Below are 230,686 nucleotides of genomic sequence, written 5' to 3' on the forward strand. Positions count from 1 at the left end.
ACAATGTGCCATCTCTGGCCCCAACGTCACCGCCGGAAACCGGCGCATCCAGAGCGAATGCGGAATTTGAAGCGGCCACACTGGCCAATTCACGAGCCAACGTCGGCTCAGAAGTGGTGAAATCCACGAAGACCTGTCCAGGTCGAGCCTGCGGCAACAGCCCATCTGCGTGAAGATATATCTGACGAACATCCTGCGGAAAACCCACCATTGTACAAACCACATCGGCCTCCGCAGCTAGGGCGGACGGAGAATTTGCCCACCGGGCGCCTTGATCCAACAACACCTGCGCTTTAGAAGGCGTGCGGGTAAATACCGTCAACGGATACCCTGCACGAAGGAGATGTTCGCACATTGGCGCACCCATCACTCCGGCACCAATCCATCCGATTCGAACAGGCGAAGAAAGCCTAAGAGGATCGGCCGCAGGGGAAGGGATATTCATGAACGCTCCTTGAGCATGGATAATGAATCAGAGGCAGGCTGTTGTTGCGTCAGGCAATGAATCGTCCCAAATCCCCAGACCAGATCCACAGCATGAATACCGACCACCGTTCGATCAGGAAACAGGTCAGACATAATCCCTACCGCCACCCGATCGTGGGGATCATTAAAGGTCGGCACCAACACGACAGTATTCCCGATATAAAAGTTGGCATAACTGGCAGGTAGCCGCCGTCCTTCAAAATAGAGCGGCTCAGGCATCGGCAAGGGGACCACCAGTAACTTTCTCCCGTCTTCCACACGCATGCCCTCTAATCGCTCGGCATTTTCAGCCAAGGGACGATAATTTTGATCAGCTGGATTGGATTCCTGACACAGCACCACCGTATAAGGATCCACGAACCGGCATACATCATCCACATGCCCATGCGTATCGTCACCGGCAATGCCATGTCCTAACCAGAGAACCTGGGAAATACCTAAATGTGCCCCAAACACTTCCTCATAATCCTGTCGGGAAAACCCGGGATTCCGCACCTGCACCTGCTCATCCAACAGACATTCTTCCGTGGTCAACAACGTTCCTTGCCCATTCACATCAATAGCGCCACCTTCCAGAACAACCCCGGCACGATTTCTCTCCACAGGAAATACGGGAATCTTCAGTTTCGGACCTAACCGAACCGGGATACGATCATCCAATTGCCAATCCGGATATTTGGCCCAGGCTGTAAAACGAAAACGGGCAATGGCCACTTGCGAATCAGGCTGATCCCGTTTCACGAAAATGGGGCCAAAGTCACGCGCCCAGCCCCGGTTAGTCGGAACACGAAAAAATTGAATGCGGGTCATATCGACCCCAACTTTATCCAGCACCCGCCTGGCTTTCAATTCATGATCTTTGTCATTCACAAGAATCCGAACAGATTCTCCTAAAGACAGCCTCCGAACCATTTCCCCATACACCCAGGAGATCGCTCCCATTTTCCCAGGCCAATCTTTCGTATTATGGGGCCATCCGAGCCAAGTCGCCTCGTGTCGCTCCCACTCTGCGGGCATTCTCAATCCTAATTCAGCCCTACTCTCTCTATGAAGGTTTTTCTCTTGAAAGGAAAAAGTACCAGGCGGAAAAACCTCCGTTTCTTGTTCCCTGGAAGAGCTTGACCTCGATGAGAGGGCAAGGTCAGGGAGAGGGTTAAGGCCTTCAGAACGTTCCATGACTCTCACAATTTCCTCCACCACATCATCAATCTTCGTGAGAACATCATCATTGCAAAATCGAAGAACCCGAAATCCCAACCTCGTCAAATAATTGATGCACGCCTCATCAGGTTTTTTCTGTTCTCGATGGTGTTCCCCTTCCAGCTCAATAATCAGCATTCCTTCCAAACAACAAAAATCAACAACACTCCCACCGATAGCGTGTTGCCGCCTGAACTTCCATCCCTTAATCTGACCATCTCGAATCCGACCCCAGAGCCGTTGTTCAGCATCCGATTGATTCCCACGTAACCTGGCCGCAATGGATCGCCATCTCGGTGCAATCCGCTTCATCCCTTCCCTCACCTTCATCCTTTCCCCAAAAAGAGGAGGAATATTGCAAAATTGGATAACAGGCTACCACTTTGAAAGGTACAGCGCTTCCCTTTTCCCAGAAGAGCTCGGCCTCAAAGAAAAGAGAAGGCTAGGGCGAGGGTCAACTCCGCAAATTTGTTCCACGGCCGGATTAATATGACTCATCCAACAACCGTTTGGTGATCCCCCCATAGGCGTCAATACGGCGATCGCGAAGAAAAGGCCAATTGCGGCGAACTTCTTCAATGCGCTTGAGATCAATATCCACCATTAGCGTTTCTTCTTTTTCAACAGACGCCTGCGCCAAGACCACACCAAACGGATCGCACACAAAAGAACTGCCCCAAAATTCCAACCCGTCACCGCCAGCCGGAGCCTCATGGCCGACACGATTCACAGCCACCACAAACACGCCGTTCGCAATGGCATGGCTGCGTTGAATGGTCATCCAGGCGTCACGTTGGACCTGGCCTTCTTCAGTTTTTTCTTTGGGGTGCCAGCCAATGGCCGTGGGATAAAATAAAATATCCGCTCCCTGCAGGGCCGTCATCCTGGCCGCTTCAGGGAACCACTGATCCCAACAGATCAACGTCCCGACCCTTGCGTGCGTGGTGTTGATCGCCTGAAAACTCCGATCCCCTGGAGTGAAGTAAAATTTTTCGTAATAGGCCGGGTCATCCGGAATGTGCATCTTCCGATACAGGCCGGCTATCTCTCCCCGCTCGTCCAATACGGCAATGGAATTGTGGTACACCCCTGCCGTCCTCCGCTCAAACAACGACACCAAAATTGTCACACGATGAGATTTGGCAATTTTGGCAAAGGCCTCTGTGGAATGCCCGGGAACGGATTCTGCCAAATCAAACAGAGCCGCATCTTCCTTTTGACAAAAGTATTGGGAGCGAAATAATTCAGGCAGGCAGATAACCTGCGCTCCGTTTCGCACGGCGATCTCAACTTTGTCCACCGCTCGCTCCAGGTTCTCAGGAGGATCGGCGGAGCAAGCCATTTGAATCAATCCGATTTTCACCACGTCTTTATCCTCATTTTTACGAATTCATACCCCCTCATTCGTGAGCAGAGTTCCCCCCTGCAGAATGCATAATTCAGTTGAGGAAAATAGAAATATCAAAGCCGGACCATCAACAATTGTAAAATATCCTACTAATACTTCATAAGCCACATCGCACTTCTGAACCACCTGGCGGCTTTGTCTCCTTCACCCCCCTTTCAAGAAAGGAAAAAACCTTGGGAATCAGCCGCACTGAGGGGAGCAGGCTTTACTTTCCAGATACGAGGAAACAGGGTATCGGTCCCAAGAGCTTCCACCTGCAATCGATGTTCATTTTTTTCGAATGGATCTCCGGAAATTTAGGGATACCCAACACGACCGTCAAGGTTATGTCACTATAGATGGGAACCTATTCGTTAGGACGGAGCATAGCACAGCCGGGATCACGAGCCACAAACATCCCGGCCACTTTCCGGTCTTGCTCCTTGAAGGCCTTGTGCCACCAGCAGGCCGCATTCCAGAGATGCTCGGGAGCGCTATTACGTTCCGAAGAACCCGGCGTCACACCCAAACCCAGCCCTTCAAAAATAAATTCAATATACGACGAGGCAGCGATGGGCATACCCTCTCGCAACGGGTTGCGCTTGGACCCTTGCGACCAGAGATAGCTTTGCCAGGTTCCCAACATCTCCCAAAAATTGTAACGCACACGATCCTGATTCCAGTCCCTTGCACGTTTTTTAAGCTTTTTGGCCTCTTCATCCGTCATATCGACCGCCACAAGTCCGACATTCGCATCGATGTCCCTGTCCTCATACAGCCCTAATGTGCCTTCATTAATACCATTACATTCCGGCCTTGGGAACATCCCGTTGCGTGGATGCAGCGGAACTTCAAGAATCGGCAGAGACCGCAACGATGTGCGAGAGGTCACAGGCTCGGCCACCACAAACACATGCGACCAGAAACTCGGGCGTAAATCCCAACGCAACATGGACTGTGCCGTTCGCAAGGTATGTCCGGGAAGGTCACGACTGCCGATCAATCCCACGGTCATCAATCCACGGTTGCCATTGTCCTGTTTTTGCAAGGCCGCAAACGCATCATTGAAAAATTGCAGGTTGGTGCGTTTGCCATATTTGCTGGTCCAATCTTTAATAGCCGGATTTCTGGTTGAGGTTTGAGAATGGCGCATGAGGTATTCCTTTCTTCACATCACTCGAAGAACGATCTCAATGGATGAATTGGTTCTGTGAAAATCTTCCGTACTGCTAACGAAGCAGCAACTCCTTCTTAAAGACACACGCTAATGGACCTCCTACTCCTTGAGGAGGAGGGACTTCATCCCAATCCAATTCAAGGCGCTTAGCCGGCAATCGCCACAATTCCAGCTCGAATCGCACTCGTGGCGTTCCTCCAACCTGGCTGCCGGGAAACATCCGCACAATACCGACATTGTTCTGAATGGTCATGATCTCGACATGTTTCTGTGGATCAATATTCCAGACAGATTCACCGCCCTGGGCATTCGGCTTGACCCGAATTCGTTGAGGAGGCGCCTCCGGTCGAGTATTACCCGGACTAATCATCGCAGCGGGAGAGGCGATGAATTCCGGCACACCATACGGCGCATCGGGGAAAGGACCATGTGCTTCAGCATATCGGCCGGTGTGAATATCCCCCGAAAGGATCAAAATGTCGTGTGGCACTCCCTGCCTGTTCTTTCCGCCTAAACTCCGCTCAAGCACGCGCCAGAGACGAGCGTAATCTTCCTTGAAATTAGACAAAGAATGATCTTTGTAATTCCCGTCCTTTTGAAAAAGAGGTTGACCTAATACCAGCACGCCAGGCCCCTGCAACCCTTGTTGCCAGTCTTCCAGTGCTTGCCATTGATCGTCCAAAATGAAATGTCCGGCTCCATTGTCGCGGCACTCCCCCCGAGTGGATCGAGTATCGGTAATGAAAAAGGAAACCGGATCGATCACAAAAGAATACCAGCGGGCTTCATCAGGATTCAGGCATTGCTGATATTGATAATAGAGTTGATCAGCAACAGGACCATAGATATTGCGATGGGAATCATCCCATGCCTGAATCAAATGTTTTTGCTTTTCAGGATAATCGTTCCAATATTCATGATCATCACACGTGATAAAATTTGGGTTGAGCTGAAGGACTTCCCGGTACTGTTCGTCTTCCCAATATTGCCGATATCGTTTTCCAAAAAGTTGAATCGCCTCCTTATCAGCAATATCCCAATAAAGAGGCCAGTCAAGATAGACCTGGTCCCCAATCAGCATTTTAAAATGCGGCTGACATAATATTTTCAACTCCCTTATGCCTGCGCGGTAATATCCATCCCGGTCGTTGTTCTGCCAAAAACAGGAGGAAAAGAGACACGTGACCCCTTTATCCGTAACGCTCTGAGGAAGGGTCGACCAGGAAAACGTTTGAACCTCGGCGTCATTGTTAGTTCCTACCTGGATCTCAAAGATTGCACCTTGGGGTGGCGGGGAGTTTTGTAGCCGCACGGACATTATCCCCATCCGTCGTTTCAGCCCTGATAATGGCGGCAACAGCTTCCATTCAGAGTGAACGGGAACCGTGGTACCACCTTGTCGGACTGCAACAGCGGGTGGAACAAAACTGCCTTCCCCTTTTTGCGAACACCAAATCCGCCAGCCCCGCCCATCTAACAACGGGGCACCCGGAACAATCCACATATTCATCTTCTTACCCTTTTCAGCATACGTTCATGACCTTACCCTCCCTTTCCTGACGACAGAAGGATCGGCTTGTGTGGCTTCTTGGAGGAAGTCTGAAGGACCGCAAGCCTCGCCCTCCGACTCGGGGTGAAAAGCCCCACCGGGATCCTGACTCTGAGCATGGTCCATTCCGTTCTCTTCTTCAAGGACTTCAGGTTGACGTCGTACTAAATCCCGCAACGTCATGCCTTCTAACGCAGCTTCTACCGCCGCATCCCGGCGAATAAGGACCCGACTAATGGAATCTGAACCCACGGTAAATGCCTGGGGCCCGCCATGGGGTTGATGCTGCACCACTCGTAACACCTCGACCACCGGAATGTTTTCTGGAGCCTGCGCCAATACCAACCCTTTGGGTTTATCGCCTTTCACGACCATCTGCCCTTTCACCAAATCATCCATGAGCGATTCCACCAACGTAAGAGGCACACCTTGTGCGCGGGCTAACTGCTCTGCCCTGAGAGGCGGCTTCCCCGATAAAAACCGGCGGGTAATATGGGTGAGCAAGGACAGGGTGAGGTATTCTCGAAAGAGTGGAGTCTGGTGCTTTCGACCCAAATGTAAGAGGTATGCGGATGGATGCTGATGATAATAGGCAACTTGAGCCCCTGCCAGCACAATAAGCCACCCGACGTAAAGCCAAATGAGAAAGAGGATAAGCACGGCAAAGCCTGAGTATATGGCGCTATACCGTCCTGTCCCGACGACAAATGATGCAAACGCCAATCCGGCCACTTGCCAGAGCAGTCCTGCCGTTACCCCCCCGATCAGCGCTGAATTAAAATTGACTTTGGTATAGGGCAGAAACTTGTAGATAAACGTAAACACCAGGCACATAAAAAAGAAGGGCAGCAGATTGGTGAGCACGACCATCAGATGCCCAAGCGGCTGCACTTCCAGAATTTTTTGGACAAGCCAATGACTTTGCGCCGAGGCTGTGAGTCCGAAGGCCGTAAAGACGAACACAGGACCCACAAGGACGACACTTAAATAATCGGTGACCCTTCTGGCCAGCGGACGCCCTGCATCAACCCGCCAAATCGAGTTCAAGGCCTCTTCAATTTTTTCAATCAGGGAGTACGTGGTATAAAACAGTCCCGCAATCCCCACAGCTCCCAAGACCCCGACTTTCATGTTGTCGACAAACTGGATGATATTCGTGGTAATCTCAATTCCTTTGGGGCCGAGAGGATCCAACGCTTGCGCCAGAATCGGTTGGATTTTTTGATGAATGCCGAAGGCCTTGAGGACCGAAAAGGTAACGGCCAAAAACGGAACCAGGGAGAGGAGAGTGGTGTAGACCAAACTGGTGGCTCGAATACTCAGGAAGCTTTCCTGAAATTCGGCGACCGCCACCAATACCAGACGCAGAGCTTTGACGCCGAACTGGCGAACACCAGTTAACGCATTGACATCTTCCTTCCACACGTCATGCTGGCAATATCGCAATACTTGGTCAAGCATCTTCCTCTCCGTCATGGATTCTGCACGCGGGTACCCTACAAAGAGTGGAAGAAAATGTCCAGAATGTTACAGAATTTTCCCATGATCGTTCCCACATTCTAACGCGAGGGTTCCTTCACTATCTTGGCCATTTTGTTAGATGGGAAAAATCGTCCTCCGACATATATGAACCACATCGTAAACCGAACATTGTCTGTCTTATCTGTCGGGTGCCTCCTTGCAGGTCTGATTTGTCTGCTCACCGGATGCCCGATATCGTCCGAATGGGATCGGCAATGGGAACAGATCCATGCGGCTCTCTCCCGTGGACAATTGCAAGAAGCCAAAGACCTGCTTCATCGTCTGTTACCATCGGTACGAAAACATGGGCCGACCGATGAACGATATGCCCTGGTGATTTTTCAGCTGGGAGAGGTCGCCCGGCTGGAAGGACAAGAGAGTCAGGCCGAAGCCTATTACTGGGAAGCCTTGCCCCTGTTGGCTCAATCCTTGGGTTCTGAACATCTTCGAATGGCCGACCCTTTGGCTGCCCTTGCCGTGTTATATCAGCGGAAAAACCAATTGGAGATGGCCCGCCCGCTTCTCAAACGAGCCTTAGCCATTCGCGAAAAGTCCTGGGGACTTTCTGACCCGCAATTACTCCCCACCCTGCAAACTTACCATGCCCTCCTACTGGCTGGTGATCACCCGGAAGAAGCGACGGAGATTGCCGGCCGCATTGATCGGATTCTCAAACGCTCCTCCTAATCCTTCTCCTGTTTTCCTCCTAAATTGCCGGTCGTTTCGATCTTGCAGTAATCCATGGTTTCACACGATCCGTGGGGGGGGAGGGGGATCGGCTTCGCCCTCTCTTGCCCTTTTACGGGAATATCGTTACCATTGGCGCCATTCTATCCAGTCCCCGGTTGATTGGTACCCATCTGTACATCTCACGTCTCATCTGGTGCGTTTTATATCCCCTTTTGCCCAACCTTGCACCATGAATAAACGTATTTCGATTCATGATCTGCGGCCTGGAATGCATATTACGGGTATGGACCGATCATGGTTTAAAACCCCGTTTCTCCGTCACAAATGGACGATCAAACGAGAAGATGAGATTGCCCTATTGCGCAATTATGGAATTAAGGAAGTCCAGATCGACACGGAAAAGGGATGCGATCTTGCCGGGTTGAGTGAGGTTCAGCACACGTCGGAGGACCATGATCTTTTTCCCTCAACCTCGTTACCATCCCCCAGGGTGGGTTCAGGGCCCAATCCGGAAGACATTGAGGCCGCGCGTCTCCTTCGCGCAGAAGCTATCTCCACCATGGAGGTATTTTTCCGTCAAATGGAGACGCCCACTCCCCAACACCTCCAGGAAGTCCGAAGTGTGGTCAGCATCCTGCTTGATGGAATTTTAGACCACCAGGCGGCCATGGTGTCCCTGATTCAAATGCGTCGATTCGATCCTAACCTCGCCTCTCATGGGGTAGATACGGGAATGTTAGCCATGGCCATCGGACAAGAACACGGCTGCGATCCGACACAGTTAAAGCTCGTAGGGCTTGCCGCTCTACTCCACGACATCGGACAACTTCGTCTCCCGTTGAATATGATCCGTAAGGTGGAACGATTCACACCGCAAGAGCAGAAACTTATGCAGGCGCATTGTGAAATGGGCGTGGCCATTCTTAAGCAATTCCCCGATATTCCTGACGAATCGAAACGGATGGTCTTGGAACACCATGAGCGGCTTGACGGTTCCGGTTACCCTAAGGGATTACGAGGCCTTCAGATTTCGGAACTCACCCAAATACTGAGCATTGCCGACACGTATGACGCGCAAATTAGTGGACGATGCAGCTGTCCGCCCGTGCCACCTGCCCGGGCTTTATCCGAGCTGTATCAGGCTGCTGTCGAAGGGCAATACCATCTGTATCTGGTCCAACGATTAATTCAACTCTTAGGGGTATATCCAATTGGTTCCCTGGTTCGGCTGAATACCGGCGAACAGGCGGTCGTCGTGTGGGTGTCTAGTCATAGTCGAATGACCCCGACCATCAAATTACTCAAGGACTCCTCGGACCAACTCTATCCCGAGCAGGAAATCATTGATCTGGCGGCACAAAGCCCAACTACACCTCATCGATCGATTGAAAAAGCCTTGGACCCTATTCGGGAAGGATGGGATATGTCGAAAATCCTTGAAGCCTTATGGTAAGACGAGGTATCGTTCACACGATGTCGTCACTATGATAGGAAGGAATCGCTGAGTGGATCGGCAACATTTTTTTCAAGAACTCAAACAAATGGACATCCCTGGACTAGAGACGGCCTTACGTTCCTCTCAAGCCTTTGTGCATACCCTGATGGACTCCATCAACATTGGCATCTGCCACGTGAATACTCAAGGGCAGATTCTTTCCCTCAATCTGGAAGGCGCCAGAATTCTTCATCGAACCGAATCCTCATGCCTCGGGCAATCCTTTCATGCACATGCGGAATGTCTCCATATTGATCTTCTCACACAGGAGGAACATTGCCCGATCACGAGATCAATCACCACGGGAAAATCCATCTGGCGGCCTCAACTCTTGATCCGACGGCCAAGTGGGGAGACCCGTTGGGTGGAATTCCAATCCACGCCACTGACCAATCCGCGCCACTCAGGTGCGCTGATTATTTTTCGTGATCTCAGCCAGGAACTCCGGCAACACGAAGCGCATCAGCACCTGGCGTCGATGCCGGAAGAAAGCCCGAATCCCATCGTGGAAGTGGACGCCCAGGGACACCTGGCCTATGCCAACCCTGCCATGATCCGCCTCCTCGACACCTATGGATTCCGGGAAGACGGTGTGCCAATGGTGCTTCCAGCCACACTGACACAGCTCGCCCTGGGATGCCTCAAAACCGCAACCCCCGTCAGAGGTCTCACGGTCATTGTTGAACACCACCACTTTGATTGGACCTTTTCTCCTCTCCAGGAAAAAAGTCTCGTACGGGGATATGGCCTGGATATCACGCATCATGTGCGGGTCAGCCAAACCATGACCGAACTCCATTCCCAATTTTCTTCACTGGTGGACTCCGCCCATGAAGGGATCATTTCTGCCGATTTACACGGAACCATTGTCTCTTGGAATCCTGCAGCCGAGTCAATTTTCGGTTATCAGCCTGACGAGGTCCTGGGACACTCAATCGTGACCTTATTGGAAGAAGGCTATCGAGACATGTACCGAAAAGGACTGGGAGATATCAGTTATGGTCGATCTTCGACTTTTCCTCTTCAGCAGCCCTTAGAACTCACCGGCTTACGGAAAAGCGGCGAATCATTTCCTTTGGAAATTTCGTCCACAAGTTGGAAAATCGGCATGGACACCCATTACGGCTTTATCCTTCGAGACATTTCAGAACGAAAACGCCTCGAACATGCCCTCATTGCTGAAAAGGATCATCTGGTTACCACGCTTCAATCAGTCGCGGAAGGCATCGTCACGACTGATCGAGAAGGACGCATTTCTTTCTTAAACCCTTTGGCGGAGCAGATTACCGAATGGACAACCCAGGAAGCCTTGCATCGCCCATTCCAAGAAATTTTCCGTCTGACCAGTGATAGCCAAAAAAATGATGAGGAGTCGTCTTTGCAGTTTTCTTCCAGAACCCTTGTCCTTTCCGAGGTGGATGCCCCTCATCAATTACTAACCAAACATGGCCGGCAGCGGAAGATTACGCTGCGAGAGGGACCGATCCGCGATCATAGCGGTCATCTCGTAGGTACGGTGATCGTTTTCCGAGATATTACCGACCAATCTCGTCACCAAGAAGAACAACAACGAATCAGCAAACTCAACTCTTTAGGGGTGTTGGCAGGAGGGCTGGCTCACGATTTCAATAATATTCTCACGACGATTTTGGGGAATGTGTTCGTGGCCAAATTGCGAATGGTGGCCAACGACCCCCTGACACAAAACCTCGAGCAAGCCGAGCAGGCCTGTTTGCGTGCCAAAGAATTGACCCAACAACTGCTGACCTTTGCCAAGGGCGGAGCGCCGATAAAGACATCCATCGCGTTAGGAGATCTGCTGCGAAAAAGTACGATTTTTGCCCTATCAGGGTCTTCAATCAGTTGTCATTTTGACATCCCCGATGACCTTTGGCCTCTTGATGCGGACCCCGGTCAAATCCGGCAGGTTTTTCAAAACATCACCCTCAATGCCAGACAGGCCATGCCTCACGGAGGACACTTAAGCGTCAAAGTAGAAAACGTAGGACTAAAAGATGCCTCGGCCCTTCCTTCATCCTCACTCATCCCTGGAAACTATGTGGAAGTGTCTTTCGAAGACCAGGGGAACGGGATTGAAGCCCGTCAACTGCCAAATATTTTTGATCCGTATTACACCACCAAACCGGGCGCATCCGGGTTGGGGTTAGCCACCGCCCATAGCATCATCCAGCAGCATCATGGACACATCAGCGTGACATCAAAAGTCGGAGTCGGCACGACCTTTACCGTGTATATCCCATCCACTTATGTCACCCCTGAAAATGAGGCACAGCACATTCCAGCCATTCCCCGAAAATCCAGAGGACGGGTCCTGGTTATGGATGACGAACACAGCATTCGCCGTATGGTTGAGGATGCACTGACGCAGTTCGGCTATGATGTTGTCAGCGTCCCGGATGGCCAAACCGCTATCGACCTGTTTTCCAAAGCACTAGCGGACGGAATGAAATTCGAAGTGGTCATCCTTGATCTGACCATCCCTGGCGCGATGGGAGGAGTTAAAGCCATTCAGCATCTTAGAAATTTAGACCCCCACGTTAAAGCTATTGTCACCAGCGGATATTCAGACGATCCCATTATTTGCCATTTTCAAGACCATGGATTCCAGGGAATCCTGATCAAACCCTATAAAATATTCGACCTCGCAAAAACTCTTGAATCCATGTTTTCTCGAAACTAGCCTCAAACAAGCCACTGGCCTCTTCAAGTCCCTCATGGTATTTTGTAGGTCATCCGGCTCAAGTCGCCTCCTGAACGATGGACGGCCAGACCCTCGCATTCAAAATATCTGTTGCCTCATGTTCGTCCCGAATATCTCTTTAGTTAGGTTCGGCCGCATCCAGTGAGCCTTCTACTAGTCGTCGCTCATGGTCAGATTTGTCAACGACCTAAACGTCACTCTATTCAAGTTAGAGTTCATGGCCATCTCTAAGTTGGATGAACTTAATAACTTTGAAAGAGAAAAAGAAGAATGCATTGATGGTAGGGAAATTAAGAAAAAGCAAATATCCAACCATGTGGTTTTCGACACGTAATCGTGTCCCACCTTTTCCCCGGTCTAAAGCAAACCAGGAAAGGCACACCCACAAACCCACAGGTCTGGCGCAATTGAAATCATAGAATTTCAACACGAAGAGTTGAAAGGATGGAAGGACCACGAGCGGATTTTTTATCCTGACAGAAGCGAATTCCCCCTGGAGGTAAGTCGAAGAAAATCCTCGTAATGATCATTTCAACTAATTGTCGGAGGATGTCCATTTCCTACACAACCAATGCACTCCCGATCACCCCAGCCAAGAAGGACTCATGTCGGACGATCGATGCTGGGCAGAAAACCCTGCCGGGACGATTCCATCAATGAGACCGGTCAAGTTGCCCCGACACACACAGGGTCCCGTCGGATTAAGGCTTGCTGCTGAACCATAGGAAGTTTCGCCAGCATCCGATTGCTGAGCATTAAATTTTCTTTGGCCTTTTCATAAAAGGTCGGTTGGGTTTCAATGGCTTTCTCAAAACAACGGGAAGCTCGTGCAAACTTCCCAACTTCCAAAAATGCCATACCCAAGTTATTATAGGCCTTGGCCGAATCCATTCCTCGGGCATAGGCTTCGTAGGCCAGATCGAAATGCCCAAGTTTGGTGAGAGCTAACCCGAGATTGTTCGAAATTTTGTCGTTGGATCCACCAACTTGAATCGCATGTTGAAAAGTTCTGACTGCCTCTTCATATTGGCTATCAAGGTAATACGCCATACCTAAATTGTTCAAAATCGAAGGATCATCTGCTTTCTTTTGCAAGGCGACTTCATACAGGCCAATGGCCGCTTTATGATCATGACGTCGATCCGCCACAATACCCAGGTAATTTTTGGAGGTCCACATCTCAGCGTCATACAATAAGGCCGCCTGGAATTCCTTCTCCGCTTCCTGATCCTTTTCCATTTTCAGCAAGGCCCGGCCCATCCCCTCATAGGCTGGAGCAAAATTCAAATCATAATCCAGGATTTGGTGAAATTGGTCATAGGCATTCTGAGGGGATCCCTTTTCCAAATAGATCACCGCCAACTTGTACCGTGCAGGAATCTGTTCGGGCGAGGCCTCTAGCACTTTTTCATATTGAATTTTTGCCGTCTGGAAATCGCCTTGTTGTAGATGGGCATCGCCCAGTTTTTCATACTCGTCGCCCTTCATGACTTGCGTAAGATCCACAGGCGCTTGAGATTCCGGATTAATCCCCGCCTTCTGTCGTTCCATAATTTGCTGGTAATGTTCATCCTGGAGGGTAAACATGGACTGTTCTTTTTGGGCACACCCCACGGCACCCAAATTCATTGCTATGAACACAGATACGAGGAGGCTCGCCTTCATCATTGTGTACCTCATCTGAAAGGTTTCGTTTACCACCTGTGACGCAATCCACGCGACCGTCATATTCGCTGTTGAAATTCCCTGTTCTGATGTTTTGTGAAATAAAACTCCCATCGTTTGCCTTCCTCTATGTTCTTGAAATGTTTATCGATTTTTTTATTCCTGGCTCTGACGCGTTCACCCTCCCATAGCCGGCATTAAATTTCGCAGCAGGCTGATCGCACCAGGACCAATAATCACCACCATTAATGCAGGGAAAATAAATAATATAAGAGGGATCATCAATTTCACTGGAAGCTGTGCCCCTCGCTCTTCAGCTTTAAGCCTTCGTTTTAATCGCATGGAATCGGAGTGAACGCGAAGCGCCTGGCCAATACTCGTGCCAAATCGATCCGTCTGAATCAGTAAGGCGACTAAACTACGAATATCGTCGAGGTCCGTTCTGTTAACCAAATTCCGAAGGCCTTGTTCCCGGCTTAAGCCAGCACGTAGCTCCAAGTTTAACAAGATAAATTCATCACCAAGATCGGGATGGCCTTGCTTGACTTCCTGCCCAACGCGGGCAATGGCTTGATCCAGCCCTAACCCTGCTTCTACGCACACCACCATCAAATCCAACGCATCAGGAAACCCATTCACTAAGCGTTCTTTTCGTTTAGTGATGGCACTACTCAGCCACAGCTGGGGACCATAAAATCCCACCATCATGACACCAATCAACACCATGGGGAAAAACATGGGATCTTTCCCCTGCATCACCTCGGAACCAAAAATCAGAAAGGTCAGGCCTAGCAGAATGGCCAGAAAAATCCGGGTTCCCAAAAACACTACAATCGCTCGAGGGCTTCGATACCCTGCCGTGGCCAATGAGGCTCGCAAACGAGTGGTAACGGCTTGATCCTTGGGTTTATTGACCTGCCCCAATCGCTCAAGAAGCTTCATCCCTTGGTCTTTTAAGCTAACTTTCTTGTCATTTTTTTTCGAAGAACTCTGCGAGAGAGATTGGCCCTTCGCCCGTATACTCCAGTCCTTGACCCTTTCCTGAGACTGCATATAACTCCACGCACCCCAGCCCATAACAAGAACACCCAAAAAGACCAAAAGACTGATTAGGACTAATGGATCCATCATGCCATCCCCTAGACTTTAATATCACACATATTTTTCATCACATAGGCTCCCACCAGCATTAACAGACCTGAACCCAGAGCCATCATTCGACCAATCTCATCTTCAATCAAAATTCGCATGTAGGCTTCATTCAAGAACCACAATAGAATGCTCATTACAATCGGCATGCAGAATAAAATAATCCCCGACATCCGGCCTTCGGCCGAAAGCGCTTTGACTCGACCAAGTAATTCAAATCGTTGCCGAATGAGTCGAGAAATCGCTTCAATGATTTCTGCTAAGTTCCCCCCTGTTTCTCGTTGGACGACTAAGGCCGTGACGAAAAACTTCAGGTCAGTACTGATTACCCGACCATTTAAATTATTCATCGCTTGAGGGACATCGATTCCAAACGAAATTTCCTCCACGGTCCGGCTAAACTCAGGACCGATCGGATCCGGAAATTCATCCCCGATCATCTTCATACCCACGGAAAAGGCATGTCCCGCCCGAAGGGCCCGAGCCATCAAATCTAATGCTTCGGGCAATTGGCGTTCAAATTCCTTAAAGCGACGTTTCCGCTTCCGTTTCATCTGAAGCAAAGGAAGACTCATACCCATTAGACTCAGACCAAGAGCAGCAAACATCCCATAGTCCTGAAAGGTGGCGACCAGCAACCCTGCTCCTCCAAGCACTCCGGATAAGAGAAAAAACACGCCAACAGGCATTTGACTATTGGCCTGTTGGAGTAATCGTTCCAATCCCCCCAACGACGTCATAGAACCCAGTAAATTTTGGATCCACGGAATGTCGCTCATTTTCCGATTTCGAAGGATTCCAGGTGCTTCCTGGGTTTTTTGAAGGTCTCCCGGCTTTCCTGATCCACCACGCAAGCGCCGCTTGAGATTTTTGTTGTGGGGATTCATATATTGGTGGTAGCAGTAATACGCTCCCTCCACAAATAGAATAATAGACAGAAATATTCCAATACTAATGGCCACGGTCATGATACGCCCTCCCAACAAATCGACGAATCAGCAAGACCACATACCATCCATAAGGCCATCGTAAAAGTGGAGCAATTGAAATGACGGCGATTACACTTCATAAATTTTCTCGGGGTCGAAGATATTGGGATCACAAGAAATTCCTAATGCTTTAAACCGTTCAACAAATTTCGGCCGCACTCCCGTTGCTCTAAATTGGCCATGCACCTTTCGTTCTTCATCCAGTCCGGTTTGTTGAAACAAGAATATTTCCTGGAGAGTAATGGTTTCACCTTCCATCCCCACAATTTCCGACAAACTGGTCATTTTCCGGGATCCATCCGACAAGCGAGTCATTTGGAGAATGACATCGATCGCGGAACTGATATAATGGCGAAGAGCCTTCGTAGCCAGATTCAACCCGGCCATGGCCACCAATGTCTCCACCCGCGTCAGGCAATCTCGTGGGGTATTGGCATGAATCGTAGTTAGTGATCCATCATGCCCCGTATTCATAGCTTGAAGCATGTCGAGACATTCCCCGCTTCGCACCTCACCCATCACAATTCGATCCGGGCGCATACGCAAACAATTTTTGACTAATTCCCGCTGACTCACTTCTCCTCGCCCTTCCACGTTGGGAGGGCGGGTTTCGAGCCGGACCACATGCTCTTGCCGCAATTGCAATTCCGCTGAATCCTCGATGGTCACAATGCGTTCGTCGGAGGGTATAAATCCTGACAAAATATTCAGAATGGTCGTTTTTCCGCAGCCCGTTCCTCCCGAGATCAGGATATTTAGTCTCGCTTCGACAATCCCGCGAAGGAGTTCTGCAATTTCAGGAGTCAGGGAACGTTTGTTCACCAAATCCGCAATCTGCAACTTGTCCTTGGAAAACTTTCGAATTGAAATGGAAGATCCATTCAGCGCCAATGGGGGAATAATGGCATTTACGCGAGACCCGTCCAACAACCGAGCATCTACCATTGGGGAGGATTCATCAATTCGTCGCCCAACGGCAGAAACAATTTTTTCGATAATTTTTCGCAGATGGGCTTCATCACGAAACTTTACATTTGTCAATTCCAGTTTTCCGGCCCGCTCCACGTAAATTTGGTCGGCTCGGTTGACCAGAATATCGTTTACCGTTTGATCTTGCACCAACGGTTCAAGTGGGCCTAAACCCATGACTTCATGCTCAATGTCAGCAATCAGACTTTCCCGCTCTTTCATACTGAGAGGGACGGATTCCTTCTCCAACATTTCCTGGACCAGCTTAGTCAGCTCGATCTTGAGAAGATCGTTATCCAACTTCGCTACAACTGAAAGATCGAGGCTATCAATCACCTGACGGTGAAGCCGTTCTTTCAATGGACCCAGGTTTAACGCTCCAATGCCCGTCCCCGCCCCCACTTCATCCCATTTTGTCTCGTACATAAACCGGCTTACCTCAACAACATGAAAAGAATAATATTATGCCCCTGACGGGGATGATTGGACATTTCGACTTTTAAAGGGATTTAACCATCCGGCTAAGGAACCTTTGCTTGCCGGTTTAGACGGCTGCCCGTTAAAGGAACTGGCCAGATCCCGATAGGACTGAGCCACGGCCGACCGGGGGGCCACATCAATCAACGGCTTCCCGCTATTTACGGCTTGACTTGCTGAAGGATAATCGTTTGGGAGCAGCCAGAAGGCTTTTTGTTTTAAAATTTCTTCAGTCTCTTTCAACACATCCTGTTCTGCCGACAAAAAACGATTCATGACTAACCGGATTTTTTCAGCAGGAAATCCGGATCCCCGCAGCAATTCTAAAATCCGCTTTGTTCGATGAACCACGGGGACCATTAACGTAGACGTCACCAAGATTAATGTCGCAAGCTCCAGTGCCTTTTTTGTCGTCAAATCCAACACATGTCCACAATCGAGAATGACATAATCGAAACTGGCCTGAAGCAGTCGAAGGGTCGCTTCCACACAATCCGGACTTAACCGACCTGTGCTGAGATCGTCATACCCCGAAGGGAGCACTTGAATGCCCAATTCCGTTTTGGTAAGGACACGAATGAGAAATGCTTGGTCTAGTCTGGACAAATCGGTCGCAATATCCCGGAAGCTATGGTTCGGTTGAAGATCGAGATACAAGGGAAGATCTCCCCCGTGCTGATTAACATCCACTAATGCGACAGAGGGGTTGTTCGGGCCTTTTTTAATCGCGGCGGCCAAATTGACCGCGATACTCGTCGTTCCCACTCCTCCCTTTCCTCCAAAAAATGCCAGGACCTTTCCCGCCGCCCGTTGCCCGTCACCCTGACGAACCGGAGCCGTGGCGCGCTCCAAAAATCGCATAATGGCATCACTCACTTCTTGCTTTTGGAGCGGTTGAGCCAAAAACTCCTTGGCTCCGGCCCGCATGGCTTCCAATAAAATATTTGACTCCAATCGGGCAGCGGTAAGAAATATCTCCATCCCTTTATTCAATTTCATCATCTCTCGAATAAGAGAGAACGTGTCCTCAGGATTCTCTTCAAGCTCCATAATCATGAGTGCCGGAACGCCGTGATCTTGAGTCTCCTTAAGCCGCACGCCATCCATCTCCCGAATTATGGCCTCAAGAGCGACCTTACACTCTGTCGATCGTATGGAAATCTCAATGACCGGCACATCAGATGAGATACCGGAGGACTCTCCACCTACACGTTTTGGCTTCCAAGCTTTATCCTTCATTTTGTCGTTCCTCCTGCCCCCATGCCTGTCGATGAGTACCCAGTTGACGCACTACTACCAGACCCACCCTGCAGTTTAAACTCTGAAAATGGCGGACTTTGAAACATCAACTGATAGCGAGTCATGCTATTTTGAAGAGCACGTGAATCGGCCGCTCCAGGTATGGGATCAATATTGTTTGATGCAGCGGGATTCACGATTTGATTCTCAAGTGATTGACGGTAGGCCAGTCCGTATTCCTCATTTAAATGAACGGGGTGAGGCGCCCACGGCAAGAGAACCTGATCGCTTTTCCCCATCGCATGAGGCCGACGACCATTCTCTTCCGTCATGACCGGCCACACTCCACAACCACCCGTCCCCACCAGAACCAGGCCGATTAAAGCGGCCATTGTGACAATTGATTGGCGTTGCATGCTCTGCTCCTTTTTCATCAAATTTCCTATGGGGCCAGATGACCAAACATTCCTTCCATCCCACCTTTGCGAAACGGCATTCTCTGGGCCACGCTGGGTGATCTCATAGTGTAGCCCTCGCCAGGCCTGGCGATATTTGGCTCCGGGAATACCCCTTCCACATACCCCATCAGCATTAACTCAAAATCGTTAGGCTCCAGATAGTGATCAGTGGGTAAGGTCTGCTGCACCATATCCAGAGGTTTCACCAAATGAGGGGTCACAATCACAATCAGTTCGGTCTCATTTTTTTGGAACGACGTGCTTCGGAATAACGCACCCAAGACCGGGATATCACCTAAGAAGGGATACTTTGACACCGTTTCCTTAATATTATCTTGAAGGAGACCCGCAATGGCGAAACTTTGGCCATCGCCTAATTCCACGACCGTCTTGACCCGTCGTGTCGTAAGAGCCGGCACAATAAATCCGTTTAACTGAACCCCATTTGCAAAATCCAATTCTGACACTTCAGGATTCACAATGACGGAGATCCGCCCCTCCGAAAGAACAGTAGGCGTAAATTTCAATCCCACACCAAATTCCTTATATTTAATTGTTACCTGACCGAGTTGCTGCGGAATAGGAACCGGATATTCTCCCCCAACAAGGAATTCTGCGGCTTGCCCACTCTCGGCGATCAAGGTCGGTTCGGCCAATGTTTTTGACAGGCTATGCTCCTTCAACAGATCTAAAAAGAGGGTCCATAAATCCTGGCCGATTCCGAATCCCAACACTAAATTTGAGGCCAGCGTGCGGACATCAGGAAATTCAAGGGTTGTCGTTTGCGAAGATTGTTGAACGGGAAATGGGTCATACGCATCAATCGTGGATAATTTATTAATGAGTCCGATGGAAAAATCACGGTGATTTTTTTGGGCCCGTTTAAAATTGACTCCAAGACGCTTCATGAGTCCACGCTGCATTTCCGCAACTTTGACTTCCATCATGACCTGTTGAACTCCACCGACCTGAACCAGATTAATGACTTTATTTGGAGCATAAGGTTCGGCCAGAGTGAGGGCTTTCGTCAGGGACTCCATATTCGAGACATTGCCCGTAAGGCTTATATGCTCGTGGCTGTTCATCACTTGAAGGCCGGGTTCATTCGGGAGTATGGTATGAAGCTGCTCCTTCAGACGAGTCACATCGGGAGAAACCTGGACCTGAAAAACATTCGCCACCTGGCCATCTTGCCCCCATAGGGTCAAAGTCGTCGTCCCAACTTCAATCCCGGTCAGATAAATTTGCTTATTGGAAAGCACAATTTGATCAGCCACTTTAGGATTGGCGATCGAGGCACGTTTAAACGCCGTGTCCCGTTCCACAATTTTTGATTCCCCGACCGTGAGCCGCAGGTTTTGAGGCTCATTGACCTGGATCGCCTGAGTGGTGAGACCTTCCCCCAAGGCTCCCGTGTAGCCCACAAGGACCAGGCTTAGAGCCAACACCATGCTCCTGAATGGAAAACCGTGAGTCTGCTTCATATCCCTACCTTTCCTAACGATCATCGCGTCATCCTCGACGACCCCTTAAAATTTCATCGTTTTTCGCGCTGTCCCTTGGATCACCTCAACCTGCTCCTTTGCCGTTCCCCCTCTAGGCCGTGGAGGAATGAGTTGGTGGGAACGCATTAAATCCTTAAAATCTGCACCTTTGGTTTTCTTCACCTCAGGATTCAGTGGACTCCGTAAGGCCAATCGTAACTTCCCACCATTTTCGGCCATGGCCAACCGTTCGGCTTCTTCCAACGAGACCTCCAGCGTAATGACTTTTACGGGAGTGGGCTTTTCCTCTCCAGCCGATCGTTCCATTTGCGTATCGATTGCCAACACGAGCGTATTTTCCAGGACGACCTTGGTCACTTCCTCTTTCGTACCGCCATTATCCTTCTTTTTAGCCCTGGGATCCTCAAAGGTCGCCATTACATCCACCCGATCCCCTGGCTGCACAAAACCCGGAAGCCCGACCACTTCATTTACTTTTACAGCCATCGCCCGCTTATTGGGATCCATGACCGCAGATACTCCGCCCGTTTTCACATCAATAGGAGCCAATTTTGATTCTAAAATGGGCTCATTTTTTTTCAGGTTCGTCAGCACGACTCGACCATTTAAGGAAGCCGTATCCTTAAAATGTCCCACAGGAACCCCTTCTTCAGGGTACATCATCACTCGAACGGCTTTTTCACCGAGTGGTGTCCCCCAGGGGATATCGGCGCTGGCCACTGCGACACTCACACCTTCCATCACCACTTCGGGGGCATCGACTTCGATCATCCGTTGCCCCTGTAGCCACCGATACACCATGACGGTCGTCACCAGAGCGATAATCATCGCAATTCCTAAAAATACGAGTGGCCGCTTTTGTCCCATGAGACTTCCTCCCCCTTCTTCACCAAATCCAGACCGAAATTTTTATTCATGCCTAGCAATCCTGAGGTTTCAACTTACCTACCTCTGCATATCGGATGGCAAAGGCCATTCTTAATAGACAACAAAAAGAATCTTCTCCGATTGCTCATTTTCAACTCTTGGACCTAAGCGAACCTGAGTTACAACACATCATAATAAAACAACGTTTTGGCGATCACGGTTCCCAGCCCTAACACCAGGGCATACCGTAACTTAGGTTCGGTGGGAATTTGGGTACCAGAAACTGGAATAGTCCTGGTCACCTTCAGAGTTGAAAGAAGCAGAAACATGCGATCCCAGGCATGACGCATGCCACCCTGATTGGACAATAGGGCGAGGCTATACAGCCCACCCAACATGGCTGCAAATGCAAACGCAAAGACTACCTGACCCGGACCCAGGATTGTTCCAATGGCTCCAAGCAATTTCACGTCTCCGGCGCCCATCCCCCCTTTAAGATAAAAAAATATCAAGCAGACCAACCCCATGATCAGCCCCCCCAAACTAAACAGGAATCCGTCCCAACCATACTCCAAGCTATTCACTCCAATTCCAAAGACTGCTAAGGAACCCGTCAGCCAATTGGGAATCCGCCCTTCCCGGACATCAATGACCGCTGCCATCACTAACCCGATTGCTAATCCAAATAATGGAAAAAATGTCCCCATAATTAATAAACCCTAAATTAGGTTTTCTATCAGGTCATCTACAGTAACGAGACGAGTGACTCATGGACAGGAGATGCCGCGTTTCATTCATGTCAGAAACATAAATGAACCAGGATTCCACAAACAGTTCCTGTTTCGGTCGGTTGCCTGACTTTCTTAAGGTTTGCGCCGAAAAGGTATTCAGGGAACCTAGAACCGTTGAATTTCATCTATCAAAACTTTGCGTTCATCTTTCAGACATTGAATGAACACATAAAGGCTCAGTGAGGCCCTCAGACAATGTTGCCATACAGAATGACTTGGTCATGCCGAACCTGAATACGGCATTGCATTTCGGCAATTTTCCCCGAAAGTTTCTTGGAGATGGAACTCAAGCATTTTCTTTTGCGTTGAGCGAAGGAGAAGGCTATTGAACAACCATGTGGTGAATCTTTGACAAGCTCTCATTATGTGTAAAACAGCCAACCCCTTTCATAAGCATGGTCGACACGCGCTCCTTCGCTTCATCCTCACGGGCACCCAGCAAGAATCAATTTTCCTTCCGTCACGTGAACGCCTTCCTTTCATCACCCGCCACCCCTCTCTATTATTTCCGCCTGGGGTTAGCGAGGATCCATCAGAAGCAGTGGAAGGATGACTCCCGATCACAAATGTCGTGGCTGACGTGGGCAGATGAATGCCCAATTAACTATGTCTGAAAATGACGGCACAGAGTGATGGGTATTAAGCGAGGCGTCAGGAATTGGCTTGAAAAGAGTCACGCCCTGAATTCTTTCTCACTTTTATTTTTTCTGGGCAAAAATGCTGCAAAAAGGAATTCTTCGATTCTGCGAGTATGGATTCCCACATAAGCGCAAATGAGGGAAGGACAGATTCCAGAGAACGATTAGCCAGAATGAAGAGGCCGAGAGGGAGGAACAGAGACATTGGCGTTAATACTGGCTCGGGACCAGCAACTCAACGACAATGAGTTTGCTGTTAGAAGATTCCCAAGAAGGATGGGCATGTGGCATACAAGCGGAAGCTCACAATTTGACTCGTGCGATTCATTGAGGGAGGGACCCTAAACAAGTCCCCGTTGGCAGGCCATGACTTCTCTAATTACGCAGACAAAAGTACCTGGGAGCCCCTCTCAGGCTCCCGTCAATTCACCCATCATCACGACACTAATCTTGGATAAACCGATAAGGGCTGAAGGGAACCAGCGCCCCCACCGGCCTGATTGGGATTGGGCGTTCCATCGAAAAAACCATCACATTTCACTTCCGCTTGAATATCCTTTTTTTTGACGTTGGTCACCACCGCTTTAGCATATCCCACGATGGTGATAGAACCACTGGGATTACCACAAGAGCCTCCATCTTGATATACGGGTAAATTGATATCCCATTCATACCTTCCAGCATCATTATTCCATTGCTTCTTCGCATCCCAGAGATCTATCAGGTTGGGAAAGGCGGAAGCCACTTCTCCACCGGTAAACGTAAATTTAGTCTGCCCTGGAATGATCCCTGGACTTTGATAGCTCCCGTCATTTAACCCATCAATAGTATTACGGAGTGTATTCGCATTGGCCGGGTTCTGATCAAAGACGTGCCATCCCGCACAGCCATTGGCCCCGGTTGGAGAAAATTGGATACCCCCATCGCAGTTGGCAACTCCGTTGAACCAGTTAGTGGAAATTGCAAACGGCACATCGGCTACTCCCGGTGGGACAGGTCCTCCTGAAGTCCCCAATGCGGCAATCGAACTTGCCGAAACATTCATGGTACTCACGCCCAACATACCGGCAAAAAATGTCGGTATCGCACCATTTGCCGCACCATCACGTCGGACAGTCGCGCGAATGGCATTCGGCCGATTCACCGTCGTGTTGAACGTCTGCGCGTTGAAATCCCATACGCCAAATTCAACATCTCCCTGCGAAAGCGACAAGTTACTGACATCTGAAGCACTGTTGGCAAATGCCGCAGCTGTCGCCTGAGCAGTTACCTGTGACTGTTCAGTGCCAGTGAGTGCCCGCCCCATGTCCTGTTGCTCAGCGATGGGCAAGGTAAGATACGTCACACCCAATTGTCGCGCAGCGGCCAGCGCGGCGGCATCCGAGGCATTGTGCAATTCATTTTGTGTGAGCAAGGCATGCCCGACATCAATCGTCACACCGGCCATGATACCCATTGCAACCGCCATAAATGCCCCGTTGATAGCCGCAATGCCCCGTTGGTTCAGGAGCGGTGAGACAATGGACAATCCTTGTTGTTTCCACATGTTGGCTTCTCCGTCACATTGAAGATTTTGAACAGGACATTTCCCCTTCGTCTTATTCCATCATCATGGTCACAGAAGCTTGTAGTGTAGGAGTCGAAATCGCAGGAATGAGTTTATCGATGACAAAATAATTCCAGGGGATGGTGGAGACCACATTTAACGGTTGTCCCTGTGGGCTTCCGATCCCATTGACCGCCACCGAGAGCCCTGATGGATCCACCCCTCCCGCAGCCAGAGAAGCCGTGATGGCTGCTTCAATTTCTGCCTGGCCATTGCCCGAAGCAAATAATGTCCCCTGGCGGGCTCCCACACGGGTCGCATTCACCAGAACTTCCTTAAACCACAACATGCGCCCAAAGTCGATCGCTCCAAATGCCAGTGACGCAAGAATCGGTAGAATGAGGGCAAACTCTACCGCCGTCGAGCCGCGCTCGGATTGGCTTAAACTTGGAAATCCTGGAATTGGACCTGTTTTCATAACACTTTGCCTCATCAGGCTAAATGGTTTTGAGGTAGCGATCAGCCCGTTGCTCCCAATTGCATCTTTAGGCCAGTTGAAAAGCGATCTGATCCCATACCAGCCATAGTGAAGTGATTCGCATGGCCTTGAACAACTCCAATGTTCAGAAAACGCACGTCCCGAGAGGACTGTTGACTGCTCCTCACGGGCATCATATTACGTTCAAATACGTTAGCCCTTAGCGAGGACGCCGGGGTGTTTAGGTAGGTCGGTGAAGAGTTGAGTAAAGAACTTTCCGAGGGAAAACCCTTCAACCTCGCTCACAGGAGGCATGCCAAGTATCAATTTAGCTCCCCAACGCTCCGTTGATGATTCCCATGGCGTCCACATACATTGCATTGACCGCGTTGCCCAAGGCAGCCTGAGCCGTTAACACCGTGGCGCCAATAAGTGCGGCCATGAGGCCATATTCAATAGCTGTCGCGCCCTCCTCATCCTGAAGGAAATGCTTTAACCAGTGGTGATAGGGATTCAGGAGTATTGTCTGCATGATACTGGCCTCCTCTATCATTTTATCTGAACTTCAACCCTTGTATTTATCAACACAACTCTGGATTTCACTATTTACATTCCGCCGAAGTCCCGCCCGATACTCTGTATCAGGCGGGACTTCCCCGTACCATTGCGGAATGAAGGTTTTTCTTAGCTCGCCGCTACGTTTCCGGCAATTTGGTTAAAAGTACCGCTGAGAGAAGTCCCTACAGCGGTCACGGCCGTGACGATCACTGCGGCAATCAAAGCGGCTAACAACCCATACTCAATAGCGGTGGCTCCCTCATCATCATTCACGAAACGCATAACTTGGTTAACCATAGCGCATCTCCTTAACGGGCGAAGGTAAATACTTTCGTTACGCCAGACTGCCCGGAAAATTCTGACGCAAACGTTGCCCCTTGGCTCTCCGTGCCTTCGGCAACCCGGCTATCAGGGACCAACCCTGACCCGTGGTTTTGCGCCCACGCCTTTCGACGTGTTCGCCCTTATCGGGAAGGGGCACCCGACCGAATCCATGTTTCATGGTCATGAATAAATGTTCGTAGACCCAGGAAAATTTTCCATTCCGTATTCTGTGGCTCTTCGTTTTCATGCTTCATTATCGACCTCCACAGGAAAAACTTGCCGAAGATTTTTTGAGAATATCTTTCACCTTGGTTCACAGTAAGATAGGTTGGCTGATTTTGTTGATTACCGAGGATAAATTTTAAAAAATTTTCAAAATTTCCAGAGAAGTATTGTCAAAAAAAGGGGCGCCTTGCCGCGGACCAGCGGCAATGAATCTGCAATTCTCCTTATCCACCCAGGACAAGCGCTCGGCGTTATACCGCCCAGCATCCCCTCAATTCTCAGCTAGAATTCGCTTAAGAAGCTCAGCAAAAAAGCGGGTATCCTGATCTCTCTTAGGAATCCCCGCAAATCCACAAACGGAGAAAATAAATTCGCAAGGACTTGTAATTTTAAGGTTCTTCCTGTTTTTACCGAACAACATGGGAAACCGCATCCCTACTGAATGGGATAAAAAGCTTCCCTTTTTCTCTTATGATTCAAAATCCCTTTCATCATTTCCTTGAGCTTCTCCAATCGGGACAACAACCAAATGGAGGATTTCCCTATCACTCAGGAGAAAAGTCCAGACCTGATGCCACCGCTTGGGCTGTTTTGGCACTGTCTTCCTATGCCTTCAACCATGAAAGCTGTAACCGGGGAAGAGCGTATTTAGCTTCCCAACAGGCGAACGACGGGCGCGTGAGCATCTCTCCTTCACATCCAGAAGCATCTTGGCCGACACCTCTCGCCATCTTCGCTTGGGAAGGCGTTCCCCAGTATCGTGAAGCGCAATCACGGGCTGTGGACTATCTGATAGGGTTTACGGGACAACATTTCTCAAATCCGGATCCTGCAATTATTGGTCACGACACTGCCATTCCCGGCTGGCCATGGATTGCTGACACCCATAGCTGGGTCGTACCAACGGCACTCGCCCTTTTGGCCTTGCACAAGATGGGGTTGGGTACCCACTCCCGAGCCATAGCCGGCCAACAGATGCTTCTTAATCGTCAATTGCCCAGAGGTGGCTGGAATTACGGAAGTACAACCGTCTTCAACCGGGAACTGCGTCCCCTCCCAGAGTGCACGGCCATTGCCTTACAGGCGTTGGCTGGAAACACCCCTTTGCACACAATTGAACGAAGCCTCCAATATGTCTCTCACGAACTTGCTCAGCTTCGGACTCCCATCTCACTCGGGTGGACACTTCTGGGGCTCGGTGCCTGGGGATTAAAACCCACGAATACCGAGGAATTGGTCTTAGCCTGCTTTCAACGTCAAGAGCGATACGGACCCTATGCCCTTCCCTCTCTGGCATTGCTTTTATGCGGTGCGAAAGCCGAAGAAGGACTGTATTCATTATTTCCAGCATCACCGCCACAACTACCCGCTTCGTTTATCCACCACCAAGAATGAAAAACTCGCCTGCCATGACCACTGCCCCCATGCAAACGAATAAACTTACGCTTACGAGAAGACAATGCCTGCAGGCTTGTTTGCTTGGAGGGGGATTGGCAGCCTCGGGATTCTCCCTCCTGCATTGGCTTATGGGTCCACGTTTGACCGCGCAGACCTTCATCGGTCAAGCACAAACATACGAGGCTGACTTAGCGAACCTCATTCGCCGGGGACTCCAGGAATTGGGAATCACCCCATTAGAGATCAAAGGAAAACGCATTCTGTTAAAACCGAATTTGGTTGAACCCCATCAATCGTTGTCCCATATCAATACTCATCCCCTTGTCGTTCGAGGAGCCGTCGAAGCCTTCCTTTCCCTGGGTGCGGCGTCTGTCGTCGTGGCTGAAGGGCCAGGACATCGCCACGATACTCTTTTAGTCTTGGAGGAATCCGGCTTGGCAGATGTGCTGTACGAAGATCGCGTCCCCTTTCAGGACCTGAATGCAATGGAAGGGGTAACCATGCCTAACCTGGGGGGTCAGACAAGGCTAGCCTCCCTGACCTTTCCTCGGATAGTCAAGGAGATCGATTGGGTTGTCTCGCTGGCCAAGATGAAAACGCACCATTGGGCTGGTGCGACCCTGTCTATGAAAAATTTTTTTGGCGTGATGCCTGGAAATTATTACGGTTGGCCAAAGAATGTGTTACACCAGGCTGGAATCCCGCAGTCCATTTTGGATATCAATGCGACTCTCAAACCTCATTTCGCCATTGTCGACGGGATAATCGGAATGGAAGGGGATGGTCCGATAATGGGGACACCTGTCCAATCCGGCGTCCTGGTCATGGGAAGGAATCTCCCGGCCGTCGATGCCACCTGTTGCCGGATTATGGGAATTAATCCAAATAAAATCGAATACCTTCGAAAAGCCGACCAGTGGTTAGGTCCTATTCACGAATCGTTGATTGAACAACGCGGAGAATCCTGGGAACACGTATACCATCCCTTTGCTCTGGTCCCGGAGATTCTCGCCCACCAAGGCATTCGTCTCGCCTAGCGAACACAAAAAGATTTTTGAGAGATCATCAAGACTTGTCTACCCTGGCTCGGGTTGACTCATTAGTGCAAATATCAGGTATACCCTCCTATGGTATTGACGAATCGTCTTATCAAAGAGCGTCAACAATTTCAGTATGCAAGACGACACCATTTACTCAATCACAAGCCTGACGATCAACATTGTCACCATTCCGCAGAACCGGTTCTTATCCGTTCAACAAAAGATCGCCCAATTCGTTTTTGGGAAACTAGAAAATGATCTTTTGGTGCCACAGACATGGAAGCAGATTATCCATTGACACTTTGAGGCAGAAATTGGTGGGACTGTATTTTTCGATCAACTAATTTCCGTTTGAGATATTCCCTGGTTGGTTTTTCAATCCAGAAATAGCACAAGGAGGCAACCGCAATCACCAAGGCAAGAATTCCGCCTAAATGAACCCACAATAGAGGTTGATGAAGCTCCGAATTCACTCCGGCATAGTAATCATTGAGTGCGTATCGAACAATTTCCAATACCGGATAGTGAACCATGTAAATCCCAAATGAGATGGTTCCCAAAAATACAACAATCTTATTCCGAAATACGCGAGCAATTCCCGTTTGTGCATTTGCCAATGTCACGATAATACACGGAATAAGGGGATAGAGAAACACTATTTGAAGGCCCAATATCAGGAGAACCATAAATACCAACACAAAAGCCAGGCACCAACGAGATGCGCGGAACGAATCGTTAAGTATGTCGAAATGTTCCTGAACACCAAACATCATGCACCCTAATATAAATCCATTCAATACGCGGCCCGCGGCAACCCAGCTATAATGCCATTCCCATTGCCATTGGAAGAACAGAATACTCATTGGATACACGGTAACCAAGAGGAAAATGGCCAGCAGTTGAAAGTCTCTTCTGTGAATCGGAAGCAATAGTTTTATGATGATCGGAAAGCAGAGATAGGCGAGCCATTCCGCACTCACAGACCAGGCGGGAGTATTCAACGAAGGATCAACCCACATATTGGTGAGAGTGACATTGCGAAAAACTTCCCCAAACGAAATCACCTTCCGATCCCAAACCCCAAGGAAGGCGGCTCCAATGAGCACACCGACGACAACGAGATGCATGGGATAAATTCTTGCCAATCGAAGCGAAAGAAAGTTCCCGACTCCATGCAGGGTCAATCGGCCTTCAAATTCGTGCCGATGCACATACGTCAGAATGAATCCGCTGAGGATAAAAAATATATCAACGGCATAGACTCCGTGGAGAATAATATTTTTTCCAAACCCCCATTGAATTTTTTCGTAGAATCCAGGCAAGTACCCGTCTGGTTCCCCAAAACACACGTGAAACAGCACAACCCATATCGCCGCAACGCCCCTGAGGCCCGTTAACGTCTGAATATTTTCCCTGCCCGAAGCCAGCATAGTCTTATTCCCACAATTGATATTTCACCGTAAGCGAAGCTTCGGTGACTGAAGAGGAATTCTTGAATTGGATATTTGAGGACCGGCGGGGAAACAAACAACAGAGCTGCTAACGGTTATCGATAATTTATGGGGCGAGGATGTTTTGAAGCATTTCTGTAATACCAGACACTTCTTTCTGGAGTTATGACAGGGATACGCTCACCAGATACCTTCTCTTCTGGGCAGGCAACGATCCCCGCTCAAAGAGAAAAATACCTGTACCGTCTTTGTGAGAAAAGATGCGAGAAAACGATACGGGAAAAATTTGGAGATTAGGAAGGATTATCGAGGAAGGCATTCACTTCTTGAAGACGATCATACGCTTTCCCGGCTTCTGGGCTTTGCGGATGGGTCCGTACAAGTTGTTGAAAGACAGACCGAGCCATGGGTAATTCGCGTAATTCCATATGCGAATAGGCGATTTTTAGCAGAGATGCGGGCACTTTATTGCTGGAAGGGTAAAAGGCAAATACTCGTTCAAATTCATCAATGGCCTCTTGAAATCGCCTTTCGCCGTAATAACATTCACCCAACCAATATTGTGCATTCGAAGCTAAAGGAGAGTCTGCAAACGTCCGCAAAAATGTCGAAAACCCGGTGGAAGCTTCCGCAAAGTTTCCCTGACGAAGTAGCGACATCGCACGGTCATATGACACCTGAGCGTTTCGCGAATCGACATGCCCGGATGAACTGTTTTCTGAAGGCCCTCCCGGAGCCGGCAACGTTCTCGATATTTGGGATGAGGGAGCATTCACGGCAATCGACCCCGTCACAACCTGACGGGAACCTTCCTTTGGGGATAGTGAGCCGGTCATCGCATCCGACCGGGGCGATAGGGGAGTGCGTTGCGAAAGGAAATCTCGGTTTATCCCAGCCCTTGCAGACGGATCGAGGCTTTCGTGCATGTGAGCATTCGAGGAAAGGGGACTACCGGATTGTCCAGCCATGCGAGAAAGTTTTTGCTCGTGTTCATCTAATCGCCCCCCGAATGTGACACTGACTTTTTCTAACGTTCCTACCACCGACTGGATACTTCGTCGAACCTCTTCAAAATTTGCCTGAACTTGCTGCGCCTTGGCATCACGTTGTTGAGATTTGAGATCAAGTTGTTTACGTAAATCTGCGACCTGCTGCTCCTGTTGGGTAACTTGTTGGCGAAGAGAAGACAGCACCTGTTGGTAATCCACCAACGAAGTCCGAAATTCGCCTAACTTACCTCCTTGCTCTGTCAGGAGTTGCTCTTCCCCTGCTAAACGATCTCGAAGCTGATGGACCAGAGGCTCAGATTGTTGAAGCCGGGTTTTGACTTCTTTCATATCTGCGTCATACCGGGCCATTTTTTTTGTTAATTCGTTGACCTGATTCTGATTGCTTTCAAGCCCTCCACGAACCTGAGAGAGGTCCGTCTCCTTTAAGGTAGCAACTTGGTCCATCACTTCGGCCCGAGCATGCAGTAACTCCTGAATCTCAACCCGCTGTTTGGCAATAAGGGAATTCGCTTTCTCCAAGGCCGCATTGGCTTCATTCACAGCTTGCTGGAGTGAGGTTTTGCTCTTATCCAACTGGCCGATCTTTGCGTCCAATTCTCGTTTGATTCGTACCACATCCGCCTGCTGAGCCACGCACCCTGCCAAGATCACACTTAACCCCACCATGACAAATCGAACACTCAAACGATACGAAAATGAATGAGGGCTTAGCATAGTCTTCCTTAATCCTCTTAGAAACCATAAACGGGCCATGCCCGGCACAGCCCTCTACCAATCCCGGCGGTCAGCGACATAGGGCATCGGGGTCGAAGCCACACTGATATCTAGGACGAGGTGAGCACGCCGATTCTTCTGGAAACACGGTTCGGTTGAATCCCAACAGGTGGGATTCTCCTTGCCGAATGACATCACATGAAGCCGCTCTGCAGGGACTCCCAGGCTGGTGAGGTAGTTTTTGGTGCGAAGTGCACGCTTTTCACCTAAAACATGGTTATAGGAAGCTGTTCCACGATCATCGCAATGTCCTTCAATGGTAATCTCCGCATGCGGATGAGCTTTTAGCCATTCCGCGTTGGCCCCTAACGTCGCCTTAGCCTCTTCATTCAGTTGAAAGCTATCAAAATCAAAATGCACATCTCGCAATCCGGCTTGGGCGGTCAATTGTTCAGCACGGGTTCGATTAACCCAATAATCATTGGGAGAGTCAGAAGACGGCGTGAGACCTGACCCGAATGTGTGGTCCTCCCGAATCAAAGGATCTTCCGCAAGCAGGTCGGACAAGGCTCCTGACCCTTCTGGAAAATACCCTTCCCCATTGGATGTCTCTTTGTTTAATGCCTGTTCCGGGGCTCCGGTTGAAAAATCTCCCTGTGAGGCCACCAAAGTTGGCGCACCGGATTTTTTGCCATATTTATGAACTCCATGTGTGGACCGATGTGCACACCCTGTGGCCAGCACCATTATCAGAATCACTATCCCCCAAACATAGATTCTGCGGGTCGATGAATGAACAGTCATATCACAAACTCCTTGTTCAACAGCTTCAGCGAACAAACCATGAAATACCCCCTTTAAGATCGTCCGCCACAAAAAATTGCAAAAACAAGGCCAGGGAATCATGCCGAATACAGGAAGAACTCCACGTCGGAGGTCACGGTGACGAAAAACTCAGCATTTCCGAACAGCAGGAAGAAAAGCGCCCATCTCAAATCCCTTAAATTTCATAATTGTCCTGCAGAGTTAGAGATCTCGCGGCATGATCGGGTTAAGAACCATCGTTACATCCCTCCTGACAATATGGCACAGAATTCAGGGGGGAGTATTCAATGAGGATTTCAAAAAACCCCAATACACGAAGAAGAGGTGAATGCAGAACTGAAGCAGCATTTACTCAACAATCGTGGCATTTCCTCAACGGGTTTGAAGGGCGCGGAGCTCAGAGATGGGAGATCCCTGGGCGGGATAAGCATGGATAGAATCAATGAATTTTTGGAGGAGATCTGACAGGCACTGACGGATTGGTACAGGAATGAACGAAATCCAGTTTTGGGGAAGCTACCTTAATGAGATCCTAGAAAAATATTTTCTAGAATATCACTGGATTTTAGCTTTCGGGACGGATTCAGGAAAAGTGAGACAGCATACAACACTTATTCATCATTCCATTCAGGGGTGGCAAAATACCAGCACTGTCCGCCACATTCTTTAGCCCGATACATCGCCTGATCGGCAATTTCCACCAACCGGTGGGGATCCGTGGAATCCTTGGGATAGACCGAAATACCAATACTAACCTGTATCGGGACTTTTTCTTTTCCCAAACAAATGGGCGGATTAAGGCACTCTAAAATTTTCAGGGCCACCTGACGAATATCCTGAATATGTTCAAGCCCTTGAAGAATCACGGTAAATTCATCCCCGCACAACCGCGCGACGGTATCGGTCGATCGCACACAAGTCGACAAACGCTCCGCCACGATACGCAAAACCCGATCTCCAGTTTGATGACCATGATAATCATTGATAGTTTTAAAATTATCGAGATCCAAAAAGAATAGTGCCAGTAAGGTCCCATTCCGCCTGGCTTGCGCCAACGCCTGCTCCAGGCGGTCGTTAAACATTATTCGATTGGGGAGATCCGTTAACGGATCGTAATAGGCATGATGCTTCATCAGCAGTTCTTGAGTCTTGCGAGCGGTCACATCGTGTAAAATCACCACGAAATGCATTGGGTCCCCCTGCTCATTGAACAAAGGAGTAACCACTTGCTCAAAAACCAGAGATTGGCCATTGCTTCCCGTTTGCATCACCTCGGTCTTCAGACAACCAAACTCTTGGGCAGATGGATCTGACAGGAACTTCCAGTCTTGCAGTTCCTCATGAGGGAACGAACTCAACGGAGAACCCAACATCGCTTGAATCGAGGAACCATGTAAGGTGGCATAGGCATCATTCACCCATTCCAAACGACCCTGCGCATCCGTCACACAGACGGGATCAAATACGGAGCCCATAGCCACACTTTGCAACCGCCATAGATACAGCTGTCTTCCACGTGCCAACAACCGTTCGATCTCACAACCTAATACTTGCAACCATCCAAGCACGGTCGGATCAACCGGCTGTGGACCCTCGGAGCACACCACCAGCATACCGAAACCCTCCTCACCCAAAGCCAGTGGAACCCCCCAGGTTTGATGAAACTGACATCCATGCGGAAACCAGGCCATGGGACTTGCGGGAGGATCACACGAAGAAAGCAGTGATATTTCAGAACCCTCGCAGGCCTGAATTAACTCATCTTGCTGGGAAACCCGGCTCCACCACAGAGCCCCCCCTTGCGCCTCCCAATCAAGCTTTTCAGCCATCGCATGCGCGCGTAACTGGGGCACAGCCCCCTTGCGCATAGTGGTCAGCCACACAAAGGCAAAACCAAAAACCCGCACAAGCCCCTCACAAATCTGTGTCAGACACCCTTCCATACTCTGACCGGCCAATAGTTGCAATTCGAGACTCTGCACCAATTGGATAAAAGGCTGAACGGAGGAGCCTTCCGACTCCAAAGTCAGTCCCCAATGCCACGCAACCACCTTCTGCGACTGATCAAACATGGGCATCACCACACATAGGGTCTTTTGCGGTGGCCTCCCCACCGGGAGAATGGTCAGCACTCTATTCAAGAGCTTCGGCGGAGCCTCAATTGCACAAAGATGGCTTCGAAGATTCTGCCATTCCTCATGAGCAACATAATCGGCAATGGACACCTGCCCTATTTCAGCCAGGTTCATCCCCAGCATATTATTCCCCACCGCATTGGCCATGAGGATCATACCATCACACGAAGTCACGAAATGGATCTGAGAGAATTCTAAGGGTGCAATCGAATCCGTGAACAAAACCCTTTGATCGCCATCAGGAAGAAAATTAGCAATGGGAGGAGGGTCGGACTTGGTGGAAAGAATTTGGGTGAGCCGGCCCCTCAATCGGTGAAGTGCCTGGGTGAGTTCCTGCTCTTGCGTATCGGAAAGGTCACTCGATTCAGCTTGAAAATCCCTCAAGGACTGCTCGAGTAAGTGATGGAGTCGTTCAAAAGTGGCCACAATTACCTTCACCCTGGCACTAGGAATGGGAAAACCACGGGGAGTATTTAGATAATAAACCCTATATCAATATCTTTTGGCAAGGTTTCCTGAACGTCAACCCGTCAAAAGAGGTGGAATTATTGGCGCCAATCTCTAACCGACGTACTCCGAACATCAGACAGATCAATCGATGGAAGGAAAGGCTGCGCGGGCTAACAGGCGACCCATCTTAGGTCTTAGGGAAAATCACTCCGGCCTCGGCATCGGCTTGCGCCTGAGCATAACGTGCCACCGTTCCAATATCGGACCAATAGGCGGTATGAAGAAATCCAAATATTTTCGAACCCCGCGCAAGCGCATCCGTATAGGAGTCGATGATGGAAAACGGCCTATCCGCAAGGGCATCGTGGAGGATGGAAGGATGGAGAATATGCACGCCTGCAAACATCCGTTGAACCAGGACGTTAGGCAATTCAGCTTGGCTCACTCCCCGACCATTTATTCTGAAAATACGATCTTGTGCGTCCGAATCTACGGCTCCCCATTGGGCTGCTTGCGGATGGTCGCGAAGCACTAACGTGGCCACGCCACCATGAGTCCGGTGAAACTCTACCAATCTCTTCACATCCAACTCGATCAATGTATCCCCATTAATAACCAGAAACGGGTGTTGCTCAAAAAACCACTCAGCCGCCTTTAATCCTCCACCCGTTCCTAACAGGGTCGATTCATGGGAATACCTCACCTGCATATCCCAACGGGATCCGTCCCCGATCGCTTCTTCAATCATATGTCCTAAATAATGCAGATTGATGATGACATCACGTATTCCATATGTTCGCAACAACAACAAATTCCAAATAATGAGCGGTGTTCCCGCAACCGGCAATAACGGTTTGGGTATCGTGTTGGTCAACGGACGAAGGCGAGTGCCAAGACCCGCGGCCAGAATCATGGCCTTCATATGCAAGAAGCTAACGCCATTCAGGGATATACGGAGACAGATGGGTGAGCAGTCGATGGAGTTGAGGATATTTTTCCAAATTGGCACGAACATTCTTTAATGTCCGGGGAATAGAGGCCAAAAAACTTGAATTCCCTTTTACTCGATCAATATATACAAACCGACCGGCAGCCTTCAGATTGCGTTGAATGCTCGTGAAGTCAAATAGCCGGCGAAACGCTTCAGGATCATGGAATAGCATAGCGGATTGTTGAGAACATGAGAGATTCCGGCGCATCCCTTCTACGTAACGAGCAATCAGACGATCGATTACCCCTTCATCGAGAGCGATGTAGGAATCCCTCAGCAGGGAGGCCAAATCATAGGTCACAGGGCCCATTAGGGCATCTTGAAAATCAATGACACCCAGCCGTTCTCCATCTACCATCAAGTTACGGGAATGATAATCACGATGAGTGAAAACCTGCGGTTGCGAGGTCAACCATTCCGCAATTTTCTGAAATTCCTCACGAACAGGAACATAATCGTTGGCACACATGAGCCGTCCCCGTCTCGCCACAATGCCATATTCTAAAAAATGGTCAAACTCCCAGAGATATAGGGGAACATCAAAAGACCGTGTCAACGCCACACAGGGAGCGCTGGAAGGATGTGAGGCCCGGAGATGAAGCTGAACGAGTTGATCAACCGCCTTGCAGTATAGATCCTCCCCGATAGCCGGAGTAGATCCCTGCCATGCTTGGGCCAGCGTCACGTCTCCGAAATCTTCGAGGTAGAGCAATCCAGAGGATTCATCGTAAAAATATAACTCGGGAACCTGAACGCCATTCTTCTGCAGATGTTTCAGAATATTCGTGAACGGCAATTCAGTGACGTCTCCTCCGGCTCCACTTACGGCCTCCTCAGAAGCTTTAAACCCTTCCGGGTCGGCTAACTTCATCAGAATCACAGAGGAAACAGGAGCCATGGAAAGGTGCAAACGGTAATAGCGACGATTCGAGGCATCCCCCGCCAACGGCACGCATTGCTCTAGTTCGGCGGTGAACGGAAGATGTTTACGAAGAGTAAAGGACACACCCGAGAGATCGAGGCCCGTCATAGACAGGGAAGCTTGAGGCATCATTGATTGCAATTATACGGGCATACCACCTTCTTGTCATCAAAAGGCAATAAGAGCCACTAATTTTGAAAACCGAATTCACCTCCCTGAAATACAACAGCCTGGATGCACGGAGTGAAAGAAAAAGCCCTTGCATCCCCAAATGCCTGCCTGCTTGCTTGAGCGTCAAAGCGGCTTCAGCGCAAAAAGGCGAAGTCTCTCCGCAAAGGATGGGAACAGTACCGCGATATCTTTTTATCTTTCCTCGATTTAAGATTGAGAACATTTAGACGATAAGTAGGATTAAGAGAGGGAAAATTCTCACAAGTCACCATAATCACCCACAAATCTAAAGGTGCTCTATGGAAATCACCAATCCAACCCTTCCAACTCTCCCCTCCCCTCAATCTACCTCCTCGGTCCAGGACGGAGATGTGGGCCAGAAGGGAAGTTTTTACAGCCGCAACCGAAAAAAACAAGAAAAGAAGTTTGAGCACCACTCAGAAGAACCACCACCCCGCATAGATCGGTCAACACGACTCATTGATATTCACGTGTAGCACGGATGAATTCTTGAAGTTTCATGTTTCCTACGGGCCGAAACAAGGACGTCCCTTCAGATATTGATCAGAAGAAGAAATACCCTCCAGATGCGCTGCTGATGAATGACCATATTGGGGGCTCTCGTTCTTAATTAAATCAAAATCTAAATATTGCGCCCTATCGATAAATTCATCTCTATATATAGTGCTTGTTGTTTACTTTTGGGTATATTGGCTTTTGGAATTCTTGATGTAGCCATTCATTCCTTGATGAGAGCGATGCATGAGTTATAAAAACATCGGTGATTACGGCATTATTGGAGATCTTCATACCATTGCGCTTGTTGGGATCGATGGATCCATTGATTGGTGTTGCCTGCCACGCTTTGACTCCCCTAGTCTATTTGCAGCCATTCTTGACGAGAAAATTGGAGGGTACTTCAAGATTGCCCCCGTCATAAAGGGCAATACGCGACAAATGTACCTGCCCGAAACCAATATCCTGCTGACCCGGTTTCTGCAACATGATGGAGTCGGCGAACTCACTGACTTCATGCCCATCGAATCGGACGAAGCCGGATACCGGCCTCGCCGCCACCAAATCATCCGGATGCTCTCCGTGGTCCGTGGAACCGTCACCTTTCGACTTGAATGCGCGCCCGCATTTAATTTTGGTCGTGACCTTCATGACATCGAGACCAGACCGAAAGGCATCATTTTTCAATCCGGCGAACAATCCGTGGGATTGGTCAGCCCCATTCCCCTTCAAACGCGGGAAAATTTGGCGTATCAAGAATTCACACTCCATCAGGGCGAAAGCCTGACGTTTTTTTTGGAATACATCGAAGTCAAAAACGGCGACCAGCTGTTATCCACTCCAGAGTCCGGCGATGAGGCCTTTCGAAATACGTCCGCCTTCTGGCAGCGCTGGCTGGCTCAATGCCAATACGATGGACGATGGCGGGAAGTGGTTCACCGGTCAGCCTTGGCCCTCAAACTCCTAACCTATGCTCCAACCGGAGCCATTGTCGCGGCTCCCACAACCAGTCTTCCAGAAAATATCGGGGGTCCCCGAAATTGGGACTATCGTTATACCTGGATTCGGGATGCAGCCTTTTCGATATACGGGCTCTTGCGCCTGGGATTTACGGTGGAAGCCAGTCGATTCATGGATTGGCTCAATGCCCGTTGTTGCGAACTCAATCCGGACGGATCCATCCAATTGATGTATGGCATCGACGGTCGTCGCAATCTGACCGAAGAAGAATTGCCCCATCTGGATGGCCACCGCCGTTCCCGCCCCGTGCGTATCGGCAATGGAGCCGCCTCTCAACTGCAAATGGATATGTACGGCGCACTCATGGACGCGGTATATCTTTATAATAAACACGGCGCATCCATTTCCTATGATCTCTGGGTCAACCTTTGCCGCCTTTTGGATTTTGTCTGCGATAATTGGGAGCAACCTGATGAAGGTATTTGGGAAGTCAGAGGAGGACGCCGTCATTTTGTCTATTCCAAAGTCATGTGCTGGGTGGCCTTGGATCGTGGAATTCGTCTGGCCGACAAACGGGGCTTTCCAGGCAGCCGGGCCCGATGGATGGAGCAACGCGACCGGATCTACAGGGAAATTATGGCACGGGGTTGGAATGCCGATATTGGAGCCTTCGTTCAATCGTACGATAGCGAAGCGTTGGATGCCGCCAACCTGATTATGCCTCTCGTCTTCTTTGTGTCTCCCACTGATCCTCGGATGCTCTCAACCATTGATCGCACACTCGAGCAACTGTCATTAGGAAGCCTTGTGTATCGTTATGAAAACGGGAAGGCCGCCTCAGATGGCCTGGACAGCGAAGAAGGCACCTTTAGCATGTGTACCTTTTGGTTAGTCGAAGCCCTGACCAAAGCAGGGCGATTGACGGAAGCACGACTGATCTTTGAAAAAATGTTAAGTTATGGTAATCATCTTCGCTTATATGCCGAAGAAGTCTCGCACTCGGGGGAACAGTTAGGAAATTTTCCCCAGGCCTTTACACATTTTGGTCTCATAACGGCGGCCTGCAATCTTGATCTGGCTCTCAATACAAAACGAGCCGCCCACACTGTCGTGAGGCGTAATCGACCGTCAGCAACATCCTCACATCAGGCTCTATGACGACTGAAAGGACCACCATTCGGAATCACAGGAGGATCGCATATGGATATCGGTTTCATTGGACTTGGCAAAATGGGAATGAACATGGTCACCCGGTTGAGCCAAGGAGGACATCGGGTCGTTGCCTACGACCGGTCGGCCGCCCTGATCAGTGAGGCCGCAACAAAAGGGGCGAATTCATCTTCATCCTTGGAAGACCTGATCTCCAAATTACCCAAACCGCGAGTCGTCTGGGTCATGGTCCCATCAGGTCAACCCACCGAAGAGACCGTACAACATCTCGGAACAATCTTGGAGGCCAACGATATCATCATCGATGGAGGTAACACGAAATTTCATGATGACGTTCGCCGGGCGGCCGACCTTCACACCCGTGGCATCCACTATATTGATGCCGGAACCAGCGGGGGTATTTGGGGGTTGCAAATCGGCTATTGCTTGATGGTCGGTGGAAAACAGGAACCCGTCAAGCGATTGGCCCCGATCTTCACAACCTTGGCTCCAGAAAATGGATGGGCCCATGTCGGGGGACATGGTGCTGGACATTATGTGAAGATGGTTCACAATGGCATTGAATACAGTATGATGCAGGGATATGCGGAAGGCTTCGAACTAATGTCAAAAAGTGACTATAACCTGAATCTCGCTACAATCGCCGATCTCTGGATGCATGGCAGTGTGGTCAGATCCTGGCTGCTTGAACTAGCCGCCGGAGCGCTCAAAAAGGATCCTAAGCTGGAACAATTACAAGGCTACGTGCAGGATTCCGGCGAGGGACGGTGGATGATCATGGATGCCATTGAAAAGGACGTACCGGTTCCCACTCTGACAACCGCTTTATTCACCCGATTCCGCTCGCGGCAGGACAGCTCCTTCGCGGAAAAAATGTTAGCGGCACTGCGGAAGGCTTTTGGCGGACATAGCGTCCGACCATAACCGGATTCTTGCGAGGTCGACATGTCACCGATTGAACCTTCTCCTGGGACCGAAGCCCCCGTCACAAACAACCGAACCGCAGCGACTCAACCGTGCACGATTGTTATTTTCGGTGCCTCGGGCGATCTGACCCAGCGTAAACTTCTGCCGGCCCTCTACAATCTCCTCCTGGACGGTTTGTTACCTGACAATTTCGCCGTACTGGGATTAGGCCGGAAGCCTCTTTCGGATGAGGATTTTCGCGGGATTGCCCGTAAGGGCATTGAACAATTTTCCCGGCAAACGCTCGAATCCGACAAGTGGGAAATATTTCAAAGTCGATTATTTTATTGTGCAGGAGATATTTCCGCCTCCGACTATTACGGGCAAATCCGGGACCGGCTGAAGAACATTGAGGCACCATTCAAACTATCCGGTAATCGTATTTTTTATTTAGCCATCCCGCCGACCTCCTTTGCCCCCGCATGCGAGGGGCTCCAGAAGGCCGGGTTAGTGGCCGTCCCTGACCAAGCGGACGCGTACTCCCGGGTCATTGTGGAAAAACCCATTGGACACGATTTGTCTTCTGCCCGAGCAATTAATACCGCCATCGGGAATGTCTTCGATGAATCGCAAATTTATCGCATCGATCATTATCTGGGGAAGGAGACCGTCCAGAATATTATGGTCATGCGATTTGCCAACTCCATTTTTGAACCGCTATGGAACCATAAATATATCGATCACGTGCAATTGACGGTCAGTGAAGCCGTCACCCTTGGATCCCGAGCCACCTACTATGAGGGGGCAGGAGCCCTTCGCGATATGGTGCAAAATCACATTTTGCAACTGCTCTGCCTGATCGCGATGGAACCTCCCTACTCACTGGATCCGGATGTGGTGCGGAATGCTCGAATGGATGTGTTACGGGGACTGCGCCCAATACGCGGACAAGACGTCGAAAAGATGACCGTTCGCGCCCAATATGCCCATGGCAACATCAAGGGCCAGGAAGTCCCTGGCTATCGACGAGAGGAAGGGGTACAACCTGACTCCACCACGGAAACATATGTGGCCTTAAAAGTTTTTGTGGAAAACTGGCGCTGGGCCGGAGTGCCATTCTATATTCGCACCGGAAAAGCCATGCCGACGCGCGCCAGCGAAATCGCCGTCCAATTCAAGGACATCCCCCAGATTTTATTTAATGCCAATCCCCAAATTCCCCAGGCTCCGAATCTGCTCACGCTTCGTATTCAACCCGAAGAGGGCATGGCCCTTCGCATTATATCCAAAGTACCGGGAACTAAAGCCCAAACCCATCCGGTTGATATGGACTTTCACTACGGCGATGCTTTTAAGGCACCCTCCCCGGAGGCCTATGAACGATTGCTGTTGGATGTCATGGCAGGGGATACGTCCTTATTCATGCGACGGGATGCCGTTGAGGCATCGTGGAAATGGGTCACGGATATCCTCGAAGGGTGGAGTGCCTATGAAACCAAATGGTTACCCGAATATCCCGCCGGTAGCTGGGGACCCGTCGAAGCCGATCGACTGATTCATGCAGGCGGGCACCATTGGCGAAAAATCTAGGGTCGCCCCCTCTCAAATGCGATAGACCAATAAGACCTCCCTCTCTTCTCCCTTCCTGAGTAGGGGAAAATCCTCTAAAAATTTTGTAGTTCGTGTTTCTCGTGCCAGCTAGGTTTCGAAACATCCCATGGTAGAAAAAACGTGGGAAAGAAAAAGAATAATGCGACCCGGAAAGATTCTAAGCCAAATTCAACCCAGGCCAAACCTCACGATGTCTCTGGCCCGAAACGCTTACAGTAATTATGTTCGTTAGAACCATCCTTCAGGAATCGTTCGCCATTTTGTGCAAAGAAAAAATTGGTTGGCTGCAGAGAAGGATTTAGAGTGTAAAAAACATAGACTTCAGTGGACAGACAATGACAGCAAGAATGGAGATTGTAATCTTAAACTGCAAGAACACCAGTCATCACCCCCACCAGTTCGCAGCGGGGATCCCCCCTCGCAATGAATGCCTACTGTATGAGGGGACATGTTCTAAGTCTGATGACCTTATTCTTCGGGTTCGATACAGTTCATCTCGCCTCGCTCTCGACATAGTCGGTATTTGAGCTTCTTTGCCCAATATTGGTACGCTTCCTCCACATCACTCCATGAACTCGTTGTCCCGGAGAGGCTTTTGGTGCCGGCTCTGCGATCAACTCCCGCCATTAATAATTCCCCGGTTTGCGCATCCGTGATTTTTGCTTCGACACTGGCTGCACCGACAAATCCTGGTTTTCCCTTTGCTACAATTCCTTTGGCTCCCGTCAACATCCGGGCTGGGGGGAGCACGGAGGAAATTATGTCCATTGTCGGGTTTGAGGCTTCTGCCTCAGTAATGGCTACTGTCACCCTCATGACGCCTGGACCGGGTTTACTCACAATCTTGTAATTGGGCATTAAAGCCTTCACGAGCTTATCCCAGAAATAATCCGCAAGTTGTTGAAGATCAGCCTTCCATTCTTCCTTCAATAGCGAGTCCTTATCCCGCCAAATGGTTACGGAGTCAACGATGGCTTTATCATACGATTTCCAGTCGGCTTTTTGGTTTTTGTAGACTAATAGGGCCTCCCCTTCTTGGCCCGGGCGCAACATGGAATAATCTTCAAGAAACCCAGTTTTGAGAGGTTCGTGCATCTGTTGAGTTTTGGCGCAGCCGCCAAAGCCTCCTAAGAGCACCACGCAACTTAGGACAAATGGACTTGCCAATCGGTGTGCACATTTCATCATCATGCGATTCTCCTTCTCATATTCTGAAGCGTTCAACTGGAACCAGGTATCTATTTTATTTATTCGAGGATGTGCATGGCGAAAAATTCCTCATCGTTCGGCCCTTGGTATGCAATGATCCCTGAGGTGGCACCTAATGACCAGAAAACTGGCCGCCCACGCTAGTAAAGCCACGTTCTGTCGCCCCGCAAGTAATCAGCGGGGATCCATCGTCATTTGGTCATCCCTGTATGTCGTTAGCAGGCACCCATCTTTTTGCCTTCATACGCGCAGTGTGTGACGGGTACCTATTCCCCTCTGTCATCCCCATTCCCTATAGAACTCCCTGTTGAAGTATATTCAACGAATGCCAGAACACCTTAATCCACTTTTTAGTTTTCATGCCTTACAAAAGATTTCTGAATTCTTCGTAAAGGACACATGGTCCCAGCTAGGTGAACCCATATTACTTTCTGAATCTGGAAAATGAAGATAATGGGGCTAGCAAGTTGTGGTTAACGATAGTTTCCATGTCTCAGGCCATGTCTTAGGCAATAGCCAAAGCATCGATATTGGTGGGCAATAGCAAAGAGATAGATGTAATGTTCCCACACACAATAGATGATGTTATAAGGGAATCTCGGTTTGAGCGAAAGCCGGCTGCCAGGCGCGCCAAATTTTCTTACGAAACTTCGGATGAATCGTTCATCACCTCCACCAATCGGATCTACATAGACTATCTGATATTGGGAAATATCAACCTATCTTTCGTTGTTTGTTCACAAGGTTGAGACCGCCCGCAATAGGGATTCAGCTACCCTCTGTTCGCCTAACCTCCTTCTCTTCCTACCTGAGCATACCTAATGAGCATGCGAACCGATGCTGGCTTCAATCAATTGCTCCAGGCGAGCCAAGCCCTTTTCAACATCGGCATCCAGATGAAGACGGATGACCCGTCGGTGACGACTGCTCAGGCTTTGCATATCGCCTAATGCTTGCGCGGCTTTCAACACGCCAAACGAATATGGTTCACCAGGAATGGGAAGATCCTCATGATCCTCGCATGTCACCTGAATAAAAACACCAGAATTGGGTCCACCCTTATGCAATTGTCCTGTGGAATGCAGAAATCGTGGGCCATAGCCTAGCGTGGTTGCAACCTGTTTGTTCTCACGAATGTTGGTGCGCATGCGTTGAAAAATGGCATGAATCGGATCGGTTCGTTCCACGTAGGCATTGATGGCAAAATAATCACCTGGTTGAATACGAGCAAAATGCGCCTCTAGCACGGCTTCCAATGAAGCCTTGCCTTTGAGGACAGAGGCATTCTGTTCATCGGTATAGACGGTCACATTGCCATCGGTAAGGAAAGAGGGGAAATCCGGCAGGGTGCCGTTCCTGATGAAGGCTTCTAAATATTTCTTTGTATGATCTTTACTTTCCTGAACGTTTGGCTGATCGAACGCATTAATCTCTAACAAAGCTCCCGCCACCGCCGTCGCCATTTCCCATAAGAAAAATTGCTCGCCAAGATTAATCAGGTCGGCGACAGTGATGCGAATCACCGGATGCCCGGCTTGTTCAAGTGCCTTTACTTTAGCTTCCTGGGTGACATCAATTCCTTGCTCATATCGGATATAGGCAAACACCCGGTCCTGGTCGTAGACCTCAGGGGCTCCTAAGGATTCCCCATCAATGGGAATAATTCCCTTTCCTTCTTTCCCCGTGCTTTCAGCCACTAATTGTTCTAACCACGCACCCAGATCCCATAGTGCCGGCGAGGTCACAAACGTCAGCTTGTCCTTTCCAGCCTTGGCACACATGCCCAGAATTGTCCCGAGGATCACACCCGGATTATCCTGAGGGGGCACGCTGGCCCCACAGGAATGCCGCATGCGTTCCGCCCGATACAAGAAATGCTCAATATTCACGCCCATCAAAGCCGCAGGGACCATACCAAAATTAGAAAGAGCCGAATATCGCCCGCCAATTTCCGGAACACCCGGCAGAATATGTCGGAATCGCAGCTCCTTGGCCACTTGCTCCAGCAACGAGCCAGGATCGGTAATGGCCACAAAATGATTGCCCGCCTTTTCCCCGACAACCTGTCGCATTCGCTCAAAGAAATATTTTTGAAACACGAGGGGTTCGGTCGTGGATCCCGATTTACTGGCTACCACACACAAGGTTTTTGCCAATGCGACCCGATGCTCAAATGCCCGCACCTGCGAGGGTACCGTGCTATCCAAAACATGTAATTCGGGATACCCGGGAATTAAGCCAAAGGTCATCCGGCAGACTTCCGGACACATGCTGCTTCCCCCCATACCCAGGATCAGAATATGTTGAAACCCCGCGTCCTTGATCTCTTTGGCCAAAGCCAGCAATCGGGGTATCGAAGAAAGTTGTTGTTCTGTGATTCGCAACCACCCCAGTGCATTCCGAATGATCTCCTGATGAGCGGGATCGTGATGCCAGACAGTAGGATCTTTACTCCACAAACGGCGAACCAGATTGGTATGCTGAAATTCGTTGAGCGCCTCGTCAATCTTCGGCTGCAGAGGGCCAACCGAATAGGTAACCCGGTCCACTTTTTCCCCTAAGATGATGGCCCGTTTCCGGCTAATCACACCCATTAATTGATCAAAGGCATCCAAAAACAATTGTGCGCCATCCTTCAGGAGAGTGTCGGTAACCTCCTCCATGGAAATTCCAGCTTCGGCCAACTGCTGCATGATTTTTTTCGCGTCAGCCAGGCCCTCCTGAATCGTATTCTTCACGGTTCCGTGGTTCCGGAAAGCCGTAAACGTCGCTTCAGGCATCGTGTTCACGGTATCCGGACCGATGAGATTATCAACATAATAGGTATCCGGGTACTTGGGGTTTTTCGTCCCGGTGCTCGCCCAAAGGACCCGCTGGACTCGTGCCCCTTCTGCTTTGAGGGGTTGAAATTCGGAGCTTGCAAAGACTTCCCGAAAGATTTGATAGGCCAGCTTGGCATTGGCAATGGCGACTTTTCCCAGAAGACCTTCCATCATCGCTCGTTGGGCAGGACGGGATTCTTGTGAAATTTTTGCGTCTAAGGTTTTATCAATCAGCGTATCAATTCGACTGACAAAAAAACTGGCCACCGAGGCGATACGATGCAAATTCCCTCTATGCGCCGCCAACCGTTTCAACCCACGGATATAACTCCAGGCCACCTGCTCATATACCACCACACTGAATAAAAGAGTGACATTGATATTGATGCCTTGGGACAGAAGCTCCTCAATGGCGGGTAACCCCTGAGGAGTTCCCGGCACTTTAATCATGACATTGTCCCGGCCCACGGTTTGCCACAAACGGACCGCTTCATCGATGGTGCCTTGTGTATCAAAAGCCAAATCCGGAGAGACCTCCAAGCTCACATAACCATCACGACCGTCCGAGGTCTCATAGACCGGCCGCATGAGATCGGCTGCATCCTGAATGTCTTGAATGGCTACTCCCTCATAAATCTGTTTGACGCTCGTCACCTGAGACGCGACTTGTGCAATCGCTTCATCATAGTCCGTACTCCCCGCAATGGCTTTTTCAAAAATCGAGGGATTCGAGGTCATGCCCATGAGACCGTCCTTCTCAATAAGCGCCTGAAGGTCCCCGGAGGTAATCAAACCCCGACGAATATAGTCGTACCAGGGACTTTGCCCCATCTCACAAAGTTGGACGAGTGGATTCATGGCGAGATTCTCCTTGAAAGGATGAAGTTAGCGGTCAGCGGTGATGGCATGAGCTTGATGCCGTGCAATCTGCGCCTTGGCCGCTGCCACCACATGCTCAACCGTAAAACCAAATTTTTTAGCTAATTCCTTGAGCGGAGCCGAGGCGCCGAACGATTTCATCCCTATCGAATGGCCCTGCGTTCCGACATAGTTTCCCCATCCAAAGACCGAGGCTTGCTCAACCGATACCCGCGCAGTGACATCGGGGGGAATAACCGAGCGCCGATAATCTTCCGATTGTTGTTCGAACAATTCCCAGGAAGGCATACTGACGACCCGACTTTTTATCCCTTCGAGCGCCAATTGCTCATGGGCTTGCACGCATAAGGGCACTTCACTTCCCGTTCCGAGCAATAAGACCTCGGGGCACCCATCGGGAGGGTCCGCCAAGACATAGGCACCTTTGGCCACGCCCGATGCAGATGCATATTTCACCCGATCCAATGTGGGAATGGCCTGCCGCGAGACGATCATAATCACCGGTTCGTGCCGCAATTCCATAATCACCTTCCACGCTTCGGCAATTTCGTTGGCATCTCCAGGGCGAAATACGAGTAACCCTGGAATTGCGCGAAGCGAAGAGATTTGTTCAATGGGCTGGTGAGTCGGTCCATCTTCCCCGACCCCAATGGAATCATGGGTAAAGATATGCACGACAGGAATTTCCATCAAGGCACTTAGCCGGATAGCCGGTCTGGCATAGTCGCTAAAGATGAGAAATCCCGAGCCATACGGACGAACTTTTGACAAAGACAGGCCATTCAAAATCGCGCCCATCGCATGTTCCCGAACCCCAAAATGGATATTTCGTCCTGATGGATTGCTGCCGGTCAAATCCCCGGCTCCTTCAAACGTTAATCGCGTCTTCGTGGATGGAGCCAGGTCTGCCGCCCCACCGAAGAACCAGGGAATCGCGGCCGCCAGGGCATTCAATACGATTCCCGACACTTCCCGCCCGGCAAGTCCCTTGGCATCAGGCGGAAAAACAGGAACTTTACGGTCCCAGCCATCGGGCAATTGTCTATGTTGCATTTGATACAAGTGGCTGGCCAATTCTGGATATTTGGCTTGATAGTCTGCAAAACGGGCCATCCACGCGCTCCGCAACTCTTTGCCCCGTTTCCCGATACCCTGTTGGAAATGAGCCGGGACCTCATCGGGCACCAGAAACCGTGCGTCTTCCGGCCAACCATAATAGCGTTTGGCTAACCGGATTTCTTCTTCACCCAAGGGTTCACCATGAGCCGAATGCGTATCCTGCTTATTCGGAGCTCCATACCCGATATGGCTATCGACAATGATCAGGGTCGGACGATCTGATTCCTTTATAAAGGTGCCAAATGCCCGATCCAGCCTATGGAGATCATTTGCATCCCCCACACGAGTCACATTCCAGCCATAGGCAATAAACCGAGTGGCCACATCTTCAGTAAAGGCCAGGTCCGTATGGCCTTCAATGGTGATCTTATTATTGTCATAGATCCAACAGAGATTCGATAATTTGAGGTGTCCGGCAAGAGATGCCGCTTCCGAGGATACCCCTTCCATCAAACACCCATCCCCACAAATGGCATAGACATTATAGTTAAACATTTCAAAGTCCGGACGATTGAAATACGCGGCCATCCATCGTTGCGCAATTGCCATGCCGACACTGGTTGCGACGCCCTGACCTAATGGGCCGGTCGTCGTTTCGATACCCGATGTCCAACGATACTCAGGATGACCAGGACATTTACTCTCTAATTGCCGGAACCGTTGAATATCCTCCAACGTCACCGAAAGTTCACCCAATTGCTCATATTGCCCGTTCACCGATTTCACGCCACAGAGATGCAACAGGGAATAGAGCAACATTGAGGCATGTCCGGCTGAGAGAACAAACCGATCACGATTCGGCCAGATGGGATCGTCCGGATCAGAACGCAAGATCCGGTTCCAGAGCCAATACGCGACAGGAGCCAAGGCCATCGGGGTACCGGGATGCCCGGAGTTCGCGGCTTGTACCGCATCCATCGATAAGGTACGAATGGTGTTAATACAAAGCTGGTCCAGGGAATCGCATGCGGGTTTCATTCTTGCTCCTTCGTTATCCATAATAAATGGGCTATCTCGCGTGACGGGTGTTTAATTATGAGAAAGGTAAGCACCTGCATCCTATCATAGGTTTTTCTTTCACTCTACACTATGGCCCACTAGGTTGTTCCGCAAACGGACTTGCCGGGAAGGCATAAAAATTTTCCTCGGGCGAAGACAAAAAGTCGGATAATTAAATCAGTTGCCAATCCCATGAACCTGTCTTTATGATTTGAACCTATGAAAGTCCATCTCAGCCATCCCACCCGTGACCTGGTCATCCAAGGCCCCAAACGGGTTGCCGACATTTTCAAAGAACTCAATTTAATCCCTGAGGCTTTCTTGATCATACGCGGGCAGGATCTCATGACCGAAGACGAAACCGTGGCGGATGGTGATAGCATTGAAATCCGCCCGGTCATATCGGGAGGGTAAACTCATGCGCTGCCGGAAATGTCCGAAACGGGCGGTGCTGGGACTACAAAGGCACAATACGGCGTTTTGTGGGGAGTGTCTCACTGAATTTGTCCGAACCCAGGTGCAACGAGCCATTAAGGCTCAACAGATGTTTTCCCCTGAAGATCGCATTCTGGTTGCCGTGTCCGGAGGAAAAGACAGCCTGACCCTTTGGGAAATTCTCCTGAAATTAGGCTATCGGGCCGATGCCTTGTATGTTGATTTAGGCATTCCCGGTTATTCCAGCCGGTCAAAAGAAAAAGTCGAACAGTTTGCCAAAGTGGTGGCTGAACCCTGCGGATCCCACCTGAGGATTCATACCGTGGAGGAGGATGCGGGAGCCGGAATAAAGGAATTAGCTAATCTGATCAAGCGCCCCACATGCTCAGCCTGTGGCACGATTAAACGGTATCAATTTAATCGGGTCGCCTGGCAAAACCACTACGACGTGATGGCCACCGGCCATAATTTAGATGATGAGGCGGCCAGACTTCTGGGCAATGTCCTGCAGTGGCAGGAGGAATATTTGCAAAAACAGTCGCCAAGCCTTCCCGCCTCCATGGAAGGTTTTGCGAAAAAAGTGAAACCACTCTACCGAATGACCGAACGGGAAATTGCCGCTTATGCCGTGGTCAACCGGATTGACTACCTGGTCGAAGAATGCCCGATGGCCAAAGGCGCGAAGATGTTGGTATATAAAGACGCGCTTAATCGCTTAGAATCAGAATCACCGGGCACCAAGCAACGGTTTTATTGGGGATTCCTTGATAGACAGGAAAAATCGTCCTCTGTGTCCCCATCTATGAGCCAGATCGACCAAACCACCTTGCAACCCTGTACCGTGTGCAGCCAACCCACGACTGCCGGAACCTGCTCCTTTTGTCGCATGATGGCACGCGCCAAAACGGCCGTGAAGTAGGCTCATTCTTCGCCATGGCCATTTCCGATGGCCTTCAGAATATTGACGGCAGTTTCGCCACGACCCCCCAGAAATTCGCTTCCGTTTGCTCACCGAATAATTTGGCTCCAACACAAAAGTAACGAGCACTTGGCTACCCGAGCCGGGAACGTTTTCCATGGCTTCGCTTCGCACCTACCCAATGAGCAAGAGGAACGAGGAAACTTGGCGCGTCGCCGAAAAAACGCAGGGAATCTGGTGACGTCCAGTCATTCGGGGAGTTCGATACTGCCCCCTTCGAGGTCGGCATCAATGCCGGTCAGCTCCATTTTGTTCCCAACCCGCCACCAGTCCGGAGAGATTTCAGATAAGATACCTTTCGAGGTATAAAATTTTGCAGCAGGGATGGCCACTGCCTGGTGGGGCTTTTTGTGGATTTCCATGACGAGGGTCTTCAAGGTCGTATCTTCCACCTTGACGCTATCGGGCAACTCCGTAAGGACAAACCGATCGCCAGGGTTGTGTTCCCAGACGTTGCGTTGCAATTTGGCCACTTCCGTTCCCGTGGGCATAAACACCCCCATACTCAATGCCAGTTTATTCTCCTCTTCCAACCACTCAATACGCAGTTGTTCTTTCCCGTGAGCAATAAAAACGCCATCGGTATTGCGAAGAGTATTCTTTCCCAGTTCAATATCCATCGTTACCTCATCCTTTCTCGGGCATCCGTGAGGGTCCGATTATTCACAATAGACCCGGAGAGTTCAAGTCGCCACTATTTCCACAAAATCATCCGGTTTGTCCCCTACCGTTTCAACGAAGTCATCTGGTCCGACTCACCGTCCTGACCTTTCAAAAACATCAGGCAAACAAGGCCAAAGACAATCCAGAGTATTTCTCGCATTCGTCGAATAAGCGCAAAAGTGATTCCCGTCACTTCCGAATAACCAAAAGTCATCAACAATAAGGTATATCCCCCTTCTTGTGCGCCAAGGCTTCCCGGAATAAAAAATGTTCCGCCTTTAATAAGCACCGTAAGCGCCGCAATCGAGAGAGCTACCCACACCTCGATCCTCATGCCGAGAAAGTACAGAATGGCATATACCTCGAGTGTTTCCATCATCCACGCCAAAAAAAATACGGCCAACGCCGCATAAAAGGTCTGACGGTGTTGAGAATAAAATCCACGAATCGTGCCGTCCAGCTCCTGTAGTTGAAGTTCCCGTTTTTCAAGAAAGGAGAACCTGATACCGCATGCCCGTAATAGGCCCAGGCACCCCATACCCAGACCGCGGCGTTGGAGCAGCACAAACAGCCCGACGCCAAACGCTAAAACTCCCACACTGACCAGCATCGCCAGCCAGGAATGACCTGAATCGCCAAGGATCCAAAAAGCCACTGCCAATCCCAGCAAGATAAAAAGCACTTGGGCGAAGGTCATAGCGGTCTTCGCAGTAATCACGGACGCCAACCCGTCCACCATTGGCACCCCGTATCGTTTGAGAAGATACGCCTTCAGGGGCTCCCCGCCGACATAGGCCGTGGGAGTCGTGACATTTACGGTTTCGCCAGCCATCCGGATGGCAAATAACCGCATGAACCCGACATGGTAAGCCTGAGAACCCAGAGTGAGTTGCCATCCCAAGGCTTCTAACCCGTATACCAGAATCATAGGCAGGAGGATGAGCCCGAGATGGAAGAGACCTAATTGAGAAACAGTCTGTTGAATTGGTTCGAGGCCGATGTGGAGAACGATCCCGACCAGGGCCGCGAGGCCGACGACCAGGAAAAGCAGCTTAAGCACGAGGGATGAGACTACGGCGAAGCATCCAGGCCATCGACATGACAAAGAGCCACGAGCCAATCGCGGCCAGGGCCAAAAACCAGTGCAGGAAGCCAAAGCCAGCACTCAGTAACACCATGATGGAAAAATCGCGATTGGCGACATTGCCCAACATAAATTCAATATTGGCCCGTTCTTGTTCTGTGAGTTGACGAATTTCACGAGGACGGGATCGCAATTGCCGCGCATGATTGACTAACAGCAACGACACCACATTCGCTAAAACCGCTGAGGCCCCAAGCAGAAGGGGAAGGTGCGTATGCTCCCACGGCCCCTGGAGAAAGGCCCCGCATGCAATGGCAGCAAACAACACAATGTGCACAACATTATCTGCCCAAATATCGAGTTCTTGCCCAAACTTGGACTCTGAAAACGTCAGCCGGGCGACCTCCCCGTCGCAGCAATCAATGATGACTGACAGTTGCAGGATCAGTCCCCCGAGAATGGCAAGTTTCCAGGACCCAGGCACAAAAAGCCCCGCAGCCACAAGCCCTACGACCATGGATAGCATCGTAATCATGTTCGGTGACCATCCCAACCGCAAGAACCCATGCGTGAGCAGACCGGAACATTTACGATTCACATACCGGTCCACCAACCCATCCAAGCCCCCCTTCATTGTCTGGAGTGCTTCCAACAGGGTTCGCTCAGCGAGTTGGGGCCCCTTAGGCCCACGGACATCTCTGAACCAATGAGAAGCGCCGCCAATGGTTTGAATCGTCCCTTCCACTGCCGCTTGCTCCAATGCCAACCGAAGCGGATTCGTGCCATTAGCCTGCAACACGCCTGAGATACCCAGGAGCCGGGCCGGGAGAACCAGAAGATCTCCAACCAGCGGTAACCGGCTTCGATCAGAAGCCTGACTGTTCGTTGAGGACTGAGACGTCTGGGATACGGCCTGGTCATGAAAGACCACCGTCGAGGTTGACCGTCCCTCCAAGCCTTCGGGCCGGAACGCCACCCCGGGGTTTCCACGGTGATGCCCCTCCTCAGGTTGACCGACGACTACGACTGCTTTCCCTTGAGATCCTTCAGCTCGCAAACGCTGGATTAATGCGGGAGAGTACACCGTATGGCAACCCACGATCATACACGCTCCATTGATTTCCTCCGCAAGGGCTTCCCAGGTCTGAGGATCATGAGGTGGGAATTCCCGAACCGGCAGCCAACGCACAGCGGCCTGTACCCGGCTATCTTCACGAAGTAACTGACGAAGAGCTTGTTCTTCCGGCCCGGCTAACACCCAAATTTGAGAGATGCCGCCCCGCTGCAACGTGAACACCGCCCGTTGAAACAGCGTCATGCCGCCGACACGAGTCAAGGGACTGGGAACCGCGTCACCGGTCCCGACGGCGCCCGGATCAAAGACGCCGACCGACGTCAATAAAATTGCCGTATCGACCGCATGAGTGGCTTCTTGTTTAAGTATTCCGTCCATACACTCATTCCTACGGTCACAGTGTGGTGGCCCTGGTATTCTCCTCTAAGTTTATCACGGCGGGCAAGATCTCAGACTTCGCTCGATCGATATCTTCAGGAAAATCAATTTCTATCCACGGAAGCCCCCCGATTTTTTCGTATCCCACCGGCACCTTCTCAAAAAACTCTTTTAGCGCGTCCTCATATTCCATATCAAGCTTCCCGGCTGCAACATAGGCCTGAACCGATTGCAACAGTGCCGGAATATCCTGTTTCTGCACTTTGAGAAACCCGACCCCTTCGCCGGCCTCATCATAGGCAGATGGCAAGGTTTTACTTAAGGTGAGGACTCGACCGGCCTTCGCGGCAATCATACACTCTTCCGATTCCTGCTTCACCGTCTCATCCATTAACAGGGCCGTCGGAAAGGGAGAACGAACCAAACGAGCCAGAATCGATGGGGCGTAGAGAACATCGGCATCCATGAGGACAACATCATCGTCCATTTCAGACCGTGCCGCCCACAATGACGTGATGCTCCCACGAGTAAACTGTTCATTCACGACCCATCGGACCTCTTGAACGAACGGGTCGGCGGCCATGGCCTTGCGAATATGATCCTGAGCATATCCCACCACCACCACAACCTGGCACACACCCAATTGCCCCAGAACTTCGACATGCCGGGATAATAAAGTCCTTCCGCCAAGATCAACCAGGCATTTCGGTCGCCCCTGCGTCACACCCTGCAACCGCTTCCCGACACCCGCTGCAAAAATAACTGCCTTCACGCTCTGGCTCCCGAAAGTATGGACTGAAAAGCGGAGAGGAATCCTTCAATATTCTGATTGGTGAGGGCACCAATATTGGCAATACGAAACACTTTCTCTTCCAATTGTCCCTGCCCCGCATAGATCACGTATCCGGCTCGTTTTAATTCGTCATGCAACCTTTGATAGGCACACCCTTCAGGCAGATGAAACGCGGTTAAGGTATTACTTTGAATCGTAGGGGCCAGTACCGGCTTGACGCCCCACTCTTCCAGACGTGTCCGAATGGTGGTGGCATAGCCCTTAAATCGTTGGATCCGGTTGTCGAGGCCTTCTTCTAACAGTTCATTAATCGCTTCGCGGAACGCATAATAGACCTGCACGGCCGGAGTAAAGGGAATCGTCCCCCGCTCCTGTTCTTCATAATAATTAGCCAAATTTAAATACCAGGACCGCTTGGGATATTTCATCATCCGCTCCATAAAGCCTTTGCGGACCAACACAAACGCGGCACCTGGAAAACCCTGAATACATTTCTGAGCGGCCCCCGCAACCATGTATAGTTTATTTCCGGCAATATCCAGGGCTTCTCCTCCCAGCCCGCTCACAGAGTCCACCATAAAGACCCGATTATACCGGTCCACGACCTCCGCAACTTCCTTTACCGGATTAATCAATCCCAGGGTCGTTTCATGATGCACCATGGCGACGGTATGCACTTCCGGATGTTGCTTCAGCGCCAAATCAATCGTCTGCGGATCCGGGGCGATTCCCCAGTCATACTTCAAGTCCGGCGTACCCAAACGCTGCATCGCCAGCATGGAAGACATCCGTTGGCCATATACCCCATTGTTAATCACCATCGCCCGCTTGCCGGTAGGGATACTGGACATTAACGCCGCTTCCACAGCCGCCGTGCCGGAACCCGTCAACACGATCGCGGTGTACTCGGCTTCTTCACCAGGAACGAAGACCTTCAACAATTTTTGCCGGATATCTGTTAATAATTCCGAAAACTCGGACTCCCGATGACAGATATCCGGTTGAAGTAAAGCCTGACGGACTCTTTCAGACACATTGACTGGACCGGGATTGAATAGAATCATGAATCCTCTTCCTTTACACGCTTACAGGCTGGCGATTAGGCTTTCACGCGAATATGTGTGCCGTTAGGTAACACTCCCCTTAAACCGTTTCGTCAGCTCAGCTGGACTCAAGGCAATCCGATCCGCATCTTCAAGCTGTTCATTCACCTTGACCAACAAAAAACTCGGCCCGTCATCCCCTAACATGGCCTTAAACTCATACACGATATCTTCTCGTTCCCAGACTCGCTCAACATTCTTGTATCCTGCCGCTTTGGCCATTTTATCCAGGCCGACAACCCTGGAATAGGTGGGCTGATTTCCGGTGGTACCATACACCTCATTATCAAAGACCACATGAATGAGATTTTTCGGTCGCAACGCACTAATCGTGGCCAATGTGCCAAGACTCATCAGCACATTTCCGTCGCCATCAAAGACCACCACCGTTTTGTCCGGCTGGGCCAGAGCCAATCCTAATCCGATGCCCGCCGTCGCGCCCATCGAGCCAATCATATAAAAATTTTGAGCCCGATCACGAAGTTTACAGGCTTCACGTGAGGGAAACCCGTTGCACACAATAAGCAGTTGATCGGTCATCAGTTCCAACATGGCCGCCATCGCCTGCGCCCGGCTCTGCATGACCCCTTCTTCCGGTCCAATCATCGTTGCATCTCCAACACAATGGTTATTTCTTCGCGTTCACACCCAACCCCTTGCCCACAGACCGGGCAGAAATTGCAGATTGGCGGCCCTTTCCTCACGAGACCAAATCGAGAAATCCGTACAGGGCCATGGGACATCTCTTCAACATCCCACTAGGAGTCTGTCGGACTTAGGGAATCGAAAGCGAAAAAGCGGCTGAGCGAGGCCAGATTTTGACGATTTCGCAGGCCCATAGTGGGACTATGGGCCAAGAAAGCGGTGAAATATGGACCGCTGAGACACTTTTGCAGCCGATTCTTCCTAAGTCCGACGGGCTCCTAGGGCTGAATGGTTTTCACGATGCCCTTTTTCAACAATAACGCGACAGGGATCCGCTTCTCCATAAAGGTGGTGGCTGTCCATTTCAGATCATCTACCATCGTCTGCTGGGACAAAGTCCTGTGGGGAATCCGTACCGTATCCAACAGCGTCGTCATGGTTTCCCCCATCACCAGATGTTCAGGTGCGTCCTTGCCTTCGAAGCCACGCCAGGATACCAACAGCAAACAGGGAATCTGATAAATCAAATTGAGAGAAGCCAGGACATTCAGGGCATTACCTAATCCGGAGTTTTGCATCAACACGACAGGAATTTTCCCACCCAGGTAGGCACCTGCGGCCATCGCCACAGCCTCATCTTCACGAACCGCCGGGGTATACAACCGTTCTTCCGTCAAATGGGCAATAATGCCCCCTAATATCGTGTCGGGCACACCGGTAAAAAAATCGAAACCAATGCCTTGCAGGCCTTTCACAAAATCGTCAGCTTCCAATACCGTGTTACTGCTCATCGCCTTAGACAGACCTCACAATTCCCCCCGATTTTTCGACACGTAAACCTTGTCACACACAGAATCGGGGTCAGGGTACCTTTGGATGGTGGGAGTGTTGAATAATTACGATTTTCAAGAATAAATTTGCCCAGGATTAGATTACTCATCAAAGGCTCCGGGTCGGTTCAAAAAAGCATGCCCTGAGTCTTCCCGAAGGGTCCGTCCAGCAAGGCCGCAGCCGTTTTTTCGCGCGGAGCGTACGCGTCGTACGTGAGCACGGGACAATGGCGAGAACGCCGCTGGCGGCTTTTTTCAACAGACCCATGGTGAATAACAACCGCTTCGGTAAAATACCAAGCACGCCACAAATGACACGCGAGTATAGCCCAGGGTAGGGGTATTCTCAAGGAAACCAGCAGCATAAAGGTTGCGGAAATTTCAGAAAAGGTAGACTGGGGGCCTTGCTGAACCATGAGGAGACGAAGCCTTCAACGCATGAAAAATCACTAATTCCTCAAAATCAGGCTATTCAGACAGCATGCCCAAGAGCAGGATTCAAATGAAGCTGCAAAAATTGAAACCTGGCCGAACCAATATCCGGTGCGAAATTACCATTGAAATTCCTGAATATGCGGCAATTTGTCCCAAAGACAGGACTCCCCTGATTTTTGCTTCAATCCGGTTGACCTGTAATATGCCGGACAAATCCTGCCTTGAATTAAATCCTAAAATGTATATCCACCTTTTCAAAAACCTTAACAATCGAAATAGAATTCCAAGGGTCTTCTTCATTGATCGGAAAATCAAATCGAACAACGGGAAATACATGTTGATAATTGGATTTATTACCAATTGTCACTTGAATCCCCCTAATAATTTGTCGGTAAGACTCCCCATAAATTCATCTGTAGTGGCATTATAAACATCACCTGTTCGACCAATGATCACATTATTTGCGGGCCCAAGACCTGCTTATCTAAAAAAGGCTTTAATCGTGTCGACCACATATTGAAGATGTTCCTGGGTGAGTTCGGGATAGATGGGAAGAGAAAGCACCTCTTGGGAGAGCTGTTCCGAGACCGGAAAATCGCCTTTACGATACCCGAGATCCTGGTAACATTCCTGAAGATGAAGGGGGACAGGATAATAAATGCGATTACCGATTCCATGGTGGGTTAGGTAGGCACTGAGTTCGTCTCGCTGCCGCGTGCGAACGGTGAACTGGTTGTAAACATGACTATTGCCGGGTGCCACGATCGGCACGGTCACGTGCTCATCAAGACCGTAGGCCTGAAACATCTGCTGATAAGAGGCCGCATGCGATTGGCGCTTCGCCGTCCACTCAGCCAAATGCTGAAATTTTACCTGAAGGATGGCCGCTTGCAGCGCATCCAACCGACTGTTTATCCCGATTAAATGATGATGATATTCTGATCGGCTCCCATGCACACGTAAGAGTCGCAGTCGCTCGGCTACCCGCGAGTCTCGCGTCGTAATCAACCCGCCGTCCCCGAATCCCCCTAAATTTTTCGACGGGAAAAAGCTGAAGCCCCCCGTGCGTCCGAAGGCTCCTGCCCGGATCCCATTTCGAGCCGCGCCGATGGCCTGACAGGCATCCTCAATGACCGGGATTCCCTGTGCATCGGCAATCTGAAGAATCGTTTCCATGTCCGCGCATTGTCCAAAGAGGTGGACCGGAAGAATGGCTTTGACGTCCGAAGTGAGGCTATCCGCTAACCGTGTGGGATCGAGATTAAACGTATCAGGCGTCACATCAACAAACACCGGACGCGCATGAAGCCGGGAAATCACTCCTGCAGACGCAAAAAATGTAAAGGGGACCGTCACGACGCGATCGCCCGGTTGAACCCCCACCTCCATCAACGACAACAATAACGCATCGCTTCCTGATGCCACCCCAATCGCATGATCTGTGCCGATATATGTTGCCAGGCTCTGCTCCAGGTTCTGAACCTGGACTCCCAGAATAAAACTTTGCTCGGCACATATCTTTTCCACCACCACCTGAATGTCCTGTTTAATACCGGCGTATTGGGATTTCAAATCAAGAAGGGGAACGTTCACGATATGACGACTCCATAATAGATTGGAAACTCTAGAGGAATTGATCGTATGGACAGCAATTTATCAAAAAGGCGGTAATTGAGAGGCAAGGCCAACCATACCAACAACGTTTTCTGAATGCTATAGGCAGACGACTGAGTCCTTCACCCGCCACTGGCGGGTAACAGGGCAAACAAAACCGCATACCGGCATCCTTTACCAATCCCAATACACAAGAGGGCACGCACCCAGCCCATCCGCAACCATCCTGCCGCGATACACAGCGGATCCCCAATGACCGGCACCCAGGACAATAACAGCACCGGGCTACCCCACTTGCGAACCCGTTCCACGGCAAGATGGTGGGCCGGCTTGGTGAACTCATGGAGTGGATACCACCACCCGATAAGCCATCCCAACGCCCAGGAACTCATCCCACCCAGGGTATTGCCTGCCGTCGCGGTGGCGAGCAGACTCCAGGCCGGAAGATGCCCCTGTGCGGCCAAAATGAGGAAGACGACCTCAGAGCTACCCGGCAATACGGTTGAGGAAAGAAACGCACTCAGAAATAATCCGACAAGGGAATACTCATCTCCGGTCATAGCGGCAGCACTCACTTGTCGTCCTGTGCCAGGCGAATCGAATGAAACTTCAAACTCGCATCGAAGGTGATCTCGAAGGTCCCCTGAATCCCCTGATGCGAGACAAAGGGACGAAGCACCCTGGCGGGAAATTGGATCGTTCGACCATCGATTGACTGGGCCACCACAGATTCCACCACACCCTGGTAATAGGCCTGAAAGCGTTCCGGTGAAATATTCAGCCTCACGGTCACGGTTTGCATAGTACGCCCCTGAAATGCTCCCCACGTCTCATTCCATGCACCCGGACCCTTTCAATCGCCATCCCCACATCCCCATATCGTCAATCTAGCCTCAGGCGCGCCTCTCATGCTATGAACTGTTAGGCTCAATGCCTTAATAATCCCGATTCACACTTTACCGATAGTCTCGGGTACAATATGAAGAAAGAGCATTTACTCCCTATTGTCAATGCACGACATCCATTTTGATCATGACTGATTATCGCCAAGAACTCTCCATCATCCGACAAGCTCTGCTTCGCGCTAGTGATCGCCTTCACAGAATCCAGTATGAAGGATTAGCCGTCCAGATCAAGCCGGACGGATCTCCGGTGACCAATGCCGATCTGGAAGTCAATCGTATCGTCCAGGAAGCCTTGTTCGCCGTCTATCCTGATGATGGCTGGCTCTCGGAAGAATCGCCCGACAACCCCGTCAGGCTGAAAAAAAACCGTGTATGGATCCTGGATCCCATTGACGGGACCAGACCCTTTATGAAAAATCTGCCACAATTTGCGATCTCCCTTGCTCTCATCGACCATGGACAGCCTTCCATCGGGATTATCTTCAACCCCGCCACCCGGGAATATTATTGTGCCGTACGAGGTGAACAGGCCACCGTCAATGGCTGCCCCATTCATGTCGGCCGGACTACCCGACACCGCTTGTCGTTCCTGGTGAACATGGGCCCCATTGACCGCTCCACCATTCGCACCTGGCGAGAAACCGCCGATTGCCGCCATCTTATGGGTTCCATTGCTTATTCATTGGCACTGGTGGCTGCCGGACAGATTGACGGAGTGATCAATATCGGCACACAAAACGAATGGGATATCGCGGCTGCACTCCTTCTGGTTCAAACGGCAGGAGGGGTCGTCCTAGACAGAGACCTGAAATCCATTCAATGCAACCAACCTTATCCCACCGTTAATGGCATCATCGCCGCTCGTCCTGATGCCATTCCGGTGATCCAACAACTGCTCGGCAGCCTCCCTGGCTAGAATGTACATCTGGCCGGAGGCGTGTCATTCTCTCACCCCATAGGGGTTCCCTATTGGCGTACATGTTTTATGTTTGTTCATATTGAGTGAGATTTACGCTATTTGGTGTACCATTTTTTCTGCTTCATGAGCCTCGATCCATTCTGCAATCAACAGAACATGTTCCAGGCATCGGGACTCTACTCCCCATTCTTCTTCATTAAAAATCCGTCCCCGCCGACTTTCTCTTAATCTCAGCAAGATTCAACCGAAAAAACAGACAGGCCAACACACGTATTTTCTATCGCATATCAGACGTCAACCCTTCACCAAACTGAAGTGTGGGCAGTCTGCTTCAATCAAGAAAACGAGCATCGGATCATGCGCGGAGCCGTTAAAAACACATTTAAGATCCTGACCATCGAAGATGATATCGCTCAGATAGATGCCCTCAAAGAAGCACTGACCGTGGCTCAAATCATCTGTGTGGAAATTCACGAAGCCGAAGACGGCGAACAAGGCATGGCCTTTTTAAATCAGGAATATCCCTTTATGGATGCTCCACAACCCGACCTGATTTTTCTCTCCAATCATCTTCCCGATGTGTCGGGCGAAGAAATTATTAAGGGACTTCAACGAGACCGCCGCTTACAGTCCATTCCGGTGGCCTTGTTTTCGGAAGAGACTCCCTACCCCTCGAAAGATTTTTCTTTTCCGCCCAATTGCCATCTTTTCAAACGACCGAAGACCTGCGACGAATGGATTTATGTGTTGCGATGCATTGAAGACGTCTGGGTTTCACTCTTAAACATGGCAGGAAAACCTCTCATCTAAGACCTGACTTGTTCACGGCCTGTTGCCTGGCCTGCCTGGCCGATTTGCGGTTACCTCCAGCCACCATCTGAAATTCATACAGCCTCGATTCCAACGGGCCATTGAACAGGGGGATTTTGCGGGATGGCGCTAAGTGAATCAGTTTAGGAAGACGCGAATCGGCCGTGAGCACAAAGACATCCCACCCCGCAAACCGCTGCTTCAACAGATTCCCAAACTTCGGATACCACTCCTCCAGCTCCGACCGGTCTCCCATTCTCACTCCATAAGGAGGATTGGTGACCAGACAACCCTTCGGTGCAGGAGGCGTCACATCTAATACATCAACCTGACTCAATTGAATCTCCTCAAGCCCCAGGCCTTCAAGATTACTTCTGGCCATGGTCAAGGCATTCGGATCCTCATCATACCCCACAATAGAAAGACCCGGACCTGGGAGGATCGATTTGCTCGACTCTTGGCGTACATTCTCCCAGATCGTGTCATCAAAGTTCTGCAGGTGCCGAAAGGCAAATTCCCGCCCCCGGCCCGGGGCAATCCCTTTGGCCATTAACGCCGCCTCAATTAAAAATGTGCCGGCGCCACACATCGGATCAAGCAAGACCTGCTCACCGGTCCAACCCGAAATCCTGAGAATACCTGCCGCCAAATTTTCTCGTATCGGGGCGTCTCCCGCCACCTTTCGCCATCCACGCTTAAACAACGGATCTCCGGAGGTGTCGATATACCACACCACATGCTCTGCATCGACAAAGACCACAATTTGAATATCGGGTTGTCGTTTATTTACCTCGGGGCGCGCATGTGTCGCCCGGACAAATCGGTCACAAACGGCATCTTTCACTCGCAACGTCGCAAACTCCAGACTCTTCAGTGGAGAATGTTGAGCAATGACACGAACTTTGATGTGACAGTCCACGGAAAAATATTCCGGCCAGGGAAGACTGGAGGCGAGGCGATACAGGTCCTCCTCATCCCGGTACCACCCCTGCCCGACCCGCCACAAAATACGGCTGGCAATCCGACTTTCCAAATTGAGCCGGTAGCAGAGCGGAAAAGGGCCCTGACATTCAACGCCGCCAGGAGTCGATCGAATCTGCTGCCCGCCTAATTCTTGAAGTTCTTGGCTCAGCACTTCTTCTAAGCCACGAGGACAGGTTGCAAAAAATAATTCCATCATATGACCAATCGCGGGATGTCTGGTTACCGATTCAGCTTAGCAAGAATCATTGATGAAGAATATTCCCGCCAACGGGTTTAACGGGTGCCCAATCCCATTCGTGTCTGCCTCATTCAGGTAGGATCAGGTTTAACTTATAAGGATCGGGGGGTTCCGGGTGGTGGAAGCTGAATCCAGCAGCCTCCTCATAATCAACCGTGACGCCCTCCAGACGTTGTGCACAAGAGCCGTCTATGGCAATGATGAGCCCTTCAAGATCTAAGACCGAATCCTCCTGTGTCACGGCATCTTCAAGAGTAATGGAAAAAACCAGGACTTTGTCATCCCGGTCCCGAACGGATAAACGCACAATGGGATCCTCGGGGTGCTCTTCGATTAAGGCTTTCAATTTTTCTACGGCGGGTGGTGTGATGCGGATCATGATCTCTCCTCTTGACGAAACCGCCAACCGTCACATTGACCTGCAATGTCTCGCATAACATCAAGCTCCTTTCACAACGTACATAGTCATCGAGCAATCTTCCTTAAGATTCATACCATCCCGGTCCCGGAACTGCGTTACAGGCGATAGACTTCAGGATTGACACAGTGTGGCAGCGCGTCCCCGCGTAACCCGGCAACCATATTCTCAGCGGCAATGCAAGCCATTCTGGTCCGTGTCGCCACAGACGCGCTCCCCAAGTGCGGGATAACCAGACAGTTGGGAAGCGTGAGGAGCGGGTGTGTCGCAGGAATGGGCTCCGGATCCGTCACATCCAAGGCTGCCCCACCAATATGGCCATGCACTAAGGCGCGATACAGGGCCTCTGAATCGACCACGCTTCCACGAGCCGTATTGATCAGAATACTTGATGGCTTCATGGCTTGAAATTCGGCTTCCCCAATCAAATGATGCGTGTGAGGAGTCAGGGGGACGTGCAGACTCACAAAATCCGCCCGGGCTAATGCTTCATGCAGGTCAACCTCATGGAATGCCTCCCTGACCGGTTCGCCCTGGCTGGTCCCTTTCTCAAAACCCTTCCGGTGCATGGTTGGTTTGGCAATGGACTGAGTGCCAGACTCCAGTGAGACCGAAGATTGAGGTGCTCCATTCCCACCCTTCGGTGACGGCACCGCTAGCACATCCATGTGAAATCCTTGCGCCCGCCTGGCCATAGCCTGCCCGATCCTCCCAAATCCCACAATGCCTAACGTCGCACCATGCACATCCTGTCCCAGCAAAAGATCGGGGCTCCAGGTCGTCCACTGCCCCTGTCGCACATATTCAACCCCTTCGACGATTCGTCTGGCTGCAGAAAGGAGCAAAGCAAAAGCCAGATCCGCCGTTGTTTCGGTTAAAATACCCGGCGTGTGCCCAACCGGAATGCCACGGGCTGTACAGGCACCAACATCGATATGGTCATATCCGACGGCCATGGTGCTAATCACCCGAAGCCGTTTCCCAACCTGAATCACCTTCCGATCAATCCGGTCCGTCAACAGGCAATACAGCCCCTCTGCCTCAGGAAGATGATCCAACAACCATTTCCGGTCAACGGGGCAATCCTGCTCCCAGCACACAAGATCGGCCTGTGCCCCTAATATTTCCCAAGCCTGTTGAGGGAGACGTCGGGTGACAATAACGATCGGAAGGGCCATCGCTATGCTCTTTTTCTTTTGGTTATCATGCTTGAAACACTCAACGACCAGGCATTACCAGAAAAGTACCGAAACCACAAATACCACATAACACAGACCGTTCATAACCAGGTGAATGGGCTTCAACACGCCCCGCCGTACCACCCAGGTCAAATAGCTGGCCGCCACCAGCGTCATCGCCATTCCCATGAGAATTTCATGTTGCGGCACCCAGGCTGTCAGCATGATTCCCAAGGCCGGCAATAAACTCCCCTGAAAGACCATGGCCCCGGAAATATTCCCGACAGCCAGGGTATCCCGATCGCGCCGGATCCAAATAATGCTGTTTACTTTTTCCGGCAATTCAGTCGCAATTGGAATAATGAGGAGAGACAGGACTAAGGCCGAAACGCCCCACTTGGGGGCAAGATGTTCAATCCCATACACAAACCCTTTCGCCCCCAACACAATGAGGCCCAGGCCACATCCCACTTGGAACAAGATCACTATTAAAGTATCGGGAAGCCCCACTTTGGTCATATACAGCGGATGATCCGCCTCGGTCCCATGTCCATCATCCACTAAATTGTCTGATGATCGAATGGTTTGATACAAATACACCACATACAGGATCACCAGCGTGCCGGCAATGGCAGGCCGCACCCAACTCCAACCCTGGGGAACAAACACCGCAATCACTCCCAGACAAAACGCCCAATTAAACCAGAGAAGATCACGGGCGAAACCGATTGGCTCAGGATTCAAGCTGCCATGCCATCCTCTTTTCCGGGCGGCAAAGAACCCCATCAGAAAAAAGGCTAATGTGGCCAACATCAGAGGCGCCCCGAGGATTGCCCCAACCCCCACTTCGTGCCGCAAGGTTTCAGAACCCGATGACAACAAGATGGCAAAGATTGGGACCATCGTTTCCGGTAATGCCGTTCCCACCGCCGCAAATACCGAACCCGTCACGCCTTCCGAAATCCCGAGACGCTCTCCAAAATGTTCTAAACTGTTTGTGAACGCCTCCGCCCCCAACAAAATGACGACCAATGATGCGAAGAGAATCAGGATGTCCATATGAAAAAGGCACAATCCCTTTTTATTATGAGAAATTTTCAAGTGGCATGCTAAATTTCATAATACTTTCAGATAATTACGCGCCCTAGGGTCAGGCTATGTGCCTTCAGGCACCGGGCACTGCTCCCAGGACACCCCCCCACCTTGCCATCTGGAAATTTATTCTTCTACACTCCCTCTATGGACAACATCACAACAGGCATTTTGCTCGTCCTAAGTACCATTGTGATCTATGCTCTAATCGTTCGTTGGTGGCGCCATCGCCGGGCCGCCAAACTCGCTGATAAACTTCTCGCGGAAGTCATCCGGGGTAAAGACGCCTTTCGTCGATAAGGCTTCGGCCTCCTTCATTCCATCCACACACAACATCTGCACTGTCGATTCATCCTCTGCCTGATGTCTTCCGAGATTCGCGCCTCCCTCGTCCATCCCTTCCTCATGGCTTTTTTGAGTTTGATGTACCTCAACTTCGACAAGTTTTCCTCGACATCGGCTACAAATATGTCGGCCCGGAATAATCGTTCGTCGTTGCCGATGATAGGCCATGCCGCATTGCAGGCACTGCCAGGCATAGCGATGATGTCTTTGAACCGCCACATTCAACTGATGGCGGACGGTCACCCCGAGTCCCGCCGCATTCATCCGGTGCATCATCTTTCGAAACTCTACCCCATGGGACGGGCGATGCTTCCGAATATCAAACTGCCATTGATGAATCATTTCATGCGCCAACGTTCGTCGAAGCTCTTCTTCGGGTTGATCGCGAAGCAAGGGGGCGGACAGCCGAATCACTCGAGCCGCACCATGCCGATATTCACGTGAGGCCCACCAGCTTCTTGGGCCAACCTGACTCACAAACAGCCCGGCCGATGCGGTTAATCGTGTGCTCCACTCAATGGTAATCCGAGGTAACCGGTTCTCAAAAAAGTGGTGGGCAAGACTCTGCCACATGGCTTGCACCTTTTCCAAAGGAACAACCCTGTGACAGATGATACCGGCGGAAGATTTCACCAAGATTTCCAGGTGGGTTGGCTATACATCAGATAGTGGCTATGTTACCATTTTTTTGCCTTTCGGAACAAAAACTTTCACTCACACCGCCATCATTCAACTGTATTTTTTGATATGACCATCGAGGTATTAGATCCAACCACGGATAACCAATTCATGCGCCTAGCCCTGGACTTGGCGCATCAGGCCTTTCGTGCGGAAGAAGTCCCGGTTGGGGCGGTGCTGGTCCAGAATAAGCAAATCCTTGCGACGGGCTTCAATCAACGGGAGAGCACACAAGATCCGACCGCACATGCCGAACTCATGGCCATTCGATCCGCTTCGATGGCACTGGGGTCCTGGCGTCTAACAGACACCACCCTCTATGTGACATTGGAACCCTGTGCCATGTGTGCAGGAGCCATCATTCAGGCTAGAATTGCCCGAGTCGTGTTTGGCACATGGGATCCAAAGGCCGGCGCCTGTGGGTCAATCTGCAATCTCACGGCAGAGACCAGGTTTAATCACCGGGTGAGAGTCGACTCAGATATCCTGGCAGATGATTGTCGAGCGATCTTGCAGAATTTTTTTCAGCAACTACGGAGTAACCAACCAGTTCCTACCGCATAACATAAACGAACACGGAGAGGTGCGAGAGTGGCCGATTCGGACGGTCTCGAAAACCGTTGTCCTCACAAGGGACCGTGGGTTCAAATCCCACCCTCTCCGCCAACCTTTGCATGGCGAATTCCTAATCGCCAATTCCACAGCGCTCCTCCGCGAGCCTTGATCTTCTATTTATCTATGCCTACCCTCTCCGGCCATGAAAAATGTATTCATGGTTTTCACTGATCTCTTTTTCAGGCATTGTCAATTTAACTTGATGCGCTCATATGGGAACGAGGGTTCCCTCCCCCTTATTCACACACCGATCTGAAAAGCCTGGGTGCGCAGGAGGCAATAATTGACCGCCTGCATGAGGTGGCGGCCAAAGCGAAAGAGATTTTGTGTCAGGCCATGCAGCGTGAGCAATCGTTGAGCTTGGTGCGAAGAAGAAAAGCAGCGCATACGGTATTCTTGTTGTCGCGTCGGTTGGTGCGAGCCCTCCACGCGGTTACTGGCATAGACCGAATTGTGATGTTCCACGGTCGGCATGACATCACGGTGTGCCGCGTCATAGCTTCGGAGTTTGTCAGTGATGAGGCAGCGGGGTTCAACACCTTGCCTTTTCAATAACCGAGGGAAGAAGCGAACCGGGGCGTGTTTATTGGGCCGGCGTTGCACCAGGATATCAATCGTGTCGCCATCTTGATCCACTGCCCGCCACAGATACTGCCGTTCCCCTTGGATGGTCACAAAGACTTCGTTGATGTGCCAGGTATTGCCCAAGCGTCCTTGCCGTTTTTTGAGTTTGTGAGCATAGCCAGGACCAACCTTCTGACACCATTGGCCAACAGTTTCATAGGTGATGGTGATCCCTCGTTCGAAGAAGCTCTTCCACTTCCCGGAAGCTCAAACAGAATCGATGGTACAGCCACGCCGCATGGCTAATAATTTCTGAAGAAAAACGATGGCGTTGATAGCTGGGAGTTGTGGTGTTCATGCGACCCAGTCTGCTGAACCCGGGTTAAATTGACAAGGCCGACGCCCACGTGCTCTTCTGAGCATGCCCACTAAAATGGTCGAGCTTGCGCCGAAACCGAACAGGATAACGGATCGTTTTGTACTCCAATAGCCGCTGATGATGACTTCGCCGGGCACTCGGTTAAAAACGAGAACTGGTCAGCACCACATCGGCATCAGCCCATGCCTCGTCAAATTGCTGTCGAACGGCGTAGGCTTCTTCCGTTTTCCCTTGTCCGTTCAAACTTTGCACGAGTCCAAACAAGGACCAGCCATTCTGCGGGTGGTACTCTAAATCTTTTCGGTAAACCGACTCGGCCTCTTTCAGTTCCCCAGCTTGTATGAATATGGCTCCCAAGACCTGCCGTGGAGGAAGATACCAATCTTTGGGTTCCGTATAGTTCAAGCCATCTTCTAATTCAATCGCTTTCGTGAGCCAAGCCACGGCCGACCGCGTGTCTCCACGCGCCGCTGCAAGTTCCCCTTCTAAGATCGCCTCCGCAATGGCGACAATCATCGAAACGGGATTGAGGTCAAAGATTGTGAGTTGAGCCATTCCGGGATCTTTCGCGATCTTCTTCAGTTCCGTGAGTTCCTGGTGAGCGTGATCCAATCTTCCTTGCCTGACGAAGGCCAGACCGCGGGCGTAATGCCGAATCGCCGCGGGATAGAGCAAATCCGCCTGGGGGACGGGCTCATGGAGCACGTCCGCCCACTGCCCAAACAGCGCCTTAGTATAGAGCGGCATCAACCAAAAATGTTGAAGGGTGCCCCCAAATCCGGGATCCCGCATCGCTTCTGGATTGACGGTAGCGGCGGTATCGTTCGCCGCTTGAGTCGCCACGGCTTTTTGCCCTGTTTTTGCCGTGGCGGCCCACAAGAAATGGTAGTTATGCGGCACATACGCAGCGGTGTAAATACTTTCCGTATGGGAATGACTCAAATAATGCTGATCAACTTTGACGGCCCGTTGATTGGCTAACGCCGCATCCCAGTACCGCCCTAGTCGAATATAGATATGGCCAGGCATGTGTACCAAATGGCCGGAGCCTGGCACCAGGGTTTCCAATCGTTTGGCACTTGACAGCCCTTTCTCCGGATAGGGTGACGCTTCGACCGCATGAATGTAGAGGTGATTGGCCAAGGGGTGGTTAGGGGCAAACGACAGAACCGTTTCCAACGTGGAGGTCACCTCCCCCGTCCACGGTTGAGGCTCCCCTTCTTTTGTCCAAAAATCCCACGGATGAAGATCCATCAACGCTTCTGCCAAAAGCGCACCGACCACTGCATCATCGGAATACTGTCTGAACACGTTTCGCATCGCCTCGGCATATGCCTCATCGAGATGACTTCGATCTTTCTCCACATCCTTGGCATACCGCCTGGAGAGAGCGTTGATCAGGCCTTCCTCCTTGGATGTCACTTTGTCAATCAAGGCTAACGCTTTTTGGATCGCGCCATAGGCTTGCGGGACCACCGAGGGATCCATAGGAGCATTAATATTCGGACCCAGGACCAAAGCTTCCCCCCAGAAGCACATCGCACAGCTTGGATCGAGCCGCGCCGCCTCCCGAAATGACCTCGCAGCTTCCGCATGATTAAAGCCGGAGGTTAAGATCAACCCTTGATCAAAATACCGCTGGGCCAGTGGGACCGAGGTCGTTATCGGATAGGTGTAGTGACCTAAGTTATCCTGAAGAATAACCTCTTCTTGCTCATGAGCCAGTCCTGGTGCCACCAACCTACTGATAAGCAGTAATGCGATGGTCACGCCTAATAAGATAGTTGACCAGTATCTCTTCTTCATTTGATATCCTCCTTTTTTGTATTCACGTAAGGCTCCCGCTTCAGGAGACAACGAAGAAATAGGATAATTTTACGAGTGATTTTCCTGAACATGGCGAATGCCTAATCGCCCCTGCCAGGGGACTCTTCTGCCAGCTCTTATTTTCTCTTTACTGCTCTCTCCTTGCATAGCAGGAAATCTTCGACCAACCAACAAACCATCGCGCGTCCTCTTATCAGTGCCCTTATCTGAAACGTGCATTCTTTTCCCCTGACGATCACCCATCGTGCAATCCCTAGTTTGGTTGAGGTGCGACTCTCCTGTTTATCCGCGCTTCAAATCCGGATTCCTTTGCAGGAACTGACTTCACCATTTTTGCTTCGGCTAGGTGTTTCCGCAGGGGGTGAATTTCTCACCTCTGCGCGGGATTGGGAATCCAGGACCCACCGGAGCCATGATGGATTCCCCCCTTCGCAGGCCAGACAAAACGCGTCTTCACCCTCACCCGGGAATCTGTATTCGTCGAGTGATCTGCCCATTGCTTTCCCAATAGGTATGCTTCTGCGCAATGCGCGGATCATCGGCCGCCGGCTGCACTCTGCCCGCTTTATCGATGGCACGAGAGACAATGGTGTGCTCACCGGGCTGTGCTTTCCAATCGAGGTGCCAGAATTTCCAGGCGAATTCGTGTTCCTGGCCACGCTCGATGGTAGCCTGGCCCCACGGTCCATTATCAATTCGGACTTCGACCTGTTGGATGGGCCCACCCCATGCGGCCCCAAAAATCCGGTGTTGGCCTTGTCGGTGCGTGACCCGAGCGGTAATCGATTTGGGCAAAGCTCGGCCGACCACCTTTTGAGTCCACATGGTTTGTCCATTTTCCAGAGGCTCCTCTCGAATGGTTACATAGTCTTTTGCCATAAAACGACCTGCCCACCGTGTATCGATCACTTCAATTCGTTTGAGCCATTTCACATTAGCGACTCCATACCACCCCGGTGCAATCAATCGAACCGGAAAGCCATGGAGATTCGGTAGGGGCGCCTCATTCATTTCATAAGAGAGAAGATTGGCGGGCGTCAGGGCCTCATCAATGGACATGCTGCGGCTAAAATTTTGTGGTATCTTCATGTTCCGCACTTCTTCTTCGCCTTCGTCACTTCCGAAGAAGACCACGTCAACTCCCTTTTTCTGAATGCCGGCCTGTCGTAGCAGGGGGGCCAACGGTGTGCCCGTCCATTTGGCATTCCCTACGGCTCCCACAAACCATTGGAACCCATGGTTGCCGGCACATTCAATGGTGAATATTTCCTCCTGTTTCGGAAGGGCTTTGATTTCCTCCAAGGTGAACACGCGAGGGCGATCGACTAAGCCCCCGATTTCCAATCGCCAATCTTCAGGACGAATCATGGGTCGGTTATAGTGACTGACATCAAAAAAGTCGGAGTTGGGGGTGATCCAGGATCCTAGTTTTTCCCAATTGATTTTGCTGAGCTCCCCATACTGTTGGAGCGCTTCTTTGGGCGGTGGAGGTGGTTGATCTTGGAAGGGGATAACCTGTTCGCCACTCGTTGACGCCCAAAGTTGAGAGGCAAATGGAGAATCCAGGAGGGTTAGGGTGGCCAGAAGGCCTCCGCCCTTTTTGAGGAAATTCCGTCGGGAGATCCCCGTCGGTTGAAGGGAGTCCTCTTCATGTTGTAATGCCTGCAGAGGGGGATTCGCTTTATCAGCATGAACAGGCTCGCCTGGTTCGGTGGGGTAATGACGCCACCACTTTTTGACAGAAAGATGTTGTTTGCTCATGACGGTTTCTCCTTCAAAATTGAGGGGGTATTTCTCCAATCCTTTTCATTGCTCGGTTTCGTGCAGATTCCTCTCCCACTTCTCTTCAAAAAAGGCCTGCCAGGGCTTCCTGAATCCTGGCCACTTGTTGTTCCGTGATGAAGCTGGTGAGAATCTTCATAAAATGGGGATGTTGAGCCCCGGAGATGATGTACTGCCACCGATACGCCTTGAGGAGTCCTTTTTCGACAGCTTGATGTTGGGCGCCAGGCAAGTGCCGGCCACAGGTACGGGCAAAGTACTCTCCATCAGCCTTGGCCTGGACTTTCAGGATTCCATCGACGGCTCCCACCAATTCAATAAATTCATCGACCGCCCGGTCTCTGGCTTCCCCCGACAGGGTCTTGTCGAGACGCCTCCATTCCAATTCATCCATAATGGCGTGTTGGCTTTCTTCCAACCAGTGATATCGGAACACATCTTTAAAGAGCGGGGACACGTTTTGATCGGGATCGATGCTGGACCGATAATGCAGTTGCGTGAATAATTCAATATGCAGGGTCAGGGCTAACACCGCCCATGTACTTTTACTCAAGACTACCCTGGCCACGGCATTAGGATCTGGCAGAAAGGTATACCCAGGGGCCATTTTGACGCCGGCTAATCGTTCAATGCGTCGAAATAAGTCTTGGTGTTTTAACTCTTCGTCGCTAAAACGAACCAGGGCCTCGAGCGCTGTTTGGTTTCCCAACCAATGCTCTTGGCTCACCTCGAGGACCTTGGCATTAATAAATCGTTCCACCAACCCAAATACATTGGCATAGGTCCGACCTTGCACCTGGCTCAGATAGCGTTGTTCTTCGGACGTTAAAAATTCAAGCTCCTGCACTTTCGATAACCCATCAGGGAGAAATTTTTGCTCGACATCGAACTGTCGGTGGCGCAAGACATCCTTGTCGATCTCCCACCTGACACGTTGGGAGGCGGCAATACAAGGGGCATAGGGGTCAGAAGAAATGTCTTCATGGCTAAATCGCCTCTCAGTCACAGCGGGTTCATTATCGATCGACAACGCTCTCTTGGGTGGAGTTAAAGTGGGCACAGTCATGAGAAGGTCTCCTTTCTTAAATGGTAGATGGGAAAACAAGACATTTTCTTGATTAACTATTCAGTTAAGTGAATTCCCAAAAAAATTATTCCTTAATCAACCGCTTGACCTCCTCAATCGCGCGGTCAATAGGCCATCGCTCGTGATATTCCTGACTCCCCATAATTGCCCCAGCGACCAGCAGATAGTACAGGTCGGTGACCCGGTCGGTATCCATATTTGTATATTTCTTATGGGAGTCTTTTAGATCGATCACCACCTCACGAATAAATTCCCGGAGATTCTCGATGTAATGCCGGGCTTCTTTGACCAACGGATTACTGGCCTCCCGAAGTTCGGCAATGACGTTAAAGTACCGGCATCCACGGAAATCGTTTTTTACCAGGTGGTCGGCAATCAGTTGGATGATGCCATAATAGCGACTCTCCGGGGTCTTTTCTTTTCGTATGGCCTCCTTAATGCTTACGAGGTCTTGTTGTCGCTGCAGTTGCAGATACGCAACCCCTAAGTCTTCCTTCGTGGCAAAGTGGGAATAAAGCGTGGGGCGGGATACACCCGAACGTTGAATGACATCATCAACCGTGGTCCCTTGATAGCCCCGCTCAAAAAAAAGCGTGGTGGCCGCAGCCAGGATCTTCTCTCGTGCTGGGGTTCGGGGTGTATTCGACATGCAGTGAAAATAACATTAACTAATTAGTTAGTCAATAAACTCTTAAAATATTTTTTACTTGGTTCCGTGTACCGGGCACGTTCCTAATTAATACTCCCAGAGCAGGAATGAATTGTGTTGACCGACCCATCCTGTTAGGGCATTAGGGACTCCCCCCTGAGAATTCAACCGCACCATTCGATGGAATCTAATTCCCTGTTAATTCCCTGGTATTGGAGTCTTAGCCTGAAAATTTTTAAAGCTAAACACTTTGTTTTCATTAAAAGTTAGGCCACTTTAGTCAAAAAGTCTCTTAAACAAAAAATTTTCCCTGTATTTTCCCTCTTAAAAACGGAGAAGGAAAGTGACTATCCGATAGCCCGGCAGTCACCAATAACCACTAGATAGAATAGGAAGAATCAAAGTTCTGCAGAGAGAAATTCGAGGCTGACTGCGCACATCGCCAGCCAGTGCCGCAGCATAAGAATAACAAGCGGAAAGCGGAGCAACCACCTTACATAAAAGAAGGTGGGATTTGAACAGGGGGTTCTGAAGGGGATATTTCCCCTTCAAGAGGTTACCGGAGCCATGCGAAGCCACGAGGGGTCATGGCCCCCTAGTGGGAGTGCGGCACTCACCAGACCCGCACGACTTCAAATTCCCGCCCTCTCCGCCAACCTATGCATGGCGAATTCCTAATCGCCAATTCCACAGCGCTCCTCCGCACGCCTTGATCTTCATTTCACCTATTCTTACGGTCCGCAGCCATGAAGAAGATGCTCATGCTTTTCACTGACCTCTTATTCATATTTTTCAAAGGACTCAGAGGCGGCGGCATAAGGGTCAGATTGCCGAGACCCTCCTCCTGAAGTACCAGCTGTTCCTGCTCACTCTTACCCGAAAACGTGCCTCCGTTCGATTCCTCCTGGGCCTCTCAACCTTCGTTCTTCATCCTCCCCGCATCAATCGGGCTGTTTTCCTCCACACTCCTGAGATATCATCACACACCGATCAACTGGAAAGATCGCCTACTATTACCAAGTCTTACAAAAACCATCTTTTTGCGAATGCAGATTGTTCGGGCTCTCTTTGTCCTGTTGTTCGAGGTAGAAGGCCTATGCCTTCCCGAGTTTAACGGTTTCCCTCACCCACTTGATTCAATACTTTTCGGGCAATTCCTTCAATAGGGCTTGAAGGAAGGCGTGGATTTCCGGAGAACTCCTCTCAATGCCCTGAATTCCGGTGATTGAAAGCTCGATAAACTGGACGTCTTTCCCGTTAAGCCTCCGGGAATGTTTAGGATTGTCTGCTGCGAACTGCACAACCGGAATCACCGCGTAATTGGTATTCTTTCCGGCTTTGATCATGACCGGTCCAAGGGTTGAAACAAAAAAATCCTGCGTTTGTCGAATGTGTTCCGGAAACGCCCAAAGACTCCATGAATCCCATTCAATATCCAGCGTGTTCCCAGGTGAAAGAGCTTGACGGCTCCAGCGCTGGCGCTCTCCAGCCTGCTGAAGCGACGCCCTCATATTGAGGACACTATAAAACCCACCTGTCTTTTCTTTGGAAGGGGGAAAGTCATGTTGGTTCCTTTGCAGGAACACATTCTCGGATACGACTCCTGGGGCGTATTCTGGAACGCCTCTTACCGGGAACGGCACTTCCCTCCTTAACCTTGCCTGATAGCGAAGGGGACCAATGGCCATAGAGTTCTCAATCCACCGGGTATCTTTTTTATATCGCTCGTTGAAAAGGAAAATAGGAATGATTGCGAATACTCCCGCATCCTCGTTTGTCATATGCAGTTGGCTTTTCCATTTATTAGGACTTAGGGGAAAGTCCGTCCATCCACCGGGTCCAGGGTAATTCTCGTATGTTTGATATTCAAAAGTCATCGACGCTGTTAACCCGATGGGTAGGGAAAACTCTGCAGCCTTCGAAGCTTCCGTGATTTTTGGATTAATGCATTTGGCCCATTCCAATTGTGATGTTAGTTTTTGTCTTTCTTTAACGGCATGACATTCTTCAACCGCCTGGGTGGTGAAGGATTCAGGCTTTTCATATTTTGCCTGCCTTGAGATACAGCCAGACAAGAGCAGTGTTGCCAAGCAAACTAAGAGAATTTTTTCTCCTGAAGACAAAGTGATTTTCAAGATGTCCCCCTGTACTCCTTACCTATTCTGATCTGGAAATTACTGTGACCACGCTGCGCCGGGGGCGAGGGGGAGATGAACCCCGGCAGGCGGGTCGGGGGCAACGCCGACAGCCAGCCCACCGCATTAAAGGTCGTCGCGATGTCAAGGCTCGAAGCCGGAGCGACACGCTCGAAAAGCGACCCGCCGACGGCAACCGGATAAATACCCGCAGTGCGACTCGAGAGCGTCGCATCGGGGAAGAGATTGGCGAAGAGCTGATTGAAGTCGTTCGTGGGCAGATCATCAAAGAAAGTCCAGATGTCGGCCGGGGTGCGATCGCGCAGCGCCTCGATGATCGCCCCTACCGCATGAATCGCATTGGCGCCTTCCGACGAGCCGAGGTCAAGCAACGCGATCGGCGTGCCGTTCGTCGGCAAGGGCAGACCGGCCATAGCCTCTACGATCCAGGGAAGGAATTCATCCATCGCCGCGCGCTGCCCGGATGAGTGCGCATCGTAGAAGCCTCCCCCTCTCATACCGGTTGTGCTCGCCATACTCAAGTCTCCTGCCTATCGCGGGGAATTGTTCATTTAACTTGATGTGAACATATTGAGACGGGATTTCTCTCACCCCTTATGCACACACCCATTCCTTCCAGACCCGAAAGGCCTGGCTGCCCAGTAGGCGATAATAGACAGTCTGTATTTCCATGCGTCGGAGTTGCACAAGCACAGCAATCCTCTTCCCATCCTGGTCCACGGCTCGCCACAAAAAGTGCGGTGGTCTCTGAATGACATTACACATGTTATCGAGTTGCCAAGTATCACCCGAACGATCTTGCCATTCCATGAGTTTGCATGCATAGGCAGAGAAAAACTTCTGACACCATTGGCGAAGGATTTCATAGCTGGCGATGTAGCATCCTCCAACCAGAAGCTCCTCCACCTCCCGAAACTTCAGACAAATGCGATAGTACAGCCACTTCCCATGACAAATAATTTCGGTTGGAAAACGATGGCGTTAATAGCCGGCGTTTTGGAATGCATACCCCCGAGAGTGCCAAATATGCGTTGAATTAACAATACCTGCAAGAGCCCCTGAGTTGAGACGCTCCATCAAGTCCGGTTCGGGAAGCGCGTTCGCCGGAAAGGATTTGGCAAGAGGAATATTTCCCCCTCAGGGGGCGACGCCCGCTATGCGAAGGCACAAGAGGGCCATGGCTCCCTAGTGGGAGTGCGGGAGGAGATTCCCACCCGGGAAAAGGCCTCCAACATGCCGCAGCGTGAACGGTAACGGGCCAAGACGTCGGAAACATTCCTTTCATTACCTATTTGATGAATTGCCTTTCATTGCGAATCTTGCCACGCTACCACCTGATTCGAATGAAAGGCGATCCGGGAACATCTTTTTCCCCATATACAGGAGGGCTACCGCATGCGAGCACTAATATTTTTTGGATGTTTCCTGGGTATGGCTGGAAGTACCTGGGCCCAATTCGGCGATGATTCCTGGCGACCGACTTCACAGCTTCACCCGACTCCCCCAAGATCCTTCTATGACCAAACCCCTATCCCTTCTTCCCCAGAGTCGTTGCAAAACTTCGATACATGGTACCAACAACAGCGTGTCCAACAACGGCAACAACACGATCGTTACCGGCAGGAGGCATTACAGCATGACTTAAACCAAATGAACCGGCTGCGGACATATGACCGACTGCGTTGGGGACCCCTCCAACCTTATTCACCATATTAAACGGTGGGGGACGGGGTCTTGCTCTACCATCTTCCTCTCTGCCCGGGCATGGAGAATCCTGAATCGCCTCTGACAAAGCGTGTCTCTGTGGGTGGTTTTGACACCGTACGTCAACCTGAGCTGATTTCCTACCTCGATTCGGTAATCTGAATGTGGTTCATTCAACAAATTTTGAATCTGTGCGTTCCTGGTTTTCTGAACAATTTCAATTAATTTGACCATACTCACTCAGTGCCCGCGAGGGCATGATTCCCCAGATTGCCGCAGGGGCCAAAGGCCCCTTCAACAGGAGGCCCTGCCGGTTTTTAGAATGCACCCTTATCTTTTGCACAAGTTTTTGGTTTGATCTGCCCACTGTCCCGTATAAGTCCATCCACACACCACGCCGTTATTGTCATAATAAAAAATACGTTTTGGGTGGAAAGAATCATCTGTAGATTCTCCTGAATCCACCCAATGGCAGAATTCTCCATGTTCATCCCACAGCATGCACATCACCGGATCACCCATTTTTTGGATTTGTTCTTCCTTGCTTTTCCCCAGCCACATGTCCAACTCCTTCTCAACCCCGGCAAGGGTGGCGACGCCCTCCATTTCGTAGTACATACGACAACCTAAAAGAGAAAGCCCCGGGAGGGTAAGGCCCAACACGATGGTTCCTATCCAAAGCATAGAGAAATTCTGAACACGGCATACTTTCATACCCATCAGAACCTCCTCGTCGCGACCGTTTCTCCCCGGCGAAATCTCGACCATCTGTGGATTGGCGGGTTCTTCCATCCTGTTTTTTCCCTGGTGGGGCGTCGGAAGATACCATAAACACATTGCAGGTCTAACGAGACATCCCACAGGGCTTTCGACCATGGTAGAGTGTGGCTCCCCGATTTCTGGTCAGCATCTGCTTCGCGTCCGTGTTACCAGGTTCTGCCCCACCTTTCAAGGGACCATGAAGGGGCTGTTGAAAAAAGCCGCCAGCGGCGTTCTCGCCATTTTTCCGTGCTCACTACTGGAAGTACGCTCTGCGCGCAAAAATGACTGCGGCCTTGCTGGACGAATTTTTTTGAACCGCCCCGAGGCCTCTAATATGCAACGTGCCTGTGGGTCAATATGGCCTTGGAAATTAGTATTATTCAACACTCCCATGAAGGCGGTTGGGGGGGGTCACCCTGCTCAAATTACCCGCACGCATTCCGAATCTGAATAACCATGCCGAACGCCGGGTGAGGTCTGTGGAGGAGGAAGTCCGGTCAGGTGTCATCCAGGCTGGTGAAAGTGCCATCCGAAAAGTGTTCAACGAGTATGACACCCATTATCATTAGAAGCGCCACCATCAAGAGAAAAGTCCAATCAACACTTGTAGACCCATTTCATGAGGTGTGGCCGCCTCACTGTTAGGGACTTTGCCAATCATTAAAAGCGGCATGATCAGCAATTCATCTTGGATAGGTAAAGAACGGTGTGAGTTCATGTGAGGAACACTTGATTTTTAATCTGAGGTAAGTAAAGTAAGGTCGGTTTAATTGTGGGAGTTGGATGCCCTCGTTCCTCTGATGAGGTCGTTATGATGAATACGGGTTCGGAGATAGAAAAGGAGTTGTGAACTATGGCCATAGCAAAATGCGTAATGAAAGGGGTCTTCCTTGTTAGCATTTTATTGATGAATTTCGGTTACGAAATTTCAGGGGCAGAGGGTTTTACACCGCGAGAAGTATGTTCTCCGGACCAATCGGAGTCATTGACACCTGTGCCCTGTACCGTTCGGTTTTTGTCCTACAATGTTCACGGAATTTCTCCAATCCTGAATTCCATGTATGTCGGAATACCTGTCAGGAATAATGATACCCGAAGTGGCCTGATGGCCTGGTTGCTCATGGATTATGATTTCGTATTATTACAAGAGGACTTTGAATTTCACCGGCAAATTGTCCATGAATTCACCTATGAGCTCGTAGAGCAGGGGAACGGGCCACGGATAGCGCTGGCCCCATTATGGCTGGTCACCCTTCCCATTAAAATCGCCAATGTTGGGTTTCAGTTATTTAATAGTCCCGGCATTCCTTTTCGTGTCCCCTATGGGTCGGGGCTGACCACAGCTTCACCCTACTATAAGGCAGTGAAAGAAGGAGTCACACAAGTACCGCTTCCAGATTGTGAAGGATGGTTGAGTAGGAAAAATGACTGCTGGTCGACCAAGGGGCTGCTTCGAGTGCCGGTTCGTCTTCCGAATGGCGCAGAATTTGACGTGTACAATACACACCTGGATGCCGGGAGAGATGAAGAAGACCGATCCGTTCGGAAAAAGCAGATTACATTCCTTGCAGGATGTATCAAGAAATTATCCAAAGATCGGGCCTTCATTTTGGGAGGTGATTTCAACTCACAATACGACCAAGGGGAAAATGAGGCCTCAGGAGAGGACTACCAAATTTTAAAACACTATCTCCTTGATGAGTTGGCTCTCAATGACAGCAATGCACGTCCAGAACCCAATGGATATTGGAAAAATCGAGTGGACTACATTTTCTATCGAGGAGGTCAAGGGGCGAAGATTGAATTAATCGGCTCTGGATCTGAAGATCAACGCTTCCGGCACCCTGTTAACCGAGGCAAACAATCTCCTAATGATAAATACGAAGACCTTCTTAGCGACCATCCTGCCATCCGGGCAGAATTTAAAATTTCCCCGTCGCCACTCTCCGCTCCTAGTTCACAGGATGGGGAAAGCGGGTCGTGTGCAGAAGAACCTGTTAAGGAGAAGATGGAGATAGTCTGGTAGGACAAACTCTAATGGGCCTGTTTCTCTAAAGCAGAGTCAACTCCTCCCTGTTCATTTTTCTTCTGCGTGAGTCGGCGTCGAAGTTCATGCTTCTCTCCGTGGTCGCCTTGCGCCACACGATGGTGTCGGAGTCGGGGCCTCAAGCTGAAACGCGAGACGTGAAAGTCTCAAACAGTCCACGAGGTCACCCGCCCCGAACCCCTCCCCCCCTCACTTGTTTGGCCAGCGTGGCCGGGCTTCGATGATCCGCCCCCGTCTCACCCTGGGTCGGGCGTAAACGCTGCGTTGGTCAGCCAGAGGCGATGGAGCAGAATCGCCAATTTGCGGGCCACGGCCACATTCGCTTTGCCCTGCCCTCGCTTCTTGGCTCACTTCAGCCCCCACCGCTTGAGTGCAGAGCTCCGCTTCGTCCGCGTCAGCAAGACATGAGCGGCTTCGACGAACAGCCAGCGCCGCAACTTGTCGCCTTCTTTACGGATCCGCCCGTGATAGTTGGCGGCCCCGGATTGATAGACTCGGGCCACCAACCCCAGATAGGCTGCCACCTGCGTCGAGGTGCGGAACCGTGTGGGATCGTCTAGGGTCGCCACATATGTCCCCGCCACTAAGGGCCCCACGCCCGGCACTGGCATCAAGCGTTGACAGAGCGGATCCTGCTTCACCTGCTTCGTGACGTGACGGGCCAACGCCTTGGCGCCCTCATGCGCCTGGCGATCAATCAAGAGTAAGGGCTCCAGTGCCGTGGTCAGGGCCGGAACATGCTCCGCCACCAAGGCCTGCACGGTGGCGACGAACTGCCCCGCAGACACCGCGCCGACTTTGACCCCATGCGCCCGCAACAAGCCCCGAATCCGAGCGGCTTGGGCTGTCTCGACGAGCCCATTGCGGGCTTGCAGGTGGGTCCGTTGCAGACGGGCCGCAGGGGTTTTCCGATGCACCGCTGTGTACCACCCAACCTGCGCCAGTTTCGCCAGATTCCGCGCATCCAACTTGTCCGTCTTGTTCTTGGTCTGAATCACCGCCTTGGCTCGCCGTGGATCAATGAGGATCACCTCATGCCCCTGCGTCTCCAACTGCTGCGCGACCCATGCCGCTAAGGGCGCCGCTTCCACCACACATCGTAGGCGGCCCAACCCCGTCAACGCCTTGCCCAACTCACGGGCTTCGGTCGCGACCATCTGTTCGCGGAGGAGGGTGCCTTGTTCGTTCACGATACACACCGCACTGGCTTCGCTCGCCAAATCAATGCCACAGGAGTTCATGGGTGTCCTCCTTGAGTGTGAGGCGTCGAGTGACGACCTCGGATAATCAGCACGATTGCTGGACTCAGGGAGGGTGCCCTTTTTTGATCAGCATGTCTACTTCAGCCTCTGCTTTATACCACCTGAAAAAAGCCGCCAGCGGCGTTCTCGCCATTTTTCCGTGCTCACGTACGACGCGTACGCTCCGCGCGTAAAAACGGCTGCGGCCTTGCTGGACAGACTTTTTTGAACCGACCCGGAGCCGTTGATGAGAAATCTAATCCTGGGCAAATTTTCCCTTGAAAATCTTTATTATTCAACACTCCCCTAATCGACTTTTTCAGCTCGTTCATCATAGGTAGGGGAATCGCCGGACACGACATCGCCAATTTCCCCAAAGAGACCGAGGGTGAACCTTCCTGCTTCCCTTTTTCGGCTCCATTCATTCTCTGGCCAATAAGACAAATCCTGGCTATATTAAAATAAATAGCCGTTAAGGTCTGATTACTGCTCACTTGCTGTTGGATTGCCTCGATGCCTTGCCAAAGAAGCTACCTTTTTTATTGAATCCCAATCTGCCGGAAACCGGTTTTTGAAGAACAGGAATCAAGTAAATTCGTGAGTGTATAAGCAGAGATGGGATAAGATTCATGCCGATTATTTTTCTTCATGAAACTTCTGGTGCGGAAAACCTACCCCTTACTTGTGGAGGTTTTGTATGGGGTTGTTAAAAAAACTACGGGGTAGGTTCAATCGCAGAAAAACAATTTCCGTCAATCCCCTTTATGAGTTTGTTCTGGCTTATTTACAAAAGGACATTCATGAATCACCCCATGAGCGTATTCAAAAACTTTCTCAGGCTTCGAAGGAAAAGATCCTCCAGGAAATTGATACTGTGACAGAAACCCTATGGCAGGCTCCCGATAGAGTATTGGCCAACCGCGAAGGGCTGCTTGAGTCCATGTTGCACCAGGTGGATTGTGAAATATTCATGATTGAGCCCGGCCACAAGCTATTCGGCTTCAATGGTATTTCCGGGGATTTGAAAGACTTTCTGCCTGAATTTGTCCAAAAAGGCATAGATACTGGAGAATTGGACTGGAAGCAAAAAATGAGACCCACAAAAGATGAGGCCGATATGTTGGTGTGGGGCAAATGGTTGAGGGCCAATCACTATTGCAAAATATTTAATGAGATACGGCTTTATTTAAAGGATTATCATACCAATCAGGAGCGAGACTGGTTCTTTCCCCTTCAATGTGCCTCGGCAGCGTTTACCGAATATAATTTTCGTAAAGAATTTGGCCTACAACAGATCATTGATAATGCTCGAGCCCTGCAATATGGCTCCTTTCTTGAAATCGTTTCAAAAGGCTACAAAGACCCCTTAGCAGAATGGGAAAAGACCTATCAAGAATTATTCCCTCTACATACTTCGTTTTATGCTGAGTCCGGCTATGGGAAAGACTAGGCCAATAATTTTCTCTCAGCTTAGAACCAGGTCACCAGCAAACAACTATCCTTCCATCCATCTGCATCCGGCCCCTCTTGCCGGTTCCTACAAATCTCCCTCATATGCATCTATTGAAAAACGAAATCCCTGACAAAATTTTTCAGACGGTGAGTCTGGGCTTTTGGTTTATCAATGGGTGGCCTAACCCCCACGTCGTGAAGGAGGGATGAGTTGACGACGGGGGGCAGGTCGAGAAGGGAAGCGTTGGGGATCGGAGGTCACAATTATGTCACCTATGGAGAACTTTCCATTGACCCCATTATCATTCGTCATATCTCCAAAGCCGATTCTGGGTATACCCACCCAGTCATTTCGTTTCAAAGCAGGCTTTCCATCAACGTACACCTTGGCAAATCTTCCACCCTCAACCGTTAACGTGTAGGTATGAAAGGTATCAGTTGTATCCATTTTAAACATCCCTTTCTCGTCTCCCCATCCAATGGCATCCTCATCAAAATAGATCATATGACTTCGAGGTCCTTCTGCAAAGGTCCCGTCAGAGGTGTCGACAGAACCGTAAAACATGATGCCCGAATCAAGAAAATTATGCGGTTTCTCCACTTTGTGCACTTGCAAAGTAAACTCAATGGAGAACCCTGTTTCGAAATCAAAAGGAAGGTCTTTATAAAACCACATGTACGCTTTCCCTGGAAGTTGATCGATCGCCCTTAGGACTCCAATTGTGTTGAGCGTTAAATGACTTCCGTTTGTCACCACATCCAACGGGCGAACAGCATTGCTGGAATCCTTCCAACCTTGCTGTTCCGGCAACTGGGAACCTTTCAATACGGTAGTTTGTCCCGACTGCACTCCTCCACACCCGGTTAGGAGAAACACCGTGACGAGCGTCAATTGCATAGTGACTTTTTTCATCCGCATGACAGACCCCTTTGCAAGAAGGCTCAGTAAGAAGACAAACCTACCGGAGACCGCCCTATGGTTCTTCCTGGACTTTAACTCACAACAGGGATGTTCAGGCTCTGCTATGCATCCGTTTGCCACATGTCCCATAGATGGCCCCAATTGACTAGCTCTTGTGGATTGAAGGCATAGATTGCCGGTACCCACCCATACAAATAATTTGCCCATCCACTTTTGGCTTTTGACGAAGGATTCTACTATAGATCGTGCAGATTAAAAATAAACAATTTCCGGTGGAGACGGGCATTGAAATATCCCGCACTCAGGGAGTGTTGAATAATACTAATTTTCACGGGCATATTGACCTCCAGGCACGTTGCATATCAGAGGCCTCTGGGCGGTTCAAAAAAGTTCGTCCTGCAGGGTCGCAGTCATTTTTGCGCGCAGAGCGTATTTCCAGTACGTGAGCATGGGAGAATGGCGAGAACGCCGCTGGCGGCCTTTTTCAACAGCCCCACTCATCCCAATTCATCCCCCCTTTACCTGATCTGATACCCGGCCATTGTCCATCAGCTAAAAACAATACCCCCACGATTCTCTCTAAGATAACGGAATCAGGGCCAGGCAAGGGTATCGGATGAATCGTCGCTGAAACAGAAATGATCAAACGGGATTTTAGAATGGACAGGAGGAGCCGGGATACTTGGCGGAATGCATGGCCGGACGATTGAACGATGAAAAGATGTTCCACCAACCGGCGAACCACGCAACTACCGGCTGGTTACCTCATCACATGGGATTGCTTCTCGTCATATGCGAAATTACCTTCGATGGCGCCCGGGTACCGGGGCAGAAACTCCCGGTGGTTGGATGCGATGAACCTTCGACTTGCTTATGGACTCGGATGTTCGGCCTGGTTGTGGATAACGAAATAATCCAATTCCAAAGTTCCAGTAGCCGATTGCACCTCCAAGGTGATCGTATGGGGACCGGCGGGGAGCGCGTGGGATAATCGCATCTCTTGCGTTACCTTATAATCACCCAGGGTGCCCCCATCCTCCATCTCAATCGTCGCCTGGCGCCGGCCATCCACGAAGATCGTGACCTGATCACCCGCACTTTTGCCCTTGGTATATCTCAGGCGAATGCTTGGATTCGCAATGTTCTCGGTCAGATCCAACACATAGTTCGCTTCTCCCGTCCCTCGTATCGTGTGTCCCCCGGACGCCGTCTTGCGGGGCGATTTCAGCAGGGTACCCGAGCGATAGTCCTCAGCCTGCCGGGTCACAAAGGAGCCGAGTGGGCGCAGCACCTCGACTTTGAAATCCGGGCACGAGGTATTGTGCCGCGAATAGGTAGGCCGGTCAAAACTCCAGGAATCGCCCGGGATCGTGGTCCATTCCTCATGCGTCGGATCGATCGGGTATGTCTGCACGACACCGGAGGATGATTCGGCCTGGATGCGGGAGATATCGCTATTATCATTGGCCACCCACATAGAACGCATGGTGACAAACGGCGCGGTGAGGGTGTCATATGTCACATCCGTCACGCGCACCGTCGTCTTGCCCGGTTCGGCCTGGAGCTGCAACACCGCGGACGATCCGTTTTTATATCGCACCGTGATGGACATCGTGTGCGGATCGATATCCAGCCTCTCGATCGGAATAAAAGGAAACAAGGGGTCCTCTGCCGCCGGCCCGATAATCATCGAGGATCCGAAACAGACCCGTTCCTCCCGCCCTACCGGGGGTTGGGTGATAATCCGTGCGTATCCATTGGCATAGAGCACAAATATTTGCGGGGGGGCATGCGCGTCGTCCGTCCGTTTAAGAAACTGGATAAAATCGTGATCCGGCTCCGATTGTCCGCCCACGATATTCACGGCCATCCCGGATTCATAGGGCCACCCGGACACATCCATGACTCGAACCGCCACATTGCCGTCGTTGTAAATGTCCTTCCCGTCAAGATCCGCGATATCCACAAAACCCGAAGTCACCAAACTCGCATACTGCACGGCGGCACCGGATGCGATGACCTGAGGATTATCCCACTGCGGCGCAGTCGTCTTCGTCTTCGCCAGAAATTTTAAACGCTGGTTATCCGCATCGTAATAGGCAATATTTGGATATCCTCTTGCCGTCACCCCCAGCGAGGCAAACCGGCCGACATCCCCCACCGCATCAAGAACGATCGCCGCCGGCCATGATGCCGCAGCAGCCTCTTTATGAAGGTATTTTAAATCCTGATTCGTGGCATCATAATACGCCACATGTAGAGCTCCATCAGGACCAAACGCCGTCGACGTATATTGACCGACATCTCCCGCCCCATCCAACACCACCGGGGTCGACCACCCCTGTGCATCCTGATAGATGTATTTTAAAGTTCCGTTGCTCGCATCGTAATAGGTGATATGCGGATACTGCCCTTCATACGCCCCGTTCATTTTCTCCGTCCACCCCTCATAGTACACGCTCATTGAGGCATAGGTGCCGACATCGCCGACGGCATCCAGGACCACGGGCGCCGACCATCCATGCGCGTCATCGTTGGTGACATATTTCAAATCCTTCGTGTCAGCATCGTAATACACCACATGGAGGCTGCCTCTGGGACCTATCGCCATGGCGGCATGCTGCCCGACATCGCCGTTTGCGTCCAGGATCGTTGGGGTCGCCCATCCGCCCACCATATCGGGATTGCTCTTATAGGTATATTTTAAATTCCCATGATCCGCATCGTAATACACGACGTGATGCCGCCTATCCCGACTAATACGCAACGAGACGTATTTCCCGACATCGCCGGTGGAATCGACAATCTCCGGCTGGCGCCACGTCCCCTTTTCATCCCGGACAATATACATGAGGTTTTGTTTGAGCGCGTCATAATAGGCCATGGCCGGTGGCGCACCTAAGCCCACCCAATACCGGTCTGTCGGCGGATACGCCAACGACACATATTGTCCGACATCCGCGTTGTCCGTGTCCGGCGTTTCAATCGGATACCAATAGAAGCCAGGCGACTGCCAGACAAATTTCAACGTCCGTTGCGCCGAATCGTAGTAAGCGATCTGCGCCGTTGGCCGCATGTCCCAGGCCTGTTCGCAGTTGGTGAGATCCCCAACACAGAGATCCTGCTGCCCGCGTTGGAGGGGATAATAGGTGGGAAAGGTCGCGGTGATTTGATAGTCGGACACATAGCCGCCATAGATCGGAATATTCACATTGTCTTCTTCGGCGCACTGTGACGGAAAGCTCATATTCTTGGCGTGACGCACCGTGACGGCTTCGGCAGCATGAACGCCTGGCAGGCCCACCACCACACACAGCATCCCGAGAATCGCCAGATTTTTTGTCCTACATGAACGCCAAGCCATAACCATCAAGCGATCTCCTCAGATCTCATTAGATTTGTGAATGGTCATAGTGACCGGGCTTTGACAGAGCGGGTGACCATTACCCACACGCCCGACTCCCACAATTTTCGTTTTTCATTGGCATGCGGCCGCAGGATTCTTCCACAATGTATCATACGACCGGGAACATGAACTCCGATGGCTGGTGAACGACAAACGACGAAGGAGAGTCCTGAACAAGCAGGTCCTGAGCCATGGCAAAGACGCCGCCACAAGTCAGGAGAATACTTTCATGACAGGGGCATAGACGACAGTCTTTCATCCCACCCCTTATGCCTCTTGCCTGACTCTTGGCTCCTTACACCAAACCGGCCATTTACCATTTGGCCACCAACTTGAACGTATGACCTGAGAACCAGATACCGTGATCATCCACACGGTAGCTGTCATCGCCCTCAACGACCACCTGCTTAGGCTTACTTTCCTTGTGGATTGGCCAGCGCACATAAATTTTTCTATCCGTGTCTTTTGGCATATCCACATCCAGATTCAGTCGCTGATCGGTGTCATCCCACTTCGCCTGCATCATCAGGTTTCCGAAATGCGTGGGAAAATTCGAAAGGGCAATGCCATCGTCCACAAGCCATTCGCGTGGGGTACCAAACAGCAGGTTCAAGGTTTTGCTTTTATCCTCTTCCATCACGATAAGACCCCGGACAGAATTCACATAACCCGCCCCGACCCACGTATGGGGCATATCACCAATATAGACACCCTTGCGGCTGTCGGACAGCACAACCTCCGCAAACTCATTCCAATTGGGCGGGCGCCTGCCCTTGAACAATATTTCATGCAGGTCGAAAGCTTCCTTGCGATACCCCAGGGTTGCGAGCGCCAGAATATTCCGCACCTCGTAAGGCGTATAGGAATACGGCGTCGAACCGGCATCCCGTTCTTTCACCATCCGGTAATAGTTCCGGAACGTCCGGTCCAGGATATCTCCGGGCAGCACATGCCAGGCTTCCGTGGGAAACATGGCAATGGCAATGGAGGTCGGATCAGGAGTGCCTTTGTCCGCATCCACAGGGATATAATCCGCAGACTTCCAGGCCATCGTTTTTTCAATGGACTCCCTGACGCTTGTGGTGAAGTTTTTCGACTCCGTCCTCGCCCAGTCGGCCAAAAATTTCCGGCCCAGGATTTCCGCCATTTCAATCCCGTCCGCCCAACCGCGAATAGCCCAGAAATCATCCCAATAACTGTGCATCGGGGTAATAAACCCTTCATGACTGATAGACGGAGGCAGGATGCCCTTCAGGCGTTCACCGGCCTCAAGATGGGCATAATGCTTCGGATCAAGCGTCCGCTCACGCAACATGACAATGTACTTCATCGCCCGGTGAACCGCATCAAAATGCTTTTCCAGAAAGCCTCTGTCACCCGTAAAACGATAGTATTCCATGATTGCATAGATAAACTGACCCTGGCTGTCCCATTCGATATTCCTCCCCCAGCCGTCATACACCTCGCCGCTGGTGAAGAGAATAGGCGGCACGAGACCGTCAGGCTCCACGCGTTCGGCATACCAGTTCAGAAAATCCCTGACCTCATCGAAAAAACCAAGCCGCATGAGCGTGGCGGAAATGATCGCGCCATCCCGCATCCAGGTCCGGTTGTAGCTGCGCGCGCCTGGCTGGATGACCACGCCATCGTTGTTCAAGAGGATATACGCTATCTGCGACTTCACGGTATTGACGACAGCCTTGTTGGCAAGCTCGAATCCCACACGGTTAAGCTTGTCGGTCCAGAAGGTCACATACTCCTTCCGCAACGTCTCGAAGTCCCCGGCCTTTTTCAGATGGGTCAGGGTCTCATGCAGAGGAGCCGCAAAGACTACCTCCTTGGATTCACCGGGTTTCAATTCGAATGCATAGGTCCAGGCTGCCGAAAGCAGTCCGGTCCCGGTCTGGTCTTCAATTGATTTGGCATCGCCCTTACCGTCTGCACCGGCGCTCAGCATGACCCTGCCTCGCAGGTGGTTGGCAATATCCCCGTGAGCATATTGCGATCCAAGAAAACTGTCGGCAGGCGAAAGGGCCAGATAGGTATTTTTGTCGTTAACCATGACCAGTTTTCCGGTTTCATGCACATACCGGATCGAATGGATAGGCGACAATCCGCCATGTTGCCACTTGGGATTGATCTGGGCAGGCCTGAGCGTGACGATAAGGTCGCCTTTTCGTACAGTGTCGGAACGATTTTCAAGCCGATGTCGCACATAGGTCATGCTGGCATCGACAGGACCGCTGGTAATGGCCTCGGACCTGAAATGCAGTCCATTCCCCGTCTCCCATTTCACGATAGGAGCCGGCAGATACCCGTCCTGCAATTCCTGGCGTATGTTCGCCGCGACCGCAGCCGAATAGAGATTGTCCCCCTCTTTGACATAGGGCATCAGCATGGGACCGTCGCGCCGGGATTCCAGATTGCCATACTCATCAAAGAGACTTTCCTCGGTATCTATGGGAAGGCCAACCAGCGTCCAGTAGGTCTGATAACCTCTGACATGTGGTGGATAATCACCGAACGGAGCCCTCCGGGCATCAAACTGATACCGGATAAAAGGGGTGAACACTTCCTTGGGGCCACGCAATGAAATATCGCTAATCGCGAAACCGCTCCCGGCTTTCATAGGGTTCGTCAGCACAAGCCTGATGTAGCGTACCTCCGAGGGATCTTGCGGAACAAAATCGGACTGCCCCTGTGATCCTGCCGAGACGGAGATGGAGGAGACATCCTTCCATTCCTTTCCATCCAACGAAATGGCCATATCGACCGCACCGGCATATTGCTCCCCCCAGTCGACACGCAATCCGGATATCGTTCTGGACTTGCGCAAATCCAGAAGCAATTCTGCCCGGTCAACCGCCTCGCTTTTCCAGACGGTATCCTTGCGGCCATCCATCAATGCCGGGGTATTCGCTCCACCACCCGCGATCACCGAGATATCGACAATGTCGTCAGTCCCTTTGATATCAAATTCCCAGAGGGAATTCCCCCAGCTTGTCGCTCTCTCCCGTGTATCCAGCCGGACATATCTCGCAGACACGGGCCGGATAAAAATATCATCCATCTGCCCGTCGCCCTCGTCGTTAATATACACCGTCGTCCACACCTGGGCATCGGTCGATACCAGGAGGTTGTATTTGCTCGAATACCCGTTCTCCCAATGCAGGGTAAAGCCGGTGATCTCCACAACCTTTCCAAGGTCAATAAGCGCCCATTCCTCATCCTTGGCCTGACTGGACCAGCGGGTCGTCATGTCACTATCCGCCAGATACCCCGGCAGAAATTCATCGCTCTGAATCGAGGAAGCGGTCACCCGCCAGGTATCCTTTGCGGGGATATTGGATGCGGCCGGCGCGGCGGTCGCGGCCATCATCAGCAGGACAAGAATAGACAACACGGTCAACACACGTCTCTTGCAAAAGGTCATCAGTGATCTCCCTGACTTGTCATGAGGTTTTCGGAAGGTTTGCGCCGAAGCTGCCTTCCGTCTTTCCCGAAAAGATGGCAGTGGTCTGCCGCCATACCTACCGTCAGCCGGTCGCCTTTCGCGAAACCGAAATCGCCGGATGCGCGGAATATCAGCAGGCCTTCGGCATCCGGTGTGTCCAGATAGACATAGGAATGGCTGCCGAGTGGCTCAACCAGCATGATCTGCGTCTCGACGAGGTTGTGCGCACCCCCCGTCGCCAGATGCTCGGGACGAATGCCGAGCGTGACCGGAGTATCAGGGGGCAATGCTCCGGCAACGCCATTCACCTGGATCGTCGCTCCACTGTGAAGTCGGATCGTTGTGATATCCTGGCGATGATCCACCACCACCCCGGCCAGGAAATTCATGGCCGGCGATCCGATAAAGCCGGCAACAAAGCGGTTGGCAGGATACTTATACAGGTCATTGGGGGAACCCGTCTGTTCAATACATCCATCTCGGAGTACCACGATCCGATCCGCCAACGTCATCGCCTCAACCTGGTCATGCGTGACATAGATCATGGTGGTGGCAAGCGTCTCGTGCAGTCGTGCAATCTCATGGCGCATCTTCACACGAAGAGAGGCATCCAGATTGGAAAGCGGTTCATCAAAGAGGAAGATTCGCGGACGCCTGACGATCGCCCGGCCAATAGCCGTGCGCTGACGCTGTCCACCGGAAAGCTCTTTCGGTTTCCGCTCAAGCAGCGCGGTCAGGCCGAGTGTCTCGGCAGCCCCGCGCACCGCCTGGTCAATTTCTGCGGCTGAAGCTCCGGCAATTTTCATCCCGAAGCTCATGTTGTCATAGACCGTCATATGCGGATACAGCGCATAGGACTGAAACACCATCGCAATACCGCGCTCGGAAGGGGGAAACTTCGAGACATCGGTCTCACCGATTGTGATGGTCCCCGTATCGATCTCTTCGAGGCCCGCAATGGTACGCAACAGCGTTGACTTGCCGCAACCCGAGGGACCGACAATGACCGCAAACTCGCCATCGGCGACATCAAGGTCAATTCCCGACAACACGGCGGTCTTGCCAAAACGTTTGTGAATATTTCGCAGGGTCAGACTGGCCATGTTAGGCATGCACGGAAAGAGGCAGAAAGGGTTCGTCCAGAACCGCACCATTGGATTCGATAATTTTCGAATAATACCGGGCTGTATCCTTCGGCGTGCGCTCGAGAGTCTCAAAATCGACATGAACAATGCCGAATCGCTTGGCATACCCGAAGGACCATTCATAGTTGTCCATCAGAGACCAGGCCATATATCCCCGCACATCGACGCCTTTCTCAATCGCGGTCCGGACCGCGCACAGATGCTGGTTCAGGTAGTGCATCCGTACCGGGTCAATGACCCGTCCATGAATCGCTTTCGGCGGATCAAAGAAGGCCGAGCCATTCTCGGTGATATACAGCGGCATTTCACCATACCGATTTTTGAGCCAGAGGAGCGTATCGGAAAGCCCCTCCGGATAGACCTCCCACCCGGTTTCCGTGTAGGTCTTGTGGGGTTGGCGAACCGTCCTGGCCCTGACAGGCAAACAGTCCGGGCCATCACCTGTCACGGCACGCGTGTAATAATTCAGCCCGACAAAATCGATCTTCTGACAAATAAGCTCGAAGTCCTTGGCAGGCCATTCCGGCCAGGCGTCACCGAAGATCTCCGTCATTTCCTCCGGATAGGATCCCAGGAGCGCGGGATCTAAAAACTGCCGGTTCATATACGCATCCGCACGATTGGTAGCCGCCAGATCTTTCGGATCATCCGACGCCGGATACTTCGGCTCGATATTCACCACCAGGCCGATCTCATGAGCCCCGACCGCACGATAGGCCTGAACGGCCGCACCATGGGCGCGCATCAGATGATGCGCGGCAACCGGCGCTTCATAGTGACAGGAATGCCCTGGGGCCAGGACGCCATGCAAATAGCCGCCATCCGTGACCACCCAGGGTTCATTGAGTGTCGTCCATTTTTTAACCCGGCCATCCAACCGCCGGTACATCGCCTCCCCATAATCGGCAAACCAATGCGCAATGTCCGGATTCAGCCATCCGCCAAGATCATCCAACGCTGCGGGCAAATCCCAGTGATACAATGTCAGGAGCGGTTCGATCCCGGCTTCCAGAAGGCCGTCAACAAGCCTTTCGTAAAAATCCAGGCCCTTCTCATTCAGGCTTCCTTTGCCTTCAGGAAAAATACGCGCCCAGGCCACCGAAAACCGATAGGCCTGCAATCCCAGCTCCTTCATGAGCGCGATATCCTCACGCCAGCGATGATAATGATCGCAGGCGACGTCGCCGGTATCGCCATTCAGGATATTTCCCGGCGTGTGGGCGAAACGCTGCCAGATGCTTGGACCTGCACCATCGGCCAGCGGGGCCCCCTCAACCTGGTAGGCCGATGTAGCAGCACCCCAGAGAAACCCTTCGGGAAATGTCGCGTGTTTTTTCATCTACGTTTATCCTTTTTTTCTTTCTCTGATTTTTCCATGGGTCACATTCTTCTCGTGCTCCCCTTGCGACAGACATCAGCCTGGAATTCCTCTTCTTTGCAAGGAGGAGACAAAGGTGGGGAACCCATTCGCAGCAGCTGGTTTTTATGGGGATGTCCAGCGAACGTCCAGATGCCTTCCATTGAATGTTACCCTGACGTCGCCCTTCAGTGAAGCTGGGAGAACATAACCGCCGGGTGGCATGGTCGATCCTAGCAAATCAATGTGCACCTGCCCGCCTTCATCACGTGCCGCATAGGACACTTCGCCATACGGAGTTCTCAGCCCCTGCACCCGGATGCCTTCACCCTGCAACCAATTTCGCGGCAGACCCGCCCCGATGACCAGTGAGCCGGCTTCTGTATCAGCATACACAAACAGATCAAGCACCGCCCGGATGAAATCCGATCCCACCCAGGTATGGGGCATATCACCAATAAAACGCGGATCCCGTTCAAGCCGGCCGATCACCTCGCTCCATTGGTTCCACGCGGCCGGGCGACGGTCCCGCATATAGAAATCAAGCAGGGCATGAGCACGTTCCAGCTCACCCAACCGCACAAGCGCGCTCACCTGACGGAATTCATAAGGCGTATAGACCGTCCACGCCTTGGTGCCATCGCGCCGCGCCACAAATTCGGACCAGGCTTTTTCAAATGTGGCTATCAGCAACTCTCGTGGCAGGGCTGCTGCCGCCCCGGTCGGCGAAAGCGCGATCGTTGTGGACGTCGGGTCAAAATCTTTCCGGTCTGCGGCCCCCGGCACATGACCGAGTTCTTCGCCCAACAAACTGACTGACGCGCTGATATCTGCGGCAAATTCAGCGGCATCGGCTTTGATGTCGGCTGCGCGGTCAGGATGACCCAGTTCCTCAGCAAGAAACGCCGCATCATGCAATCCTTTCAGACCCCAGAAATTATCCCAGAATGAATAGGCCGGACGGTCTAAATACCCTTCATGGCTCACCGAGGCCGGTAACAGACCATAGAATGCCTTGCGATCATCTTGACGGTTATGCTCCGTGCGTTCCGACAGCCTCAAGGCATCGAGGGCCGCCGCTGCCTTGTCCACATGGGGCCACATCATCTCGGCAAACGCACGGTCTCCGGTGTACCGGTAAATATCCACAATCAGAAAAATCAACTCTCCATGGCTGTCATTCTCCACAACCGGATCCGCGCCACGCTTGTCCACGCAGCAGGGAACTCTGCCACTGGAGAACTGGTGCGGTGCGTACCAGCGGGCATACTCAACAGCAGGGTCGTTGTGCCCGAGACGCAGGAAACTTTCACTCATCATCGCGCCATCACGTATCCACGAACGGGCATAGGTTCGTGGACCCGGACGCAGTGCCGGTCCGTCGCGCGTGATCATCATATGAGCCAATGCGGTTTTCAGGCTATTGAGCATCGGCATGGAATCAGGCGGGCCTGAAATGTTCACCTGATTGAGAATTTCAAGCCATTCCCCGGCTGCGGCCTTTTCTCCGGCATCAATGGCCTCGCGGTTCAGGTCGGGCGCACGCCCGCTCTCGGAACCGAGCACGGTGACGACAGAAACTTCACGAACCTCATCCGGCTTCAGAGCAACATTAAAATACATGACGCCGGACCCGAAGCCTCCCGGCGCCACCAGGCTTTGCGACACCGTGCCGGCCCCGGCATCCTGCACATGCGGGAACCCGGCCCGCTCAAATTCCGCGAGTGACACATGGTCCGGCTTCAGCTCAGGATACACGGACCAGTCACCATTCACCTGAAATGCGGCACCATCCCAGCCGATCTGATCAATGTTGCTGACACCACCCACAAGGTTCAGAATCTGCGTAGGCGGATCGACCTGCAAGGGGCGGATGGCAAGAGCCAGGGTGAGCGTTCGGGAAATCGTACCGGTATTGACCACACGATATCTGGTCACCACATCCCGGGCATGGCCGTCCGTTCCCCCATCTCGTCCAGTGGGAACAGGCGGACGATGAGCACTGATCTCCAATGCGAGACCCTCATGGATCCGGCGCACTCGGGGCAAGGGGAGATAGTCATCCAGCAGACTGTGGTGATGTTCGCCGTCGGCCCAGCTCAACACCGACCCATTCTCAAGAAGAAACGGTTCAATCGAGAACGCGCCGGGGCCCGGTTCCATGGCGCCATCCTCAGACAGCAAGGCCGACCGGCCACCCTCTGGAGGGCCAACGATGGTCCAGTAAATCTGCTCACCAAGGAAACTGCGCGGATACGATCCCTTGTTGGCGTCCCTGGCTAAGGACAGGAGAAATCGATTGTCATCCTGCCCGAATTCCGGTGGTTCAATCCGCGCTTCCAGCAAGCCGACCCGTCCACCTGCTGACGGAGTCAGTGAAAGGCGAACAAAACGCCCGAACGCCTCTGCCGTTCGCACATACCCGATCGTTCCTGACGAGGAAGGTCCGGTACCCAATTCCCAGTGCGGCGTGGTCCAGGCTGTTCCGTCTTCAGAAAGGGCCATGTCCATCGCTTCGGGCATTTGACCCTCCGCCCATCGCAAGGTCAGTCCGCCAAGATCGCGCAAATAGCCCAGATCAAATATGAGTTCCGTGGGTGTGTCGGCAGTCCAGGAGGTTTCCTTATTACCGTCAACGACGGCAGGGGCAGGGATGTCGCCGGCCATTACCACAACCGGCGGAATCACGGCGGGCGGCTCAGGAAGTGGCCGCATCCGGAGGGTATCGAACTCGACCGTCCCCTTGTCACCGGTGTCGCCAAGAATCACAAATTCAAATTTGGCGATGGTGTTGAGATCATGGTTCTCGATCGGCCCCCAGGCAAAATGGATATCGCTTCGCCGGATACGAACGGTTGTCCAGTCATCAGGAAATTCGTAATCATGAAACTGCTTCCACCAGACATTCGCTCCACTCTCATCCACCAGCCGAATCTCAAAAGTAGATTGTGGGGCATGCCCCCTGAGCCTGAATGCGATCTCGAAATTGTTCGACAGATCGAGTTGAAGGGCCCGATGGAGATTGGCGGTCCCGGCGGTTCGAAGTTCATAGGACAGTTGAAGCGCATTGCCCTTCACGCCTTCTGCCATCCTGATCGAGGCCTCGCTATATTCCGTGGCGATGGTCTTCCATTCCCCGACATGCTCAAAACCGTCAAGTAACCGAAAATCATTCGCGGCGGTCTCCTCCCCAAACGCGCACACCGGCAAAAACACCCAGACCAGGCCGACAAAGAGGAAGCCGGCTGCACGCCACACACTTCTCATCCTTTAACACTTCCCGCAAGATTTCCACTCATATAAAAACGCTGAAGCATCAGAAACAGAATCAGGACCGGGGTCACGGTGATCACCGCACCGGCCATCATCAGTTCGACATCCTGCACATGCTCCCGTGACAAAGAGGCCAGCGCAATCGGCAGAGTATACTTGTCGCTATCGGTCAGGACGATCAGCGGCCATAAAAAATCATTCCATGCAGCCATAAAAGTAAACAGCCCCAGTGTAATCAGAATGGGTGTCAGTAGCGGCACCACAACCGAACGGAAAATGCGTAGTTCACTGGCCCCTTCAATTCGGGCCGACTCGATCAGTTCCGTCGGAATGGACAAGGCATACTGCCGTACCAGGAATATACCAAATATGCTGGCCACAAAGGGGATCAGCACACCGATCCAGCTATTCACCAACCCCATCCCTTTCAACATCAAAAACAACGGAATCATGGACACCTGGGCCGGAATCACCAGGGCACTCAACAGCCCGCGGAACAACAGGTGTCGCCCCTTGAACTCCAGTTTGGCAAACGCATATCCGGCAGCCACATTGAACGTCAGTGACAACAGGGTAGCCGCCGTCGCGACAAACAAAGAATTCAAGAAGTTCCTTCCCATGCTGGAATATTCAAAGAGCTTAATATAATTGGCGAGGGTCGGATGCTCCGGCAACAGCGGCGGCGGAAAATTGCTGGCCTCTCCCGGAGCCATAAAGGACACACTCAACATCCACAGCAACGGGATCAGGGAAAACGCGGCCAGAAACGACAAGCCGACATTCACCCCTGACCCTCGGCACAGATGTCTCACCGACTTACCGATCATTCAGAACTTATGCCTCCACACTATTTATATGCATCCCTGAAAGTTTTGACTCTCCTGCTCCGACGCCTGCCGGCTGGCCCAAGGGAGGGACGCTCTTATCCCTGGCGGACCTTGTTTGAGCCCGGCGAGTTGGGCCGCCCTCCGCAAGTTTGCGTCCCTCCCCTCTCATAAGGCCAGACGGGGCGTCACTGGTTTTGGCCACTTTTGCCGAAACAAAAGTGGCTCGGCTGCCGGGCCGAAACCCGGCAACACAGAATGAACCAAACTCACACTCCACTTCCATACCTGCGCATCACCACAAGCTGGCCAATTGCCGCCACAATCATAAAAACAAAAAGAATAAAGGCCACAGCGGATGCCGAGCCCAGGCTCCACCATTTAAACCCTTCTTCATACATTAGATAAATAATGCTGAGCGTACTCTGGACGGGTCCGCCCTGTGTCATCACATAGGGTTCGGCAAACAATTGGAAATATCCGGCCATGGTCAGTACCCCGACGAGAAACAGTGAAGGAATAAGGGAAGGCAAGGTGACATGAAAAAAACGCTGAAGGGCATTGGCCCCGTCAATCCGTGCGGCCTCATACAAATCGCCGGGTATCGCCTGGAGGCCCGCCAGGAGAATGATCATATTGTAGCCAAAGTTTTTCCAGACCGCGAAAAGAATGATGGACGGCATGGAAAAATGTGGATCCCCCAGCCAGTCCACAACGGGAAGGCCCAACCAATCGAGAGAATAATTGATCAAGCCATAACGGGTATGCAGAAGATATCGCCAGATCACCGCCACCGCCACAATGGTCGTCACCACCGGCGCAAACAGGGCCGTCCTGAAGAACCCCTTGAAGCGCACCATCTGCCCGTTCAGCAATAGGGCCCCCGCCAGCGACACGAACACCGAGAGGGGCGCACCGACCAGCACGAAATACAGCGTATTACCCAGGGCCTGCCAGAATAGCGGCCGTTGCAACAGTTCAATATAGTTTTGGAAACCCACGAATCGCAGGTTGGACAGGTCGGCCAGGGCATAAATATCAAAATCCGTCAGACTGAGAGCAAACGCCGCCAGCACCGGCAGAAAGAAAAAGACGCCTATGATCGCCAGCGCCGGCCCGGCAAACAGCCAGCCTGCCACAGACGATTTCACGATCCTGCTCTTCCTTCCCACGCTCTGTAGAGAGAGGATTCCACTATTCGCCAAAATATTGAATGGAAGATGATGCCTGGAAATTTAGAGGACTATCGGGGGAAGAATAGAACTCAAGCTTCGGTCAATTCTATTGCAATGGCAATGGACAATCAACGCACACGAGTGTGTGGCTCCTCAAAAACCGCGTCCACGGAAACTCGATCAAAGATGATTTCTTCCGAAGGAGCCAAATGCCTGTGGCGGACCAGGTGGAGGCCCTTAGATATTACGTGTCTTCGCTTGTGAGAGGTTTCCATCGCGCCTGAATCGTATCGGCAGAAAGGTCGGCTCCACAGGCCCACTCAACAAAATATCCCCCGTTGCGAATTTGCTCAAATGTGTTTCGATCCTTTAACGGAGCCAACGCTTCTGATTCAAGGTAGGGTGTAATGTCAAACAGGCCGGCTTGCCCATCATCAGCCTTGATGTATAGGAGGTGATCGTCTTTTGGAATAACTTCTGTAATTTTCCCTTATCAACCCTTCGAAGTAAGCGGCAACTCTCGTTCGCGGACCGCCTCAGCCGCATATTTCAAGGCTTCGCGGATATCCTCCGAGCACAGATCAGGATAGGACTTCAATATCTCTTCCGTGCTCATGCCGTCTGCTATCATCGCCACAATAGTAGCGACTGGAATCCGGAGGCCCCGAATGCATGGCACGCCATCCATCTGGTGGGTATTAACGGTGATTCGTGTAAATTTCATAAGCTATTTTCTCTTCCTGCCATTGTAAACCAACAGTCGGTCCTGGACAATCATAAGCTCAGGGATTCATCCATAGTGATTCTAATTAATTTCCAAATTCTTCTTTGTCTGTGTGTTGTCTCCCCATTGACTGACGCCTGCCGTTCGGTCCATGGGTCGGACGCTCTCATGAACCGGCGGACTTTGTTTGAACCCTTCAAAAACTCAGGGCAGGCTCCGCGAGTTGGTCCACTATAATTAAGGGGCACATAGTTTCGACAGTCTCTCTTGGCCTTGTGGTGTGACCGAGCAGTGCAGCCGACACCGGAGAAAAGTCGCGCATTGTTTGAGCGCAGCGAGTTTGCGCGACGCCGGAGTCGGCGAACCGCGCAGGGAACCCGAAGGGCCACACCACGGCCAACCTGGTTTTGGGTCCTTTTGCCGAAACAAAAGGACCTCGCCACCCGGGGCGAAACCCGGCAACATAGAAAACCTCGTCGCAACGAGATTTCCAGCCACCAGTGCAATGCGCTCTCATCCCAACACGTTCGTACGATAGTGATTCCGATTCATTTCCAAAGGCTTCTATATCTGTGTGCCCTCCTCGGCGCTGCGGTGACGCCTGCCGGCTGGCCCAAGGGAGGGACGCTCTCATCCCCAGGCGGACCTTGTTCGAGCCCGGCGAGTTGGTCCGCCCTCCGCAAACTTGCGTCCCGCCCCTCTTTTGAAGTCAGACGGGGCGTCACTGGTTTTGGCTACTTTTGCCGAAACAAAAGTGGCTCGCCTGCCGGGGCGAAACCCGGCAACACCAAAAAGCGCATGAACACGAGAGTGAGGAATATCAGTGCCATGCGTTCTCATCACAGACTCTTTTTACTATGGTGACTCCAATTAATTTCCAAAGCCTTCTATGTCTATGTGCCTGTTGCCGTTGACTGACGCCTGCCGTCCGGTCCTTGGGTCGGACGCTCTTATGAACGGGCGGACTTTGTTTGAGCCCTACGAGTTAGGCCACCCTCCTCAAGCTCGCGTCCGTCCCATCTGATAAGACCGGACGGGGCGTTAATGGTTTTGGCCACTTTTGCCGAAACAAAAGTGGCTCGCCTGCCGGGCCGAAACCCAGCAAACATCAAACTTACCACAAACAACTTCACGCCCCCTCTCCCCCATCCCGCGCCAGCATCCAACGACGTTTCTCCAGAATGCGATCGATCCGGCTATCCAGTTCACGCGCCGCCTCCGCAGCCGTCCATTTCTCATGCACCGCACGCTCCGTTACCACGCGTAATTCTTGCACGATGCGTTCCCACTCAGGGATTTTCGGTGCCGGTAATGCGCGCTCAAGCTGCTCCCTGAAGGCCACGAGATACGGATCTGATTCAAGCCGCTCTCCACGCCAGCTTGACCGCCGCGGCGGCAGATTGCCGCTGATCTCGTAAAACTGCTGCTGAATTTCGGGACGGGACAGGAATTCCACCAGCCGGAATGCCGCATCTTTATGTTCTGAATGTTTAAACACCACCAGACTGGAACCGCCTGCTGTCGAGGCACCCGGACCCGAAGGCCCCGGCAAGATGGCCGTCATCCAATCATCCTGCAGATCGGCAGGCAACCGGCGGCGAAATTCGCCAATATTCCACGGCCCGGTCAGATAAAAGGTAAAGTGCCCGCGTGCAAACTCATCCCACACATTGGCAATGTCGGTTTCACTGGAAGGCGGTGCCAGACCCTTGCGGAAAAAGTCGAGATAAAAATCAAGGGCAGCCACCAGCTCAGGGCTGGAAAAATTGCCATACCGATTCCCGTCCCGCAGCAACGGCACCCCTTGCTGAAGAGCAAGGGACACTTGCATCTCATATTCATTCAGTGGCACATAAAAGGCAAAATTGTCTTTTCCAACATGGTGCTTCACGGCCGTGGCGGCCTGCATCCACTCAGCCCAGTCACGTGGAGGGCGAACAATCCCGGCAGCTCTGAGAATATCCTGGCGGTAAAAGAGGAGCCTCGTATCCACATACCAGGGCACCCCATATAAGGTATCGCCAACGACGTTCGTCGCCCAGATCCCCGGAAAATAATCCTCTTCCTTAATCACGGAAGAAGCCTCTGCCAGCTCGTTCAGCCCGGCAACGGCATCCAGCGCCGCAAACTCCGCGATCCAGGTATTGCCCATCTGGGCGACATCAGGCAGGGCATCTCCCGCAAAGGCCGTCAACAGTTTTTCATGAGCCGAGGTCCAGGGAATCTGCTGGACAATGACACGAATCCCCGGATTCTCGCGTTCAAACTTTTTAAGCACCTCAGGAACAATCTCCCCTTCACGACCCATCGCCCAGAACTTAATTTCCAGAATATCATCCTGACCGCTCCCGCTTGTGCATCCGGCAAACAATGCAGCCAACAGAACGAAGACAACCACAAACATCCCCGCTGTTTTTTCTCTCCATATTTTTTCCCAAACTATTGCCATACTGTACAATCTGCTTTCTGAATGAGCGATAGGCTTCGGCATCAGCCGTAAAACCAGCGATTGGCGGGATATGACGTAGCCTTACACATGGCACAGTATTGTCAAGATGATGGGGGTTTACCTAACGGGGGAAATCAATACCAAAACGCCCGGCTACTGGGGGCAAGCAACCATGATGGCTGGTGAACGACAAATTGCAGTGTGCTGATGCAACTCATCGTATTCCCAATTCCTCAGCGACCTGCACAGTTGAGCATACCATTTTGGGCTCTCGTCTGGAATATGAACGAAAGTTCCAAAGAGCGGACCCTTCCCGCTACCACTTTCTATCGGGGAGTAACTTTAGGCCACAACTGGCTGTTAGACAAGGGAGCTTACAGAAACTATGCGCTAGTAAGGTGGGCCCCATACAGCCAACCACTAAAAAACAATGGGCCTAGTACAGGGCAGCCCATTTCCAAAACAAACCATTTCTTAGTTTAATCTACGGGCAAGATCACGAAACCTATCTTCCAAAATTTCCCGATCTTCATTCCCTTGCGGAAATTCGAGGGTGAGATTTACAAAACAAGTTACCCTCTGGGTTGTATTTTTTAGGCATATATCCTTGTTTGCGATTTCAATAATTTTTTCTGGAATTAAGGTAAATTTAATTTTCTGTTGTTTTGAGTAGTGGTCCCGAAACAACCGCGCACAGCACTCATTGATTGCTAACCAAGCCTCGTATGCTTTACTTTGCTCGCCGATTCTGTGACATTTCCAAAGAAAGGATGCCCACAGGGTGGCGGCCATTTGTTCCGGCTCGTCAGGAACACTAGACAAAACCCCACCGATAGTTCGCCAAATGGTTAACTTACCACTTATGACTTCCATACATTCTGGAAGCACCTGATTTGGAACATTAGGATCCAATATAATTTTCACCCACCATTCGACTGCTACGAAGTAAAGCGAAATAATGTCAACAGAGGTATCTCCGAATTGGCGAAGAAAAACCCCCAATACGGAATGTTCTGATAGTGTTTGACTGTTGGGAATATCAGAATGTTGAAGCAAAATTTCTTTCAATAAAAAAGACAGATTTTCAGAAGAGAATGGAATATGTTTAAAATTTTTTGCAATCATTTTTGCCATCAATTCAATAGCTCGGCCTTCGGGTATTTCACCGGATTGTTTCAAGTGGGTTAAAAACCCCAATGAACCTAAACATTGAATTTCAAAATGCCTACTTAATTCACCCCTTAAAATCCCTTCGTCAGTATAAAGGGGACAGCTCAGTTTTTGTGCCAAAGAAATAGACTCCCCAATTCCATCTCCAAAGAAATTATGCAACGGGCGTTTTGTTTTATCAGAAACATTAAAAGGCTTTCCGTTTTCCCTTTCATGTTCTTGGGCATCTACAGGAGGGGGAGCAGTTCGTATCCTTATTTGACTAAGGTGAGCCAGCCTCCATTGATGAATTTTTTGGGCTAAAGGGTGAGGACATACAGGATCTAAAAACCCCTTATCCACAAGATTTCGGGTTTCACGCACTAAGAAAATCTGCTGAAATTTTTCTGTCAACAAATTAAGCAAATCAAATTCTGCTAGGGTCAATAACCCCGTAATATCAATACAAATTTTATTGGTGGATTGGGCAACTCTAACTTCGTCTTCCATCCTATTTTCATTACCCCAAATATGAATGGCATAAGCGAATTCATCAGATTCGGTACATAGTTCCCAGAACCAAAACAACGATTTTGTTTCCAGAAATATTTGACGTCTAATAAATAAAGGAAGAATTTGATCTCGAGCGGATAACCGCAATGATGTGGTTGATAATTCATAGGGCAGGGACAGAGCGACCATATCTGAAAGAATATTATTAATATGTTTTTGAAATGATTCTCCCTCACTCCATTGAATTCGCCTAAAAGAAGGGTGGTGAGGGTGGGCATTTACAAATGTATCAATTCTAACATGTGTTTCTTTAAGCCATTTTTTTATTTCCAAATCGTTTTCATCTAAGCCTTTGGGGCACATCATCACCATCATAAAAAACTGAACTTCCTTTTCAATATCGCCTTGAGTGTTTTCTCCGAACTTCATGGCATGACGTAAAATTATTTTGGGTTGATCTCCACGTCTTTTCTTTAAAACGTATAATTGGCAATGAATTTTGCACAATTCTTTTGAGTCAGTCGTCCTGTCCTTTGCAAGCTCGAATAATTTAATTGCATTGTCCTCCTTACCTATATCTCTAGCTAAACGCGCTCCTTCAAGAAGGCTGGAATAGGTTTTTTCTTTCTTTATGTATTCTTGAACACAATTGTATGCACCCAGTTCATCTCCCAGACTTAATAAAACGTTTGCTTGCATAAATAAAAAACGGTCGTCTTCTGGATAACGACCAATAGCCTGCCTACTTGCCTCGGCGGCTTTTTCGGGCTCACCTAACAAAAGGTATCCCTTAATAAGCCATAAATATTGCTCCGGGGCCAGTTGGTTTTGTATAGAAATATGCTCATTTACCTTTACAACCTCTTCAGCAGTCATTGCATTTGGACTACCCAAATGGCAGGAGTATCGTGTTAATAGATTAAAGTCATCTGGATATTGAAAAATCCCAGAAAGATAAACTTCTGAAGCTTTATCCTTATCCCCAAATGCTCGGCTAACCACTTCTGCTTCAGCAGTGATACTTTCGACAACAAAATTATTATCGTTCTTTAGTATTTGCACTTGTTCAAAGGCTCTTGCTGTCTCTCCAAGTTCGGCAAAAGCCATTGCAGCAAGGGTACGAGAAAGGCCCTCTTCTTCGTTATCTTGAAATCCCTCATCTTGGCGCATTTCTATTGTTTCAAGGAGACTTTCAAATTCCTCCGCTACTAAGAGTGCAAGAATTAAATTTTTATAAACGGTTGAGTTTTTCTTGTCCCCTCTGTGTTGCTTTTTGAGGTAGGGAATAGCTTTAGAGGACTGTCCCTTAAAAACATAAAGGCCAGCGAGCGCTTTTTGTATTTCCTTATTATCTTGATGTTTCTCTAAAAATTGTTTGCAAAAATCCTCCGCTTTTTCGGTTTTTTCTAACATACAGGCCACATTAGAAAAATTTCCGATTGCTGGCGCTGAAGTTAATGGAAAACCACTTATGGAATATTCGGTGAGGGCTTTTAGATATGAATTATAGGAATTATAAAGTTGATTTAAGTCTAGGATTTTCGTTCTAAAATTCAAGCGTATAGATTCATTTACTTTCGCTGTCTTACCTAGGGCCATTAAAAGTTGAACAAGTCCTTTAAGGCTCAGAAGCCAAGGATTAATCAAGCAATCTAATGTTTCAGCTTCCTCAATTGTAGAGAGGGCTTTTGTATTTTCTCCGGCGTCCTTATAAATTTCGGCTAAACACAAACGTGTCGAAATTGGGTCTTGATTCCATGCGGGCGAATTCTCCAAAAAAATTTTGGCCCGATCGGCATTCTCCGTCTCACCTATATAATATGCCTTGAGCCTTATTGCGGAAGTGAAGTCTGGATTTTTTCCGAGTAAGGCTTCTAAGCGCTCTAACCAATCTGAAGGAAAATTTTCTCCAGAATGATTAACTTTTTGGAAATAGAGAACAAACTGAATTCCCAGCTGATTGCAGATATAAACCTTTTCATTCGGCCTTAATTGCACAGCCTGATTGAAAAATTGAATTGCATTCTCTCTTTGATCCATGTGAAGAGCCAAAACTCCCCTAATGTTGTAGTATTTGGCTCTTATTCCGTCAGTAGCACCAGGGATTTCTGTAGCTATTTCATCTAAAATGACTTGCGCTTGCTGATCCAACCGATTTTCCAAATAAGAGGCAGCTTTCCTAATTTTTTCAACCCTCTGTCGATCTTCATCACTAAGGGTTTTAGTCTTTTCACCTGCCTCATCTTCGAAGACCTCAATAATTCCAGTTTTCTCCAAAACGTTTTTTGCTCTTTCCAGGATTACTTTGGGAGACTGACCTGTAAAACCTGAAAAGTCTGGATGGACTCCCGTAGTTGGATTCCCAATTACCCATTCTTGGATTTTGGCGTTGACCTGTTGGCCTTCATTGAAATTTCGAACGTATTCAAAAATTATATCTGCTTGTCCTGATAATCTTTGAGAGACAGGAATTCGCAAGGAAACCGTTTGTTGGTCTTGCCAATTGGGTGTTGTGGTTTCAATTCGCTTAATTTCTTCCTTAATCCATACCCAATACACCGGAAAAGAATTTCGTTTTGTGTCACAGAGGGCAACCATGGTTGGCAATGGTTTAGCGAGTAGATAATTTACGGTTGTTACCTCTAAGGGGAGGCTAATATCTTGGTTTTTATTGATATAATCAGGTTTATCGGAACCCTTAAGTTGAACAAAAAGGCCAAGTCCTGTTACAGACTCTCCCTCGGGTATTTCTATATTTAAATCCCAACCGTAGTCATATTGTGACTCCTCAATTATCCATTCCTGCGGACTCTGGGCTTTAAAAGAATTCAGACTAGTAGTGGCCACTACATGAGTTCTTGGGCGATTTGGGAAATTTTTCGTTTCTGCAGACATGGGTTCGCATTTAAGTTGTTAAATTAAGCCTTTCATTCTTATAGAAATATATCAAAAATAACAGTTTTTTGTTTGGTGAATCTGGGGTTCACGGATTCCCGACCCTAGGTAGCCAAAGTTTGTGGAATGCCCATTCACAAAAGGCAAGAGGGAGAGCCTTTCATAAAACCCAACATTCTTAATTCTTTTTAAGAAAACAAAAGGGATCAGATCTTACCATCACACATGTTCTCGCTAAACTCTCGCCCCATGGGTCATGCAGTGCGTCTTAAATTTTCTGAGCCGTCTACTTTATCACCAGCCGAGGCCATACTCGCCAAGACAGCGCCCGAGATGATCGGAACCGTACCCACTTGCACTCCTAGCCCGGCAACAGATAATTACTGCTTAACTTCTTTTCCCGAGGGGTAGAGAGTCGCTCCAAACATTCCCTACCAATCGCGGCATTGGCATTCCAACATAAATGCCGCGGTGAAAAGTCTTTGGTGGGTCACTCCTTCGAAAGAATTTTTTTTGGGGAAACGACCCATGCTGCTTCCTGCACGATGCAGAGCTTTCTTGCTGACCCCTTGGGGCTCTATCGGCACGGCTGTGATCCGCCTGCGCAACCCTGCGAACCTTTGCTCCTCTACTGAAACCTCCTTACTCGGAAATGGGCGAGGAGGTTTTTTTTGGCCATACCCTTTTTTAATTGAAAAGCGTAGAATTTCCTCTTCACTATTGAGCGAAGACAGCACAACAATGAGGCGGTCTATCTCCGGTTAGGCAAATATATACCAAAATATGGTTCAGCAGGATTTTCCATGTGTCACCCTCATTCCCGTGCTCCTCTTTCGCCATGAAGCGACTTTAAATTCCTCTCCTTTGTAAGGAGAGGGTAGGTGAGGTAGAGTCCGTAAGTTATCGATCAACCACCACTGGATCAAACATGGAAGGCTCCGCAGAGGCTACCTCCCCCTTGCCCCTCCTTACAAAGGAGGGGGACACTGGAACAATCAACCTGAATATTTACCCATGGGAATGTCGGAAGACCTCCCAAATATTAACAATAGGGTTGACTAATTTATGGAGGTGAATGGCCATGGCTGAAGCGCAAATTCTTAATGGTGTCAATGTCGCAGCGGTGAAAGAGCTGGTGAAAAACGTCGAGAGTGATCCCAAGCTGGGTGAATGCAAGTTTCACATCAAAAACACCTGGAGTACGTGTGGGCAAAACCAATCGAAGGTCTCAAGCTTTTATGCGGCAAAGCAGGAAATTCCCCACGACGATGCATTCATCTTGAATGCTGATGAACCCGCCATTTTGGCCGGGCATGATACCGGTGCGAATCCCGTTGAGCATCTGTTACATGCGTTGGCGGGATGCCTGACGACCACCTTGGTGTACCATGCGGCCGTGCGGGGGATTAAAATTGACGCATTGGAATCGGAACTCGAGGGTGACCTGGATATCAGGGGATTCCTTGGCCTCTCGAACACCGTCAGAAGCGGGTTTGAGAATATTCGAGTCAACTTTAAGGTCAAAACCGATGCGGACAACATCGAGAAACTCAAGGCGTTGAGTAAACTCTCACCGGTGTTCGACATGACCTCCCATGGCACCAATGTCCAGGTGAATATCGAGAGGAAATAAACAATCGAACAAAGTTGAAGGAATTGGCAGCAAACGGAATCGGCGGATGGAGCAGGGCAAGCCCTGGCCCCTCATTTGTAAATTGTTTGTGACCTGATCACACCCTTTTTCAAGTCACAAGGGTGAGTGGAACTCGTGAGAAGAAAGGGGCGATGCTGTAGTCAACACCTTTTTGCCCTCGTCCGGTTGTTGAAGAAGGGGAGCGGCTTTGACATACCAGGCGATCACCACCCATAGGGCGGCACTGACGATGCCAAGCACGAACAGCCAGTTATACATGATCTTATGGGATTTTCCTAGAAATGGATGAAGCACCAGTCCGGCGACGGGATGACTGGCAGTCAAAACTATTAAGGTGGTTACTGGCATGATCACCGGACAAAGAAATCTCAAATTCGGCACCAGGGGGGAAAGTTCATTTGACGTCCGTCGGCCCAATTGCCAAAACACAATTAAGGCCCCAGCGAAGCCTAAAAATTGGACCCCCTGCGATGCTCGCAATTTAGTGGTGCCAAGGGTTGTCTCATAGAACAGCGGGACCTGGCTCAACAGCGCTCCAAGCCCCAGGGCGAGGATTATCGTTCCACCATACTGCACCAGCCATCCCCATTTTTTCATCGCATGCTTCCTTTCTCGATACACCCGGTTCAGTGTGCTCATTCATTACGGCGGCATTCAGCAGGCTGGTACCCTGGGGGCGGAGATTATCAAAACCGCACGCCAAAGGTCAGGCCGGGCATCACATTGGTATCATTGTGGCCTCGCCCGCGCCCGAGCTCAAGGTCGGTGAAGTTCAGGAGAAAATCACTTTTGAAGGCTAGTTGAGGATTTATTTGGTAATTCACCCCGATGCCTATGGGGATGAGGAACGAGGTATCCGATGGCCCTATATCCGCATGCACAAATCCAATGCCACCCTGCAGGATGATCTTGAAGCGCTCGCCCAATTCGGGCAGAGGAATCGCATATTTACCCTGTCCCGATAATCCCACGAGGGTGAGGTCACCGGTAAACCCCAATTGCAAGAGCGGTCCAACGGCTACGTGGCGGTTTACGTTTGCATCGGCATTGAAATTTAGGGCAAAGGCCGTGTCATCGGGAGTATTGGCCAGGAATCCCATTGTTCCTCCGACATTCCAGGGCTTTTGAGGCTGCGGGTCAGCGGCTTGCGCCCAAGTGGAAATTGTAAGAAGGCCTCCCAGTACTGCCCCGACACAGATGCCCCACTTCGACCTCACTCTGTTTGACCCGCTCATATCCCCCATCTCCTTTCACAATACTCCGGCTAATAATACGTGGACACTTGGTTGCACCTTTATGACTTTTCTTCCTACTACCGTTTCCACTTCGGGCCCTTTTCTTTGTATTTGACTTGCTTAATGTGTTTGTCGTTCTCCTTATAGGGTCGGTCGGTTTCAAGTTCCAGGGATACGGCTTCCCGTACATCTATGCGGAGAGAGGAGGGCAGGGACACCGCCATTTCCCATTCGCTGCCGGAAAGATAAAAATACACCTTCCGCGATTGGTCGTAATAGACATTGGCCGTGGGATAATACTGATAGGCAAACTTCTTACGGTAGCCATGAGCGGGAGCATGGGGCGGAGGTCCAGGTTGCTTATGAACGACGGGGTAATAAGGCCGTTCGGATTCACCAATTTGGATACCCACCGATTGAGGGCTGCTGCAACCAATCATCAATCCACCTAGCACCCCCACCACCACCAATAATTGAAGGTCTTTTTTTACAATCGAGTGTTGTTTCATCGGGTCGTATCTCCTTTTCAATGAATGGGCGATACCTGTGAGATTAGTTGTCGTCGGAAGGGTCCAAATCTGTAGGGCCCCGACAAAATGATTTTTGAAAGCAACCGGGGAAAAATTAGAAGAAGAGTGAAGAACCGCTGAAGAGGACCTAAAACATCAACAATCTTAAGTGGACAAAAAAAAGACGTCAGCGATCTGCGGGAGAAGTAAGGTGGAGGAAATCGAATCGCAGCTCGAAGGCGACTTGGATATCAAAAGATTCCTTGGCCTCTCAAATACGATCCGGAACGGGTTCGAGAATATTCGCGTCAATTTTTAGGTCGACCCCGATGCCGACAACATCGAGAAACTCAAGGCGTTAAGTAAACTCTCCCCGGTGTTTGATATGCCCCCCCATGGTACCAATGTTTAGGTGAATATCGAGAGAAAGGGAATGTTGAAAAAGGCCGCCAGCGGCGTTCTCGCCCCTTGGCCGTGCTCACCTACTCCTTCGTACGCTCCGCTCGTCCAAGCGGCTGCGGCCTTTCCTTCGCGAAGCCTCAGGACAGGACTGGACGGATCTTTTTGAACACTCCACTATTTTTCTCTGGTGAGCCTCGTTGACTCCTAAGCTGATGAAGCGGTGAAACTTTTCCAAAATTCAACAATCCCAGAAAATAAACCGTCGAAAGAGCAAGAAATTGAAGGAATTGACAGGAGGCGGAGTCGTCGAATGGGTGATAACAACACTGCCCCTCGAGCTTTGGTTCCGTTGGTTCCGAAGGAGCAAAGCGACTGAGGCAGGCTGGGTTAGGAACTCGGTGTCTAAGCTTGTGAGAGGCTTCCACCGCGCCTGAAGCGTATCGACAGAAAGGTGGGCTTCACAGTCCCACTCAATACAATACCCCTTTGTGAATGTGCTCGAATGTGTTTAGATCTTTCAACGGAGCGAACGCTTTCTGCTTCCAGATAGGGTGTGATGTCAAACAGACCGGCTTTTCCATCACCAGCTTTGATAGAGAGTAGGTGATGGTCTTTTGGAATAACTGCTGTAATTTTCACTGCAGGTAGAGCACCCTTGCATATTCCCCTGCTTTGGATCTCATTTCCACACCATAAAACGATTTCCCTAAACCCTTGCTTCTTCCCGGACCGAAGCCACCGAACAAACTTTGATTTTCCCCGTTCTACCTGGGCGAGTTCATACCCTTGCTGAAGCGCTAACCAGCTTTGCGCTGTTCCGCCAAAAGCCTTTTCCAAGCGCACGGCCATCTCCGGTGAAACGCCGGCCTGCCCATTGATAATCCTCGACAACATATGCCGTGTAATCCCCAATATTTTAGCTCCATCCGTAACCGTCAATCCGAGGAATTCAAGGCAGTCCCTCTTGATCGAGCGACCCGGATGAGGCGGATTATGAAGTCCCATAACATACTCCTTTCTAGCAGGGTGTTGAAAAAGTCCGTCAGCGGCGTTCTCGGCACTTTGTCGTGCTCACGTACTCACTCGTACGCTCCGCCCACCAAAGTGCCTGCGGCCTTGCTGGACGGGCCATTTTGAACACCCTACCATCTTCGATGAAAGTCGGCACCATGTCATGCTGAGATGGGTCCCCAAAGACATGTGCGTTTTTCAACAGCCTGCTAGTGGTAATCAACCAAATTCACATCCAAGACGTTGCCGTCTTCAAAACGAGCTGAACTCAATGCACTTGGTGATCGTTATGGGGCCGTTGAAAATTTCAAAAATTTTCCCACTTCCTCAGCATATGAGTACCCGCAAACCGCTGTTAGCTAGGTCATGGGATCGATGGCAATGGTGGCTCTGTCATACCTGCTGCCTGATAGACCATCATATGATCAACTTTATGTCTCGAGGGCGGCGAGGAACGTCGTCGAACCAGGTGCGCTCTTCAAAGAGGGGAATGACCGGCAGGAGCTGAAGCCATCGTCCGCAGGCGGTCACAAGTCCCGCTGTCACCGGACTGGCTCATGATGTCGCGAATCTGCCGTGGCGAAAAACGTGAGGCCGCGGCTTGGATATGTTGATACCAGTTCAGGACCGGTTCATCGTCATTGGTGACCGCCTGTTCGTACACCAGCTTGCATAGGGCAAGGAACGCGGCGTAATCGCGAGAGAGCCACGACGACGCCAATTCCGGCAGTCGCGCATTTTTGATATTGCCCCACGACCAGGCGCGCGGGAATCCATACTGGAGAGGCGAGACCACTCCACTGCTTTCAATGACCAAGGGAGCGATGATGTCTGCCACAGTCTGCTCGCCACACACCGTTGCTTCCCGCACAAAGACGCGAGTCGGATGCTCGAGCAGTGCGGGGATTGTGGCGAGATCGATCTGGACATCGATGACATCTTTGTACAGTTCCCGGATCCGAACGGCTTCGACGACGGCTGCCGCATTTTCCTCGGCATCGGGCAAGGAACCGTCAAGCGTATACGCGGCCCGCCCGACGGGTTCGAGGGGATGGAGCTGCAACAGTTTGGCGCCTTGCTCAACCGCAAATTCTGCGACCCACTCCAACTCGTTGACGTTGTGAAACGTGAGCGTGAAAATGAACCCGAATCGAATGCCGGATGCCCGCAAGCCCTCAAGTTTCGCGCACATGTCATCGAATGCCCGGTGAGAATTTCGCATGAGGTTATGCGATTCGGGTACGCCATCAAGGCTGATTGCGATGAGATCGCAATCAGCCTGTAAAATGTCCAGATGGCGTTGATCGAGCAACATGCCGTTCGTGGTGACCGTGGTGGCCAATCCCGCCTCATGCGACACGCGAAGCAGTTCCCCTAGCGCAGAATACAACAGGGGTTCCCCGCCCGACACCGACATGACCACGTATCCGAGCGTGGCTGCATCAACCACGACTGTCCGCAGCACATCGATATCCAATTGTTCGGAGACATCCGGCCCGGAATCCGAATAACAATGCAAACACTGCAGGTTACAGCGTCTGCCGGGGTGGACCTGCAATGCGGGATATTTACCAGCCGGTCCCTGCATGAATCATCTATCCTCGTCCGAGCGTGAAATTCACCTGGACGACCTCAGGCCGTGGTGGTTGGCCGTGAATGAGGATGTTCAGATCGCGCAACTCTTTCAACTTCGTCAACGTGGCCACATGAGACCTGAAGTTGCCGATGTTCGCCTGGACGGTGCCAAAAATCACATCGGGCCCCGGTTGGCCGACTTCATGCCAATCAATGATTTTGACACCCTTTAATTTTTTCTTAATCGTTCCCGCTGCCGGACTTAATTTTGCAGAACCACGTCCTGCCAACTTTACCTTTGCAGACGGGCGCTTCCTTGGAACAGCCATAGATACCTCCTTGTGTTGGTTGGTTCATGTCCAAAACATTGAAATGAACAGTAGCAGTTGTGAAACCTTACAACTTTTGAATTTAAACGGCAAGAATATCAGTGAATCAAATTATCGATCGCACATATTCACAAACGCGGTGCATCGCCATATCCATTTTCTTCAGGAGGTGATGGATGGAAATGTGTTGTCGGAATTACAATCACAAAAAACATACTCGCATCTTTTAAAGGACCAGGTCGGTCTGCAAGCCATCACCCTTGGCTTACGGCGGAATCATGACCGCATCGGTCGGATATGAAGACGGAATCTCCGGTGTGTCCTGTGTGGAACACACACTGCGCATCTGACATACAAACAACCCACGGCAATTCCAGCAGGAGAAAATACTGCACTGCGTGATCGCCCTACAGAGTAAGAAGATAAGGAGGAGAGACCGGTGGGAAATTAGGGGGTTAAGAGGCAAACATTCTCGGCGTATTCAAAGGACTTCTCGAATTCATTTTTTGCCTGTCGATAGTCTTCTTCGGCTTCAATTAATTCCTTCGTTTGCGCCGGGGCCTTCCAGGAGGCCTGGTTGCAGGCCACGGCTCGTCCCACGCTAAAGAGTCCACCTCGTGCACACACCGCTAAGTCCGCATAGGCTAAGCGCTCCCGGCTCCTGGCTGATTGTAATGCCCGTTGATAGGCACTGAGATTCTTTCGAGTCTTGATCACTTTTTCTACTGCAAGGCCACAGGAAGGAGAATACGGTTCACTGCCGGCAGGACACGTCCAGGCGAGGAGAAGCAGAAATATAAGACTGATACCATACAAGGATTTAACCATCACACCTTGATTCCCGATAGAGCGTTCACGACCTCGGCTGTGGTTATGGCTCACGCAGACAGATCTGCCTGGCCTGTTGAAATAATTCTTCAAACGTTTTTCTCTCCTGCCGGTATTGGTCTATCGCCGCCAAGGCGAAGATATCTGGTTTCGGGCTGTGCCATTGCGACTGAGAACAATAGACGGATTTGTCCCCACCACGCCGACTCCCGGCAACACAGGCCTCCGCTTCACCATAGGCGCCGGATTGATGGGCTCTTAACATTTCCATGGTCCGACGAAATGGAAGGAGCGCTTTCCTGGCTGTTTCAACCCTATCTAACACGATCTCACAGGATGGCGAATACGGTTCGGCGAACGTGGGAGTAGCAAACACGACCGCAAGACTGAGGATGGCGAGAGAAGAGAAAAGCTTCATCTTCAGTACCAATTAAGGACAACTCGAAGAAGGCTCATATTATCACTCCTGTGACAAAGAAGGACAATACCTGGGTAGAAGGCCGATGTTTAGCGGATGCCTTCATTGAAAAGTATGCGAGTCATTCCATATTCTTAAGCTGAATAATCGTCAACGCAGGTGCTCAACATGATGCATTCGCAACACAGCCCTCGCCTCATCTTGAGATGCTTTTGCATCAATTCTTTCCAAAATCTTCGACAAAACTGAGCATCTCTTTTCTCTCACCGGATATCATGTAATTGTAAACGGGATATGGCCCTTGTAGGGCATGCCCGTCTTACTGAACAGGTCAACATAGAACAAGGAGGAGGTCATGGAACTCTTCGGGATACTTTCTATTATTTTGGGGATTATTGGCATGATCGTGATGCTGAAGGGGAAGCGTCCTCAGGACCCTTCTTCCGACGATCCGGTTAAGATGTCGTAGATCAAATAAATACCTTGGAAAGGTGTGAGGGTTTGCACCTCTCCCTCGTCGGGATCAACAGCATGGTTGTCGTCGAACACCTGGATGCTTGAGACATACCAGCGTGGATGAGAACCAGGAAAAAGGAGTAATCAATGAGTACATTTATTTTAGGGTTGACTGTAAGCCTTGGCATCACGGCCGGTTATGTCTACCTTACGGCAATCGTAATGGGGGGCAGTGGCTGGATGTGAACATCCAGTCATACCCTTCCATTCAATAAATATGGCCAGCCCATTTCCGGTAACCACGGGCTGGCCACCACCCTTTTTATATTCCTTCTTACAGAAACAATAGGACTCTGTTCACAACTCCGGGTCGTGCTAAAAACCGTTCACGTCAATTCCGGTGGAGTAGAGGGAGACAATGTTATCCGGCTTTCGAGAAATGCGTGAGGCCGCATCAGCTTAAGGGCCATTCACAGCAGGCCTCCGACTCCTCCGCACCTCCTGTTTTCCAAGACCCGCGATCGTCCTGAATCAATCCATAGCTATCGCTCGGCAATATCCCCTCATGCCTTCCACCGCCCAGGAAATTCCGTTGAGCGTCATACTCAGTTCGTGAAGCCTCTACTCACTGGGACGGCAGGCATCTACGCTTTTATGACCAGCGCCGGATAGCGAGCCTGCACGGTGTACCAGTTCCATTGCCCGCCTCCCGTCTGTGTGAGGGCTCCCCAGACCTCTGCCGATGGCGGCACATTCCTAAGCACCAACGACACCGTCGTCTGGCCGCTCAAGGTGCGCGAGCCACTGTTGGCGACCGTGCCACCCCCGGCGAACCCGGATAGGTTGAACGTGGATGCCTGTCCAAAGACCTCAATCGAAAAGACCATGACGTATGTCGAGACGGCCGTAATCCCATAGGCTTTCGGCTCAAAGTGCATGGACACGGCGGGATCCCGATTGGGCGACTCCCGACGGTCGAATCCGGCATACGGCGTGGTCGCATCCACCTGGACGATGGTCGGTCTGATGAGCGTCAGATTTGTGCGGCCACGCCCGACGGTCCTGGCCGGGCTCAATGTCTCTATCGGAAATATAAACAGGCCGACATTGCGCCAGCCACTGACCGGTTCGAATAAGTCTTTGAGTTTCTTTAACGGCAGGTCTGAGGGAAATTTGGCGGGGTTCACCTTGCGTTTGTTGAATGGTTCAGGCTCGGTCGGCTTTGCAGGTTTCCTGGATGGTTTTTTGGATGATGGTTTCGTTGCCATGATGACTCTCTTTGTGGTGGGTAAAGTCTGTTCTCCTCCCATAACCTGACCGGGAGATGGCGCTACTCTACTCTTTCCGTCTTAAAAATCAACTCCCCCGCCAACGAGAGCAATCGTGTGTGAGATGGCTACGAACAGTTTAGGAAGCAGGAGTGCTGAATCTTGTATGGCTTACGATTTGTGCAGATGCTCTGACCTTGCCCGTACGGGAAGGAGGTCAGTCAACGGGAGGGTCTGAGTAGATGAAGGACTTCTTGTAGCATCACCTCGGGGTTTTCCATGCAATCATGACCCGCGCCAGGAATTTCCTTGATAGACACGAGGGTATTCCCTGCCTCTTGTGCAATGCGTTGTAATGCTTCGGCTTCCCACGCCTCGATGAGCGGATCATGTTCCCCCCGAAGCAGCAGCATGGGCAATGTGACGCGGCTGATCTGTTTGTAGGCCATGGCAGAATACGCCTCGGGTCCCATCATGTGCCACCATGTTTTATAGGTGAAGATTTCATCGTGCAATGGGCTCCGGCTTGGCCCTCGGGCTTGGTAGATCACCACCATTTCGTCATGCTCACTGTGAGAGGGATTCTCGCCGAGAATGGACTTGGCCTGCGCATATAATTCCTCATAGCTGGGAATACTTTCCCATTTGGCCAATCGCTTTCTCTGCGTATCGGGAATGGCATAATGCGTTCCCTCAAGAATGAGCCCTTTGACCTGGGGAACCTGGCGCTGCCCGGCCCAGTGCAGGACCATACTGGCACCGAGGCTATAGCCTAAGATGAAAATATGATGAAAACCTTCCTGAGTCAGAAAGTCCACTGCTGCGTCTATATCATGGATCGTCTCGTCGAAAATTCCTCTTCCATTTATTTGTCCGGCGAATGCCAGCCTGGTGTTAATGGAAAACGACGAAATATCCCGCTCCCGGAGTGCCTGAGGAAGAAGGCGAGGAGTTCCTCGTGCCAGGAAGTTCCCTAACAACCCATGCACTTCAATGACAATCGGTGTCTTGAGGATGTTCGTGTCAAGATCATCTTCTTTGAGGACCAGATGCCCACTCATCATAAAGCCATCGTGTGTTCGAAGCCGGAACAGTGTTTGGTGAGGGTGGATCATCGGATTCTTTGGGGGATAGATTTTCGGACAGTCCCGTAGAAGGCAACCATTATTCAAATCGTTTCTGAATCCATTTCACCACCCCTTGTCCGAGTTCCTCATGCTTTCCAGAAAGATCGTGCCCGGCTTCAAGGTGGAGTATGGTCACATCCGGGTTTCCTGCTGTTTTGGCCACATTTCCCAGTGCGTCACACTCCTGTTGGTCGATCATCTCATCATATTTCCCGTGAACCAACAGGACCGGCACCTTGATATCCCCTATATGTTGGTAGGCTTTGGGACCATCGGCTTCAGGTCCTGCCAAGGCCCACCAGGTTTTCAATGTATAGATTTCTGAATGCTCCGGTCGGAGTGTCGGACCATGTGCCCGTTTGACGACAATGGTTTCATCATCCGGTCGATCTTGACCGGGCTTTGGATAATAGAGTGCTTTGGCCTTTTCATAGACTTCCCGGTAGGAAGGTTGACTGCCAAATCGTGTCCATCGTTTCCGGATTGTGTCGGGCAAAGAATACGCTGTGGCAATGGCAATAATTCCTTGAATGTCAGGAGATGGGAATTGTTGCTGGTGCAATGCGCCATAGCGTATCGCCATGGCTCCTCCCAATCCATGCCCTGCAATAATAATTTTCTGAAAGCCCATCTCTCGAAGATACGTACAGGCAGCATGGATTTGAGGCATCGCATCGTCGAAAATACCAAATCCAAAAAATAGGCCCAGGTTGGCCATGATGGTATTTATGGAAATGGAGGAATACCCATACTTGGCCAGAATGTACGGAAGATCATGCTCGGTTTCATCCAGGAGATTTCCTAAGAGTCCATGGAGTCTCAAGAAGACCGGCTTGTTCCGGACATGTTCATCGTGTGTGACAAGATGATAATACAGCCCATCAATCTTGTGGTTTTGGAAAGGAATGGAAATGATGGTTCCAGACCAACTATCGACCTTCATGTTTCACCCCTTAAGACGGCGATGGCCGTGTCTATTGTATTTCACGTTACCAAAACCTGCATTCCCTGGCCATGACTTCCATCAAAAAACCGGATGGGACTTTTCGGGAAATCTCGGAAACGGATGTGTTGAGGATTGGAGGATGGGCTTTAACTGACATTGTGGCACAATTCCCAAAACACCACTTGCAGGAGAAACCCTGTTGTAGGATTGAAACGCATAGGCCGGAGTTGGAAGGACCGGGTGGCCGGATGGGTTCACTTAGAGGGAGTGTTGAATCATAAGGATGTTCAAGGGCAAATTTGCGCAGGATTAGATTACTCATCAAAGGTTCCGGGTCGGTTCAAAAAAGCATGCCCTGAGTCTTCCCGAAGGGTCCGTCCAGTCCTGTCCTGAGGCTTCTCGAAGGAAAGGTCGTAGCCGTTTTTACGCGCGGAGCGTACGCTGAGTTCGTGAGCACGGGAAAATGGCGAGAACGCCGCTGGCGGCTTTTTTCAACATACCCTTAGAGTCAATTCGAGTTGACTTTCCAGCTCCGGTTAGTAAGCTGACTATTGAAACATCCCTGAGTGCTGAATCCTGTATCGCTTCCCATTTGGGAAGAAGCACGTTACTTGCCCATACGGGTCAGCCGAAGGATCTGAGCAGATCAAAAACTTCTTGCACCATCGCCTCCGGTTTTACCATGCAGCCATATTCCGCATGAAGAATTTCCTCTAAAGGCACGAATGGAAACGAGAATCCACAACGAAAAATACCTGGTATTTCCGATTCACACATCACGTGCTCTTTGGATTCGCCGGCGGTGTCCTGAAGGTTTGTGCGCGGGAGTGATGATCGCCGGGCTACCGGCTTCTCATAGAATTTGATTCTTCACGGAGAACAGGTAGAACAGGTCCTCACTCAGAATATGAAGATTCTGCTGATTAGCGATTACAGCGTACCGAGAGGCGGCAACGAAATTGTCACGCTGGCACTGCGAGACGGTTTGCGGGCACGCGGCCACGACGTTCGCCTATTTTCCAGCCGCGCGCATACCAATGGGGGCAGCGTTCTGGCCGACTACCACTGTTTTGGGACAGCCTCCCCCTTGCGCGCGGCGCTTTGGTGCGGCAACCTGTCGGCCTTCTTCAGTCTGCGTCGCGCATTGGCAGAATTTAAACCCGACGTCGTGCATGTGCGGTTATTTCTTTCTCAATTGTCGCCATTAATTCTGCCCTTGTTGCGCGACATTCCTGCCATCTATCACGACGGGTGGTACCGAACAGGTTGTCCGATTGGATCGAGAGTCTTGCCCGATGGAAGAGGATGCAATGAACCGGCCGGCTCCGTCTGCTATCAACACGGTTGTGTGCCCCTCGTTGCCTGGCCCCTCCTGATGACACAACTTCGCCTGTGGCGCTACTGGCAAGGCGTATTTGATGTGATCGTCGCGAACAGCCGATCGGTTGCAAGATGGCTGGAAGTATCCGGCACCACTCCCGTTGAGGTGATCCACAATGGCGTGGTGACCCGTGTACGGCGGCCGCCGCTGGAGGATCCGCCGACCATCGCGTTCTCGGGTCGCTTGGCACATGAGAAGGGAGTGGATATCCTGCTGGATGCGTTCAAGCTCGTCATTCAGTCCCTGCCACAAACGCAGCTCATCATTGCTGGGGAGGGCCCGGAGAGTCGCCGATTGCGGAAGATGGCAAAACAGCTTGGCGCCAAAATCGACTTTCTCGGACACCAGCCACGCGAGACAATCGAACGCCGTTTCGATGCCGCCTGGGTACAAGTCGTGCCGTCGCGCGGCGCGGAGGCATTTGGAAACGCAGCGGCTGAAGCGATGATGCGAGGCACGGCGGTCGTCGTAAGCGGAAGCGGCGGCTTCACTGAGTATGTGAAGCATGAGCATACAGGACTCCTCGTGCCTCCCGAAGACCCTGCAACCCTTGGCAGAGCGCTACTAAAAATTGTCAGCAATCGGGATTACGCCGAATCTCTCGGACTCGCCGCCCGTCGCTTCGCACTCAAGGCGTTCGACCAGAACCTATTTCTCGATCGTTTCGTGGCCATCTATGAACAGCTGACCAGAAAGCGACCCACACAATCGAAAATCCGTCCCCGCCATTAATATGCGGTGGCGTTCCCGTTGGCCAGGACCGGTGCGATCGCATCGGCACAATCGGCAATACAAACCGGTCGGCGTGCACTGGCCGACTGAGTCACCGCAAGGGCCACCCGGGTTGCCTCCCGACCATCGACAAAACTCGCACCTGCCGGTTTTCCGCTTTTAATAGCGTTCAGAAAGCCAATCCACTGATCCCGGTAAGCGTGAGCATAATATCCCCCTAGAGAAATCGCTCGTGCCGCACGGAGCAACCGACCGGGCACCGACTGTGCCTTCGGCCATATTTTTTTTAACCCCTTATACCCCGCCGGATCAAAGACCAGTCCGTCTAGTGCATAGCCCGAGATCCGCAACCTGCCGGCGGACCCATAGATGTCAATCTCCAGATTATCAACCGTGCCCTGGCAAAACCCCGCGGTCGCCACAATGCTGTTCCGCAAACGCGCGGTCACAACCGCCGTGACATCATCATGTTCGGCGGAGCGGCTCATGACCTGTACCTCATCAACCTCACTCCCGGTGAGAAAACGCCAGAGGTCATAGTAGTGAACGCCCGATTCGATGAGCACGCCACCACCTGCCTGTCTGCGTGTACGCCAGGCTGGCAGGTTCGCACGCCGTCGAATACCACTGGTAAAGACCGTGCGGATCAATTCGACCGTGCCAAGCCGTCCATTGGCGATCCACGCATGCGCCTCACGAACCAGTCGATGCCAACGAAGGTGGAACCCGACCGAAGTCATCACAGGCGAGGATTCCGCCGCCTGCACCAAACGGGCGCATTGCTCCAGCGAGAGGGCCATCGGCTTCTCCATGAACACGTGCTTGTTGGCTGCCATGGCTGCCAACCCGATGACTTCATGCAGTTCCGGTGGAACGCAGATGGCAACGGCATCGACCGCTGGATCGTGTAATAGATCCCGGTAGTCGTGGTATCGGGCAGGAATGGCGTAGCGATCGGCGACTACAGTAAGAGCTTCGCGCGTTGTGCCGGCGATAGCCGTCACCCGGGCACCCGGCAGACGTCTCAGCACAGGAAGGTGAAGCCGTGATGCAACACCAGAGTACCCGATCATACCTATCCCGATAGACATACTGCCTTCCTGTCGAGATCGTCCGTTATTCCCAATCCTTCGGCTGACGACGGTCGCGTTAGTATTTTGGGGATTGCTGCTGTTACCATGAATGCTTTCTTCAATACGAGTATTCTATCCCTCTTGTGATCTATGGGACGTTACGCATGAACCGGCAACGTGAACACGGACCACTCGTCGTCCTCGCATTGGACGCCGGCGACGCCGGGTTGATCGAGCAATGGGCTAATGATGGGCACTTGCCAACTATTAAGGGATTGCTTGACGATGGGGTGCAAAGCCGACTCACTGGCCCCGAGCTCATCAGCGAAAACGGGATCTGGGTCTCCCTGTTCTCCGGCCTGTCGCGGGCCCAACACGGATATTACTACTGGCGTCCGCTCAAACCCGGCACCTATGAGCTGGAACTCTCCAACCAGCGGGTCGACAGCGCAGTGCCGTTCTGGGGACACTTGACCCATACAGAAATGCGGATTGCCGTCGTCGATGTGCCGGAAACGCATTGTACAGCAGGTGTGCCAGGCGTACAGGTAGCCAACTGGGCACCACACAACGCACGCTTCGCCGGGTATTCGGTCCCGGCGTCGCTGTTCGCTGATCTGAAGACCAGATTCGGATCGCCCCTCGGTGTGGAAGAACAAGTCGGAAGCACGTTCGATGAGGATGTCCAAATCTATAAGGGCCTGTTGAAGCAGATCGAACAGAAAGCGGCTATCTGTCATCATCTGCTGTCCCGTGATCGATTTGATCTGGTCGTCCTCGGGTTCCACGAATCACACATTGCCGGTCATCAATTCTGGAAGTATTCCGATCGATCCAGCGTGCCTATGAACAGTGGAGGTCGACTGACGCATGCGACGCGTGATGTCTATCAAGCCATCGACAGGGTATTCGGTGACCTGCTTGAACAATTACCCAAGAATAGCACGGTCGTCGTCGTGTCGAACATGGGGTTACAAGAGGACTACCCCAACCTCGAACTGACGCAGGCTTTCTGCCGCCAACTCGGCTACCACCGGATGCACCAGCATTCGAACTCATGGCCCGGCATTCCTCGACTAGCCCGGCGCATCATACCGCAATCCTGGCAACAAGCCATCAGCTCCATGCTGCCAGACGCCTTTCATGGCCGAATGCTGTCCCGGGAATGGCTCGGGGGGACTGACTGGTCAGCAACGACTGTGTTCCCGATCCCGGCCTATTTTCTCGGATTCCTGCGCGTCAATCTTCGCGGTCGGGAGCCGCAGGGCATCGTCGAGCCAGGGCAGGAGTATCGACAACTGTTGGAGCGAATCGAAGCGGACCTGAAGCGTCTGATCGATCCGGAAACCGCCAGGCCTGCAATCGGGTATATTGCCCGCACAGTCGATCACTACAATACCGGTCCGCATGAATCCCTGCCGGATATTTTCTTCGACTGGGCACCCACACCCTACCCGAAACGGCGCATCGAACACCCACGTACGATCCTCGAACAAAAAGACATGTTCTTTAATCGGGATACGCGGCACAACCTCTGTGGATTTTTCGCAGCCGCTGGACCAGGCATTACCCGCCAGGGACGGGTTCTCAAGTTGTCCGTGCTTGATGTCGCACCGACCTGTCTGCACCTGATGGGCCAGATGGTTCCCGAGTCTATGCAGGGCACCGTTGCTTCGGACATACTCGCCTAAATGCCTGCCGCCTTCCGGCTTGGAAGAAAAGAGTCAGCACCCTCGCCATACTTCCGATCCTTTCATCAATGGGAGTAGGACCGTTTCCATGATCGGTGGTCGTCAGCATCGGTACATCAGACGGGCTGCAGGCCATTGGTGACATCAACTTCCATCGGAAAGGGTTTTCCAACCCCACGCATAAATTCTCAGACGGAACAATCCCTTTCGCTAAACCAATTCGGTGCCGTGCATGCGCGCGAACAGTTCCCAATCAAAGGGCTTTGGTGCCACGGCATGCAGAGGAATGGGCTGAATATTACCGGGGTCGCGGTAGGCTAACATGCAGCCGATGACCTGTTCCGGTTGTTCGATCAACCGCCGGATGGCTTCGTAGGCAAAGAGTTGAGCCATGGTTTTGTCGGCGGGAGTCGGGAAGGCTCCTCGCAAAGTATGGCCAAGAATGGTGGCCTTGGTCGCCACCGAAAGAGGGTAGTGCCCCGATCGGGTTTGCAAATGCGTCCATTGGGAAATTCTACTCCCGAAATAATCCACCAGGCCATGGACTCCCCCGTCAGGATGGTACTGGTGCGGGGTGCGTTCGGCCACGATAATAATATGGCTTTTGTTCCGGACGCCCAACGTCTGTTTCAGTGTGCCCAGAACCACTTCCTCGATATAGGCATTCGGATCAGGATGTTCATTGACCAACAGGCCTTCAGCGCGTGCCTGGTACGCACACATGAGCGCCAGGTGACCGGATCCTGCCCCCATGACCTCCACAAAAAACACACTGCCCATGGCCGCGCTCGTGGCTTTCAGCGACTCGATGGATTGGTTGGCCAGGGCAACGGCCGAGTGAACCCCGAGTGAAGTGGTCCCGGCGATATTGTCGTCAATTGAACCGGGAATCCCCACAACCTGGATGCCGAACCGTTCATAAATGGCGCGAGCCCCACGCATGCTGCCGTCGCCTCCCATCACGATGAGCGCCCCATCCTTCATGAATGGCTTGAGATGATGAATGGCGGCCAGTTGGACCTCCTCATCTTTAAAATCTTCAAACCGGCTGCTGCCGATCGGGCTGCTGGCATGATTGCTCATGCCTCGTGTGTCCTGTTCGGTCACCAACTCAATCCAATTATTTGCCAACCCCAGAAATCCGTGTTGTACGAAATAGACTTCCAGGCCTAATCGATTCCCGGTCACCCGGAGTTCCTTCAATGCCGCACCCGCTCCGGCAAAATCCCCACCGGAGACCAGGGCGACAATTCGCCGAATTTGACGTGGCTTCAGCGTCACCTTCTCCCGGCGGCTCTGTTCCACGGTCATCCAGGCCTCGCGGACGGCCCGTTCCCGCTCTGAAAGACCGACGGCCGTGGAGTAGCCCGATAATTGCCCATGCTCATAGGTAAGGAGGACGACGTTGTCCTGTCCTTCCTTATAGGCTCCAAATTCGGAAAAGGCTTCACTGAACGGCCGCGGGTCGAGAAAAATCAAGAGTGCTCGCAGCGTTGAACTGTGCGTATAGAGACACAACACTTTTCCCTGGTGACTCTGGCCTAATTGATGAAACCCATCGACCAACTCCACATACAGTTCAAAGAAGGAGTGGCCTCCCGGATAACTGTACAGCGGATGCTTAATCAGACGCTGGGCCGTCTTCGTGTCGACCCCAAAGGCTTTGGCGGCTTCTTCAATTTCAATCGTTTTCTCAATACCGGTGGCCCATCCAAAGTCTTGTGATTCCAACGCCCATTCCGTGACGGGCTCGGTGGACCCGGCTGTCTCGGGAGACAGAATGGAGACGACCCGTTCAAATAGCTGTCGGGTATTGGGGCTCTGACTCACCATGTGGACAAACGATTTCGCATCCAGGTAATTATCGAGCTGAAGGAAATCCAGTTGTTTTCCGACCAGGCCTAAGGTGCGGACCAGGGCGGTTCCGATGGCGTCAGCCTTGGGAATGCCCCGCTCGGCGTCAAGGACATTCTTCAACCGTCGCCCCACCCGGAACTTCTTACTATCCATCTGAGAGACGCCGTGCCGCATCGTGAAAAACAGTGTGCGGGCACTTAAATCCCTCGGCATCAACCAATAGCGGTCATCGCCGATATCAAGGACAATCCGACCCTCAGCCAGATTGGGCGTCATATGCTCGCGCGGAACGATTGCCACGGGTCGACGGCGAATGGGTTTATTTGTGGCCCCGATTGGGGACCGGAATAACGGAGAAAGCTCGCCCTGAGCAAGCAGTTGATTCCATGCAGCGAAAAACACCAACTCATCTCCACCGCAGGCCTGCTGAATCAGCGCCTGCCTCGCCTCTCTATAAGCCGCAGCATTGGCAAACCCTTTTTGGGCATCCCGGACAAACAGTCGTAGGGCGGCCATGGCCTCCAACACCCGTTGCGGACGATCTTCCAAGGAAGCTAACGGGGGATGAGGCTCTGCTCCCTCCACCGGCGGTCGGCTCGCAATGGCCTCGCCATAGGTTAGCAGACCATTAATTGTGACAAATTCCAAAGTCTCGGCGTCCGCTTTCATCTATTCACCTCTTCCAATCCTTCAGCGATTCTTGATCTGCTATGAATCCACCTAACCCTAATTTTATCCCACCTGATCGACAACACAAGTCCTGGCCATGAACCTCTAATCGGTCTCCTCCCGACGCGAGCATTCTCTGCATAAGGGTCTCACGATTCGTGGGAAAGGGCCACTTGGTTCACGCACCAGGTGTAGAGGACCCACACCGATCGCCCCTGATCGGGGAACGACCCTGCTAGAGTTTAATACAAAAGTGGGCTACACTTCATGAGAACCCACAGGGAGGTGGGATATCGTCCGCACCAAACAGCACTCCAGCAACACGGGTACCTCTAATTCTATCAATTTCAAACAGGAGTTGAGCGCCTCCGCATCTCCTTGGACGCCTGCGTCTGATGCCGCTCCCACAGGAAGCACCCCTGCCATGGGGTCCAACTGACGAATTGGAAGATGATGGGATTGTTTTCACAATTGACGTTTATTGACAACTGATAGGGACACCTTCATGCAAAAGACCAAAATCATCTGCACGATCGGACCGGTGACCGAATCGTATGAGATGCTGCGCAAAATGTATGACGCCGGCATGAACATCGTGCGGTTGAATATGTCCCATGGCACCCACGAATCCCATGCCAAAGTGATCAAACACATTAAGACGCTCAATACCAAAGTCCCCTTTCCTATTCCGATTCTTTTAGATACCCAAGGCCCGGAAATCCGGACAGGAGATTTATCGATTGATCTCAATCTCAAGGAAGGCACGATCGTTTCGATTTCTGCGCGTGGGCCGATGGATGTGGAGGAAAGCTCTATTCACATCAACTATGCCGACTTAATGGAATCCGTGAATGTCGGCGATAAGATTACCGTGGACAATGGGTTGATCAATTTTGAGGTCCTTGAAAAACAGGATCGCCTCATGCAGTGCCGGGTTCTTGATGGGGGGGTCTTAAAAAGCAAACGCCATGTCAATTTACCGGGGATCCGCGTCAACCTCCCTGCGATTACGCAAAAGGACGAAAAGGATATTGCCTTCGGTTTAGCCGCCGATGTGGATTTCATTGCTCTGTCCTTTGTTCGGGAAGCGAAGGATATCCAACAATTGAAACAGTTGATGGGACATAAAGTAGGGAGGGTGAAAATTATTGCCAAGATTGAAGATCAGGAAGGGGTTCGCAATCTGGAGGATATCATCCGGGAATCGGATGGCATTATGGTGGCTCGCGGAGATTTAGGGGCAGAAATCAACCTGGAGGATCTGCCGAATGTGCAGCGCAGAATTGTGCGACTCTGCGCGGAATCCGGCAAACGCGTGATTGTGGCAACCCATCTCCTGGAATCGATGATCCATAATCCCATCCCCACGCGAGCCGAGGTCACTGATGTGGCCAATGCCATCTATGAGGAGGTGGACGGGGTAATGCTATCCGGAGAAACCACGGTCGGAAAATATCCGCTGAAATGCATCGAGTATTTGCGAAAAATCTCCATCAAAACCGAAGCCATTCCAGGTTTGCAGTTTGCGAAACAGTTAAGGCTGACAACCGACAAACAACAATTAGCCACCGCTGCCGTCCAGCTCGCGGAAGGATTACGCGCCAAAGGGATTGTCGTGATCACCCGACGTGGGATCATGGCGGATTTGGTCTCGAATTGTCGTCCATTTTCCACGAACATTTATGCGTTCACGAACGGGAGTCAATCCCGTCGAACGATGACGCTCAACCGAGGCGTTTATCCCTTTCGGATTGACTTCAGTTCAGACCCCGAGAAGACGTTACAAACCGCCTTTCGGATTTTGAAAACCCGTGAACATTTCCAGATAGGAGACAAGGTCGTGATTATCTCGGACGTGTTGGCTCAAGAGCGGGTCGATGGGATTCAAATCCGGACCATTCCCTAAAGCAGGCCATCTGCGCCTAAAGCAGGCCATCTGCGCAGCCCAGGCAACCCTCAGGAATATCGATTCAGGCGGTGCCCTTTCCCGACATGTTCCTGGTGGGAAGGCTTCAAAGAAAAGCCGATATTTTTTCTGAACCGGGCCGGGGAGAGAAGCTAGATTCTTCTGATAGCCAGCAGAATCATGGAGATAAGCCAGGCGAAAAAGACGATATTGATGAAAAATCCTTCCATGGTATTCTTATCGGCCTATCAGCTCCTAAAGTTAAGTTTTTTCTTGTTCTCTGAGATTCTTGCTTCATTTTGCACTCATTTTCGCCACCTTACCCCAAAAATTCATGAGGGCCCTGACCGATCACCACACAAGAGATGTCCTGTGGTTTTGGAGAAATTGTTCCATCTCAATGGAAAAGGGTGTGGAAGCACCCCATCAGGCTGGCACAAACTAGGGGGTCGGTGAAGACAGGGTCTTTTTCCTGAAAGGCTGAACCGGAAGGGACACGATACGATCTAGAAGCATATCCGCAAGCTGCCGTTTCGGCATTCGCGGGATGTGATGGGGGGCAGCACCCGGCGTGAGCACATACACCTCATTGGTATCATTTCCAAAAGCAGACTGCTCGCCGCCAACGTGATTCACAATCAGCATATCCAGATGCTTGCCGGCAAGCTTGGCCTGTCCATGCTCAATAAGATGATCTGTTTCAGCCGCAAAGCCGATCAGGCGCTGATGTGTACGCTGGGCAGAGAGTGCCATTAAAATATCCGGCGTTCGTTCCAAATCCAATCCTTCGCCCTGCCAGTGGTCTTTTTTTACTTTCTGTGCATGCGCCTGTTTGGGGCGGAAATCTCCTACCGCCGCCGTCATCAAGAGCGTGGTCGCCCATTCAAATCGTGCCGTGAGCGCCTGTAACATGTCTTCGGCGGTGACCACCGGAATCACGGTCACGTTCTTCGGAGCCATTAATTGGACGGGCCCCGTTACTAAGACAACCTCCGCCCCACGTGCGGCGGCTGCCTCGGCCAAGGCAAATCCCATTTTTCCTGATGACCCGTTACTGATAAATCGCACAGGATCAATGGGTTCCCGGGTCGGTCCTGCCGATATCAAGACACGCTCCGCCTGCCAATCTGTTCGGCGATGCAACAGGTCAACGGCGGTCGCCATAATGGTTTCCTCCGCAGCTAAACGCCCCTGTCCCCATTCTCCGGAGGCCAGGGCCCCGACTTCCGGCTCGACCAGGACAATCCCTCGATGACGGAGGGTCTGCGCATGGGCTTGAACCGCAGGATGTGCCCACATTTCGCCATCCATCGCCGGACAAATCATGACAGGACATTGAACAGTAAGCGAAAGGGTGCCGAGCAAATTGTCGGCTAACCCCAGAGCCATTTTGGCTAACGTATTGGCCGTACAGGGAGCCACGACCAACAAATCGGCTTGTTCCGTTAAGGACAAGTGCTTCATGTCCTGATGGCCGGCAAAGACATCACTCGCCACCGGATTCTGCGACAGCACTTCAAATGTCAGAGGGGCGATAAACCGGGTGGCTGAATCCGTCATGACCACATGCACGCTGGCACCGGCTTGCGTCAACAGACGCAAGAGCCCGACCGCCTTATAGGCCGCAATACTTCCCGTCACCCCCAGGATAATCCGCTTGCCTGCTAACCCGGTGCTCATCTTCTGCATTTTTTCACGAAACGATTTCAGCTATGCTTCTTCAGGTTCGACCACCGTGCCAAGATGTTGAGCCGTGTCATCAATATATACACTCAATTCTTTTTTGATCTCTTGGGCGTTTTCATCCGGCTGTGCGTAAAGAGCCGGATCAATGGGACGTTCATTAGCCCGTTTGGCAATTTTAATGGCCTCTTTGGCTTCCTGGCCGATTAAATATGGAACCTGTCCGTTGAGCACTTCTTCCAAGGCTCGTGAGGTGTCTTTCGAAAACTTACTGGCTAGATACGGCTCTCCACCCCGAACCAATTGTTTGGCCCGTTGGGCGGCAATCAGCACAATCCGATACCGCGAATCAAATTCTTTTTGGTGATGTTGGGGTAATAACGATAATGCATCCATTGACTATCCTCTTTCCTTTCTGTGAAAAACACACGTTCAGGGTCATTAGTCTACACAAAACAATCCCATCAATGCAGCAATTATCGAAACACATGCGCGGCATCGATATGGGTGGTTCGAACACGTTCAGCCACAATGACGGATTGGAGTTCCTCAATGGCCTGTTCCAAGGTTTCATTGCGAATTGTATATTGGTATTCCGAATAACTCCGCATCTCGTCCTGGGATTTCTGAAACCGGCGCTCCTGCTCGTCCGTTGTATCCGTCGCTCGTTCGACCAGACGGGTCCGAAGCACCTCTAATGAAGGAGGCAGAATAAACACGGTCACGGCTTTTTGCAGCGTTTTCATGACCTGTCGCGCACCCTGGACATCGATATCCAACAGGATATCCGTATTCGAACCGGACTTCTGCTCCAATTCCTTCCAGGGTGTTCCGTATAATCGTCCATAAACTTCGGCATATTCCGCAAACGCGTTCTCGGATATTTTTGTGCGAAACTCCGTTTCCGAAATAAACTTGTATTCCTTGCCATCTGTTTCGCCTGACCGGGGCTTTCGCGTGGTGTACGAAACCGAAAGGCGAATGTCGGGAATCGTCTTCAAAATATGCCGGCAGAGCGTTGACTTCCCCACTCCAGAAGGACCTGATACAACAAATAACAATTTTTTTCCCGTGACTCCCACCATTCCTCCGACGTTATAGCCTAGATTGATTATTCAATATTTTGGACCTGTTCACGGATTTTTTCCAATTCACTCTTCAACTCCACAACCTGCCCGGAGATCTCGGAGTCGCTCGCCTTTGATCCAATAGTATTGACTTCCCTTCCCATTTCTTGGAGGAGAAAATCAAGTCGCTTGCCCACCGGGCCTTTGGATTTGAGTGTGGAACGAAATTGTGTCACGTGACTTTGCAAGCGGGTTAATTCTTCCGTCACGTCTGATCGTTCTGCCAACATGGCTATTTCTTGAGCAATTCGATCGTCGTTTACCCGCTCCCCCTCTAATAACTTGGCGACTCGCGCTTTCAAACGATCCGCGGACACCTGCAGTGCAGAAGGAATGCGTTGCTGAACAACATGAAGCCGCTCCTCGACTATTTGAACCCGCTGCAAGAGATCTTTTTGTAAGGCAGAGCCTTCTTTCCTGCGCATTTTTTCTAAATCGGTCAAGGCACGCTGGACTAACCCCTCAACGACCTTCGGTACATCCTTGATGGCCAGGGGTTCTTCACTTGTGGAAAATAGATCCCGAAACCCTGCCACCACGTTCACATCCACCGTTCCACTCAGCTTGAATTCCCGTTGTAATTCCCGTAACCCTTGAATATACCGCTTCGCCATGGCGCGATCTAATTGAACTATCTTCGTCGCTCCCGACCCTCCACCATTCATGGTCACAGTTAACTCAATGCGACCACGCTCGCAGGTCCGCCTGACTTGCTCTTTCAGTTCCAGCTCCATATGAGACAGCACCTTGGGCAGACGCACCATCAGCTCGCAAAACCGATGATTCACAGATCGCACTTCAACCCCCACCATGGTTCCCTGACAAAGCGATTCTCGTTTTCCAAAACCGGTCATACTTTTCATGTTGGCTTTCGTTTTCCTTCCCATCCACAGTCTGAATCGAGCACACAATGAGCACACTTTGGCGTTCTGGCCAAACACACATATCGCCCATGAAGCAGGAGGCGTTGTGCCCCGTTCGTCCATTGCGATTTGGGTATGAGGCGTTGAAGATCCTCTTCAATTTTTGTCGGGTCCTGGCTCCTTGTCAATCCGAGGCGATTGGCTACCCGCTTCACATGAGTATCGACCACAACGGCAGGCTCTCCCACAGAGCTACCCAAAATAACATTGGCTGTTTTTCGTCCCACGCCGGGCAGAGTAGTTAAATCCTTCATTGTTCCGGGGACCATTCCGTCAAAACGCTGCACCAAAGCTTGGCCACAGCCAATGAGATGACGCGCTTTATTTTTGTAAAATCCCGTTGTTCGAATAAGCGCTTCTAATTCGGCTGGATCCGCATTGGCATAATCCTGTGCCGTGCGATAGCGGGCAAACAGGTTCGGAGTCACCTGGTTGACTCTCTGGTCTGTGCATTGGGCCGAAAGAATGGTGGCCACTAACAATTCAAGCCGGTTGGAGGAATCTAATTCTACTCTCACGTCAGGAACGGATTGATCCAAGGCGGCAAGGATCCGACGCACCCGCCTTTTCGCTTCTACCGGCGACTCCATCGGAGGTCGTGCTGTTCTGGGACGACTCATCGGTGACGCAAGACCCCTCATGGAAAGGTCTCGGCTGGATCCGGAAAAGTATAGAGAGGCATTTCCTGACACTTCCCTGTCCTGCCACCTTCTGCATGAAGGCCACGGAGCAGGGATATGAGTTCCTCCTGAATCATAAGAAGTGACGCATCTTGTAACGCCGATCCCCCCATTCCTGCATATCGCTGACAGAGGAGTTGCACATCTTCTTCCCTCATCAGATCGGCTTTATTAAAAAAACGCAGGCATGGAATGTTTTCAAGCCCCAATTCCTTCAATATATTGTCTACCGCAATAATATGCTGTCCAGGATCGGGGACATGGGCATCTATCACGTGGAGCAACACATCGGCCTCCTGCAATTCCAGCAAGGTGGTCTGAAATGCCGCCATGAGGTCTTTTGGCAAATCCCGGATGAATCCTACGGTATCTGTCAGAATGACGTCGCCTATTCCAGGTAAATACCAGCGGCGATTGACCGTATCAAGTGTCTCAAAAACACGATCCTTTACAGAGACTTGGCTCTTTGTCAACGCATTTAACAGAGTCGACTTCCCCACATTGGTATAGCCAATAATGGAAATGATCGGAAGGCCTCGCTTCATGCGCATTTTTCGTTGTTCCTGACGACCATGTGCCATAGACTCCAAGTCCCGTTCCAATCGTTGAATGCGCTCGCGGGCTCGACGTCGATCCGTTTCCAACTTGGTTTCTCCAGGCCCTCGTGTACCAATTCCTCCTGCTAACCGGGAAAGAGCCGTACTGGATTGGGCAAGTCGTGGGAGCAGATACCGCAACTGGGCCAGTTCAACTTGAATTTTTCCAATGGAGGAATGGGCCCGCTGTGCAAAAATATCGAGAATCACCTGTGAGCGGTCCAAGACCCGCATGTCCGTGATTTCCGAAATACCCCGTACCTGAGCCGGTGTTAAATCTTGATCAAAAATCAAAGTATCGGCACCGGATTGGAGCGCTCGAATCGCCAATTCTTTCATCTTTCCCGAACCAACGACAAACTTCGGATGAATCACCCCCAACCGTTGAGTGATGCACCCTAACACTTCCACGTTCTGGGCCCGTACCAATTCTTGTAATTCCTGGAGACGACCTTCTTCCGAAGCGGCATTTCCCGTGCTGACACTAACCAGAAGCGCCCTCCCCTCCCGAACACCTTCGCGTAACCCTGGATTCGAGCGAACAATTTCCTGCTCCAATGATTGAATAAATTGCTGGCAATCCAACTGAAACGAGTGAAAAGCACAAGGGGGGAACTCCACCGTAGTTCGTCCCTGAATGGGGTTCGAAAGGATGTGCGCCATATAGACATCCCGAAGGCTCCCATCTTTTCCCACACCGAGCGCCACAATTAAATCCAATCGAAGAAGAGCCAGATCGGTCAGATCATCCTGGGTCAGGGGTTGATTATTGAGGTGGGTATGAACTAAACGAACCCCTCGCAATAACCGCAGGCCTGACCGGGTCCGCGAAAGATGGGGAATAACCAATTCGTGGTGGTCACCGATTAAAACCGATTCAATTTGGCCCTGTCGATTGACCAAAAGCCCGATTTGCCGTCTCGTCTCATAGGTGAGTTCGGCACATTCCCGAGCCACCTCCGGAGTCACAACCTTTTCGGGCGGGATCCGTCGACGATAGAGACGCTCCATTCGGCTAATGTGATTAGCCTTTAACCCATGAAGATTACCGAGAACAACAGGAATGATTCTTCTCCTTTTGCGATATCAACTGAGTCCTTGAGAAGGAAGTCCAGCCATCGCCAACCCATCCAATTTACATTGCAACGTAGAGACCGCATCCACATCCCATGCTGCTCTCTCCTTGCGCTTAAGTTTTTCCAACCCCGCAGCTGCAATCATGGCACCATTGTCCGTGCAGAGCGCGCGCGAAGGTAGCGTCACATGCAACCCCAATGGGCGAGCATGCTCCTCAAGGCTCAGGCGAAGGCGGGAGTTTGCAGCCACTCCTCCCACGACAGAGATTCCTTTCACATCATAGTGACGGGCCGCGCGACAAAGCTTCTCCACCAACACATCCACAATAGCCTCCTGGTAACTGGCCGCGATATCAGCGACGGGCAATGGAGCATTCCCCTTTTGTTGCTCATCCCGCACGAAATATCGAAGCGCGGTTTTCAGCCCACTGAAACTGAAATTAAAATTTTGGCTTTGAAGAGTTGGGCGGGGGAATGAGACATATTGTGCATTCCCCTGTTGGGCAAGCCGGTCAATGGCCGGACCGCCAGGATAAGGAAGCCCGAGCATTTTGGCGCCCTTATCAAACGCTTCTCCCGCTGCATCATCCATCGTCCATCCAATGAACTGATAATCTCCACGATGAGGAACCAATGCCAGGTGGGTATGCCCACCAGACGCAATCAAGACCATGGCCGGGGTTGGAAAATTGGGATTCGATAACCATGCGGACGCCAAATGCCCCTCCAAATGATTGACTGTCACCAAGGGAATTTTGGTGGCAAAAGCCAGAGCTTTGGCAAAATTTACACCAACGAGTAAGGCCCCGACCAATCCTGGACGATTGGTGACCGCTATCCCGGTTAATTGGGAAAGGGAAACATTGGCCAGACCCAAGGCTTCCCTTGTCAAAAGCTCCAGACACTCTATATGACGACGCGAAGCCAATTCCGGGACCACTCCCCCGTAACGGGCATGCACTTCAATTTGAGAATCTAAAATATTTGAAAGGATGTGACCTTCGCCATCCAACACAGCTACAGCTGTTTCATCACATGAAGTTTCAATTCCTAAAATCACGGAAGATTCCTTTTCAGCACCAAAATTCATTTGGCAAAAAACAACAAAACCCCCAGGACTGGCGGTCCTGAGGGTTTCATCTAGGATTTGACCATCCCTATATCCAATCAGACACTCGCTAACACCTCTTCTTCAATGAAATTTGGAGTTTGATCGGTCAGGACAACCTTAATCTTTTTGGCATCCTTAAACCGCCCCTTAATCAGTTCTTCAGAGAGGGGATCTCCCAGTCGTCGTTGAATAGTTCGGCGAAGGGGACGGGCACCATATTGTTGTTCAAACCCTTCGTCAATCAACCACTGCTTCACCTCGTCGGTGACATCTAAAAACACTCCCCTTTCCACAAGACGGGCATTGAGTTCACCAATAAGAATATCAACGATACTCACCAAATGTTCTTTCGTGAGTTGGTGGAAGACAACTAATTCATCGATACGATTTAAGAATTCAGGACTGAAATGACGCTTTAACTCGGCAAGAACTTCGCCTCGCATACGTGAAGAATGCTCAGCCTCCACATCGCGCTGGAACCCAAGGGATACCCCCTTTTGAATGAATCGAGTTCCCAAATTTGAGGTCATCACTAAGATAGTATTTTTAAAGTCAACCTTTCGGCCTAAACTATCCGTCAAGACTCCATCATCAAGGACCTGAAGCAACACATTGAAAATATCTGGGTGGGCCTTTTCAATTTCATCAAATAAGACGACTGAATAGGGGCGACGCCTTACTTTTTCCGTCAATTGCCCACCTTCCTCATACCCCACGTAACCCGGAGGGGCTCCAAATAGCCGGGAACTAGTAAACTTCTCCTGGTATTCTGACATGTCCACCCGTATTAATGCATCATCGGTATTGAACAAGAATTCCGCCAAAGCGCGGGCCAACTCCGTCTTACCAACCCCCGTCGGGCCAAGGAAAATAAACGAACCAATGGGCTTTTTAGCATCCTTCAAGCCAGCCCGCGACCGGCGGATGGATCGACAGACCGCAGATATGGCTTCTTCCTGGCCTATAATACGCTTGTGAAGGTATTCCTCCATGTGCAGCAATTTTTCAGATTCTTCTTCCTCAAGTTTAAAGAGAGGGATCCCTGTCATTTTGGAAATGACATAGGCCACATCCTCCCCTGATATAACCGGTCTATTTTTTTCTTGCTTTTTCTTCCAATCCCGCTTTGAATCATCTAATAATTTGCGAAATCGCTCTTCCTCTTCGCGAAATTTGACGGCTTCCTCAAAATTTTGAAGCCCGATTGCCACTTCTTTTTCACGAGCGACTCTTTTGAGTTCCTGTTCAAGGGACTTCAGTTCAGGGGGGAGGGCATAGGTGAGCAACTTTGCACGCGAACCGGTTTCATCGATAAGGTCAATCGCCTTATCAGGCAAAAACCTGTCGGTGATATACCGTTCACTCAGTTTCACAGCCTCTTCCACCGCCTCATCCGTAATTTCAACTCCGTGATGCTCTTCGTATCGATCACGAAGCCCCTGAATGATTTGTACAGTCTCTTCTACTGAAGGAGGCTGAACATAAATAGGCTGAAACCGCCGCTTGAGTGCTCCATCCTTTTCAATATGCTTTCGGTATTCATCCAGGGTCGTGGCACCAATGCATTGAATTTCCCCACGGGACAAGGCAGGCTTTAACATATTCGCAGCATCAATGGACCCTTCAGCAGCACCCGCACCGACTAACGTGTGAAGTTCATCAATAAAGAGAATGATATTCCCGGCTTGGGAAATTTCTTTCATCACCACTTTAAGACGTTCTTCAAATTGCCCACGATATTTCGTCCCTGCTACCAGGGAACCAAGATCCAAGGCAATGACCCTACGATTCAATAAATTGTCCGGGACATCCAAGCCGATGATCCGCTGAGCCAGCCCTTCCACAATGGCTGTTTTTCCCACCCCGGATTCACCAATTAATGCCGGGTTGTTTTTCGTTCGACGGCTGAGAATTTGAAGAACCCTCTGAATTTCATCTGAACGTCCGATAACAGGGTCAAGCGTTCCCTCCTGAGCCAATTGCGTCAAATCCCTGCCAAATTCATCCAACGCAGGTGTGCTACTTTTTTTATCTCGCTCCCTGGTCCCTGATTTTCGAAGGAATGTGACCGTCAATTGACGGGCCGTTAGAAGATTGGCTCCCAGACTACGAAGCACTTTTCCCCCTATGCCCTCTTCCTCACGAAGAAGTCCAAGAAGCAGATGTTCGCTCCCGATATGGTTGTGTCCCAGCAGCCTGGCTTCCTCGACACCATACTCTATTACTTTTTTCACTCTGGGACTAAATGGGATTTCCCCGAAGGTGACCGTTGTCCCGCCTCCGGGCAGATTTCTTTCTATCTCAAGACGGATTTGTTCCGGCGAGAGACCCATTTTTTTGATGATCATCAAGGCTATGCCGTCTGACTCTCGAAGAATCGCGAGCACCAAATGCTCGGTACCAAGATAATCGTTTTGGTGCCGTTCCGCTTCTTCTCTGGCAAGGATGATGATTTTTCTACCACGATCCGTGAATCGTTCGAACATTGGACCTCCTCTAGCCGATTATTCGCGAAACTTTTCGCTCGCACATTCGTCTATTATCCACAAATAAATTCGCGAAAAATTCACATTTTCAGTCTATCCGTGATCCTTCAAAACTGTCAAGTCAGAAGCTGGAGATGAGAGACCCCAGCAACAAGGGAGATGACCTAGTCTACCAATCAAAATAGGCTAAGAAAAGCCTCTTGTTCACACACGGATAAAATTGCCGACATCATAACCAGAAAACTCCTCGCTTGCTATCAGATCAATGAAGACACTACCATCCTGACGCCTGACAACACCATTCTTTTCTAAGCAGATGTCTAACTTCCAGACCATCGGAATCATCACCAAACCTAACGCCCCCAACATGCAGAAGGAGACGTCCTATCTCCATGATTGGTTGGTTTCCCATCACAAAACGGTGATTCTTGATTCCACCCAAGGCTTTCCTACCTTGGATAGTCCTACCCGTCTGCAGATTGCCAAGGAAGCCGACCTCCTCATTGTATTAGGTGGCGATGGCACGATGTTAAGCGGAGCAAGGCTTGTTGAGCAACGAGGGATTCCCATCCTGGGAGTCAATATGGGAGGTCTGGGCTTCCTCACTGAAATCAACTTTGACGATCTCCCCACAGCCTTAGGAAAAGTGTTCGCAGGAGAATGGCAACTGGATAAACGCCTGATGTTAAAAGTCCAGCTACAACGGGGTGACCAAATCCTCTGTACCTACTCAGCATTAAATGACGTAGTAATAAGTAAAGGACATTTGGCGAGAATGATCGCCACCAAAATATGGGTCAATCACGCATTTATGACAAACTTGCGTGGTGATGGACTGATCGTCGCTACCCCGACAGGATCGACGGCTTACTCCCTTTCGGCAAAGGGTCCGATTTTAGATCCACGGCTGGAAGTGTTGCTAATCAATCCGATCTGCCCTCACACCTTTTCCCACCGCCCCTTTCTTGCCCCGGGTGATGTGCCGATCACCATTGAACTGACAAGTCAGGAACCGGCCATGGCGACCATAGATGGCCAGGTGGGAGTGGAAATGCTGACTGGCGATCTTGTGCAAGTGCGAGCCTCAGACCACCGCACGCATCTTATTCGTTTTCCAGAGCGAAGCTACTTTGAGGTATTACGTACCAAATTAAAGTGGGGGGATGGGTGACTCCGGCCTACAAGACTTCCTACAACCAACGCGACCAATTTTTCTGACTATCCCATTTACTTCATAGGCTGGCAAATCTGAAAGTTCCCTTATTGTACTCGTCAAGATAATCTACTCTTCCTTATCAAAGAAAAATAGAGGGTCGGATTCAAAAAAGAAAACGGAGAATGCCCCGTCAAGTAATTCGCAGGGAAGGCTCTAATTTCAATAGAGACTTATGGTGCGCACTCGGGACACTCTTTCCGCTCAACAGGGGCATAAAATTCAGATGCGGTGAGAGGAAAAACTTGATCGCATGTTTCGCAATAGCGAATTTCAAAAAAAGGCACGCCGTCTTCGTTAATCACACACGGCAACAATAAATCGATGGGATCGAATCCTAGGGATTTTTCATCAGGAAACTTGACCACTGCAAGCCGAACGTTAAAAAATTCAAATACCCCTTCCTTGCCCTTATATCGATCTTCATGACCCATCACATACACGGGCTGACCTTTACGTTTAAGTCGAAGATCCTTTAAGGTTCGCTCGGTCTCGGAAGCACAAAAAAAGTCTTGAGCTGGGTTTGGCTCGCTCATTCTGGCAAAATCCTTCTGTCGTATGTATCCATCAGACTGATCCTTCGCTAACAGCTGGACCAGCTTGTAGCATGGCCTCAAAAAGGAGGTCAAGGCTGATGGAACTGACAGACCATTCACAAAGGAGGCGTATTTATGGCTGACATCCTTATTTATCACAAACCAACATGCTCCACCTGCCGACAGGTCATCAAACTGGTGGAGGAAAGCGGACAACCCTTTACGACCATTAACTATTACGAAAAAACTTTTTCCAAATCCACGCTCAAAGGGCTACTCAAGAAAGCAGGGATTAAATCGTCAGAAATTATCCGTAAAAAGGAAGAGATCTACAAAAAGCTGAACTTACAGAACTCAGAATTCACCGATGATGAATTATTAGACATCCTCATCAAACACCCGGACCTCATCCAGCGTCCTCTGGTCCAAAAAGGGGATCAGGTAATCCTCGCCCGCCCTCCGGAAACCGTCACCAAACTTCTTTAACAAAGTCTTCGCGTAAGAATTGAGCCGGGCCACTCGTCAAAATGGCCGCTGGATAGAATCTGAGGCCGAACTGCCGAAATAATCGGTTTTGAGAAATTGGTAGGCTTCGATAATACGCCGCAGTTCCGGCTCGGAACTGCGGTCACCTTGGCGAATATCAGGATGAATTTTCTTCGCCCGCTCTCGAAAGGCTCGAGTCACCACTGGCAAAGGACTTCCAAATTCAACACCCAGCACTTCATAGGCTTGGACAGACGAACGAATTTCCCCACGAACAGAAGTGGGCTCTCCCTCTCCTCCGCCTCCGCCAGCAGCCTTAAAAAAATTAAAGAGATTGATCTTGTGCCTTCGACGGCGAGGACGCTGCCTGATCTCGCTTTCAAATTCTTCAAACCGGTCCTCAATAAATTCTAAGCGCGACTCCAAGCGCTGGGCGGTAGTCAATTCTGTAATATTCTCCAGCTCCCCCTCAACCAGCCCCAACATCCGATCAACTTCGATCAACCCCTGCTCAACATGCAAATAGGCCTCTGTCCGCTCTTGAAACATCGTTTCAATAGCAAAGTCCAAGCTTTGCTCAGACTGATCGCGAAGCTTGGCAATCCGCCGACTCATGCCAGCCACAAATTTCCGTCGATTGTGCTCATTTAACGCCATATTGCCAATGCTCAAGGAAAATTTTGAGCCGATTGTACCACAATTGTCCACTTCATAAGGATGTTTGTTGTGACTTGAAAGGGAGACCCCAATTAAAAATAGTTAATAAATGGCTGAGATTGCCCCCCAGCTTGATGATTGGTATCCTGATGACCTTTGTAACCCTCGAAGATCTTAAGATGTAAGGAATTGGAGTGATCTCTCAAATATTGAACTTTTTCCAGCCTTTCCTAAATCTTATTGAAGGAGGGTTTCATGAATTACTACCTGCTTATTTTGGGAAGGAGCTTTATTCTCTCCATCATCCTTACGCCACCGGCCTGGTCAGTCAACCCTGCCGGCTATGGCAGCGCTGGTGGTGAATTCAACATCAAAATCTCCAGAGTCCCCTCAAATGAGATAGCCAAAGCCAAATCGGCGAAACCTCCCATTGAGCCCACTTCGGAAATCCTTGCCGAAGGAAAAGAAATCTTTCTGGGACGTGGAGGCTGTATTAGTTGTCATGGGGCCGAAGGAAAAGGAAATGGGCCGGCCGCCAAAAACCTTCCCATTCAACCGAGAAATTTCACCAACCCGAAGTTTAACACCTATCGAACACCGGGTGAAATGATGTGGGTCCTCAAAAACGGAAGCATGGGACAGACAGGACGGGTCCCTGGAACAGGGATGCTACCAGTTGTCCAGCCCAAGGGTTTCATTTCTGAGGAAGATGGATGGAAGGTGTTGCTCTATGAACGAAGCCTCGGAGAGCAGCAACCATAATACCTCTTTTTCCTAACGTATTAATTATCCCAGAGTACACCGACTCTATTATTAATTATCCTGCATCACGTTGAGTGAAAAGCCTTTATGTCTGAATCCACAACAGAACGCCAACCCAATCGACTGAGTCACGAAACCAGCCCCTATCTCCTCCAACATGCCTACAACCCGGTAGATTGGTTCCCCTGGGGAGAAGAGGCATTGAATCTGGCAAAAAAAGAAAATAAGCCTATCCTGCTCTCCATTGGCTATTCAGCCTGCCATTGGTGCCATGTAATGGAGCGGGAATCCTTTGAAAATCAGGCCATCGCGGATCTGATGAACCGGTACTTTGTAAATATCAAAGTGGACAGGGAAGAACGTCCGGATTTGGATGAAATCTATATGCAAGCCACGACCGCCATGAACCAGGGACACGGCGGATGGCCCATGACCGTTTTTCTCACCCCTGATCAGGAACCCATTTTTGCGGGAACCTATTTCCCTCCCACCGACCGCTATGGTCGTCCGGGATTCGGATCAATCCTGACAAATATTGGGGAGGGGTGGAAGAAAGATCAATCTAACATCACCCAACAAGCCAGTCGATTCACCGCACGCTTGCGAAATGCCCTGCAACCCGCATCTCCCCTCGCCGTTGGTGCAGCGGAGATTGAAGATGCCGTCAAGCAATATGCCCGTGATTTCGACGCACGTTACGGAGGATTTGGACGTGCACCAAAATTCCCACCGGCCACCGGCCTCTCCTTTCTCCTGCGCCAATATCACTGGAGTCGAGAAAAAAAAATCCTCGCCATGGTCACCAAAACCCTTGATGGGATGGCCGAAGGCGGACTGTATGATCATATCGGTGGAGGATTTGCTCGCTATTCTACCGATGACGAATGGTTAGCCCCGCACTTTGAAAAAATGCTGTATGACAACGCACTCCTTGCACGGACATACGTCGAAGCGTTTCAAGTCACAGGTGAGAATCGATACCGCCAGGTCGCCACAGAGACCTTAGATTACATTTTGCGAGAAATGACCGCACCGGAAGGCGGGTTTTATTCAGCCACTGATGCAGACAGCGAGGGAGTAGAAGGCAAGTTTTTCGTGTGGACGCCGGAACAGATACGTGAAATTCTGACAAACGAACAAGACGCCGCTCGCTTCTGCGCCTATTTTGACATCACGGATGAAGGCAATTGGGAGCACACCAACATCCCTCGCACAAAAAAATCTCTAGAAACCGTCGCGGAGGAGTTAGGCTGTTCCCCTGGGGACTTAGGCGAGACAATCATGCGGACAAAATCTACCGTGTATCAGTCTCGTCTGAAACGTGTTCCGCCGGGACTCGATGATAAAATCATTACCGCCTGGAATGGCATGATGATCGGAACGATGGCGGAAGCCGGCCGAGTTTTCAACCACCAACCGTATCTGGATGGTGCCGTTCGGGCCGCCGATTTTCTGCTGACCACGCTTTCACGGCCTGAAAGCCGGCTCTGGCGTACCTATCGGGCAGGACATGCCCACCTCAATGCCTGCTTGGAAGATTATGCCTATGCGACCGAGGCAATGATCGATGTCTATGAAGCCACGGGGTATGAACGGTACCTCCATGAGGCGGTCTCATTAGCTGAACGCCTCCTTGAAGACTTTGAGGATCGAGACCATGGAGGATTCTTTACCACAGCCGCCGATCATGAAGCCTTAATTATCCGGGGAAGGGAAGGTGCCGATGGCGCAACTCCCAGTGGAAATGCGGTGGCTGCATCGGCGTTAGCCCGCTTATCATTTCACCATGATCGGGAAGACTTTCGGAAAGCCGCGACCAATGCTATTCGTGCCTATGGACAACAAATCGGTCAGGTGCCGCGAGGGTTTCCCAAAAGTCTCATGGTCGTCGACCTTTTATTACGAGGCCCGGTGGAATTAGCTCTTGTGGGATCTCCTACAAACAAGGGATATAGCCAACTCCGCACGGTGGTCAATGCGTGTTTCGTACCGTATCGCATTTTGGCCTATCGGCAAGAGCTGGAGGCTGAAACCCCTCATCCTCTGTTAACTGGGAAGACCCTGGTCAATGGGCAAGCCGCACTCTATGTCTGTAAGAACTTTGCCTGCCAGGCTCCGATTACCGATCCTCAAGAGGCCATTGAGGTATTGACCTATCCTCAGGGGACCATCACCTCACCAGAACCACCCGTGCAAGCACTAACCAGCCAAGGGCTTTCCGGACATGCCACTCCTCAAGGGACGGGGCAGTACGTGGCCAGGATCCTGGCCAGCCCCCAGGATTCGCGCCCTTCTTCCCACGGATATACGTCTTTGGGTTCAACCGGATTGACCACTTCTCGCATAGGCTTTGGTGGTTACCGGATCAACCTTGGAGTGGAAGACCACCGAAGAGCACTTGAAAAATCTTTACAAGGCGGGTGCAACCTTATCGATACGTCCACCAATTATGCGGACGGTGAGAGCGAACGCTTGGTGGGTGTCGTGCTCAAGGATCTCATCGCTAAAGAGGTTGTCTCTCGTGATGAAGTCATCGTGGTTTCAAAAATCGGTTACGTCCAGGGAAATAATCTTTCGCGCGCTGAGGCCAGGGAACAAGCCGGCAAACCGTTTCCCGAGATGGTCAAATATGGGGAAGGCATCTGGCATTGCCTCCATCCTTCATTTCTAGAAGAACAACTGACTCTGTCCCTTGACCGCCTGGGGCTGGAAACCCTGGATATCTGCCTCCTGCATAATCCAGAATATTTTCTGTCCGATGCCAAGAACAGGAACTTGTCGATTGATCCCATCAGACGTGAAGATCTCCGGCAGGAGTTTTATCGCCGCCTGCAACAGGCTTTTTCTTATCTGGAGACACAGATCGTGGCCGGCCGGTTGCAATACTATGGAGTCTCCTCCAATACCTGCACAGCCAAACCCGATAATCCCGAAGCCACCTCACTTTCTCGCATGCTCAAGGCCGCTGAAGCTGCAGCAAAACATGCCGGCATTCCGCACCATCATTTTCGAATACTGCAACTCCCGATGAATGTGTTTGAATCGGGAGCACTGCTCACGCCCAATACCGGACCCGAACAGGTCCAAACGGTCTTGGCATTTGCCCAGGAAGCCAACATTGCTATCCTGGTGAACCGGCCTCTGAATGCCATTCCTGGAAAAGGCGCAGGCATGATCCGCCTCGCAGACCCTCAGGTGGAAATTTCCAATACGAACTTTGAGGCCCAACAACCAAAGGTCGCCGCGCTGGAGCACGACTACAAGCAGGTGTTAGCACCCCAGGTCCCTAAACCTGAGAAAGGAGCTGCTCCGTTGGATTATTTCAACTGGGCCGAAGAACTGAAACGAATTCGTCCGTCCATCCAAAATCTCGAGCACTGGGACCAAATTGAATCACAAACGATTGCCCCCCATGCCAATCAGGTCTTCCAACTGCTCACCCGACATTTCTCCGGAAAACAGGAAGAGGAACAAATATGGGAATCGTGGCGGGATCGCTATGTCCCTGAGCTCGTCTCCCTCCTCAAGGTCATGCGCATGGAGGCCGCACAAAAAAGTGCAAAAAAAATCTCTGAAATTCGTAAGCTTATTGACCCCCTCTTACCAGAATCCAAACGGGAAGAACCCTTCGCCCGTAAAGCCCTCTGGGCGGTTGCCAGTATCCCGGGTGTAACCAGTGTGCTCAACGGCATGCGACATCCTGTCTATGTCGATGACTCACTAACCATCCTGAAATGGGAACCGCTCTCTCAACCCCGAGCACTATTGGAGACTATTCATACATCCGGGGTTCCCTGATACTAAATCCCATTTTAATTTGAAAATGAAACCAAGTTTCATTATTGCCAACAAACTTTAATATTTGATAAGTTTAATTTATGGAAACAATTGGATCATTACTTGGGCTTGGCGCGATTGCCGGGGTTTTCCCGATTTATCTTGGCATCGTCCTGGCCTTAATAATTGCAAGGGCCATGAGCAGGGCGTGGGAAGGCTATTTAACCGGAATCGCCACCGGGGTACTTGTCTACCTCTTTTTTGACCTCATGCACGAGGCCGTGGAATTCACGGGCGCGACAGATGTCCTATCGTGGGTCGCCTTTCTCGGAAGCTTGCTAATCGGATTTGTGGGACTGGTGCTCATTGAGCAACGCCAGCAGGGTCGGAACCGGACAGAGCCATCCAAGCTATTTCTCCCCTACATGATTGCCCTGGGAATGGGGCTCCATAATTTGGGCGAAGGACTGGCGATCGGCGCCGCCTACATGCAGGGCGAATGGGTCTTAAGCGGGGTCCTCATTTTGGGCTTTGCCCTACATAATGGGACAGAAGGATTTGCCATAATCGGCTCGGCTGGAAAATCAAGGCCAAGCTTCAAAGATATCATTTTGATGGGATTGCTGGCAGGTCTGCCAACTTGTCTGGGAACTTTAATCAGCGGATTCGCGGTATCTCACTACTTTACCATCATGTTTTTTGCGTTAGCTGCGGGCTCGCTGTTATACGTGATCTTTTCTCTAACGACGATTTTCTATACCGCTACCCGACGGGTTCAATCGGCCTATGGGGTCTTCACCGGTATCAGTCTCATGTTCCTCACGGCCATGGTTCTGCAGATTGTCAGCGGCATTCGCACCTAAGGAGACCTACAGGCGGGAGCCTATCCCTCCTGGAAAATCAAGCGGGCAGCAAATTCACTCTCCCTCATTCTAGACAATCCCTCTTTTCTTTTTACACAAGAAAACCGCCAAATTTCTTTTTCCCGGATTAAAATCGACTATCTCGTTTTCCAATATTGACATGCTTTTCTTGTCCGCGTTGGGAATTCTTCATCACGGGTGAAGATTTCTTGGTGCCTCACAATGTCTTTGAACTAATTCTCCCCACATACATGAGGATACTCCTCTGCAAGCTGTGCATAGACTGGCGCGTCTAGTCGAGCCTGCCGCAACGATCTGGCTTTTGACAATTGAAAGAGAGTCATGTTGAAAAGATTCTGAAGATTAGCCTCCTGCAAATTCACCTGAATCAGTGAAGCCTGCTCAACGTTCGCACCCCCTAGATTCGCTTGCTTGAGATTGGCCTGCGCCAAATCAGCGCGACCAAGATTGGCGCTCGCAAGATCCGCCTGCCCCAGGTTTGCTTCTCGCAGCTTACATCCCTCCAAATTGGCCTCAATGAGTTTTGCACGTTGCAAATTAGCCAAAAGAAGATTCGCTTCGGTAAGATTTGCTTCGGTGAGATCTGCCCCTGTTAAGTCCGTTTTAGCGAGATGTGCCCGCTCCAGATTCGCCCGTATAAGTATGACCCCGAGAAGATCCGCGTCACTCACATTCGCATTTTCCAGGTTCGCACCGGTCAAATTTGCTTCAAACAAACTGGACTCAGTCAAATTAGCCCCGGACAATATGGCACCTGAAAGATTCGCGTGATTGAAATTGACATCTTGCAAGTTGGCACCAGCCAAATCGACACAGGATAATTCCAGTCTGGAAAAATTTCCTCCACTCAAATCTATTCGAATGGAAGGATTGGCTTTTCTCCATGCATTCCAGACATTTACACCCGCCTTGATGAGCTTCAATTGCTCTTGATTCGCCATGAGACTCCTTTAATGGCACTAACCGATCCTGATATTGGGTCTGTTGAAAAAAGCCGCCAGCGGCGTTCTCGCGATTTTTCCGTGCTCACCTACTAAGCGTACGCTCCGCGCGCAAAAGCGGCTGCGGCCTTGCTGGATAGACTTTTTTGAACCGACCCGGAGCCTTTGATGAGTGATCTAATCCTGGGCCAATTTGCCCTTGAAAATCTTTATTATTCAACACTCCCATATTCATCATTTTACCTGTGGCTGGCACATCTGTCCCAGAGGTTAGCGTAGAACGGTGATACAAAATTTAACATATCTCTCCTCCTCATATGCGGAAATAGACCCACCCCCGCACCAGTTATCGAATAGGCCAGTTTATCCTAAAACGTCCACGATGGATTCGCAATGCGGCGAGAGAGCCAAACATGAGGAAGACCCAATAGTCCACAGGGCAGGTTATAGGAAAAAGCTTTTTATCGATTCCATAATCGAATCCAATTTCCCCATTCCTCTCCCCACATACGAGGGCCGGCCTGAACCTGGAGCAGACTTCCCTCCTTTGCTGTTCGAACCGTCATGTCGTCCGATCCAAGACTTGCGATGAACCAGATCGCTCCATCGCGATCAGTCCGATATACAGGAAGGCCTCGTTGTTCATACGCATCCAACACCTCAGGAGCTGGATGTCCATACCGGTTATGGGCACCCACCGAAACAACCATTGCTTCAGCTTGAAGGCGATTCACCCATTCACGATGCAGAGAACTTTTCGCTCCATGATGCGGCACTTTCACGATGCGGGCAGAAAGACCATTAGAAACCTGCAGCAATTCATTCAGAGATTGCTGTTCCGCATCGGCCGTGAACAAAAATGAATGCGGTCCGCATTCGAGCCTGGTGACGAGCGATTGATTATTAAGATCCCTTCCACTCGACACTATCCAGGATCCATATTCCTCTATCCCTTGGCGGGAGAAAGGTGCCAGCACCGTCAGAGAGCAAGGTCCCGGGCTGACAATGACAGTTCCAGCTGTGCTTGTCTGTTCCTGAAGTCCGGCAGATTTCACCGCCAAGTGGAGGCGAGAAAAAAAACGTTCCGGACGAGAGATGCCATTATCCCAATAGTGTCCCACCTCAAACGTATCCAACACCCACGGCAATCCACCCACATGATCCCATTGCGGATGCGTGGCAACCACATGATCCAGCCTTCGGATACCCTGATTCCAGAGATAGGGCCCGATGACCGCACGTCCCATATCCAATCGTCGATAGGATGGACCGCCATCGATCAAGACGGTTTGACCGTCAGGTAATTCAATGAGGGTGGCATCTCCTTGTCCTACATCCAGGAACGTGACACGTACCGTTCCCGGATTCCACCCTGTGCGTGGGGACCATCCCCACCACAGCAGAATCGCGAGCAGGATTGTGCCACACCCCCATCGGATCAGCTGTCGATGCCACATAGCCACACCCGCGGCCAGCATTCCCCAAAAGACGATCATCGAACTCATGCTCGGCGATGCGACATACCAGGCCGCTCCGGGAACATGTGAGAGCATCATCACGACCTCCGCGAGCCAGTCAAAGACCCATTGATTCAGACCGGACAAAGGAAGAGTTGCTCCTCCCCCCGCTAAGACGATCATCCCTGACAACAAACCTAGGGGAATCATTAAAGCGCCGACCAGGGGCACAATCACCATATTAGTCAATAACCCCAGCCACGGGATTTGATGAAAGTCATGGGCCACCAAAGGCAACGTGGTCAAGCTGACTGCGAGGGTTATCAGCCAGGCAAGTACAGCCTTACGCCAGAGACCCAGGAGCCATGTCGGTTTTGCTGGTGGGAAGACTGCATCTATTCCGGATAGATTGGATTCTTTTTCCTTACGGGCCTGGGCCACGAGGGCAATTGCAGCAACTGACAGATAGGATAACTGGAAAGAAATATCATGAATGGCCTCCGGATGCGGTAAAACCATAAGAAGCGCGGCTAGGGCTAACGCCGTCACCAGATTGCGTTCCCTTCCCAACCATATGCCGGCACAACACACCACAATCATGATCCATGAGCGAACCGTCGCCATTTCCGCTCCCGCCAGCAAGGTATAAAAGGAGACGGCCGGCAATGTGATCAGGACCGCAAACCGTGTGGCGGTGAGGCGTAACGAAAGTTGTTCCAGCCAAAACGTCGGTAACTGGCACAGGCTCCATCGTGCGCCGGCAAAAATCAACAAGGCCAATAACCCTAAATGAGACCCGGAGATCGAGAGAATATGGACGGTTCCGCTGGCCATAAAGGCATCTCGAATATCCGACTCAATATAACTTTGCTCTCCCAATACCATACCTAGGAACAATCCTAATGCAGGGTTTGTGAGACTGGAGACCGCCGCAGAATGAATCGATTGGCGCCAGCGATCGATCACACCCAATATAAACCCACGGGCAGTCAGCTCTTGGAGGCCATGAATCCTGATGGCTTCCGGGCCTTGCACGGTCGCAACAGCCTGAATTCCTTGCTGTTTTAGATATTGTCCATAATGAAATCCGCCAGGGTTCATGGTTCCATAGGGTTCGCGTACTCGGGCCATAAAGGCGACATGATCACCATAGATTAATGTAAAAGCACCCGGCTCCCGCCAAGTTAGACGGATTCGCCCATAAGCCGTCTGCTCCTCTCCCTGTTTCACCATATGGGTCGCCTCCACCAGCAAAACTAGCCCGTCCGGAGTCTGCCTGACCGGTTCGACAATAGTTCCTTCAAGGAAGATAGGCTGTTCATCCGACTCGGTAACTAGATTCGATTCCCCTTGCGTGGTCGATGCCCAATAAGCATGGCCGATTCCTCCCACCACAAGGGCAAACAGGATGAACCCGGTTTTTCGAGTGAGGCGTCGCTGTTGTTCAAACCAGGTGAGAATGCACCCAAAAATAAAAAGAGCACCCAAAAGTGATAGGGGGAAGAAGGTTAGAAACGGGCCAAACCACAGCCCAGTGAGGTAGGACACTACTCCAAGGAGTATCACCTAGGACAGTGCATAGGGTTAATGAGACTTTTTAGCAAGACCAACGACAGCGGTTGCCATTCTTCCAGATTCCATAACAAAATAGAGGTTATGGTAATCCACTGCCTCGGGAAAACATTGCCCGTAAAAGAATCCAGTATTCAACGCAAACTTATGAAGCTAGTCAGAAACAGACCTTTCCACCTTTTGTGTCTACTTCGGGCTAAATGACAAATTTTTCAGGCAAGGGAACAACCGAAAGATGGAAGAGGAATCCTGATCCTTACTGAATGCAGGACTTCACCACTGCAATTAAATCTTCTGCAATCTCCTGAATGACCTGGTTATCTTGACCTTCAACCATCACTCGCAACAACGGTTCCGTACCGGAATAACGTACAAGAATCCTTCCGGTTCCATTCAGCACCCGCTCTTTGTCCTGAATAGCCTGCTGTAACTGTGGGAGGCTCTGCAGGTCAGGCTTGCGCGGAACGGTGACCCCCACCAACACTTGAGGCGTAGAATGCATACACATGGCAATTTCCGACAATGGTTTTTGAGCCCGCTTCATCAGCTTCAGCATTTGCAAGGCGGAGATCATTCCATCACCGCTCGTATGATAATCCAAAAAGATCATATGGCCGGATTGCTCTCCACCCAGATTAAAATCTTCGGCCACCATTCGCTCCAAGATATATCGATCCCCAACAGCCGTTCGTACCAAATTGATACCAGCTTCTCGCATACAGACCTCAAACCCAAAATTACTCATCACGGTTCCAACAACGGTATTGTGCCGTAATCGGCCTAGCCTTTTAAGGTCAAGAGCAAAAGCCGCCAAGGCATGATCTCCATCGACCACCTGTCCCTTCTCACAGACAAACAAAGCCCGATCCGCATCTCCGTCCAGGGCAATACCGAGGTCGGCCTTCCGGTCTCGAACCATCTGCTGTAATCGTTCCGGGTGCACCGCGCCACACCCGTCATTAATATTGAGACCGTCAGGTTCATTGCCCATCACCCAGACCTTCGCGCCTAATTCATGAATGACCTTTGGGAAAACGTGATACGCTGCTCCATGGGCACAATCCAAAACAATTCGCATATTCTGAAAATCCATTTCACGGGGAAGCGAGCGCTTGACGAACTCAATATATCGTCCTTCAGCATCATCAATGCGATAGGCTTTCCCGATGGCCTCAGCAGTCGGTCGAATATGCTCGATTTCATTGGAAAGAATAAGATTCTCAATACGATGTTCCAGTTCATCCGGCAATTTCATTCCGTCATTTGAAAAAAATTTTATGCCATTATCCTGATAGGGATTGTGAGAAGCAGAAATCATCACTCCGGCATCCGCTCTCAAGCTACGGGTCATGAACGCAATTGCCGGGGTCGGTAAGGGTCCGACTAATAAAACATCCACACCCATAGAGCACAGTCCGGCAGTTAAGGCAGACTCCAGCATATACCCGGACACACGAGTATCTTTGCCGATGATGATTTTATGTCGTCCCTCACGTTTCCTAAAAACATGGGCCGCCGCCCGTCCTAATTTCATAGCCATTTCGCTAGTCATCGGATCCAGGTTCGCGACCCCACGCACCCCATCCGTACCGAATAGTTTTCCCATGTGATTCCCTTTTTTAATAATGAGCTCAGACCATAAATCGAATTGTGTAGCGAAAAATATATTTTGTCGCACCGCTCATAAGTGGTGCATCACAGGTCTGCAAGACAATTCAAAAATTTCGGTCCGAGCACTGTCGTAAACCGGACAAAGCGGTGAAAAAGCCGCGGAGAGAGATCTTACCACCGACTCTATTACTTGTCGCACAATTTCTGTAAAGCTTGAGCCACCTGAATAGCATCGTGCATAGCTCCCACCTCATGAACTCGTACAATATGTGCCCCCTGCCAGACAGCAGCCGCCACCGCAGCGGCATTCCCGAACTCCCGCTTACCAACCGGCTTTCCCGTTAATGTGCCTATGAAGGCCTTCCGTGACACCCCTATTAAAATAGGGTATCCCATTGGAAGGAATTTCCCAATGTTACGAAGAATTTCTAGATTATGATCAAGGGTTTTCCCAAACCCGATTCCCGGATCAACCATAATATGATCTGCCGGAATCCCCACCGATCGAGCCATGGAGATCCGTTCAGATAAAAAGTCTTTAATTTCAACAACGACATCTTTGTATTGTGGGGCATGCTGCATATTTAGACTATGCCCTTGCCGGTGCATGAGGACCACCCCCGCTCCGGTTTCTTGAATTAATTGAGCCATTTGTGGATCATCTTGAAGAGCGCTCACATCATTGATGATATCGGCCCCTAGATCCAATGCGGTTCGAGCCACAGCTGCTTTGCGAGTATCAATAGAAATAGGGATATTGGTGAGTTTTCTCAACACCCTCAGAATGGGAGCAATGCGCCTTATTTCCTCATCCCTGTCCACATATGACGCTCCTGGCCTCGTCGATTCCCCTCCGATATCAATCAAGTCCGCTCCCTCGGCAATCATCTGTTGTGCCCGTTCAATGGCTGTCTCAGGTTTAAGGCAATGTCCAGCCTCAGAAAAAGAATCCGGGGTTACGTTCAAGATACCCATGATTAAGACCTTTGGCCCAATGGGCATCATCTTTTCCCGGCATCGGATCGTAGGAGAAGTTGGCCCTGAGACAGCTGCGGGTTTCATGCGCTTATGCCGTTAACCAACTCATGGTCATGGTGGGTTTTAACCATCAAATAGGGCGTTCCATCTTATCAATTTCAACGAATTGATTGATTAGAAAAGCCAGCGAATGGACAAAAAAGAATAGTGGGGAGGTAACGTTTGGTAGATAATTTTTTAAGGTGAAGGTCTCATTATAGTTGGGAGCCCGATTAACATGCTCTAGACCCACGGTGGAAAAAAAACATGATCTCAATGAAAACAAGGGGTTGAATCTATTGAGGGTTTCATAACAAAAGGGGATGGGTGGAAATTAAAACAGCTCAGCCCGGAAAGAGAATTGTCTGGCTATTCTGAATGAGGGAAAAACCAGGAAATCTCGTTACACGGCCGCAGCCTGCTCAAGGGAAGATGACTGTTGAACAATTTTTTCAATTTCAATGCCGTCTAATACCTCTTTCTCCAACAACGCTTCCGCAATGGCCCGTAATGTATGTATGTGTTCAGTTAGCATCCTGGTCGTTCGTTCATAAGATTCGACCACAAGCCGTTTGACTTCCTTGTCAATTTCTAAAGCCACTTGATCACTAAAATCTCGACGCGAACCAAAATCACGCCCCAAGAAAACTTCTTCGTCTTTTTTTCCAAATGTCAGGGGACCCAATTTTTCACTCATACCCCATTCGCAAACCATTTTTCTCGCCAAATCAGTGGCCCGCTCAATATCATTCCCAGCCCCGGTCGTCACGCTTTTAAAGATCAATTCCTCTGCCACGCGCCCGCCAAACAAAATAGAAAGTGTATTGTACAAGAATTCCTTCGAGTAACTATGTCGGTCATCGATGGGCAATTGCATCGTCATGCCCAATGCCCGTCCCCGAGGGATAATGGTGACCTTATGAACCGGATCCGTTCCTGGTAAGAGTTTCGCCATCAAAGCATGACCGGCCTCATGAAATGCCGTCGTGCGCTTTTCCTCCTCAGTCAGAACCATGCTCTTACGCTCGACACCCATTAATACCTTATCTTTGGCATTTTCAAAATCTATCTGATCAACAGTTTTTTTATCCAGGCGAGCAGCCCACAAGGCCGCTTCGTTTACCAGGTTTTCCAAATCAGCCCCTGAAAATCCTGGAGTCCCTCTGGCAATTTGTTCCAAATCCACATCCGACGACACAGGGACTTTTTTAGTATGAACCTTTAGAATTTCCCCTCTCCCTCGAACGTCGGGACGATTCACGACAACTTGACGATCAAACCGGCCTGGTCGTAACAGGGCGGGATCCAGCACATCAGGTCTATTGGTGGCCGCAATCAGGATCACGCCTTCCGTGGTATCAAACCCATCCATTTCAACTAATAATTGATTTAGTGTCTGTTCCCGTTCATCATGCCCTCCCCCAAGACCTGCCCCGCGCAATCGGCCTACCGCATCGATTTCATCAATAAAAATGATACAAGGCGCATGTTTTTTCCCCTGCTCGAAGAGATCTCTAACACGGGAAGCTCCAACTCCGACAAACATTTCTACAAAATCCGATCCACTAATGCTGAAAAACGGCACACCAGCCTCTCCAGCAATCGCTTTTGCTAACAAGGTTTTTCCTGTCCCGGGAGGCCCAACAATCAAGACTCCCTTAGGAATACGCCCACCCAATTTTTGGAATTTGGCAGGGTCTTTCAGAAAATCAATGATTTCGACCACTTCCTCTTTTGCCTCATCCACCCCGGCGACATCCGCAAACGTGATTTTTTTCTTCTCTTCGGTTAGGAGGCGGGCACGGCTTTTTCCAAATGACAGAGCCCGGTTGCCGCCCATTTGCATCTGACGCATCAGGAAAAACCACAATCCCAAAAAGAGGACAAACGGTCCCCATGAGAGCAGGAAGGTGATGTACCAGGGATTATCTTCAGGTGGTTTGGCTTCAATTTGTACGGATTTTTCCTGGAGGACCTTAACAAGGTCTGGATACTCAACCGAATAGGTTTGGATCCGGGTACCATCTTTCAAAATCGCACTGATATTGTTGTTCTTGATAATAACTCGTTCAACATCTCCTTTTTCCAAGTGAGCCATGAAATCGCTAAAGATGACCGGATCTTCAGGGTGCTGGTTGGGCACCGTAAAGAGGTTGAACAACAAAATCATGAACAAACACACAAACACCCAAAACAGTAAGTTTTTCACCCGAGAATTCATACCGAGGGTAACCCCCTTAGCAATTCAAATGTCATAAAGAGCCGTACCGTTGAGCCATTAGCCTAACCAATTGATTCTATCACGCACTTTTTAGAACTGACAACCGCATCAAGACTGCGAGTCTTCTCGAACCAACTTCGGGTCGAGTTTAGCCAGGTAAGGAAGATTTCGATATTTTTGCTTGAAATCCAGCCCATATCCCACAACATAGGTCGAAGGCACTTCAAACCCTACATACCGCAAATCAACTTCCACCTTTCGATTGGCAGGCTTACTAATTAACGCGCAGACTGCCACAGAGGCTGGCTTCTTCTTCATCAATGTTTTGACTAAAAACTGGGCAGTCAATCCAGAGTCCACGATATCTTCTACCAGCAACACATGGCGATTATTGATCTTTTCGGTTAACTCTGACCACACTTTCACCTTTTTGGCCGAACTACCGATGGTTTTATGACTTTTGGCAATCAAAAAATCAATCTGAATCGGCAATCGTATGACTCGAACCAGGTCGGCAAAAAACACATAGGCCCCTTTGAGGACCCCGACAACCAAAAGATCCTTGTCTTGATAATCCTGAGAAATTTGCTTTCCCAGGTCCTTAATGCGCGCCCTCATGGCTTCTTGTGTAACCAGTGGTTTTCCAAAGATTTGATCCATAGAGACTTCCATATTACATGATCATCCTGGCCATAAGGGCCGAGGTCGTGGATGATGAAACCTGGAAACGTTCATCCGCTCGCAATCCACCAACCCAGACAATTCCCTCAGGCGCAACCAATAGAGGTACCTTGTTTCGCTTGGAACGGGGTAATTTAAGATCCGAAAAAAAATCCTGGATTTTTTTTTGTCGGCCACCAAGTCCCTTAGGGCAAAAAATATCTCCGGGCCTCCAACTTCGCAATATTAATTCAGGAGTAAATCTCGCCGGATCAAGGTAAATCTCTGAGTGGTGTGCCTGACGATTCATTACTGAAGATGATTGTGTTGAAATCGAAAAACGGTGCCCCGTGGGGTACCAAAGCACCTCACCAGGGATGGATAAAGGCATCACACTCATCCCGGAAGAGTCCCTTCCAGGTTTTTGCATTTCCTCACAGGAGCAAATCACCAGACGATCATATTCCTGTCCAACCCTCACGCCTTTATATACGATCGTCCAACCAGACTGCCCATGCTCTAACCGATCTAATACCCGTTCCACCAAATCAAACCTCGGGCTCTGCTGGTGTCCCGCAATGATCTGAAGACTCTGGCGGACCACTCTCCGACGAATAGGTAACGGTACGTTTAAAAGCGCCATACGGTCAAATTGCCGTTCTCCCATGGTGTCCGTCACACACGTGCGGTGGAACGCCTCATCCGTTAATGTCTCCAGGTATGCATGATCATCCCGAAGAATATGTGCCTGCCGGGTCAACACATTCACAATCCCCGGCGAATACTGTTTCAATTGAGGAATCAGGTGCTGACGAATGCGATTCCGAAGGTACACCGATTGAACATTGGTGGAATCTAATCTCGATTCCTCCTGCCTCTCCTCCAGATACGCCACAATTTCACTTCGATGGATATCAAGCAATGGACGAACGACATACATTCCTCGCCTGGGAGGGATGCCCCCTAATCCACCGGTTCCACACCCACGTAGCATCCACATAAGAACCGTCTCGGCTTGATCGTCTGCCGTATGCCCAAGCGCTAACTTTGTCGCTTTCCGGTCAAGGACCATTTGCTCTAATGCCCGGTACCGCGCTCTTCGGGCATATTCCTGGAGTGATTCCTTCTTCAATTTTACATCGTATTTATTCAGATGGAGCCGGCGGACGAGGACGGGCACTCCAAATCTCTCACCTAACGCCTCCACGAACTTCGCATCCCCTTCACTTTCGGCTCCGCGAAATCCATGGTCCACATGACCGATACAGATGTCCCAATGCCACCGGGTGCGCAACTCCACCAAACACCGAAAAAGGGCTATAGAATCAGGGCCACCGGAAACCGCCACCACGATCCGATCTCTTGACGCGAATAATCCCTTTGCCCGAATAGCCTGGTCAACCTTTCGTTCCATTCCAATGACAGGAGCGAGACGACTCATCTATACCTTTTCTCCCTGAACGACCGCAGGAATTCGGGGCCCTTCTGAATAGTTCCGCAAGATCTCCCTGGCTCGCTGGCCATCCTGTGCCATTTGACTCACGAGATCCTGGGAATTGGCAAACACCATATCCCCCCTCACTCTTTCAATAAAATGCACTGAAATGTTTTCTCCATAAAGCTGAAGAGTCTTATCAAACATGTGCACTTCCAATAAACGTTCCTCTTCGGAAAACGTCGGCCGCGTGCCGATATAGGCAATGGAATCCAGGCATTCCCCTTTCAACACTGTCAGGGTGGCATAGACACCATCCGCAGGAAGAACACGATGTCCGGGGAGTCGAAGATTGGCCGTCGGCCATCCAAACTGTTTCCCTCGCTTTTCGCCCGGAATCACAATCCCCTCTAACATATAGGGGCGCCCCAAACATTGCGCACCCTGCCCCACGTCTCCAAGGGTCAGGCATTGACGAATGCGCGTCGAACTCACCACCTTCTGTCCCACAATGACGGGCGCTATCGGCTCAACGGAAAAATCGGCTTGTGTCCCTAATGCAACCAGATCCTTCACGCCTCCACTTCTTCCCTTACCGAATACAAAATTTTCTCCAACAAACAGCTTTCGAATCCCAAGCCCGTCACGGAGAACCTGACGAACAAACTCCTCCGGCCTCAGGCCGGCTAACTCCCTGGTGAAAGGGAGAATCACCAGCTCCCCGACCCCTAGACGATCAAAGAACGCTATCTTTTCCTTATCATCAGATAAAAATTTATGGACAGATCCGGGACGCAACACCTCCACAGGATGCGGAGCGAAGGACAGGACCATTGGATATCCTTTGATCTGCCGGGCGCAATCCACGACAACCTGTACAAGAGCACGGTGTCCCAAATGCTGGCCATCAAAATTGCCAATGGTGAGAACAGGCCAGGAAGCGGGACGAACCGCCGGTAATCCTCGGGAAATTTTCATACACCGTCACGGGTGAGGAGACATGCAGCCTCTTTGGCAAAATACGTGAGGATCAGATCCGCCCCTGCGCGTTTAATCGCGAGTAAACTTTCCATCATCACCGAAGCTTCATTGACCCAGCCTAACTGCGCACCGGCCTTGATCATGCTGTATTCCCCACTTACTTGATACGCGGCCACGGGAACAGCCGCAAGTTCGCGAACTCGGCGCAGAATATCCAAATAAAACAAGGCTGGCTTCACCATCACAATATCGGCCCCCTCCTGAATGTCCAGCTCCACCTCACGCAACGCTTCCCTCGCATTGGCTGCATCCATTTGGTAGGACCGTCGGTCCCCAAAGGATGGGCTCGAAAAGGCCGCATCACGAAACGGGGCATACAACGCCGAAGCATACTTGGCAGAATAGGCCATAATGGGCATTTCAGAAAATCCCTGTTGGTCCAATGCCTGTCGAATCGCGGCAACCCGGCCATCCATCATATCGGAAGGAGCAACCATATCCACTCCCGCTTCCACATGACTCAGCGCCATTGCCTGAAGGCACTCCAGCGTTTCATCATTGAGAATCCGGCCGTCTCGAACAATGCCGCAATGACCATGCGAAGTATATTCATCAATGCACACATCGGTGATCACTATTAAATCGGGCAAATGGTCCTTCAGCGCCCGGACTGCCCGCTGAACAACCCCATCCTTCTCATAGGCGGAAGATCCACGCTCGTCTTTGTGTTCGGGAATCCCAAATAAGATGACGGCTGGAACCCCTGACTCCCAGGCAGCTTTGGCTTCCTGAACGACCCGATCCACAGACCACCGCCATTGGCCAGGCATCGAGGCGATCGGTTCTTGCTTGTTCTTTCCAAAGGTCACAAATAAGGGATAGATAAAATCAGCCGGATTCAGCTGCGTCTCCCTGACCATGCGCCGAAGCGAGTCATGTTGCCGCAAACGACGTAAACGATGAACGGGAAATCCCATACTCGTCCTTACTTTCGAGGAAGATTTGTTAAAAAGACCACTAGATCCCGAACAGAAATCATCCCCACCATGGCTCCAGCCTGGGTAACGCCCAGGTGCCGAATATGTTCTTTAGCCATTAGATCATTTGCATCCAACAGGGTTCGATCGGCCTCGATGCTGACAATCGGAGCGGACATAATTTTTTCGACCGTCGTCCGCATCGGGTCCGCACCCGCGGCGACCACCCTTCGAACCAGATCCGTATCAGTTAAAATGCCGATAATTTCCTCTCCACTGGTCACAATCACACTTCCGATTCCATTATCCCGCATCATTTCTGCAGCGGTCTTGACTAAAATATCCCGGTCAACTTTGACAATTTTGTCTACAGGGACCATACAAGATTTTACAGGAACCATGACGCTACTCCTCCCATCAATCGGTTAACAGAACGTGGTGTCTAAAACTTCCTTCACCATAGAATATTTATGAAGACGATACCAATCGCATATCCTTTGGATTTTGCCGGGCGTGAATGATCATGGCATCGACCAACGCCGGAACCGTACTCTCCAATGCCATGACATCCACCGACAGCCCTTCTTCCTGAACGGTTTGAGCGGTGATCGGGCCAATGACGGCCACAATCAAATGCCGTGTTAATTCCTGCAATTCCTGGCGGTTCTCAAACAACTGACAAAAATTTTTCACTGTTGAAGAACTGGTAAAGGTCACATACTGAATTTCCCTGTTGCGCAGTCGATCACGAAGAGGGCCCATATCGACGACAGGAGGAAGGGCTTGGTACGCATGGACCACATGCACGGTGGCTCCCATGGCCTTCAACTGTTCAGGAAGAACCTCGCGTGCCACTTTGGCTCGAGGAATCAAAATCCGTTGACTGGCGACCCCTACCCCGCCGAGGGCCTGCAAAATCCCCTCTGCCTGAAAATCTTGAGGAACCAGATCCGAGGCAATCCCCCAGCGAGCAGCCTCTTCCCGGGTTCGAGGACCAATACAACACACACGGATTCCGGCCAAGCTCCGCACATCTTTGTGATGAAACCAGAGACGTTCCATGAAGGATTGCACGCCATTCACACTCGTGAAAATCACCCAGTCGTATGTCGAAATCGCGGCAATCGCCTCATCCACAGGAGTCCAGCTATCAGGAGGATGAATCTCCAACGTAGGACATTCCACCGGCTCCGCACCCTGTGCCGCCAGCAAATTTGAAAGAGCCGGCGCCTGGGCACGTGGCCTGGTCACTAAAACCCCTTGTCCAAACAGAGGACGGGACTCATGCCAGTTCAGTCGTTCACGTAACCGAACGACTTCACCCACAACAATCACTGATGGCGGACTCATGTCTGCCTGGGAGGCTAATTTCACAATGTCGGATAACATTCCCACCACTGTTCGTTGACGAGCATAGGTGCCCCATCGAATCACCGCCACGGGAGTCGTCGCAGGCTTGCCTTCTTGAATGAGCCGTTCCACAATCTGCGGAAGATTTTTCATGCCCATTAAAAAGACAAGTGTCCCTTCAGCCGAGGCGAAACGCGGCCATTCCATTGCACTCGATGGTTTGGTCGGATCTTCATGCCCGGTCACAAATGCAACCGTCGAGGCGAGGGTCCGGTGTGTCACGGGAATGCCGGCATAAGCCGGCACCGCCACGGCAGCCGTTACTCCAGGGACGACTTCAAATGGGATCTCAGCGTCAGCAATTGCTTCGGCTTCTTCACCTCCACGGCCAAACACAAAAGGATCCCCCCCCTTGAGGCGCACGACACACTTACCTTCTCGAGCTTTGGTAACCAACAAGGCGTGAATCTCCGCCTGATTCCGATAGGCACCACGCCCTTTTCTGCCGACATAAATACACTCGGCGTGAGAAGGGGCAAATTTCAACAATTCTGGATTAGCCAAGTGGTCGTAGAGCACCACATCAGCCTGCTCGAGACACTCTTTCCCTCGAAGGGTCAGCAACTTGGCATCGCCGGGCCCGGCTCCAACCAAAAACACCCGACCATGAATGACAACTGACTTGGTCATGCCATCCCATAAATTTCCTGGAGAATGGGCTGCGCCCCACCGTCCAACAATTGTCCAGCCACCTGCATGCCAATTGATTCGGCTTCCCCCGCCGGGCCCGATACCACTTGACGAATATATCGTTTTCCATCAAGGCTTGTGACCAACCCATCCAGAGTCAGGGTGTCCCCTAGGAGGGTCGCATACCCTGCAATGGGAACCTGACATCCGCCTTCCAACCCTGCAAGCAAGGCCCGTTCGGCAGTGACCGCAATCCGAGTTGGACGATGTTCAAACTGTGCGACCAGATCCCGAATCCACGAATCATCTTTCCGTCCTTCCAGACCCAAGGAACCTTGGCCAATTGCCGGCAGACTCACATCCACGGACAAATACTCCGTCACTTCCTGGTCCCATCCTAAGCGCTTGAGCCCTGAGGCGGCCAGAATAATAGCATCATACTGACCCTCACGAACCTTGCGTAGTCGCGTATCAACATTCCCACGCAACATCGCAATCTCAAGATCCGGACGAGCATGTAACAACTGCGCCTGTCTTCGCAAACTACTGGTTCCGACTCGTGCACCGATCGGCAATGTCGCCAAAGTATGGCCTTCACGGGCAATCAACGCATCCCTGGGATCCTCCCGCTCGGGAACACAAATAATCCCCAATCCTTCAGGCAATTCTGACGGTACGTCTTTCATGCTGTGCACGGCCAGATCAATATCTCGTCGGAGCAGCGCTTCTTCAATTTCTTTGACAAACAGCCCTTTTCCTCCAATTTTGGCCAACGGCACATCTTGAATCTTATCTCCGCTGGTTTGAATGCGCTTCAAAATGACAGAAGTATCCGGCGCAAGGGCTTTGAGCTGCGCTTGCACCCATTCGGCTTGCCATATGGCCAATTGGCTTCCCCGCGTTCCGACAATGAGCGTAGACCGCATACGACCCTTCCCCTGATTCATATGCCATCCTTGTGTGGAAGGGGCTCCTCGCTGATGCCATCACCTGTCTCATCTTCCAGGAGTGGGATCTCTCCGGAGTGAATCTCCCGCTCGCGAAGTTCAAAAAACCGGCGGGCGGCTTCAATAAACGCAAAGCCATTTTGAGATTGCGCTTCCGACTTTAAGGTCACGACCGGGCCATGGAGTAATTTATTCACAATCGCCGAGGCAAGCCCTTCGATAGCAGCTCGGTCCTTTGGTGACAATTCTCCCAGACGACCGAAGACTTTCTCTAACTCGCCTTGTTTGATCTCTTCCGCTTTTTTTCTCAAGGCTACAATAGTGGGCGTGGCTTCCAAGCCACGAACCCAGGCCACCATACTTCCGACTTCTTCCCTCACCATATGCTCGGCGGTTTCGGCTTCTTTCAATCGTTCTTCCTGATTATGTCCCACATGAGCTTTGAGATCATCAATGTCAAACACATAGGCGTTATCAACATCCTTGACGGCCGGATCAATATTTCGAGGCACCGTGATATCAATCAAAAACATGGGACGGTTCATTCGATGATATACCGCCATTTCGATATCATCCTTGGTAATGACATAGTGGGGAGCACCCGTGGCGCAAATCACAATATCCACCTTGGGTAACGTGCTTCGAAGCTGTTCATAGGGAACCGCCTGTCCATGAAAGCGCTCGGCCAATGTGAACGCACGATGATGATTACGATTGGTAATAAGAACCTCTTTCACACCCTGATTCACCAAGTGTTGCGCCGCCAACTTTCCCATCTCCCCTGCACCGACTAACAAGACGACTCGTTGCTTCAGATTTGAAAAAACTTTTTTGGCTAATTCCACAGCGGCATAGCTGACAGAAACCGCATATTCCCCGATCCGCGTTTTCGTCCGGACACTTTTTCCCACTGAAATCGCTTTTTTAACGACCTTATTAAGAATGACCCCGGACGAACGATGGGTCAAAGCGAGCTCATAGGCTTCCTTGACCTGTCCAAGGACCTGAGGTTCTCCCACGACCATGGAATCTAAACTAGCCGATACCCGAAATAAATGCGCAATGGCGTCATCATCGCTATATCGATACAGATGAGGGAGTAAATCCTCAGAAGATAAGGAGAAATGGGTTGAGACCAAAAAATCCTCCAATTGACGAAAACCCCATTCTCCCTTTTCCACGACGGCATATACCTCAACACGGTTGCAGGTCCCCAGATACATGGCTTCTTTAATTTCGGAATACGCCATGAGCCGACCCAACGCCTCTCCCATCCGGCTATCCTGAATGGCCAGTAATTCACGCAGTTCAACGGAAGCCGTCCGATGATTGAGGCCTAAAACGATAATATTCATAACGGGGACATCGGTTGAGGACTTTTGATAAGGATGCCGACAAAAGTCAAAATTACTCCGGCGAATCCCACAATGGTTAGATAAGCGGCTTTTTTAGCCCTCCAGCCGGCCGTCACCCTTCCCAGCAGGACCGCGAAATAAAAGAACCAGGTAATTAACGCCCAAATTTGCTCGGAGTTCCAACTCAAATACGATCCAATCGTTAATTGGGCTGAAACGGCCCCTGTCAGAATTCCTAAGGTCAATAAGGGAAACCCAAAAAGGATAGATCGTTGATTGAGAGAATCTAAAAAGTCCAGCGGTGGGAGCTTGAAAGCTAGCACATTAAATTGTTTGGACTTCAAAAGACGCTCCTGCATCACATACATGAGCCCGGCCACAAAGGCCACAGCAAATCCGATGGTACCCAGGATACTCAGGGTTACATGCACCCATACCGTCTGAAAGACCGGGGCAATGGTATCAGCTGACTGAGGGGCCAGTGTTGCCGAAACGAGAGACAGAAAGGCCAGCGGAAGAATAAAGGCGCCCAACACTTCTAATCCCCTTTTCAGACCAACGACCAAAAAAACCAGCACTAACCCCCAGGCGAAAAAGGACATCGCGTCCTTAAATGTCATAATAGGGACATGCCCCGTCGATACCATAGCCATGATGAGTGCCGAGGTATGAGCAACAAACCCCAAACCTGTGGCCACAAGGGAAATTTTTGAGATGGCATCGGAACGGTGCCAGAGATATAAAAGAAAAAGGAGGGTGCCTCCGAAATAAAGGCCCATGGTGAGATATGGCAGTAATTCAGACATTGAACAACCTAGTAAAGAAACATACACAGTGAGCCATGTCGAGTATAGAACTGCATATAGAGAAGGTCAAGAAAATCAATGAGTTACCAGCATTCATTGGTTAACCACAATAGGAAAATCACACCGCGTATCCGCTCATACAGTACCTGCAGTAGTTCCACCACAAACATTTAAAGCTTGACCGGTTATTGCACTGGCCGCATGTGAGCAAAGATACAGGACGAGACTGGCCACTTCCTCGGCTTCCGCCATTCTTTTAATCGGAATCATACTAATCGCGGATTCACGAAATTCATCCGGTGAAACCCCAAGGCTGGCGGCAGTTTCTTCGATTCCCTTTCTGGCCATGGCAGTATCCACCCAGGTGGGGCAAATGGCGTTCACGGTTATGCCCTGAGAGGCGACTTCCAGCGCCAGAGCTTTAGTGAACCCTAAAATGCCATGCTTGGCTGTGCAATAGGCTAAATACCCTGCCACGCCAAATCGCCCCAAGACGGAGGAAATATTAACGATACGTCCATAATGGTGGGGAAGCATATGTGGAATAGCGAGTTTCGAAACCAAGTAGCTGCCTGTTAAATTCACCTGAAGAATATTCTGCCACTTGGAATCATCCGGATCATGAATCGACGTTTGACCTGATGCTCCTGCGTTATTAACAAGAATGTCCAGCCTGCCAAACTTTTGGATCACCCTCTTCATGGTATGCTCAACATCAACCCGTCGGGTTACATCGCATGGTATCGAAAGCACGTCTCCGCCAGCTTGAACGAGATCGTCTGCTGTGCCCTCTAATTCTTCCACACGTCTTCCACAAATAGCGACTCCCGCCTGTTGCCTCACCAAGGCCATGGCAATGGTTCGTCCAATGCCCTCTCCCCCTCCCGTAACCAGAGCCACCTGACCTTGAAAACTATGGGTGTCACCCATCCTTCATATCCTTATCATTTGCCAATTGAATCAGGAGGCGGGTACGACTGGAACCTCCTGGACAATGGCAAGCTCAGGCAGTACCATCTCCAACCTTGCCCTGCGTCATCTTCCATCAATAAACCATGACCGGAACCCTTTACATTGTCAGCACGCCAATCGGCAATCTGGAAGATATGACCTTCCGGGCCATCCGCATCCTCCAGGAGGTAGCCATTATTGCGGCCGAGGACACACGTCGCACCCAAAAACTCTGCACCCATTATCACATCGGCACGCCACTCACCAGTTATCACGATTTCAACAAGGAGGAAAAAACCGACATTCTCCTCCATCGGCTCCAGGAAGGAAATTCCGTTGCCTTGGTTTGCGATGCGGGCACTCCTCTTATTTCTGATCCTGGGTTTTATCTGGTTCGCCAGGCAATCAGGTCAAATATTCCACTTATCCCTATTCCAGGACCATCTTCCGTTCTTACGGCATTATGCGTGTCAGGTTTGGCAACAGATCGATTTATTTTTGAGGGATTTGTGCCCAGAAAACCAGGGGCCAGAGAAAAATTTTTTCAAAATCTAAAAGAAGAAAAAGGTACCATTATTGTTTTTGAAACCCAGCATCGGATTCTTAAAACATTACAAGTCATCACTACCGTCATGGGAAACAGACACATCGTACTGACACGGGAATTGACAAAACTCAACGAAGAAATTCTACGGGGAGAAATTGAAGAAGTGGTTCAACAGTTAAAAGGCAAATCGATTAAAGGAGAAATAACACTTTTAATTCAAGGGTTACCTCAAAGGAGTAAAAGGCAATTGGAACCATTAACCGAACATTCCAGCTCGACCCCCATCACACACTTACCTTCTGAATAACCACACGGTAATAATGGTCAACTTTTTCTTGTTCAAGAATCTGGTGACCCTCATTGGTAATGCTTTGCGGGACATTTCGAATCGGTTCGCCTTCATCCAACAGGACCCTCAACCGATCTCCGCTTTCTAAAGACTCCAGCTTTAGCTTTGTCTTCACAAAGTTGTAGGGACAAATTACACCTCGAAGATCCAATTCCTCCATGCGCTCTCAATCTTCTCCCGCCGCCGGCTTATTAATACATAAAACTATTTACCTACTTCATTTATTCCTAAATATTTTCATAGTCAAAATAACAAAAGAGCGTGCCGGATTTTGACCGGCACGCTCTTTTCAACTACAAAAATGGCTTGTAAACAGAAACCTATTGAACGGTACCCTTGTTAAAGTTCTTGCGATCATCGCCATAATCAGTGGCGATAGTTTTATCTGTCCGCTCATTGACTGTTGTCGGCTGGGGGGCACATTGCCAGCAAGGCGCAGCGCCAGTCACTATACCAACTTCGCTGGTAATTCCTGACTTGACTTCCCCTGGCTGCACTGAACCGTCTGGGATTCCAGTGTAAGAGCCACTCTTTACAGTAAGACCTCTTGCCCCATAGGGATCTGGCTTTTGACCAAACCCGCCACCAAAGTCTGGGTTATCGGCCCCACCTAGTAATTGGGACCCGGTCAACACATACACATCACGGACCAACTTTCTCCCGGTTCCAAACTTTTGATCCTCGGAAGTTTCATTCGCTGCCTGGATCGTGACGTAATCACCCTTATTAATAGCCTTAAGGTTTGCCATGTTGGTTTTACCGTCAAAATACAACTCTTTTAAATTTAAGGCACCACGAAGGGTTTGCCGTTCATCGTGGGAACTTCCTCCCATATCGAGCCACAGCCTTCCCCCTGCGTAATCAATACCGACAACTTCCCCTTGAATCGTTTCATCTGCTGAGAGGTACCGCAACATGTCGTCTTGGTCCATCACTCGTGACCTGTCGCCTACACCCTGAGAGTCTCCGACACCAGTCCCATACCCTACATGCTGAGGTGGACGCTCTTGCGCCACCGCCACGCTCACCGAGCCTGCAAAAATCATTGCTAATCCAAAATACCCTACCTTCCGCATGTGGCTCCTCCTTGGAAGTGTGAGTGAATAATCAAAAAAAACGAACGAATTCAAATATACGATTTTATTTCATGATCAAGGGCACCAACTATAGTCAAGGCGGTAGCCCCTGTCAAGTCAATTCTTGGCTTTCCATCATGGATCAACATACCCGAAATTTCACTTAAAGACTTACACTGTTTTTCCCATTTTTTCTCAATTTTAATTAAAGCCAGTAATGGTGCCCGGAGGGAGGGTCGAACTCCCACTCTCGTGAAAGAACCGGATTTTGAGTCCGGCGCGTCTGCCAGTTCCGCCATCCGGGCAAGTCCATTTCACTTGCGATATCTACCATGAACCTCTATGCAGGTCAAACAGGAAATGCTGATCCCCTTCTCCAATAAATAAACCATAGCGGGGCATTCTCATTTCTTCATAGGTAATCGCTGTCCCATATTTTATGCAATGGAACCCAGCGCAAATTTTTTACCCCATTTTCGAAATAATGTTTCCTTGAGGATGCGATGGTCGGGCAGCATCAACCGTGGATCACCTTTTAATATTTCTCCTGCCATTTGTTTCGCTTTTATTAGTAACACGGTATCTCGGGCCAAATCCGCCACACGAAAATCCATTTCCCCCCATTGCTTGACCCCTAAGACATGCCCAGGCCCACGAATATTCAAGTCTTCTTCCGCCAGTGCAAAGCCGTCTTCACATTGCGCAAACACCCCAAGGCGTCGCCTCGCGATGGAAGGAGAAAACGTATCCCCCTGGGAACTCCTCCCGATCTTATCGAGTGACAATCGACTGGATTCAAGCTTTAAGGGTATTTGCTGGGAATAGGGAGGAATTTTCCCCAAGCCATGAATCAACACGCAATAGCCTTGATAAAGACCTCGTCCGACCCGGCCGCGCAATTGATGCAATTGCGCCAACCCAAACCGTTCCGCATGTTCAATGAGCATGACCGTGGCATTATGAACATCCAAGCCGACCTCGACAACAGTAGTGGCCACTAATACATCAATCTCTTTCTTTTTAAACTGGGCCATGACCACTTGTTTTTCGCGGGATGGCAATCGGCCATGCAGCAAACCGATGCGAAATGGAGCACATTCTTCCCGTAATTGCTCGGCAGCCTCAATGGCTGCCTGCAAATCAATTTTTTCTGATGGTTCAACGAGCGGATACACCACATAAGCCTGCCGCCCCGCTTCTAATTCCTTTCGCATCAAATGATGCGCGTCTTTCCGTTGGCCGGTGGGGAACAGCATCGTCTTTACGGGTTTTTTCCCTGGAGGAAACTGATCAATCACCGATACATCCAAATCCCCATAAAGCGTCATTGCCAAGGTCCTGGGAATAGGCGTGGCGGTCATCACCAACACATCGGGATGCCATGGCGCTTTCCCACGAAGCTGCGCGCGCTGCAGCACACCGAATTTGTGTTGCTCATCCACAATCACCAACCCGAGCTTGGCAAAGTGCACATCCGGCTGTAACAACGCGTGTGTACCCACCACCACCTGCACCTGACCTGACTGCATTCCGGCAAGTATCTTTCCGCGCTCGCGTCCGGTCTGCCCGCCTTTCAACAAAAGGCACCGGACACCCAGAGCCTCAAATAGGGGAAGCAACGACAAATAGTGCTGTTCGCTCAACACTTCCGTGGGAGCCATCAGGGCAGCTTGATATCCGGACCCACAGGCCATCACGATGGCATAAAGAGCCACGACGGTCTTCCCACACCCCACATCTCCTTGCAGCAAGCGGTTCATACTGATTGGCCGTCCCATATCATGGCTAATTTCCCGGATCACTCGCTCTTGCGCCGAAGTGAGCGAAAAAGGCAACATGGCCTTCAGCTGTTCAACCAACGGGTTGCGAACAGCAAACGGAATGCCTTCAATGTCCTGAGTCTGCCCTTGGCGCCGCATGGCGAGGGCTAATTGCAGGAGAAACAATTCTTCAAACGCCAGGCGTTGGTGCTCTGGTGTCGCATAGGCATTCAAGGCCTCCACCGAACGCTCCTGATTGGGAAAGTGTAAGACAGGTAATGCCTCTGGAAGAGTTGGCACTCCGAGTTGCGATCGAATGGTTAAGGGCAACATCTCTTGTAACTGATCGGCATAATGGTCAAAAATTGATCGAATAATTCGTCGAATCTGCTTGGAGCTCAACCCATTCGTCTCATGATAGACGGGAACAATCCGGCCCCCACGCAATTCCGGCAATTCATCCTCATCCAACAATTCATACTCCGGCCCGCGCATGGTTAGCTGTGAACTTCCAGAAAAATTGGCCAAAACCGGACCGGTCAATAACAGAGATACACCAGGCACAAAGGTTTTTTCCAAATATGGCTGGTTAAAAAACACGCATTCGATAAGACCCGTCTCATCCTTCACCGTCACCGTAACCACGACCAGACCTCTTCGATAGGTGGTTTTCGCCCACACTTTCTGCACTCTGCCTTTAATGGTGGCCTTCATGCCTGGGAGAAGGTTCCCGATGGGCAACACTTCCAATCGGTTTTCGTATCGCCAGGGTAAAAACCAGAACGCATCCTCTAATGTTTCCACTGCTAATTTTTCCAGCAAGCGAGCCCTTCGGGGCCCCACTCCCTTGGCAAATTGAATGGGAATCTCAGAAAGAGAGGAATGAGTCGGCATGATGATTACAAAAATCCTATTACATTAGAACTCGAGATTTAAAAAGAAAAAACATGAAACCATTTTTTCCCAATGGGCGCAAATGGCTTAGGGAAAATAAACGAGAGGGAAATGAAGTTGTGATGCCATCAATGCAAAGCCTTCGCAGAACCATCTCCTATTGATGGAGAGAGACTACTTCGGTCCTCGCAAAGGCTTTAGGAGTTTGGAACGATACGCCTTGGCCGGATGGCCCGGAGCTGTCTCTTTTGCCGTGAAATTATCAAGAATGTCATCGAAACGTTGTGCGCAACCCTTCACATCTTGAGGGTCGACTCGGCAAGAGACACAGGCGGCATAACTCAATGCATAAATGCGATTGATATCTCCAGCGTCCGGATAATTTCTTTTAAGGGCACCTTGCAAATCGGCATCCAGCTTTCCTCCAGCCAAGCTGGACATGAGACCTGATATTTCCCCACCAAATTTCTTGACCTTATGTTGATCTTCTGTCGACAAGTCTTCCGGAAGTGGGCAGGTGTTGGGCTTAATGACGATCGTATCGACTCTGGGTTGCTGACACCCCAGGGTCAAGAACAGCATGCTCATGATCGCGAGGCCTTTCGCAAACGGAAAACCCCAATCCCTTGAAGGAAATTTTAGATTAATCGTGAATCCTCCTTTGTTGAAACCAAATAAGTTAGTGGCACACATTTAAGAAACAAGCGGTTATGATAGGCGTGTTAATTTGGACATTCCAGCTCTGATTCTCCGGATTCAGTGATCGCGAACACTATGGCCGGAGTGAAGAGAAGAATGTCTGTGGCTACGGTTTCGTCAGGTCGTGTCATTCAGGATCATAGTTGCCAAGTGCCGTCGTGTGAACAACTTACGGATGACGTCTTGTATCCCTTCTGCATCATTAAACACATTCGGATTGTGTATGCCGCTGAAATGAGCGAAGGCCACTCCCGCGCGAGCACCTGATAGCTGCCTGCTTACCTTCTCTTTGAGAGATTTGTAGATGTAGTCCCTCAACGCTTTCGGGGTCTTACGCGGGCGACAACACGGACATAAAACAGGTTCCATCCCTGATTCGCTTCCGTGTTTGGACCTAAGAAAAATAAATTTAGAACGCCTTTTAGCCCGTGCGAGATCTCCGAGTTCCTCCCGTGTATGCTTTGGACTTGGTGCAGGCTCGAGCGTCAGAGTTAGTTGCACATCAGAATCTTACGCGCATCACCGACCAGCTCACGAATGTCCGGTGCCCATTTATTCGGCAGGTGGATGCCGTTGGTTGTTTTCTGGTCGTACGGGCAGAACGCAAAGAGCCATGGACGCCGAATTTGGGCCAACTGACGGTAGCAGCCGCCGTGATGCGTAAGGTCCTTATCAAGGTCGGCTTGTGCCTTGGCAAAAGCTTCGTGTCCCGGGAACCTCTTGAGTTCCCGAGCATACGTGGGAATTTCCGAATCCTTGATTCCATTATTGCCTCGCCGGAGTGGGAGATCTTATGGAGTCATCTATACTTAGAGTCTTTGAACGCAATGAGGAAATCACTGACAATTTGCTTCAATAGTATGGCCAATCCTGTAAGTGGAGCAATAACATGGCATTGGTGTTGGCTGACTGAATTGTGCCCCAAACAATAGGGGCGGCGGCGAATGCGGCCGACTCGGCAGGGTCCGCTTGAGCCTTCTGCGCTTGGATAGCTTGAACCTCGAGGGCAAATTGCATGTCTTTATGGGTCTGTTGGAAAAAGCCGCCAGCGGCGTTCTCGCCATTGTCCCGTGCTCCCGTACTAAGCGTACGCTCCGCGCGTAAAAACGGCTGTGGCCTTGCTGGACGGACCCTTCGGGAAGACTCAGGCATGCTTTTTTGAACCGACGCGGAGCCTTTGATGAGTAATCAAATCCTGGGCAAATTTGCCCTTGAAAATTTTTGTCATTCAACACTCCCTTTATCTAAACCAGGAGCGTTCATCTTCCGTGACCGAACAAAGGCATAATGGCCATCTGCTGCACCGCAATGGTGCAACACCGGCACTTCTATAACTGCCGCACCGGGCCCAAGTTGGAGTAAATCCTCCGAGCTGAAAGCAGCCATTCGTGTCTCGCGAGGATTTTTCAAGGGATTGAATATTCCAGAAGTCCACAACGGGTACTATTCCCGATGCTGTGCTCCGCAAGGGCGACTTCCAGTGCGCAGGTGGAACAACAACCGTTTCATCGTGGAGGCCTTCCGCGGCAACAGAAAATTTTTATTATCGAGCACTTGTGTGTACAATAGCAGCTGTGGTAACAAACAGAGTCTAATCGACAATTCTGTCCTTTTTAAATATTCAGGGAGAAGACCATGGCTTTTTCATGTGACGTATGCGGAAAAAACCGCTTAGTGGGAAATAATGTGAGTCACGCCAATAATCGTACAAAACGTGTCTTTCGGCCGAACCTGCGCACGGTTCGCGCTCTCGTGAAGGGTGCGGCCCAACGCATTAAAGTCTGCACCCGTTGCCTGCGGTCCGGATTGGTCCAAAAAGCCGTCTAATCGGCTCTCAGGCCGTTCATGCGAGGTGAACGGTATTTGCCATTTGATGTTCTTGTAGCCCTGAATCGAATTCACCAATTCGATTGTCATCATTACTTCATTCCTTTCCAGCCGATAACCCTACTGATTCTTGGGTGTCATTCTGAAATACGCCCAAACCTGATAAATCAGCAAGGCTCACCCCTGGAAACGACCACTGGTCCCTATTAACGTGGGGCAGACCATTCCACCTTCATTGGTTCCATCCCGTAAGACAGCAGCCCTTTTTTTCGCTCTCGCCTTCATCGGGACCCTTCATCCTCTGAGCTTCCCGCCCTATGATCTCGGATGGCTGGCCTGGTTGGTATTGGTTCCGCTCCAAATTCTTATTCATGACCTCCCCCCAAGGCGGGCTTTGTATTATGGCTGGCTGGCGGGGACCATCGCCTTTGCAGGGACCGTGACATGGGTCATCACGGCCATGCATCAATTTGGTCAGGTGCCGTTCATCGTAAGTGCCTTGTTGATGCTCCTTTTGGCTGCCTATCTTGGCCTATACATGGGCATTTATAGCTGGGGATATGCCAAATTCCAACACACCTGCCCCAATTTCTTGTGGCTGGGAGCCCCCGCCTTGTGGGTCGCCTTGGAATTTGTGCGCACCCATGCATTGAGCGGGTTTCCCTGGGCGCTTTTGGGCTATTCCCAATACCAATGGCTTCCGGTTATTCAGTTTGCCGACGTGACCGGAGTCTATGGGGTGTCATTTTTAATTGTCATGGGGAATGTGGCTCTGACCTCTCTCCTCTTATGGATCCACAGCAAAAGACGAGGCTTGGCCCTTCCAGGACCATGGGTGTCCGTGGCAGGCTTTGGCTGCGCACTAAGTCTCGTCCTTGCCTATGGAACCTGGCGGATTGAAGAACAGGCCAACCTTGACGCCTCGGCACGAACGCTGTCGATTGGATTGGTCCAAGCCAATATTGATCAAGCCGTCAAATGGAACGAGGCCTACCGGGATGAGACACTTCGACGCTATGCCTCCCTCAGCCAGGAAGCCGGGAAGAATACCGACCTGCTCATTTGGCCGGAAGCGGCCACACCCTTTCTCTTCGAGCAAGAGCCCGACTACCAGAAACAGGTCCTTGATATTGCGAAAGGCACGCACAATTCGTTGTTATTCGGCAGCCCGACACTTCGCTTTCAACAGGACGGCCGTCCGTATTTGTACAATAGTGCCTTTCTGGTGACGGCTGAAGGACGGGCCTCAGACCGGTATGACAAACGGCATCTGGTACCATTTGGGGAATACATTCCCTTGCGATCAATTCTCTTTTTTCTGGATAAGCTCGTGGTAGGGATCGGAGACTTCAAATCCGGCCAGGGAGCCATGACCATGCAAATCCCAACGGAGCCACCCGGCACTGGTCCGAGATTCGGGGTGGCTATTTGTTTCGAAGTGATTTTTCCCGATTTGGTGCGTCGGATGGCCGGGGAGGGTGCTAATTTTCTCGTCACGATTACCAATGATGCCTGGTTCGGGGATTCTGCTGCGCCGTATCAACATTTCGGCATGGTCGTGTTTCGTGCCGTTGAAAATCATTTGGGATTTGCCCGAGCCGCCAATACCGGCATTTCCGGCTTCATTGCCCCGGACGGAGACATTCTTTTCCAGACATCAGTTTTTTCAGAACAGGCGGTGACGGGATTACTTCCACTCCGTTCCTCATCACCCACCTTTTACACGCAATTTGGGGATGTCTTTAGTTGGGGTTGTGTTATAATATTCGGTGTTTTGTTCACTTGGTGTCGGTTTACCACACCGCTTTCCACACCTAAACCACGGTCATTACCGACATAGCCACGAGAGGAGAGCTGCCCATGCTCGAAGATATTCGCATTCGAATGGAGAAAATCAACGATCATATTCTGGAATTCCGGAGGTATCTTTGACGTTCCTCGGCTAACAACTGAACTGGAAGAACTCGAGCGGGAGACCTCCCAACCGAATTTTTGGAATAATCCCCGTCAGGCCGCCAAAGCCGGACGCCGTCAAGCCGAGATCGAACGCCAACTCACACGCCTTCACCAACTCGACCAGCAACGGGATGACCTTCTCGCCATTCTTGATTTGATTGGCCAACAGGAAGATCCGGAATTGGAAGCGGAGTGGAGCAAGGGCATCAAAGACATTGAGGCCACGCTGGAAGCCTGGCGATTGGAACAATTGTTATCGGGCGAACATGACCAGAATAATGCCATTCTCAGCATTAATCCCGGAGCAGGTGGAACTGAATCCCAGGACTGGGCACAGATGCTCATGCGCATGTATATTCGATGGGCTCAGGAACGGGGGTACAAAGTGGAAACCATCGATCTGCAACCCGGCGATGAAGCCGGCATCAAAAGCGTGACCTTGGCCATTGCCGGCCCATTGGCCTATGGATACCTGCACTCAGAAGCGGGCGTGCACCGCCTGGTCCGCATCTCCCCCTTTGACGCCAACAAGCGTCGACATACCTCCTTCGCCGCAGTGGGGGTCTATCCGGAATTGGACGACGATATTGACATTGTGATTGATGATAAGGATCTGAAAGTCGATACCTTTCGCGCAGGTGGCGCGGGCGGGCAAAATGTGAACAAGGTGGAAACCGCGATTCGCATGACACATCTTCCCACGGGAATCGTGGTGCAATGCCAAAATGAACGGTCGCAATTGCAAAACCGGATCGGCGCCATGCGGGTATTAAAAGCGAAGCTGTATGAGCTGGAACAGCAAAAGAAAGACGCTGCGTTTCAAAATATTGTTGGGGAAAAGAAAGATATCGCCTGGGGAAGCCAAATCCGTTCGTATGTGTTCCAACCGTATCAAATGGTCAAGGATCACCGGACCAACTACGAATCAGGCAATGTCGCCGCGGTCATGGATGGAGCGTTGGACCCTTTTATTGAAGCGTATTTAACCATGAAGGCCTCGAAGGCTTCCCATATGCCGGCCCATTAACACGCATCCACATTCGATGCTCGACCTTCATGATTCATCATTGTCATATTTGTGTTTCATGTGCTGACCGGACGACCATCGAGATATTCACCTCTATGAATCCAGTAGAAACATGTATGTTATGGAAGAATTGAACGAACAACAACAACAACGGCTGGAAAAGCTCCACGCGCTTCAGAATGGAGGCCTTCATCCCTTTGGTACACGTTTTTCCACCACCCACACGCTTGAGACTATTCTTCAGTTGTATACGGCCTCAACCAAAGAAGAGCTTGAAGGCACACCGATTTCGTGCACGGTAGCCGGACGCATTGTGGCCATGCGCCGCTTTGGAAAGGCCGCTTTTGCGGCCCTACAGGAAGAAGGCCATCGTCTCCAGGTTTACCTCAAGAAGGATCTGCTTGGGGATCAGTCCTATGAACTTTCGCAGTCGTTTGATTTAGGGGATTGGATCGGAGTCGAAGGCCGGTTATTTCGCACCAAAACCGACGAACTCACAGTAGAAGTCCATCGCCTCACCTTTCTCACAAAGGGGTTACGGCCTCTTCCGGAAAAATGGCACGGGCTTACCGACATTGAAACCCGGTATCGGCAACGGTATGTGGATTTGATTGCCAATCCATCGGTGCACCAGGTCTTCCGCACACGCAGTCGAATCATTAATATCATTCGTTCGTTTCTCACGGAACGAGAATACCTCGAAGTGGAAACGCCGATGATGCATTCCATCCCTGGAGGAGCCACAGCACGCCCGTTTGTGACCCATCACAACACCCTCGATGTAGACTTATATTTGCGCGTGGCACCGGAATTATACCTCAAGCGCCTCATTGTCGGAGGTTTCCGGCGCGTTTTTGAAATTAACCGCAATTTCCGCAATGAAGGCATTTCCACCATTCACAATCCTGAATTTACCATGTTGGAATTTTATCAGGCCTATGCGGATTATCATGATCTGATGGACCTGACCGAACAGTTGTTTCACACCTTGAGCCTGGAAGTATGCGGAGACCCAACGGTGGCCTACCAGGGCCAAAACATTTCTCTCGCGCCACCCTGGCGTCGAGTGCCGTATCTGGATTCGATTGTAGAGGTCAACCAGTTGGATCCTGAAATCCTGTCGGATCAGAAGAAAGCCGTGGACGCGGCAAAACGGTTAGGTGTTGATTGTGCACCGCAAGCCAGCCATGTCGACATCCTCGTCAATCTCTTTGAAGCCACCGTCGAGCCAACATTGATTCAACCAACCTTCATCACCGATTTCCCTATCGAAATTTCCCCGTTGGCCAGGAAAAAAGAAGCCAACCCGGCCCTGACCGACCGATTTGAACTCTTTATTGGTGGGCGGGAATTAGCGAATGGATTTTCGGAGTTAAATGATCCCTTGGACCAGCGACAACGGTTTGAGGCCCAAGTGGCGTTGCGGGATGCGGGAGACGACGAAGCCCATTATCTGGATGAAGACTTTATTCGAGCCCTCGAATATGGCATGCCTCCCACAGCGGGAGAAGGGATTGGGATTGATCGACTCGTCATGCTATTCACCAATCAGGCCTCGATTCGCGATGTCATCCTTTTCCCCCAACTTCGACCGGATCGGCCTTTGTGACCCTCCCATATGAGATATTAGTCGGACTGCGGTATCTTCGGGCCAAACGTCGGCAGCGAACGATTTCGCTGAACACGTTTATCTCCATCACCGGGATTACGCTTGGTGTCGCAGCACTCATTGGCACGCTTGGCATCATGACCGGCTTTAAGGAGGATCTCCAGTCGAAAATCCTTGGCACGACTGCGCATGTGATCGTCCAGGAACGTGGTAGCAATGACATGAAAGGGTATGCGGACCTGGTCGATCAGATTGAAGCCGTTCCCGATGTGATAGCCGCTGCCCCGTTTATTTTTAAACAAGTGCTCGTCACCTCCAAAACAGCCGTGCAAGGGATCATCCTCCGGGGCATTCAGCCCTCGCAGGAAATACGCGTGACCGATTTAGAAACCAACATGAAATTTGGGGATTTGGCTGACCTGACTCGCCCTTTTACTCCATCGACATCTCCTGATTCCGGTCGGGACACGCCTTCATCCACCAACCCACCCGGAATTATTTTGGGGAAGGAATTGGCCTTTCGGCTTGGCGTGTTTATCGGCGATACCATCAACGTCGTCTCACCTGTCGGTCCCATGACTTCGTTGACCATGACACCGAAAATTCGCCCCTACACCGTGGTCGGCGTGTTCGAATCCGGCATGTTCGAATATGATTCTTCGTTAGCATATATCAGCCTGGACGAAGCCCAGAAATTTTTTAATCTCGGTGAGACGGTCACCGGGATTCAGGTCAAGGTCAACGACGTATTTTTGGCCCAGCAGATTGCTCAACGACTAGAAGCCACACTCGGCCATATCTTTATCGCCCGTGATTGGATGCAGTTAAATCGAAATTTGTTTTCGGCATTGAAACTCGAAAAGACCATGATGTTTCTACTGCTAGTCTTGATTACCCTGGTCGCCTCGTTCAATATCGTGGGAACCTTGACGATGATTGTCAACGAAAAGCAACGGGAAATTGCCATCCTCAAAGCCATGGGCGCCACGCCAGGAGCGATCATGCGGATTTTCATGTTAAACGGGTTGGTAATCGGAATCGTGGGAACGGGCATTGGGGTCCCCCTGGGCTATACCTTTTTGTGGCTCATTCAGAACTATTGGACCTTCGACGCCTCCGTCTATTACATCTCCCGCATTCCCGTGCACATTCTGCCATTAGACGTGCTGTTAGTAGCCACTTCGGCCATCCTGATCAGTTTTGCCGCCACGTTCTACCCTTCATGGCAAGCGGCGAAGTTAGACCCGGTCAGCGCCCTTCGTTATGAATAACCCAATCGACTCAGAGTTCACGCCCCAAGCGCCATTGGTCTCTATCGACAACCTTTGTCGTTCATTTCAGATGGGCAAGCAAACGGTGCATGTCCTCAACGGCATTACCATGACGTTAGCGCGAAAGGAAATGGTGTCGATTGTCGGCGCATCAGGCGCCGGAAAAAGCACTCTGCTCCACATCATGGGGACCTTGGATCGCCCGACAAGTGGAAAAGTATTGTTTGAAGGGAAGAATATGTTCCGGGTAAGCGAAACCGCGCTAGCAGGATTCCGGAATCGATCCATCGGATTTGTCTTTCAATTTCATCACCTTCTTCCAGAGTTCACTGCCTTGGAAAACACCTATCTTCCGGCGCTCATCCAAAAAATTCCCAAACAGCAGGCCGTGGACGCCGCAAAATCTCTCTTATCTGAAGTGGGGCTTTCTCACCGTCTGCACCATAAACCGGGGGAATTATCAGGAGGAGAGCAGCAACGTGTCGCCGTGGCCAGAGCCTTAATCCGGCACCCCGACCTGGTGTTGGCGGATGAACCGACAGGCAATCTGGATACGCATACCGGGGATGAATTATTTGAACTTTTACGAAAACTCAATCACACGCATGGAACAGCCTTCGTGATTGTGACCCACAACGAAAAACTTTCCCTTCAGACCGACCGGCTGATTCAACTACAGGATGGACAAATTATCGAGGATCGCTGTCTGAAGGATAAATCGACCATAACGGACGGGTCGTAAGACAACACCAGAAAAAATGGGGAACTGCATCGCTGTTGATGGAGTTCCCCATTATTAAATAATGTTCTACCCTAAAACCGATATCCTACTTTTTCCACTCTTTCTCCGGTTTCACCCTGGACCGTATCTTAGGCGATCTATGGCCTCACCCGTTTCACCAATTTCTCCCATTACGGAGAAGCCGTAATACGGTCCTTGATCTCATCAAATGTGGCCTTGGGTATAATGTTTTTCGCCACAAGTTCGCCACGGAGCCGGTAAGGCCGGTTTGAAACCACTTCCTCAGCAACCTCCCGAGTTAATCCCAGAGTCAACACCAGATCACTTACTGGCGCCTTATTAATATTGACTAAATCCCCTCCGATTTTTGGCAGGGTTGGGGGCGTCACAATTTTTGGCACCGGTGGTTTGGACGAAACAATCGGGCTGGAATTCACTGACGGAGTCATTTCAGTCTTGGCCATATCAGGCTTCTCCGAGGACTTCATCACCCCGGACGTACTCTCTATGGAAGATTCACGGGTATCCTTTAATTCCTTCTGATAGCGCAACACGGTCTCTTTCAGGGCTTTGTTTTGGGCCTTCACTTTTTGATATTGGTCCACGACCACGCGCAATTTGGACATGAGCTGCTCTTTCTCCTGATCCAATTCCCGCTCACGTGTTTCCAATAAGGTGTGCTCATTTTTTCGTCCTTCTTTAATCCGTTGCACCTCCGTGGTCATCTTCTCCAAATCCGTGGACACTTTTTCGTTCAATCCCTTTAAATTGCGTATTTGTTCTTCAAGGGCTTCCTGATGCATCCGGCTTTTTTCTAACTCGGCCTTGGCCGACTCCATATCCGCCACCGATGCCTCATATTTCGACTTCGAAACCATGCACCCTGGCAATCCCAACAGAAGCACGACCGAAATAACCACCCACCTGTTCATAAGATCCTCCTGGTCCCTGCCAATAGAAAGATTCATCCTTGAAAAACTCTTCCTGCCCCTGTCCGGCTCCTGGGTTTACACCCCTATTTCAGGATTTATGGCATCCTCACGGTTATGTCAAGCCTAGCGGCGCCCTAGCTTGTGAATTCCGCTACGGGACTGTTGAAGAAAGCCGCCAGCGGTGTTCTCGCCATTTTCCCGTCCTTACGGACCGGAAGGACGCTTTGCGGGCAAAAATGACTGCGGCCTTGCTGAACGAACTTTTTTGAACAGCCCCGAGGCCTCTAATCGGCAACGTTCCTGTGATTTATGCCCTTGGAAACTATTATTATTCAACACTCCTCTACTTACGACTTACAAAACATACCATTGAGGACGTCGATCTTTGAGCAAATCGTTATAGGGATTGATTCGTTTGTCCCGGGCTTCCGCCATATCCATCTCGCACAGACCGACCTCTCCGTCTTTGAGGGAAGACCGACACAAAATTTTTCCATTAGGGGCCACAATCTCACTCATGCCAATAAATGGCAAGGCGGGTTTTTCCCCACGCTGTTCACGACCGACTCGATTCGCTGTAATGGCAAACACCCCGTTTTCCAAGCATCTCGTCACCATGGCATCAGGACAATAGGGCAACACTAAATTGCTGGGGTGGCATAAAATATCGGCGCCCTTTATGGCCAGACTTCTTGCGGCTTCAGGGAAAAACCAATCAAAACAGACCAGAAGCCCCACCTTAGCCTTTCCAATATCCCAGACAAGAAATCCCGTATCTCCAGGATCAAACCAGAGGGTTTCCTCAAAAAATAAATGGGTTTTCCGATATCTCCCGATATACCCTTTCGGGCCAATCAACACTGCTGAATTAAATAACCGGTCATGGTCTTGTTCAGCCAACCCGACCACAACATGCAGGTCACGCCCCCGAACGGCCTCCTCCAAGGCTTTAATAGCAGGACCGGAGGGAATGTCTTCAGCCAGCTCCCGGACTTCATCTTTAGAAAGGAATTGATATCCCGAAAATGCTAGTTCGGGAAAAACAAGAAGATGCCCTTCAAAGTTATGGATGGCGTTCAAGATGGTTTCTAGATTACGCTGAACTTCTCCAAACACCGGAGAAAATTGATAATACCCTCCACTGATTCTGGACATCACCACCCCACAAAAAAAAGCGGGCAGAGGTGGCTCTACCCGCTTTTTCTCTCAGATTACGGCTTTATGATTACTTAACCTCTTTCAGATGCATCACTGCGCTTTTTGCATGCTTGGTCCCGACATCGGCATGACCGGCTTTGCCATGCTCTACGGCTTCCATGAGTTCGTGAACCCCTTCATCTAAATGAGGATTCTTCACGTCCTTTTGGGCGCCCTGAGCGTGGGTCAAAGCTTCTTGGGCATGCTCAACCAAGGCATCAGCATGTCCCTGCTCGCCATGTTTCACGGCTCCCTCGGCATGCGCAATGGCCTCAGCCACATGTGGATTGGTTCCTGCAAGGGCGACAGACCCCCACGCCCCCGCAACCAATAACCCTAGAATGGCGAACAGACCAATTCCCCTAATAACCGCTGGCTTTTTCATCCCTGACCTCCTTGAAAAAGTAAATAATTATTGAGCTGAGAGTTTCGAATATCCTCTCATCCCTCACATACAAGATCAAGATGATCTCATTTGATCCTGATTGGTGACCCGATATAACAGCTTCACGTCTTTTTCCGCCGGTGCCGCGAAATCACGTGACCATTCCCACCATGACCCTGGATAGACTTTCACTCGTGGAAATCCGACATATCGCAAGAGACAAAACACCCAGGCCGCCCGCACCCCCCCCAAGCAATATGTCATGATCTCCTGATTGTCCCGTAGCCCGTGATCCTCAAATATTTTCCTGACCTGCTCTGCAGGTTTCACCGTGGCATCCGGTTGTAAAAACCGATTCCACGGGATATTAATGGCAGAGGGAATATGGCCGGCCCGGGGCAACCCATCGATCTCCTTCCCCGCATATTCCTCAACACTTCTGGCATCAAGAATGATGGTATCCGGATGGGGTCCTTTGACCAGTTTTTTCAATCCATCCTTATTCACAATGAGGTCCGGATTGGCCTTGACAGTAAAATCCCCCGGCTTGGGTTGAATCGCTTCATGTTCAAAGGGACGCTGCTCTGCAGTCCACTTGACCCACCCACCGTCCAGAATTCGGACGCTGGAATGTCCCAGATACCTCAACATCCAGAACATGCGTCCCTCATCACCCCAATTATCGAAGGGGTTGCAGTAAACAACCACATCGCTGGACTGGTTAATACCGAGGGCTCGAAGGCGCTGTTCAATTCTCCCAAGGTCAGGATTTAAGACCCCCTTTGCCACGGCTGACGGATCACTGTACTCATGCCATGTGCTATGAACGGCACCCGGAATATGTGAGGAATAGGCCGCACGACCTCGTACATCAAGAATGACCAGGTCTTCGCGGCCCAGGTTTTGGGCAAGTGATTCGGTATCAATGAAAAAATTTTCGGTCACAGTGCTTTCCTTTATGAATGAAGTGAAGATGTATTTGACGGGTGGTGAGGAGTGAGCCCATCGGACGGCGCCATACAGCCTACGCGAAGATCGGGTTCCTGATTCTGTACGACCACAGGCAGGGTTGCATCCAAGGGGAACTCCCGTTCATAGATCGTAAAGACATATGGATCATCAGCCGTTAGACCATACTGATCTCTCAACATCTGATTTTGCCCATCGGTCTGGATATGATACCGAATCCGCGCCTGAACGATCCACCCTTTTTCATTTTCCGGCATTTCATATTCAAAGGCATAGTCCCGGCTGGCAAGGGGCAGCAATCGGTTATCGTATACTTCCACAATCACGGGCTGCCAGAGGATCCAACGGCCCATGGTATCGGATTGCTCATGCACCACCGTGCCGTTCGAATCACGCACCGTAAATTCAACGGTAAAAAACCGGTCAGGGTCCCCTGTCGGAATTTTGTGCCCAGCCCCCGCATTAATCAGGGTCAGCGTCAATTTAACATCGTCACCTGGCTGGGGTGTGGGAGGGTCTGCTTGCACTTGGACAGCGACCGCTCGCTTGACCATGTCCGGATCATGACCTCCCCGCCAGAGATGCCGTCGACCGTATCGGATAGGGCTACCCTTGGCAACCGGCCGCTCGACTTCCGGCATATGACAACTCTGACAAATCAGGCCCTTTTCCTTCATGAAAAACTTGCCCTCATACTCAGGATACGTGCCACAAGGCCCCGCATTGTAGAATTGCATGGGTCCCGATACGACATTATGGCAGCGATAACAGACCTGGGTCGTTCTGAAGGAAGGATCAAATTGGGTGGGATGCGGCGCCGCCGAATCGTCATATGGACCAAGAATCTTCCCATCCCGAACATGACAAGCGGCGCACGTCACACCTTCTTGTTGGTATTCCGCATCGTACCGGTAATTAGGAATTTGAATGGCTTTTTCGACGCGGCCACGGGGAAGATCTTGAATAAGAGTCGGTTGCTGATTTTCCAATGGCGTATGGCAATTCAAACAGACCCAGATATTGTCATCTTTTTTCCAATAGGCTTGAAAAAATGGATCGTGAAAGGCCTTGGCATGAATACTGGATTTCCACTCTTCGTAGATCTCGACATGACAACTTCCACATTCCTCCGCTTTCAAGCTCTGCAATCCCACTGGAATCTGTTGATAGGGAATGGGTTTCGCGTAATCCTCTCGTAAACCAAAGATGACGGTGGGACGAATCTCCGTATAAAAAATGTAGATCCCTACCCCCACCACCAACAGGAGCAACAGCCACGCTTTTCCTCCCCATGATCGCTTGGACTTCATCACATTAATTTTCCAGCAGAGCCTGAAGATGGCGGTCCACGGATTCCGCCAACGCCTTGAGGTGATACCCGCCTTCTAAACATGACACGATTCGCCCACTTGCAAATTTATTTGCAATCTTCAAGACAATCGCCGTCATATCGGCATACCCTTGTGACGTTAAGGCCATACTCGCCAACGGATCATCCCGGTGACCGTCAAATCCGGCAGAAATGAGAATACATTCAGGTTGAAAGTGTTCGGCGGCCGGGACCAAGACCTTCTGGAATATGTCGCGATACTCCTCATCCCCTTGTCCTCCCGAGAGCGGCACATTGATGGTCAGACCTTTCCCTTGACCTGCCCCGGTTTCCGTCGCCCGGCCCGTCCCGGGATAAAATGGGGCCTGGTGGGTGCTAAAAAAAAGGACAGTGGGATCATCATAGAAGGCCTGTTGCGTGCCATTGCCGTGGTGCACATCCCAATCCACAATCATCATCCTCTGTAGTCCATATTGTTGCTGAAGATAACGGGCGGCAATGGCGATGGTATTAAGGAAACAAAACCCCATGGCTTGATCCGCCTCGGCATGATGCCCTGGAGGCCGCACAGCGCAAAAAGCGTGGTCAATCTCGTGGTTCATGATCGCATCCACCGCCGCCAAGCCCCCGCCGACCGCCAGATAGGCCGCCTCCAGCGTTCCTGGACACATCGAGGTATCAGGATCCAGGGAAACATAACCAATTGAGGGGGAGCGTCGTTCAAGGCTCTCCACATAGGACGAGTTGTGGACCAGTTCAATCCATTTCCGCTCGGCCCGTCGTGGGGCGACCTGATGCAACCGGGACCACGTACCCGAACTTTCTAATTGCGCGCGTATGGCACGAAGGCGTTCAGGTGACTCCGGATGGCTTCTGCCCATCTCATGGCGTTCATAGGCCGGATGAGAAACGTATCCAACACGTCCCATACTCATACACTCTCAAAATGGAAAAGGAAATCATGCACAGAGGAAAAATTCGATCAACAATGTCGGCCAAACCATACCTGCGAATTCTGACGAACCGGAAGGAAAAACGCTTTCGATCCTAGCATAGGGAGGTGGCTTAGACAACGCATACACCCGCATGATAGGCTCGATTTCATTCTCGTTCCTCCACCTTCATTTCTGATCGGATCTCAGCCATGGCCAATCCTAAGATCGAACAATTCAAGAAAGTGCTCCAAATGGACCCGAAGGACGAAACCATGTGGTTCGGCCTGGGAAAAGCCTACATGAATGACGAAAACTGGAAAGAGGCCATTCCCGCTTTAGAGCAATGCATTCAGGTGAAACCTGAATATTCAGCCGCCTATTTTGCGTTAGCTCAATCTCTGCACCAGACAGGCGAATTTGAAAAATGCCGGACAATATGCACCCAGGGCATCACCGTGGCAACCCAAAATGGTGATCTCCTCGTCATTAAAAACCTGGAAGCCCTTAAAGCCTCCCTGCCTTCATCCTAACCGCTCGTACCTGCTCCAATCCTTCCCCGCAGTTTCGCTTCACATCCTTTCCTTGATACTCGTGAGTTCCTGGGAGCTAAGTCGATATCGGGCAACCGGGTTCACTGCCAGCAATCGAATTCGAGGGTCGCGTGCATCCCCTGGTGGTCGAGTGACCCACGTGACCTGGCGAATACGAATGGGATTACGTAATTTCTGCGCCGGTGCCTTCCATATGGTCAGCAGGACCGCACTGAACTGAGGGACGTCGACGACCACCCCGACCAACATCGCAGCCAATCGCTGAAGATCCAAGGGAGGAATGTCCTGAGGGCGCCCTTTCCCCCATGGCAAATCGGGAACGCTCACCGCCAGCAACACAGGGGCACAGTACCGTTCTAATTGCCTGGCTTTTTCGGCCATGCGTGACAACAATCGCCTGACCAAGGCCTGTTCAAAAAACTCATCCGAGGATTCCAGAATCTGGTGAGGCTGTGGACGCACCGCCGGTGATTTGCGAGCAGGTCCTTGGGTCGATTGAATCACCGTGACTTCCACAAAAAATCGATGCGTACCTTCATAACACTCCAAGTCCGCCGTTCGACCCCCGGAAGCCTCTAGAAATGCCACGGAAAAGCCAGCCTGTGCGAGAAAATACGCGGTCTCGATCTCCGCATGCGCGGACGCCGCCTGCCTGACCGGACACCGATTTATCTGCTCCCACAATATCGCCAGTCGAGTCTGACTTTCTCCGTCATCACAGGCTTTGGCAAGAGTCTGCCATTGGTGGAGAATCAAATCAGGCTTAGGTTGTAACTTCACGCTCCTCCCTCATGAGCAAAGAAATCGAACCAACAAATGCGATTTTTGGCAATCGCGGCCCATCTCTACGCCCCGACACTCAACCAGTATATCAATTTGAGGCGTCAACAGGCTTTCTTCACTTAGGCAGGAAAGACGCGCAATAGCTTATAACTCACAGGCATACACGGCCTATTCACTAAAGAGAAAAAGACGCGAGAGGCGCAAGCCGAGTGCCGGCTCGGCATTAGGAGTTGAAGGCTTCTGAAGGATGCTTTAATTCTTCGAGTGTAAAATGTTTCGGGAGCATGACCGGGAACACCATACCGATGGGATCGCCCCGCAAAATAGTCGTGGTCTTGTCAGGAGAAGGGTCCAATTGCAGCAGAAAATTCGTCACAAAGGCATCGTGGTCGGGCAGAAAATCATAGGGATTCGGGGTCAGTTTATATTCTTGCGTTTTGATCCCTTCCCAAATGGAGAAAGTCCGGTTGGGAAAATGATAAAAATGGTTGGGCAGATCCTTCATCATCATGCCGACTTGTTTGGGGTAATAAAAACGAATGCCACAATAGAGCTTAGGAAATCCACTATTCAAAATTGTATCAACATACATTCCCGAAAATGACTTATACCCCAGGAGCCGCTCTTCAGGAAGAATGGGCGGAGACTGCCATTCAAAACCAGTGCCTTTTCTGCGAAACCGGCAATCCGCCGGTGAACGGATGAGCCAGCCATATTGCCCTACGGCCCGAACCGGCCCGCAATCATCAGGAAGAACCTTGTATCCGGATGCCGCTAACTCCCGTTGCTCAGGCAAAGGCATGTTGGTCATCAAGGGTCGATGGGGATGAAAATCAAGCTTCAGTCGTTCCGGAGCAAAGGCGGTGGAATATTCCCGCTCCCAATAAATGACCCATTTGTCGTCTGAGGTTCCCGGTATCGAACTCATAGAATGCCCTTCATGGTTGCCCTGGAAACGCCTGCCCTCGCTTGATCATCCACGCCACTTCAGCCACACGCTTTCCCAACGCCCATGCATCGGCACGCTCCGCATCATTAATGCCGGGGCTATCGCCTTCCGTCGTCGCTGAAGCGCCAAACGCCCCTCCGTCACTCACGACAATCATCTTGTTCCCAAGCATGGCTGCAAGGATCGTCAACATCGTTACCTCTTTTCCGCTGGATATTTGCCCACCGGTCGTAAAGGCTGCTCCAACCCTATTACGCATTTTCCATTCAGGATATACACCAAATTCAAACTGCCACCGGTCAAAAAACGCTTTGACCTCACCTGACATATTCGACCAATAGACCGGCGAACCCACGATGACGGCATCGCTGCCAAACAACTCATCGGCGGTCACCTGCCCCACGGTCTTCAGGAGGACGGCGGTCCCTGGTATCGACTCAGCACCCCTTTTCACACTCTTGGCCATCTCGGCCGTATGCCCCGACAGAGAATGATAGGTGACTAAGACCTGAAGGCCATCGGTAGCCTGAGGAGATGCTTGGGGAGATGAAGGTTGAGCGGAAACTTGCACACCTCCACACCACCAAACCAATGAAGACAGACCCACCCAAAGGATTTGTTTCCGAGAAATTTTCATGATGAGGATTGAATTGGAATAGAGGCACCGATTCTTTGCACCTAAAGAACCGATTCAGCGGAAAACCAACCTTCGCTACCGTCGTTCAATTTCTTCGTCTATTTGTTCTTCCACCGATACGTGGGTCAATGCCCCTCGGTAATCACACTTATGACACCGCACCCGGAATTCCTCCAACCACCTCTCTTGCACAAAATGTTGATGACATTTAGGGCACGCAAACACCCCCTTCACATAATGCACCTGTTTTCTATACTTCATGACCACACCCTCCAAAAATTTATAAAAAAAATGCTCGGTGCTAGCCTGCCATAGGCCTTTTTCCAATTGCAAATTGGGAGACAGGATGGCACCCTAGCAACTTCCTGCTCAAGGACCAGTATCCTGGTGGGCTCCAAATACCCTTGAACGTTGTTTTCGTGGAAAGTATTGGTCATGAACCTTTTTGAGTCGGGCTTGCTCCACATGGGTATAGATTTGTGTCGTGGCAATGCTGGCATGGCCAAGCATCATTTGAACCGAACGAAGATCGGCGCCATGATCTAATAAATGCGTGGCAAATGAATGGCGAAGCATATGGGGTGAAATAGGCTTGGTGATGCCTGCGCGAGCCTTACGATCCTTGAGAATTTTCCAAAAACATTGCCGGCTCATGGCCCGACCCAGCCGGGTGAGGAATAAGGCCGAAGACGAACGCTTTTTGACAAAGGCCGGGCGGGAAGACTGCAGATACCCGGAGACCAACTGGCGTGCCTTATCTCCGATGGGAACAATTCGTTGTTTGTCCCGCTTGCCAGTCGCCTGCACAAACCCCACATCCAGATTGAGATGCGCCAATTCCAAATTGATGAGTTCCGATACCCGAAGACCGGTGGCATAGAGCAGTTCCACCATAGCGGCATCACGGAGATCTTCCTTGGTATTCATCACCGGCAAGTTGAGTAATCTGGTTACTTCGGCTTCGGACAACAACTTTGGCAATTGACTCCATTGCTTCGGCGTCCCTTTCAATATACCCTCAAAGGCCGGATCATCCTTTCCCCGTTCAAACGATTTGTAAAAACCCCGGATAGACGCCAGACACCTGGCAATGGAAGAGGAGGACAGCCCCTGGGCTTTCAAACTGTTCAAGAATTGAAACCACAGGGGCTTGGAAAGATGAGTGGGATCGGTAATATCGTATGTTCGAAAAAAGATCTCGAGTTTCCTCAGGTCCCGGCGATAGCTCTCAATGGTGTTTACCGCATAACCCTGCTCGACCTGTAACATCGTGAGATAACGATCAATACATTCCTGCATCAGCTCTTTACACCACCCCCATCTCCAAGAACCTTAAACTTTTTCATGCCCCCACCGGCTATAATCCTATCAAGAGATTTTCTTGCGTTCTTCTATTTTGGTAAGCGGACTTCCTGGTATACTAAACAAGAAAAGCATTATCGTCACCGTATTCTGCTTGTGAATTATCCATCCAAGCACTTGGGTGTTGCCCTGTTCCCATACAAACAATCCCTTCCATTTCCAAAGCGTTTGGATAAGTTTCCTTTGACGACTGTCAGACTCACATATCTGTTGCTTCGAATCCTATTGTGTCTCACACTGGGAAACTTCGGATTGCTGGGGGAACAGGCATGGTGGCCCATCATGGGCGGAGCCACCAACCTCGCATTTGCGCAACCCACTTCACCTGCCCCTCTTCTGGATCAAGCAAGATTGGAGCTGAAATCCGAGAATCCTAAAGCCGCCATTACGACTCTGGAGAAGTTGATTGATTCATTCCCTCCTCCAGAAATCCTGGAAGAAGCCTATCTCTTGCAAGCCACCGCCCTGAAACAGGATCACCAGCCGACGGACGCCCTTACGGTTTTAAAGCAACTCCTGGAAGAATTTCCCTTTTCGCGTTCCACGAACCCGGCTCGGGTCTTAATGGCCGAACTCTATATCGAGTTACAGAATTATGAGCCTGCCCTGGATCAATTGTATCAGGCCTTGGATTATGCCACTGATTTAGACCTACGCCGGTCCGTCTTCCAATTGATTCGTCAAACCGAGTTAAACAATCACAACCCGCTGGGCGCGGTAAAAGCCCTGTTAAATGAAATGAGTCTGGTCGACCAGACCGAACGGCTCGAGTTAGAAAGCCTCACTCAAACTCTGATTTTACAACAGTTAGACGAATCCGCGCTCCAGGAACTGGTTGAGAGTTATTCCTCCCGGTATCCAGGTGACATCGCAACCATCCGGCTGATTGAACTGCATACTGCCCACGGGGATGAGGTCCTCGCCGAACGGGATATCCGGGGATTTCTCAAGCGCTTTCCCACCCATCCCTATGCTCAAACGGCAATGGCCCTCCTGCAGTCATTTATCAGCAAGATCAAATTTCATTCGCATATTTTGGCAGCCGCCCTGCCTTTTTCCGGTCCCATGAAAACCTATGGCACGGATTCGTTAAACGGTATTCGACTCGCTCTCGAAATCGCCAAGGAACAATGGGGACTGACCTCGGTTGGGCTGGTCGTAAAAGACACCGCAACCCTCACCGCCCCGTTACGCGTCGAGATGCAACAAATGCTTGATGAATTTCGACCGCTTGCGGTCGTAGGGCCTTTATTGTCTCGTGAGATACAGGGACTCGGCCAACTCCCTGATACCTACACCACACCCTTTATCACCCCTTCATCCACGCTCTTGAATGTGCGGCAGTTTGGATCATTTTGGTTTAGTACCGCCATGACTTCATCCGTTCAGGCCAAGCGACTGGTGGAATATGCCATTCTAAAACTGGGCTACCACCGCTTTGGCATTATTTACCCCCAAACAGCCTATGGACGGGAAATGGCTGATATGTTCGCGAAGGAAGTGTTGCACTCCGGCGGGGAAATTATCGCCTCAGAAGGCTATGCTGACGACCAGACCGATATTGGTGAACAATTACGCCACCTGAAGGAGAAAGATCTGGCCACATACGGCACCACCCAAACTGAAAAAACCCGCACCGGAGAAGATCGCATGGTCTACACACCCGGGTTTGACGCCGTGTTTGTCCCGGGACAGCCCGTCCACTTGGCCCTCATTGCAGCACAATTGGCATTTTATGACATGAATGTGCCGATTTTGGGCGGCAATAGCTGGCATAACTCTGAATTGTTTCGGTGGGCCAAACACGATCTGGACGGCCACATTTTTGTCGATGGATTTTTCCCCAACAGCCCTGACCCTAATATTCAGATGTTTGTTCAGCGGTATCGCAGTCAGTTTCAAAAGGAACCATCCCTCTTTGCCTTCCAGGCCTATGACGCGGCAACGATGGTGATGGAAACCATCCGCCAGGGCGCTCAATCCGGACAAGGGGTCTGGGACCAACTTGTACGACGCTCGGATTTGCCGGCGTTGAGCGGATTTGCCTCTTTTAGTTCCGCCGGCATCCTGAACCGAAGACTCTACCTCCTCCAAGTCAAAAACAAGACCTTCACCCAACTCAACTAGGCCAAATGGATTCCCTTTCCTCTTTCCTCTATAACCTTTCTTTCATGCTGGTTCCACTCATGGCCGCGGTGGTCTTACACGAATGCGCCCATGGATGGGTCGCAAATTTCTTCGGTGACCAGACGGCCAAAAACCTGGGACGACTCACCATCAACCCCCTGCCGCACATCGACCTGTATGGAAGCATCATTGTTCCACTGATGTTGTCTCTGATACCTGGAGGGTTTGTGTTTGGTTGGGCCAAACCCGTTCCAGTCAATCCTGCACAACTCCATAACCCCAGACGAGACATGGCGTTTGTGGCGGCAGCGGGACCACTCATGAATTTGTTTTTAGCCATTGTCAGCAGCCTGCTGCTCGCCCTGTTTCTTTATCTCGACCCCACCCTCCAAGCCAACTGGCCTCCTCAACCGGGTGTTGAACCACGCCGCGATCTTCTCGGCATGATCCTGGTTCCCCTCACGGCCATGGCCTTATCTTCCATGATCATTAATATCGTGTTATTTTCGTTCAATCTTCTACCGGTTCCTCCTTTGGATGGGAGCCGGGTTCTCCGTAGTCTCCTCCCGGTCAGATCCGCGGAAGTCTTAAACCGGTTGGAACCCTATGGGATGTTTCTTATTTTAGGACTCTTGATGCTGAATTCGTATATCCCCATAATCAGCACCTTTATCGGAATGGTGTTTCAGATATTTCAGCGCCTCTTTTTACCTGCTTTCATAACTTAACGAGAACCGGAATACTAACTATGACCACACGAGTACTCAGCGGCATGCAACCGAGCGGGCTCATGCATTTAGGCAATCTTCTTGGGGCGCTGGAAAATTGGAAATCCTTACAAGCTCAATACGAATGTTATTTTTTTGTGGCCGACTGGCATGCCATGTCGACCAATTATGCCGACACCGGCCGGATTAAAGAATTCACTCAGGAATTGTTGATTGATTGGCTGGCAGCCGGCATTGATCCGGAACGGGCTACGGTGTTTGTCCAATCCGGCATTCCCGAACATGCCATTCTCCATTTGCTGTTCTCTATGATTGTGCCAATTCCCTGGTTGGAACGAAATCCGACATATAAGGAAAAGCAGGAGGAGATCAAAGAAAAAGATCTTTCCACCTATGGGTTTTTGGGCTATCCGGTCCTCCAGGCGGCAGACATTCTGTTATACAAACCCGATCTCGTCCCGGTCGGCAAGGATCAGCTTCCCCATTTGGAACTCACACGGGAAATAGGCCGCCGATTCAACAATCTTTATTCGCCGGTATTTCCTGAACCCAAGGAACATCTCACACGGTTTCCCAAAGTCATGGGCACCGACGGACGCAAAATGAGTAAAAGTTACGGTAATACGATCAATCTTTCCGATACTGAGCCGGTCGTTCGACAAAAGCTCAAAACCATGGTGACGGATCCGGCACGCGTCCGCCGGACCGACAAGGGCAATCCTGATGTCTGCCCGGTTTTCGACTTTCACAAAATTTATTCATCATCCAACGTCGTCAAACAGGTTGACCAGGATTGCCGCACCGCTGCCATTGGATGCATCGATTGCAAGCGCCAGGTTGCCGACGCCATGGTGGAACGCTACCAACCTATGTGGGACAAACGGGCCACAATCATTCAACACCCTGAACAGACGCAGGAAATAGTCGAAGAAGGACGAAAACGCGCCTCCCGCGTGGCTCAGGAGACGATGCAGGAAGTGAAAACCGCGATGAAAATTCTCTAGCAACCTCAAATCGCAATCCTCGAGCACCTTCTGAGGAAAAATTCTTCTCCTACCAGAGCGACCGATAATGAGCACAACCTCACGTTCCTCAGTCAAAAGTGAGCACACAGAAACCATGTTCACAGGTATAGCGTGACTTTACAAAGGCTCATGGCTCTCACAATCCATGCAAACGAGGAACTTTCTTGAGCCAGACTCGCGATATTTTCTTGACTTCATGCTATTGTGAAATTACGATCACATACTTATAAAAGATTCCCTTATTTTCATTTAGTTAGGTATATCAAACTATGAGTATCCGCGTTGCCATTAATGGGTTTGGTCGCATAGGAAGAAATTTTTTCCGGACCTGCTTCAATGATCCTGCCATTGAGATTGTGGCCATCAATGACCTGACTGACTCAAAAACCCTGGCCCACCTTTTGACCTATGACTCGATTCATGGAAAATTTCAGGCCGATATTCAACACGGACCGGACTTTCTGACGGTCAATGGGAAACAGATTCAGATCCTGGCCATTAAAGACCCTCAGTCCTTGCCGTGGAAAGAACACCAGATCGATTTCGTCATTGAATCCACTGGGCGTTTTACCGACCGGAAAAGCGCGGGACAACACATTTCAGCCGGCGCCAAACGGGTCCTTATTTCAGCACCTGCCAAAGACCCGGATATCACGATCGTATTAGGCGTGAATGACTCCGACTACAATCCTCAACAACACACCATCATATCCAATGCCTCCTGTACGACCAATTGTCTTGCTCCTGTGGCGAAAGTCCTTTTACAGGAATTCGGCATCAAGCACGGATTTATGACCACCATTCATTCGTATACCAACGATCAACAACTGCTTGATTTGCCTCATAAGGATTTACGACGGGCACGGGCGGCCACCTTATCCATGATTCCGACATCAACCGGGGCGGCCAAAGCGTTGTACCTGGTCATCCCGGAGTTGAAAGGGAAAATCGATGGCATGGCCATTCGAGTGCCGACCCCCAATGTATCGCTCATTGACCTTTCGGTTGAAGTCGAACGCGATTGTGATGCGGTAACGGTGAACGCGGCCTTTCAGCAAGCTGCCCAGGGCTCGTTAAAGGGTTATTTGCAAGTCTCTGAGGCCCCTATTGTTTCAAGTGATCTCAATGGGTGTTCATACTCAGCCACCGTAGACGCACCTCTCACATCCGTCATCAATAAACGACTGGTTAAGGTATTTGCCTGGTATGACAATGAATGGGGATATTCGTGCCGCTTACACGATCTGATCAATGTTCTCGCTCAACACCGTTAAATATCGCATCACCGCAGTGTTATCCGGCTTTCCCCCGCCAACCACCGGCATCGGAAGGGAAAGGAAGGCATGAAGCATTTAAAAAAACAAACCATTGATCAGCTTGACCTCCGCAACAAACGCGTACTGATTCGCGTGGATTTTAACGTTCCCCTCGATGACTCCTGCCAGATCACGGACGATTCAAGGATACGGGCCGCCCTTCCCACCATCAACCGTGCTGTAGATGAAAACGCTGTCGTGATTCTCTGTTCCCACCTGGGACGCCCGGATGGGACCATCAACCAGGCCCTCAGCCTGGCTCCCGTAGCCAAGCGACTCCAGCGACTATTAAATAAACCGGTTGAATTTGTTGCCGATTGCATTGGGCCGGCCGTTGAAGCTGTCGTGAATAAAGCCAAACCGGGCGACGTGGTGGTATTAGAAAACCTGCGCTTTCATCCGGAAGAAGAAAAAAACGACGACCAGTTCTCGTCACAATTGGCCTCCTTGGCAGATGTGTACATCAATGACGCATTTGGAACCGCTCACCGGTCTCATGCCTCCACTGTCGGCATCACCAAATATGTGAAGGTATCTGCGGCAGGATTTCTCATGAAACGGGAAGTCGAAGCCCTGGAAGGCACAGTGGAGAACCCCGTTCGTCCGTTTGTGGCCATTTTGGGAGGGGCCAAAGTTTCGGGAAAAATCGGGGTCATTGAAAATCTTGGCAAGGTGGTCGATAAAGTCATCATCGGTGGGGGCATGGCCTTTACGTTTATTAAGGCCATGGGATTGGAAATCGGCCAGTCTCTCGTCGAAAAAGACATGCTGGACTTTGCCAAGCGCATTCACGAACAGGCGATGGCTCAAAAAATCAAATTCTATCTTCCGGTCGATTGTGTTGTCGCCGCCAGTCTCGACCCTGAAGCGGAAACAAAAATTGTCCCGGTGCAGGAAATCCCCGCGGGCTGGTACGGCATGGACATCGGGCCCGCGTCGGTCCGCCTGTTTAGCGAAGCCGTTCAAAACGCCAAAACTATTTTGTGGAATGGCCCCATGGGAGTCTTTGAGCGTGATGCATTCTCACGCGGGACCTATGCAATGGCCCATGCTGTGGCCAATGCCTATGCGAAAACCATTGTGGGAGGAGGAGATACGGCTCTCGCCGTGTATCGAGCCGGAGAATCGGAAAGTATGTCCTTCATTTCAACCGGTGGTGGTGCGGCACTTCAACTCCTGGAAGGCAAGCATATGCCGGGGCTCGCAGCCTTACCCGATCGTCTTTGATCCCAACGCCCCCCTTTTTTTGATTTCCAAAAGTTAAGAGGTCCTCATGCGTCGTCGATTCATTGTCGGCAATTGGAAAATGCACAAGACGATTTCCCAGGCCGAGTCCCTGGTGACCGAAATTCTCCAAATATATCAACCGCAAGATTCGGTAGAATTGGCCATCGCTCCTCCCTTCGTGTCGTTGCCGGCAGTTGCACGTCTGCTGGCCTCGACTTCCATCAAGTTGGCTGCTCAAAATACCTGTGCCAGTGACGAGGGCGCTTTTACCGGAGAAATTTCGCCACCCATGCTCCGGGACGTCGGCTGTCACTATGTCATTATTGGGCATTCCGAACGACGGCATATTTTCGGGGAAACCGACCAGGATATTAACAAAAAAGTCCACGCCGCCTTCCACCATGACCTTCTACCGATTTTATGTGTCGGGGAACGTCTGGAAGAACGTCAATCCAATAAAACGCAGGCCGTCATTCAACAGCAATTGCAAACCTGCCTTAAAGGTCTCGAATCCAAAGACTTTGCGAAGATCACCATCGCCTACGAACCTGTCTGGGCCATTGGGACCGGCCAGGCGGCTACCGTCGACCAGGCAGCCGAGGTCCACGGCCACATCCGGTCTTTTCTTGCCATGCAATGGGGCATCACACCTGATCAGACAAGAATCATTTACGGTGGCAGCGTGACCCAGGACAATGCCAACAGTCTCTTTCAATCTTCACAAATTAATGGGGCTCTCGTGGGAAAAGCTTGTTTGAATTCCGAATCCTTTGTTAAGATAGCTGAATCAGCTTTTTCCAATTAACCAGGAACACGCCAACGAACACGTACACATTATGTATACCCTGACCGTCATTCTTCATATCATTGTCTGTTTTCTCATGATTGCCGCCATCTTGCTCCAGGCAGGAAAAGGCGCTGAGATCGGTGCTTCATTTGGAGGATCTTCTCAAACGGTGTTTGGAAGCCGGGGCCCGGGTACGTTTCTAAGCAAGATCACAGTGGGCGCTGCTATAGTATTCATGCTGACGTCGCTCAGCCTGGCACTCCTTTCTAAACAGGCCAATACCTCGTCCACCGTAATAGATCTTCACCCAACCTCACACCATGAAACGTCCTCCTCTCCGGCAACCCCCCAGACCACTCCTGAACCTGAAACCAGCACAGCTGAACCCGAGTCAGAGACGACTCCGGCCCCGACTGCTCCATAAACTATTTTTTTCCTGAGTCGGTAAGTATTTTGACAATTGATAGAATGGCCACACCATCGTGTGGCCACCTGAATAGAAAGGCTAACTCCTAAACAGGAGTGAGCCAATTGGCATACGAAGCTTCTTCGCCACGCACAATTCTAAAAAAATCATCTTGCAGGGATTTCGTAAGGGCCCCTGGCTTACCTTCGCCGATTGTTCGATCATCCAATTCGCGAACCGGCGTCACTTCGGCAGCGGTTCCGGTAAGAAATATTTCGTCTGCCACATACATCGCATCCCGGGTAAACCGCTCCTCAATCACCGGGATGTTTTTGGCTTTCGCCATTTCAAGAATCGAATTCCGGGTAATCCCGTCCAGGATCGAGGTCAAGGGAGTCGTTTTTAAGACCCCCTTTTTCACAATAAACACGTTTTCTCCCGTTCCCTCAGAGACATATCCATCAGGATCAAGGAGAATACATTCGGCATATCCGGACTTCTTGGCCTCCCATTTGGCTAAAATCGAATTGACGTAATATCCCGAGATTTTTGCCCGGGTCATGGATACATTCACATGGTGCCGGGTGAAGGATGAGATCTTTGCCCTGATGCCTTGCGCCAAGGCATCCTCCCCTAAATACGATCCCCACGGCCAAGCCGCAATAGCCAGACGAATCGGATTATCGCCAGGGTACACTCCCATTGCACCGTAACCCACATAGGCGATCGGTCGGATATAGCAGGAGGCCAATTGATTGACTCGAACTGTCTCAACAATGGCGTCCGACACCTCTTTTTTGGTAAAAGGCATGGGCATCATCGTAATATGTGCAGACTCAAAGAGCCGGTCCACATGCTCTTGTAAACGAAAAATGTTTGATCCGGCCTTGCCCTCATAACAACGGATCCCCTCAAAGGCCGCCAGACCATAATGGAGAGAATGGGTAAGAACATGAACCGAGGCCTCATCCCAATCGACGAGGGCTCCATCCATCCAGATTTTTTTTGCAACAGTTACCATAGAAGTATTTCTCCGATTGACAGAAGCTGAAATAGACAGGATATGTGAGCGAAGGGTATCACGGGTTTTTTTTTACTAAGCATCAAGAACGCGTGATGATATACTAAAATCTTGACATAAATGTAAACATACTGGCAAAATGTTCGTTTGTTAAGGAGCTAAAAAACATGTATGCAATTATCGAAACAGGTGGAAAACAATACCGGGCGGAACCGAACGGTATCCTACAAGTCGAATCACTTGAAGGGGATGTCGGGTCGATCGTTCAATTCGACTCAGTGCGATTTGTCCAAACCGAACAAACGCCTATTGTCGGCTCTCCCATGATTACAGATGCAATAGTCAAAGGAGAGATTATCCGACATGCGCGAACCCGATCCATTACCATTTTCAAAAAGAAACGACGAAAAAACTATCGACGGACCAAGGGCCATCGTCAAGGATTCACGCAAGTCCGAATCACTGAGATTTTGGCATCTGCCTAATATTGGTCTTTAGAATTCTTTTGGAGGTTTGACTCATGGCACATAAAAAAGGTGGCGGATCATCCCGCAACGGTCGCGATAGCAATCCACAATATTTAGGCGTCAAAGCCTATGCGGGCGAAAAGGTGAGCGGCGGAAGCATCATCGTTCGTCAACGCGGAACAAAATTCTTTCCTGGGACGAATGTCGGACTTGGTAAAGACTATACCCTCTTTGCCAAAGTAGACGGGATCGTTAAGTTTGAAGGAGGAATCGCCCGCCGCAAGGTGAGCGTCTATCCGCCCGTCTAGCTTCCCTTCCCATTTCCTGCTTTTTCAATTCATCACCTTCATTTTTCCCTGATAAGTCCGGTAGGATTTGAGGATCAGTATGTTTATTGATCAAGCACGAATATTCATCAAAGCGGGTGACGGTGGCACCGGACACTGCAGCTTTCGACGAGAAAAATTTGCCGAATTTGGTGGTCCCAACGGTGGCGACGGCGGTGATGGAGGAGATGTGGTCTTTGTGGCCTCCAATAGAGTCTCAACCTTGCTGGACCTGCGATATCAAAAGCATTATGAGGCCACTTCCGGCGTAAGAGGCCTCAAGAGCAACTGCCACGGAGCCAATGGCTCCGATATCGTAATTCCCCTTCCTGTCGGAACTCTCGTAAAAACCGAGGACGGGGAAATCATCGCCGACCTTATTACAGAAGGACAAACCGCCATTGCGGCCAAAGGCGGCAAAGGCGGAAAGGGCAATGCACGCTTTGCCACGTCAACGAATCGAGCACCTCGTCAATTCGAGACAGGGACTCCCGGCGAAGAGCGATGGGTGAATCTGGAATTAAAACTGTTAGCCGATGTCGGCTTGGTTGGCCTTCCTAACGCCGGAAAATCCACCTTGATTTCAGCGATTTCTTCTGCACATCCAGAAATTGCGAGTTATCCCTTCACCACCCTTCGGCCTCATTTGGGAGTGGTGGAATGGATGGAACATTCGTCGTTTGTCGTAGCCGATATTCCAGGATTGATCGAAGGCGCTCACGAGGGGAAAGGGTTAGGAATTAAATTCCTGCGACATATCCAGCGAACCGCTTTTTTGTTATATCTGGTCGATATCACCGAATGGATTTCAGAAGATCCCGTCGAGATCGTTGAAACCTTACAAAGGGAACTTCAGGCCTTTGACCCCGAACTCCTTGAACGGCCATTTGCCATTGTGGCGACAAAAATTGATTCTCAGGGAAACGGCCAGCACTTGGAAGCCCTTCGGGGATATTGCAGCGCACACCACTATCCATTCTTTCCCATTTCGGCCGTTACCAGGGAAGGCCTTCCATCACTCGTGACCTATTTAGGAAAAGCCGTTCTGGAAGCAAAGACCTCATGCGCGAGCAAGTGCTAGCGGCGTGCAAGAGGATCGTCGTCAAAGTGGGAAGCAGCCTGGTGGCTTCCTCGCAAGGCGGTCTCCGTCTCGACCGCATCAACCGTTTAGCCCAGGAATTGGGCACGCTGCAGGCTCAGGACCGACAAATTGTCGTGGTTTCCTCCGGAGCCATCGTGGCGGGTATTTCACACCTCGCCATTTTTCCCTATCCCGCTGAATTACCCCTTCAGCAAGCCGCCGCTGCCGTCGGACAAAGCCGGCTCATGCGAGCCTATGAGATGGCGTTTGAAGAAACGAAAAACAAGATTGCCCAGGTCCTCTTAACTCACCAGGATTTATCCGACCGTCGACGATTCCTGAATGCACGCCATACCTTAAATACCCTTATCCAGCTAAAGGTCATTCCGATTATTAATGAAAATGATACCGTGGCTATCGAGGAAATTAGATTTGGTGACAATGATACCCTCGCTGGGGAAGTAGCCCACCTGGTTGACGCAGATCTGTTGGTGATTTTATCAGATGTCGATGGGCTCTATAGCCAGGATCCTCACCTCAATCCATCGGCAGAATTAATTCCTCTGGTTGCTAATGTCACCAAGGACATTGAAGATCTCGCCGGCACTTCCCGAACACAAGCCAGCCGTGGAGGCATGGTCACTAAGATCAGAGCTGCCAAACAGGCAGGACGCTTTGGAGTCCCGACCCTCTTATTAAACGGAGAAACTCCCCATGCGTTGGAAAATGTTCTTAACGGAAAGCCGGGAGGAACATTTTTTGTGTCAGACCAATCACCTCTGACCAGTCGAAAGCAGTGGATTGCCTATACGCTTCGACCTAAAGGGGAGCTCCGGTTAGACGAAGGAGCGGTAGCCGCTCTCACCCTTCGAGGAAAAAGCTTACTACCTTCAGGCATTCTGGATATTTCAGGTATCTTTCTGACAGGAGACCCCATCACCTGCGCCACCCGGGAGGGAATGCCGTTCGCGCAGGGACTCACGAATTATTCAGCCGAAACCCTCCACCGCATCAAGGGGAAAAAAACGTCAGATATCAGGCAACTCCTGGGCTCATTGGAGTATGAGGAAGTCATTCACCGGGATAATCTGGTTCTGACGAAGCGCCAGGTCTCATAAGCGACGTGACTTCCGGCTCATGTACAATGCTCTATTGGCACAGGTGTAGATCGCCTTTATCTTCAAAAAATTACACATGGATCTGAGGAATATTTCAAAAATATTGCTGTTTCCCCAGCATAGGAGTGACCGAGCCGCATCAGAGAATTATGGTGGAGTATTTAAAAAGACCTCTCCAGAACTGCCCTGAGGCTTCTCGAAGGGAAGGCCGCAGCCGCTTGGACGAGCGGAGGGTACGGTGGAGTTGGTGAGCACGGCCAAGGACCAACATGGCTGCGCGCTTGCGCGTCGAAGCGTGCTTCAACGCGTAGACGCGAAGCCGCTTTCAGCCTTTATGGCTACTTCCCCGAAGGAGGCCCGGCGAAGGAAGGCAGGGAACGCCGCTACCGGCCTTTTTCAACACTCTCCACATGAGAAAAATCTAGCCTGATGTTTATCGGCCTCCTAGGCGGCTCATTCAATCCCATCCACAATGGGCATTTGCATATTGCCCAGTATGTTTACAACGCGATTCAGCTCGATAGGATAATTTTCATTCCGACGGGGGATCCTCCCCACAAACCATCGGACTCCCTGGTGCAGGCCCATCACCGGCTCGCAATGGTGCAGCAAGCGGTTGCCCCGTTTCCCTACTGCACGGTATCCGATTACGAAATCCAATCTGAGGCAGTGTCCTACAGTGTCGACACCGTCACTCATTTTAAAAATGAATGCCCCGAGGGAACGGAGTTGGGGTTTATTGTGGGGCTTGATGCTTTTCTGGATTTCTGCAGTTGGAGGCAGGTGGACCATTTGCTCACCCTGTGTCATTTTATTGTCTGCTCAAGACCCGGGGCTGCCTTCACACAACTTCAGGCCCTGCCGTTCCTACCTGCGGCAAAGCCTCAAGCACTTCAAAGCCTTGACCAACAGGATACGACCCGGCTGGACATCTTACTCCCCTCTGGAAAAACACTTTATCTCCTGTCCGTACCACCGTGCGAGATCTCGGCCTCGACAATTCGAGAGCAACTGGCCCTTGGTTCTCGCGTCAGCCACTGGTTGCCGCCCACGGTAGAGTCCTATATAATTCGCCATCGATTGTACCAATGGCCCGTCTAACCCACCCGAAACCATCTCCTACCCTCGAACAGGCGGTCTTCATCGCTCAAGCGGCTCAAGAGAAGCAAGCAGGAGAGGTGTTGGTGCTTGATGTGGGAGCAATGACGTCAATCGCAGACTATTTCGTCTTTGCCTCAGGGGATTCCGAACGCCAGGTGCGAGGGATTGCCTCCTTCATTGAAAAGGTCATGTCCACACGTTATGAATTAAGCCCGGATATTGAGGGAAAAGAAACGGCCAATTGGATATTACTCGACTATGGAGACATCATCGTCCATATATTTAAATCAGACGTCCGGAAGTATTATGCCTTAGAAAGTATGTGGGCAGACGCTCCACAAATTTCTATTCCTGAAAGCCGTAAACCTTTTCCACAGGTCGCACAAGCCCCAAAAGCACCCGGAAAAGTCGCCAGGCTTTCATAAGCAACAAGAAGGTTTTAATTTTTTATCCCTAGGGTGGAAATCGAATTTTTTAGCAAAATAATGGAGAACCCCATGATCGCATTTCAAGATTTGGCAGATCGCGTGCTGGAGGGAATCGTCCCAAGCCGGGAAGAAGGCTTGGCCATTCTAGGCACCCCTCAGGACAAACTGCTCGATCTGGTCAATGCGGCCTATCGGATTCGTTCACGATATTTTGGCAACACCATCCGTTTGCAAATGTTGCTGAACGCCAAAAGCGGAGCCTGTCAGGAAGATTGTCACTATTGTTCCCAATCAACCATTTCCACCGCCCCCATCGAACGGTACGCACTCGTCTCTCCGGAAAAAATGCTGGAAGGCGCTCGACGGGCCGCACAAGCCAAAGCTCAGCGGTATTGCATTGTGATCAGTGGCCGCTCCCCCTTGCAATCGGAAATCACACACATCACCAGCGCCGTCAAACAGATTAAAGAGGAACTCTCGATTCAAATCTGTTGTTCACTAGGCCTCTTGAATGGCGAGCAGGCCAGCCAGTTAAAAGCGGCTGGAGTCGATCGTATCAACCATAATCTCAACACCAGTGAAGCCTATCACCCTGCTATTTGCACAACACACACCTACCAGGATCGTCTCGACACCCTGAAACATGCCCGCGCCGCCGGATTGGAACTCTGTAGCGGCGGTATCGTCGGCATGGGCGAACGGGACGAAGATCTGGTGGACCTTGCCTTGGCGTTGAAGGACATCCAACCCGATTCCATTCCCTTAAACATGTTGTACCCGGTCGAAGGCACCCCATTTGACGAAATGAAAAATCTCACACCCACCCGTTGTTTAAAAATTCTCTGCCTCTTCCGGTTCTTCCACCCCAAAACGGAAATCCGGGCAGCCGGTGGACGAGAAAGAAACCTTCGCTCGCTCCAACCCTTGGCCCTTTACGTGGCCGACTCCCTCTTCGTGGATGGCTATTTGACCACGCCGGGCCTTGCCCATCAGGAAGTCTGGAAAATGATCGAAGACCTGGGCTTTACGGTAGAAGTGAAGTACGAGGGCGCCGAAAACCCAAAAACCGAAACCTGTTCAACCTGATTGCCCAAACTGCGGCCTCCTAATAATCCTTCATCCATAGACTCTTACGAGTCAGTCATATCTCAAATCTTCAGCGATAACCTGCCGGCTGGCCCACCTGGCCGGCCCCCACGCCCCCAGCAATGCGGCCAGCAACGCCACCAGTAGAGCCATTCCCAACGTTTCCCATGGCAAGGTGAACTGAATCGTCCATCCAAAGGATTGCTTATTGATGACGTTAATCAACAACACCGACAGCGCCAATCCCACAAAAATGCCCAGGCCGGCACCCAAGCCGGCCACATAGCCGGATTCCCAGAATATCAGACTCTGGATTTGCGGGCGACTCATGCCCAAGGCCCGCAACGTGGCCAGTTCCCGACGGCGTTCGGTGATGGCGGTCATGAGGGTATTGATAATCCCCAGCACCGCCACACTTAGGGCAATCAACTCCAACACATAGGTGACACGAAACGTCCGGTCAAAAATTTCAAGAATCTCTGTTTTCAATTCTCCGTTACTGATTGTGACGATGGGGACGTCATTTTTTAATACCTGTTCGATCTCATGTCGCACGACCGGGAGCGACTGACCGGCCTTGAGATACACCGCAAAGACGGTTGCGTCAGACTCCCCCCAATACCGACGAAAGAGTTGGTCGTCCATGACCACTTTTCCCCCATCGGTGGCATAATCATAAAAAATGCCCTTGACCGGAAATGCCTCTGGTCCTGAAGGCGTCTTCACGTCAATATGACTTCCTACCGTCAGCCCCAGCCGCCCGGCTAATACCTCAGACACAATCACGCCTTCATCTTTGATCGTTTCTTGTAAGATGGGAGTGGAATCACCTGTCACAAACAGATATTGGCTGCGCGCGGCATGCAGGGCCATGTCGCGTGCGACCAAGGACACCGACTCCCCTGAAACCTCCCCCGTCGTTTCCATATAGGGATCAACCGCCTCGACCCCTGGGACCATCATCACCGTCTTGACTAGAGACAACCGCAGACCAAGCTTGCCGTTCCCGCCCTCTTGGTCCCCTAGCCAGGACACCGGCGCCACGATGATATCCGCCAGCATCGTTTGCTCAATCCAGATGTCTACCGTATTCCGGAAACTCTGGATCATGATGCCCACCCCGACCATGATGGCCAACCCGACGACAATCGCCGCCATGGTCACACTGGTCCGACCGGGATTGCGGCTGATCTGTTCCGCCGCGAGGGACGGAAGGAGGCCCCATTGCCCGCTTTGCCATGTTCTCCTCCACTCATGAATCAGCCCGCAGAGCACAGGCCCCAGGGCCGTTCCTCCCACCAGAAGACAAAACGCCGCGGCATACCCTCCGACCGGAATACCGTCCACAGGGGCCATGGTACTCAAGGCGGCGCTTCCACAAAAGGCGATCACCACAATCCACCCTGACTTCCTGTATGAAACAGATTCTTCATCCTCGGATTGGCCCACCGACAAGGCTTGAACCGGGGCAATCGTGCTGGCATCCCAGGAAGGGCGGAGCGCTCCCAGAAGGGAAACCCCGGCGCCAATCCCTATCGATTCCACTAACAGCCAGGGATGAACCTGTGACACCGCCAAAGACGTGACCCCATATAATTCGCCGGCACTTTGCCCGATGAGCGTCGTCAACCCGCCGGCCAGGGAGACTCCGAACCAGGAGCCCAAGACTCCACCCACAAGGCCGAGCAGGCCAGACTCCAAGAGAAATAAGCCCGTGATGGCTCGCCGTTCCATGCCGAGTGCCCGGAGAATGCCAATCTCCCGACGATGGTGTGCCACCGAAAATGCCATCGTGTTATAGACCAGAAACACTCCCACTAACAGCGCAATTCCACTGAGCATGGTGAGATTAAACTGGAAGGCTTTCAACATCGATTCCACTTGCTCCGTCCGTCTGGAGGATTGACTCATTCGGATATCCGGCGGCACCACAGTTTTCAAAGCTTGGATGAGGGTGGCCCCCGACACGCCAGGTTCAGGAACGACGGCAATGGAATGCAGACGTCCCAACCAACCAAACACCCATTGGGCTGCTGCTATATCCATGATTGCCTGTCGCTCGGTGCCTTGGAGAAGAGCGTCGGAGGACCTCAACAGCCCCCCCACGATCAGATCATGGGAAAGACCCTGACTCGTCACAGTCAGTGTCTGCCCTTCGCGCAGCCCTAATTCCCCGGCAAACTCTTCCCCCAAAAAGACCGTCTGCGGCGAAAAGACCTGTTTCCACTGATTGTCCGTGATCGCGTTTGCCGAATCCCCTGATGGCCTAAGCCCTTCATAGTCCAGAAGATCGACTCCCCAAATCACCAGCGTGTGCCCCGTGGAGGGGCCTTCTTGGATCATGGACTCAATTTTCAGAACGGGCTGAGCCGATTGGACCCCTGGAAAACGTTGAATCTCCTCGATAGTTGACTCATCCATCCCCCCCGACCCGCATGATAGGGTGATGGACGCCTTTCCAACAACGGACGCCACCGAATCCTCAAAGGATTGATACACTGCGCCATTGGCCAGACGAATGGCCAACCAGGCCGAGACCCCGATCGCCACCCCGACCACTGTGAGAAAGGCTCGGAAGGGCTGATGGCGCACATGGTCAAGGACCAATAGAAGAAGAATTCGTATCATGGGAGCGGTTGTCGGAAGTAATGGACGTATGTTAAAACAACTAGAAAATTATGCGTGGGGCACGGACTCAACATGCCAAAAGGGAAAGTGACTGAATCGGAATCACCAGAAGAACTCTTGGAATCAAATTCCGAGGGACAATCTCTCACCGCGCGCCAAAAGGAAATCCTGAGCCTGGTAACTCAAGGCTTTACCAATCGTGAAATTGGTGAGAAGCTCGATATTAGCGTGCGAACAGTTGAAGTCCACCGCTTCAACTTGATGCGCCGGTTACGGGTCAGAAACGTGGCTCAATTACTCCGGCAAGCCATTGCGCTTCGCATCATCCCCCAAGGCCCGACGACTCCAACCACAAAGACCTGAGAGGCATGCATCTCGACCCGGCCTGCTCATTAAGCATTGAAAATGCAGCTGAACGCATTTGTTGACTTCACCCTGTGAAGGCGTTCAATCGCATTGCTCTTCACTCCATCTCCCGTAATTTCCCTCGACACGCCATCAATGACGGATAACCTTTTTGCATCAGACAATCGGCAATCTCCCCTTGGAGCCTTGCAAACACCTCGCAACCTTCCTCAACCAGCACTGTGCCGATCTGAACCGCCGAGGCGCCACACAACACATGCTCGAACACATCAATCCCGTGTTCCACCCCACCTGTGCCAATAATAGGAATCTGATCGCCCCAGATCTTCCAAAATGCGCGAACATTGGCCAGGGCCACAGGCTTGATTATCCGACCCCCCAATCCGCCAAATCCGCCTTTGGGCTTTATCACCACCATTTCCCGGTCCGGATCAACGACCAGGGTATTGCCCACTGAATTGATGACCGTAACAAACGCGACCCCGCTTCGCTGAAGCACCTCAGCAATTTTCTGATGATGGATCGGATCAAAGTAGGGCGGGAGTTTCACTCCGAACGGCACTGTCAGCAACGCACGAATTTCTGTTAACAACCGTTCCGTTTCCTCAAAGTCATAGCCGATCTGTGGCTTACCGGGAATATTGGGACACGACAAATTCACTTCCACCAAATCCGGTCGAGCGATCTCTAGGGCCTTGGCGCCTTCCAGGAAATCATCGGGATGAAGGCCGGCCAGACTGGCGATGACGGGTTTCCCAAACCGCTTCAACTCTGGAATGAGTTTCGCGTAGACGGGAAATCCTAAATTGGGAAGGCCCATCGAATTGATCGAGCCGCCGTCGAAGGCCACATACCTCGGTTGAGGATTCCCCTCACGGGCTCGCGGCGTCATCGATTTGGTCACAATCGCACCGGCCTGGGACATGCCCAACGCCTCCAGTTCTTCCGGCGTCACGCACAAGGCTCCTGACGCGTTCATCACGCCAAAGGGAAACGACACACCGGCAATGACTGTTGAAAGATCCATTTTGTATTACTCCAATTGTCCATCTCGAATCGAGACGATCCGATCCGCTGCCTGAGCGGCACGTAATGAATGGGTGGCCAAGAGCACCGTCTGGCCAAATTCCTTCGCACATTGACGCAGCAAGGACACAATTTTTTCTCCGGTTTCACCATCCAAATTGCCGGTGGGTTCATCAGCCACAATCAGTCGAGGGCGATGCCCAAAGGCCCTGGCAAGCGCGACCCGCTGCTGCTCTCCTCCGGATAATTCATGCGACCGGTGACCCAGCCGATGACTCATCCCTACCCGCTCCAGCATGTCAGCGGTTCGTGTTCGGATTGTTCCGGTTTCCTCACCTCGTAAACGCAAGGGAAGGGCTACATTTTCTTCGATCGTCAATCCCGGGATCAGATGGAAAGCTTGAAACACGATCCCCACCTCCTCCCGACGCCATCGGGTCCATTCCTGATCACCAAACCCCAGACAGGAACGCCCATCCAGCAGGATATCTCCGGACGTCATCCAGTCCAGCCCGGCCACCAAATGCAATAGCGTGCTTTTTCCACTCCCGCTGGGCCCCATGAGCGCACAAAATTCTCCCTGCTGAATGTCCACACAGACATCCCGCAACGCCACCACCGAGGTGGATCCGCGCTGATATTCCTTATAGACATGTTGAAACTGAATCACGTGAACCTATCAGAAATTTATGCCCTCAGTAAGGCTCTTGAATCATGGCATATTCGCTATCTCTCCTATATCATAACGAAGGTAAATGGACCAAGGCGCTCCACAATCATTAGGCATACTCCACGGTTGACCTCAGCTTGGAAAGTTCGCCTCCATGGCTCCACCATTTACCACGACACGTCTACTCCGAAGGCTCCTGCATATCATTTTTCCCACCGCCTGTGCCGGCTGTCAGAATCCCTTGCAGGACGATCCCGTTCCGTTTTTTTGCCGCCGGTGTTGGGATAGGCTGAAACCCATTCCAGGCCCGGTTTGTCCACGATGTGGACGCCCCTTTGCCTCTCCCATTGCCCTATTACATAGTCCCACTCATCAGTGCGGAGCCTGCCGCGCACGACCAATGGCTCTTACGCAAATCTGGAGCCTCTTTCCCTACCAACCCCCACTAAAAGAAGCCATTACCCTCTTCAAATACCGGGGAAAACTGTCTCTGACTCAACCACTCGCCCAAGCCATGGTTGAAGCCTTGCCCGCTTTACCAACCCTAGATGCCATCATTCCAGTCCCCCTTCATCCGCAACGCTTACGAGAACGTGAATACAATCAATCCCTGCTGCTCGCAAACCGAATGAGTCACCACCTGGGGATTCCTCTTTTCCTGGCGTGTTTACTCCGGATTCGTCCCACAGTCCCTCAAACCTCATTATCAAGGAAGGAACGACTCACGAATCTGCGTCGGGCTTTTTCTGTCCCCAAGCCGGCCCGTATCAAGGGCAAACGAATCTTATTGGTGGACGATGTCTTAACCACTGGCACAACCCTGCAGGAATGCGCCAAAACGCTTCGGCGTGCCGGCTCAGGCCCGGTGTATGGGCTGACACTTGCCAGAATGGTGTAAGGGGCTGTTGAAAAAAGCCGCCAGCGGCGTTCTCGCCATTTATCCGTATTCACGTACTGGAAGTACGCTCTGTGCGCAAAAATGACTGCGGCCTTCCTGGACGGACTATTTTGAACGCCCCGAGGCCTCTGATATGCAGCGTACCTGTGGGTTAATATGCCCTTGAAAATTATTATTATTCAACACTCCAGTAAGGTATTTGTTGCCGATCCCTGGTGGAGATCGAGGCAAATAGTCTGCCAACATCGATAGACTGCTGGGGGTTTTCTCTGAATACCCCCACCTCACTTTCTTCTCCTCTTGCCTGTCTTTTCTCGATTGGCCCTTTTCACCAGCCCCTTCTATGAGGACCTAAGAAAAATAAGCCGTAAGTCCGATACCTCCGCCCTATTACCATATTGGAGACCTTTAGATCCCTAAAAACCAATTTTCGACTCTTCCCAAAGAGACCATTTTGCGATATATACAGCCCGTACATTGCGATCAGGAGGAACGACTCAATGCCCATTTACGAATACCGTTGTCAGGATTGCCGGAAGCGCAACTCCTTTTTAATCCTCACCTCGAACGCTCCAGTTCCATCCTGCAAGCATTGCCGAAGTACCAACCTGGAACGCATCATGTCCCGCTTCGCTGCACCCAAATCGGAAGAAGCCAGGATGGAAGCCTTGGCCGATCCCAGTAACTTCGGGGACCTGGACGAAAACGATCCACAGAGCATGGCACGCTTCATGAAAAAAATGGGAAAGGAGATGGGGGAAGACTTAGGAGAGGACATGGACGAGGCCATGGACTCGATGGACACCGACGATATGGATATGGGGATGCCTGCCACCGAGGGCGATTAGCTCGACTACTCAAGCAAAACTACTTGACTTTTCTTAAACTTTCGGTAAGCTACACTCACAGATAGGACGTTCAGGAGATCCAAGGAACATTCTGCATGTTTGCTGGACAATATTATTGTAAAATCGACGAAAAAGGACGATTTGTCGTCCCCAGTCCTATCCGTGAAGAAATCGAAATTCACGGGAATAGTCTGATGTTCCTCAAGGGACAGGACATGCCTGTTTCCGCCTATACTAATCCGGAGTGGGCCAAGATCCTGGAAAACGCCAAACAATCTCTTGATGAAGACCAACGACGTCTTTTCATGTATCACATGGTCTCGGAAGCCTCCGCATCAGAAATGGATAAGGCAGGTCGCATCCTCATCCCGGGCCGGTTTCGCAAACTCGTCCCGGTGGATGAGGATCAAGAAGTGGTGTTAGTGGGCATGTTTCATCGCCTTGAAGTGTGGAATCCATCGGAATGGCGACGTTTTGTCCATGTAAACGAAGACACCTTTGAACACAGCATGAGCAAAATTCAGAGCCTCCTCTAACAGACCCTTTGCTTCTCGTTCCACCACCGATACCATACCCCTTTCATAGATGCCCCATTGAGAACTATTCGTATTCCCTCCTTTCCCAAGCTGTTGCAGTCCAAAGGGAAGGGTGGCCTAGTCCTCCTCCACAGTCATAAAAGAAAAGCCAGAACTGCAGATTCCGGGATGGATTGGTCGAATTTGGGCGGCGATACTCTGTCTCCTCGCGAACTTTTTGTTGTCTTGCCGCTTCCACCCAGCATCAACCATCAATACGCCACCGTCAACGGCCGGAGGGTCCTGGCCTCACCAGGCCGGCATTATAAGACCGCCGTGGCCCGACACTTACTCACCATCTTGCGGCAATCATCTCATCGGACGGAATTTTTAGAGCAATTGGAGAACCACACGCTTAGCCTTTCTCTTCGCTTCCACTTCAAAACAGCCCTGCGACGGGATCTGGATGGCGGACTCAAAATCGCGCAAGATGCCATTTGCCAGGCCATCGATTTAAATGACAACCGCATCACCGAAATTCATCTCCACAAAGACCTGGATTCTGTCCGTCCCCGCCTGGAATGCCTATTAGCCATTCAGGAACCGATCGCCAGGACAATCCGATCGTCCAAAAAACTCTCGATGGTCAGCAAAGCAGGTCCTCGAACTGCGCCTCAGTCCTCAACAGCCTATAATCCTCATTGAAACCTGGATCCTCTATCCTCTCTAACGGCTGACATTCCATGTGCCGTTGGCCCTTCCAATCCGGATTCACCAGACTGGACTTTTCAATTAACTGAAGAAATCGGTCATGAGTGGTGGCTTGGGCGAGGACGCTTCATGCTGAGACCGCTCTGTTCAGTAATGAGATGAATATCTACTCTTGATCCGCAAAATCGCTGAAATGGTAGAAAAGGCGGAAAAATTAGATAGAGGTGACTGCGCGAGAGAGAGAATGCAGAACGATGGTCAATGGGTGCTTGGCCGCTCTCGTAGGATGGTTGGTCAGGGCCGGGAACAAAAATCCCATCTTTTGGCCCTTGCAGTGCCGGACAAGTCCAGGCAACCAAATGCTGTCGCCGAGGTAATGCAGTTTGACAGACACCCGCGTCCCCCTTAGCACAGGAGGAATTTGATTGTCGGGGAATTCAACGAGCATACCCTGAGGACTGAGATTGAGCACACGGCCCCGACACACTGTGTCTTGCCCATAACGAATGGCAACCGGAAGCACTTGGTAGGGTTTGACGGACATCCGGCGAAACGACCGTCGATCTCCTTGAGGAATTGGTATCGGTTGCCAGAGGTCTTGTCTCAGTGCGGTCGATGTTCCCATCGTCAGGACTCCGCTGGATGTTCTTTGTTAGATTCAAAGATCTTCAAGGCTTCATCTTCGCTGGAAAAGATGGGGATCCATTCCCCAATTTCGGTGATTTCCAGGACATCCCGAACAAACCCTATGGGAGAAATAATGGCCAGCTTGCCACCAATTCGTTGAAAGCGCCGTTGGGCGAGAACCAACCATCCGAGGGCAGCGCTGTCAATAAATGATACAGCCACCATATTTAACATCACAAACCGATAACCTTGCAGAATGGCATGATCAATCCGCCATTTAAAATCCTGTCTGGCATGTTGATCAAATCGACCCATAAAAGTCTCCACCAGGGTATCGTGGCTGAGACTCCGTTCGGAAATAACCATAGAAGATTCTTTCGGGGTGAATTGGGTGGTATCTTCTTGTATCGGTTTTCCTTCCTCCACTCTTAACCCGGCATGCCGGCAAAGAATATGTTTGATCTTCAATAAGCTTGACGAGGCCTTTCAGGGTTGGGAAAGGAGTTCCACCATGACATCATCGATAAACTGAACCGGTGACGGCTTGCCGGCACCGCTCTGAAAGGGACGGGTCACGCGAAGCTGGATGGTATGCCGACCTGCTGTCACAGGGACTGTTCCAATGAAATGGTGCTGAACCGTGCCGCCATCCTCCATCGGACCGACATTGAGATCGGCGATGACTTGATCATCAACAATCCATTCAAACAATCCCCCGTTCAGATTCCTTTTATAATCTGGTGAATGGTAGATAGCCCCCACACGGGCTGAGAGCTGAATGAGGCCGGGATCTGTTATTGTAGTGAGACTAATCCCTCCACCTTGTTGCACGTCATGGGCAGGAGCAAAATGAAGCTGGCCGACTTGGACCTGAAGACAATAAGAGGGAGAACCTGGGTTCCCAAAATCACACAGGGCAACGGTAGGAAATCCCTTGCCCCCTAAGGTTCCATTGGAGGTAGAAAATACCGTCCAGTCAGAAAGGGTCCCCGATTCAAAATCCGTGGTGAGGAGGACTTGGGCCGAAACAGGGCAAATTCCCATCGACACGATGCCAATGAGAAAAGAGAAGCCCCATCGTTGAACAGCATATAGGCACGATTCAATTTTTGAAACCATCGCGATATTTACCTCCCTGACCTGCACCTTTTTGCCACTCAGAGTTTTTTTCAGACTTGAATGCCTGATAAGATAGGAAAAAGCGGGTGGCCATTTCCAGATTTCTCCGCTTGAGTCTCTACTTAGACCACAGATTCTTGCCTTAAGAACCCCCTTTTTCCCGTTCTTACCGACGGCTTCAAGGACACAGTAGACTCGTGCACGACACAATTCATTTTTTCATTCACCCGAACACCAAGGTCCGTACCATATGAGCACACTCTTCACACCTCTGTTCGTCTTTTGGCCAATAGTCGGAGGAATTTCCTGTCTGATGGGTCTTTCCTCACCGTCCTGGGCTCAACAAACACCACTGGAGGCTCATCCGGTTCATCCCCTGATATCAGCCCAAGTTTTAGTGGTCGAAACCATCGCGCTCACGGAGCGGGGACTCCAGGACTCCACGGCTATTACAAAGACCGTCACCGACCGATTGGCCGAAACAGGATTTACCATCGTCGCTACTCCAGAAGAGCCTCACGATGCGATCATTCGGGTGAAATGCGAAGAACGACAGACATTCACGGGCCCGAGTAAACACCGGAATACGAGTCCGGCCCTAACTTCACGATTATGGAAAGGCCCTGCTTGCCATATTTCTTATCGCTATGGAGAACAATTTCCTCCTTGGAACTGGGATGTTCACACCTCATTTGAAGATACCAGTAAGGCTGCCGAAATCGCAGGAGCCTCGGATACGGGAACCTTCGCCATGACTGCTCTAAACACCCGACTGCAACAAGATAATTTCCCATTGTATCTGGTGGCGGAGTGGGAACAAGCCGAAAGATTGCTGATGCTCTTACAGAAATCCTCCGACAATATTGACCGGCAAACAACAATCCTCAAACTTTTGGGAACTCTGGCTTCCGATCAAGCCTTCGAAGCCCTTAAGCAAGCGCTCACCAACCCCGCACTGACACCGACAGCCCTGGCGGCCCTTGGGCAACAAGGAGAAAAGGCTATACCTGCCTTGGCTTCATTTCTGGAATCCTCTCCGAACTCGGACCACAGATTAGCCGCTATGCAAGCCTTGAGCGCCATTGCCACCCAGAGCAATGCTCCCCCCTTATTCACCCAGTTTATGAAAGCTTTGGATACAGAAGAGCCCAAAATACAAACGGAAGCCGTCAAAGGCCTTGGGAACCTTGGGGATCGACGTGCGATTCAACCTTTGGAAAAACTAAACCTGAAAACCTGGACCAACCCTTCCACCAGTCCTGACATGATGGCTCTCCGTAAAATGTTGAGTTGGAGCCTCTGGCAACTCAGTCCAAGCGCTCACACCGCAGAATGAATCACACGTGGATAATTCAGCCTGGGGAAAACCATATCTGAGAATTTCATCCAAGACTCTTCTCATTTTTAAAAAATGAATCAAAAAATTTCCGGAAGTCGCCTTTTCTCTCCCTCTTCACCAAACCGCATCCGTTTAAAATCATTGTCAAATTGACTACCTGTTCAACACATATCCCGGACTTCCCAGCAGCAAAACGCTGAGAGACTGAACCCCTTGACCGCTTTTCAGAGGATCGACAATTTTATGGATAGAGCAGGTCTGAATTTAAATTCCCCCTACCAGACCAAATTTCCTAAACCAGCTCGCAGGGTGGTGACGGATCGGAATTACGAAAAACTCACAGGCCATACGGACAAGAGCAAGCAGAAGGCTCAGATGACTGGAGGCCCCTCAATCTTGCGCACAGCAAATCAACACGTCGGGATTTGGAAAAAATATGTGAGGGGTTCTAACAATGAATAACCGATGATGGTGCGCCCGACAGGAGTCGAACCTGTAACCTCTTGATCCGTAGTCAAGTGCTCTATCCATTGAGCTACGGGCGCTTTTACTGAATTTTCAATACGTTAGGTGAGTTCGTCAAGCAGGGTCAACTGACTAGCGTAAAATAAATGCTAACCCGGAAAAACCGTCCCTCTTAATAGCCTCGGTGAAATCCACTCTACCATTTACTAACTTTTCCTGTCCTAATTTTATGGGCGGAAATTTTAAATAAGGGGTCAATCTCTCTCCGTAACAACCAGCCTTATACCCGTTCTTTCCTAAACGCGTCAATTCGTTGGATAGGACCAGGACCACCCATCCTTACAAATTTTGATGCTTGAACCATTCGGTTGGTTTGAGGTGGTCGTAAAGATTAATAAGGTCCGGATAGGCCAATTCTTGTGCGAAAGGCCACAATTTAATTAGGAGAAATGTCCGATCATCTTGCCTGGAGAAACATATTTTTCTTATGGTGTCAAAGATTGATTTCCCACTTGAGATTATTCCTCGTTCGTTCTCCCGTTAATCCGACCGCCAATCCCTATTGAACTTCATGCTCGAGGGTGGAAACACAAAAATCCTGCCCAAAATTTAGAATCGCCGCACATAACGGGTTCCATCTTACCATCTGATGGCACACTGGTGTGCCATATCCCAGATGGGGACAACCGGAACCACTCCGAAATACCAGATTTTCATATGCGTCTTTCAACAGGAGATTCTTCGTAGTGACTGGTCATTTCAACCGGAACGCTGATGCTCCGACCTGACTCACGGTGAGTACTCATAAAGTTGGCACATGGCTCAGACATCCTGGCCTTAAACCGGACTACGAAGACGAAAGAAAGTCCATGCGGTTCGGCGGCAAGCCTACAAAATGACAATTCTTTTAAATTTAGCCGAATCCGTCCTTCCTTTAGTTGTGGACGTCCTCGATGGGAAATACGTATTTTCTTTTAGCCTGTCTGGGGAATTGATGCCCATCTCCTGTGAGCGTCAACTGTCAATAAAACATCGTCAAGATCTCTTTTCGACAGGTCCAGAAATAACAGTATCAGCAAATTAATTTCCGCTAGTCATATGGGAATCAAAAATTAAGGGAGGAAGAAGCCATGCTTGCCGTTAGAGAGCATTGTCAGCACAACACGAAAATTCTTGACCTCTCAGGCAGTTTCGACGCCAGTTCCAAGTTAGGCCTTGAAGTCGCCATCCTCGGAGCAAAAGAAATGGGCTGTCAACATATCATTTTAAATTTTTCTGAGATTACCTGGATTGATTCAATGGGATTAGGGCAATTATTCCTTTGGTATCACAAGATGAGACCCAATCACGTGCACCTCAGTATCGTCAGCCCGCAACCGACGGTCAAAGATCTCTTAGAGTCGACCCATCTCTCAGAAATTGTTCCTATTTATCAATCTGAAAAAGAAGCTGTGGAGGCTCAACTTCAGACTCCTTACGTATGAACAATCCAATTTTCTGCCTTTCAGAAAGGGTGGAAGACCTCCTCTTGAATTATCCTCCCCAATTTCTTGGAATAGCTATTCCCGCAACCCTTGATTTACTGAGCAAGAAATCGGACCACCGCCCATGATGTCAGTAGAGGTGAGCCATCCCTTTCCCCATTGGTATCCAGTAATTTCCAGACAAGCACTCTCCATACCTTTGTTACCGATGCTCCAGGAAAAATGCTGAAGAACCCGGAATTACGAACACCCGATTGAAGATGCATGTAAGCAATTCGAAAGAATGAACTTTTCTCATGCAACTGTTGTCTCCTTCTCCATATAGGAGAAATGACATGAAGAATTCAGGAATGAACACATTATACCCGACGCATGATTCCGTGAATGATTCCCTGCATACCAGGAAAACCCGTCCGTGTCTGTTGGTGGTTGAAAATGATCTTCGGTGGCAGAGTTGCTGAATACGGTTTTTGAAGATTGGGAAGATCACGTCTGTGTAGCCAGAAATGGACCGGAAGGTCTGAATATGGCCATGAATCATACGGTTGGCGAAATTTTGCTGGATGGGCATATGCATATGCCCCTGATAAACGGGGGAACCATGCTCGATGAATGACGATGGTCGGGATATCAAATGCCGGTACTGGCAATGTCCGGTAATTTAGACCTGCCAGCCCCTCGGCTGCTTGTGGGGGAAGCGCTCAAGGCTTCTCTTCTTAGCCCTTTAACCTGCAATCCCTCAAACAATCCTGTCATCAGATTTTGAAAAATAATGCAATGTCTGGCCCTCTCCTTCAGCTCTTTCATGATGGATAAACCCAGGTTGGAATGATTGTGTTGTTTCCCTTAATGATCGTGACAAAAATCGAGCACTACCTCTTAATGGGGATGGCAAGAAACCAATGGACCTGATCTAACCAGGAAGATGCTAACCCTAACTGTCGTAGCAGATAAGATGCAGTGGTTGGACAAAGTAATATCATGGTTTGGACATTTTTTCTACAAAGACTCCCCGTGCGACAGGTCGTCTTTGCATGCTCCCCCCTCCACAAAGTTGCATTTCTATAAGAGATTAACGCCCATAAGCATTGTGTTCTACAAAAGGTTTATTTTTTGCTTATTTCGGACTCAACGGTGGAAAGCGACTGTTAGGGATTCAACAGGAGGCATTTCACATGAACCCCCAAAATTTGACATATTTACGGGTGATCGTGTGTTTAGCGAATGGATTACTTTTTTGCCTTTGGCCATAGAGAGGCTGCATGCGGGGACAGTGCCGGATATCCGAGGCACCTGGAAAGATGGCCCGAGTAGTGGTTCAGCAACGGGATGTCAGGATCCGGATGATAATGGACCCGACCATGATCCGGGAGGGGACACGTACAGTATTACCAACCAAATAGGCGCCAACTGGAGCGTAATACAAGTGGAGACCGTGGTTGCTAACGGATTTACCGCTGTACAAACAGTGACCTGCTCAGGAACCGTAGCAGCGAATGGAACAGTGAATGCGTCATGTCCTTATGTGGTTACCCTCAATGGCGGGTTTTGGTATAGCGGCACATCCACTTTAACCGCTTCCCTTGTGGGCAATACCTTGACCTATACGCTTGCCGGTCAGGATCTCGTGGGAGATACCTGTCAGTGGACTCAGACCGGAACAGATACCAGGATTGGGGCTGTCCCTCCTCCTATTGTTTTACCCATACCTACGCCTTACGACTTCAATGGAGATGGGAAGGGCGACCTGATCTGGCGCAACACAAACACCGGGAGCACGTCCATCTGGTTGATGAACGGGATAGTCCGGGCCTCGGTCGGTTTCCCTGGCGGGGTGCCGCTCAACTGGGAGATCGCGGGGATCGGCGATGTGACAGGGGATGGCAAGGCTGATGTCATCTGGCGTAATAGTACCAACGGCACGGTGGCAATCTGGCTGATGAACGGCACGACCGTGACGTCCACGGGTTTTCCAGGTAGCGCGCCAACCACCTGGGTCATTCAGGCCGTCGGGGATGTCAACGGCGATGGCAAAGCCGATCTGATATGGCGCAATAGCAGTGACGGCAACACAGCTATCTGGTTGATGAATAGGACCGCCATGGCCTCGGTTGCCTTCCCGGGCGGGGTACCGCTCAACTGGCAGATTGCGGGGATCGGCGATATGACGGGGGATGGCAAGGCCGATGTCATCTGGCGTAACGGCAGCAATGGGGCCGTGGCCGTGTGGGTGATGAATGGGACCACTGTGACCGGTACGGGGTTTCCCGGCAGCACCTCCACGGATTGGGAAATTGGGGGTGTTGGCGATTTCAATGGGGTTGGGAAGGCCGACTTTATTTGGAAGAATGACACAAGCGACATCGTGGCCATCTGGTTGATGAATGGGACCTCCATTGCGTCCTCTAAAGTATTGGGCGGCATCGCCTCGGCGTGGAAGATTGAGCAGGTGGGAGATATGAATGGGGATGGGAAGGCGGACGTGGTCTTGAAGAATACCTCCACAGGGGAGGTGAAAGTCTGGCTGATGAATGGGGTAACCCTGATTGGCATCGGCTCTCCTGATACAGTCTCCCCCTCCTGGGACATTCAACCTTAGAGCGATGACAACGCACTCGCTGAATCACTGAAAGAATAAGGCCTGAACACTAGGAGGGCCACGCTTTCTTTCTTTGGTCTCCCAAGGGCCTGGCCCACATTGGGGCGGGCTCTTTTTTCTCACCCAGTTGTTCATTGAAGAAAGGCCACCCCACAATAACCCCTGCCCGGAATGTAGGTCCTAAGTGGAATGGTCAGCATGAGCAAGCGCCTGTATTTTGAAAATCACCAACTGAGGAGACATGAGATGGACAAACGTTTTTACTACCAAAGCGAGGGAGAAAAACTCTCGTTGAGTGTTCGGTGGTGGCTCATTCTCTTTGCCGCAATTCTTCTTATGTGGATTGAGAAATAATCCTACCTCCATCTTCACGTGATGATTCTCATTCCCATTGGAAACTCTTTCCCAATCCCATTAACGAAAGTAAAATCGGACTTTCCCAACAAACTCTTTCCTCTTTGACTCATGAATCCCCATGTCTTTATGGGTGTCCTTTCAGATTCAACATGGCACTCTCCCCCAGCCCTTATGAACCAGGGTAGAAATGAGACCTTGGTTTGATCAATTTCCCTTGCAACCCAATGTTTTTTTGATGGGGTTCGCTACCCGTCTGGTGGGTCACGCCAAACACGGCACCAAGACAATATGTCAATTACCCACAAATCTTTGTACACATTTCCTTTACCTTCCAATTTTTGTATGGTGTAGGGAACCTTGTTCGATTGGAGTGAAGTCCAGCCTTATGCGCCACGCCCAAAGGGAGGACCCTGTTCAAAGAATTAGGACAAAGGACATGTTTTCGAGGAGGAAGTCACCATTTCTGCCGATTAAATCAACCAAATAGGCACCGCTGAAGTATGACGGAACGAAAAGACCATCAGAATATTGTCATGCCTGAAGGCATTTCTTTCTTGCCCCCAATTCAGGTCGGGTATGAAATCTACTATGAAAACCTTGAGATTCAGGGAATTCAAGATCGGCAAGCCAATGTCTGGCAATTTATCCAAGGCTCCAAGCACCTGTTGGATTGGGAACAAGAACCGAGCAATCCCCAAGACCCTCATGCCATCAAGATATTTGGGGTATCGGAGCAAATCTTTTCTACGAAACGGGATATCCTGGGGTATGTTCCGGGTGATGTAGCCAAACAGATTGTGACTGGAGGCCTCTGGCCATTTTTGCAACTCAGGCTGGATTCCATCTCTGTCGCAAATCAAGGATTTGTTGCCATCAAATTTCAAATCCTTGGGCCCATTAGGAAAAAAAACGGGGACGAACAACCACCAGGCGGACCACGCATCAAGGGGGAACGAAGGCCCACCCACCAGGGCACGAGACCAACATTCCTGTTCGGTGGAGAAGCAGAACGTCCAAAAGCACCTCCAAGCAAGGTCAAGCATGTCGTATTCTTCATTATAAGGATCATCCTGATCACACTTGGTACCGCGCTGGCTTTTGTGGGCGGGACAATGGGCACAGCAGCCTGGCAAGCCAAGGGGAACCTCTTAGTATTGATGCTCGTTCCCTTGGCATTGATCATGATTGGAGGCCTGCTCATCTGGAAGGGAATTAAACCCTCAAAATCAACACAAAAGACCTCTACCTAGAAATACTCCTTTGAGCCATAAGAATGCGTTATTCATGCATTTCCCGACAAATTTGAAGGGTGCACATGGCAAGCACCTATCACATTTGGCTGAAACCTACCGGTCCGGCCTACGACATTCTCATGAAGACCATTACCGACTTGAGCAAAGCGTATCACGCTCCAGTCTTCGACCCGCATGTAACGCTCCTGGGCTCTCTTCCAGGAACAGAGGAGGCTATTTCTTTTCAATGCGTAAATCTCGGAGAATCACTTGCACCTTTTGATATTTTTCTGGCCGAACCGGCCTATGGTGACCAGTTCTTTCAATGCGTGTTTTTAAAGACTCAGGAAACACCGGCACTCATGAATGCGCATGAACTGGCCAAAAAACTGTTCCGTAAGTCACCTAACCCCTTTATGCCCCATCTCAGTCTCCTGTATGGTCATTATCCCCTGGAACTGAAACACAAAATCACGTCCACCTTGCCTCAAGCATTATCCCTCAACTTCGCAGTCGACACGATCCATCTTATCCATGCCAAGAGCGAACATCCCATGGACTGGGCCTCAATCCTGTCAGTTCCTCTGAGTGGATAAATTCTTTTTTCCTCGACGCTTTCGCGAACGTCTGTCACCTTGTGCCTTCAAACCTCATAGGTCAGATCCTCGGCATTTCCCCATGAATCAAAGGACTTTTTCCGCCATTCCTCTAACGCGAAGCAGTCGCGCGCAAATCCATTCGGCCAACTAAAGCGATATCCGTAAGATGCTGGGAGACACGGAGGGGAAAAACCGGAGGAACCACTGATTTTAAATGGCAGGGATGGGTTCTGAATTTTCTGGTAGAGAGATGCCCGTTACAATTTGTATAAGATGCCCCAATACTTTTTGAATGTCTTCGGGTTTACCCAGGCTGATCTGAAAAAAACTGGACATGTCGGGGATTCCGTCAGCAATTTGTTTGGCCACTTCCACAAGTCCGTCAGGTTCAATTTGCAAAAGCTCCTTTGATAATTGAATGGCCGATTGAATAGCCACCTCGGGCTGTTGGTGGCACCACATATCGGCTAACCGCCCCGACAAGGCCACGCATTGAATAGTTAACCGGGAAACATCATCGCTCCCTGACGCCAAGGAAGGGTCATGACTCCCCTTGACGGATTCTCGCAATAATTCAGGCAATTCCCACGTCTCCGCCAACCATGCCCCAATCTCGCAATGATCCGTTTTCCACCGATCTTGTTCCAACGCCTGAAGTGCCTGATGATCCTGCGCAGCTTTTTTATAAAGCAACCCATATTCCATGCCTAACGCCTCGCTCATCACCAATACGCCCAAGTCCTGCAATAATCCGGCGAGGAACACCTCTTCTTCGTTTGCCACCCGAACGCGCTTGGCCAAAATCTTTGCGGCCAAACTCGCCAAAATACATCGATGCCAAAAGTGGGTATGATCAAACGCACCACCACCTTTTTTTCGTAAGTCCCGATATAACGAAAAGCAAAACGCTAACGTAGCAATAGAATTCATCCCCAATAAAGTCACTGCATGGGTGACCGTCGTCACTTTATGTCGACTGCCCCCATAAAAACTGGAATTCGCCACATTCAAGAGCTTGGCGACAAAGGACGGGTCTTTGCTAATGACGTCACCAATGCGTTGGGCGGTCGTCCTCTCATCCCGACACAGTTGGAGGACTTGCAGAGGCAACGCGGGAATGGCCGGGAGGGTTTTGCAATTTTTTATACGCTGCAGAATCTGGGGGTCCATTATTCGTCAAACCTCATGCCTTGTATCACCGTTTCCCAAAACAGCATTTCTTGGAAAGCCAATCATCCAGGTTTATCACCGTATAGGCTTGTCTTCATAGGACGATTGGATAGGGAATTCGTTTCCTAATGTGCACCGGGAAGTTGAAGGGCAATTCCTTCCGGCATACGACCGGAAATCCACAAGTATTCAAAGGTTTTATCGGACAATGAGTACCTGACTTGAGGTAGAAACCAGCTCACGGCTTGACGGATTTCTCCACCGGAAACACGGCCTCAACCGGGGAAAAGAGGCAAGTTAGGAAGAGCCGAGCTCAGGGAATGGCAGGAAAATCGAAGATTTATGGATGGAGGGCGGGGTTAAGAATATTTGCCTTCTGGAACACACGGAATCCATCAGGATTGGACATGCCCATAAAGGGTCGAAGGCGAGGCATCCATAACAAGAACGGGCACAAGGTCTCCTGGTTGACGGGCTTCGTCATCCTTGGGCCAGACAACAGTCACATTGTGGTCGCTATGGCCCATCCATTGAAGGTCGGATTTTTTGGAATGCCCTTCCAGCATAACCTCCACCGTGGTGCCGATAAGTTCTTGGTTTTTTGAAAGGGAAATTTTTTTTTGCAACTCCACGATCTGGTTGGTCCTGTATCCCTTCACCTGCTCAGGAACATCGTCCACAAATTTTCTGGCCGCAATTGTGTGTTTTCGTTCAGAATATTTGAATACGAACGCCGCCTGATATCCCACCTCTTGCATAAGACGAAAGGTCTCCTGGAACTCCTCATCGGTTTCTCCACAAAATCCACAGATGATATCGGTGGTCAAAACAAGAGGACCTTTCTTTCGGATGGCCTCAACCAGCTTACGGTACTCCCGTTGTGTGTAACCCCGCCCCATACGTTCCAGAATTCGATCATTCGCCGATTGCAGCGGCAAATGAATCGTCTTACAGATGTGGGGATGCTCCGCAACGGCTTCAAGCAGGGCAGGAGGAAAATCTTTAGGATGGGGAGACATAAACCGCACACGCTGAATCCCAGGGACATCTCCAACGGCGACTAGCAGTCGGGCAAAATCCCATTCCCCCGACCGGTAGGAATTGACATTTTGTCCCAATAGCGTGATTTGCCGAACCCCCTGACTGACCAATTGATGGGCTTCCTGAATGATTCCCTCTGGGTCCCGAGAGCGTTCTCGGCCTCGCGTATAGGGCACCACGCAAAAGGAGCAGAAATTATCACAGCCCCGCATGACGGCGATCCATCCATTAATTCCATCCGGCCGGTCCGGGACGATATGGGCATACGTTTCGTATTCGGACAGATCAACGGCCAACCCTCGCTTACGATGCTCCAGCGCATCGATAAGAAGATCGGGCAGTCGCCGGTACCCATCCGGCCCGACCAGCACATCAATGAACGATCGGGTATCCATCAGCTCTTTCTTCAGATTCTGCGCCATACAGCCTAAAACCCCGATGATCAAGCCACGTTCTTGCTTTCTATTGGTATAGCGGGCTAAATGGCCATACACACGATTATGTGCATTCTCACGAATGGCACAGGTGTTAAACAGGATCACATCGGCTTCATCATCATGCGGCGTAAATTCAAATCCTCGGGTTTTTAACAGCGACCGAACGATTTCCGAATCATATTCATTCATCTGACACCCAAAGGTCTCCATATACACCTGATAGCCACCTTTACCAGGGGAACGGGTTCTGGCCTTCAGGCTGGTCGGGAGGAGTAAAGGGGGTCCGCTCACAAGCATCACCCTCCTATGAAACGCACACGAGTGAAGAAGCAGAAAGATTCTGGACCGGCGGAGGACTTTCAGAGGTTGGCTCCAACAGTCCCAACGTGGTATCCGACATCATGCCGGTCACGACAACCGGCTGAATAGTATTCCGAAGCGGATGTGGAGAACGAACGGTGACACGAAGAAAATTATCCGTGAGCCCCGGCCAACACCCGTCGGTTTCCGCTGCTTCAAATAACACCGAGACCCGTCGCCCTACAAACCGCTGCTGGAACGCCATTCGCTTGTGATCAGACATTTCCCGCAAAGATCGACTCCGCTCTTTCGTCGTAACGGGAGACACGGGATGCGGTAATTTGGTGGAAGCCGTACCGGGCCGAGGCGAGTAACTGAACACATGCAAATACGCAAAAGGAAAATCCCTGATCACCGCTTCCGTATTCGCAAATTCTCGTGGGCCCTCTCCAGGAAATCCCACCAGCACATCCGTGCCGAAACACAGGTCTGGAATTCGTTTCAGCGCTGATTCCATGGCCTCCTGGTACTCTCGAACGGAATACCGTCGATTCATGGCCTGCAATATACGATCGTCACCACTCTGTAAGGGAACATGTAAATGCCGGCACAGCTTCGTGGAACTACTCATATAGTCCAGGAGGCTCTCAGAAACCGTGGTGGGTTCAATAGAGGAAATACGAATCCGCTCCAGGCCTTGAATAGCTTCAAAGCGTTGAATGAGCGCCAGGAGATCGGCAGCTCCATCACGGTATTGCCCGATGTTAACTCCCGTCAGCACTAACTCCCGATGCCCCCTTTCCACCAACAACTCGGCCTCACAAACCGCATCCTCCAGAAACCGACTCCGCTCCCGTCCTCTGGCAAAAGGAATCAGACAAAACGAACACATAAACTGACACCCGTCCTGAATTTTTAAATTTGCGCGAGTCGTCGAATAGGCTCCAACGCCTTCTATCGAAAAATTCTCAGGATCAATCCGTCCATGATGCACCACCGGCACAGGTTGTTTTTTAAGCTGGGGAAAAGGCGGAATGATCTCAGGCAGCTTCATTTTGAATTGATTGCCGACAATGAGGTCAATATCGGCCATGCGACGAAGCGCTTCCAAGCCGGTCTGGGCATAACACCCGGTAACAGCGACAAAGGCATGTGGGGAATGACGGAGGACCTGGCGAACGATTCGTCGACAATCCACCTCAGCCCCTTCCGTGACCGTGCAGGTATTGATCACAAAAACATCCGTTTCCCGGCCAAACTCTACCGGGATAAACCCGCTTTGCTGAAACCCGTCTTTCAGTAGAGCCGTTTCAGCCTGGTTGAGTCGACACCCTAACGTATATAACGTGACACGTGGTTGGGGTTGTTGGAAATCCTCAGAATTCATAGGCGAAGTATTATAAAGAAGGCCTTTCCACACAACAAGGCAGGGGAAACCAGGTTTCCATTGCCGGTTGAACATGCTAATATTTTTTCTATCCTAGATGTAGCCGGTCACATTCGGGGATGGCCCTAAAGGTCTGTATCGTCGTTCTATCTTATCTCCCGCCCACTTCTTTTTTTATGACAAAAGGCCTGTGCTTGGATATGGACCACAGCTTGGCAGTTCCGTTGGTTCGAACACAATGACCCTCTGCGCCTGTCCTGATCCAAGTTCAATCGTACCCTCTCCCCTCAAGCAATGACTGACGGTTTCGGAAGACTCCTGATAGCTCGTTTTGTCGGCTTTCGGTTATTACCGGGCCAGATTGTCGCATTAGCCGCCCTCGGGCTCATTCTCTTCGGTGCCTGCCTGCTCATGCTTCCATTCGCCACTCATCCCGGAGTGAACATTTCATTCCTTGACGCGCTCTTTACGGCAACCTCTGCAGTCTGCGTGACGGGTCTCATCGTCGTGGATACTCCTCAGGATTTCACCTTGTTCGGGCAAGGCGTGGTTCTCGGATTAATTCAGATTGGAGGATTAGGATACGCCTTGATGGCCACGATGATCTTACTCATTCTAGGGCGTCGACTCGGGTTGCGAGACCGTATGATGCTCAGCGAATCCATGAATACGATGGATTTACAGGGATTGGTCCGGTTCGTGAAGCTGGTGGCCATGATTACTTTCGGCTTAGAGGGCCTTGGCGCGGTGTTGCTCACGCTTCGCTTTGCCGTCGATTTGCCTTGGGGAACCGCCGCCTATTACGGGATATTCCATTCCATTTCGGCATTTAATAATGCCGGGTTTGCCCTTTTTTCCGATAGCTTCAAGTCCTTTCAAACAGACTGGACCATCAATGGAATCATCACCATTTTGGTGATTTTCGGAAGCATCGGGTTTTTTGTCTTTGAAGATCTTCTGGGCAATCTTCGTGGGCAACGCTTTCGTTTACAGACCCATACCAAATTGGTGCTGGTCACCACCACCTTGCTTATCGTGGGAGGAACCATAGGCATTACCATATTGGAGTGGAACAATCCCGCCACATTCCAATCCGCCTCCATCGGGAAAAAGCTGACGATTTCCTATTTTCACTCCGTTTCCCGTACCGCAGGGTTCACATCCATCGATATCGTCGACATGCGCGATGCCACCCTCTATTTCCTGTTATTATTGATGGCCATCGGAGGATCACCCGGAAGTATGGCGGGTGGCCTCAAAACGACCACTGCTGCTATCGTATTTCTGACCATCCTAAACATGCTTCGTCGGGATCCGGACGTCGAGGTCTTTAACCGGCGAATACCCCAGGACCTCATTACCCGAGCCCTTTGCTTCACCGTCCTGGCCATTGTCATGATTACCGGCATGACCCTCCTGTTGGATTCGACCGAATCCCAACCATTTTTATTTCTGATGTTCGAAATCACCTCAGCCATGGGGATTGTAGGAATGTCCTTAGGAAACGGTGAAACACTGAGCTTATCGGCTCTCTTTACCGACTTTGGAAAAGTGATGATTATGCTGTCCATGCTATTGGGGCGGTTCGGGCCGTTAATGATCGGGTTATTTGCCGTGAAAACGGCAGTCAGCAAACCTTATCGTTATGCCAAGGCCCGGGTGATTATCGGGTAAATCGACTCAGACAATCCGTCGCTGAAGCCTGAATATAAAAAATGCCAGGGTCGGAAGCGGAAAGAAGACATAAGGCAAGACCCATAACCACACATTTTTCCCTCTCACCCTCGCTTGATCATACATCCAGACAAAGATCCAAATCATTAACAACACATAATTGGCCGTAATCCATTGAGTCGTCCGGACATGTAACTGGCTTTCCCCCTCCCCGCCGATCAGGAAGAAAAACATTCCCTCCAACAAGACCAACGCCAGCACTAATCCAAGAACCAAGGGTTTACTCCACACATACATGATTTGGCTCCTTCTTCAAAAAATAGTTTTTTCCGGCCTCCGTAAGGACCCTATCCGGTCCACCTGCGACAAGCTCTAACGTGGCATAAGAGACCGGCGCAAATCAAAAAATTCTCCAAGGGACGTCCTATCGATTGCCTCCTGACGTCTTTCACACCGACACACTGAACAGATTTCTCCTCCATAAAGTTTCAGACCATTTATTGTTGGAGGAATTATCCTGAAAATTTCAAACCGCAACCTGACATTTTTCTAAAAATTTTTTCATGTAGGGTCATATTTATGTGCATAACTTGTTGGATGAAAATTTCAGACTGTTGATAACCCTGAAAATTTATTCAGAACTCCGCACGAAATATTAGGTTTTTTGAACTCACATGTTCTGCACAGAAATCCCCATCTATGAGTCACTAGTCACAACATTTAGTATTGACATTTTTTTCGATCCGCTATAGATTGTGGGCCATTGGTTTATACCAATTATTTCTTCCGGTTTTATTTTTTCCTATTTTTCTGATGTGTGCAGGCATTTGGCATATGCCCATTCTTTCCTGCTAGAGGCCATTCATTCGCCGATTCGCTGCATTGATGGCTTCTGGTTCCACTGCTTGTTGTATGAACTCCAGGCTCCCTGAGAGAATACCAGGCAGTGGAGAGGCGCAATTCCAATGTGCTCTCTTGGAAGGCAGGGATGCCAGATGAGGCGGAAAAAATGACCGAAGAATTACCCCTCAGGTTTGCAGTCTCTTCCAAAGGAGTCCTACATGAAAATTGACCGTCGATTCACAAAAACCGGTGAAAGCCCGTATCAAACCATTCCCTTCTCACACCGATCATCAGAAATCCGGAATCCGGATGGCTCGGCCGTGTTTCATCAAGACAACATTCTGGCCCCGGAACATTGGTCTCAATTAGCGGTCGATATTTTAGCCCAAAAATATTTTCGCAAAGCCGGAGTTCCCCAATTTGACGACCAAGGACAACCCCTCCTCAATGAAAAAGGCGACACTATTCTAGGGGGGGAACGGGATGCCAGGCAGGTGTTCCATCGACTAGCCGGTTGCTGGACGGAATGGGGCAAGACCCATCACTACTTTGATACGCCTGAAGATGCTGAAACCTTTAAAGACGAACTCAGCTATATGTTGGCCTGGCAAATGGCCGCTCCGAACTCTCCCCAATGGTTCAATACCGGACTGCACTTTGCCTACGGCCTGTCAGGACCTTCACAAGGACATTTCTACGTAGACCCGAATACCCATCGGGTCAAACAAGCCCGCAATGCATATGAGCGCCCTCAAGTCCATGCCTGCTTTATCCAATCGATATCTGATGATTTGGTGAATGAAGGCGGGATTATGGATCTGTGGGTTCGGGAAGCCCGCCTTTTCAAATACGGGTCAGGCACCGGTACCAATTTTTCCAGGCTACGAGCAGATGGAGAATCGTTATCCGGAGGAGGCCGCTCCTCAGGACTGATGTCCTTCTTGAAAATCGGCGACCGGGCGGCCGGAGCCATCAAATCCGGAGGAACCACCCGCAGGGCTGCAAAAATGGTCTGTCTGGATTTGGATCACCCGGACATTGAAGAATTTATCGATTGGAAAGTCATTGAAGAACAAAAAGTGGCCGCCATGGTCACGGGATCAAAAATTTGCGCGCGCCATTTAAATGCCGTGTTAAAGGCCTGTCATGTTTCCCGCCAGGACGGAAGCACTCAAATCGAGACCAACCCTCGGGACAATCCGTCGTTACGTGAGGCCATCCAGGCCGCAAGGGAAGCATCGGTTCCTGAGCCGTACATTCAACGGATGTTTCACTATGCCCAGGAAGGATTTACCCATTTTGTGTTCCATGAATATGACACGAACTGGGATAGCAAAGCCTACCAAACCGTGTCCGGACAAAACTCCAATAATAGCATCAGGATTCCCAATGAGTTTCTTGACGCCCTTCAAGCAGGAGGGGATTGGAAGTTGACCCGACGCACCGACGGTTCCGTATGCAAGACCATCCCGGCCAAAGACTTGTGGGATCGAATTGCCTGGGCCGCCTGGATTTGTGCCGATCCAGGCGTGCAATACGACACCACCATTAACGAGTGGCACACGTGTCCCCAGGATGGACGGATTAACGCCTCGAATCCTTGCAGCGAATATATGTTCTTGGATGATACGGCGTGCAACTTGGCCTCACTCAATTTAGGCCGGTTCCTGAATACGGAGGGGCAGTTTGACATTGAAGGATTTCGACATGCCGTACGGTTGTGGACGATTGTCCTGGAAATCAGCGTGCTAATGGCGGGATTCCCCAGCCGGGCGATCGCTGAAAAAAGTTATGCTTTCCGGACCCTTGGCCTTGGCTATGCCAACCTGGGATCCATTCTGATGAAAATCGGAATTCCCTACGATTCTCCAGAAGCCCTTGCCTGGTGTGGTGCCATTACGTCCCTGATGACGGGTGAGTCCTATGCCACGTCTGCGGAAATGGCCGGTGAATTGGGGCATTTCAATGCTTATCCGCGCAATGCCGAAGCTATGCTGCGAGTCATACGTAATCATCGACGCGCGGCCTACAATGCTCCTCCAGAGGAATATGAAGGCCTCTCCATCCCGCCGATGGCCATTCAGCCGGATCAATGCCCCTCAGACCTTTTGAAAGCGGCGCAACAATCCTGGGACCGGGCATTAGCACTTGGTGAACAGCACGGCTATCGCAATGCACAAGCCACGGTGATCGCCCCGACCGGCACAATCGGATTGGTCATGGATTGCGATACCACCGGCATCGAACCGGATTTCGCTCTGGTGAAATTCAAGAAACTGGCCGGTGGTGGCTACTTCAAAATTATCAATCAAAGCCTTCCTCCCGCGTTACGGCATCTTGGATACAGCACAAGCCAGATTCAAGATATCATCACCTATGCGACGGGAACTCGAACGCTCAAACAGGCCCCCTTTATCAACCATGACACGTTGCTGGCCAAGGGATTCGATCGCGAAGTGCTGGAACGCATGGAGGCCACGCTGGACGGAGCTTTTGATATTCATTTTGCGTTTAACAAATGGACCCTCACTGAGGAATTTTGTCGAGAAAAACTAGGCCTGACCGAATCTCAGCTGCAGAGTCCTCAATTAAATATTCTCAAAATCCTCGGTTTTACTCAGGAAGAAATTCTTGCCGCAACGGATTTTTGCTGTGGCACCATGACCGTCGAAGGCGCACCGCATCTCAAACCTGAGCATTTGTCAGTGTTTGATTGCGCCAACCGGTGCGGACGCATTGGACAACGATTTATTTCTCCGCCGGCCCACATCCGGATGATGGCAGCCGCCCAGCCTTTCATCAGCGGAGCCATCAGCAAAACCATCAATATGCCGGCAGAGGCGTCCGTGGATTCCGTGAAGGAGGCCTATATGCTGTCCTGGACTTCCATGGTCAAAGCCGTAGCCCTGTACCGGGATGGATCGAAACTGAGCCAACCGCTCAATACGGTGAGTGAATGGGGCGATTTATCCGCCCAGAACGAGCACATCGCCTCCGTGGCAAAACAAGCGGCCTCACGTGTCCTGGTCCGTTATCTGGCGAAACGCCGTCCCTTACCGACCCGTCGAGGCGGGTATACCCAAAAGGCGATTGTCGGTGGTCACAAAATCTACCTCCGAACCGGCGAATATGAAGATGGAACTCTGGGCGAAATATTTCTGGATATGCATAAGGAAGGGGCCGCATTCCGAAGTCTGATGAACTGTTTCGCCATTGCGATTTCCCTGGGATTCCAACATGGCGTACCTCTTGAGGAATATGTGGACGCATTTGTGTTCACTCGATTTGAGCCAAACGGACCCGTCAAGCTCAACGACCATATCAAAATGTCCACATCGATCATCGACTACATTTTCCGCGAACTGGCGATCACCTACCTGGACCGGCACGATTTGGAACAAGTCGCCCCTGAAGATCTTCGCGTGGATGCACTCAAGAAGGAAACGGATATGCCGGATGATGGCGAAGAAGGCTTAGTGGACCCACGCTCACTCAGCTCAACCTCAATCAGTCCCGAAGTGTTTCCCTCCCGGAAGCCCGTAGGAAACGGGGCAGGAAAGAACGGAGAGCACGGGAAAGTCGCCAGGAAACTGGAAATGAAACGCGAGACCCTCACCATCACGGAAGTACAGGAAGCCCGCCAAAAAGGCTATGAAGGCGATCCCTGTCCGGAATGCAAGCAATTTAAGATGGTAAGGAACGGAACCTGCTTGAAGTGTGACAACTGCGG

At 50.7% G+C, this 230,686-nt stretch carries 195 protein-coding genes, 3 tRNA genes, 1 pseudogene and 1 riboswitch (2 of these 200 running past the window's edge); of the genes and pseudogenes, 66 read left to right on the plus strand and 133 right to left on the minus strand.

Translation table 11 applies throughout. The features are described 5' to 3' along the window. The 6 genes from H6750_02080 to H6750_02105 all read right to left on the minus strand — a co-directional run. Nucleotides 1–445, minus strand: the 5' end (the start) of a protein-coding gene (locus H6750_02080) for an NAD(P)-dependent oxidoreductase (protein MCB9773100.1). 515 nt of this gene lie to the left of the window's left edge; the window shows 445 of its 960 coding nt (coding positions 1–445); it begins with the start codon at nucleotides 443–445; its stop codon lies off the left edge, out of view. Next, on the minus strand, nucleotides 442–1,998 hold the full coding sequence (locus H6750_02085; protein MCB9773101.1) for an agmatine deiminase family protein: 1,557 nt from the start codon (nucleotides 1,996–1,998) through the stop codon (nucleotides 442–444). The genes H6750_02080 and H6750_02085 overlap by 4 nt, the downstream gene beginning before the upstream one ends. A 172-nt stretch (nucleotides 1,999–2,170) precedes the next feature. Continuing rightward, nucleotides 2,171–3,049 carry a carbon-nitrogen hydrolase gene (locus H6750_02090; protein MCB9773102.1) on the minus strand — a complete coding sequence of 293 codons (879 nt, stop codon included), beginning with the start codon at nucleotides 3,047–3,049 and terminating at the stop codon, nucleotides 2,171–2,173. A gap of 391 nt (nucleotides 3,050–3,440) precedes the next feature. Beyond that, nucleotides 3,441–4,226, minus strand: a complete 786-nt coding sequence (locus H6750_02095; GenBank protein MCB9773103.1) for a hypothetical protein — start codon at nucleotides 4,224–4,226, stop codon at nucleotides 3,441–3,443. Nucleotides 4,227–4,302: 76 nt separating this feature from the next. Then, entirely contained in the window at nucleotides 4,303–5,760 is a 1,458-nt protein-coding gene (locus tag H6750_02100) for an alkaline phosphatase D family protein (protein ID MCB9773104.1), read from the minus strand. Nucleotides 5,761–5,784: 24 nt separating this feature from the next. After that, the gene (locus tag H6750_02105) at nucleotides 5,785–7,260 is read right to left on the minus strand and encodes a YihY family inner membrane protein (GenBank protein ID MCB9773105.1); all 1,476 of its coding nucleotides are present in this window, start codon (nucleotides 7,258–7,260) and stop codon (nucleotides 5,785–5,787) included. A 123-nt stretch (nucleotides 7,261–7,383) separates the two neighbouring features. Here H6750_02105 and H6750_02110 point away from each other — a divergent pair, with 123 nt between their 5' ends. The 3 genes from H6750_02110 (at nucleotide 7,384) to H6750_02120 (ending at nucleotide 12,206) form a co-directional block, all read left to right on the plus strand. Continuing rightward, nucleotides 7,384–8,007, plus strand: coding sequence for a tetratricopeptide repeat protein (locus H6750_02110; protein MCB9773106.1), 624 nt, complete (start codon nucleotides 7,384–7,386; stop codon nucleotides 8,005–8,007). A gap of 232 nt (nucleotides 8,008–8,239) precedes the next feature. After that, nucleotides 8,240–9,463 carry a DUF3391 domain-containing protein gene (locus H6750_02115; GenBank protein ID MCB9773107.1) on the plus strand — a complete coding sequence of 408 codons (1,224 nt, stop codon included), beginning with the start codon at nucleotides 8,240–8,242 and terminating at the stop codon, nucleotides 9,461–9,463. Between the two features lie 52 nt (nucleotides 9,464–9,515). Continuing rightward, nucleotides 9,516–12,206, plus strand: coding sequence for a PAS domain S-box protein (locus H6750_02120; protein MCB9773108.1), 2,691 nt, complete (start codon nucleotides 9,516–9,518; stop codon nucleotides 12,204–12,206). 687 nt (nucleotides 12,207–12,893) lie between these two features. Here H6750_02120 and H6750_02125 read toward each other — a convergent pair. The 13 genes from H6750_02125 to H6750_02185 form a co-directional block, all read right to left on the minus strand. Beyond that, nucleotides 12,894–13,895 carry a tetratricopeptide repeat protein gene (locus H6750_02125; GenBank protein ID MCB9773109.1) on the minus strand — a complete coding sequence of 334 codons (1,002 nt, stop codon included), beginning with the start codon at nucleotides 13,893–13,895 and terminating at the stop codon, nucleotides 12,894–12,896. Between the two features lie 174 nt (nucleotides 13,896–14,069). Then, the gene (locus H6750_02130; protein MCB9773110.1) at nucleotides 14,070–15,023 is read right to left on the minus strand and encodes a type II secretion system F family protein; all 954 of its coding nucleotides are present in this window, start codon (nucleotides 15,021–15,023) and stop codon (nucleotides 14,070–14,072) included. 8 nt (nucleotides 15,024–15,031) lie between these two features. After that, nucleotides 15,032–16,009 (minus strand): type II secretion system F family protein, encoded by a 978-nt coding sequence (locus H6750_02135; protein MCB9773111.1) that lies wholly within the window; start codon nucleotides 16,007–16,009, stop codon nucleotides 15,032–15,034. Nucleotides 16,010–16,099: 90 nt separating this feature from the next. Then, a complete protein-coding gene (locus H6750_02140; protein ID MCB9773112.1) occupies nucleotides 16,100–17,425 on the minus strand; it encodes a CpaF family protein in 1,326 nt (441 codons plus the stop codon). Nucleotides 17,426–17,461: 36 nt separating this feature from the next. Next, nucleotides 17,462–18,715: an AAA family ATPase gene (locus H6750_02145; protein ID MCB9773113.1), complete on the minus strand. Its 1,254-nt coding sequence runs from the start codon at nucleotides 18,713–18,715 to the stop codon at nucleotides 17,462–17,464. After that, the gene (locus tag H6750_02150; protein MCB9773114.1) at nucleotides 18,712–19,131 is read right to left on the minus strand and encodes a hypothetical protein; all 420 of its coding nucleotides are present in this window, start codon (nucleotides 19,129–19,131) and stop codon (nucleotides 18,712–18,714) included. The genes H6750_02145 and H6750_02150 overlap by 4 nt, the downstream gene beginning before the upstream one ends. Before the next feature lie 26 nt (nucleotides 19,132–19,157). Beyond that, nucleotides 19,158–20,657 carry a type II and III secretion system protein family protein gene (locus H6750_02155; protein ID MCB9773115.1) on the minus strand — a complete coding sequence of 500 codons (1,500 nt, stop codon included), beginning with the start codon at nucleotides 20,655–20,657 and terminating at the stop codon, nucleotides 19,158–19,160. A 45-nt stretch (nucleotides 20,658–20,702) separates the two neighbouring features. Continuing rightward, nucleotides 20,703–21,545, minus strand: coding sequence for a Flp pilus assembly protein CpaB (gene cpaB / locus H6750_02160; protein MCB9773116.1), 843 nt, complete (start codon nucleotides 21,543–21,545; stop codon nucleotides 20,703–20,705). A gap of 179 nt (nucleotides 21,546–21,724) precedes the next feature. Beyond that, a complete protein-coding gene (locus H6750_02165; protein ID MCB9773117.1) occupies nucleotides 21,725–22,252 on the minus strand; it encodes a prepilin peptidase in 528 nt (175 codons plus the stop codon). Between the two features lie 1,158 nt (nucleotides 22,253–23,410). After that, the gene (locus H6750_02170) at nucleotides 23,411–24,520 is read right to left on the minus strand and encodes a hypothetical protein (GenBank protein MCB9773118.1); all 1,110 of its coding nucleotides are present in this window, start codon (nucleotides 24,518–24,520) and stop codon (nucleotides 23,411–23,413) included. A 52-nt stretch (nucleotides 24,521–24,572) separates the two neighbouring features. Continuing rightward, entirely contained in the window at nucleotides 24,573–24,998 is a 426-nt protein-coding gene (locus H6750_02175; protein MCB9773119.1) for a pilus assembly protein, read from the minus strand. Between the two features lie 328 nt (nucleotides 24,999–25,326). Next, nucleotides 25,327–25,530: a Flp family type IVb pilin gene (locus tag H6750_02180; GenBank protein MCB9773120.1), complete on the minus strand. Its 204-nt coding sequence runs from the start codon at nucleotides 25,528–25,530 to the stop codon at nucleotides 25,327–25,329. Nucleotides 25,531–25,682: 152 nt separating this feature from the next. After that, nucleotides 25,683–25,853 carry a Flp family type IVb pilin gene (locus tag H6750_02185; GenBank protein MCB9773121.1) on the minus strand — a complete coding sequence of 57 codons (171 nt, stop codon included), beginning with the start codon at nucleotides 25,851–25,853 and terminating at the stop codon, nucleotides 25,683–25,685. Nucleotides 25,854–25,948: 95 nt separating this feature from the next. Next, nucleotides 25,949–26,029, minus strand: a riboswitch (cyclic di-GMP riboswitch). A 547-nt stretch (nucleotides 26,030–26,576) separates the two neighbouring features. On the opposite strand from H6750_02185, the gene H6750_02190 reads away from it, so the two are divergent. Together H6750_02190 and H6750_02195 are read left to right on the plus strand one after the other, a co-directional pair. Continuing rightward, complete coding sequence (locus H6750_02190; GenBank protein ID MCB9773122.1) at nucleotides 26,577–27,500, plus strand: terpene cyclase/mutase family protein; 924 nt, start codon at nucleotides 26,577–26,579, stop codon at nucleotides 27,498–27,500. 29 nt (nucleotides 27,501–27,529) lie between these two features. After that, nucleotides 27,530–28,540, plus strand: a complete 1,011-nt coding sequence (locus H6750_02195; GenBank protein ID MCB9773123.1) for a DUF362 domain-containing protein — start codon at nucleotides 27,530–27,532, stop codon at nucleotides 28,538–28,540. A 290-nt stretch (nucleotides 28,541–28,830) separates the two neighbouring features. On the opposite strand, the gene H6750_02200 is transcribed toward H6750_02195, so the two are convergent. The 6 genes from H6750_02200 to H6750_02225 form a co-directional block, all read right to left on the minus strand. Next, a complete protein-coding gene (locus tag H6750_02200) occupies nucleotides 28,831–29,973 on the minus strand; it encodes an acyltransferase (protein MCB9773124.1) in 1,143 nt (380 codons plus the stop codon). 314 nt (nucleotides 29,974–30,287) lie between these two features. After that, nucleotides 30,288–31,718, minus strand: a complete 1,431-nt coding sequence (gene ybgF, locus H6750_02205; protein ID MCB9773125.1) for a tol-pal system protein YbgF — start codon at nucleotides 31,716–31,718, stop codon at nucleotides 30,288–30,290. A 54-nt stretch (nucleotides 31,719–31,772) separates the two neighbouring features. Beyond that, the gene (locus tag H6750_02210; GenBank protein ID MCB9773126.1) at nucleotides 31,773–32,522 is read right to left on the minus strand and encodes an OmpA family protein; all 750 of its coding nucleotides are present in this window, start codon (nucleotides 32,520–32,522) and stop codon (nucleotides 31,773–31,775) included. A 632-nt stretch (nucleotides 32,523–33,154) separates the two neighbouring features. After that, nucleotides 33,155–35,104, minus strand: coding sequence for a diguanylate cyclase (locus tag H6750_02215; GenBank protein ID MCB9773127.1), 1,950 nt, complete (start codon nucleotides 35,102–35,104; stop codon nucleotides 33,155–33,157). Between the two features lie 211 nt (nucleotides 35,105–35,315). Then, nucleotides 35,316–36,041: an NDP-sugar synthase gene (locus tag H6750_02220; protein MCB9773128.1), complete on the minus strand. Its 726-nt coding sequence runs from the start codon at nucleotides 36,039–36,041 to the stop codon at nucleotides 35,316–35,318. A 19-nt stretch (nucleotides 36,042–36,060) separates the two neighbouring features. Further along, nucleotides 36,061–37,182: a phosphotransferase gene (locus H6750_02225; protein ID MCB9773129.1), complete on the minus strand. Its 1,122-nt coding sequence runs from the start codon at nucleotides 37,180–37,182 to the stop codon at nucleotides 36,061–36,063. Between the two features lie 792 nt (nucleotides 37,183–37,974). Here H6750_02225 and H6750_02230 point away from each other — a divergent pair. Genes H6750_02230 through zwf form a run of 3 tightly spaced genes read left to right on the plus strand, consistent with a single transcriptional unit; the run spans nucleotide 37,975 to nucleotide 42,354 of the window. Then, nucleotides 37,975–39,846: a glycoside hydrolase family 15 protein gene (locus H6750_02230; protein MCB9773130.1), complete on the plus strand. Its 1,872-nt coding sequence runs from the start codon at nucleotides 37,975–37,977 to the stop codon at nucleotides 39,844–39,846. Between the two features lie 42 nt (nucleotides 39,847–39,888). Further along, nucleotides 39,889–40,782, plus strand: coding sequence for a decarboxylating 6-phosphogluconate dehydrogenase (gene gnd / locus H6750_02235; protein ID MCB9773131.1), 894 nt, complete (start codon nucleotides 39,889–39,891; stop codon nucleotides 40,780–40,782). 21 nt (nucleotides 40,783–40,803) lie between these two features. Then, entirely contained in the window at nucleotides 40,804–42,354 is a 1,551-nt protein-coding gene (zwf, locus tag H6750_02240) for a glucose-6-phosphate dehydrogenase (protein MCB9773132.1), read from the plus strand. Nucleotides 42,355–42,843: 489 nt separating this feature from the next. On the opposite strand, the gene H6750_02245 is transcribed toward zwf, so the two are convergent. The 3 genes from H6750_02245 to tkt form a co-directional block, all read right to left on the minus strand. Next, the gene (locus tag H6750_02245) at nucleotides 42,844–43,566 is read right to left on the minus strand and encodes a DUF3313 domain-containing protein (GenBank protein MCB9773133.1); all 723 of its coding nucleotides are present in this window, start codon (nucleotides 43,564–43,566) and stop codon (nucleotides 42,844–42,846) included. A gap of 836 nt (nucleotides 43,567–44,402) precedes the next feature. Further along, nucleotides 44,403–47,264: a bifunctional transaldolase/phosoglucose isomerase gene (locus tag H6750_02250; protein MCB9773134.1), complete on the minus strand. Its 2,862-nt coding sequence runs from the start codon at nucleotides 47,262–47,264 to the stop codon at nucleotides 44,403–44,405. Nucleotides 47,265–47,291: 27 nt separating this feature from the next. Beyond that, entirely contained in the window at nucleotides 47,292–49,382 is a 2,091-nt protein-coding gene (tkt, locus tag H6750_02255; protein MCB9773135.1) for a transketolase, read from the minus strand. A gap of 240 nt (nucleotides 49,383–49,622) precedes the next feature. Between tkt and H6750_02260 the strand changes: the two genes are divergently transcribed. Further along, the gene (locus tag H6750_02260; GenBank protein MCB9773136.1) at nucleotides 49,623–49,817 is read left to right on the plus strand and encodes a thiamine biosynthesis protein ThiS; all 195 of its coding nucleotides are present in this window, start codon (nucleotides 49,623–49,625) and stop codon (nucleotides 49,815–49,817) included. Between the two features lie 4 nt (nucleotides 49,818–49,821). Continuing rightward, nucleotides 49,822–50,757, plus strand: a complete 936-nt coding sequence (locus tag H6750_02265; GenBank protein ID MCB9773137.1) for an adenine nucleotide alpha hydrolase family protein — start codon at nucleotides 49,822–49,824, stop codon at nucleotides 50,755–50,757. Between the two features lie 248 nt (nucleotides 50,758–51,005). Here H6750_02265 and H6750_02270 read toward each other — a convergent pair whose 3' ends face one another. From H6750_02270 to H6750_02315, 10 genes are all read right to left on the minus strand, one after another. Further along, nucleotides 51,006–51,437, minus strand: a complete 432-nt coding sequence (locus H6750_02270; protein ID MCB9773138.1) for a hypothetical protein — start codon at nucleotides 51,435–51,437, stop codon at nucleotides 51,006–51,008. Nucleotides 51,438–51,541: 104 nt separating this feature from the next. Continuing rightward, complete coding sequence (locus H6750_02275; protein MCB9773139.1) at nucleotides 51,542–52,540, minus strand: flippase-like domain-containing protein; 999 nt, start codon at nucleotides 52,538–52,540, stop codon at nucleotides 51,542–51,544. Continuing rightward, complete coding sequence (locus H6750_02280) at nucleotides 52,533–54,017, minus strand: CDP-alcohol phosphatidyltransferase family protein (protein MCB9773140.1); 1,485 nt, start codon at nucleotides 54,015–54,017, stop codon at nucleotides 52,533–52,535. The genes H6750_02275 and H6750_02280 overlap by 8 nt, the downstream gene beginning before the upstream one ends. A gap of 16 nt (nucleotides 54,018–54,033) precedes the next feature. Next, complete coding sequence (locus H6750_02285; GenBank protein ID MCB9773141.1) at nucleotides 54,034–54,789, minus strand: phosphocholine cytidylyltransferase family protein; 756 nt, start codon at nucleotides 54,787–54,789, stop codon at nucleotides 54,034–54,036. Beyond that, a complete protein-coding gene (locus H6750_02290; GenBank protein MCB9773142.1) occupies nucleotides 54,786–55,874 on the minus strand; it encodes an alanine--glyoxylate aminotransferase family protein in 1,089 nt (362 codons plus the stop codon). Before H6750_02290 ends, H6750_02285 begins: the two co-directional genes overlap by 4 nt. A 63-nt stretch (nucleotides 55,875–55,937) precedes the next feature. Beyond that, nucleotides 55,938–56,516 carry a sulfopyruvate decarboxylase subunit beta gene (locus H6750_02295; protein MCB9773143.1) on the minus strand — a complete coding sequence of 193 codons (579 nt, stop codon included), beginning with the start codon at nucleotides 56,514–56,516 and terminating at the stop codon, nucleotides 55,938–55,940. 320 nt (nucleotides 56,517–56,836) lie between these two features. After that, nucleotides 56,837–57,349, minus strand: a complete 513-nt coding sequence (locus H6750_02300) for a sulfopyruvate decarboxylase subunit alpha (protein ID MCB9773144.1) — start codon at nucleotides 57,347–57,349, stop codon at nucleotides 56,837–56,839. A gap of 954 nt (nucleotides 57,350–58,303) precedes the next feature. Continuing rightward, nucleotides 58,304–59,416 (minus strand): DegT/DnrJ/EryC1/StrS family aminotransferase, encoded by a 1,113-nt coding sequence (locus H6750_02305; protein MCB9773145.1) that lies wholly within the window; start codon nucleotides 59,414–59,416, stop codon nucleotides 58,304–58,306. 143 nt (nucleotides 59,417–59,559) lie between these two features. Beyond that, nucleotides 59,560–59,997 (minus strand): DedA family protein, encoded by a 438-nt coding sequence (locus tag H6750_02310; GenBank protein ID MCB9773146.1) that lies wholly within the window; start codon nucleotides 59,995–59,997, stop codon nucleotides 59,560–59,562. Between the two features lie 11 nt (nucleotides 59,998–60,008). Beyond that, complete coding sequence (locus tag H6750_02315; GenBank protein ID MCB9773147.1) at nucleotides 60,009–60,239, minus strand: DUF2835 domain-containing protein; 231 nt, start codon at nucleotides 60,237–60,239, stop codon at nucleotides 60,009–60,011. A gap of 230 nt (nucleotides 60,240–60,469) precedes the next feature. On the opposite strand from H6750_02315, the gene H6750_02320 reads away from it, so the two are divergent. Further along, the gene (locus H6750_02320) at nucleotides 60,470–61,258 is read left to right on the plus strand and encodes a 3'(2'),5'-bisphosphate nucleotidase CysQ (GenBank protein MCB9773148.1); all 789 of its coding nucleotides are present in this window, start codon (nucleotides 60,470–60,472) and stop codon (nucleotides 61,256–61,258) included. 360 nt (nucleotides 61,259–61,618) lie between these two features. Continuing rightward, on the plus strand, nucleotides 61,619–62,071 hold the full coding sequence (locus H6750_02325; GenBank protein MCB9773149.1) for a response regulator: 453 nt from the start codon (nucleotides 61,619–61,621) through the stop codon (nucleotides 62,069–62,071). Here the strand turns inward: H6750_02325 and H6750_02330 are convergent. The 5 genes from H6750_02330 to H6750_02350 all read right to left on the minus strand — a co-directional run bounded on the left by H6750_02330 (nucleotide 62,064) and on the right by H6750_02350 (nucleotide 66,959). After that, nucleotides 62,064–63,251 (minus strand): class I SAM-dependent RNA methyltransferase, encoded by a 1,188-nt coding sequence (locus tag H6750_02330; GenBank protein ID MCB9773150.1) that lies wholly within the window; start codon nucleotides 63,249–63,251, stop codon nucleotides 62,064–62,066. The two genes, H6750_02325 and H6750_02330, sit on opposite strands and share 8 nt — an antisense overlap. A gap of 109 nt (nucleotides 63,252–63,360) precedes the next feature. Then, a complete protein-coding gene (locus H6750_02335) occupies nucleotides 63,361–63,672 on the minus strand; it encodes a hypothetical protein (GenBank protein MCB9773151.1) in 312 nt (103 codons plus the stop codon). 137 nt (nucleotides 63,673–63,809) lie between these two features. After that, nucleotides 63,810–64,889: a D-glycerate dehydrogenase gene (locus tag H6750_02340; protein MCB9773152.1), complete on the minus strand. Its 1,080-nt coding sequence runs from the start codon at nucleotides 64,887–64,889 to the stop codon at nucleotides 63,810–63,812. Between the two features lie 54 nt (nucleotides 64,890–64,943). Beyond that, entirely contained in the window at nucleotides 64,944–65,948 is a 1,005-nt protein-coding gene (locus tag H6750_02345) for a sodium:calcium antiporter (protein ID MCB9773153.1), read from the minus strand. A gap of 237 nt (nucleotides 65,949–66,185) precedes the next feature. Beyond that, nucleotides 66,186–66,959, minus strand: coding sequence for a SprT-like domain-containing protein (locus H6750_02350; GenBank protein ID MCB9773154.1), 774 nt, complete (start codon nucleotides 66,957–66,959; stop codon nucleotides 66,186–66,188). 114 nt (nucleotides 66,960–67,073) lie between these two features. On the opposite strand from H6750_02350, the gene tadA reads away from it, so the two are divergent. Beyond that, complete coding sequence (gene tadA, locus H6750_02355; GenBank protein MCB9773155.1) at nucleotides 67,074–67,568, plus strand: tRNA adenosine(34) deaminase TadA; 495 nt, start codon at nucleotides 67,074–67,076, stop codon at nucleotides 67,566–67,568. A 13-nt stretch (nucleotides 67,569–67,581) separates the two neighbouring features. Further along, nucleotides 67,582–67,670: transfer RNA gene (locus H6750_02360), tRNA-Ser, on the plus strand. Between the two features lie 189 nt (nucleotides 67,671–67,859). On the opposite strand, the pseudogene H6750_02365 reads toward H6750_02360, so the two are convergent. The 8 genes and pseudogenes from H6750_02365 to H6750_02400 all read right to left on the minus strand — a co-directional run bounded on the left by H6750_02365 (nucleotide 67,860) and on the right by H6750_02400 (nucleotide 76,969). Then, nucleotides 67,860–68,541 (minus strand): annotated as a pseudogene (locus H6750_02365) (IS6 family transposase). A 162-nt stretch (nucleotides 68,542–68,703) separates the two neighbouring features. Continuing rightward, a complete protein-coding gene (locus tag H6750_02370; protein ID MCB9773156.1) occupies nucleotides 68,704–70,302 on the minus strand; it encodes a hypothetical protein in 1,599 nt (532 codons plus the stop codon). A gap of 546 nt (nucleotides 70,303–70,848) precedes the next feature. Next, entirely contained in the window at nucleotides 70,849–72,150 is a 1,302-nt protein-coding gene (locus tag H6750_02375) for a sulfite oxidase (protein MCB9773157.1), read from the minus strand. Between the two features lie 85 nt (nucleotides 72,151–72,235). After that, entirely contained in the window at nucleotides 72,236–73,147 is a 912-nt protein-coding gene (locus tag H6750_02380) for a hypothetical protein (GenBank protein ID MCB9773158.1), read from the minus strand. Nucleotides 73,148–73,322: 175 nt separating this feature from the next. Continuing rightward, on the minus strand, nucleotides 73,323–73,907 hold the full coding sequence (locus H6750_02385) for a TetR/AcrR family transcriptional regulator (GenBank protein MCB9773159.1): 585 nt from the start codon (nucleotides 73,905–73,907) through the stop codon (nucleotides 73,323–73,325). 1,136 nt (nucleotides 73,908–75,043) lie between these two features. After that, nucleotides 75,044–76,042, minus strand: a complete 999-nt coding sequence (locus H6750_02390) for a hypothetical protein (protein ID MCB9773160.1) — start codon at nucleotides 76,040–76,042, stop codon at nucleotides 75,044–75,046. Continuing rightward, entirely contained in the window at nucleotides 76,039–76,578 is a 540-nt protein-coding gene (locus H6750_02395) for a hypothetical protein (GenBank protein ID MCB9773161.1), read from the minus strand. The genes H6750_02390 and H6750_02395 overlap by 4 nt, the downstream gene beginning before the upstream one ends. Before the next feature lie 79 nt (nucleotides 76,579–76,657). Further along, nucleotides 76,658–76,969, minus strand: a complete 312-nt coding sequence (locus tag H6750_02400) for a hypothetical protein (protein ID MCB9773162.1) — start codon at nucleotides 76,967–76,969, stop codon at nucleotides 76,658–76,660. 489 nt (nucleotides 76,970–77,458) lie between these two features. Between H6750_02400 and H6750_02405 the strand changes: the two genes are divergently transcribed. After that, nucleotides 77,459–77,779, plus strand: coding sequence for a hypothetical protein (locus tag H6750_02405; GenBank protein MCB9773163.1), 321 nt, complete (start codon nucleotides 77,459–77,461; stop codon nucleotides 77,777–77,779). 318 nt (nucleotides 77,780–78,097) lie between these two features. On the opposite strand, the gene H6750_02410 is transcribed toward H6750_02405, so the two are convergent. Further along, the gene (locus H6750_02410; protein MCB9773164.1) at nucleotides 78,098–78,559 is read right to left on the minus strand and encodes a hypothetical protein; all 462 of its coding nucleotides are present in this window, start codon (nucleotides 78,557–78,559) and stop codon (nucleotides 78,098–78,100) included. A gap of 371 nt (nucleotides 78,560–78,930) precedes the next feature. Between H6750_02410 and H6750_02415 the strand changes: the two genes are divergently transcribed. Together H6750_02415 and H6750_02420 are read left to right on the plus strand one after the other, a co-directional pair. After that, nucleotides 78,931–79,098, plus strand: a complete 168-nt coding sequence (locus H6750_02415; GenBank protein ID MCB9773165.1) for a hypothetical protein — start codon at nucleotides 78,931–78,933, stop codon at nucleotides 79,096–79,098. 425 nt (nucleotides 79,099–79,523) lie between these two features. Further along, entirely contained in the window at nucleotides 79,524–80,555 is a 1,032-nt protein-coding gene (locus H6750_02420; GenBank protein ID MCB9773166.1) for an endonuclease/exonuclease/phosphatase family protein, read from the plus strand. 368 nt (nucleotides 80,556–80,923) lie between these two features. Here H6750_02420 and H6750_02425 read toward each other — a convergent pair whose 3' ends face one another. After that, on the minus strand, nucleotides 80,924–81,817 hold the full coding sequence (locus tag H6750_02425) for an IS110 family transposase (GenBank protein MCB9773167.1): 894 nt from the start codon (nucleotides 81,815–81,817) through the stop codon (nucleotides 80,924–80,926). A gap of 697 nt (nucleotides 81,818–82,514) precedes the next feature. On the opposite strand from H6750_02425, the gene H6750_02430 reads away from it, so the two are divergent. Beyond that, a complete protein-coding gene (locus tag H6750_02430) occupies nucleotides 82,515–83,267 on the plus strand; it encodes a hypothetical protein (protein ID MCB9773168.1) in 753 nt (250 codons plus the stop codon). 183 nt (nucleotides 83,268–83,450) lie between these two features. Here H6750_02430 and H6750_02435 read toward each other — a convergent pair whose 3' ends face one another. The 12 genes from H6750_02435 to H6750_02490 form a co-directional block, all read right to left on the minus strand. Continuing rightward, nucleotides 83,451–84,182, minus strand: a complete 732-nt coding sequence (locus tag H6750_02435) for a hypothetical protein (protein MCB9773169.1) — start codon at nucleotides 84,180–84,182, stop codon at nucleotides 83,451–83,453. A gap of 880 nt (nucleotides 84,183–85,062) precedes the next feature. After that, nucleotides 85,063–87,555 carry an exo-alpha-sialidase gene (locus H6750_02440; protein ID MCB9773170.1) on the minus strand — a complete coding sequence of 831 codons (2,493 nt, stop codon included), beginning with the start codon at nucleotides 87,553–87,555 and terminating at the stop codon, nucleotides 85,063–85,065. 355 nt (nucleotides 87,556–87,910) lie between these two features. Then, nucleotides 87,911–91,030, minus strand: coding sequence for a discoidin domain-containing protein (locus tag H6750_02445; protein MCB9773171.1), 3,120 nt, complete (start codon nucleotides 91,028–91,030; stop codon nucleotides 87,911–87,913). Then, complete coding sequence (gene ugpC, locus H6750_02450; protein MCB9773172.1) at nucleotides 91,030–92,154, minus strand: sn-glycerol-3-phosphate ABC transporter ATP-binding protein UgpC; 1,125 nt, start codon at nucleotides 92,152–92,154, stop codon at nucleotides 91,030–91,032. Before ugpC ends, H6750_02445 begins: the two co-directional genes overlap by 1 nt. A gap of 1 nt (nucleotide 92,155) precedes the next feature. Continuing rightward, nucleotides 92,156–93,535, minus strand: a complete 1,380-nt coding sequence (locus tag H6750_02455; GenBank protein ID MCB9773173.1) for a beta-glucosidase — start codon at nucleotides 93,533–93,535, stop codon at nucleotides 92,156–92,158. Between the two features lie 144 nt (nucleotides 93,536–93,679). Then, nucleotides 93,680–96,820, minus strand: a complete 3,141-nt coding sequence (locus tag H6750_02460; protein ID MCB9773174.1) for a discoidin domain-containing protein — start codon at nucleotides 96,818–96,820, stop codon at nucleotides 93,680–93,682. Next, nucleotides 96,817–97,653 (minus strand): carbohydrate ABC transporter permease, encoded by an 837-nt coding sequence (locus tag H6750_02465; protein MCB9773175.1) that lies wholly within the window; start codon nucleotides 97,651–97,653, stop codon nucleotides 96,817–96,819. Before H6750_02465 ends, H6750_02460 begins: the two co-directional genes overlap by 4 nt. 266 nt (nucleotides 97,654–97,919) lie before the next feature. Beyond that, complete coding sequence (locus tag H6750_02470; GenBank protein ID MCB9773176.1) at nucleotides 97,920–98,804, minus strand: sugar ABC transporter permease; 885 nt, start codon at nucleotides 98,802–98,804, stop codon at nucleotides 97,920–97,922. Nucleotides 98,805–99,069: 265 nt separating this feature from the next. Beyond that, the gene (locus H6750_02475) at nucleotides 99,070–99,309 is read right to left on the minus strand and encodes a DUF2442 domain-containing protein (GenBank protein MCB9773177.1); all 240 of its coding nucleotides are present in this window, start codon (nucleotides 99,307–99,309) and stop codon (nucleotides 99,070–99,072) included. A 9-nt stretch (nucleotides 99,310–99,318) separates the two neighbouring features. After that, nucleotides 99,319–99,549, minus strand: coding sequence for a DUF433 domain-containing protein (locus H6750_02480; protein MCB9773178.1), 231 nt, complete (start codon nucleotides 99,547–99,549; stop codon nucleotides 99,319–99,321). Nucleotides 99,550–100,678: 1,129 nt separating this feature from the next. Continuing rightward, the gene (locus H6750_02485) at nucleotides 100,679–101,953 is read right to left on the minus strand and encodes a sugar ABC transporter substrate-binding protein (protein ID MCB9773179.1); all 1,275 of its coding nucleotides are present in this window, start codon (nucleotides 101,951–101,953) and stop codon (nucleotides 100,679–100,681) included. Between the two features lie 519 nt (nucleotides 101,954–102,472). After that, the gene (locus H6750_02490; protein MCB9773180.1) at nucleotides 102,473–106,555 is read right to left on the minus strand and encodes a DUF4365 domain-containing protein; all 4,083 of its coding nucleotides are present in this window, start codon (nucleotides 106,553–106,555) and stop codon (nucleotides 102,473–102,475) included. Nucleotides 106,556–107,630: 1,075 nt separating this feature from the next. Here H6750_02490 and H6750_02495 point away from each other — a divergent pair. Further along, nucleotides 107,631–108,188, plus strand: a complete 558-nt coding sequence (locus tag H6750_02495) for an OsmC family protein (GenBank protein MCB9773181.1) — start codon at nucleotides 107,631–107,633, stop codon at nucleotides 108,186–108,188. A gap of 114 nt (nucleotides 108,189–108,302) precedes the next feature. Here H6750_02495 and H6750_02500 read toward each other — a convergent pair whose 3' ends face one another. The 6 genes from H6750_02500 to H6750_02525 all read right to left on the minus strand — a co-directional run bounded on the left by H6750_02500 (nucleotide 108,303) and on the right by H6750_02525 (nucleotide 113,270). After that, nucleotides 108,303–108,806, minus strand: a complete 504-nt coding sequence (locus tag H6750_02500) for a hypothetical protein (GenBank protein MCB9773182.1) — start codon at nucleotides 108,804–108,806, stop codon at nucleotides 108,303–108,305. A gap of 89 nt (nucleotides 108,807–108,895) precedes the next feature. Further along, a complete protein-coding gene (locus H6750_02505; protein ID MCB9773183.1) occupies nucleotides 108,896–109,444 on the minus strand; it encodes an outer membrane beta-barrel protein in 549 nt (182 codons plus the stop codon). A 77-nt stretch (nucleotides 109,445–109,521) separates the two neighbouring features. Continuing rightward, nucleotides 109,522–109,953 (minus strand): hypothetical protein, encoded by a 432-nt coding sequence (locus tag H6750_02510; GenBank protein MCB9773184.1) that lies wholly within the window; start codon nucleotides 109,951–109,953, stop codon nucleotides 109,522–109,524. An 804-nt stretch (nucleotides 109,954–110,757) separates the two neighbouring features. After that, complete coding sequence (locus tag H6750_02515) at nucleotides 110,758–111,360, minus strand: HigA family addiction module antidote protein (protein ID MCB9773185.1); 603 nt, start codon at nucleotides 111,358–111,360, stop codon at nucleotides 110,758–110,760. A gap of 484 nt (nucleotides 111,361–111,844) precedes the next feature. Further along, nucleotides 111,845–112,954, minus strand: coding sequence for a radical SAM protein (locus tag H6750_02520; protein MCB9773186.1), 1,110 nt, complete (start codon nucleotides 112,952–112,954; stop codon nucleotides 111,845–111,847). 7 nt (nucleotides 112,955–112,961) lie between these two features. Further along, nucleotides 112,962–113,270, minus strand: coding sequence for a hypothetical protein (locus H6750_02525; protein ID MCB9773187.1), 309 nt, complete (start codon nucleotides 113,268–113,270; stop codon nucleotides 112,962–112,964). A 43-nt stretch (nucleotides 113,271–113,313) separates the two neighbouring features. Here H6750_02525 and H6750_02530 point away from each other — a divergent pair, with 43 nt between their 5' ends. After that, complete coding sequence (locus H6750_02530; GenBank protein MCB9773188.1) at nucleotides 113,314–113,571, plus strand: hypothetical protein; 258 nt, start codon at nucleotides 113,314–113,316, stop codon at nucleotides 113,569–113,571. Nucleotides 113,572–113,717: 146 nt separating this feature from the next. Here H6750_02530 and H6750_02535 read toward each other — a convergent pair whose 3' ends face one another. The 5 genes from H6750_02535 to H6750_02555 all read right to left on the minus strand — a co-directional run bounded on the left by H6750_02535 (nucleotide 113,718) and on the right by H6750_02555 (nucleotide 118,310). Beyond that, nucleotides 113,718–114,101: a hypothetical protein gene (locus H6750_02535; GenBank protein MCB9773189.1), complete on the minus strand. Its 384-nt coding sequence runs from the start codon at nucleotides 114,099–114,101 to the stop codon at nucleotides 113,718–113,720. 40 nt (nucleotides 114,102–114,141) lie between these two features. Next, nucleotides 114,142–114,516, minus strand: coding sequence for a hypothetical protein (locus H6750_02540; protein ID MCB9773190.1), 375 nt, complete (start codon nucleotides 114,514–114,516; stop codon nucleotides 114,142–114,144). A 1,100-nt stretch (nucleotides 114,517–115,616) separates the two neighbouring features. After that, on the minus strand, nucleotides 115,617–116,240 hold the full coding sequence (locus H6750_02545) for a hypothetical protein (protein MCB9773191.1): 624 nt from the start codon (nucleotides 116,238–116,240) through the stop codon (nucleotides 115,617–115,619). Between the two features lie 221 nt (nucleotides 116,241–116,461). Next, the gene (locus tag H6750_02550) at nucleotides 116,462–117,355 is read right to left on the minus strand and encodes an alpha/beta fold hydrolase (GenBank protein MCB9773192.1); all 894 of its coding nucleotides are present in this window, start codon (nucleotides 117,353–117,355) and stop codon (nucleotides 116,462–116,464) included. Nucleotides 117,356–117,404: 49 nt separating this feature from the next. Next, a complete protein-coding gene (locus H6750_02555; protein MCB9773193.1) occupies nucleotides 117,405–118,310 on the minus strand; it encodes an alpha/beta hydrolase in 906 nt (301 codons plus the stop codon). Between the two features lie 910 nt (nucleotides 118,311–119,220). Here H6750_02555 and H6750_02560 point away from each other — a divergent pair. Then, nucleotides 119,221–120,426 (plus strand): glycosyltransferase family 4 protein, encoded by a 1,206-nt coding sequence (locus tag H6750_02560; GenBank protein ID MCB9773194.1) that lies wholly within the window; start codon nucleotides 119,221–119,223, stop codon nucleotides 120,424–120,426. Here H6750_02560 and H6750_02565 read toward each other — a convergent pair. Further along, on the minus strand, nucleotides 120,423–121,517 hold the full coding sequence (locus tag H6750_02565; GenBank protein MCB9773195.1) for a Gfo/Idh/MocA family oxidoreductase: 1,095 nt from the start codon (nucleotides 121,515–121,517) through the stop codon (nucleotides 120,423–120,425). The genes H6750_02560 and H6750_02565 overlap by 4 nt on opposite strands. Before the next feature lie 146 nt (nucleotides 121,518–121,663). Between H6750_02565 and H6750_02570 the strand changes: the two genes are divergently transcribed. Beyond that, entirely contained in the window at nucleotides 121,664–123,190 is a 1,527-nt protein-coding gene (locus tag H6750_02570; protein MCB9773196.1) for an alkaline phosphatase family protein, read from the plus strand. Nucleotides 123,191–123,400: 210 nt separating this feature from the next. Here the strand turns inward: H6750_02570 and H6750_02575 are convergent, their stop codons facing one another. Next, a complete protein-coding gene (locus H6750_02575; GenBank protein ID MCB9773197.1) occupies nucleotides 123,401–125,716 on the minus strand; it encodes a 6-phosphofructokinase in 2,316 nt (771 codons plus the stop codon). Nucleotides 125,717–126,221: 505 nt separating this feature from the next. Here H6750_02575 and pyk point away from each other — a divergent pair. Further along, nucleotides 126,222–127,622, plus strand: coding sequence for a pyruvate kinase (gene pyk / locus H6750_02580; GenBank protein ID MCB9773198.1), 1,401 nt, complete (start codon nucleotides 126,222–126,224; stop codon nucleotides 127,620–127,622). Between the two features lie 86 nt (nucleotides 127,623–127,708). After that, a complete protein-coding gene (locus H6750_02585; protein ID MCB9773199.1) occupies nucleotides 127,709–127,906 on the plus strand; it encodes a hypothetical protein in 198 nt (65 codons plus the stop codon). Between the two features lie 157 nt (nucleotides 127,907–128,063). Here the strand turns inward: H6750_02585 and coaBC are convergent, their stop codons facing one another. From coaBC to H6750_02630, 9 genes are all read right to left on the minus strand, one after another. Further along, entirely contained in the window at nucleotides 128,064–129,311 is a 1,248-nt protein-coding gene (coaBC, locus tag H6750_02590; protein MCB9773200.1) for a bifunctional phosphopantothenoylcysteine decarboxylase/phosphopantothenate--cysteine ligase CoaBC, read from the minus strand. A gap of 21 nt (nucleotides 129,312–129,332) precedes the next feature. Further along, nucleotides 129,333–129,701, minus strand: a complete 369-nt coding sequence (gene rpoZ / locus H6750_02595; GenBank protein ID MCB9773201.1) for a DNA-directed RNA polymerase subunit omega — start codon at nucleotides 129,699–129,701, stop codon at nucleotides 129,333–129,335. Nucleotides 129,702–129,781: 80 nt separating this feature from the next. Beyond that, nucleotides 129,782–130,390, minus strand: coding sequence for a guanylate kinase (gene gmk, locus H6750_02600; protein MCB9773202.1), 609 nt, complete (start codon nucleotides 130,388–130,390; stop codon nucleotides 129,782–129,784). A 26-nt stretch (nucleotides 130,391–130,416) separates the two neighbouring features. Continuing rightward, complete coding sequence (locus H6750_02605) at nucleotides 130,417–131,295, minus strand: YicC family protein (GenBank protein MCB9773203.1); 879 nt, start codon at nucleotides 131,293–131,295, stop codon at nucleotides 130,417–130,419. Next, nucleotides 131,292–131,945: an endonuclease III gene (gene nth / locus H6750_02610; GenBank protein MCB9773204.1), complete on the minus strand. Its 654-nt coding sequence runs from the start codon at nucleotides 131,943–131,945 to the stop codon at nucleotides 131,292–131,294. Before nth ends, H6750_02605 begins: the two co-directional genes overlap by 4 nt. A 47-nt stretch (nucleotides 131,946–131,992) precedes the next feature. After that, on the minus strand, nucleotides 131,993–133,642 hold the full coding sequence (hflX, locus tag H6750_02615) for a GTPase HflX (GenBank protein MCB9773205.1): 1,650 nt from the start codon (nucleotides 133,640–133,642) through the stop codon (nucleotides 131,993–131,995). A 75-nt stretch (nucleotides 133,643–133,717) separates the two neighbouring features. After that, complete coding sequence (gene tsaD / locus H6750_02620) at nucleotides 133,718–134,797, minus strand: tRNA (adenosine(37)-N6)-threonylcarbamoyltransferase complex transferase subunit TsaD (GenBank protein MCB9773206.1); 1,080 nt, start codon at nucleotides 134,795–134,797, stop codon at nucleotides 133,718–133,720. 77 nt (nucleotides 134,798–134,874) lie between these two features. Further along, nucleotides 134,875–137,304, minus strand: a complete 2,430-nt coding sequence (locus H6750_02625) for an ATP-dependent Clp protease ATP-binding subunit (protein ID MCB9773207.1) — start codon at nucleotides 137,302–137,304, stop codon at nucleotides 134,875–134,877. Nucleotides 137,305–137,508: 204 nt separating this feature from the next. Continuing rightward, nucleotides 137,509–137,673, minus strand: a complete 165-nt coding sequence (locus tag H6750_02630) for a hypothetical protein (GenBank protein ID MCB9773208.1) — start codon at nucleotides 137,671–137,673, stop codon at nucleotides 137,509–137,511. On the opposite strand from H6750_02630, the gene H6750_02635 reads away from it, so the two are divergent. Continuing rightward, nucleotides 137,621–138,475, plus strand: coding sequence for an NAD(+)/NADH kinase (locus H6750_02635; GenBank protein MCB9773209.1), 855 nt, complete (start codon nucleotides 137,621–137,623; stop codon nucleotides 138,473–138,475). The genes H6750_02630 and H6750_02635 overlap by 53 nt on opposite strands. 215 nt (nucleotides 138,476–138,690) lie before the next feature. Here the strand turns inward: H6750_02635 and H6750_02640 are convergent, their stop codons facing one another. Then, on the minus strand, nucleotides 138,691–139,053 hold the full coding sequence (locus tag H6750_02640) for a hypothetical protein (protein ID MCB9773210.1): 363 nt from the start codon (nucleotides 139,051–139,053) through the stop codon (nucleotides 138,691–138,693). A 135-nt stretch (nucleotides 139,054–139,188) separates the two neighbouring features. Here H6750_02640 and arsC point away from each other — a divergent pair, with 135 nt between their 5' ends. Next, nucleotides 139,189–139,539 (plus strand): arsenate reductase (glutaredoxin), encoded by a 351-nt coding sequence (gene arsC, locus H6750_02645; protein ID MCB9773211.1) that lies wholly within the window; start codon nucleotides 139,189–139,191, stop codon nucleotides 139,537–139,539. A 36-nt stretch (nucleotides 139,540–139,575) separates the two neighbouring features. Here arsC and H6750_02650 read toward each other — a convergent pair whose 3' ends face one another. Further along, complete coding sequence (locus tag H6750_02650; GenBank protein MCB9773212.1) at nucleotides 139,576–140,196, minus strand: DnaJ domain-containing protein; 621 nt, start codon at nucleotides 140,194–140,196, stop codon at nucleotides 139,576–139,578. A gap of 255 nt (nucleotides 140,197–140,451) precedes the next feature. Here H6750_02650 and H6750_02655 point away from each other — a divergent pair, with 255 nt between their 5' ends. The 3 genes from H6750_02655 to H6750_02665 all read left to right on the plus strand — a co-directional run bounded on the left by H6750_02655 (nucleotide 140,452) and on the right by H6750_02665 (nucleotide 145,598). Continuing rightward, a complete protein-coding gene (locus H6750_02655; protein MCB9773213.1) occupies nucleotides 140,452–140,958 on the plus strand; it encodes a c-type cytochrome in 507 nt (168 codons plus the stop codon). Between the two features lie 87 nt (nucleotides 140,959–141,045). Next, nucleotides 141,046–144,756 (plus strand): DUF255 domain-containing protein, encoded by a 3,711-nt coding sequence (locus H6750_02660; protein ID MCB9773214.1) that lies wholly within the window; start codon nucleotides 141,046–141,048, stop codon nucleotides 144,754–144,756. An 89-nt stretch (nucleotides 144,757–144,845) separates the two neighbouring features. Further along, on the plus strand, nucleotides 144,846–145,598 hold the full coding sequence (locus H6750_02665) for a zinc transporter ZupT (protein MCB9773215.1): 753 nt from the start codon (nucleotides 144,846–144,848) through the stop codon (nucleotides 145,596–145,598). A 233-nt stretch (nucleotides 145,599–145,831) separates the two neighbouring features. Here H6750_02665 and H6750_02670 read toward each other — a convergent pair whose 3' ends face one another. The 15 genes from H6750_02670 to H6750_02740 all read right to left on the minus strand — a co-directional run bounded on the left by H6750_02670 (nucleotide 145,832) and on the right by H6750_02740 (nucleotide 164,569). Continuing rightward, on the minus strand, nucleotides 145,832–146,560 hold the full coding sequence (locus tag H6750_02670) for a pentapeptide repeat-containing protein (protein ID MCB9773216.1): 729 nt from the start codon (nucleotides 146,558–146,560) through the stop codon (nucleotides 145,832–145,834). Between the two features lie 461 nt (nucleotides 146,561–147,021). Continuing rightward, nucleotides 147,022–149,565 (minus strand): DNA internalization-related competence protein ComEC/Rec2, encoded by a 2,544-nt coding sequence (locus H6750_02675; protein ID MCB9773217.1) that lies wholly within the window; start codon nucleotides 149,563–149,565, stop codon nucleotides 147,022–147,024. Nucleotides 149,566–149,845: 280 nt separating this feature from the next. Continuing rightward, nucleotides 149,846–151,195 (minus strand): phosphoglucosamine mutase, encoded by a 1,350-nt coding sequence (locus tag H6750_02680; protein MCB9773218.1) that lies wholly within the window; start codon nucleotides 151,193–151,195, stop codon nucleotides 149,846–149,848. 191 nt (nucleotides 151,196–151,386) lie between these two features. Then, nucleotides 151,387–152,205, minus strand: coding sequence for a dihydropteroate synthase (gene folP / locus H6750_02685; GenBank protein ID MCB9773219.1), 819 nt, complete (start codon nucleotides 152,203–152,205; stop codon nucleotides 151,387–151,389). A gap of 415 nt (nucleotides 152,206–152,620) precedes the next feature. Next, entirely contained in the window at nucleotides 152,621–154,438 is a 1,818-nt protein-coding gene (locus tag H6750_02690; GenBank protein MCB9773220.1) for an ATP-dependent metallopeptidase FtsH/Yme1/Tma family protein, read from the minus strand. Between the two features lie 108 nt (nucleotides 154,439–154,546). Further along, entirely contained in the window at nucleotides 154,547–155,098 is a 552-nt protein-coding gene (gene hpt / locus H6750_02695) for a hypoxanthine phosphoribosyltransferase (protein MCB9773221.1), read from the minus strand. 13 nt (nucleotides 155,099–155,111) lie between these two features. Then, complete coding sequence (gene tilS, locus H6750_02700; GenBank protein MCB9773222.1) at nucleotides 155,112–156,539, minus strand: tRNA lysidine(34) synthetase TilS; 1,428 nt, start codon at nucleotides 156,537–156,539, stop codon at nucleotides 155,112–155,114. Next, nucleotides 156,540–157,511 carry a bifunctional riboflavin kinase/FAD synthetase gene (locus H6750_02705; protein ID MCB9773223.1) on the minus strand — a complete coding sequence of 324 codons (972 nt, stop codon included), beginning with the start codon at nucleotides 157,509–157,511 and terminating at the stop codon, nucleotides 156,540–156,542. It abuts the gene before it with no gap. Further along, the gene (gene hemB / locus H6750_02710) at nucleotides 157,508–158,491 is read right to left on the minus strand and encodes a porphobilinogen synthase (protein ID MCB9773224.1); all 984 of its coding nucleotides are present in this window, start codon (nucleotides 158,489–158,491) and stop codon (nucleotides 157,508–157,510) included. The genes H6750_02705 and hemB overlap by 4 nt, the downstream gene beginning before the upstream one ends. A gap of 8 nt (nucleotides 158,492–158,499) precedes the next feature. Beyond that, nucleotides 158,500–158,892, minus strand: a complete 393-nt coding sequence (locus tag H6750_02715) for a CBS domain-containing protein (protein MCB9773225.1) — start codon at nucleotides 158,890–158,892, stop codon at nucleotides 158,500–158,502. 67 nt (nucleotides 158,893–158,959) lie between these two features. After that, a complete protein-coding gene (cobA, locus tag H6750_02720; protein ID MCB9773226.1) occupies nucleotides 158,960–160,531 on the minus strand; it encodes a uroporphyrinogen-III C-methyltransferase in 1,572 nt (523 codons plus the stop codon). Next, nucleotides 160,528–161,457, minus strand: a complete 930-nt coding sequence (hemC, locus tag H6750_02725) for a hydroxymethylbilane synthase (GenBank protein MCB9773227.1) — start codon at nucleotides 161,455–161,457, stop codon at nucleotides 160,528–160,530. The genes cobA and hemC overlap by 4 nt, the downstream gene beginning before the upstream one ends. A gap of 17 nt (nucleotides 161,458–161,474) precedes the next feature. Next, nucleotides 161,475–162,833, minus strand: a complete 1,359-nt coding sequence (locus H6750_02730) for a glutamyl-tRNA reductase (protein MCB9773228.1) — start codon at nucleotides 162,831–162,833, stop codon at nucleotides 161,475–161,477. Continuing rightward, nucleotides 162,830–163,639 carry a cytochrome c biogenesis protein CcsA gene (gene ccsA, locus H6750_02735; GenBank protein ID MCB9773229.1) on the minus strand — a complete coding sequence of 270 codons (810 nt, stop codon included), beginning with the start codon at nucleotides 163,637–163,639 and terminating at the stop codon, nucleotides 162,830–162,832. The genes H6750_02730 and ccsA overlap by 4 nt, the downstream gene beginning before the upstream one ends. 135 nt (nucleotides 163,640–163,774) lie before the next feature. Next, nucleotides 163,775–164,569 carry an SDR family oxidoreductase gene (locus H6750_02740; protein MCB9773230.1) on the minus strand — a complete coding sequence of 265 codons (795 nt, stop codon included), beginning with the start codon at nucleotides 164,567–164,569 and terminating at the stop codon, nucleotides 163,775–163,777. Nucleotides 164,570–164,694: 125 nt separating this feature from the next. Here H6750_02740 and rsmI point away from each other — a divergent pair, with 125 nt between their 5' ends. Continuing rightward, complete coding sequence (rsmI, locus tag H6750_02745) at nucleotides 164,695–165,444, plus strand: 16S rRNA (cytidine(1402)-2'-O)-methyltransferase (protein ID MCB9773231.1); 750 nt, start codon at nucleotides 164,695–164,697, stop codon at nucleotides 165,442–165,444. Here rsmI and H6750_02750 read toward each other — a convergent pair. The 5 genes from H6750_02750 to H6750_02770 form a co-directional block, all read right to left on the minus strand. After that, on the minus strand, nucleotides 165,422–165,646 hold the full coding sequence (locus tag H6750_02750; GenBank protein ID MCB9773232.1) for a sulfurtransferase TusA family protein: 225 nt from the start codon (nucleotides 165,644–165,646) through the stop codon (nucleotides 165,422–165,424). The genes rsmI and H6750_02750 overlap by 23 nt on opposite strands. 160 nt (nucleotides 165,647–165,806) lie before the next feature. Further along, on the minus strand, nucleotides 165,807–166,562 hold the full coding sequence (locus H6750_02755; protein ID MCB9773233.1) for a hypothetical protein: 756 nt from the start codon (nucleotides 166,560–166,562) through the stop codon (nucleotides 165,807–165,809). A 218-nt stretch (nucleotides 166,563–166,780) separates the two neighbouring features. After that, nucleotides 166,781–166,867: transfer RNA gene (locus H6750_02760), tRNA-Leu, on the minus strand. Between the two features lie 132 nt (nucleotides 166,868–166,999). Beyond that, nucleotides 167,000–169,216 (minus strand): ATP-dependent DNA helicase RecG, encoded by a 2,217-nt coding sequence (recG, locus tag H6750_02765; GenBank protein MCB9773234.1) that lies wholly within the window; start codon nucleotides 169,214–169,216, stop codon nucleotides 167,000–167,002. 174 nt (nucleotides 169,217–169,390) lie between these two features. Beyond that, the gene (locus tag H6750_02770) at nucleotides 169,391–169,804 is read right to left on the minus strand and encodes a hypothetical protein (protein MCB9773235.1); all 414 of its coding nucleotides are present in this window, start codon (nucleotides 169,802–169,804) and stop codon (nucleotides 169,391–169,393) included. Nucleotides 169,805–170,017: 213 nt separating this feature from the next. Between H6750_02770 and H6750_02775 the strand changes: the two genes are divergently transcribed. Beyond that, complete coding sequence (locus H6750_02775) at nucleotides 170,018–170,182, plus strand: hypothetical protein (protein MCB9773236.1); 165 nt, start codon at nucleotides 170,018–170,020, stop codon at nucleotides 170,180–170,182. A 585-nt stretch (nucleotides 170,183–170,767) separates the two neighbouring features. Here the strand turns inward: H6750_02775 and H6750_02780 are convergent. Further along, nucleotides 170,768–171,067, minus strand: a complete 300-nt coding sequence (locus H6750_02780; protein ID MCB9773237.1) for a hypothetical protein — start codon at nucleotides 171,065–171,067, stop codon at nucleotides 170,768–170,770. Between the two features lie 483 nt (nucleotides 171,068–171,550). On the opposite strand from H6750_02780, the gene H6750_02785 reads away from it, so the two are divergent. From H6750_02785 to H6750_02810, 6 genes are all read left to right on the plus strand, one after another. Further along, nucleotides 171,551–171,742: a 50S ribosomal protein L28 gene (locus tag H6750_02785; GenBank protein MCB9773238.1), complete on the plus strand. Its 192-nt coding sequence runs from the start codon at nucleotides 171,551–171,553 to the stop codon at nucleotides 171,740–171,742. Between the two features lie 211 nt (nucleotides 171,743–171,953). Continuing rightward, nucleotides 171,954–173,582, plus strand: a complete 1,629-nt coding sequence (gene lnt / locus H6750_02790) for an apolipoprotein N-acyltransferase (protein MCB9773239.1) — start codon at nucleotides 171,954–171,956, stop codon at nucleotides 173,580–173,582. A gap of 20 nt (nucleotides 173,583–173,602) precedes the next feature. Beyond that, a protein-coding gene (gene prfB, locus H6750_02795) for a peptide chain release factor 2 (GenBank protein ID MCB9773240.1) occupies nucleotides 173,603–174,725 on the plus strand; the annotation gives its coding sequence in 2 pieces (ribosomal slippage) (nucleotides 173,603–173,671 and nucleotides 173,673–174,725; 1,122 coding nt in all). Between the two features lie 121 nt (nucleotides 174,726–174,846). Then, nucleotides 174,847–176,334 (plus strand): lysine--tRNA ligase, encoded by a 1,488-nt coding sequence (gene lysS, locus H6750_02800; GenBank protein ID MCB9773241.1) that lies wholly within the window; start codon nucleotides 174,847–174,849, stop codon nucleotides 176,332–176,334. Further along, nucleotides 176,331–177,605, plus strand: a complete 1,275-nt coding sequence (locus tag H6750_02805) for a lipoprotein-releasing ABC transporter permease subunit (protein ID MCB9773242.1) — start codon at nucleotides 176,331–176,333, stop codon at nucleotides 177,603–177,605. The genes lysS and H6750_02805 overlap by 4 nt, the downstream gene beginning before the upstream one ends. After that, a complete protein-coding gene (locus tag H6750_02810) occupies nucleotides 177,598–178,347 on the plus strand; it encodes an ABC transporter ATP-binding protein (GenBank protein MCB9773243.1) in 750 nt (249 codons plus the stop codon). Before H6750_02805 ends, H6750_02810 begins: the two co-directional genes overlap by 8 nt. Before the next feature lie 170 nt (nucleotides 178,348–178,517). Here the strand turns inward: H6750_02810 and H6750_02815 are convergent, their stop codons facing one another. The 6 genes from H6750_02815 to H6750_02840 all read right to left on the minus strand — a co-directional run bounded on the left by H6750_02815 (nucleotide 178,518) and on the right by H6750_02840 (nucleotide 184,089). Beyond that, the gene (locus H6750_02815) at nucleotides 178,518–179,279 is read right to left on the minus strand and encodes a helix-hairpin-helix domain-containing protein (GenBank protein ID MCB9773244.1); all 762 of its coding nucleotides are present in this window, start codon (nucleotides 179,277–179,279) and stop codon (nucleotides 178,518–178,520) included. Nucleotides 179,280–179,633: 354 nt separating this feature from the next. Then, complete coding sequence (locus H6750_02820; protein ID MCB9773245.1) at nucleotides 179,634–180,434, minus strand: acyltransferase; 801 nt, start codon at nucleotides 180,432–180,434, stop codon at nucleotides 179,634–179,636. A gap of 70 nt (nucleotides 180,435–180,504) precedes the next feature. Further along, nucleotides 180,505–180,861 (minus strand): metal-binding protein SmbP, encoded by a 357-nt coding sequence (locus H6750_02825; protein MCB9773246.1) that lies wholly within the window; start codon nucleotides 180,859–180,861, stop codon nucleotides 180,505–180,507. A gap of 75 nt (nucleotides 180,862–180,936) precedes the next feature. Beyond that, complete coding sequence (locus tag H6750_02830; GenBank protein MCB9773247.1) at nucleotides 180,937–181,806, minus strand: sulfurtransferase; 870 nt, start codon at nucleotides 181,804–181,806, stop codon at nucleotides 180,937–180,939. Nucleotides 181,807–181,817: 11 nt separating this feature from the next. Then, complete coding sequence (locus H6750_02835; GenBank protein ID MCB9773248.1) at nucleotides 181,818–183,143, minus strand: hypothetical protein; 1,326 nt, start codon at nucleotides 183,141–183,143, stop codon at nucleotides 181,818–181,820. Between the two features lies 1 nt (nucleotide 183,144). Continuing rightward, entirely contained in the window at nucleotides 183,145–184,089 is a 945-nt protein-coding gene (locus H6750_02840) for a histone deacetylase (GenBank protein ID MCB9773249.1), read from the minus strand. A gap of 215 nt (nucleotides 184,090–184,304) precedes the next feature. Here H6750_02840 and H6750_02845 point away from each other — a divergent pair, with 215 nt between their 5' ends. Then, entirely contained in the window at nucleotides 184,305–184,625 is a 321-nt protein-coding gene (locus tag H6750_02845; protein MCB9773250.1) for a tetratricopeptide repeat protein, read from the plus strand. A 39-nt stretch (nucleotides 184,626–184,664) separates the two neighbouring features. On the opposite strand, the gene H6750_02850 is transcribed toward H6750_02845, so the two are convergent. The 5 genes from H6750_02850 to xerD all read right to left on the minus strand — a co-directional run bounded on the left by H6750_02850 (nucleotide 184,665) and on the right by xerD (nucleotide 188,314). Continuing rightward, nucleotides 184,665–185,426: a hypothetical protein gene (locus H6750_02850; GenBank protein MCB9773251.1), complete on the minus strand. Its 762-nt coding sequence runs from the start codon at nucleotides 185,424–185,426 to the stop codon at nucleotides 184,665–184,667. Between the two features lie 226 nt (nucleotides 185,427–185,652). After that, on the minus strand, nucleotides 185,653–186,357 hold the full coding sequence (locus H6750_02855; GenBank protein ID MCB9773252.1) for a hypothetical protein: 705 nt from the start codon (nucleotides 186,355–186,357) through the stop codon (nucleotides 185,653–185,655). 10 nt (nucleotides 186,358–186,367) lie between these two features. Then, nucleotides 186,368–186,949: a flavodoxin family protein gene (locus H6750_02860; GenBank protein ID MCB9773253.1), complete on the minus strand. Its 582-nt coding sequence runs from the start codon at nucleotides 186,947–186,949 to the stop codon at nucleotides 186,368–186,370. A 141-nt stretch (nucleotides 186,950–187,090) separates the two neighbouring features. Then, nucleotides 187,091–187,276 (minus strand): hypothetical protein, encoded by a 186-nt coding sequence (locus tag H6750_02865; GenBank protein ID MCB9773254.1) that lies wholly within the window; start codon nucleotides 187,274–187,276, stop codon nucleotides 187,091–187,093. Nucleotides 187,277–187,384: 108 nt separating this feature from the next. Further along, nucleotides 187,385–188,314: a site-specific tyrosine recombinase XerD gene (gene xerD / locus H6750_02870; GenBank protein ID MCB9773255.1), complete on the minus strand. Its 930-nt coding sequence runs from the start codon at nucleotides 188,312–188,314 to the stop codon at nucleotides 187,385–187,387. 246 nt (nucleotides 188,315–188,560) lie between these two features. On the opposite strand from xerD, the gene H6750_02875 reads away from it, so the two are divergent. The 7 genes from H6750_02875 (at nucleotide 188,561) to secG (ending at nucleotide 196,011) form a co-directional block, all read left to right on the plus strand. After that, nucleotides 188,561–190,504: a penicillin-binding protein activator gene (locus H6750_02875; GenBank protein ID MCB9773256.1), complete on the plus strand. Its 1,944-nt coding sequence runs from the start codon at nucleotides 188,561–188,563 to the stop codon at nucleotides 190,502–190,504. Nucleotides 190,505–190,509: 5 nt separating this feature from the next. After that, nucleotides 190,510–191,232, plus strand: coding sequence for a site-2 protease family protein (locus H6750_02880; GenBank protein MCB9773257.1), 723 nt, complete (start codon nucleotides 190,510–190,512; stop codon nucleotides 191,230–191,232). Between the two features lie 20 nt (nucleotides 191,233–191,252). Beyond that, the gene (gene trpS, locus H6750_02885) at nucleotides 191,253–192,236 is read left to right on the plus strand and encodes a tryptophan--tRNA ligase (GenBank protein MCB9773258.1); all 984 of its coding nucleotides are present in this window, start codon (nucleotides 191,253–191,255) and stop codon (nucleotides 192,234–192,236) included. A gap of 290 nt (nucleotides 192,237–192,526) precedes the next feature. Next, nucleotides 192,527–193,531 carry a type I glyceraldehyde-3-phosphate dehydrogenase gene (gene gap / locus H6750_02890; GenBank protein ID MCB9773259.1) on the plus strand — a complete coding sequence of 335 codons (1,005 nt, stop codon included), beginning with the start codon at nucleotides 192,527–192,529 and terminating at the stop codon, nucleotides 193,529–193,531. Between the two features lie 69 nt (nucleotides 193,532–193,600). Then, on the plus strand, nucleotides 193,601–194,800 hold the full coding sequence (locus H6750_02895) for a phosphoglycerate kinase (GenBank protein MCB9773260.1): 1,200 nt from the start codon (nucleotides 193,601–193,603) through the stop codon (nucleotides 194,798–194,800). Between the two features lie 46 nt (nucleotides 194,801–194,846). After that, nucleotides 194,847–195,605, plus strand: a complete 759-nt coding sequence (locus H6750_02900) for a triose-phosphate isomerase (GenBank protein MCB9773261.1) — start codon at nucleotides 194,847–194,849, stop codon at nucleotides 195,603–195,605. Nucleotides 195,606–195,636: 31 nt separating this feature from the next. Further along, entirely contained in the window at nucleotides 195,637–196,011 is a 375-nt protein-coding gene (gene secG / locus H6750_02905) for a preprotein translocase subunit SecG (GenBank protein MCB9773262.1), read from the plus strand. Nucleotides 196,012–196,099: 88 nt separating this feature from the next. On the opposite strand, the gene H6750_02910 is transcribed toward secG, so the two are convergent. Beyond that, the gene (locus H6750_02910; GenBank protein ID MCB9773263.1) at nucleotides 196,100–197,014 is read right to left on the minus strand and encodes a branched-chain amino acid transaminase; all 915 of its coding nucleotides are present in this window, start codon (nucleotides 197,012–197,014) and stop codon (nucleotides 196,100–196,102) included. A gap of 167 nt (nucleotides 197,015–197,181) precedes the next feature. Here H6750_02910 and rplU point away from each other — a divergent pair, with 167 nt between their 5' ends. The 8 genes from rplU (at nucleotide 197,182) to bioB (ending at nucleotide 202,621) form a co-directional block, all read left to right on the plus strand. Then, nucleotides 197,182–197,499: a 50S ribosomal protein L21 gene (gene rplU / locus H6750_02915; protein ID MCB9773264.1), complete on the plus strand. Its 318-nt coding sequence runs from the start codon at nucleotides 197,182–197,184 to the stop codon at nucleotides 197,497–197,499. A gap of 35 nt (nucleotides 197,500–197,534) precedes the next feature. Next, nucleotides 197,535–197,789 (plus strand): 50S ribosomal protein L27, encoded by a 255-nt coding sequence (rpmA, locus tag H6750_02920; GenBank protein ID MCB9773265.1) that lies wholly within the window; start codon nucleotides 197,535–197,537, stop codon nucleotides 197,787–197,789. A 79-nt stretch (nucleotides 197,790–197,868) separates the two neighbouring features. Next, nucleotides 197,869–198,888 (plus strand): GTPase ObgE, encoded by a 1,020-nt coding sequence (gene obgE / locus H6750_02925; GenBank protein MCB9773266.1) that lies wholly within the window; start codon nucleotides 197,869–197,871, stop codon nucleotides 198,886–198,888. Further along, the gene (proB, locus tag H6750_02930; GenBank protein MCB9773267.1) at nucleotides 198,870–200,006 is read left to right on the plus strand and encodes a glutamate 5-kinase; all 1,137 of its coding nucleotides are present in this window, start codon (nucleotides 198,870–198,872) and stop codon (nucleotides 200,004–200,006) included. Before obgE ends, proB begins: the two co-directional genes overlap by 19 nt. A gap of 238 nt (nucleotides 200,007–200,244) precedes the next feature. Continuing rightward, a complete protein-coding gene (locus tag H6750_02935) occupies nucleotides 200,245–200,436 on the plus strand; it encodes a hypothetical protein (GenBank protein MCB9773268.1) in 192 nt (63 codons plus the stop codon). Beyond that, complete coding sequence (gene nadD / locus H6750_02940) at nucleotides 200,436–201,107, plus strand: nicotinate (nicotinamide) nucleotide adenylyltransferase (protein ID MCB9773269.1); 672 nt, start codon at nucleotides 200,436–200,438, stop codon at nucleotides 201,105–201,107. Before H6750_02935 ends, nadD begins: the two co-directional genes overlap by 1 nt. After that, nucleotides 201,095–201,532 (plus strand): ribosome silencing factor, encoded by a 438-nt coding sequence (gene rsfS, locus H6750_02945; protein ID MCB9773270.1) that lies wholly within the window; start codon nucleotides 201,095–201,097, stop codon nucleotides 201,530–201,532. The genes nadD and rsfS overlap by 13 nt, the downstream gene beginning before the upstream one ends. Before the next feature lie 72 nt (nucleotides 201,533–201,604). Beyond that, nucleotides 201,605–202,621 carry a biotin synthase BioB gene (bioB, locus tag H6750_02950; protein ID MCB9773271.1) on the plus strand — a complete coding sequence of 339 codons (1,017 nt, stop codon included), beginning with the start codon at nucleotides 201,605–201,607 and terminating at the stop codon, nucleotides 202,619–202,621. A 51-nt stretch (nucleotides 202,622–202,672) separates the two neighbouring features. On the opposite strand, the gene H6750_02955 is transcribed toward bioB, so the two are convergent. After that, nucleotides 202,673–205,249: an FtsX-like permease family protein gene (locus H6750_02955; protein ID MCB9773272.1), complete on the minus strand. Its 2,577-nt coding sequence runs from the start codon at nucleotides 205,247–205,249 to the stop codon at nucleotides 202,673–202,675. 72 nt (nucleotides 205,250–205,321) lie between these two features. On the opposite strand from H6750_02955, the gene H6750_02960 reads away from it, so the two are divergent. Next, nucleotides 205,322–205,612 carry a response regulator transcription factor gene (locus H6750_02960; protein MCB9773273.1) on the plus strand — a complete coding sequence of 97 codons (291 nt, stop codon included), beginning with the start codon at nucleotides 205,322–205,324 and terminating at the stop codon, nucleotides 205,610–205,612. Between the two features lie 100 nt (nucleotides 205,613–205,712). Here the strand turns inward: H6750_02960 and H6750_02965 are convergent, their stop codons facing one another. Continuing rightward, nucleotides 205,713–206,642, minus strand: coding sequence for a dihydroorotate oxidase (locus H6750_02965; GenBank protein MCB9773274.1), 930 nt, complete (start codon nucleotides 206,640–206,642; stop codon nucleotides 205,713–205,715). Between the two features lie 6 nt (nucleotides 206,643–206,648). Next, nucleotides 206,649–207,311 carry an ABC transporter ATP-binding protein gene (locus H6750_02970; GenBank protein ID MCB9773275.1) on the minus strand — a complete coding sequence of 221 codons (663 nt, stop codon included), beginning with the start codon at nucleotides 207,309–207,311 and terminating at the stop codon, nucleotides 206,649–206,651. A gap of 154 nt (nucleotides 207,312–207,465) precedes the next feature. Between H6750_02970 and H6750_02975 the strand changes: the two genes are divergently transcribed. From H6750_02975 to H6750_02990, 4 genes are all read left to right on the plus strand, one after another. Further along, the gene (locus H6750_02975) at nucleotides 207,466–208,209 is read left to right on the plus strand and encodes a ComF family protein (protein ID MCB9773276.1); all 744 of its coding nucleotides are present in this window, start codon (nucleotides 207,466–207,468) and stop codon (nucleotides 208,207–208,209) included. A 500-nt stretch (nucleotides 208,210–208,709) separates the two neighbouring features. Beyond that, nucleotides 208,710–209,057: a zinc ribbon domain-containing protein gene (locus H6750_02980; GenBank protein MCB9773277.1), complete on the plus strand. Its 348-nt coding sequence runs from the start codon at nucleotides 208,710–208,712 to the stop codon at nucleotides 209,055–209,057. A gap of 95 nt (nucleotides 209,058–209,152) precedes the next feature. Continuing rightward, nucleotides 209,153–209,593 (plus strand): hypothetical protein, encoded by a 441-nt coding sequence (locus tag H6750_02985; GenBank protein MCB9773278.1) that lies wholly within the window; start codon nucleotides 209,153–209,155, stop codon nucleotides 209,591–209,593. A 168-nt stretch (nucleotides 209,594–209,761) separates the two neighbouring features. Continuing rightward, nucleotides 209,762–210,277 (plus strand): RusA family crossover junction endodeoxyribonuclease, encoded by a 516-nt coding sequence (locus H6750_02990; GenBank protein ID MCB9773279.1) that lies wholly within the window; start codon nucleotides 209,762–209,764, stop codon nucleotides 210,275–210,277. A gap of 220 nt (nucleotides 210,278–210,497) precedes the next feature. Here H6750_02990 and H6750_02995 read toward each other — a convergent pair whose 3' ends face one another. The 3 genes from H6750_02995 to H6750_03005 form a co-directional block, all read right to left on the minus strand. After that, nucleotides 210,498–210,908: a PilZ domain-containing protein gene (locus H6750_02995; GenBank protein ID MCB9773280.1), complete on the minus strand. Its 411-nt coding sequence runs from the start codon at nucleotides 210,906–210,908 to the stop codon at nucleotides 210,498–210,500. 2 nt (nucleotides 210,909–210,910) lie between these two features. Beyond that, the gene (locus tag H6750_03000; GenBank protein ID MCB9773281.1) at nucleotides 210,911–211,276 is read right to left on the minus strand and encodes an STAS domain-containing protein; all 366 of its coding nucleotides are present in this window, start codon (nucleotides 211,274–211,276) and stop codon (nucleotides 210,911–210,913) included. A 120-nt stretch (nucleotides 211,277–211,396) separates the two neighbouring features. Then, complete coding sequence (locus tag H6750_03005) at nucleotides 211,397–212,029, minus strand: hypothetical protein (protein ID MCB9773282.1); 633 nt, start codon at nucleotides 212,027–212,029, stop codon at nucleotides 211,397–211,399. Nucleotides 212,030–212,342: 313 nt separating this feature from the next. Between H6750_03005 and H6750_03010 the strand changes: the two genes are divergently transcribed. Next, the gene (locus H6750_03010; GenBank protein MCB9773283.1) at nucleotides 212,343–213,365 is read left to right on the plus strand and encodes a HEAT repeat domain-containing protein; all 1,023 of its coding nucleotides are present in this window, start codon (nucleotides 212,343–212,345) and stop codon (nucleotides 213,363–213,365) included. A 472-nt stretch (nucleotides 213,366–213,837) separates the two neighbouring features. Here the strand turns inward: H6750_03010 and H6750_03015 are convergent. Continuing rightward, a tRNA-Arg gene (locus H6750_03015) sits at nucleotides 213,838–213,913 on the minus strand. Nucleotides 213,914–214,963: 1,050 nt separating this feature from the next. On the opposite strand from H6750_03015, the gene H6750_03020 reads away from it, so the two are divergent. The 5 genes from H6750_03020 (at nucleotide 214,964) to H6750_03040 (ending at nucleotide 220,101) form a co-directional block, all read left to right on the plus strand. Beyond that, nucleotides 214,964–215,317 carry an STAS domain-containing protein gene (locus H6750_03020; GenBank protein ID MCB9773284.1) on the plus strand — a complete coding sequence of 118 codons (354 nt, stop codon included), beginning with the start codon at nucleotides 214,964–214,966 and terminating at the stop codon, nucleotides 215,315–215,317. A gap of 454 nt (nucleotides 215,318–215,771) precedes the next feature. Continuing rightward, a complete protein-coding gene (locus H6750_03025; protein ID MCB9773285.1) occupies nucleotides 215,772–215,933 on the plus strand; it encodes a hypothetical protein in 162 nt (53 codons plus the stop codon). Between the two features lie 597 nt (nucleotides 215,934–216,530). Further along, nucleotides 216,531–217,916, plus strand: a complete 1,386-nt coding sequence (locus H6750_03030; protein ID MCB9773286.1) for a VCBS repeat-containing protein — start codon at nucleotides 216,531–216,533, stop codon at nucleotides 217,914–217,916. Nucleotides 217,917–218,773: 857 nt separating this feature from the next. Then, nucleotides 218,774–219,523, plus strand: a complete 750-nt coding sequence (locus H6750_03035) for a hypothetical protein (GenBank protein ID MCB9773287.1) — start codon at nucleotides 218,774–218,776, stop codon at nucleotides 219,521–219,523. A 65-nt stretch (nucleotides 219,524–219,588) separates the two neighbouring features. Next, nucleotides 219,589–220,101, plus strand: a complete 513-nt coding sequence (locus H6750_03040) for a hypothetical protein (GenBank protein ID MCB9773288.1) — start codon at nucleotides 219,589–219,591, stop codon at nucleotides 220,099–220,101. Between the two features lie 213 nt (nucleotides 220,102–220,314). Here the strand turns inward: H6750_03040 and H6750_03045 are convergent, their stop codons facing one another. From H6750_03045 to mtaB, 3 genes are all read right to left on the minus strand, one after another. Beyond that, nucleotides 220,315–221,274 carry an HDOD domain-containing protein gene (locus H6750_03045; GenBank protein ID MCB9773289.1) on the minus strand — a complete coding sequence of 320 codons (960 nt, stop codon included), beginning with the start codon at nucleotides 221,272–221,274 and terminating at the stop codon, nucleotides 220,315–220,317. A 395-nt stretch (nucleotides 221,275–221,669) separates the two neighbouring features. Beyond that, nucleotides 221,670–223,049 (minus strand): tRNA (N6-isopentenyl adenosine(37)-C2)-methylthiotransferase MiaB, encoded by a 1,380-nt coding sequence (miaB, locus tag H6750_03050; GenBank protein MCB9773290.1) that lies wholly within the window; start codon nucleotides 223,047–223,049, stop codon nucleotides 221,670–221,672. 7 nt (nucleotides 223,050–223,056) lie between these two features. Next, a complete protein-coding gene (gene mtaB / locus H6750_03055; protein ID MCB9773291.1) occupies nucleotides 223,057–224,439 on the minus strand; it encodes a tRNA (N(6)-L-threonylcarbamoyladenosine(37)-C(2))-methylthiotransferase MtaB in 1,383 nt (460 codons plus the stop codon). A gap of 294 nt (nucleotides 224,440–224,733) precedes the next feature. On the opposite strand from mtaB, the gene H6750_03060 reads away from it, so the two are divergent. Then, nucleotides 224,734–226,113: a hypothetical protein gene (locus H6750_03060; GenBank protein ID MCB9773292.1), complete on the plus strand. Its 1,380-nt coding sequence runs from the start codon at nucleotides 224,734–224,736 to the stop codon at nucleotides 226,111–226,113. 6 nt (nucleotides 226,114–226,119) lie between these two features. Here the strand turns inward: H6750_03060 and H6750_03065 are convergent, their stop codons facing one another. After that, nucleotides 226,120–226,410 carry a hypothetical protein gene (locus H6750_03065; protein MCB9773293.1) on the minus strand — a complete coding sequence of 97 codons (291 nt, stop codon included), beginning with the start codon at nucleotides 226,408–226,410 and terminating at the stop codon, nucleotides 226,120–226,122. Between the two features lie 764 nt (nucleotides 226,411–227,174). On the opposite strand from H6750_03065, the gene H6750_03070 reads away from it, so the two are divergent. After that, nucleotides 227,175–230,686, plus strand: the 5' portion of a protein-coding gene (locus H6750_03070) for a vitamin B12-dependent ribonucleotide reductase (GenBank protein ID MCB9773294.1). The gene runs 22 nt beyond the window's last position; 3,512 of the gene's 3,534 nt are visible here — the first part of the coding sequence; its start codon is at nucleotides 227,175–227,177; its stop codon lies beyond the right edge, outside the window.

Source organism: Nitrospiraceae bacterium (assembly GCA_020632595.1).
In the GTDB taxonomy this organism is placed as follows: Bacteria; Nitrospirota; Nitrospiria; order Nitrospirales; family UBA8639; genus Nitrospira_E.

What these genes read in the sequence shown, in the direction of transcription:
- H6750_02085 (MCB9773101.1), bottom strand. Translation starts at nt 1,998, where the DNA reads ATGAAGCGGATTGCACCGAGATGGCGATCCATTGCGGCCAGGTTACGT.
- H6750_02095 (MCB9773103.1), bottom strand. Translation starts at nt 4,226, where the DNA reads ATGCGCCATTCTCAAACCTCAACCAGAAATCCGGCTATTAAAGATTGG.
- H6750_02100 (MCB9773104.1), bottom strand. Translation starts at nt 5,760, where the DNA reads ATGAATATGTGGATTGTTCCGGGTGCCCCGTTGTTAGATGGGCGGGGC.
- H6750_02105 (MCB9773105.1), bottom strand. Translation starts at nt 7,260, where the DNA reads ATGCTTGACCAAGTATTGCGATATTGCCAGCATGACGTGTGGAAGGAA.
- H6750_02115 (MCB9773107.1), top strand. Translation starts at nt 8,240, where the DNA reads ATGAATAAACGTATTTCGATTCATGATCTGCGGCCTGGAATGCATATT.
- H6750_02125 (MCB9773109.1), bottom strand. Translation starts at nt 13,895, where the DNA reads ATGATGAAGGCGAGCCTCCTCGTATCTGTGTTCATAGCAATGAATTTG.
- H6750_02130 (MCB9773110.1), bottom strand. Translation starts at nt 15,023, where the DNA reads ATGATGGATCCATTAGTCCTAATCAGTCTTTTGGTCTTTTTGGGTGTT.
- H6750_02135 (MCB9773111.1), bottom strand. Translation starts at nt 16,009, where the DNA reads ATGACCGTGGCCATTAGTATTGGAATATTTCTGTCTATTATTCTATTT.
- H6750_02140 (MCB9773112.1), bottom strand. Translation starts at nt 17,425, where the DNA reads ATGTACGAGACAAAATGGGATGAAGTGGGGGCGGGGACGGGCATTGGA.
- H6750_02145 (MCB9773113.1), bottom strand. Translation starts at nt 18,715, where the DNA reads ATGAAGGATAAAGCTTGGAAGCCAAAACGTGTAGGTGGAGAGTCCTCC.
- H6750_02150 (MCB9773114.1), bottom strand. Translation starts at nt 19,131, where the DNA reads ATGCAACGCCAATCAATTGTCACAATGGCCGCTTTAATCGGCCTGGTT.
- H6750_02155 (MCB9773115.1), bottom strand. Translation starts at nt 20,657, where the DNA reads ATGAAGCAGACTCACGGTTTTCCATTCAGGAGCATGGTGTTGGCTCTA.
- cpaB (MCB9773116.1), bottom strand. Translation starts at nt 21,545, where the DNA reads ATGGGACAAAAGCGGCCACTCGTATTTTTAGGAATTGCGATGATTATC.
- H6750_02165 (MCB9773117.1), bottom strand. Translation starts at nt 22,252, where the DNA reads ATGGGGACATTTTTTCCATTATTTGGATTAGCAATCGGGTTAGTGATG.
- H6750_02170 (MCB9773118.1), bottom strand. Translation starts at nt 24,520, where the DNA reads ATGTGGAAACAACAAGGATTGTCCATTGTCTCACCGCTCCTGAACCAA.
- H6750_02175 (MCB9773119.1), bottom strand. Translation starts at nt 24,998, where the DNA reads ATGAAAACAGGTCCAATTCCAGGATTTCCAAGTTTAAGCCAATCCGAG.
- H6750_02180 (MCB9773120.1), bottom strand. Translation starts at nt 25,530, where the DNA reads ATGCAGACAATACTCCTGAATCCCTATCACCACTGGTTAAAGCATTTC.
- H6750_02185 (MCB9773121.1), bottom strand. Translation starts at nt 25,853, where the DNA reads ATGGTTAACCAAGTTATGCGTTTCGTGAATGATGATGAGGGAGCCACC.
- H6750_02190 (MCB9773122.1), top strand. Translation starts at nt 26,577, where the DNA reads ATGATTCAAAATCCCTTTCATCATTTCCTTGAGCTTCTCCAATCGGGA.
- H6750_02195 (MCB9773123.1), top strand. Translation starts at nt 27,530, where the DNA reads ATGCAAACGAATAAACTTACGCTTACGAGAAGACAATGCCTGCAGGCT.
- H6750_02200 (MCB9773124.1), bottom strand. Translation starts at nt 29,973, where the DNA reads ATGCTGGCTTCGGGCAGGGAAAATATTCAGACGTTAACGGGCCTCAGG.
- ybgF (MCB9773125.1), bottom strand. Translation starts at nt 31,718, where the DNA reads ATGCTAAGCCCTCATTCATTTTCGTATCGTTTGAGTGTTCGATTTGTC.
- H6750_02210 (MCB9773126.1), bottom strand. Translation starts at nt 32,522, where the DNA reads ATGACTGTTCATTCATCGACCCGCAGAATCTATGTTTGGGGGATAGTG.
- H6750_02220 (MCB9773128.1), bottom strand. Translation starts at nt 36,041, where the DNA reads ATGATTCTGGCCGCGGGTCTTGGCACTCGCCTTCGTCCGTTGACCAAC.
- H6750_02230 (MCB9773130.1), top strand. Translation starts at nt 37,975, where the DNA reads ATGAGTTATAAAAACATCGGTGATTACGGCATTATTGGAGATCTTCAT.
- gnd (MCB9773131.1), top strand. Translation starts at nt 39,889, where the DNA reads ATGGATATCGGTTTCATTGGACTTGGCAAAATGGGAATGAACATGGTC.
- zwf (MCB9773132.1), top strand. Translation starts at nt 40,804, where the DNA reads ATGTCACCGATTGAACCTTCTCCTGGGACCGAAGCCCCCGTCACAAAC.
- H6750_02245 (MCB9773133.1), bottom strand. Translation starts at nt 43,566, where the DNA reads ATGATGATGAAATGTGCACACCGATTGGCAAGTCCATTTGTCCTAAGT.
- H6750_02250 (MCB9773134.1), bottom strand. Translation starts at nt 47,264, where the DNA reads ATGAATCCACTCGTCCAACTTTGTGAGATGGGGCAAAGTCCCTGGTAC.
- tkt (MCB9773135.1), bottom strand. Translation starts at nt 49,382, where the DNA reads ATGAAACCCGCATGCGATTCCCTGGACCAGCTTTGTATTAACACCATT.
- H6750_02260 (MCB9773136.1), top strand. Translation starts at nt 49,623, where the DNA reads ATGAAAGTCCATCTCAGCCATCCCACCCGTGACCTGGTCATCCAAGGC.
- H6750_02265 (MCB9773137.1), top strand. Translation starts at nt 49,822, where the DNA reads ATGCGCTGCCGGAAATGTCCGAAACGGGCGGTGCTGGGACTACAAAGG.
- H6750_02270 (MCB9773138.1), bottom strand. Translation starts at nt 51,437, where the DNA reads ATGGATATTGAACTGGGAAAGAATACTCTTCGCAATACCGATGGCGTT.
- H6750_02280 (MCB9773140.1), bottom strand. Translation starts at nt 54,017, where the DNA reads ATGGACGGAATACTTAAACAAGAAGCCACTCATGCGGTCGATACGGCA.
- H6750_02290 (MCB9773142.1), bottom strand. Translation starts at nt 55,874, where the DNA reads ATGATTCTATTCAATCCCGGTCCAGTCAATGTGTCTGAAAGAGTCCGT.
- H6750_02300 (MCB9773144.1), bottom strand. Translation starts at nt 57,349, where the DNA reads ATGAGCAGTAACACGGTATTGGAAGCTGACGATTTTGTGAAAGGCCTG.
- H6750_02310 (MCB9773146.1), bottom strand. Translation starts at nt 59,997, where the DNA reads ATGACCGGAGATGAGTATTCCCTTGTCGGATTATTTCTGAGTGCGTTT.
- H6750_02315 (MCB9773147.1), bottom strand. Translation starts at nt 60,239, where the DNA reads ATGCAAACCGTGACCGTGAGGCTGAATATTTCACCGGAACGCTTTCAG.
- H6750_02320 (MCB9773148.1), top strand. Translation starts at nt 60,470, where the DNA reads ATGACTGATTATCGCCAAGAACTCTCCATCATCCGACAAGCTCTGCTT.
- H6750_02325 (MCB9773149.1), top strand. Translation starts at nt 61,619, where the DNA reads ATGCGCGGAGCCGTTAAAAACACATTTAAGATCCTGACCATCGAAGAT.
- H6750_02330 (MCB9773150.1), bottom strand. Translation starts at nt 63,251, where the DNA reads ATGATGGAATTATTTTTTGCAACCTGTCCTCGTGGCTTAGAAGAAGTG.
- H6750_02335 (MCB9773151.1), bottom strand. Translation starts at nt 63,672, where the DNA reads ATGATCCGCATCACACCACCCGCCGTAGAAAAATTGAAAGCCTTAATC.
- H6750_02340 (MCB9773152.1), bottom strand. Translation starts at nt 64,889, where the DNA reads ATGGCCCTTCCGATCGTTATTGTCACCCGACGTCTCCCTCAACAGGCT.
- H6750_02345 (MCB9773153.1), bottom strand. Translation starts at nt 65,948, where the DNA reads ATGGACATCCTGATTCTCTTCGCATCATTGGTCGTCATTTTGTTGGGG.
- tadA (MCB9773155.1), top strand. Translation starts at nt 67,074, where the DNA reads ATGACCATCGAGGTATTAGATCCAACCACGGATAACCAATTCATGCGC.
- H6750_02375 (MCB9773157.1), bottom strand. Translation starts at nt 72,150, where the DNA reads ATGAGCAAACAACATCTTTCTGTCAAAAAGTGGTGGCGTCATTACCCC.
- H6750_02385 (MCB9773159.1), bottom strand. Translation starts at nt 73,907, where the DNA reads ATGTCGAATACACCCCGAACCCCAGCACGAGAGAAGATCCTGGCTGCG.
- H6750_02395 (MCB9773161.1), bottom strand. Translation starts at nt 76,578, where the DNA reads ATGGCGAGCACAACCGGTATGAGAGGGGGAGGCTTCTACGATGCGCAC.
- H6750_02405 (MCB9773163.1), top strand. Translation starts at nt 77,459, where the DNA reads ATGCGAGCACTAATATTTTTTGGATGTTTCCTGGGTATGGCTGGAAGT.
- H6750_02410 (MCB9773164.1), bottom strand. Translation starts at nt 78,559, where the DNA reads ATGGAAGAACCCGCCAATCCACAGATGGTCGAGATTTCGCCGGGGAGA.
- H6750_02425 (MCB9773167.1), bottom strand. Translation starts at nt 81,817, where the DNA reads ATGAACTCCTGTGGCATTGATTTGGCGAGCGAAGCCAGTGCGGTGTGT.
- H6750_02430 (MCB9773168.1), top strand. Translation starts at nt 82,515, where the DNA reads ATGGGGTTGTTAAAAAAACTACGGGGTAGGTTCAATCGCAGAAAAACA.
- H6750_02435 (MCB9773169.1), bottom strand. Translation starts at nt 84,182, where the DNA reads ATGAAAAAAGTCACTATGCAATTGACGCTCGTCACGGTGTTTCTCCTA.
- H6750_02440 (MCB9773170.1), bottom strand. Translation starts at nt 87,555, where the DNA reads ATGGCTTGGCGTTCATGTAGGACAAAAAATCTGGCGATTCTCGGGATG.
- H6750_02445 (MCB9773171.1), bottom strand. Translation starts at nt 91,030, where the DNA reads ATGACCTTTTGCAAGAGACGTGTGTTGACCGTGTTGTCTATTCTTGTC.
- ugpC (MCB9773172.1), bottom strand. Translation starts at nt 92,154, where the DNA reads ATGGCCAGTCTGACCCTGCGAAATATTCACAAACGTTTTGGCAAGACC.
- H6750_02455 (MCB9773173.1), bottom strand. Translation starts at nt 93,535, where the DNA reads ATGAAAAAACACGCGACATTTCCCGAAGGGTTTCTCTGGGGTGCTGCT.
- H6750_02460 (MCB9773174.1), bottom strand. Translation starts at nt 96,820, where the DNA reads ATGAGAAGTGTGTGGCGTGCAGCCGGCTTCCTCTTTGTCGGCCTGGTC.
- H6750_02465 (MCB9773175.1), bottom strand. Translation starts at nt 97,653, where the DNA reads ATGATCGGTAAGTCGGTGAGACATCTGTGCCGAGGGTCAGGGGTGAAT.
- H6750_02480 (MCB9773178.1), bottom strand. Translation starts at nt 99,549, where the DNA reads ATGAAATTTACACGAATCACCGTTAATACCCACCAGATGGATGGCGTG.
- H6750_02485 (MCB9773179.1), bottom strand. Translation starts at nt 101,953, where the DNA reads ATGTTTGTGGTTGTCTTCGTTCTGTTGGCTGCATTGTTTGCCGGATGC.
- H6750_02490 (MCB9773180.1), bottom strand. Translation starts at nt 106,555, where the DNA reads ATGTCTGCAGAAACGAAAAATTTCCCAAATCGCCCAAGAACTCATGTA.
- H6750_02495 (MCB9773181.1), top strand. Translation starts at nt 107,631, where the DNA reads ATGGCCATGGCTGAAGCGCAAATTCTTAATGGTGTCAATGTCGCAGCG.
- H6750_02500 (MCB9773182.1), bottom strand. Translation starts at nt 108,806, where the DNA reads ATGAAAAAATGGGGATGGCTGGTGCAGTATGGTGGAACGATAATCCTC.
- H6750_02505 (MCB9773183.1), bottom strand. Translation starts at nt 109,444, where the DNA reads ATGAGCGGGTCAAACAGAGTGAGGTCGAAGTGGGGCATCTGTGTCGGG.
- H6750_02510 (MCB9773184.1), bottom strand. Translation starts at nt 109,953, where the DNA reads ATGAAACAACACTCGATTGTAAAAAAAGACCTTCAATTATTGGTGGTG.
- H6750_02515 (MCB9773185.1), bottom strand. Translation starts at nt 111,360, where the DNA reads ATGGGACTTCATAATCCGCCTCATCCGGGTCGCTCGATCAAGAGGGAC.
- H6750_02520 (MCB9773186.1), bottom strand. Translation starts at nt 112,954, where the DNA reads ATGCAGGGACCGGCTGGTAAATATCCCGCATTGCAGGTCCACCCCGGC.
- H6750_02525 (MCB9773187.1), bottom strand. Translation starts at nt 113,270, where the DNA reads ATGGCTGTTCCAAGGAAGCGCCCGTCTGCAAAGGTAAAGTTGGCAGGA.
- H6750_02530 (MCB9773188.1), top strand. Translation starts at nt 113,314, where the DNA reads ATGAACAGTAGCAGTTGTGAAACCTTACAACTTTTGAATTTAAACGGC.
- H6750_02540 (MCB9773190.1), bottom strand. Translation starts at nt 114,516, where the DNA reads ATGAAGCTTTTCTCTTCTCTCGCCATCCTCAGTCTTGCGGTCGTGTTT.
- H6750_02545 (MCB9773191.1), bottom strand. Translation starts at nt 116,240, where the DNA reads ATGGCAACGAAACCATCATCCAAAAAACCATCCAGGAAACCTGCAAAG.
- H6750_02550 (MCB9773192.1), bottom strand. Translation starts at nt 117,355, where the DNA reads ATGATCCACCCTCACCAAACACTGTTCCGGCTTCGAACACACGATGGC.
- H6750_02555 (MCB9773193.1), bottom strand. Translation starts at nt 118,310, where the DNA reads ATGAAGGTCGATAGTTGGTCTGGAACCATCATTTCCATTCCTTTCCAA.
- H6750_02560 (MCB9773194.1), top strand. Translation starts at nt 119,221, where the DNA reads ATGAAGATTCTGCTGATTAGCGATTACAGCGTACCGAGAGGCGGCAAC.
- H6750_02565 (MCB9773195.1), bottom strand. Translation starts at nt 121,517, where the DNA reads ATGTCTATCGGGATAGGTATGATCGGGTACTCTGGTGTTGCATCACGG.
- H6750_02570 (MCB9773196.1), top strand. Translation starts at nt 121,664, where the DNA reads ATGAACCGGCAACGTGAACACGGACCACTCGTCGTCCTCGCATTGGAC.
- H6750_02575 (MCB9773197.1), bottom strand. Translation starts at nt 125,716, where the DNA reads ATGAAAGCGGACGCCGAGACTTTGGAATTTGTCACAATTAATGGTCTG.
- pyk (MCB9773198.1), top strand. Translation starts at nt 126,222, where the DNA reads ATGCAAAAGACCAAAATCATCTGCACGATCGGACCGGTGACCGAATCG.
- H6750_02585 (MCB9773199.1), top strand. Translation starts at nt 127,709, where the DNA reads ATGTTCCTGGTGGGAAGGCTTCAAAGAAAAGCCGATATTTTTTCTGAA.
- coaBC (MCB9773200.1), bottom strand. Translation starts at nt 129,311, where the DNA reads ATGCAGAAGATGAGCACCGGGTTAGCAGGCAAGCGGATTATCCTGGGG.
- rpoZ (MCB9773201.1), bottom strand. Translation starts at nt 129,701, where the DNA reads ATGGATGCATTATCGTTATTACCCCAACATCACCAAAAAGAATTTGAT.
- gmk (MCB9773202.1), bottom strand. Translation starts at nt 130,390, where the DNA reads ATGGTGGGAGTCACGGGAAAAAAATTGTTATTTGTTGTATCAGGTCCT.
- H6750_02605 (MCB9773203.1), bottom strand. Translation starts at nt 131,295, where the DNA reads ATGAAAAGTATGACCGGTTTTGGAAAACGAGAATCGCTTTGTCAGGGA.
- nth (MCB9773204.1), bottom strand. Translation starts at nt 131,945, where the DNA reads ATGGAGTCGCCGGTAGAAGCGAAAAGGCGGGTGCGTCGGATCCTTGCC.
- hflX (MCB9773205.1), bottom strand. Translation starts at nt 133,642, where the DNA reads ATGGAGCGTCTCTATCGTCGACGGATCCCGCCCGAAAAGGTTGTGACT.
- tsaD (MCB9773206.1), bottom strand. Translation starts at nt 134,797, where the DNA reads ATGAATTTTGGTGCTGAAAAGGAATCTTCCGTGATTTTAGGAATTGAA.
- H6750_02625 (MCB9773207.1), bottom strand. Translation starts at nt 137,304, where the DNA reads ATGTTCGAACGATTCACGGATCGTGGTAGAAAAATCATCATCCTTGCC.
- H6750_02635 (MCB9773209.1), top strand. Translation starts at nt 137,621, where the DNA reads ATGTCTAACTTCCAGACCATCGGAATCATCACCAAACCTAACGCCCCC.
- H6750_02630 (MCB9773208.1), bottom strand. Translation starts at nt 137,673, where the DNA reads ATGTTGGGGGCGTTAGGTTTGGTGATGATTCCGATGGTCTGGAAGTTA.
- H6750_02640 (MCB9773210.1), bottom strand. Translation starts at nt 139,053, where the DNA reads ATGAGCGAGCCAAACCCAGCTCAAGACTTTTTTTGTGCTTCCGAGACC.
- arsC (MCB9773211.1), top strand. Translation starts at nt 139,189, where the DNA reads ATGGCTGACATCCTTATTTATCACAAACCAACATGCTCCACCTGCCGA.
- H6750_02650 (MCB9773212.1), bottom strand. Translation starts at nt 140,196, where the DNA reads ATGGCGTTAAATGAGCACAATCGACGGAAATTTGTGGCTGGCATGAGT.
- H6750_02655 (MCB9773213.1), top strand. Translation starts at nt 140,452, where the DNA reads ATGAATTACTACCTGCTTATTTTGGGAAGGAGCTTTATTCTCTCCATC.
- H6750_02660 (MCB9773214.1), top strand. Translation starts at nt 141,046, where the DNA reads ATGTCTGAATCCACAACAGAACGCCAACCCAATCGACTGAGTCACGAA.
- H6750_02670 (MCB9773216.1), bottom strand. Translation starts at nt 146,560, where the DNA reads ATGGCGAATCAAGAGCAATTGAAGCTCATCAAGGCGGGTGTAAATGTC.
- H6750_02680 (MCB9773218.1), bottom strand. Translation starts at nt 151,195, where the DNA reads ATGGGAAAACTATTCGGTACGGATGGGGTGCGTGGGGTCGCGAACCTG.
- folP (MCB9773219.1), bottom strand. Translation starts at nt 152,205, where the DNA reads ATGATGCCCATTGGGCCAAAGGTCTTAATCATGGGTATCTTGAACGTA.
- H6750_02690 (MCB9773220.1), bottom strand. Translation starts at nt 154,438, where the DNA reads ATGAATTCTCGGGTGAAAAACTTACTGTTTTGGGTGTTTGTGTGTTTG.
- hpt (MCB9773221.1), bottom strand. Translation starts at nt 155,098, where the DNA reads ATGGATCAAATCTTTGGAAAACCACTGGTTACACAAGAAGCCATGAGG.
- tilS (MCB9773222.1), bottom strand. Translation starts at nt 156,539, where the DNA reads ATGAGTCGTCTCGCTCCTGTCATTGGAATGGAACGAAAGGTTGACCAG.
- H6750_02705 (MCB9773223.1), bottom strand. Translation starts at nt 157,511, where the DNA reads ATGAAAATTTCCCGAGGATTACCGGCGGTTCGTCCCGCTTCCTGGCCT.
- hemB (MCB9773224.1), bottom strand. Translation starts at nt 158,491, where the DNA reads ATGGGATTTCCCGTTCATCGTTTACGTCGTTTGCGGCAACATGACTCG.
- H6750_02715 (MCB9773225.1), bottom strand. Translation starts at nt 158,892, where the DNA reads ATGGTTCCTGTAAAATCTTGTATGGTCCCTGTAGACAAAATTGTCAAA.
- cobA (MCB9773226.1), bottom strand. Translation starts at nt 160,531, where the DNA reads ATGACCAAGTCAGTTGTCATTCATGGTCGGGTGTTTTTGGTTGGAGCC.
- hemC (MCB9773227.1), bottom strand. Translation starts at nt 161,457, where the DNA reads ATGCGGTCTACGCTCATTGTCGGAACGCGGGGAAGCCAATTGGCCATA.
- H6750_02730 (MCB9773228.1), bottom strand. Translation starts at nt 162,833, where the DNA reads ATGAATATTATCGTTTTAGGCCTCAATCATCGGACGGCTTCCGTTGAA.
- ccsA (MCB9773229.1), bottom strand. Translation starts at nt 163,639, where the DNA reads ATGTCTGAATTACTGCCATATCTCACCATGGGCCTTTATTTCGGAGGC.
- H6750_02740 (MCB9773230.1), bottom strand. Translation starts at nt 164,569, where the DNA reads ATGGGTGACACCCATAGTTTTCAAGGTCAGGTGGCTCTGGTTACGGGA.
- rsmI (MCB9773231.1), top strand. Translation starts at nt 164,695, where the DNA reads ATGACCGGAACCCTTTACATTGTCAGCACGCCAATCGGCAATCTGGAA.
- H6750_02750 (MCB9773232.1), bottom strand. Translation starts at nt 165,646, where the DNA reads ATGGAGGAATTGGATCTTCGAGGTGTAATTTGTCCCTACAACTTTGTG.
- H6750_02755 (MCB9773233.1), bottom strand. Translation starts at nt 166,562, where the DNA reads ATGCGGAAGGTAGGGTATTTTGGATTAGCAATGATTTTTGCAGGCTCG.
- recG (MCB9773234.1), bottom strand. Translation starts at nt 169,216, where the DNA reads ATGCCGACTCATTCCTCTCTTTCTGAGATTCCCATTCAATTTGCCAAG.
- H6750_02770 (MCB9773235.1), bottom strand. Translation starts at nt 169,804, where the DNA reads ATGAGCATGCTGTTCTTGACCCTGGGGTGTCAGCAACCCAGAGTCGAT.
- H6750_02780 (MCB9773237.1), bottom strand. Translation starts at nt 171,067, where the DNA reads ATGCCTGAGTCTTCCCGAAGGGTCCGTCCAGCAAGGCCACAGCCGTTT.
- H6750_02785 (MCB9773238.1), top strand. Translation starts at nt 171,551, where the DNA reads ATGGCTTTTTCATGTGACGTATGCGGAAAAAACCGCTTAGTGGGAAAT.
- lysS (MCB9773241.1), top strand. Translation starts at nt 174,847, where the DNA reads ATGGAAGAATTGAACGAACAACAACAACAACGGCTGGAAAAGCTCCAC.
- H6750_02810 (MCB9773243.1), top strand. Translation starts at nt 177,598, where the DNA reads ATGAATAACCCAATCGACTCAGAGTTCACGCCCCAAGCGCCATTGGTC.
- H6750_02815 (MCB9773244.1), bottom strand. Translation starts at nt 179,279, where the DNA reads ATGAACAGGTGGGTGGTTATTTCGGTCGTGCTTCTGTTGGGATTGCCA.
- H6750_02820 (MCB9773245.1), bottom strand. Translation starts at nt 180,434, where the DNA reads ATGTCCAGAATCAGTGGAGGGTATTATCAATTTTCTCCGGTGTTTGGA.
- H6750_02825 (MCB9773246.1), bottom strand. Translation starts at nt 180,861, where the DNA reads ATGAAAAAGCCAGCGGTTATTAGGGGAATTGGTCTGTTCGCCATTCTA.
- H6750_02840 (MCB9773249.1), bottom strand. Translation starts at nt 184,089, where the DNA reads ATGGGACGTGTTGGATACGTTTCTCATCCGGCCTATGAACGCCATGAG.
- H6750_02845 (MCB9773250.1), top strand. Translation starts at nt 184,305, where the DNA reads ATGGCCAATCCTAAGATCGAACAATTCAAGAAAGTGCTCCAAATGGAC.
- H6750_02855 (MCB9773252.1), bottom strand. Translation starts at nt 186,357, where the DNA reads ATGAGTTCGATACCGGGAACCTCAGACGACAAATGGGTCATTTATTGG.
- H6750_02865 (MCB9773254.1), bottom strand. Translation starts at nt 187,276, where the DNA reads ATGAAGTATAGAAAACAGGTGCATTATGTGAAGGGGGTGTTTGCGTGC.
- xerD (MCB9773255.1), bottom strand. Translation starts at nt 188,314, where the DNA reads ATGCAGGAATGTATTGATCGTTATCTCACGATGTTACAGGTCGAGCAG.
- H6750_02880 (MCB9773257.1), top strand. Translation starts at nt 190,510, where the DNA reads ATGGATTCCCTTTCCTCTTTCCTCTATAACCTTTCTTTCATGCTGGTT.
- trpS (MCB9773258.1), top strand. Translation starts at nt 191,253, where the DNA reads ATGACCACACGAGTACTCAGCGGCATGCAACCGAGCGGGCTCATGCAT.
- gap (MCB9773259.1), top strand. Translation starts at nt 192,527, where the DNA reads ATGAGTATCCGCGTTGCCATTAATGGGTTTGGTCGCATAGGAAGAAAT.
- H6750_02895 (MCB9773260.1), top strand. Translation starts at nt 193,601, where the DNA reads ATGAAGCATTTAAAAAAACAAACCATTGATCAGCTTGACCTCCGCAAC.
- H6750_02900 (MCB9773261.1), top strand. Translation starts at nt 194,847, where the DNA reads ATGCGTCGTCGATTCATTGTCGGCAATTGGAAAATGCACAAGACGATT.
- secG (MCB9773262.1), top strand. Translation starts at nt 195,637, where the DNA reads ATGTATACCCTGACCGTCATTCTTCATATCATTGTCTGTTTTCTCATG.
- H6750_02910 (MCB9773263.1), bottom strand. Translation starts at nt 197,014, where the DNA reads ATGGTAACTGTTGCAAAAAAAATCTGGATGGATGGAGCCCTCGTCGAT.
- rplU (MCB9773264.1), top strand. Translation starts at nt 197,182, where the DNA reads ATGTATGCAATTATCGAAACAGGTGGAAAACAATACCGGGCGGAACCG.
- rpmA (MCB9773265.1), top strand. Translation starts at nt 197,535, where the DNA reads ATGGCACATAAAAAAGGTGGCGGATCATCCCGCAACGGTCGCGATAGC.
- obgE (MCB9773266.1), top strand. Translation starts at nt 197,869, where the DNA reads ATGTTTATTGATCAAGCACGAATATTCATCAAAGCGGGTGACGGTGGC.
- proB (MCB9773267.1), top strand. Translation starts at nt 198,870, where the DNA reads ATGCGCGAGCAAGTGCTAGCGGCGTGCAAGAGGATCGTCGTCAAAGTG.
- nadD (MCB9773269.1), top strand. Translation starts at nt 200,436, where the DNA reads ATGTTTATCGGCCTCCTAGGCGGCTCATTCAATCCCATCCACAATGGG.
- rsfS (MCB9773270.1), top strand. Translation starts at nt 201,095, where the DNA reads ATGGCCCGTCTAACCCACCCGAAACCATCTCCTACCCTCGAACAGGCG.
- bioB (MCB9773271.1), top strand. Translation starts at nt 201,605, where the DNA reads ATGATCGCATTTCAAGATTTGGCAGATCGCGTGCTGGAGGGAATCGTC.
- H6750_02955 (MCB9773272.1), bottom strand. Translation starts at nt 205,249, where the DNA reads ATGATACGAATTCTTCTTCTATTGGTCCTTGACCATGTGCGCCATCAG.
- H6750_02960 (MCB9773273.1), top strand. Translation starts at nt 205,322, where the DNA reads ATGCCAAAAGGGAAAGTGACTGAATCGGAATCACCAGAAGAACTCTTG.
- H6750_02965 (MCB9773274.1), bottom strand. Translation starts at nt 206,642, where the DNA reads ATGGATCTTTCAACAGTCATTGCCGGTGTGTCGTTTCCCTTTGGCGTG.
- H6750_02975 (MCB9773276.1), top strand. Translation starts at nt 207,466, where the DNA reads ATGGCTCCACCATTTACCACGACACGTCTACTCCGAAGGCTCCTGCAT.
- H6750_02980 (MCB9773277.1), top strand. Translation starts at nt 208,710, where the DNA reads ATGCCCATTTACGAATACCGTTGTCAGGATTGCCGGAAGCGCAACTCC.
- H6750_02985 (MCB9773278.1), top strand. Translation starts at nt 209,153, where the DNA reads ATGTTTGCTGGACAATATTATTGTAAAATCGACGAAAAAGGACGATTT.
- H6750_02990 (MCB9773279.1), top strand. Translation starts at nt 209,762, where the DNA reads ATGGATTGGTCGAATTTGGGCGGCGATACTCTGTCTCCTCGCGAACTT.
- H6750_02995 (MCB9773280.1), bottom strand. Translation starts at nt 210,908, where the DNA reads ATGGGAACATCGACCGCACTGAGACAAGACCTCTGGCAACCGATACCA.
- H6750_03000 (MCB9773281.1), bottom strand. Translation starts at nt 211,276, where the DNA reads ATGGTTATTTCCGAACGGAGTCTCAGCCACGATACCCTGGTGGAGACT.
- H6750_03005 (MCB9773282.1), bottom strand. Translation starts at nt 212,029, where the DNA reads ATGGTTTCAAAAATTGAATCGTGCCTATATGCTGTTCAACGATGGGGC.
- H6750_03010 (MCB9773283.1), top strand. Translation starts at nt 212,343, where the DNA reads ATGGGTCTTTCCTCACCGTCCTGGGCTCAACAAACACCACTGGAGGCT.
- H6750_03020 (MCB9773284.1), top strand. Translation starts at nt 214,964, where the DNA reads ATGCTTGCCGTTAGAGAGCATTGTCAGCACAACACGAAAATTCTTGAC.
- H6750_03035 (MCB9773287.1), top strand. Translation starts at nt 218,774, where the DNA reads ATGACGGAACGAAAAGACCATCAGAATATTGTCATGCCTGAAGGCATT.
- H6750_03040 (MCB9773288.1), top strand. Translation starts at nt 219,589, where the DNA reads ATGGCAAGCACCTATCACATTTGGCTGAAACCTACCGGTCCGGCCTAC.
- H6750_03045 (MCB9773289.1), bottom strand. Translation starts at nt 221,274, where the DNA reads ATGGACCCCCAGATTCTGCAGCGTATAAAAAATTGCAAAACCCTCCCG.
- miaB (MCB9773290.1), bottom strand. Translation starts at nt 223,049, where the DNA reads ATGCTTGTGAGCGGACCCCCTTTACTCCTCCCGACCAGCCTGAAGGCC.
- mtaB (MCB9773291.1), bottom strand. Translation starts at nt 224,439, where the DNA reads ATGAATTCTGAGGATTTCCAACAACCCCAACCACGTGTCACGTTATAT.
- H6750_03060 (MCB9773292.1), top strand. Translation starts at nt 224,734, where the DNA reads ATGACTGACGGTTTCGGAAGACTCCTGATAGCTCGTTTTGTCGGCTTT.
- H6750_03065 (MCB9773293.1), bottom strand. Translation starts at nt 226,410, where the DNA reads ATGTATGTGTGGAGTAAACCCTTGGTTCTTGGATTAGTGCTGGCGTTG.